The following is a 230,686-nucleotide window of genomic DNA, read 5'->3' on the forward strand; positions in this document are numbered from 1 at the left end:
CAGCTTGAACAGGTTGTTGATGTTGTTTTTGATATTACGAAGTCCTATCGTTCCATATTCGCCATGGTATATGCGGGTCTCGCTTCTAGTGAGTATTTACAGCAGTGGGAAAAGATTTATCAACCATACTACGAGTGGATGGGTGCTTTTTTTAAACAGGCAAAGGCAAAAAAATTCCTGCGAGAGGATTTATCTATTGAGCCAAGTGTAAAGCTAGTAATTGGTTTAATTGAATCTGCAGCAGAGCAAGTTTATTTATATGATCAGCTAAGTAAAGAAGAAGCTGTTAAGAAGAAACGAGAAGTATTAGAATTTATGAAGCATGCACTGTACAAAAAACAATGAAGACCTCAAATTCAGAGGTCTTTAAGGCTGATAATGACTGACAGTCATTCATTATATGTTGGGGGTTTTACGATGAATAAAGCATGGATTTATGTCGTGCTAACAAGCTTGTTTGAATTAATTTGGATTTATGGCTTTAATACAGCTTCAGAATGGTGGCATTGGATGCTTATAATCTCAGCTATTTTATTAGATTTGCACTTCTTATCCAAAGCGTGTGAAGGACTTCCAACCGGAACTGTATATGCGATTTTCGCTGCTGCTGGAACAGTAGGAACTGCGCTGATGGATGTTTATTTATTTGGTGGAAGTCTCAGCATCGGAAAAATTGCTTTTATGGCATTACTTGTTGTGGGTGTTATTGGATTGAAATTGTTTGATAACCCGTCAACTACAGAAGAGAAAGGGGAAGTTAACTAATGGGCTGGTTATTGATAGCTGGAGCATCTGTATTTGAGATGATTGGTGTGTTGGGCTTGCGATTATATAGTGAAAAGAAGCGGTTCCGAAATGGCTTTATTTATTTAGGTGGATTAGGAATGAGCTTTATCCTGTTATATGCATCTTTTGAGTATTTACTTGTGAGTGTTGCCTACTCTGTTTTTATAGGAATTGGAACTGCTGGAGCTGTTTTATTAAATATGCTGTTTTTTGGAGAGTCGAAAAGCATACCACGAATTATAAGCTTACTTGCTATTGTAATTGGTGTTACCGGCTTAAAAGCTTTGTCATAATCGGAATGAAACTACTAGCTATGTGCCTCTCTTTATTCATTAAGGGGGGCCATCACCTGCTTCAAAAGCTGCTCCATCAAATCAATTTCATAAATACACATTTAATGAAGTATATTCTTTCGCAGCTATTTCCATTTTACAGTATAATTAAGAAAGAATACTTTTGAAGATGGAGGTGTAAGCGAATGAAATCAATTATGGTTGAGCAATTAGTGCGTGAGTTTTCATTGGAGGTACTGGCTGGAGAAAATGAATTGAATCGGTCTATTACAAGGTTACGGACCCACCGTCCAGGTCTGGAATTTATCGGTTATTTCGATTTTTTTCCAATGGAACGTGTTCAAATCCTCGGCCAGAAGGAGATTACATATTTACACCAGCTAAGTGATTCAGAGCGGCAATTGCGGATCGGGAATGTGGTTAACTACCATCCTCCATGTTTTATTGTTACCGCTGGACAGGGTGGGCTTACTTATTTAAAACAGTATTGCACGAAAGAAAAGATTCCATTATTGCGGACAAAGGAATCTACGACAGATTTCATTGCCAAAATGGATGCATACTTGACCAAGTCCTTGGCTCCAGAAATGGCCTTGCATGGTGTTTGCCTAAATGTATTTGGGATTGGAATTTTACTCCGCGGGGAATCTGGTGTTGGAAAAAGCGAAACAGCACATACACTTATTGGTAGAGGTCATCGCCTGGTTGCAGATGATATTGTTGTTTTGAAAAAGCTAAGCCATAAGACAATCCTGGGTACGCATGATGAGAATAACAAAGAATTCCTGGCGTTAAGAAGTGTAGGCTTATTAAATGTTGTTCGTGTGTACGGAAGAAAATCTTTTCAAGAAGAAACAAGGATTGCTTTAGATATCGAATTAACGAGATGGAAAGAAAATGCGCTAAATAATGAGCTCGAATTGGAAACAAGATTTACCGATTATATGGGTGTGCCAATTCCGCATATTCAAATTCAGCTGCAGCCAGGACGTGATGTCGCTGGATTAATCGAAGCAGCGGCAAATAATTGGTATTTAAAGCAGCAAGGCTACAGTGCTGCAGAGGATTTTATGAACCGGATTGAAAACGATAATGGGAATAATCGTTAAAGAACATTATATAATTGTTGAAAGCTTTGAGCAGTGCAAAAACACAGGATCCATGGATTGGTTCCTGTGTTTTTTATCTACGTGATTAAATTCTGTTTTCGCCTAAGTCCACCGATTATCAGTGTGAGTATCGTAATCGCGATTAAGAGGAGAAGTTCTGACAGACCATGCAGTTCAAAGAAATGGATAACACGTTCTTCCTTTAACATCATTTCGCCTGCTGTCCAGGCTAAGAGTGCGGCACCCAGATAAATGATAACCGGATATTTTTGTATCAGCTTTAGGATAAATTCACTTGCGGTTAGAATTATCGGGATACTGAGGATAATACCTGCTATAACAAGGATTAAGTCACTATCGGCAACCGCAGCAACAGCTAGTACATTATCCAAGCTCATAATAACGTCTGCAAAGATTATGATTGTTACAGCCTCTCTTAATGATTCACCACTTTTTACATTATCGTTTTCATGCTTGTCTACTAATAATTTGTAGGCCACGATTAAAAGCATAATGCCGCCAATTAACTGAATAAAGGGTAATTGCAGTAGGTTGATCATTAGAAAGACAAATAATATACGTAATGCAATTGCACCGAATGTCCCCCATCTAATAGCTCTTTTTTGTAAATGCTCTGGCAGATTCCTGCTTGCCATCGCAATAACGATCGCATTATCACCGCTCAGTAAAATATTAATGATCAAAATTTTTAACATTGGTTCCAGTAGCTCCAAATATGATTCCCCCTCTGCGTCGGCTTGTCCAGAAGCTTAGAAATAGCACGCCATCCCGTGCCGCTAACGCACTAAAATCCAAAATAAGCCACCATCCCACGCCGTTAACGCACCAAAGTCCAAAATAAAACACCCTCCCGCACCGTTAACGCACCAAAATCTAAAATAAGCCATCCTCCCGCGCCGCTAACGCACCAAAGCTCAAAATAAGCCGCCCACCGCAGCTAATTCATCAAAATCCAAAGAAACTCTCCGACCGGCATGCTCACACCACCTCATCATTATCTTTATGAGAAAAAAAGCACTTAAAGAACTGTTATTTATAATGCTATTCTAAGAGATACTAGTTATAAGGCGGACTAGGCTTGTAGACCTGTTTTATTACTTTTCCAGGGATTAAGTCGCCTTTTTGTAAAAGAAAGCTATTCTATAGATCTTTTTACTGTATAATTAAAATATTCTAAAATAAAGGGTGTGGGTGAATTGATGAAGTCAAAAACCTTTGTAAAAAGATCATTGCTTTTCCTTTTGATTGCTATTGTTGCTATTATTCCATTGGTAAATCAGGACGAGCCTCTGTTTATACAAGCATCCGATGAGCGAACAGAAATGGCATTTTCAGAAGATATGTCTATAGCAGAAAAGATGGAAGTAATTCTAGCGAATGAACGTCTGGATGGGGGGATTACGGGAGTCACGGTGAGACATGCTGCGACTGGGGAAATCTTATTTGCCGAGAATGGAAATATCCGCCTCCATCCGGCATCCAACATGAAGCTACTTACTGCAGCAGCGGCATTGGAAACGCTTGGAGCAGATTATCGATTCCGGACCGAAGTGCTAACCGATGGCAGGCAACGGGGAGAAGTTCTACTTGGGAATCTGTATTTGAAAGGGAAAGGAGACCCGACGCTATTAAAAGCTGATCTTGATCAATTTGCTAAGGATCTAAAAGCACAGGGGATTCGTAATATTAAGGGGAGACTAATTGCTGATGACACGTGGTATGATGATGTTCGGCTTTCACAAGACCTAAATTGGTCGGATGAACCTTTTTACACGGGCGCACAAGTCTCTGCTTTAACACTTTCCCCGAATGAAGATTACGATGCGGGTACAGTGATTGTCGAAGTTACTCCTGCCAAGAAAGCGGAAGGGAAGGCACTCGTGAATGTTAGTCCAGAAACAGATTATGTAAAGATCGTGAATCGGACAAAGATGGTTCCAGCAGGAGAAACAAAGAAAATTTCGATTGAACGTGAACATGGATCAAATCGAATTATTGTGGAAGGGGACATGCCTGTAGGTGGAACGTTATCACGTTCATGGGCATCGGTATGGGAGCCGGCGGGGTATGCTTTATCCGTGTTCCGAAAAGCGTTAGAAGAACAAGGAATCAAATTTGTAGGTAGATCTGAGGAAGCATTCGAATCGGCTCCTGAGCATGCACAGGTTCTCGTCTCCAAGGATTCCATGCCGCTTTCTGAATTGCTCATTCCATTTATGAAATTAAGTAACAATGGTCATGGTGAAGTTTTAACGAAGGAAATGGGCAAAGTTGTTCATAGTGAGGGCAGCTGGGATAAGGGACTTGAGGTGATAGAGGATGTTGTAACGGAGCTTGGCGTGAATCAAGATACAATCCTACTCCGTGATGGTTCCGGAATGTCGCATAAAAATCTCATCCCATCCAATGATTTAACACAGCTTCTGTTCGAGGCACAGAATAAAGACTGGTTCCCGGCATTTCAGCAATCCCTTCCAGTTGCTGGGGTGACGGAAAGGCTCGTTGGCGGGACATTGCGCAATCGAATGACGACAGAACCTGCGAAAGGAAACGTTACTGCAAAAACTGGCTCAATAACGGGTGTTTCTACCTTATCTGGTTATGTCACAAGTCTGGACGGTGAGAAACTGATTTTCTCCATCCTTATAAACAACTATTTAGGTTCAAGTGGAAATATACAAGCGATCGAAAATGAGATTGCAACAATGCTTGCTGGACATGAATTTCAGGAATAACTTATAAAAGGCTGTTCCACTCATCATGAGCGGAACAGCCTTCCTACTTTTATCCATTAGTTGCTTTTAGATCTCTGTTCAACCGTTGCTTGGCAGAAAGGTGTTCCGGGGTAATCGGAATATGCTTCATGGCCTTGCCAAGTCCATAGACTGGCATGTTTCGGTAAATGGATTCATAATTCGCTACTTTTACTTCATAGGTTTCATGATAAATCCCGACCGCTTCGTTGTTTCTAACCTTCTTGTTGAAATTTCTCCATGCCTTCAGGTGTTTTTCTCCTTTTGCATACGCAAGTAAATCTTCAGTTGAACGCCAGTATTGAATCATCACTGTCGTTCGGAGACCGAAGTAGCTTTCCATTGATAAAAAACCAAGTTTCTCTTTGTTTGTATAGAGCTCCTTTATCATTCCTGGCATAGCATTAAATACGGGAAGCCACTTTTTTACAGCGAGCCGCTTATTAATTCGCATACCGATTAAGAAAACAACAATGGTATCACTATTTTCTGTTGTATAACTACCTTCGTAAATATGTTGAGCCATCATAAAACCTCCCTCTATGAAATTTTGTTAATAGTAGATTCACACCAGTCAATTGAAGCACGTGTGATTCGTTTTCCGTAGTCTAAGGTGAACAACCAATACTGTGCATCCTGGTGTCCTTGACCAGTAGTAGAAATGTTTTCTTCAATACTTTTATAAAGCAGATAACGTTCTTCTAATTGATTCTGGTAATTTTCCAGCAGATGTAATGTATGTTCCTTCAATTGATGGCGTCCAAAAAATAACTTCAGCAAGACTTCATTTCGTTCCACGGGGACCTCTTCGATTGGCTTTTCCAGCCAAGCGGTTAAGACATGTTTCCCTTTCTCGGTTAGGAAATATTCGTTTCGATCGGGTTTACCCTCCTGTGTAGTGGTTTGAACGGTTGCTAACCCCTCCTCGACAATGATTTTTAATGTCGGATAAATCTGTCCATAACTGATTTTCCAGAAATGACGCAGGCTTCGATCAATGAACTGTTTGATGGAATAACCGGATCTACACTCGGTTGTTAGTATGCCAAGAATGGTGTACGTTGTGTGATTGTATTTTTTCAATGGGTTCATCCTATCTAAGTGATATATATCTTTTAGATATATGATATAATAAACGGAAGAAAAGCACAAGTTAATTTTCTGAAAATTAACTTGTGAAGAAGGGCCCCTCATACAATGTGTGCTATCTGCCCGGTTGGATTTAAATGCTGAAGTTTATATCAAAAGTGCTGGACTTCGACAATGGTACGACAAGAACTATTTGGACACTGCTACGAAAAATGTGATAGGCAACAAAGTCATAAAAAACCCTTCACTGCGTATGCAATGAAGGGTTTAATAAGTTACGCGATATAATCTTGTCGATCGACATTAGTATTCTCTTGTTTAATGTAGTAGCGCCCTTTTGTAGCAATTGCAATTACTACAGTAAGGATGGCGGCAAGAATTGCAGCAAAGAATGCAGCAGTGCTTTGCAGGAATGTACCTAAGAATCCTAAGGCAGCAATTGTTCCTAATCCACTAGCAATGACTAATGACCACACACCTACTGGATTCCATTTATGCAAGTTCTCTTGTCTTGCCTCGTAATAGCCTGGTCCAATTTTCAAGATGCGCTTCACAACAACGGCATCTGTAACTAAAATAGCAGCCCAAGTTAAGAGGAATACCCCTTGGAAGGTCATTACTACTTCTAAGTGATTCACAATGCCTACAAGCATTAATACCATAGAAGCAACCCCGGTTACAACAACCCAGAAACGGCGACCTGGCGTAAATTTGAAAATGTTTTCAAAGAAATTCGAAAGCGACAAGGATCCACTATATATGTTCGTAATGTTAATTCGTACTTGTGTAAGAATCGTGAATAAAGCACCCCAAATTCCGAGTAGCAATACGATATAAACACCTGGGTTAGGTTCACCTAGACGAACACCAAACCAGATTCCAAGTCCGCCCATTACTCCAAAACAGAAAATCTGAGGGATAAATCCGATGGCAAATATTCCGAGTTTCATATCTTTTGGTTTTAAGAAACGTGCATAGTCGGACGCTAGTAATGGGGTTAGTCCCATAATACCGTGTTGCATACCGATACATAGTAATAATGCTGTTCCACCAACTTGAACGCCCTCAGGCATATAAGACCAGAAGGTTCCTTCGTACAAGGAAGGTGTACGTGTAGCCATTACAATTGCTGCTGCAAGAAAAATAAAGAAGATTGGCAGTGACCATTTTTGTAGCTTATCTAATTGCTTGATTCCAAACCAGTTTAAGGGGATAACAATGGAACCAAAGACTACGATTAATACCCACTCTGGGACAGCAGGGAAAAATTCGTGGACTGCAGCGACTAAAATCATGCCTTCTAGCGCGCAGTACATAATAAAATTAGTGGCGTAAATAAATGAGGTCAAAGAGGCGCCAATATAGCCAAACCCACCACCTCTGGATAATAAATTCACGTTCATTCCTGATTTAGCAGATAAATAAGCGATAAACGTTCCCAAAATTCCAGCGACAATGATTGCGTAAATTGCTGATATAATTGCGTTAACTGCACCAAATTGCAGTGCCATGACACTTCCCATTTGGAAGTAGAAGATTGCGGTTGCAATTCCAAATGTAATATTCGTAATACTTAACCATCCCATATTTCTTTTCTCACGAGGTACCCGGTCTAATGAGTAGTCATCACTATTATTATCCTCGACTTTGTGATCTGTAGTGTTAACAGATCTCATACATATCATCTCCTATCTTTTTGTGAATTTATTCACAATGTGTATTCGTAGAATGAAGGCCATTTACAAAAAAGCACCTAAATAAAATTATAACATTTTTTGAGTGGAAAAGCAAAATTTCCGAACGTATCATGGGTTGGAACAGAAAAATCACATTAAAATACGTTCTTTTATATAAAAAAACTTGCTTATTCAAAAGGAATGTGTCGATAAACGGAAATTAGTTAAAATGTTCTATATTAGTATATGGGAAAAAGAGACTATTCATAATTATTTTCTGAGTTTAAATAACTACTAAAGGGGAGCGCTAGACGGAGATGATTCATACAAATTTAAAAGTTATTGTCGTAGTCACTGGGGCAATCTTGCTTCTCATCTTATCTGTTTTTTACCTGTGGGAAAAAAGGGAGAAGGCTGTAGCGAAAGACGAGGAAATGGATGCTGGCATGGCGGATATATCTTATGGTGAATTAGAAATAAAAGATTACCTGCTTCCGCTAGAAAACTCGGAAACGCGTTCAACACCAATTAGCCATGTGATGCTTCATTTTAGTAGTAACGTTACAGAAAAGCCGCACACTCCATATCAGGTAGAGGATATCCATAAGATTTTTATGGATTATGGTGTTTCCGCGCATTATGTGATAGATCGGGAAGGAGTAATTTACAAGTTTGTACAAGAGGATCGTATTGCTTATCATGCAGGTTCAGGGAGCTTGTCGCGTTTTCCAGCGTATGAAAATAAATTGAATGCCTATTCGATTGGAATTGAGCTGCTGGCTATTGGAACGAAGGAAGAAATGTCCACCTTTATTACAGAAGATACATACGATGCGCTTGACAATTCTTTTATCGGATATACAGATGCACAATATGAGTCGCTAAAAAGCTTACTACATACCATTCATGAACGATACCCAGAGGTCAAAAGGGATAGGGAGCATGTTATCGGTCACGATGAATATGCTCCAGATCGAAAAAATGATCCTGGTTCACTATTTGATTGGGGTAGAATAGGATATTAGGATTTGGATCAGGTTCGGTCAGCAAACTTAATAATACTACCAAGCTCCGAGGTAAATGTTCTACCAACCGAAAAAGACGATGGATATTACTCCATCGTCTTTCATTCTATCGAATTCTTGCAATAATCCCAGCTTCATCATCTAATTCGAGCTTAATGCCAGCAAATGGGTCCTCATTTAAAAATTCATCAAGCCATAGTCGTAACGCTTCGATAATATTTCCTGTAACCAAAACTTGCTTACGACCGCCGGCGAATGCTTCAGCAGAGAAGCCAGTATCATCGTCATACATCAGCTCTACTTCCACTTCATCTGGCTCAACTTGCTTTTTGCGAGCGGTATACACACAAATGGCATTAATAATATCCTGCTCTGAAAGAATTAGCTTCTCCATGGATTTGCATCCTCATCCTTTTTCTTCTTCGTGAAGAAGGTGAAAATTTTACGGACAATCGCAAAGAGAATAACAATTGCTAGAATGTTTACAGCTAGTCCCACTAAAGAACCGAGCATGCCTAAGTTTCCTAATAAACCACCAAATAGCAGCCCAGCAAGACCTCCTAGCATGAGCCCTTTCATAAGACCGCCTGACATCAATCCACCGCTTTTATTTGTATTCGTTGTTGATTTACTATTGTTGTTCTTATTGTTTTGAAAAAGAGAGTTATTGTTGTTTGTGTTGCTTTTGTTTGAATTGAAATTGAAGCCTTTCTTTCCAGATTTATAGGATTTTGCTTCAACCGTAATGGTGTGATCTTGAAAAATAATATTTCCAATTGGTGAAAATAGAAGTGTTGCGGTAATCAAAGCTGTTAAAATCTTCTTCATTTCTTTAATCTCCTTCATAAATTGTATCGTAGTCTATTATACTATAATTTATTGTATTGCACGATTTTAAAAGGCATCCAGATAAGTTATCTGAACGCCTTTATCAGGTGTAGGCTTCTTCCTAAGAAGCTCGCTTCCAGTCCGAAACATCAATTTCCAGTGGGATATTACTTGCTCTTGCTTTCTTAGCGGCCATAAAGAACAATAGGACAATGATTGCTGCTCCGGTAAATCCGCCAGTCCATGAAATGTTCATTGGTAAATTAAATCCTATTGGCTGTGATAAAATATAGGTAATTACCATCACGAGCATGAATGTTCCAGGGATTAATGCCACAAAGTAGTTTTTCCGTGCTATATATAGATACATCGCTCCTACAAAAAGTGCAATGACGGCTGTTGATTGGTTTGCCCAGTTGAAATATCGCCACAATAAGTTAAAGTCAATCTGTGTTAAGACAGCGGAAACGACGAAAAGTGGTACGGCAATCCACAGGCGACTTGAAAACTTTTTCTGTGCGATGTTTAAGTAATCTGCGATAATCATCCGTGCACTTCGGAATGCAGTATCTCCGGAAGTGATTGGTAGAACAACGACACCAAGTACAGCAAGCGTTCCACCGATTGCACCTAGAAGAATAGTTGATGATTCACTAACAATTGCTCCGGGGCCACCAGCTGCTAAGATTTCATTCAATCCGTTATAGCCATTGAACATACTCATTGCCGCAGCAGCCCAAATCATTGCGATGATTCCTTCTGCAATCATCATGCCATAGAAAATTTTGCGGCCTTCTTTTTCCCTTTTGGTTGTACGGGAAATAATTGGTGTTTGTGTCGCATGGAATCCAGACAGCGCACCACAAGAAATAGTGAAAAATAGCAGTGGGAAAATAGCTGCCCCTTCAGGATGGAAATTCTGGAAGGAAAGCTCTGGAATTGGTGCATTTGTAGCAACTAAACCTATCCCTACACCAAGTGCACTAATTAACAGCAAGGCACCAAAATACGGGTATAAGCGTCCAATTACTTTATCTACCGGAAGTAGTGTAGCGATAATATAATAAGCAAAAATAGCTACGATAAAGATCCATAATGCCACACTTCCATCTGTGAGCAGGTGAAGCAAGCTGGCTGGTGTGGAAACAAATACCGTACCAACTAATAATAAAAGCAGAACAGCAAAGCCATTTACGACATGCTTCATAACCTTTCCAAGAAACTTACTGGCAAGCTCTGGCAAATGAGCGCCACGATTTCGGATAGAAATCATTCCTGTCAAATAATCATGAACTGCCCCTGCAAAAATACACCCGACAACAATCCAAATAAATGCTGCTGGTCCATAAAGTGCACCCATAATTGGACCAAATACGGGGCCTGTCCCAGCGATATTCAGTAGCTGTATGAGTGAATTCTTTGGTGTGCTCATCGGAATATAGTCCACACCATCACTGTTTACATAGGCAGGTGTTGGACGCTCATCTTTAACACCGAAGAGCTTTTCAATAAATTTCCCATACGTAAAATAACCAATAATTAATAGTGCAATACCTGCAAGAAATGTATACAACCTGCGTCTCCTCCTTTTATGAATCCGGTTTCATAATAGTATAAAAGAATCAAAGGACAGTAGGGGAGAATTGGGCGTAAAAGGTAATCATTTCGAATTATCATGTCAGCTGACTGGATTAAGATGCAAGTTGTTAGATTTCCAGTCGACTACGTAATGCTTTTACATAATTTCTACTTACAGATAACGTATCGTCACTTCCTTCTAATTGTAAGTGGTATGCACCGTTAAACCATGGGGTAAGTCGTGTGACATACTCTAAATTGACTAAGAAGCTTTTATGAATTCGAAAGAAACCATACGTTAGAAGTCTAGTTTCTAAGTCTTTAAGGGCAATCTTTGTTTCAAATTCGCCGCTCTTGGTAACGAGCTTGGTTCGTTTATCGCTTCTCGACATATATAAAATATCCTCGGGTTCAACATAAAAGATATCTCCGTCTGCTTCTACAGCAAGTTTTCCGGCCTGTTTTCCTGTATCTGCTTCAATTGTTGCTCCGAGTTTTTTTTCAATCCGTTCGATTGTCTCCTGTAATTGCTCTTCATCATAAGGCTTAAGCAAATAATCCACCGCATTATAGCGAAACGCCTCGGCAGCAAACTGTGGATATGCGGTAGCAAAGACAACCAATGGTGCTTTTTTAAGTTCCTTGATTGCTTTTGCTGTTTCCATTCCACTCATTTTTGGCATTTCCACATCAAGAAAGACGACATCTGGCTGATGCTGAATCGTCTTCATAATAGCTGTTTCCCCTGATTCCGCTTCTTCGATAACTTGAAGGTGGGGAAAGTTACCTAATAAATGCTTTAATTCCTTTCGGTTGTGAGGCTCATCATCAACGACGAGTGCTCGGATTAACTGATCCACTGTTTCCTAACCTCCTCATACGGTAGAGTGAAATGAATTTTCGTGCCGCTCTCGATACTGCTTGTTACATGAAGTGATGCATGCTGTCCAAACATCATACTCAGCCTTCGATTAACATTATAAAGTGCTAGGCCGCTTCCAGTTTCAGAATCAATTGGTGCTTGATGTATCTTGGCTGCTGCCGCTTTACTCATTCCTTTTCCATTATCCTCGATGCTAATATAAATAACTTCTCGTTGCTTCTTCATCACTATTTCCAGGTTACAATTACTTTCCTTATCTTTAAATCCATGGGTGATCGCATTCTCAACGATTGGCTGAAGCGTGAGCGGTGGAATATGATGCGAAAGGATATCCTTTTCGATCGTATAGTTCACGTTTAATTTATCGTAAAACCGCTCTTTATTTAATGCTAAATAGGCTTTCACGTGCTTCAATTCTTGCTCCAGTGTAGTTACTTCCTGTGTTGTAGCGGATAAATTTTGCCGGAGGAAATGCGATAACGAAACAAGCATTTTCCGTGCTTTAGCTGGGTTAAGGCGAATCAATGAAACAATCGTGTTTAACGTATTGAATAGAAAATGCGGGCTGATTTGTGCTTGTAACGCTTTTATTTCGGCATCTTTTGCTAGCTGATATGCCCTGTCTGCGTGTGCCACTTCAAGCTGGTGACTCATCATCGAACTCAGGCCTTTGATAAGTTCGATATTCACATTCGTCAGATCATTTTCAGACTGGAAGTAAAATTTTAATGTGCCAATTGTTTCACCGCGCTGCTTTAAGGGTGCGATAACGGCTGCTCCAAGAGGACAGCCTTCTACCGAGCAATGAATCGAATCTGGGTTGGCAATAAGAATTTCACCGCGCTTAATGGCATCGAGTGTAATCTGCGTCTGGATTGGCTTTTCTTTTTGATGATGATCATGTCCAAGACCAACATGTGCAAGTATTTCGGTTTTATTCGTTATGGAAACGGCACTTGTTTTTAGTTCGTTATGAATAATACGGCACACTGCATCCGCGGAATTAATATGGAGCCCACTTTGCAGATGTGCAAGCGTCATATCGGCAATTCGTAATGTTTTTTGGGCTTGCATGGCGCTTGCCTTTTCTTCCTCACGGAGGACACTTTTGATTACTAAAAGAACAAGGACCGTGCCCATTCCATTCGCTACAATCATCGGAACACCGATGATATTTACTAAAGCCCACGCTTGCTCCACAGGACGTGCGACGAGGACAATGATAAGCATTTGGATTGTCTCTGCTAATGCCCCAATTAAGAAGGCACTACGCAGCTTTATACGCTTGTTTTTCTTATGAAACAGACTTGCTAGAATGCCTGCAATGATGGTAGCTATTCCACAAGCAATGGCTGTGAAACCACCTAATGTAAATCGATGCAGACCAGCAATAAGCCCTGCGCCAATACCGACCTTAGGACCACCGAGCAGGCCGGCAATCACAATGCCGATCACTCTTGAGTTGGCAAGTGCTTCTTCGGTCGTCAAATCGGTTGCCCAGCGGTTAAATTGGAGGCTTTCTGTGCTTAAGCTCAATCCTGTATATGTACCAATAATCCCAAAGGATCCAAAGAAAATAATGGCGGTAAGCTGCTGCTTCCGATTAAGCTGATCTTGATAAAACATGTTCCGGAAAAAGTGAAATCTCGTTAAAATAAAGGCGATTGTTACAATAATTCCCACGCGTTCTACCAATGTCACCAATAATTCGAACATCGAAAGCCTCCTTTTTACAATTGAAATCAAGTGAATAGGTAAGGGTTTTCAATAAGTATAACAGGTTCGGATATGTTTGAAAATTGGGGAATAAGATACATTTTGGGGTTGCATTCCAATTTTTCTTAGGTGCGCATGCTCTCACTTCCCATATGGTTAAAAGCCTATAATTTTAAGGGAATCGGGAAGGCAACATAAAAAGGCATTCACCTAAAAGCATGGTGAATGCCAAGATTTCTAATCTACTGTCAGCAGTGCATGAAGGCTCCGGAAGAAATCAGGAAAGAAACCGCCTTATAAAACTGAACCCTTTGCTTTCGGATGAGCATTTCGTTATTTTATGCGATATGATGATGCTAGTACAACGGTTCGTCTCACTCAGTGGGCGATTTGTTTAACCTTGCATCTCCAAAGACCTGATCAATTCCTCGCAAACTCACCATCAATCTCAACAGTTTCAAACACATTAATAAAGGCCTTTTCATCATGAGATCGAACAATCTCTTTAATTTTTAATGTTTCATAGCGGGTAACAACCATCATCAAAATTTGCTTTGATTCATTGGTGTAGCCACCATACCCATCCGTAATCGTAATGCCTCGGTAAATGGATTTCAGTAATTCCTTGCGTATCGCCTCGCCCTTTGTTGTGACAATCTGCATTGTTAATTTAATATGACTCGTGTGAATTTTATCAATCATTCTACCGGTTAAATAAATCGAAAGCAGTGTATATAATGCAATGTTCCAATTGAAAATCATGCCAGAAAAAAGCACAATAACGCCATTCATTCCAGTAAGCAGTAATCCTACACTGAAATTACTGGTGCGTGAAATAATCATTGCGATAATATCGAATCCTCCGGACGTTGCGGAGAATTTCATAACGACACCAATCCCAATACCGCCAAGCACACCTCCGAAAATGGCAGATAGTAAAATATTGTCTGTCAGACTTATGACGGGTAATACATATAAGAAGATGGATAGTGTTACAACACAAACGAGCGTATTTATTGTAATTTCCTTACCGAGCTTATAGTAGCCAAGAATAAGAATTGGGATATTCAAAACAAGATTAAATACTCCTGTATCAAATGGGGTGAGCAATCCAAGTAAAATAGCAATTCCACTAACGCCGCTGCTCAAAATTTCAAATGGAACTAGGAAAAAGTTAAAGGCTATTGCCACAAGCAGGGACCCAGCGATTACCATTATATTTTTCTTCATTTATTGGAACCTCCTAAATATATGATGTGAATTCTTGGTGATGGACGACCGTTTTAAACCACCACAACATCTTATCTGAAAACACACCCGTTGTCAGCACTTTTTTAACTTAGTTTTCGCTTTTTGTTACGAAATCATGAATTTATTCTTTTAACCGATTCTAGAAGGCACTCTTGGAGTGTGGTAAGATTTGAGTTAAGGAGATTGTTTTTGAAATGGAGGATTCAAATGCACAGCACGATTCAAACGTATTTTGCCAATTTAAATAATGAAGATAAGCAAGTTCAATATGAAGCATTTATGCAACTTCTTGCCGCTACAGAGGTTGAGGTAGATTGGGCTTATGAAGTGTGGGATGAACTGGTAGCAGGACTAACTTCATCCGATAATCATACACGTTCGAGATATGCGCAGCTTTTAGCAGGGCTTGCTATAAGTGATCCAGAAAAGCGGATATTAACCGATTTTTCGAAGCTATGGCAGATGACGAAGGACCCAAAAACAGTTACAGCACGACACAGTTTGCAAGCAATCTGGAAAGTAGGCTTAGCTGGCGAAGAACAGAAAGCGCTCGTCATGAATCACTTTATGGAGCGGTTTACGATGTGTGAGGGGGAGAAAAACTATACATTAGTTCGCTTCGATATTATTCAGGCGATACGGAATTTGTATGAACACGTACAGGATGAGATGATAAAAGAGAAGGCGCTTGAGCTAATCAATCAAGAGGACGATGTAAAGTATCAGAGGAAGTATGCAAAGGTATGGAAGTAAGTCGTGTGTTGCTTTTGTCCACATAGGAGGGGGAAGAGATGGAAGGTTTTCGTGGTTTCATTATATTGACACTTGTTTTCATAATTGTCATTTTGGTCATTGCATTCCTTTTTAAAGCGAAAAAACTGCTAGTTCCGATTATAATCAATATTTTAAGTGTCGTACTCGTTGTGATCAGCTTGATGTTTGGAGGATGGGAAGGGATGGGGCTAGGCTTTATCAGTGTGTCTCTTTATTTAGCTTCGATTATTGTTTTCCTAATGATCGGGTTTCGATATCTTCTAAGCAAATAATGGTCGTATTATTAATCATCGTACAATTTGTAATTGAAAAGCAGTGAAGCCTGTAAAGAGGTTCACTGCCATTCGTATTATTTAGAAATAGAGAGGTAAGTAATAAAACATATCATATACAGACTAAATAGGATGGTCATCCATTTAGATGATTTTCGACCTGTACTAAAAATACCCTTTATACCATTATTTAAAATGCTTGTGATGAGTATGATTATAGCACCAGCAAATGAGAGCATTGCAACGATGAAAAAGAATTCTTCCATAGTACACCCACTTTTATATATTTTTTAGGTTGGCCTAGTAGGGACAAGGAACAAGGGTAGCAATGCTGTCCCTCTAGAGTGATTCTCTAATGACTCTTTTATAATACAACACAGACAATATGCCAAAAATAGAATACAATGCTGTGTAAATGATCATGACGATAATCATTGGTGTCCACAATTCTGTACCGAAAAGGAACCAACCAGATTTGACTGCGAAATAGCTATGGCACAATCCAATTACTAATGGGATACCAAAGTTAAAAAGCTGTTTTCGCCATATACCACGTAATAAATCACCTTGTGTAAATCCTAGTTTCCTTAAAATTGTATAATTAGCCTTTTCTTCTTCACTCTCATCCATCTGTTTGAAGTATAAAATACAGCCAGACGTAATAAGAAAGGCTAAGCCTAGAAATCCAACGATAAACATAACGAGCCCCATTGTACTTTTTTGATTTTGTAATGACGCAAGCTGGGAAAGATTCGAACCCTCATCCTGTAACTCGAGTGATTGGAAGATTTCATCTGCCTGTGCTAAATCTGATTGGTCTTCGATATCGATTCCAATATAGATTGGCGGCTGATTTTGAATCTCTGGATCCATGTCCTGCACTAACTTTTCGAATATGGTGCTGTCAACAATAGCGGTTGGTAATCCGCCACCAGTGAAATTATAGGGAAGGATGGTCCCTTCACGTAAGCCTAGAAAGTTTTGCTTAATCTCTCCGTTTGGGGTGACGAACGCTACTTCACCAGATTCTTTCAATGAAATAAACTGTTCGAGAACTCCGCTATATCCAGTAAGGATGAGCTCTTGGGAAGACACATCTATACCTTCTACCGCCTCTTCACTTACTACAGGTAATAGCATTTTATCTGGATCGGCTACCATTTCTGACTCACTGAAATCCGTCTCCATGATTTGTGAAACATCCAAATCAACTTGAACAACATCTATATTTGTTTCTTCATACGCAATATCTTCCTTGTTTAGTAAAGCTTTAAATGTCTCTGCCTCTTCTGTAGTTGCAATCGAAAAATGCGCCGGTACATTTTGTTCCGCTAATTTTTCTGCTGAATAATAGGAAATATAACTGAGACATAATAATCCAATCGCAAGCGCTGATACAGTGGTGATGATGGTTAATAGCAATGCATTCGACTTCATACGGAACATAATCGATGAAAGGGATAAGACATCATTCAGATTTAAATAGCCGCCCTTGCTTTTTCGAATGAGATGAAAGATAAAGCTAACGCTCCCTTTATAAAATAAATACGTCCCAATAATGACAGAAGCCAGAATGCTCACCATTGCTATAACTAATTGGGGAAATGTGACAAAGTCGCCACCAAATAGTTTTGTTGAGACAAAGTAGCCGGTAATAATAAGTCCAATTCCGATAACGCTGATAATCATTTGAAGGATGGACATTTTCTTAGCCCTTGCTTCAGTCGATGAGCGAACACGGAATAAGGATAGGATGCTCTGTCTTTTAATAAATAGTAAGTTCATAATCATAATGCAAAAATAAATCGCTGTAAAAACAAGTAATGTTTGGATCATGGCCTCCGTCGAAAAACGTAAGGTGGCTACCTGTTCGATACCAATAACGTTCAACAAAATCATCATAATAAATTTCGAAGCTGCAAAACCGATAAAAGTTCCGATGACAAGTGACCCGAAGTATAAGATGAGATTTTCAAGTGTAAGTATTTGAAAGATTTTACCTTTTGTCATCCCAATCAATTGAAATAATCCAATTTCTTTGCTGCGCCGTTTAATAAAGATTGTATTTGCATATAACAAAAAGATCGTAACAATACCAACAAGAACGATGGATGCTGTTCGAATTCCGGCAGCTCCTTTTATCGACCCTTCTGCTGCATCCATTGCCGGGTCAAACTGCAAGGTAACAAATGCGAAATAAAGCGCGACACTAAAGATTAAGGCAAAGACGTAGAGATAATAATTCTTCAAATTCTTTTTCAGGTTACGGTAGATGAGATGATTAATGCTCATGATGAACCCCGCCTAATACGCCTTGTGTTTTCATAATATCTTTGAAAAAGGTTTGTCTTGTTTCCTCTCCCTTATTTAATTGGGTATAAATTTGACCATCCTTGATAAAAATCACTCTGGAAGAATAGCTTGCAGCAACCGGATCATGCGTTACCATAATAATCGTTGATCGCAGCTTTTCGTTCAAGTAACTTAATTTATTTAATAAATCAGAAGCTGCTTTGGAATCGAGAGCTCCTGTTGGTTCATCTGCGAATATGATGCTCGGCTCATGAATGAATGCACGAGCTGCGGATGTACGCTGTTTTTGTCCACCAGAGATTTCATTTGGATACTTATCTTTTAAATCGGCAATCCCAAGTTCTGCAGCGAGTGCACGGAATTTTTGATCTGCCTCTTTTTTAGGTGTCTTCTTAATAGATAATGGCAATAGAATATTTTCCTTAACGGTCAACGTATCGAGTAAATTATACTCCTGAAAAATAAACCCTAAATGCTGCTTCCGAAATTCGGCTAATTGTTTTTCACGCATGCGTGTAAAATCAGTGTTCTCTATTTTAATCGACCCTTGACTGACTTCGTCGATGGAAGATAATACATTGAGCAAGGTCGTTTTTCCCGAACCGGATGCCCCCATAATACTAACGAATTCACCCTTTTCCACGGTCATATCGATGCCTTTTAACACTTCTTGTTTATTAAACTTATTTCCATAGCTTTTATGGATTTTAGTTGCTTGTAATATATGCATGTTCTCACTCCCGATTTATTCGTTAGTATTAGCTTAATCGATTCCTATAGCCTTTTCCTTCGATTTACCGAACAAAAAGAAGAAGCATATGACAATTTTGTCACATGCTTGTGAGTTGTACAAATGTATTCTTTTTTGGAAAGGTTAAGGTGAAGGTCGTGCCTTCTCCAAGAGTTGATTGTACATCAATCTCGATTGCTAAAGATGCAGCTGCCTTTTTGGTCAAATAAAGTCCCATACCAGTTGCAGCATTGTCCTGGTGACTTGTCGTTGATGTAAAGCCTTTGTCAAAAATACGCGGGAGGTCTCTCGGGTCGATTCCCCGTCCTGCATCTTGAATCACTAACTTAATTTGGCCTGCTTCTAGATAGCTTGAAATGAGGATGTCCGAGTTCTCGCTGTACTTGACAGCATTCGTTAACAGCTGTCTGACCATAAACGAAAGCCATTTTGCATCGGTTAGAACCTCTGGATTCTGTAAAGAAATATCAAACCCGATTCCTTTTTGCATACACCATGATTTTAAATCCTTTATTTCTTTGTAAAGGAGCGCCTCTAAGGCAGTGACCTCGATATATAGATCGTTTTTAATAAAAGGGATGCGTCGCTGATGGAGCTGCTGATCGAGCAAGAGATGGATTCGTAACCATTCATTATTTAATTGTGCCTTTAACCGTTCATCTTCCATGCGATCCATCATTAATTGCATGGTCGTTAAGGGCGTTTTCACTTCATGAATCCAGCCTAAGAGATCATCTTTTTCCTGCTCCACACTGATAAGAAGATCCGATAACGATTTTTTGTAGTACTGGGCTTGATCGGTTAGTTGTGTATTTGTTATTTTTTCAAACGGTGTTCTCGCATCTTTTAAACTTATTAAATCAAAGTCATCGCCCAACGCTTCTAATTCCTTATAAAAGGTTGTCTCTTTTTGAAAACGAACCATCAAAAAGAGAATGAAAATAATGCAGCTCAAAAAAACAATGTACAAAATCGATTGAAAGGGGATGGATGCGTCAAGGTAAGCAATTAGCAGGAAGAGGGCTTGCAAGGCTAGAAAGAGGATGATCCAGCTGCGTCTTTCAATCATATATTTTCTAATCATGCGGATACGCCTCTTCTATCGCGATATAGCCCTGTCCAACCTTTGTTTCAATAAAACTCCCCAACCCTAGTTCTCCCAAGCGTTTACGTAGCCGATTCACATTAACGGTTAATGTGTTATCACTGACAAAACGCTCATCATCCCATAAACGTTTAATGAGTTCTTCGCGGCTAACAATTTGATTTTTTTGCTCGATTAAAACGTTCAAAATATACATTTCATTTTTCGTTAATTCAAGGCTTCCTAGATGGTTGCTGACGGTATTTTTCGTATAATCAACTGTTGCGCCGCACCATGTTCGCAATTCCGTTTGTTCATTATTGTAATTGTACACACGCCGAAGAATTGCTTGAATCTTAGCGATGAGCACATCGAAATGAAACGGCTTTTGAACAAAGTCATCTGCACCAAGCTGCATGGACATCACCATGTCTGTCGGATGGTCACGTGAGGACAGGAAGATAATCGGGACATTGGAATGTGAGCGAATCATGCGACACCAATGAAACCCATCGAATTTCGGCAATTGGATATCAATAATGACTAGATCAGGCTTCACTTCTGTGAATTCCTGAATCACATGATTGAAATCTTGAACACCGTACACGCCATACGACCATTGGGATAAGCGTTCTTTTATTTCATTAAATAAGGAAGCATCGTCTTCAACAAGCATAATTTTAAACAAGGAAGCCACCACATTTCTATATTGCATTCTATTATAATTGTACCTTAAAAAAGGAGGGGGCTGCTAGGGTTTTGGAATATATGTTTTCAAGAACTAGTATTTGGCGAAAATCGTTTTTAGAAAAGACAAGAAGGGTAAAAGGGGTATAAGGGAAATATGAATATATCAGTGGAGGCGAACAATGACTACAAAGGAAAAAGTGTTATTAACAAAAGAGGATTTTTATAACAGAACAGACCTGCCGAGTTGGCTCCATCAAGAATATGTAACTTTTCATAACACGGTCACAGATAAAACATTTCCTTGTTTTTTTGGGATGAGAGCCGAATTGAAGGGCGAGCTCCGCTATGCTTTTATAAGCCAAAACGACTGGAGTAATTTACCGTCTGCAATTGAAAACTTTCTACAGCTGTTTCAATCACCGAACTATAAAAGGCACGGACTTTTTGTATTTGTTGAGCCTTTTGAGCAAGAGGGCAATCTAGAGGATTACCGCAAGCAATTTTGGGAGATTCTGCAATATTTGCATGAAGCAGATGAAGTGGAATGGCCAGCACAGGCTCCTCGTGATCCAGACCATCATTTATGGGATTTTCATTTTAATGGTGAGCCCATTTTTGCATTTGGAAATGCGCCAGCATATAAGAAGAGGAAAACACGAGATCTCGGAAACGCAATGGTGCTTGGATTTCAGCCTCGCAAAATTTTTGAAGGATTGGAAGGAACCGAAAAAGCCGGTATGATGTCTCGTGAAAAAGTTCGTGATCGTGTAGAAGCTTGGGATGATCTGCCTAAACACCCTGATATCGGGCACTTTGGCGACCTGACTCATAACGAATGGAAGCAGTTTTTTATTGGAGATGATATAGAACCAATCCAAGGAAAATGTCCATTCCATCATAAATCACAAGCCTAAAATGATCTCATGAGATTTCAGCGCGTATAAATAAATTGCTATGAACAAAAAATGCTTTCGACCCTTTTTTGAAGGGCTGAAAGCATTGCTTCCAATGCACTAACCAAGGAATCATCTCCTTATATAAATAATATATTTTGTTTAAGTATCATTTCTGTTTCACCTCAACTATCCTCATCACGGATAGTTAGTCAATCTCAGGATATCAGCAATAATATCAGAGCTGCCTGGTGTAAATAAAAAGACTGATAAACCAATTAATAGAACACCAGTAGAGCCTAAAAATATCACCCATTTATTTGAGAGTGAAAGATGCTTAAATGCTTGTAAAGCAGCTCCTGAAATAAGGCAAACGCCTATAGAAAGAATGATAAAATAATAAAATCCCACTACATCACCCCATTTTGATAAATAAAATCAATTTGTTCTAGCAGTTTAAACTCTTGTACTAGTTGAAGCCCTTTTTAAGCCACCTACTCAAAAAAATGCTTTTGAATATTCAATACCCCCTGAAATTTGACACTAAGTATTTTCGTTAATTCAATTAGCATAAATGTTTCATCTAGCTTTCAAAAGGTGCTTTATTCCCCATAAGGAGGCTTTTCTTGAAACAGAATTAAAGACCAGTTAAATTTAAGTGCCAGCTTTTTGTGTTTGGCAAAAGACAAAGTGAACATCCGGATTCCAAACGTGCAGTTGATCCGCAATATACCCGCGTAGCCACAACACGCCGTTAATTTTTCTGAGGTAAAAGCCTTTAGGAAAATCATCGTCTTCACTTATTACTTCGGATGCTATTGTGATGGAGCCAGAAGGAGCTTGATGCTGGGGTGAGAGATTTTCTGAATTACCTTCAGTTTGATCTAGATGCTTTAGTCTTAGGTGAGGTCCCAGTTCAAGTGGACATAACTCCAAGCCAAGTTCGCCTGCTCGTTTAAAAATCTGTGGCATTGTAGCCCCATCGGGAAAGCCAAGATCCCTAACCGTTAGTTCAACGATCTTTAAGCAGTATTTTGTTTCTGATGTAGTGACCTTATTATTCAATAATAGTTTTTCTCCATACCCATTCATCATGATAGAATGTTGTTGCAATTTTTGAATAAGCTGTGATTTCGTTAGCCCGCCAACCTCTATTGTCCTAGTAATGACGGTGCAGTCGGGGTATATTTGCATTTGCGTTCACTCCTTCATAATGAGGTAGCAGGATTTAAATCAAAAATACTCAATTCTCTTGTTAAATTAAGCTGTTTCTTTAAGGGTTGTTTGACCAATAAAAGAATAAGGTACAATTAGATTCAGTATCTAAACAAATAATAACATAATGCTTAACAATTTAGTTTCAAATTTCTGAAATTAATCAGTGAAGTAAAAGACCATCAATTGATGATCTTACTTGTGCAACACATACACAGGTCACTTCCATAGATGTGAAGCAAAAACAAATTACTTCATACTACTCGAAATAAACATGGAAGCATCTTGCTTCATAAAAATCTGCTTTCCGTGATAGAAGGTTTTCACATCACTTGATTTAAATCCAACTTCAGCTAATATCTCCTTTAGCTCCGCATGTGAAAAACCATTATGAACTTTCGGGTGACTGATTTTATCATTTTTATCAAAATCAATAATAACTAACTTTCCACCATCATTTAAAATATGGAACAATGCTTGTAAAATTTTCTTCGTATCTGGAATATGAAGAAGTACCAATGACATTAAAATAATATCTGCCTTCAGTTCAGGAATTTCTTTTGTGAAATCGGAGTAAAGTACGTTGGCATTGGTAATTCCTCTGTGTGTGATTTTAGCCTGTGCAACCTTCAGCATTTGCTCAGATGAATCCACTAACAAAACAGAATCTACTAAATCCGATAATTCTAAGCCGATTAGGCCAGTGCCGCTTCCATAGTCAAGTAAAGATTTTGATTTGCTATTTTGTATTTCGGCTTTTACTTCCTTCACGATCACGTTAGCTAATTCCATTCTTTCTTCTGTATCATATTTTTTTGCCAGCTGTTCAAAAATGTTATTTTCCATAGGCTGCTCCCTTATTATTAAAAATTAATATTAGTATTCATTATTATAGAAACGGTATAAATTAATTTAAACCATCTTATACATTTCATACTGCTCTATATTTGCCTTCATAAACCCTAGCTTTCTAAGAAATTCAGCCATATCAATATTGTTAGGCATACTGATCGTCAGCTTTTTCAGGTTTCGTTCGATTATTGCATGTGCTAAAAGATTACGGGCAATTCCTTTTTCCCTTTCATCTTCACTTACATATAAAAAATAAATTTTACCTGCCTCTGTAATGACCAAAGTACCTATTATCTGATCGGCAAGGTAAGCAGTAAAACAGTGAGCAGTATAATCCTGCATAAAATAATCCGCTTCATTTTGCCAGTTAATATGGGTCGATAAAATAGCCTTTCTCACCCCTTCTGCTACGGATAGATCAACCTCTTTAATCGTTATATGTTCCACTATCGTATGTTTCAATTGATTATCATCCACTGATTTACTGAAATAGCTGATTGTATGGTACTTTTTATATCCTTGTTTCTCATAAAAGCGGATAGCACGGTCGTTATCTGATAGTACTTCTAAACTTAATCGGTCACATTGCTGATTGATTCCATTCTGAACAAACAAGTGGAATAATGCTTGACTCACACCTTCTCCACGATATTCTGGTGTTACACATAGGGTACCACAACGTAAGTTTTTGAACCTATCAAAAGTTCTGATACCGCCAAGTATTAATCCAACAGGTTCATTATTTTGAAAGGCAATAAAGGAGTCTTCTAACGTATTTCCCTCAGATCCAAAGAATCTTTCAAAGAACGGTTCAAGTGTTATATTCATTGGAATGGCATAGTCTGCGTAACCACTTAAAAATGCTTGATGAATCAATGGTTTATCTACTTCTGAACATCTTTTATAATTCATTTGGCACCTCCGAGTTATTTGGTTAAAAAAATGACTAACAAACCTCCTTGAATTTGCTAGTCATTTTCAACGTTCGCGCTAGGTAACAGAATCTATTTCGTGCTTTCAATACCCACGGTGCACAAAATAATTCAACACATGCTTTAAAAACGGATTATTATGCTTTAATACTTGCAAGGTCTCCATTGCTAAACAATAATGCTCCCACATTTCTTTTTTCGCTGCCTCTATCCCGAGAACGGAGACGAACGTGGAATTGTTATTTTTTTCATCTCTAAATGGTGATTTACCAAGTTCGGATGGATCGCCCTCCACATCGAGCAAGTCGTCCTTAATCTGGAAGGCAATTCCTGCATGACGTGCGAATTGTTTCAATGCATGCTTTTCAGATTCATTTGCACCTGCTAGAATTGCAGGCATCATAAGAGCAGCCTCAAATCCTAGCCCGGTTTTATAAAAGCACATCTCATTCAATTGCTCGAGTGTTAAATGCTCTCCCTTTGTCTGCAAATCCATCGCCTGTCCCCGGCACATGTCAGCCGTCACATTTGCCGAATAGTGAATGAGCTGGAGGACGGATTTGGCATCAAAACTTTGAAGAGATGCCTGCTCTGCCACTGCTTGTTGTGTTAAATAAAGCCCAGATAACTCTGCGGTAGCTGTTGTATATGTTCGGTGTAAGGTCGGGTTACCTCTACGAAAATCTGCGTTATCTTGAGCTGGCAGATCATCATAAATCAAGGAGGCTGTATGCATATATTCCAGTGATTTTAGCAGTGGTTGGATTGCTTTCTTATCCAAGCCATATTCCTCCACGCCCATGAACCACGTAATAATCGGGCGAAGCCGTTTTCCGGTGCTGCCTAAGCTATAATTTGCTGCTTCCATGATTGACTCGTCAAGGAGAACATTTTCTTCTGACTGAGAAATCGGCAGGGTTGCATTTAAATCCTCTCTTACCTTTTTTGCCTGAGTGACAAAAACGTCCCTTTCCTCCCGATCCTGTCTTAGGTTGCGAATCATACGATCACGAATTAATTTATCAAAAAAATCCACGTCTGTTGCGTGCTGCACGAGATCATCGACGGTTTCTTGTAACGCGGGAATTCCGGAGAAAAGGAGCCCCATCACTTGCTCATATTTTTGCTCTCCTTTTTTCGCTTTAAATCGCTTCAAACTATTGATTGCCCGGGATAGGATTACTTCACGCGCCTGCGGATCGGAATCGTACACGTTGTGAATGAAGTTGGCGATAACAGTCCAATAAAGCTCAAACGGATTAATCAGATCCTTGCGCTTCTCATAATGCTCAAGGTAATAGGTGTACGGTGTTACTCTCCCGCCTTGCCGGTCATCTGCCATATCAGTAAAATCATCTGCAAGCTGGTTGTATATCCCATAGTAAAATGTCCGCTGGTCAATCCCCTCATCCTCAGAAGCATCAATAATCGAACGAACGATGAGCCGTGATGCCGACGACTTTAAAATAACGGGAATGTATAGTTCTTCATTTGTATACGTTTCATTTCTTAAATCCTTTACACGTTCTACCTCCTGTGATTGATAAAAAACATATGCCTGTTCGAGAAAAGCCTCCCAGTCCTCGGCAGGCAGGCTTTCGTGAATCAACTCAAACGCGGCTTTCAGTTCAGAATGTATAAAACGCATATGCTTCCCGTTTTCTCCAGTCCATTTACCTAACGGGGGGACAACCCCTGTAACGAGCGTGATTCGGATCATCTCCGAATAGCGATTTTTCTCTTCAGCAGACAATACATTGGAATCGAGTAAATCATCAATAAATGGATAGGTGAGACCGTAGGCATAACCTAGTCGAATTGCTTGCTCGAGCTTGGCGGACTTTTCTTCGGGATCAATGTCTTCTCCCATTTCCTCTATTGCCTGCATTACTAATCCAGCAATTATCTTAATTAATTTACGCTGTGCTTCTTCGGCATCCATGCCCGCTGGTATATTTTCAGTAACCATGTTTAGCTTTTCCGTTACCCAAATAAATGTTGACTCAATCCCATTTTTCTCAGCCATGCGGTACAATCTTGCCATACTAAACATGTCTTCTTGACCTGCTTGCTTCCTAGTAAGCTGCTCTTTTAAACGCCCGACAATACGGCCGATCCGTCTTTGTGTAGCCGGAGAATCTAGTGCATGCCCCATGTCCCGCATGAAGATATAGGAAATGCTTCGTTTCAAATACGGATCCAATTTACCAGTCAACTTCAATGATTGGATAAATTTGTAATCATCGAGCTGTTTTTTATTTGTTAAAGTTGAAATGAAAGAGCGACGTTGAACATGCTGTGGTTTCCATAATTCCAAGTCCTTTATTAATGCCTGGACATACGATTGGTCAGCATGCTGTCCAGATAAGGATTTAAAGTACGCTTCGGCTCTTTGCTCTGCTTTATGATAAGCGTTGTCCGCGTTGATGATTGTTTTTTCATTCATATGTTTACTTACCTCGAATTCCTGATTTTTTCTATATAAAATTTAATCCATACTAAATTATTCTACGCTGGTTTACGATCCCTATGATGAAATTCCTATATTAGAAGGATGCACTCTATTTGGTAGTGAATCCTAATTAATAATAACAAAATAGAGCTAATATAAATTGAAACGCTAATCATATAACCATTGACTTTTTGTTTTGGGATTGCAATTTTTGACAATCTGAAGTGGTTTGTCATGCGCTCTTAACGATAACACGGTTTAAATACGTGCTAGTTGTGAAAAAAGATTCATCCTTGTATGGAGAGTTTTTAATTTAGGTATCGTCAATATAACACGATCACACTCTCTAGGGAAGCGATCCCGCCTCCACTAAAGTACTCCCAAATAACTGCTAAATAAAACTAAAGTCCTTAAATTTAACGTTTTTAGGTAAAGCGATTGGGGGAAAAGGTACAGGGAAAGCAAATTAATTATACGGGAGGTATTTTTTTGGGACTTCAGAAAGGGAAAAATTACTCGTTTTTGGAGACTGGAAGGCCAGTAGCTGAGGGGATGAACGGAGCCGTAACATCACCCCACTATCTAGCTACACAAACTGGGAAAAGAATCCTAGATCAAGGTGGTCATGCTGTAGAGGCAGCAATTGCTGTTAATGCTGTACTTTGTGTCGTTATTCCGCATATGGCAGGCTTAGGAGGCGATTTATTCGCACTAATCTGGGATCAGGATGAAAAAGAAGTAAAGTCCATGCACGGCAGCGGTAAATCCGGCAGCTATGTAAATCGAGAGGCCTACAAACAAAAAGAGCTCCGGGAGATTCCAGAGCGCGGCCCCTTAGCTGCGAACACCATTCCAGGAACTGTCGATGCTTGGTGGGAGCTACATCAGCAATATGGAAGGCTAAAGTGGGAAGTTTTGTTTGAGGATGCGGTTCATTATGCCGAAAGCGGCTTTCCAATCACGGATAAAGTAAGTAACTTTATTCAGGAAAAAGCTGAATTATTAAGCGACCATGCTACTACAAAACAGGTGTTTTTTAAAAATGATCGTCCTATTCTAGCAGGAGAACTGCTTGTTCAGCCTGATTTAGCTTGGTCCTTCAACCAAATTGCTCAATCGGGAAGAGATGCCTTTTATAATGGAGAAATTACCGATAAGATAATTGCTTCAATGGAGAAACATGGTGGCCTTCTAGTAAAAGAAGATTTCAAAGAGCATAGCCTCGAATGGGAACGTCCATTATCGACAAGTTATAGAGGATTTGAAATCTATCAAGTAAAACCGAATACACAGGGTATTGCTGTATTAATGATGTTAAATATGTTAGAGAAAAACGATATGACCTCGATTCAAGATGGTACTCCAGAATATTATCACCTTCTAGCTGAAACCGCTAAGCTAAAATTTCGTTTTCGGGATAAATGGGTTACGGATCTGGAAACGATTGATCTTCCTTATGATGAGCTCCTATCTAAATCTTTTTCATCAGAGGTTTATGACCATTTTTCGTGGGATGACGTATATCGAGAAGAAGAATTAGAAGAGCTTCCAGAGGTTGACGACGGACGTGATACAGCTTATCTTAGCGTCGTTGATAAAGAAGGAAACAGTATTTCTCTTATCCAAAGCATTTTCCACGAATTTGGCTCCGGATTTATGCCAGAAGGGTGTGGCTTCTTTTTACAGAATCGGGGATCCCATTTCAGTTTGGATGAAAATCATCCCAATACGTTAGAGCCGAATAAGCGTACGTTCCATACTATCATTCCCGGGATGGCATTGAAGGACGGCAAGCCATTTATGCTATTTGGAGCGATGGGGGGAGAAGGGCAGCCCCAAACCCAATGTGCCATGCTTACAAAAGTTATCGATTTTGGGTATAACATGCAGCAGGCAATTGAAGCACCACGCTGGTTGTATGGCAGAACATGGGGTGAAGATAGTTCCACGCTCAAGCTGGAAGGAAGAGTTCCAGATGAAATCATTAATGACTTACGTAGACGTGGGCATACAGTTGAAATCGTAGAGGATTATTCCCAGACAATGGGCCATGCACAAGGAATTATTATAGATCATGAAAGAGGAGTATATAGTGCTGGAGCGGACCCGCGTGGGGATGGAATTGCCCTGTGCTGGTAAGCTTGATAAACAATTGTGTTGGAGGAATAAATGATGGAAAATAATTTACCAGTTGATTTAATGCATTGGCTATTAGCTATCACACCATTAGTTCTGCTTTTGCTAATGTTAGTTGTCTTTAAGTGGTCAGGCGGCACCTCTGGGTGGGTCGCAATGGGTGTAGCGACATTACTAGGCTACTTTATGTTTGAAGCACCATTGGATAATTTAGCAGTTGGATTTGGCAAAGGGCTTTGGGAAGCATTCTTTATCCTTCTCGTTGTATGGTTTGCTTTATTGCTCTACCATGTTACGGATGAATCCGGCTCGTTTAAAGTCATTCGGGAAGAGGTACAAAACCATAGTCAAAATTACTTGTTTCTTGTATTAGCGTTTGGTTGGGTGTTTGCTTCATTTCTTCAAGGTGTAGCGGGGTTCGGTGTCCCGATAGCAGTTGTAGCACCGCTTTTAGTAGGGTTAGGTGTTAAACCTGTTGCCGCTATTGTCATCCCGTTAATTGGACACTCATGGGCGAATATGTTTGGAACACTCGGTGTAGGCTGGATTGCCACAATTAATGCCGTACAGATTGAAGATACGACATTAACACTTCTATATTCCGGAATCCTATTATGGATACCGAATATAATCGGTGGATTCATGATTTGTTGGTTATTCGCTAAATGGAAAGGCGTAAAAGAAGGTTTTCTAGCTGTCGTAATTATTTCACTTATTCATGGTGGAGGACAACTTGCTATGTTAATCTTTAACGCGGAGCTGAGTACGTTTATCCCAGCAATTTTAGCGTTTGGTGCTTTATTCATGCTTTCCAAACGAAAGAAATACAGAGAAAAATCAGAGACGGAAGAGTTAACAGACATTCTTGAAGAAACGGATTCAAAATCGGAAGAGAAGCCGGATATCTCATTACACCAAGCATTTATGCCATATTATGTACTGTCAGTAGTTAGTATTGTGTTTCTTGGAATCGGACCAATTCAAAGCTTTTTCGATCAATTTCAATTTGGACCGCCTTTCCCGGCGGTCGAAACCGGCTATGGCTTTGAAATGGAGGCTGAAGAAGCGTATTCTCCTATCGCTCCACTTACACATCCAGGATTCTATTTACTTGTGTCGGTTATCTTTGCCTACTTCTGGTACAAGCATTTAGGATTACATCATAAAAACACAACTAAGAATGTATTTTCTGGCTTAAAGGATAACGCTCTGGGGGCATCACTAGCAATAACTGGATTTTTAACGATGACCATGATTATGGAAAATTCAGGACAGACTAACGTACTTGCCCTTGGAATTGCGGATATATCACCACCAGCTGTTTATGCAGGATTAGCAAATGTCATTGGGATAATTGGTGCATTTATGACATCATCGAATACGTCATCCAATGTGCTGTTCTCGCCATTACATGGATCTGTTGTAAATTCGATGGAAGGGTTATCCCTGCCACTCGTTATCGCTGGTCAGTCAACAGGTGGAGCAATTGGTAATGTCATTGCACCAGCCAATATTGTATTAGGAACAAGTACTGCGAACGCGCAAGGAAGAGAATCTGAAGTATATAAGATTACGCTTATCTTCGCACTGTTTGCAGGTGTCGGCGTATCTGCTGTCAGTGTATTCTTGCATTTTCTAGGAGGATAAACAGAGAAATCATCGGTGAAGCAGGGAGGCTTCATCGATGATTTTAAGTTTTAAAGAGATCTCAATTCTTCTTGCTAGCTGGAAAAATGGTATACGACCATGACCAAATAAAATCGATAATAAAAATAAGTCCCCAAATCATCGAAATCCTATAAATCGTATCATTTGCATACGGTGTCTCGGCAACATTCTCTGTTCCAATCCAAGATAAGTCTTTCAGATAGTCTAGTAATTCACTAGTTCCCCCTGTTCCGTAAATCCAAAATGCTGCTTGAAGACTGGCAAATATGATTAAGTGAACAGTAGAACTCCGGCGATATTTTTTAGCAATATATTTCGGGTCCTTTTGTCTGTTCATGATACGAATATCTTTTTCTGTGAGCAGCTGTACCCCTCGCCAATTGCCAATTTTTTGTCGCATCCAGCGATCAAGCTTCATAAAATCAAAGATTCCAAATGTACATGCATAGAGAACAAACACAGTAATGATAATTAAAAAGGTAGAAATCTCTCCAGTTTCTTGGTATATCATCAAACCTAAGAGAGCTTCTAAAATTAATAGAATGATAAACAGTAGGAGAAAGAGCAGGCTACGTTTTTGTTTGTTGAAAAAATAGCGGACAACACCAAAGATGAGAAGCGATAACACGGATATAATTTCTAATGCAATAAAGATTTCCCATTGATAGTTGAGTAGTAACCCCATAATTGAAAACATTCCTCCATTCGATATCGTTAATTTAAGTAAATACGATTTGCAGGAAAAAATCAATTTGATTTATAAAATGTATGGAAGAAAATAGCCAGATAGTGAAGGACGAATTTCTGATTTTTTAAAACGGTAGATCAGTTCACAACAGTATTATAGGCTAAGTTATATGTAAATGAGTTTTTTCCTTAGAAAGAGGAGGTGGATATCAGCTTAGTAGTCTTCTAAGCTGGTATCCAATTAGCATTAATGAACAGCAGTTTCTTTAGAGTTTGTTGGCCATAGAAGCCCAATAAGGGCACCAACTATAGCTGGTAAAATCCAGCCAAGACCAATATCGTAAAGTGGTAAATAATCCATATAGAACATTTTAATGGATTCGAACAAATTGAAAGACGCGCTTGGCAAACTATCGACTAACGTGCTGTAGCCGTCCAAAAGACTAACGCAAAAAGTAAGGAACAATGCAGTTGCGTAAACACGTTGCTTATGGCCGAATAGTGAAGAACAAAGGGTTAAGATAATCAGAACAATCGCTAAAGGATACAGCAGCATTAATACTGGCACCGCATATTGAATAATATTCGTTAGACCAAAGTTGGCAATGAAAAATGACATTAGACATAGTACCAGAACGAATAATTTATAACTGATTTTTGGATATAGTTGATTAAAAAACTCGCTGCAGGCAGTAATAAGTCCAATGCTCGTTTTTAAACAAGCTAGTACGATAATAATAGCCAATAGAATGGTCCCGAATGATCCGAAATAATGCTGAGCCACTGCGGCAAAGATTAAACCGCCATTATCATATGTACCGATGGCCGATACGCTTGAAGCCCCCATATAGGTAATAAGTCCATAAATCAGCATCATTAATGCCATGGCAAAAAGACCTGATTTCCATGTGACCTTTGCAATTTCCTTTGGATTGGTGATACCTCGTCCCTTAATTGCGTGAATGACAACAATACCAAACGCAAGTGATGCAAGAGCATCCATCGTGTTATAGCCCTCTTTAAATCCTGTTATAAAAGCTAAACCGCTATAGTCGCCAATTGGCATAGCGAATGGTCCCATTGGTTTGACGATAGCAATGGAGATTAAGATGAATAAAAACACTAAAAATGCAGGAGTTAAATATTTCCCGATATAGTCGATAATTTTTGCTGGATTCAACGAGAAATAATAGACAATCGCAAAAAATAAAAAGCTAAAGAGCCCTAGATATAAACTGCCATGTGCTGGATTGATATATGGCTCAAAACCAACCACAAAAGGTACCGTCGCTGTTCTTGGAATAGCAAAAAATGGCCCGATGGTTAAGTAAAGTGCCACGGAGAAGACAACACCAAATAGTGGATGGACTCGACTGGTTAACTGTCGTAATCCGTTGCTCCCGGATAAACCAAATGCTAAAATCCCTATAAATGGAAGACCGATTGCGGTTATAAGAAATCCAATTAATGCCGGCCAGAAATTCGTGCCAGCAAGCTGGCCCATCTGGATTGGGAAAATTAAATTCCCTGCACCAAAGAACATTCCAAACAGCATCGTGCCGATGATAGAATAGGTAGAAAATGATATTTTTTGTTGCATACTTGATGTCCCTTCTAGATGAATAACATTTATTTTAACACCATTTTTATTGATTCGCTATAGCAATAAAAGGAACGGAATGTTCACACGTTTTAAGATCGTTTCCTTTAGTTATCTGCTTTTATTGCTATGCTGCCAATCGCCTTTCCGCATCCACAAATAGTTCTCAGCGTGCCTTTTAAATTGAACAAGGTACGCTGAGAGTACGTCTATTATGCTCGATCTTTGTAATAGGCTTTTCGTTCGTCCATTTTTTCTGGCAGTGCATGAATCGATGCTATGAGCTGATTCAACTTTCCCTCGATTCGGTGCAGTAAATAAAACGTAACGGCAACCGGGAATCCAACTTCGGTCAGAAAAGCTATCCACGCGTCCATAATTATTTCCTCCTTTTATGAGCTTTTGAAATAGGAATATGACCAGTGATTTGCCACTGGTCATATTCACAAGATTATTGCCCTAAGTCGATTTCTTCGACCGTGCTTTCTGAAATACGTGCACTATGCTTAGCAACTAAATCGCCGCCGCTCGATGTGAAGGCATTTTGTTCGATGATTGTATCCATTGCTGCATTAATAGCAGCAGGATCAACTGGTTCAACTGGCTTATCCAATGTGTACGTAACAATTTTCCCGTCCTGATTGGTAAATTTCAGCTCTAATCGGCGCATGATCTACACTCCTTTCTGAATAGATTTTTTCACAACTTACCCTTCACGAATGTCTGTTGTATCACGACGGTTAATCGTGTACAATGGGCGCTCCTGCAAGCTTACAAAAGCTGTTGCAACAGTAAGTAATTGCTCTGCTGTTGCACTTGTTTTGACATTGTTAAAGCTTTTGTTCTTAAAGATAGGTGATCCGGACTCAGAATCAATCCCATCTTGAAGCACAAGCTGCAGGGAAGACTTTGTTAGATTTGCAATTGCCATGTTTCTCACCTCCATTCACAACTACAATCGAAGGAAAATGAGATTAGGGGGTGAGCTTTTATTTTTTTATAAAAGTATAAAAGAGGGATTACTGCTTTCAAAAAGAGAATGGGTAATAACGTGGAAGCTTCTGTGTTAAAATGAATTAAAAATCCTCGTGTTTACACTAAGAGATAAAAAATAGGGAGAATAAAAAACTATGCGGATTCGTGAAATGGAAGAAAAGGATAATCAGAAAATGGAGCAAATTATTAAACGTTCATTGGAGTCATTTAACTTAGATATCCCAGGAACAGCCTATTTTGACCCCCAGCTGAGCAGTCTGGCGCAATTTTACAAAGAACAAGCACATGCTAAGTATTGGGTTGCGGTGAATGAACTGGATGAAGTCATAGGCGGTGTGGGTATTGCACCATTTGGACAGAAAAAGGAGATTTGCGAGTTGCAAAAGCTGTACATCGCTCCTATTGCTCAAGGGAGGGGTCTGTCGAAGGAGCTAATGAGGGTAGCAATCGACTACGCAAAAGAGCACTATACATACTGTTACTTAGAAACATTGAAGGAACTTGAAGCAGCTAATGCCCTATACAGCAAATTAGGCTTTCAGAAGCTGGAAAAAGCACTGGAAGGCTCGGAACATAATGCAATGGAAGTTTGGTATATAAAGGAATTATCGTAAAAATAATAAGGTTACAGGTGATACCATGTTTTTAAAACGAATTGAACTTCAAGGTGATCGTATCCCACCTTTTCATACCTATCCGTTTTCGATTCCAGCTATTAAAAATCTCGGTCAATTGGATTTAACGAACAAGGTAACCTTTTTTGTTGGAGAGAATGGGACAGGGAAATCCACATTGCTAGAGGCGATTGCTGATAAGGCCGGCTTTAATACAGCGGGTGGTGGCAGGAATAATTATTATGATGTACCTGCTTCTGAATCGGCACTAGGGGACTATATTCGCCTTTCTTGGATGCCGAAAGCCACAAACGGCTTCTTTTTGCGGTCTGAGTCTTTTTATAATTTTGCTACACATATTGATTCTGTAGGTGCCCAAGGTGCATATGGCGGGCGATCATTGCATCATCAATCGCATGGAGAGTCGTTTTTTTCGCTTTTTCTAAATCGGTTTAAGGGGAATGCTATCTATTTATTGGATGAGCCAGAGGCTGCTTTATCGCCTCAGCGCCAGCTCTCACTTTTACGAATTCTCCATGATTTAGAAGTGGCTGGTGATAGCCAGTTTATTATTGCTACACATTCTCCGATTCTTTTAGGGTATCCAAATGCTGTTATCTTAAGTTTTGATGATGAGAAAATTCAAGAGATTGATTATGAGATGACCGAACATTACCAAATAACAAGCTATTTTTTACAACATCGAAAAAAGTTTTTGCAGGAGATTTTTCGTGATTCCTGATTGATATAGGAATAAATGCTTGATGGGATTAATCAGTATAATGAAGAAGGAAATTAGAGAGGAGGAGAAAACGGAAATGGCAACTACAGAGAGAACTTGTCCAAATGGGCATACCTATTATAAAAGCAGTGACTGCCCAACATGCCCGGTTTGTGAACAGGAACGAAAGCCAAAAGCAGGATTTTTATCATTGCTTTCATCGCCTGCACGACGCGCATTAGAACATGAAGGAATAACAACCGTACAACAGCTATCAAATTTTACGGAGAAAGAGATTTTAAAGCTTCATGGGATGGGGCCAGCTTCCTTGCCAAAGTTGAGAGCGGCTTTGGAAATGGAAGGTTTATCATTTAAAAGTAAGTAATGATATTAGTCCATAATGAGGGAAAAAAAGAGGCAATCCTATAAATAGGCTCGCCTCTTACAATTTATTCACCTAAATCCACATTATGATAAACGTTTTGCACGTCCTCTAAATCCTCTAACGCATCAATCATCTGCTCAAATTGCTCAAAATCTGCTGCAGAAAGCTCTACATCATTTTGAGCGAGCATCGTTAGCTCTGCAATCGTGAATTCGGTAATGCCAATAGATTTAAATGCTTCCTGTGCTGCATGGAACTGATCTGGCTCCGTGTAAACAATCACAGATCCATCTTCTTCAGCGATATCACGGACGTCAACATCTGCTTCCATCAATAGTTCAAGCACGTCATCCTCTGTTTTTCCTTCCACACCGAAGACAGCTACATGATCAAACATATAAGCAACAGATCCGCTTACACCCATATTTCCGCCATTTTTACCAAACGCAGCACGTACTTCGGACGCGGTGCGGTTAACATTGTTGGTTAGCGTATCAACGATGACCATTGATCCGTTCGGCCCGAAGCCTTCATAACGATTTTCGTCATAGTTCTCTTCCGAACCGCCTTTTGCCTTTTCAATGGCGCGATCGATAATATGCCTTGGTACGCTATATGTTTTTGCTCGCTCGAGCACTACTTTTAAAGCTTGATTGGATTCAGGATCTGGTTCGCCCTGCTTGGCTGCAACATAGATTTCCCTGCCGAATTTTGCATAGATCCGGCTTGTATTCTTATCCTTTGATGCTTTCTTTTCCTTAATATTGTTCCATTTACGTCCCATTTGGACCACTCACTTTCTATACCTCTAAATAAAACTATAAAACTTTAGAAGCTAGATTTCCAGCTTTTTTTGCAAGATAAGAAAAGTTTTTTAACTGCATAGGTGCAATATTGACAGCTATCTAAGAGATCGGTGACTAACAGTGTTGTCTAACAAAAAAGTATTTGCATAAAAGCTATGCGTGGCTCTCCATGGTTAATCGGTTCTTTTTTCCATGCAGAAAATAATATAGAACCATGATAGCAAGAATCACGATGCCAAGGATGATATACAGCGATCTGTAGCCGGTATATGGAATGATGAAACCAAGCAAGTACGGACCAAATCCAAGTCCTGCGTCCAGAAAAATAAAAAAGGTTGATGTTGCAAGCCCCATATGATGTGGCGGAGTTAATTTAACGGCAATCGCCTGCGAACCAGATTGCAAATTACCAAAGCCAAGACCAATTAGTGCACCTGCCACCAATAGAGTAAATCCGCTTGCAGCGACACTTAAAAGCAGCATCCCGCCAGCAAAAATGATAAGGGCAGGATACATAACAATATTTGCGCCTTTTAAATCCATTAAACGCCCTGTTATTGGGCGTGATATTAAAACAGCAATTGAATAAACGAGGAAGAAGAAGCTAGCTGCTTCCACAAGATTGATATCAATAGCGTAAAAGTTAATATACGAGAGCACACTGGAATAGCAAAAAGCAATCAAGAGCGTGATGCAAGCAATTGGCAATGCCTTTGGTGCAACAAAGCTTGAGATTTTAAAGCCTTTTGTTTCCCTTGGTGTGTGCACCTCTTGTGCTTCATTTACCCGCACGAATAAGGCAATAACTATATTGATGATACCTAGTACAAGACAGAAAGCAAAAATGATTGGAAAGGTTGTTTGTTGAACCATGAGCAAGCCAATAAACGGGCCAATGGCAGTAGCCAATGTTGCACTCATACTAAAATAGCCGATACCTTCTGCTTTTCGTGATGTTGGGATGGTTTCCGCAATTATAGTTCCAGCTGCCGTACTAGCCATCCCTGCCACAATTCCATGTATAAGGCGCGTAATTAATAGAAAGCTAATACCCAAATTCAAGAAATAAAAGGACGTGGCGACAATACATAAGATAAGTCCGATCATCAATGTCCGTTTACTCCCAATAGAGTCAATATAGCGTCCAGTAAATAATCTTCCAATTAAGGAGCCGATAATAAACATGCCCGTAATAAGCCCAGCCGTGCTTGTCGAAGCATGATACGCATCTACGGCATAAATACCGATCGTTACGACGAGTAAATAAAAGACAAGCGTTAAGAAAAAGTTAACGACAGAAGTGATTGTAAAGTCCTTCGTCCATAGTTTTGGTCTAGATTGTTTCAATGTTGTTTCTCCTTTCATCATATCACCGTACATAAAAATAGTTATCTAGAATAACTAAATAATATATCATAAATTGAATGATACGTATAGGGGAAGAAATTCCTGGATAGCTGTAATTAGTATTGAGCGGCTTCTCTATAATTGCACTCCAAATAAGCTCTTATCCGCGAAATCTCGACCTCCCAAGCCAAACAAAAAAACTGACAGTCTTAAAACAAAGACTGTCAGCAAAACTTGCTATTTGCGTAATAACAGATACATAAAATATGGTGCACCAATAAGCGCAACAACAATACCTGCTGGAATGCCGTCAGGGGAGACAAGGTTTCTTCCGATGGTATCTGCAATTAACAGCAACCAGCCTCCTAATAATATCGCTACCGGAATAAATAGCTGATTGCGCGGTCCGACTAGCGATTTTGCAATATGGGGTGCCATTAGCCCGACAAATGCAATCCCACCTGAAACGGAGACGGCTGAAGCTGCCAGTGCTACTGCAGTGAAAAGTAAAAGGATGCGTTCTTTTTTTACGGCAACACCAACACCAATTGCGACCGGTTCGTTCAGTGCAAGAATGTTTAAGCGATTTGCCTTATACAGGGCATAAGGGATGAAGATGATTAGCCATGGTAATATTGCTAAAATGAATGGCCAGTCCGTTCCCCAAATATTCCCTGCGAGCCATTTCGCGATAAAACTAACCTTTGCACGTTCCTGGGATGAGATGAGAACAATCATGATACCGGATAACGCCAGTGAAAAACCAACACCAATAATAATCATGCGTGTCGGGTCGAGCGGTCGTTTTTTCTCATAAGAAAAAACATAAATAAGCAGAGCAGTAAGAAACGCCCCAATAAAGGCAACGACCGGAAGCATGTAAACAAATGTGCCAGATTGAACTGGATAAAATAAAAAGAAAATCGCTACTGCTACTCCGGCGCCAGAGTTGATGCCGATAATTCCTGGATCAGCTAAGTCATTACGCGTTAGCCCTTGGAGAATTGCACCAGAGAGAGCAAGCGCCATCCCGGCAAGAATTGTAACAATAATCCGCGGCAAGCGAATAGAAAATAAAACAAAGGACTCCTTAAATGAACCAGCACCAAACAAGGTTGGAATAATTCGATCATAGGATAATGCAGCATCTCCAATTCCCATGCTGATGATAATCGTGAGTAGGGTAAAAAATACTAATAACCCTAGAACGATTCGTTGTTTTTTGATTAACTTTGGATGTATCATGTGAATGCTCTCCCCCCTTTACGGATAATGAGCAGGAAGAAGGGGAGACCCAAAACCGAAATAATAGCGACAATCGGTGTTTCCCACGGAGCATTGACAGTACGAGCGAGTGTGTCAGCAAGGAGCATTAGAATTGCCCCAACAAAAGCTGACATTGGTAAGATGTAGCGATAATCTGTACCAACAATTGCTCGGACGATATGGGGAACCATTAAACCGACGAATGCCATATTTCCAACTAATGCGACTGCTGCACCTACTAGCAGAATAATGATGACAAACAGAACGGCCTTAATTTGCGTTGTCTTTTGTCCAAGACCGACAGCAACTTCCTCATTGAGACTTAGAATGGTTAATTGTCTAGAAAACCCGAATGCAATAAGCATGCTTACAATAAGAAATGGGATAATGATTTGCAGCTGTGCCCATGTTGTGCCGATAAGCCCTCCAGCAGTCCACATGGATACCTCTTTGGATACGTTAAAATAGATCCCAATTCCTTCCGATACAGCTTGAAGAAAAGCAGATACTGCTGCTCCAGCAAGAATAATTTTGAAAGGAGAAAATCCTCCACGCTTAATAGCGCTTATTCCAAACACCATTGCAGCGCCGATTGCAGCTCCGAGGAAGCATGTAAACATAATTCCGTAATAATTGAGAGATGGCAGCAGTACAATTGCAACAGCAAGTGCAGCGTTTGCACCTGCTGTTAATCCAAGCAAGCCAGGATCAGCTAGTGGATTTCGCGTCATGCCCTGCATAATTGCTCCAGCTATGGATAGGGCTGCACCGACAAAAACAGCGGCAACTTCTCGTGGCAAGCGAATTTCCCGGATAATGGAAATGTCACTTCCCTCCGCATTGGAAGCAAGTGACAGCCACACATCTTTTACTTGAATATCGGCAGCTCCATAAACAATGGATACAATAAATGTCCCAACAAAGAGCAGCAGGACTACTATCATTTTGTAATAAAAGGGTATCGACGTTTTCGTTTCCTTTTTCATAAATACTCATCTTTTCTCTGTATAGTTAGTTAAGGAAAGCCTCTTTGAAAAAAGCAAGCTGCAATTCTAATGTTAATGGGTCATTGAAATAAAATTCATGTCCATTTACTTCAAAAACATTGTCATTGGCTACTGCAGGGATGTTTTGATAAATGTCTGATTCCATAAAGGAATTGTCTGTTTCATCAAATCGGCTGAAAATCATATAGTCACCAGCATATTCAGGAAGTACTTCTAAAGACATCGCATAATAGCCGGCCTCCTGTGCTTCTTCGGCAACTTTTTCAGGCATTTTCAAATCCATTTCCTGATAAAGAATTTCTGTTCCGCGGCCCCAGTTGTCGCCGTAGACATAAAGCTGTTTATCGAAGTTTTCAATAACAGAAACTGTTGCATCTTCGCCAATTTCTGCGCGAATTTCTTCGCCTGCTTCCTCAGCACGTTGTTTGAAATCATTAATCCAATTTTTAGCTTCCTCTTCTTTATTTAACAGTTTACCAATTTCCAAATGCTGTGTTAAGTAATCAACAGCTCCATATGTGAACAATACGGTTGGAGCAATTTCGTTTAACTTATCGACATTGTTGATTCCAGTAAGACCAATGATTAAGTCAGGTTCCAACTCAAGGATCGTTTCCAGGCTCTCATCACTAACCTCTTCTACTTCAGCTAAATCTTCTTCCCACTGAGGGTTCATTTTAGCCCAAGCATCAACCCCAACAAGGTTTACATCCAAAGCCATGACATTTCCCGCGAAGGATGAAAGAACGACGACACGCTGTGGGTCAGCTGGAACTTCAACTGGTCCATTTTCTGATTCATAGGTGATTGTATCTGAATTGTTATCTGTAGTATTATCTGTTTCTGCCCCTTCATTACTACATGCCATCAGTAGTACAAGCAGGAATGCGAATGGAATAATTAACTTTTTCATCGTTGTTTCTCCTCTTTCATTAAGTTGTATGTGATGCACATCGGTTTTCCTGTGCGAGGGTCTTTGCCAATTTCCGCATCAATTTGGAATACTTTTTTCAATACATCATGTGTAATAACCGTTTCACAATTGCCAGATTGTACGATTTGTCCGTCCTTTAATGCGATAATATAATCAGCAAAGCGAGCAGCCTGGTTCAGGTCGTGAAGTACCATTACGATTGTTCTTTCTTGCTCCTGGTTAAGGCTTTGCAGAAGCTCTAACACTTCAAGCTGATGTGCCATATCCAAGTAAGTTGTTGGTTCATCCAAAAAAATAATCTCTGTTTCCTGAGCAAGCGCCATCGCAATCCAGACGCGTTGTCTCTGTCCACCAGATAACGCGTCTACCGGACGAAAGCGGTACTCTAACGTTCCTGTAACTTCGAGTGCCCATTCAATCACTTCATAGTCGCGTTTCTTTAAGCGCCCAAACCCACTTTGATAGGGGAAGCGTCCATAGGAAACAAGCTCTCCAACCGTTAAGCCGTTTGTGCTTTCAGGAGTTTGTGGGAGGATGGCCATTTTTTTTGCTAGTTTTTTTGTATCTTGTTTCGAAATATCTTCACCATCCAAAATGACGGTTCCAGATTCGTGTGCAATAATTCGTGTAATCGCTTTTAACAATGTAGACTTTCCACAGCCATTCGATCCGATGATGGTTGTGATTTTTTTATCTGGAATTTCAACACTAAGATCCTTCACAATTAAGTGTTCTCCATAACCAATATTTATATTTTCAGTCTGTAGACGAAACATGTTAGGTCCCTCTTTTCAGGTAGCTTCGGATAGTGATAATGATTCTCATTATCGAGCTAGTCTCCTAAACTATAATTTGCATCGTTTCTTTTGTCAATACATTATTTTTACAATCATTCATGAAGGAGATTCAGATGTGTTTTTTTACATTTAATAAGAAGTTTTATCGATTTGCTCTTGACAAAAATGCGTTTTCAATTGAGAATGATAATCAGTGGAAGCTTTTTTAAGGAGTGAAAGAAAGTGAAACAGGATGAATTATTTGATGTGACGGTAATTGGGGGAGGGCCAGCTGGGCTATATTCAGCTTTTTATAGTGGTTTAAGGGAAATGAAGACTAAGATTATTGAATATCAGCCAGTTCTTGGCGGGAAAGTTCATGTATATCCTGAGAAAATGATTTGGGATATTGGCGGGTTAACACCGACCCCTGCAGCAAAATTTATTGATCAAATCATTGAGCAAGGTTTAACCTTTCATCCAACCGTAGTAATGAATGAGAAGATTGAATCCATCAATAAAAATGATGAAGGCATGTTCGTCTTACAAGCAGCTTCTGGGCAAATACATTATTCGAAAACGGTAATCGTAGCTGTCGGTGGTGGAATCTTGAATCCGCAGCGACTCGATATTGAAGGCGCCGAGCGATTCGAGGTTTCGAATCTGAATTACACGGTGAAATCACTTCAACGCTTCAAAGATAAAACGGTAATTATTTCTGGTGGAGGAAATACAGCAATTGATTGGGCCAATGAGCTGCAAAGCATTGCGAAGAATGTGTTTCTTACGTATCGAAAGGATGTCCTTTCTGGTCACGAGGCACAGGCAAGCAGGTTATTAAATGGTTCAGCAGTTTGCTACTTTAATTGTTCGATTACAAAGCTAATCGCACGTGCGAATAAGGATTTAATTGAGCATGTTGAGCTAACAAACCATGAAACGAAAGAAATTGTTTCATTGCCAATAGATGAAGTCATTATAAATCATGGTTATGAGCGAGACACATCTCTTCTTGAGAACAGTCCAATTGATATTGAAATAGCAGAAGGTTACTACATTGCTGGAAATGCGAGCAGTGAAAGCTCCATTCCAGGACTCTATGCTGCTGGAGATATTTTGCATCATGAAGGGAAATTACATCTCATTGCAGGTGCATTCCAGGATGCTGCAAATGCTGTTAATAAGGCAAAGCAATATATTCAGCCAGGTGCAGAAAAGTTTGGTATGGTTTCTTCACACAATGAGCTTTTCAAACAGCGTAATCGTGAAATTATTCAGAGCATGGTGCATTGATAGAAAATGAGCAATCCTTTATATTTCATTAATATCAGTGTTTGTAAATATACAAATGTCTAACGTAATGTGCAATATAAAACCGATTCTTTCCATTTGAAGAATCGGTTTTATATGTTTTGTACATAGAAGTCAGCTGTAGAGCGAGACAGATCTACGTACACCAAATAGGATATAGAAGACAGTTGAACACATATAAGAGCCGTTACAGTAGTAACGGCTCTTCGCATTCAAATCCTAACGTCTAGAAACTTCAGAGATGTATAATTCGTCTACAGTTTATATCGACAATGTCAAACAGTCGATACGTTTTATTCTTGTCCTTCTTCTTCTTCTCCCTCTTCTGCATCTGGCTCACCTGAATCATCTTGCTCAGCTGGCTCTTCAGTTGTAGGCTCTCCACTTGCAGGTTCTTCAGGATTTTCCTCATCCTCTGATGCACATCCAAATAATAAAGCTGTGGAAAGCATCGCTGACATCGTTACGAAAGTTAATTTTTTCAATTTCAACGTCATCACCTCTTCAGAAAAATTTGATTCTACTACAGTATAGATGAAAAATATTTATGTATTATTAATCCAGTGTTAAAATATTTAAATAAATCAAACTATTGGTAATGCTTATTAACTACATTTATATAAATGGTCATTCCTTTGTTGGGGAGGTGAACAGATTATATGAGTAAGAAGACTTAAAGTGATTTATTTGCAGAAGTATACACTGGAAATTAGGTAGGGAGATCAATTTCTTCTTGTTCATTCTTTCAATATCACAAGAGATGTGTTCTTTATAACGGTGAAATACTGTGTTGTTGGATTATGGATGGATATATACATTTGTTCCGATGGACACCATGGATGAAAGCTCTGTCACATCCTCGTTATACATTCGAACACAACCATGTGATACAGCTTTTCCTATAGAAGAAGGGTCATTTGTACCGTGGATTCCATAATGCGGCTTGGATAAACCCATCCATAATACACCGAAGGGTCCACCTGGGTTAACTTCTTTATTAACGATGATGTAATTTCCAGTCGGTGTCGGTGTTAAAATTTTGCCAACCGCAATTGGATATGTCTTCAACAACATACTAGCATCGTACAACTTGAGTTGCCGGTTATCCACCGATATATCAATCCATTTTACCAACAATATCAACTCCTGCTTTTAATTTACTTTAAGTATATGGGATTAAGCCTACTTGTGTTCATAAACGTTATCTTTCCATGGATTTTTATGAATCTTAAGGACTTCTAAATGATATAATGAAGCTACAAATTTATATAAAAAACGTGAATATGTAATGTGGAAAATGGAAGGGGATGAAACTATTTCAACCGAGAAAGAAAACGTAATCGTAGATGATATCATGCGGCAGATCGCCAATCAGACATTAAAACCTGGGACCAAGCTGCCTTCGGAATATGTGCTTGTAGAAAAGTACCGAGTTCCAAGAATGACAGTACGAAATGCATTGATGAAATTAGAAGAGCAAGGAATTGTCTATTCTAAGCAAGGGAAAGGGCGCTATTTAAAAGAAGAATCAAAGCATATTGATTTGCATTTAACAGGTAAAATCAGCTTTACGGATAAAATGAAGCAACTAGGCTATGATCTAACAACCAAGAATGTTTATTGCGAAGAAATCCCCTTTGATGCAAAAATCTATCGGATTTTACAGGCGGTGGAGGGAGATACGATTTTTAAAATTGGTAGATTACGTTATATAAACGGCGAACCAGTTGCGATACATAACTCCTTTGTCAGTGAAACGAACTTCCCAGTTATCGGGAAAGATGGACCGGCAATTGAATCCATGTTTGCTTATTATCGACAGCTTGGATACGAGGAGTTCTCAAGTAATAAATCATTGCTTAGCACAACTTTTCCGACTGTCTTTGAGCAAGAATTGCTAGCCTGCAAAAGCATGGTTCCACTCATTGTCGTCGAAAGCAATTGTATCGATGGAAAATCTGAAAAAGTATTAGAATATACAAAGATTTTATATCGAAGTGATAAATTTCAGTATGATATAACAATGGATTAAACAGGTAATGAATCTAATAATGGATTCCTTACCTGTTTTTTATGTTAAAAATATTTACAAAAACAATACATTCTCTTAATACACAACAACTTGGCGACAAGTTAAGCTTGATTTGTAAAGGAGGTCGTACCGAATATGAAAAGACGTAGAAGAACAGAAATTCTTATTCAAGGTGATCCTGCATTAGCAAAAAAACTTGCAGAATCTATTATAGCTATTTATGACTATCGTGAAATTATTGCTCCACAGCAAGGGCTGACAATGGTTAAAATGCGAGAGTCAGCAAAGAATTCCCTGTTTTATATGGGAGAGGTCCTAGTAACCGAATCAAAAGCAGAAATCAAAAACTGCATTGGGATTGGTATAGTTGTTGGGATGAAAAACGAGCTTGCTAGAAACCTAGCGATAATTGACGCGGCATACAAAGCGAACCTCCCAGAAACAGTTGCATGGGAAGCAGAACTGGCAGAAGCAGAAAGGCAGATTATTCAAAAACGAGTAAAAGGCCAGGCGAAGCTATTTGAAACAAAGGTAGACTTCCAGACGATGGATGTTTAAGAGAATGTCTATACATATTTTTAGAGCTTAAACATCACATGAGGATACTGAGAGCCTGAATGGGGAGAAATCGAAAAGATTCGGTCACTTATAAAGCGTATGAGCATCCGAACGGGAGAAAATTGAATGGGTTCGGTCACTCATGAAGCGTATGATCGCCCGAACGGGAGAAAATTGAATGGGTTTGGTCACTCATAAAGTTGATGACCGTCCAAACGGGAGAAAATCGAATAAATTTGGTCACTCACAAATTTGAATACTAGAGATATCCAATTACTTAAATACAATTATCAAAGCTTTTATTTCCTTTTCATTAAAGTCAGACAGGAGAGATACGATGGCTATTGATCACGTGCACGATTTGCAGTTTGTCTACAAAAAAATATTGGATAATATGTCACGTCCAGGAAAAATTGCATCGCTTCAAACGTTGGCAGGCCGCAATGATTACAATCTGCAAATGCTTGATGCAACGTTACTTACAATTATGACCCTTCTCGATCGAGAGGTGACATTTCATGTACTTATGGACAACGGACAAAACTTACCCGAAAAAATTTCGGAATATACATTAGCAACCCATACAACAATCGATAAAGCAGACTTTGTCATCGTGCTAAAAGGAACACCAGAGACAGCAATTACCAATGCGATGACGCAATGTAAGAAAGGGAGCTTAATTGATCCACATGCATCGGCTACTTGGATCATCGAAAGCGCATTTAGCGACGTACATGAAGGCGAGCTTATGTTAACAGGCCCTGGAATAAAAGATCAAACGAAGCTGCAAACAGCGCTCACACCAGCTGTGTGGCAGGCGAGAAATGTCTGTGTGGCGGAATATCCATTAGGAATTGATTTGATGTTGACAGATGAAGATTTACAGGTTGTCTGCATACCTCGGACAACGAAGGTCGACATGATGGAGGTGGAATAGATGGGTTATGTTGCAGTAAAGGGTGGAACGAAGGCGATTGATGCTTCCATCGAGCGTCTAACATTTGAACGGTTGAAGAATCAGGAAATCATCGAAATTGAGACAATCATGGCTACAATGAAAAGTCTGATTGACCAAATTATGTCAGAGAGCAGTTTGTATTCCCCGTATTTGGCAGCACTTGCTATTAAACAAGCAGAGGGAAGCATGGAAGAAGCTGTCTTTTTAATGCGAGCACATCGCTCGACATTACCTAGACTCTATTACAGTCAAGCAGTTGAATCCGAAACAATGCTTGTGGAACGACGGATCTCTGCTAGTTTTAAAGATATTCCTGGTGGGCAGATCCTTGGCGCGACAAAGGATTACACGCATCGTTTACTAGACTTTGAGCTACAGGAAGACCCTGCAGAAAATGAAGCGTGGCTATCCAACTATCAAAAAGCATCAGAAGCAGTAAAAGCATCCGATGAGTTAGAATTTTTTCCGAAAGTAGTAGATTACTTGCGGGAAGAGGGCTTATTTGAAAACTACGAAAGAGATAATACAGATCCAGTCGATATTACGAAGCAAAGCATAGCGTTTCCGGCTTCACGAAGTGCTCGTTTGCAAGTGTTAACGAGAGGACAGACAGGTGCAGTGACAGCATTGGGCTATGCTTCGCTGCGAGGATATGGGCAAGTCCATCCAACTGTTGGAGAAGTGCGTGTTGGCAGCTTGCCGATCTATGTTGCACATCCAAATGAAGGTGAGCAGGATGAAGAGGATGCATTCTACATCGGTGAAATCCAAGTAACCGAGGTCGAGTCGTTTGTTCCGGTTACAAAAAAGAACGACGCGAATGAGCAGGAACTGGAATTTGAAATAGGCTACGGTATTTGCTACGGCCAAAATGAAACAAAGGCAATAGCGATGAGTATTTTAGATCAATGCCTGGAGCATCCAGAATCCAGTTTTCCGACACACGATGAAGAATTTGTTTTATTACATATTGATTCGGTTGAAGCGACAGGATTTATATCGCATTTAAAACTGCCGCATTATGTTACATTCCAATCGAAATTGGATAGTATCCGTAATGTCAAGAAAGGGGGACATACAGATGAAAACTAAATCCCATTTTGCATTTTTTGATGAAGGCTCGAAAAAGGAAATTCGCCGATCGATTTTAAAGGCTATTGCGATACCAGGGTATCAAGTGCCATTTGCTTCGAGAGAAATGCCGATTGCACGTGGCTGGGGAACTGGAGGACTGCAAATCACCTTATCAATTATTGGAAAAAATGACGTATTAAAAGTGATTGACCAAGGTGCAGATGAATCCGTGAATGCTGTCAGCATCAAGAAGTTAGTGCAATCGACGACTGGAGTGGAGCTTGTGGAAAGAACGCAGGAGGCAAGTATAATTCAGTCCCGACACCGGATTCCGGAAGTGCCGCTCACTCCTGAGCAAATTCTGGTCTTGCAGGTTCCAGAACCAGAACCATTGAGGCGTGTCGAAAAAAGTGCATACAAAACAAAAATCCTCCATTCGGAAAATGATTATAGTGGTGCATGGCTTATGCTATTTGAACAAATTATGAAGTACGGGAGAACGGCTACAGGTGCAGACCATCCTGTGTACGTGAATAACCGCTATGTGATGGCGCCGAGTCCGATTCCAAGATACGATAATCCGAAAATGCATCAGTCGGAAGCATTGATTTTACTTGGTGCAGGGAGAGAGAAGAAAATTTATGCAATCCCACCTTATACGGATGTGGAGTCGCTTGCTTTTGATGACTATCCATTTGCAGTAGAAACCTTTACCGGAAAGAGCTGTCATTTATGCGGTGCGGAGGATGTCTTTTTAGATGAGTTGGTTGATCCGGCTACAAACGAAACGATCTATCAATGCAATGATACGAGCTATTGCATTGAACGGTTAAATAAGAAAGAGGAAGTCGAGGTGGAGACAAGCCATGCATGAAGAGCCTCTATTGAAGGTGAGAAATTTACAAAAGCAGTTTGGCGATGGATGCAGCAGATGTAAGGAAAGACAGAACTTAGAAAAAAATTACTGTCCAAATTGCGGGACTGTCTATGCTTGTCATGATATTTCATTTGATTTATTTGCCGGGGAAATCCTTGGAATTGTCGGGGAAAGCGGCAGTGGCAAATCGACGATGATGCAGTGCTTGTATTTTGATGCGGAGGTCACATCTGGAGCAGCATACATTGATGGTGGACCAGGTTCAGCCGAACAGAATGTATTTGAACTGTCGTCCCAGCAGAAGCGTTACATTCGCAATCATCAGTATGGCATGGTTTATCAAAATCCCGTGCATGGATTAAAAATGAATTTTTCCTCGGTTGGAAATATAGCGGAAAAGCTCATTGCAGCTGGGAAACGGAATGTATCCGAGATGGAGGAAACTAGTAAAAGCTTACTGCAAAATGTACATATTCCGCTGTTTCGAATGAAGGAAGAGCCGAGGAATTTCTCGGGTGGCATGCAGCAGCGCGTGCAAATTGCCAAGGCGCTGTCAAATAACCCGCCAATTTTATTTTTAGATGAAGTAACCACTGGTCTTGATCTATCTGTGCAAGCAAATGTGCTCGATCTTATTAAGAAAATTCAGCGTGAGCTTGGAATTAGCATGATCGTTGTTTCCCATGATTTAGCGGTTATCCGCATGCTGGCGGATCGTACGATTGTGATGCTGAATGGTTCCATTATTGAGGAAGGTCTGACAGATCAAATCTTAGAGGATCCGCAGCATGCATATACTCAGCAATTGGTTTACTCATTACTTTAGAAGCTGTTCAAAAAGTCCGGTATCCTTTTGAACTCTTATTTATAGGGAGGAACGTTGATGGTTCTTATCATTCATAATGGAAAAATCGTAACAGAAAATGAAATTTTAGAAGGATATGCAGTGGTTGTGAGCGGTGAAATCATTCAGGAAATTACCCCAGAAGAAAAGCTATCTGAATATCCGAATGCCAAGTGGATTGATGCAAATGGAGGCTACATTTCCCCGGGCTTTATCGACATCCATTCCGATTATATTGAAGGAATTGTCTCACCAAGACCAACAAGCATGATGGATGTCAATATTAGCTTGCGTGAAGCAGAGAAAATCCTAATTAGCCATGGAATTACAACGATGTTTCATTCGCTATCCTTTTATCGCGAGGATGTTTTTACCCATAAACCGATGCGCTACCCGAAAAATGTTCAGCGTCTAGTCGATGCGATTGATGCGACACATAATGAATTGCGCTTGATTCGCCACCGTCTGCACGCACGCTTTGAAATCGATAATATTGATGAAGTGGATCGGCTTGTTGAAAATATTGAAAATGACAAGGTGCATTTATTATCGTTTATGGATCATACGCCAGGTCAAGGACAGTACAGAGATTTAGAAGTGTACAGGGAAACGTTAAAAGGCTATCGCGATATCTCTGATTCCGATGTGCAAACCATCATCGCAGAACGCCAAAACAGTACTTTTATGACGATTGAAAAAATAAAAGAAGTTGCGGAGATAGCTTTAGCGAAAGGTATTGCCGTTGCCTCCCACGACGATGATGATGTTGCTAAGATTGATTTAGTAAAATCCTTTGGAACGACGATTAGTGAATTTCCGATTACATTGGAGGTCGCTAAAAAGGCTAAGGAAATGGGATTGCAGACTGTTGCTGGGGCTCCAAATGTGCTGTTAGGCGGCTCGCATTCTGGAAATTTATCAGCAGCAGAAGCAATCAAGCATGGCTGTATTGACATTCTTTGCAGTGATTATTATCCAGCTGCATTACTCCATGCAATCTTCGAATTACACGAAAAGCATCATTATGATTTACATGAAATGTTCCGGATGGTCACGATTAATCCAGCTAGAGCGGTACGGATGGATGATGAGCTTGGCTCCATTAAACCTGGTAAAAAAGCGGATCTCTTAATTATTGAGCGAATGGATGATGGTTATCCGATGCTGACCATGACAATGGTAAACGGAGCAGTTATCACGACGACGAACTACCGATTGAACTAAAAGGAGGGTAGCTAACATGACAATGCTTGACGTGAATGATTTTGGCAAGAGATTCACAATTCATCATTTAAATAAAACAATGCAAGCAGTAGAACAGGTTAATTTTTCTATAGAGAAAGGTGAATTTATTGGGATTGTTGGTAAAAGTGGCAGCGGAAAATCGACTATTTTAAAAAGCATTTATCGTTCCTATTTACCAGATGCAGGCGAAATGATGTATGATTCTGCACGGTTTGGAAGGATTGATTTATGCCAAGCGACAGAACGACAAATGCTTTATTTAAGGAAATATGAGATCGGCTATGTGTCGCAATTTTTAAATGTGATGCCACGAACGACATCAAGACAGCTTGTGGAAAAGGCGCTCCTTGAGATGGGAGAAACGGAATCAGTTGCACAGATTGAAGCGGAAAAGGCGCTAACCCATTTTGAATTGGACCCAAAACTTTGGGACACGTACCCGAACACCTTTTCAGGCGGAGAAAAACTGCGATTAAATATAGCAATGGCAACGGTGAAAAAACCACGACTTTTATTGCTCGATGAGCCGACTGCAAGCTTGGATCAGCAATCGAAGCTAAAGGTACGCGAAATTATTGAAAAATTAAAAGCAAATGGCACGACGCTCGTAGGGATATTCCATGATATTGAATTTATGGAGGGACTCTGCGATAAGGTCTACGATATGCGGGCAGGTAAGCTTCTTGCCGGAGCTGGTGTTACGAATGAAGGCTGATTTACATGTCCATAGCACATATTCCGATGGATCCGATTCGATTGAAATGGTGATGCGTGAAGCACAGTTGAATGGTGTAACACATCTTAGCTTTGTGGATCATGATACGACAGCGGGATTGCTTGAAGCACAACGCTTAGGAGAGCATTATGGAATTGAGGTTATTCCTGGCATCGAGATTTCAGCTTACGACTTTAAGCGAGATCTTAAAGTGCATATTCTGGGATATAACTATCAGCCAGAAGCAAGTCATATTAAACAGCTCTGTGATTCGCTTTTAAAACGTCGTCATGCACACACGCTTTGGCAAATCGAGCAGATCAAGAAGGTCGGGTTTAGACTCGATTTAGAGACGATAAGCAAAGCCGCAAAGCCAAGTGAAACAATCTATAAGCAGCATGTGATGCAGCAGCTAACAAGTGCTTCTTATTCATCCGATGCCTATCAATCGCTCTACAAGAGGCTTTTTAAAGGAGACGGGCCAGCAGCAGGCGATATCGAATATGTCGACGCTTTTGATGCTGTTCGTGCAGTGGTCGCGGATGGCGGGATTGCGGTTGTAGCACATCCAGGGCAATTGGATTCCTATGAACTGATACCAGAACTTATAGAGGTTGGATTAGGTGGCATTGAACGTAATCATATAGATCACGATGAACAGGACGTGTTAAAAGTTGAATCATTAGCGAATCAATATCAGCTGATAATGACTGGTGGAACAGACTATCATGGTTCATTTGGAAAGAGTGTTCAGATAGGAAATATAACGAGCCCGATAAACCTATTATTTAGTTAGTTTGAATTATCTTAAGATACTGTTAAAACAATGTAAATAGCCTATTTTTTTGAAAAAATTATGTTTTAATAGTAGCTGTGCAGGTAGGGGTTGAATGAAACATTAACAATCCTTATGCGTGAATGTTATGCTGCGCATCTAAATTTAAAAGGTGAAGGAGAACTCATTCATGAAGAAGAACTGGTATTTAGTAGGAATGCTCGCTTTAGTACTTGTAATGCTTGCGGCTTGTTCTGGCGGAACAGCTTCAGGTGAGGATGGAGAAGTAGATGATGTCATTGATATTGTTTGGTATCCGAATGAATCTGGTAATGATATGAAATCTTCGCGTGATGAAATTGGACGAGTGATCGAAGAAGCAACAGATAAGGAAGTAGAACACCATCTAACAACCGATTATGCGATTGCAATTGAAACACTTGTTAACAATAATGCAGATGTTGCGTTTATGGGTGCAGTTGGATACATTGAGGCTAAAAATGGAAATGATGCGGTAGAACCTTTAGTCGTTCCATCTGGTGAATCTGGTACATTAGACGATGCGATTTACTATAGCTGGTTAGCAGTAAACGTGGATGAGCAAGATAATTTTAAAGTAGACGGTGAGTTTTCACTAGATACAATTGCTGATAAACCTTTCTCTTTTGTGTCAAACAGTTCAACTTCCGGGTTTGTCGTACCATCCTCTGGAATCATTGAACATTTCAGTGAGCAAGAAGAATATGCAGATTTAACTGGGGAGGATCTAATGGAAGGTGGTCCATTATTCTCTCAAGTATTATTTGGTGGGTCGCACCAAGGTTCGGCAGTTAATCTTTTAAATAACTCTGCTGAAGTAGCAGCGTTCTGTGATACATGCGTAGAAAACTATGTAGAGCTTGTTGAAGGGGAAGCAAACACACCTGGAGCTGTTTATCGTGTGAAAGACGATGCTGCAGAACCATTCAATACAGTTGCTGGTAAAGAATTTGTTTTAATGAGCGTAACACCAGTATTGAATGCACCATTTGCCGCAAATATGGATGTATTAGGACAAGAGGATTTTGATATATTGCAAGAACTATTTTCTTCAGATGAGATTGCAAATAACGAACAAATCTTTGTACCGGAAGATTCTGGTGAGTCTGGATTATTCTTTAAATCAGGTGAGGAACGATTTATTCCTGTTGAAGATTCCTGGTTTGACCCAATTCGTGAGCTTTCAGAATAAGTAGATTACACATGGAGATAGAGTGTGCATAAGGTTGAATGCATACTCTATTTTACTAAATAGGTGACAAAGGAGCGGAAAAACATGTCATTACTACAAGTAGAAGGACTTGGGAAATCGTATAACTTAGAAACAAAAGTATTAAAAGATGTTAATTTTACTGTGGAAACTGGTGAGTTTGTTTCGGTTATTGGTCCATCTGGTGCGGGGAAATCTACACTATTACGTTGCATCAATCGGATGGTTGAAATCAATGAGGGGAAGGTAATTTTCAATAACCTAGATGTCGGATCACTAAAGAAAAAAGACTTGCGGAAATTGCGTACTGACATCGGGATGGTATTTCAGCACTATAATCTAGTGCCACGTTTAACCGTAATTGAGAATGTCCTTCATGGTAGGTTTGGCTACAAAACAACCTTACAAGGCGTGTTAGGACGATTTAGTGAAGAGGAGAAGGAACAGGCCTTTTTCTTGCTTCAGAAGCTTGGAATTGAAGAGCATGCGTATAAGCGCTGTGACCAATTAAGTGGTGGGCAGCAGCAGCGCGTTGGCATTTGCCGTGCACTGATCCAAGATCCAAAGCTTATTCTCTGCGATGAGCCAATTGCCTCTTTGGACCCCAATTCCTCCAAGGTTATTATGGATCACTTAAAGTCAATCACAAATGACTTAGGCATTACCTGTCTAGTAAATCTACACCAAGTAGAGGTTGCTCAAGACTATTCGGATCGAATTATTGGGCTGAGAAAAGGCGAAATTGTGTTTGATGGAAAAAGTGCTCTTCTGCGTGAGGAACAAATTAATCATATCTACGGTACGGAACGACGAGAATTAATTACGGTATAAGGAGCAATTAAGCGTGAATGAAAAAGCGATGCGAAAAAGCAGATGGATCACAACAGTATCCTTAATTATCATTATTGGTATAACCTATTTATCAGCAGTTATTACAGAATTCAACTTTATCGACAGCGTTGCAACATTACCAAAAGCGTTAAGCTGGATCTTCGCAAATCTCTGGATCACACAAGAAACATGGGAAAGACTGCCTGCGATCTTAGGTAAGCTCAATGAAACGATTTTTATGTCGATAGCAGCAACAACACTTGCGGCAATTATTTCGTTGTTCCTAGGTTTAATGGGATCAAAAACAACAAAAGTAAACAATGTCTTCAGTGTGCTTGCTCGGTTGATTGCCTCTTTTTCACGGAATATACCGGTTGTTGCATGGTCACTCATTTTACTAATTTCATTTGGACAAAATTCCTTGACTGGGTTTTTGGCTTTATTTGTTGGTACGCTTGGATTTTTAACAAGGGCATTTATTGAATCAATTGATGAAGCTAGCCAAAGTGCTGTAGAAGCATTGCAGGCTACGGGAGCGACGTATGCACATATTGTAAATAAGGCGGTTATTCCACAAAGCTTACCACAAATGCTAAGCTGGATTTTATTTATGATTGAAACGAATATCCGAAGCGCTACATTAGTCGGGATTTTAACAGGTACAGGAATCGGGTATACGTTTGATTTATATTACAAGTCTCTAAACTATAACGCTGTAGCACTTGTAACTTTTACAATTGTCATTGCCGTCATCATTATAGAACTGATTTCAAACCGGATACGGAAGGTGATCTTATAATGGAAATGCTAAGAGGAGGAGCACAGCCAAAGCAAACCTACATAAAACGGACACGGACTGGTCGAATTAATATTAAAGCTGGAAATAAGGTTGAGCTCGTAACAAAGTGGACCATTGCAATGTTAGCTGTCTTAACGATTATGGCTTTCTTTTTCTTTGACTACACAGGGTTGCAGTTAGAACGCGCTATTACCGAAACAGCATATAATTTAAAGACGATGTTCTTAGAGCCAACTTTAAGTCATTTCAGCTGGGGAGAGGCTTTCCATCAAATTGGCATTACGGTTGGGTTGGGTGTTTTAGCAACGGTAATTGGAGCAATTATTGCTTTGTTTCTAGCCTTTTTAGCAGCTGAAAACCTATCCAAGCCATGGATTTCAAAATCGGTACGTGTTGTTGTAGCATTTATTCGTGCTGTTCCAACTGTATTATGGGTTCTCATTTTTGCAATTGCCGCGGGTCTTGGCAGTGAAGCTGCTGTACTTGGTATGCTATTTCACTCAATCGCTTATTTGGTGAAGGCTTTCTCCGAATCATTTGAAGAGGTCGATCGGGGTATTTTAGAAGCAATGCGAGCAACCGGCTCTAATTGGTGGCATATGGTAACACATGGCGTGCTCCCGTCTACCTTTACGTATTTACTATCCTGGACATTTTTACGATTTGAAATTAATTTTGGTGTCGCTGTCGCAATGGGCGCCGCGGCAGGAGCTGGCGGTATTGGATTTGAGCTCTTTATGGCATCGGGTTTCTATTTTGACTTGCGCGAGGTTGGATTTATCACGTACGCAATCCTCATTATCGCAATTATTTTAGAAATAGTTTCAACACAATTGAAAAATCGTTATTTCCCAGCGGCCGCAAAGAATTGAGTTTTGTATGAACTCCCTTTTTAATCAGCATATGTCAGATTATTAATATAAAAAGTATTTTGTTCTATTTAACCGTGATGAGTGCTTTTATTCTGCCATTTCGTGATTCTATTAAACCGATCGCATTTTATTTAACTGTGGCCATCGTTCTAGGGTGGGGCGCATTGCTTTTGTGGTCGGGGTTTGGTTCGATCTTCAAAAAAGTTTTTATAAAGCATGACAAGATCTTTCGAGCAGCGATGAGTTTATTGCTGGTTTATTCTGCGGTAACGATTTTTCTTTAAGTTGAACAAAGTGGAAATGATTTACTTCAAAAAGAAAAGCGCCACATTTGCGGTGCTTTTCTTTCGTTCGAGTAAATACTGTTATTCCTTCACAATCAACATATCATTCTCATCAAATTGCCAGCTCTCGCCATAAGCAACTTCCCAATAAAATCCATTCGGATCTTGGAAATAGCCGCTATATCCGCCCCAGAACACAATCTCAGGTGCTTTTACAATTTTAGCGCCAGCTTTATCAGCAACTGCAAAAACCTCATCGACTTCTTCTTTCGATTTCCCGTTATATGCCAGCGTAATTCCGCCAAAACCGATACTAACTTGCGGTGGATTCTCTTCATCAATATCTTTTGCTAACCGATCAATCTGGAACAAGGATATTTTTGTTCCGCCATTATTGAAAAAAATAACATCTGGATCGGATTCCTTGCCATAGACAACAACGTCAAATCCCAGTCCATCCCGATAAAACGCTAACGATTCTACCATGTCCTTTACACCTAATGTGATTAAATTTAAACGATTCATTCAATCATCTCCTTATTTTACAGCATTTTCAATAATCGAGAAGCTAGCCTCATCGCAATCTATTTCAGTCTGAGCCCCATATGGAAGAATAAACTTTGGTTCGGTGTGGCCGAAGTTCATGTTATAAAGAATTGGCAAGTCCGCTAATCCATATTCCTGCATAACTGTGCGTATCGCTTCTTTGTATTCAGTGTAATACATTTCATCATAAGGCTTGGCAAAAAGGATACAATTTGTTTTTTGTAAAATACCTTGTGCAGCGTAATTTCGCAGCCAATATTTAATCAGATCTGGCTTTGGTTTTTCCTCTGAGGTTTCAAAGAAAAGAATACTGTCATCCCAATAGCTTTCCTCTGGCCAGAGCGCTGTACTTTTTGCAAATTCAAGAACATCCATACAACCGCCAATCAACCTGCCTTGTACGACACCAGTTCCCTGCAGCACTTCATAAGCTGAATTTGGCTGCATCTTCCTCTGAGTGTCTTTGTTTGCGATATCCCACTCTAAAAATTCACTTGTCCATTCCATAGAAGGTTTAATTTCTCCAATTTTTTCATTCGAGAAAAGCGTTTGCTGAATGCTTTTTACGGTGTAAGGGTGCATCTCGATATTTTCAGCGAAATCGGTTAAGATAGCTGGACCGTAAAATGAGGAAAGTCCCGCTTTATGACAAAATAAATGAGCTATCGTAACATCTGAATAACCCATAAATATCTTCGGGTTTTCACGGATGGTCTCGAAATCGATATAGGGTAGCAATCGGATACTTTCTTCGCCACCAATGTTAGCGATAATTCCTTTAATGCTTTTATCGGCAAATGCTGTCATCAAATCCTCGGCTCGAGCCTCTGGATGTGCGTAGAGATAGTCCGACCCTTTCAAACTGTTTGGCATAGCGACAACTTCTAGATCAAATACATCCTTTAATCGTTGGACACCTTGCTCATAGCGCCATCGTATTGGTTCATCACCAGCACCTCCCCAAGAAGGACTGACCGTTGCAACTTTGTCTCCGGGCTGTAATTTATTTGGTTTTTTCAATAATGTTCTCATCTCATCCTTCCCCTCCATCAGATTAAAGATAACGTAATTTTGTTATTCCCAATAACACATCTGTAATAGATTGCCATCAGGGTCATATAGGTTAAAAAATTGATTCACTCCATCATCTTGGATAGCAGTTACGTTTACATTTTTGTCTGTTAAATGATCAAATACCTGTTTGATATGTTGCGTGTAAAAGATAGGGTATACTTGATTTGCCTGTACTGCTTTACTCGTTCTATTTTCCTCAATGGTTAATGGAACATTACTATCTCCAATTTTTAAAATGCGATAGCTGTTGTCGCTAAAAACTTCCCGAAATCCAAGGACATCTTGATACCATGTGCTTGCTTTGGCTACATTGCTGACAGGCAAGCAAATCGTGTCGATACGTTCAATCAAACGCAAGGGCACGTTCTCTTGTTGAATTCCGTATTTTTCTTTAAATACCGGACTCAGCTCACTCCAGACGTCAAATTTATTTCCGTCTAAGTCATGAAATACGAAGTTTCTGCCCACATGCCCTCGATCTTCCATTTCCTCAGCATAAACGTCACGTTCTCGAAGTGTTTTATGTAATTCCATCAGTGCATCAATTCCATCCACTTCAAATGTAAGGGAAAAGTGTTCCGTATTGGCTGTGTTAATAAAATTGGCACGTTGGCCTTCTGCAGACTTTACCAAGAAAAAACTTTGGTTAGCAAGATCGATAATTGCCTTTTCTGCATCTTGAAAACGAACTTGTGCATCAAGCTTGTCCACATACCATTTTGATGCATGCTCTATATTCATAACAGGAATATAGATAGTTCCTACCCTTATTAGACTGCTATTCAAGTTGAGCCCCCCTTTAGTTGGTTCCGTTGAAACTCTTTCATAAGATATTCGCTATTCAGGTGGTAGAAACCTTTAATAGGAACCGAAAAAAGTAAAAGAAGCTGCATGCAGCAGCTCCTCTTGACCATCTATTATGGTGACGGACGATTCGGTCCATGCAATTTAACACCAGTCTTATTCTCTTTTTTTAATGCATTTAACTCTTCCTTGCTTTTATTTTTTGATTTTGGCCTTCCAGACATCTGAATCCCTCCTTTGCTGATTAGTGTGTCTTATTTTTTAAAAAAGATAATTGATATCATAATATTGCCTTCCTATCATGATGGGATTGTATGGTATGGTTAATAATGCTGAAGTTGGTAAGGGGAATGCTGATATTCGAGTTAAATTTGCTGATGTTTAAGGGAGAAAAGCTGAAGTTCACTATTAGAGGTGCTGCTCTTCGCACCCGGATCGGATTAGTAGCAGCTAAGTTGAAGGGCTCTATACATAAAAAAAAGCTGAACATACATTCAGCTTTCTCCTATCCCAATTATTTTGGTGAAATGGGTATCCATATCTCGCTTTTAAAATTCGGCGACGAGACATCATTATGTTCATTCCATAAAATTCTAGGACCTTCCGCTTGTTCATAATTTGCAGAAGGGAACCATTCGGAATAGATTCGCCCCCCAGACATTTTGTAACGTGTCAGGGGAGGGACCAATTCCTTTAAGGATAGAATAGCAAGTAGTGAATAGATCTACCCGACATTATGTGCCCGATTTGGCAGGGTACTTCCATTCTAATAGTAGCAGGTACATAAATGTAAAAGTAATTGTGTAAAATTTTAGTAAAAATAAAAAATACGATAGACTTGTCCAAATAACGTGTTAAAATTAACATAGGAAGTTACATAAGAAGGTGAAAATCGATGAAATTTTGGATGAGAAAACTAGCAGTTGTCTTCGTAACCATCTTCACATTAGGAATGTACAGTCCGACAGCTCTTTTAGAGATTGATGCGGATGAAAATGAAGACGCATTTGCCTCTGGAGCAGATATAAACAACCATTCTGGTCCTGTAACGGAATTACGAGAAGAAATTGATTATACGTTACCCTTGCCTATAGTAGAGGCGAATCCGAAAGAACAAGCCGTGAAAGAGTTAACTGAGCAGGCCAAGGAACAAGCGCTTATCAAATTCGGCTCTAGAATTGCAAGCCAGGTAGAGACGGAGTTCACAGACATCATTTTACCAAACATCGAAGCAGTTTTAGCTTCTATTTTAGACGAATCTGGAGCAGATAATTACGCCTATTTTGCAATTACAGAAAACCCCGCTGAAGGCTATGGAGAACGAATTTTTAATGTATATGATGAAAAAAGAGGGCAAGATATTGCAAAGTTCCATGTGCGCCGGGATAACCGTCCGCTAGAAGGACATTATTTCAATTTCCATTATCATGTCAGCAGCGATGGATTTAAGGAGCATCACGATATTGGCGAAATCTATTGGGATAAAAATACACCACCGAGGTGGATGGCATAGATTCGTGAGCTGCTTTCTCATTGTTAGAGACAATCTAACAATGAAAAAGCAGCTTATACTTTTTTATCGAGCTCCCCCATCGAACTCCACTAACAACTCCCCAATCTTCCAATCACGAATAACCTCATCTGCAGCATAATCAAGCTCGGTCCTCTCCTGATTCACAATCACCAATTTAGCTCCGCTTTCCTTTGCGATAAGGGGAAATTGGTTCGCGGGTGTAACGCTTAACGAGGAACCTAGCACAATAAATAGATCTGCCCGTTCCGCTTCTTCTAAAGCCATTTGAAAAGCATATGATGGTAATGTTTCACCAAACAAGACGATAGAAGGGCGAAGAATTCCGCCACAGGAACAGTGATATTCCTTTTTAATATATTCTTTACTGTCGTATACTTTCCCGCAGGATTGGCAGTGCAGTTTTTGCAATGTGCCGTGAAGCTCGGCAACCCGTTTACTGCCTGCAAGTTGATGAAAACCATCGACATTTTGGGTGATAATCGATTGGATAACGCCGCGCTTTTCCCAATCCGCTAGAATCAGATGACCTTTATGTGGATGATACTCCTTCAAACCAAGTACGCGTTCACGATAAAATGCAATAAATTCATGTACATTATTATTTAACGCATCCGTACTAGCAATTTTACTAGGATCCTTTTTCTGCCAAAGTCCTTGGTTTGCTGAGCGGAAGTCTGGCAGTCCGCTTTCTGTTGACATCCCGGCACCCGTGAAGACAACAGAATAGCTTGCATCACGCAACCATTCTTTCAACATGAAACTCCCCCTTCGATTCATTCTAGATAGTTCCATTATACAACAGCTATTATAATTGACATCAAAAAAGGGATGTGTTATTAAATGATTAGGGATTAGCACTCCATGTCATAGAGTGCTAAAAAACTGACTGAAAAAAAGGAGATGAATAGTATGAGCAAGGTAGCATTTAAAGCAGAATCGAAGAAACTATTAGATATGGTTATCAACTCCATTTATTCACAGCGTGAGGTCTTCTTAAGAGAACTTATTTCCAATGCGAGTGACGCCATTGACAAAATCTATTACAAAGCACTGACAGACGATTCACTTTCGTTTAATAAAGATAGCTACTACATAAAAGTAGATCCAAATAAAGATACACGTACATTAAAAATTACAGATACAGGGATTGGGATGACGAAGGAAGAGCTAGAGGACAACCTTGGTGTCATTGCAAAAAGTGGTTCCCATACATTTAAAACAGAAAATGAAATCAAAGATGGCCATGATATTATCGGTCAGTTTGGTGTTGGTTTCTATGCGGCATTTATGGTAGCTGATAAAGTAACGGTGATCAGTAAGTCCATTGAAAGTGATGAAGCATTTAAATGGGAATCAACAGGTCCTGATGGCTACACCATTACCCCTGCAGAAAAAGCACAGGTTGGTACCGAAATCATTTTAGAAATTAAAGAGAATGAAGAAGAAGAGAACTATGATGAGTTTCTAGAAGAATATCGCTTGAAACAAATCATCAAAAAGTACTCCGACTTTATCCGCTATCCAATCAAAATGGATATCACAGAAAGTAAGTTAAAAGAAGGATCAGAGGACGAGTATGAAGATGTAACCCACGAACAAACAATCAATACGATGGTTCCAATTTGGAAAAAGAACAAAAGTGAACTCACTGACGAAGACTATGAGAATTTTTACAATGAAAAGCATTACGGCTATGACAAACCATTAAAGCATATTCACATTAATGTCGATGGAACGATTCGTTATAATGCGATTCTGTACATTCCAGAAAACGCACCACATAACTATTATACGAGGGAATTTGAAAAAGGACTTGAGCTCTATTCCAATGGCGTATTGATCATGGATAAATGCGCTGATCTGCTCCCAGACTATTTTAGCTTTGTGAAGGGAATGGTAGACTCCGAAGATCTATCATTGAACATTTCCAGAGAGATGCTCCAGCATGATCGCCAGCTGAAGCTGATCGCGAAAAACATGAATAAAAAAATCAAAACACAATTACAAAGTATTTTACGAGATGATCGCGAGAAATATGAGAAGTTCTATAAATCATTCGGTCAACAGCTGAAATATGGTGTATATAGTGACTTTGGTCAGAATAAAGACTTGTTACAGGATCTATTATTGTTCTATTCTTCAAAAGAGAAGAAGCTCGTCACATTAGATGAGTACGTTTCACGCATGCCAGAGGAACAAAAATATATTTACTATGCAACTGGCGAATCCAATGAGCGGATTGAAAAGCTTCCACAAACTGAACTTGTGGCAGATAAAGGCTATGAAATATTATTCTTTACCGATGAAATCGATGAATTTGCCATCCGCATGCTGATGAACTATAAAGAGAAAGAATTCAAGTCTGTATCTAGTGGTGATTTAGGTATTGAGGATGATCAAAAGGATGCAACTGAAGAAGCGCAGGAAGAAAATAAAGATCTGTTCGCATCGATGAAAGAAATTTTATCGGGCAAAGTAAAAGAAGTGCGCGCATCAAAACGATTAAAATCACATCCTGTCGTATTAACAGCAGATGGGGAAATCTCGATTGAAATGGAAAAAATAATTAATGCAATGCCAGATGACCAAAACATCAAAGCTGAAAAAGTGCTAGAGATCAATGTAAATCATGAAATTTTCCAAGCGCTGAAAAAAGCACAGGACCAAGATAAAGAAAAATTGAATTTATATACAAACCTCCTTTACAATCAAGCACTCCTCATCGAAGGACTGCCAATTAACGACCCAGTTGAATTTACGAATGATATTTGTAAAGTAATGGTGTGATACAAACAAGGTCCCTGCATGATGCAGGGGCCATGTTTGTATATTTGCTAAGAAATGAAACTCGTCCGCACGAAACTCGAAGCTAAGACACCATCCCGCGCCTCTAAAGCACCAAATTCAAAACTAAGACACCATCCCGCTCCGTTAAAGCACCAACCGCCAAACTAAGACACCATCCCGCACCACTAAAGCACCAAATTCAAAATTAAGACACCATCCCGCACCACTAAAGCACCAAATTCAAAACTAAGACACCATCCCGCACCACTAAAGCACCAAACCAAAAATTAAGGCACCATCCCGCACCGCTAACACACCAAAACTCAAACTAAGACACCCCCCGCGCCGCTATCGCACCAAGCAAAAAAACGCCAAGGACTATCCCCTGGCGTCATCTAATTAAATCTACTTCCGATACATTTTAAACTGCAAAAACAATTCATTATAATAAGCTAGATTCTGCTGTCCTAGATTCTCATAAACCTCGAGACGTTCTGTTAAATCTGGTGCTGGATAGAATCGTTCATCCTCCACCATATCTTCCGGCATGTAATTCAATGCCTCTTTATTCGGCGTAGAGTAGCTGACATATTCTGTGTTTTGCGCCGCTACTTCCGGGTCCATCATAAAGTTAATAAATTGATGCGCTGCTTCGACGTTACGGGCTGTCTTCGGAATTACGAAATTATCAAACCAGAGGTTCGAGCCTTCCTTGGGAACGACGTAATCAATATCCTCGTTTTCCCACATAATATCAGCTGCATCACCAGACCAGCCGACAGCAATAGCTGCCTCCTCGTTTTGCATGAGTAGCTTGTTTTCATCACCAACAATTGCTTTTACATTTGGCGTAAGCTCTTTTAGTTTGTCTAATGCTTCCTGCAAATGCGCAGGTTCGGTATCGTTCAATGAATAGCCTAGGCTGTTTAGCCCCATACCCATGATTTCCCTGGCGCCATCAATCAGCAAAATTTGATTATCGAATTCCGGATTCCATAAATCATTCCAGCTGGTGATCTCTGTTCCTGCTGGTAGTAATGTTGGATTAAAAACAATTCCAACTGTTCCCCAGAAGTAAGGGAGAGAATAACGATTTCCAGGGTCAAATGCTAAATCCAAAAATCGTTCATCTAAATGCTGCATGTTCGGCAACAGTGAATGATCAAGCTCGAGCAGCAGATCTTCCTCGACCATTTTTTCAACCATATATTCCGAAGGGACAGCAACATCATAGGATGTTCCGCCTTGCTGGATTTTCGTCATCATCGCTTCATTGGAATCAAATGTTTCATAAATAATCGTGATTCCTGTTTCCTCCTGAAAGCGACTAATCAATTCTTCATCAATATAATCACCCCAGTTGTACACAGTCAACGTATTGCCACTAGAAAATCCTTGGGAAGCATTTAAACGATTAATCATCACGATCAGGACGATAGAAACAATTACAATAACAAGGAATGCTCTGAAAAGATTTTTCATCTTCTAAAGTCAACTCCTTTCGCACCACTGCCACTACGTTGTGTTAAGTAGTAATACACAACAACAAGCACAATGGTTACAACAAATAAAATCGTTGAAAGCGCATTGATGTTCAAGGAAATCCCTCTTCGTGCTAACGAGTAAATCTCAACAGAAAGCGTTGTGAACCCATTTCCTGTTACGAAAAATGTAACTGCAAAGTCATCCAATGAATACGTTAATGCCATAAAGAATCCGGCAAAGATGCCCGGTGCAATATACGGCAGAATCACCTTCGTTAACACATTCCATTGACTTGCCCCGAGATCACGTGCAGCATCAATTAGTGTTGGACTCATTTCCATAAGTTTAGGCAGAACGAGCAGTACAACAATCGGAATGCTGAATGCAATATGGGACAGCAGCACGGAGTAAAAGCCTAGCTGAATTCCTGCCATCGTAAATAAAATAAGGAAGGAAGCACCGATAATAACATCAGGGCTGACAACCAAAATATTATTCAATGCAAGCAACGTATTTTTCGTTTGTCGTCTTTTATATGCGTGAATGCCAATTGCTCCCAAAACCCCAATCACAGTGGAAATCAATGCAGATAATAATGCGATTACTAATGTATTTAAAACAATAATAAGCAGCCTCGTATCATGAAGCAATTCTTTATACCAATCCAATGTAAAGCCTTCAAACCCACTCATTGTACCGCCACTATTGAACGAATAAAAAATCAAATAGAAGATCGGTGCATATAGGATGAAAAAGATAATAACCAAAAAGATATTCGAGGCAAAGGATGATTTTCTCTCCATATTACACACCTCGCTTTCTAAATCCTGTTAAGCCCATAAAAAGGAACATAATGAGGATTAAAAATACGGCAATGGTTGAACCCATTCCCCAATCCTGTGTAACCAGAAATTGCTGTTCGATTGCTGTGCCTAGAGTGATCACACGGTTTCCTGCAATCAATCGTGTCAGCATAAATAGGGATAGAGCCGGAATGAATACAACTTGGATGCCTGACTTCACCCCGTCAATCGTTAACGGGAAGATTACTCTACGGAATGTTGTCCATCCAGAAGCCCCTAAATCCTTTGCTGCATATAGCAAACTCGGATTTAAGTTATCCAATGCATTAAAAATCGGCAAAATCATAAATGGAATGAAAATATATACTGAAACAAATACAAAACTGAAATCGGTAAACAATAGCTGTCTTGAGCCAATACCAACCCATTCCAGAAAATTATTGGCTGCACCATAGGCTCCGAATATCCCAATAAATGCATAGGCTTTTAACAATAGGTTAATCCATGACGGGACTATGATTAATAATAACCAAAGCTGTTTATGCTTTGTTCGCGTAAGTAAATATGCTGTCGGATAAGCTACCAATAAGGAGATAGCCGTAATAAGAAACGCATACCAAAACGAGCTTAACGTCATCTGTAAATAAACAGGGGTAAAGAAATTTTTATAATTCACTAGTGAAAAATTACCTTCAATATCAAAAAAGGAATAATACAAAACAAGAAAAATTGGTGCAATAACAAACAAAATGATCCAGAGTGCATACGGGATCATATACAAATTGCGCGTGCCTTTATTTTCCATCAGCTTCCCCCTCCGAATACGAATCTAAACGGCGGTCAAAGTCTTCTTCCGTTTCGTTAAAGCGCATGACGTGAATAGCCTCTGGCTCAAATTGAAGCCCGATTTTATCCCCAACTGTTGCCTTTTTCGTTGATTGGACAAGCCATTCATTGCCTTCTTGGTCAAGTCCGGTGATTTCATAATGCACCCCGCGGAAAAGTTGTGAGTGTACCTCGATTTGCAGCATGCCATCTTCAAACGATGTAATCTGTAAATCCTCTGGACGAATCACGACTTCAACCGGCTCATTAGGGTTCATTCCTTGGTCAACACATTCGAAATTCCCGCCACCGAATGAGACAAGGAAGTCTTCAATCATGGTTGCTTTTACGATATTGGACTCTCCAATAAAGTCGGCAACAAATCGATTGATTGGTTCATCATAAATATCGTTAGGTGTACCACTTTGCTGAATTCTTCCTTTATTAATAACAAAGATTTCATCAGACATGGCAAGCGCTTCTTCCTGGTCATGTGTGACAAAAATAAACGTAATCCCAAGGCGGCGCTGCAGCTCACGCAATTCGTACTGCATTTGATAACGAAGCTTTAAGTCGAGTGCAGACAACGGCTCATCAAGCAGAATAACCTCTGGTTCATTGACAATAGCCCGGGCGATTGCAACACGTTGGCGCTGACCGCCAGACATCTCTTTAATTTCCCGATCCTCATAACCGGAAAGGTTCACGAAGCTTAAAGCTTCTTTTACTTTGGCTGCAATTTCCGATTTTTTCATTTTTTTAATACGCAGTCCAAAAGCGACATTTTCAAAAACATTTAAATGAGGAAAAAGGGCGTAATCCTGAAACACGGTATTTACTTGACGTTTGTTAGCTGGAATATGGTTAATCTTTTTCCCGTTAAAATAAATATCACCTGAAGTTGCTTCTGTAAAACCAGCAATCAAGCGAAGTATTGTTGTTTTACCGCAGCCAGAGGGACCAAGCAACGTATAAAATTTCCCTCTTTCTATCTCAAAGCTGACTCGATCCAATACAGGGGGATCCTGGTCATATTGCTTTGTAACATTATGAAATTGAATAATAGCAGAATTCGTCATAGCAATCTCCTTTATATAAAAATGACATGATGCAGTTGATTTGATGGAATTTGAAACGTTTGTTAATCGACAAGATTAGCGTTTAGGTGAACAGGGTATAGAAGTCTAAAGGTTTATTGCCTTATCGTGAATCCAGTAGGTTTAACGGCGCTTCTGCCTTTACGTTTTTGTTCACTTTTTCTCAGATTCGAGATAATTATACATGAAAAGTAAAAAAAAGAAATTACTTTTTTTCATTGAATAAAACGTCTCTATCACGAGGATGTTAAGTGATAGAATCCAACGTCATAAAATGGACAAATTTATAAATAAAAGTGACACGTTGTCATGAAAATTATTGACACATGACATTGTGTCATTTAAAATAAAAATTGAACAACATGACATGATGTCACAAGGGAGAAGTATGGAGGAAGGAAATGCCTAAACTTACATTTTTTAATCTACCGGAGATGAAGCGGAACAAATTAATCAGAGCAGCCGAAGCAGAGTTTTCAAGAGTTCCATTGTCTCAAGCCTCCATTTCAAACATTGTAAAAGCTGCAGAGATTCCGCGGGGAAGTTTTTATCAATACTTCGAGAATAAAGAGGATGCATATTATTTTTTATTGGAGGAGCAGTGGAATAAAAGGCAGGATAAATTTATTGCTTCGTTGAATAAGTATAATGGGGATATTTTTGAAGCATTCAAAGAGCTATTCCAGCTCATGCTTGAGGAAAAGAAGACAGAGGATGGCTACAATTTTTTAAAGAATGCTCTACTGAATGTGACACATGAAATTGAGGATGTATTCACAAGGATTTTTGATGAAAAGCAAATCGATACCAACAGATTGAAGGAAATAACGCCACTCATCAACAAAGAATGTTTGAATATATCTGGTGAAGATGAGTTCTATCATATTATTCAGATCATTACGTCGGTCACATTCCGCAATTTAGTGGAAAAGTATTCGCGGAATATGTCCAAGGAAGAAGCCCTGGAGAACTTCATTATTGAAATGAATTTGCTTAAAAAGGGTTTATACAAGTAATTTACCGTACACAACGAGGAATACATGTACTGAAAACTACAGAAAATGGGGTATGATAAATGACAGTTACAATTTATGGAGCTGCATGTTCGTCGACAAGGAAAGCAAAGCAATGGTTTTCAAGGCAAGGGATTCATTACAAGGAAAGAAATGTGATAAAGGATCCGCTCACTGTTCATGAATTGCAAAGCATTTTACGGATGACAGTTGAAGGCACGGATGAAATTATTTCCACACGATCAAAGGTTTATAAGGATTTAAATCTGGATATTGAATCTTTACCATTACAAGAACTATTAGAGCTTATTCAGAAGCACCCTCGATTATTAAGAAGTCCGATCATGGTGGATGATAAGCGATTACAGGTTGGCTACCATGAGGATGATATACGTCAGTTTCTACCAAGAAAAACCCGTGAATACCAGTGGTTGCAATGGAGAATGGACCATCTTCAGTTAGCAAAAGGGTAACATTTCCATATGAAGGGCAGGGGTGGCTTTTGTGAGTTTGATTGCAAAACAGACCTATTGTAAGGTAATACGTGAAGTGAATAGTTTAGAACAAAAAGATACGGAACAAACACGCACGATGTATTTGTATGATGACAGGGTTGTCACACAGTACAGGGAATTTAAGATACATGATGTGCTGGATATTTCCTATCGATTTATAGGCGATGATGGAGGGTTGCTCTATTTGCATACCATTAATGGAGTATATCCTTATATCGTCAAATCCTCTCCGAAAGCTTTTGTCGAAGCATTCAAGGAATTTCGAAAAACATTATAATACATATACCACCTTTGAACATCACCTCTTTTTAAGTAAGTTAACCGCAAGCGTTCTTGGTAAGTAGAAGTATACATCTACCTGCTTCCATAATTACAAGCAACTCAATAAATACCTACCTTTAAAAATCTAATACACAAAAAAACAGCTGTTCTAAAAGATGAATAGTTGTTTTTTTACTTAAACATATTCTTCCATTATTACGTAAGCTTTACCTTCTTTTAAGAAATGTTTTTCCGTTTCTTGTAATCCAAATTTTTTATAAAAAGCTACCTTATCCTTTCTTGCATTACACCAAATCTTCTTAATTCCGAAATGCTTTGCCTCCTCGAGAACATAGGATAACAATGCACTTCCGTGTCCATTACCTTGTTCCCGTTGAATTGTAGCAAATTTACGAAATTGGCATTCTCCATTTTTTATAAAAAGTGAAATCACAGAAGTAAGTTTGTTGTTCTTAAAAAGACCTAAATGGATACCTGTATCATCATTATCTAATTGAATGAAGTCAAAGGGCTTATCTGGCCACATGACTTTATGTCTTATCTCCCATGCCTTTTCCTTCTCTATTTTTGTAATGTAGATTTTCATGATAACCTCCAAAGTCGTAACGAGAATATTAGTGGTATGGCAAGAAGTACTGTCGTTCCTTATAACTTGATTTTATCTCTTTTAGCGGGCGATTAGCAATCATCGAAGGATGAAATTGTTCCGTTTCCTATTCCCTGCACCACTAGTTGTTGGTTTGATCGGCTCATCACTACGCTTTTAACTTACTAGTTCCTAACAGGGCATTTGTGCATAGACTAATACAGGAATAAATAAGGGGTGTAAATGAATGGGACTATACATTAATGATAGAAACCATAAGAACATGTATAAAGGCCGTGACAAACTCCAAGGACAAAACCAAACACTTTTCGTACAAAATCATGTATCGGAAATGGTAAAGGAGCAGCAACGAATCAACGGGAAGCTTGCTCGTACACTTCTTGGAATTAAAACAATGTATGAACAGCAGTATGATGAGAGTGAAAATAAATGGACGCAAATAGAAGCGCAACTACAGGAGTTACGGCATTTTAATGCGCATCATGAACAGATGGAAAAACAGGTTGTAAGCTATTTGAAGCAGTTGGAAAAAGACAATATGAAACTACGCGAACTAATCGAAGCAGATCAATTATCCGAACAAGAAGTAAGAGAACAATGGAACCAGATTAATTCCTCCTATGAAGAAATTGCTAATCAGCTTGAAACGGTTGCCAAGGCAAATGAACAACTATCATCGAAAATCGATAATCAAGCTAATTTCCAAGATCAATTGTCAAAGCAGCTATCTGTTCAAGATGAGTCGACTAAGAGGATGGATAGCGGTTTGAAAAAACAGCAAGCATTGTCCGAAAAAATTGCCAGGGCAAATGAACAACTATCATCGAAAATTGATAAACAATCCAATTTTCAAAATCAATTAACTGAACAACTATCTGCTCAAGGCGAGTTGACAAAGCAGATAGAGAAGCGCATCGTAAATCAAGAGGCGTGGACGAAAAAGGCAAATGAAGAGCTATCATTGAAAGCAGATAAACAATCCAATTACCAAGATCAGCTGTCCAAACAATTATCTGCTCATGGAACGTCAATGAAGCAAATAGAGAAGCAACTGGAAAATCAGAAAACAATGACCGAAAAGGTTGCGGAGTCAAATGAACAGCTAACCTTAAAAGTAGATAAACAAACCGATATCCAAGAACAATTGGCAGAACAACTATCCGCTCAAGTCGAGTCGAACAAAAAGGTAGAGGAGCTAATGGGAAATCAGGAAGCATTGACTAAAAAGCTTGCAAAGGCAAATGGGCAGCTAACCTTAAAAGTAGATAAGCAAACTGACTTTCAACAGCAGTTGTCAGAACAATTATCTGCTCAAGATGAGTCGAATAAAAAGATAGAGGAGCGCATGGAAAGTCAGGAAGATTTGGTGAAAAAAATTGCGAAGGCAAATGGGAAGCTGGCATTGAAAGTGGATAAACAAACCGACTATCAAGAACAGCTGTCGGAGCAGCTATCTGCGCAAGGCGAGTCGACGAAGCAAATAGAGAAACGGATGGAAAGTCAGGAGGCATTAACGGAAAAGGTTGTCAGGCAAATGGGCGATTTTCGGAGTGTTTTATTCGAACGTACTAATTATTTATCGGAGAAAATAGAGGAGACGTATAGCTATATTCTTAGTCAGCTAACGGATTGTGACCAAATCCACTCGAACTTTTTGCTGTACGAAAGCCAGAAGCAGAAAGAGAAGAGCAAATAGAAACAGGGGCTGGTATATGCCATTGCATATACAGCCCCTGTTTTTGTAAACCTTTAGAAAATTATTCTTTACACTTTCTTTATACTTTTCTGGACTTATTCTTTATACTTGCAGCTTATTCTAAATGTATCAACATGGAAAGGAAGATTATGTGTGGCAGAAATTATTCTTAAAGCGGCAAATATCTCAAAAATATATGGTAAACACAAGGTCCTTGATAATGTATCGATTAAAATCAAACGTGGAATGATCTATGGATTAATCGGTGAAAATGGTGCAGGGAAATCCACTTTCATGCGTGCTGTGATGGGATTAATTGCGATTGACGGTGGAGACATCGAGCTGTTTGGTGAAACGAGTACGAAAGGATTACAGCATGCGAGAAGGAAGATGGGGCAATCGATTGAAATGCCAGCACTATACCCTGATTTGTCAGCTCGGGAGAATCTGCAGGTGCAAGCGGCAAATGGTGGCGTCGGTGAACGAGAGATTGCTGATTTACTTCGTCTAATGAACTTGGAGCATACAGGGAAAAAGAAAACAAAGCACTTTTCGCTAGGGATGAGGCAACGTTTAGCAATTGCGTCGACATTAATAACTAATCCCGAATTCTTAATCTTGGACGAACCGACAAATGGCTTAGACCCATCTGGTATTGTTGAAATGCGAGATATGATTCAACGATTGGTGACAGAACGTGGAATTACAGTATTGCTTTCGAGTCATTTGCTGGATGAGCTTTCCCAAATTGCTACACATTACGGTATTTTACATGAGGGGAAAATTATAAATGAACTATCCAAGGAAGATCTAGCACGGGTTGCACGGCAATACATTGAAGTAGAAACAACGGAAGTGGAAAAAGCAGTCGTTGTACTTGATGAAATGGGAATCCAGGACTATGAAGTGATCAATGGAATCGAAATTCATATTTATGAGCGCTTGGACGAGGCTGCTGCAATCAATCGTGCATTGGTTTTAGAGAATGTAAGAGTTTCCAGAATTGGAACAACAAGACAAAAACTAGAAGATTATTTCTTGCAATTAACTGGAGGAACAAAGAATGTTTAATCTTTTAACAGCTGAAAAAATAAAAATGCGTCGGAGCAAAAAATTATGGATCGCCTTAGCTATCTTATTTATTCTTCCTATTATACAAGTAATAAATAGCCAGCTAACCGTTCACCATGGGACAGAGCTCGTTCAGGTGATTGATACAGTCATTAATGGAGCGACAGGAATCCTAATGATGAAAAAGAATGGATTTACGATTTTATTGGTGCTAATTGTGTTTATTAGCTTATTTATCGGGGAAGAATTTCAGAATGGAACGATTCGTAATACACTGTCCTTAGGACGAAGTCGCGTACATTATTATGTATCAAAATTCCTCGCAGCAGCAATTTTTGCCTTTGTTGGTGTACTTGGAATGACAATGCTTGGAATAGCTAGCTATACAGTTGTATTTGGCTTTGGTGAAGTTGATGGAATTACGAATTATATTCGTTATGCCATTCAATCCTTTAGTGTGCTTTATCTATTAATTTTGGCGAATGTATCGATTTATGTCCTGATCAGCTTTCTAACAAAAAATAGTAGCATCTCGATTGTGTGGAGTTTTCTTTACACGATTGCCACTGGATTTCTCCCAGAAATTTTTCAGCACACAGAAAACTTTGGTCATGTCACATTCTGGTTTACAGAGACATTTTTATTCTACTTTTATTTTGTGAGCCCGGCAGATATCGCCGAGATCCCAGGGATGATTGTAGTGAGTATTATTACCATTGTGTTATCATCAGGATTAGGAATCCTTCTGTTTAAACGAACTGACATAAAGTGAAACTATATCACGAGATAGAACCAGGAGGCTAAGGGCTGTTATTCGTCCTCCACGTTTTTTTCTTGCTTGTGCTTAGAAGTGGCGTGTCAGAGCCCGTAATGCATAATAAAGTAGGTCGATAGGATGGCAACAATATTAATTATTGAGGATGATCATGCAATTCATTCGCTGATTAAAGAGGCATTGACACTGCAAGGCTTTAAAACCTTAAGTGCATATTCAGGCACAGAAGGGAAATTATTACTGGAACAAAGTCAACTAGATGTTATCTTGTTAGATTTAATGCTGCCTGGGATGGATGGAGAAGTTTTTCTGCAGGATCTTCGGAAGGATAGCATGATACCGGTGATTGTGATTTCGGCTAAGAATGACCAAGCTTCGAAATTGGATATTTTGACGAATGGTGCGGATGATTACATTACAAAACCTTTTGATGTGAAGGAGCTGCTCCTACGTATTCATATTCAATTACGCCATGCTGCAAAGGCTGTATCCAACGAAATGAAAGAAATCCTGTATCAGGATATTCGAGTGAATTTAGATACTCGCGAAGTGAAAGTCAATGATCAGCTGGTCCATTTAACGGGACGCGAATACGCGATTCTGCTCTTATTCCTGGAGAATCCGAAAAAAGTATTCAGTCGTGCCAATATATATGAAAGTATTTGGAATGAACCGTTTTTTAATAGTGATAAAACGATTAATATGCATATAAGTAATTTACGAAATAAATTAAACCAAGCTGATACAAACTATATTCAAACAGTATGGGGTATTGGATTCAAATTTGATTAACGAAAGGAGCGTGAATGTGATGTGGGGATGGGTTTTTGCCTTCTTTGCATTTGTGCTCCTTCTTTATGTTTACTTTTTAAAGCGAGAACTTCGAAAGTTGAAGCGGGAGGTTAAAGAGCTTCCGAATCGTTCAAGTTTTGGCGGAAGGCTTTCAATTGATTTTCGTGATGAGGTATTGCTTGACTTGATTGAGGCGCTGAATCAGATGATCGATGCTTTTGAGAAAAAAAATCAACAAGCAAAGCAAATGGAAGAGAGTGTCAAGCTGACCATCGCTGGGCTTTCCCATGACCTCAGGACTCCGCTAACATCGATTAACGGCTATGTCCAGTTATTGCAAGAGACGACGGATGAAACGAAGCGGCTGCATTATATATCAATTGTTAAACAGTCTGTTGAGCGTTTAATGGAAATGACTGATCATTTCTATGACTTGGCCCGCATTGAAACCAATCAAAAGGAAATAGTGTTTTCTTCCATAACATTATCTAATTTGGTGGAGGAAGTTGTCTTATCCTTTTATGAACAATTGGAGCAAAAACAAATAGAAATCGATTTTTCGGCACAACAGCACAACTACCAAATTATTGCCGACGAGTTCATGTTAGTACGAGTTATCCAAAATGTCGTTCAAAATATAATTCGTTATGCCAAAAGCAAAGCAGTAATCAGCTACGAGAAACAAGGGGGCGATATCATGTTCAGCATTAAAAATGATATTAAACCAGATAGTAAAGTGGCGGTAGAAAAAGTATTTATGCGTTTTTATACAGAAGTTGCAAGCAGAACGAATGCGGAAGCCAGTGGATTAGGGCTATACCTCTCTAAAAATCTGGTTGAAAAAATGGATGGGAAAATGGATGCGGCGTTGCATGGAGAGTGGTTCATCATTCATATTAGACTGCCTATGAATAGAAGTCAGCTTTGATGTTTTTAGTTAACATGCTGCAATGGGAGCTAAATTAGAAAAGGCTAGTAAAAAAAGGTGAGACAGCTTTGATTAAATTGCCTCACCTTTTTATGTTTGTTATTGTCTTTCGGTTTCCTTTTCCAGCTTATGAATCCGAACAGATGCAATAATCAGTGCTCCTATTAGAAATAAGCCAAGATAGCCGATAAGTGGATAGAAGTAGCTGACAAGATCTGTAAATCCAAAAAAGCTTAATAAATAGGCAATTACTAGAGTGACAACAAGGAAAGCTTTAAATTTCGGCGTTCCTATTTCGACAAACCGTGCGCCGAATGAGAAGAACATGCTTGCTGCTGTATTAAAGATCATACCGAATAAAACAATTGCCATGAAAAAGCCTAATGCTGGAGATACTTGATTAGCAAGCTGCAGCATTGGCATTTCATAACCTTGTACAAGGTCAATTTTTGAGAAAATCGCAAGGTGGCTTAAAATAATAAGAACCCCGATTCCTAATCCGCCAACAAGTCCTCCAAGAGCTGCCGTTTTTTCATTACGCTGGGCCCCGCCCATTACAAGCGACATCGAAGCGCCAACCGCGATATTAAACGAAACGTAGTTAATTGCGGAGATAAACCAGTTTGGTAGTGTCGTCGGTTGCTCCATTGCAATCGAATTAAGATTGGTAAATGTATTATCCATTGATAGTACACTATAGATCGACAGGATAATGACGATTAGAATTAGAAACGGTGTAATACTGCCAATAATCGCTACGAATCGATTTACCTTTGCCATTCCTGCAATAAGCACGAGAATAGTCATCAGGCTTGTCCCGACAAAATATGGGAATTCAAATTGCTGATTTAAATTTGAACCAGCACCTGCAATCATAACGACTCCTACACCGAACAGTGTGAATATAATGATGTAGTCAATGACAACTCCAAGATAACGTCCGCTAATTTTGTAAATAGCATCCCGATGAGAGGTCGTCTGCATTCGGCTGCCAATTTGCATTAAAACCATGCCCAGGTAGGCGAATAACGCACTTGCAATCACGGCCCCAATAATACCAAGGAGACCAAAGCTCGTGAAGTACTGTAAAATCTCCTGCCCAGAAGCAAAGCCAGCACCAACAATGACGCCTATGAAAGCACTGCCGAGCTGCAAAATTTTCTTCATACTATTCTCTCCCATCTATTTCCTATCCATGTTGTCCTTGTATCCCTTTTCAAAATAGAAGAAGTACTTAGAAATCCAGATCAGTCTAACTGTGATACGTGAAATCTCTATGGCATAGCTTTTAGTGATCTTCTTTCTATAAGTTTCAGGGAGAAATATAATTAGTATAGCATAATTTTTTGTGAATTCACCTTTTTCAATGGTAAAATGAATCTATTGTCACATGCAATGTAATTTATAGATGAAAATGAGAAAGAAGGTATCTTTATGATACATAAAAGTTATCGTGATACATGGACAGAAATATCTTTGGACGCGATTGAGGCGAATGTACAATCCTTCAGAAGACATATTGGAACTAGCAAGTTTATGGCAGTCGTTAAGGCGGACGGTTATGGACATGGAGCGGTGCAGGTTGCGACAGCTGCGACAGATGCTGGTGCCGACTACTTAGGCGTTGCGCTTTTAGATGAAGCGCTCCACTTGCGGGAAGCGGGAATTGATGTCCCGATTCTTGTGCTGGGTTATACTGCTCCACACGCAGTAGAAGAGGCGGTGAAGCACGACATTACCCTTACCGTTTTCTCGGATGAATCAATCAAGGAAATGGAACGCGCTGCAAATGTATGGAATAAACAAGCGAAGGTGCATTTGAAAATAGATAGTGGCATGAATCGCATTGGGGTTCGTGATCAAAACGAGGCGCTTCAAATTTGTAAGTCTTTTAACGACTCTAAAGTTATACTAGAGGGGATTTTTACACACTTTGCCGACGCTGATAACCCAGATTCTGCTTATACGTATCAGCAATATAAAAATTTTACATCATTGGTTGACTACCTGAACCAACATCAAATCGAAATTCCGTTAAAGCATTGTTGTAATAGTGCTGCAACGATTGCGTATCCTGAGATGCATTTGGATATGGTACGTGTCGGTATTAGCTTGTATGGACTTTATCCGAGTGGGCATTTGCGAGCAACAATTCATTTAAAGCAGGCGATGAGCTTAAAAACAAAGCCTGCCATGATAAAAGAGGTACAATCCGGTCATTCGATTAGCTATGGATGCACCTACACACCAGATGCTACATCTGTAATTGCGACATTACCAATCGGCTATGCGGATGGACTTTCCAGGCAACTTTCAAATAAGGGGGAAATGATGGTTAAAGGATTGCGAGTACCGATTGTTGGTAGAATATGTATGGATCAAACGATGATTGATGTCACTGCTGTTGAACAGATTAGCAAAGCAGATACTGTTACCATTTTTGGCGATCCTGAGGATGGTTATATTTCACTCGATGAAGTAGCAGAGCATATGCAAACGATTCATTACGAAACGGTTTGCTTAATTGGAAAGCGTGTTCCAAGGGTATATGTAAAAGGTGCTGACAATTAATTACGAAGGATGCTCCAGAAGGCATCCTTCGTAGTGATAAAGGTCATTTACCTAATTGTATCTCATCAAGGCCTGCCAATTCTACGGATTGTTCATGATTCATATTATCGAGCGGAAAAACAGTGGCTGTCTCCTGATTAGCATCCAATGATTGAATATATACCGGAATACCTCGGAAGTTCACGTTGACCATTTCAATCGACTCCAAAATTTCCAATGCACGTTGTCTATTCATGATATCCTCCTTTGCTTGGCAAGTTGCAAAGTTTATATCTTTCCTAATTGCTAAGGCCTTTGCCTAAAAGCTTAAGAAGAACCAGCTTCTAACAGTGTTATTTTCTGTTGGTTTTGAGATGGTTATACGAGGCAATTTTTAGACCTGGTGCATGACAGAACTGTTATAGACATTCCAATCTAAAGTTGTTACTATTTAGAAAAGAAAAGATGCTGGAATGCTTGTTTCCCATAAACTTTTGACTTAGGAAAGGTGTAAGATGAAACCATTTACTGCAAACGTAATTGCAATTATCAACCAAATACCAGAAGGAAGGGTCATGACTTACGGACAGATTGCGAAAGCAGCAGGAAGTCCACGGGCTGCCCGTCAGGTTGTGCGAATTTTACATTCAATGAGTAGAAAGCATCGCCTTCCTTGGCATCGTGTCATCAACGCGAAGGGGCAAATCGCTATTCAAGATGAATTTGGAGCATTGGAGCAGAAATCGCAGCTGGAAGTAGAAGGTGTTGAGGTCAGCCGTAAGGGAGAGGTGGATTTGGAACGATATCAATTTCATGTGAGTACCGAGATAGATATGTTATAGAAAATTCGGGAACAAATACATATTCAATTTTAAAAATTAAAGTTATACTATAGATAAGTCTTACTGTTACTAAAAGATAGGTACTAATATTATCATGATAGATAAGTGATCTAAACGTATTACAATAAATTTTAGGAAAAGGATGGTCGAGATGGAGTTTAGCATGCATGAAAATGGTTTCGAATCTGAATTTGATTTTGGAAAACTAACAATATCGGGCAAGGATGAGTTTGGGTTTAGACCATACGCATTACTAGTATCCTCCATAGCTGGTTGCAGTGGCGGGGTTTTGAAGCAAGTGCTTACGAAAATGCGCATTGCTTTTGATAATATTGCGATTACTGCGGATGTGAAACGAAATCCAGATATAGCAAATCGTGTCGAAGAAATTAAATTGCACTTTACCATTTTCGGTAAGGATCTTCCTGAAAAAAAGGTGGAAAAAGCGTTAGAGCTAAGTTCAAAAAACTGTTCGATGGTTCAATCCGTAAAAGGGAGTATTAACGTTATCGAGACCTTTGAAATAAAGGAATAACTAATTGTTCGATTAAGTCTGGAGGGAAAGAAGGAGGCAGTTTTTTATTGATAACGAAATCCCTTGTTAAAAAGATTCTAAAGCTGGCCGCTGTCATTGCGGTCATCATTTTCGTTTACATATATTTCTCAGCATTTTTACCAGTATTATTAGCATTATTGACTGCACTCATGTTTGAGCCTTTTGTAAGATGGCTGAAGCTGAAGATGAAAGTAAGGAAAAGGGTTCTCCCAGTTACCATTACCTTTACCCTGTTTATTGCTATCTCCAGTTTGCTGGTCTATATCACATTAACCCGTGTGGTGGAAACAATTTATAATTTTACATTGCAAATTCCTACCTATGCATTTCAGGTACAGCGGTTTATCAATGATGTCATTATCCGTTTTAATGAGCTAATTGAAGATATACCAATCGCTCATGTTGTTATTCGGGAGCTTGAGAACCAATCCAATAGTGTAGTGGAAACAGCTTTGGATGTTACATCCTATTTATTAACAATTCTCGGCTCGTGGATTCAATCTGTCCCAAATCTTATCTTTGTGTCATTGATTTATTTGATGACGCTATTCTTATTCAGCTTGGACTTGCCTCGTTTAAAACGGTTATTTTACAATTTATTCAATCGAGATACATCGGAAAAGCTGCGTTTCGTTAACCAACGACTAGGAAAGGTTTTCCTTGGTTACTGGAAAGCCCAATTTATCCTAAGTATTGGTGTTTTCGTCATTACGTATGCAAGTCTTTTGTTTATTTCACCCGGTGCAGCATTAATAATGTCTGTCATCATTTGGCTAGTCGATATTATTCCATTATATGTTGGACCAGCGCTTGTGCTGATTCCATGGGGACTTTTGGCCATGATGCTCGGAAATGTTGGAGCAGGAATCCAACTTATATTGCTTGCTCTTATCATAACCATTTTAAGGCGTATCATTGAGCCGAAAGTATTAGGTGATTCTATAGGACTTGCGGCACTCCCGACTGTGCTTTCTATGTATTTTGGTTTTGTGTTTTTCGGTGTGATGGGGCTAATCCTCGGGCCGTTCGTTTATATAGCGATTCTTTCTGCAAAAGAATCAGGCTTGTTTGATTTAGGCTTAAGCAAAAAAGATGAAGAAATAATTTGATTGGCAAGGCTGTTACGATTAAGTAACAGCCTTTTTATATGCAAATGGTGAAGAAGCGGCACAGAAGTAAATAATTACATTATAATAAGAATGAAGGAACATGCGGATGTTTATTTCCTAAGCATCAAATTGTATTTCGAAAAAGCAAGTCGGTATAATAGGACGTGAGTTGTATTCATAACATACGAGAACTAAAAACAGCTGATCGCTTCATGATGAAGGGATAGTCTGATTATATGTGATATAGATGATTTTTGAGAAAGGGGGATCACAATGAAGGTTTTGGGGATTTCTGGGTCAATCGTTGGCTCCAAAACGCGAATTGCTGTTGAAAATATATTAAACCGGATAAACGAACAGTATGAGGATATCGAAATTGAACTTATTGATTTGAAGCAATATAACCTCGTATTTAGCGATGGAAGGGATTATCGTGATTATACAGGGGATACAAAGTTAGTATTAGAAAAAATAATGGAAGCGGATGGCTATATTATCGGGACACCAACATTCCAAGCATCTATTCCAGGTACATTAAAAAACCTGTTTGATTTGCTTCCAATGGATGCATTTCGGGAAAAAGTTGTCGGTCTCGTATCGACAGCTGGATCAGCAAAACATTATTTAGTGGCTGAACAGCAGTTGAAGCCAATCTTGAATTATATGCAAGCAATGGTTATCCCGAAATATGTATTTATTGAAGAAAAGCATTATCATAAACAAGCAATTATAGATGATGAAATTGTTTTTAGGCTTAACCGATTGGCAGATGATGTTGTCTTTTTTCTTCGGACAGCAGTGCAAATGAAAGCATCTGAAGAATCCGCATACCCATTCTAATAATCAAACAGGTTCCTGCAAAGCTGCAGTGCCTGTTTTTTCTTTTTATAAATAAGGTAAGCAAATAATTTTACGGTTACTTTTTATAACTATATAATAAAAAAGAATTAAATGTGTTGCAATAAGTAAAAAACGATGGTATAGTATAAGTAATTCAAGTATGTTGAATTAAAATTAATTGAAGAATGTAAAACATTTAGGGGGAAATAGAATGTTAAAAATAGGTATTATTCAAGGTAGTGTACGTCAAGGACGTAACGGAGATGCAGTTGCAAAGTGGATGCATGATTTTGCAACAAAACGTAATGACGATGTAACTTATGAAATCGTAGACTTAGCTGAATATAAATTGCCATTCCTTGGTGAAGAACTTCCAGCAGAAAGACAGGCAGAAGCAGAAACTGCAATTAAAGCATGGTCCGAAAAAATCGCTTCATTCGATGGTTATATTTTCGTAACTCCAGAGTACAACCATGCAATTGGTGGCGCATTGAAAAATGCATTGGATTTCTTAAACCCAGAAGTGAACAACAAAGCAGCTGGTTTCGTTGGATATGGTAGCTTAGGCGGTACACGTGCACACGAAAACCTTCGTCTAATCCTTGGTGAACTACAAGTTGCAGATGTGCGTACTGCAGTAACGTTCTCACTAATGACTGACTTTGAAAACATGAGCGTATTCAAACCTGCTGACTTCCATGCAGATAATGCAAACGGAATGCTTGATCAAGTAATCGCTTGGAGCAGTGCTTTAAAAACAGTTCGCAATTAATAAAAAGTAAATTTTAAGAAGTAAAAAAGATACCGTATAAATAGAGAAAAGGTATTGGGTATCATTGGACTAATAATGGGCAGCTACCCCTGAATAACTATGTTTACATAGTGCTAGGCATGGGTTACTGCCTCTTCCTTTTAAAGGGTCAATTTAAACTTAGATAACGGACAGGAAAGGTTGTGAACATACAATGGGATTTTTTGATAAATTATTCGGTAGATCAAAGCAAACAGCAGCACCAGTACCAAAAGAGAAATTGAAAATCGCTATTGTGCAAGGTAGTGTGCGCCAAGGCCGTAATGGGGAATCAGTTGCTAACTGGATGTACGACTTTGCAACAAAACGAAATGCCGACGATGTCACATATGAAATTGTAGACTTAGGAGCATATAAATTGCCATTCCTTGGTGAAGAACTTCCAGCAGAAAGACAGGCAGAAGCAGAAGCTGCGGTTAAAGCTTGGTCTGAAAAAATCGCTGCATTTGATGGTTACATTTTCGTAGCACCAGAATACAACCATGCAATTGGTGGGGCATTGAAAAATGCATTAGATTATTTAAACCCAGAAGTAAACAATAAAGTAGCAGGTTTCGTTGGATACGGTAGCTTAGGTGGGGCGCGTGCACATGAAAACCTTCGTCTAATCCTTGGTGAGCTGCAAGTTGCAGACGTACGTACTGCAGTAACATTCTCGCTAATGACTGACTTTGAAAACATGAGCGAATTCAAACCTGCGGATTACCATGCAGACAATGCAAACGCGATGCTTGACCAAGTAATCGCTTGGAGCAAGGCATTTAAGAAAATTAGATAATTGAAAGAAGGGTTGTCATTTATGGCAGCCTTTTTCTTTTTCGAACAATAATAGAAGGCTTCACATTTCGTTATGCAAAATGTAATGCTGTTCAGTTGAGATGTGTAGTATGGCATAGTAGAATAAGAAGGCAGAAGAGGGGTGGGAAAGAAAAGTGGAAATGAAACATTTACAGTATTTTATTGAAGTCACGCGTGCTGGCAGTTTTACGCATGCCGCAGAAAAATTATATATGACACAGCCTGCAATTAGCAGAATTATAAAATCGTTAGAAGATGAACTGGAAGCCTCGCTTTTCATTCGTTCACGAAAAAAACTATCTCTAACAGATGCTGGAAAAATTCTCTATGAGCACGCTCAAGTGATGGAAAAGCAGTTCCAAGCGTTACGACTTGAGTTGGAAAGCCTTTCGTTCCTAAAAAAAGGCCATATTCGTATTGGCTTGCCCTCGATTATCGATTCCGTTTTCTTCTCTAAATTAATCGCATCTTTTCATAAAGAATATCCAGATATTACGTTTCAATTAATAGAGGATGGATCAAAGCGAATAGAAGAAAAAGTGATGAATGATCACTTGGATTTTGGCGTTGTCTTCCTGCCTACCCGCCACAACTTTTTTGATTGCTATTCGTTGGGAGAGGAAGATTTAAAGCTCATCGTACCCGCCGACCATGAGCTTGTAAATCGGCAAGAGGTCGCAATTGCTGAATTAAAAGAAGAAGATTTTATTATGTTTAATAAAGATTTTGCACTGCATGATCATATATATTCGGCTTGCAGAAAGTCTGGCTTTGAACCGAGAATTATTTCGGAGACCTCACAGATGGACTTTATAGAGGAAATGGTAGCTTCAAATCTTGGAATAACCTTATTACCAGAAAGTACGATTAAAGGCTTAAAACGTGACGTAAAAGAAATAAAACTGTCCCATCCGACAATTAAGTGGCACTTAGCAATGATTTGGAAAAAGAATCAAGCATTATCACCTGTCAAACTTGAATTTATCCGATTTGCAAAAGTGAATCTGAACAATACATAAGACCTCCTTTTAGGTGAGTCTTTTTTATTTGTTTATCTAAAGCGTTTACAAACACTTTTGTTATGAATAGCATCGGATTTCGGCATTGTACTTTGGTTATCGGGGCGTTATACAATAGAACCTGTACATAACAATGTATCTACATCAGATAAACAGTTTGCTGTAGCAATAAAAAGTAGTAAGGTGATTAGTTTATGAAAGCAAGAAAAATGGGAGAAACACGCATTATTCAGAATGACCAGGTTCTAATTAATGATTTAAATAATTATCATACATTATTCGGTGGAGTTCTTATGAAAAAGCTTGATGCCTGTGCAACACTTTCAGCTTGTAGCCATGCAAGAGTTAAGGAATGTGTTACGGCCTCAACCGATTCGGTGAATTTTATAGAACCAATACGTCAAAGTGATAAAGTTTGTATTGAGTCATTCGTAACGTATACAGGGAAAAGCTCGATGGAAATATTTTGCAAAGTAATTGCTGAAGATATGCTAACTGGTGAACGAAGAATTGCTACCACGGCTTTTTTGACATTTGTTGCGTTGGATGAGAATAAAAAACCGATTGAAGTTCCTGCAATTGTCGCGGAAACAGAAGAAGAAAAGTTCCTCTACAGCACTGGTGAGGAACGTGCAAAGATTCGAAAGTTAAAGAGGCAGCAAAATAAAGATATCGTTGCTCATTTATCGATCAATAAGCCTTGGAATTAAGCGATAATAGAAAGGAGCGGATAGGGTGTTAATAACAACGAATTTAAAAGAATTGATTTCAGCAAAAGAGGCAATTGACGAATTGGGACATACAAAGCCAGAATTATTCCAACGGTTCTTAAATGTGATCCAGCTTACGCGCCAATTACAGTTTAATTATCAATATTTGGGTTGTTTAATTATGGATGAAAATCCAGATGAATGTAAACCAAGCATTCATAATACCTATGCATTTAGTGTGTTTGAACAGGAAATAGAAAAACTTAAAGCAGATACTACAATCATCGAATTGCAGTATTTACTAGCTTCCAATAAGCGAATTGGCTATGCAAATTTATGTAAGCTGGTAATCGGTGAAAACCCTCGATTTTTAGTAGGGCCACAAGTAGTATAAGAGGTTATAAAAATCCCTAAGCAACCAGCTTAGGGATTTTCGGGTTATTAAACCTGAACTGTTAATATCGCTATTAAACCAGTTGGGTTTATTTCTCTCCACTTAGTTCTACTAATATTTTGGCTTGTGATTTATCGTTTGATAATGCTTCAAATCCTTTTTCAACAATATCATCCAACTGTATTTGATCGGTAACAATGCCTTGAGGTTTCAATTGACCAGTTCCCATCAAATCCACTGTCTGTTGGAAAGAAGTCGGTGTATAAGCAATAGATGACGTAATTTTTACACCTGTGTTCGTAAGGTGAATTGGATTCCACTCAATTGGTCTAGCGAAAATAGATACGATTACCATTGTTCCTCGTGCCCGTGTAGCGTCGATCGCCTGTTTGAATGTCGGGGCAACTCCCGCAACTTCAAAGGATACATCAACACCATCTGGAACTAATTCTCGAATCGCTTGAACAGCATCTTGTTCACCAGAATTAATGATATGGGTTGCACCTAGTTCCATTGCTTTTTCAAGTCTTGTTTGGGATAAATCTAGAACAATAATCTTGCTTGCTCCTGCTGCTTTAGCTGCAATGGCTGTTAAAAGTCCAATTGGACCTGCTCCGAATATAGCAACTGTATCTCCGAATTGCAGTCCACCTTCTTTTACAGCTTGTACAGCAACAGCGGTAGGTTCTACCAATGCGCCGTCCTGTAAAGTTAATGTGTTTGGCAGAAGATAAACATTCGATTCTGGAACATTCGCGTATTTCGTAAATCCACCATCACCATGCAAGCCGATAAAGCTGAATCCATCATATGCATCCATATCTTCAGGTTTATTTCCATATGTTATCGTTGGGTTAATTGCTACTTTGTCGCCCACTTTAAATTTTGTTACGTTTGTTCCTACTTCTTCTATCACTCCAGCGAATTCATGTCCCATTGTTAATGGAGCAATTTCACCTGTTAAAGGGTCCTTTTCGTTTACTGGTACAAATACTGGACCTTCTTCATATTCATGTAAATCACTACCACAAATACCAGCCCAAGCTACTCGAACCTTTACTTGAGTGTCTTCTAAAGGTTTTACTTCCACCTCTTCAATTCGGATATCCTTTTCTCCATGCCAAACTGCTGCTTTCACTGTTATTACCTCCTGATGATAAAAGTTTTCTGTAAATCAAAATACCTAGTACTTCGTTTGAACCCAAAACTAGTTGATAAATAAAACTTTTTACATAAGTCAATTATATCACTCGGAGTTTTGGGAAACTATTAATATGCTTGGTGCATGGGGATGTCATATACTATTTCTTGAAACTGAATATAGGTAATGTTAACCATTCATGTTATTCTTTAGATTCTCGATATACTCTTTTCCTTCTATTAGTGAAAGTCCTAAAGATGCTCTCGCTTCTTTAATGGCTTTAATCTCTTTTCCATCCTGAATTAATTCATATAGTCTACCATTTATCGGATGTTCTGGGATTTCGACCTCTTTCATAACCTGTTCTAACGAAGTTTTCAACTGTTTCATATTTTGTTCAAGCTTATTTATTTTAGCAGTCAAATAAATGAAAATAATCAATATGATGCTAATGAAAGGAAATTCCAATCCTATCGCTCCTTTTCTGCTATGCTAGCTTGTAGAATTTATCCCTATTTACCAAACAATTCGATTCCCGCCTGCAACTATGCTGCTTATGCTATGTGCAATTAAAAATTGACCGCCATAATAAGGCAACATTACCAGTATATTACTAGAAGGGACTGGTGCAATAAACATATTCCATGCAAGGATAGAGTCAGAAATAACGAACAGCAAACTACCAGCGATTGCCCATCCATTACCCGTCATCACGGCGGAAAAAGTCATTAGTGAAATAATGAAAATATAAGCAATCACAGGAAAAATTAATCCTGCATTCCCTTCTTGACTTAATGCCTCAACTAACCGGAATCCGATAAAACATGCAAATCCGGCAATTGGGATAATCATAGTCAAACGCATCTTTGAATATTTCCATTGCGTAAAGAAACCAGACATATAAAATAGATGCCCAATGAAAAATGCGGTCAATCCAAATAGAAACCAGTGCAGTGTCGCATCGCCTATGATACAAAAAGCAAGGCCGGTAATAAGCAGTAGATGTGTTCGAGTTTTTTTTCGAGGTAAAAGCTGAAGAGCATAAATCAAAATCATAAACATTGGAACCAGTTTAAAAAACAAGCTAAATAATAATGGTCCTGTCGGAGCGATAAATAGATAAACAAGACTCATTGTGAGTATTAGTAATGGTAATTGGTATAGAATCATTCTGTTCACTCCTTGGATGTGTCTTACTAAGAGATTCGATGAACAAGGGAGAAATCCTTTTTATTCTTCTAATTTACATAAATTACATTACAATTGGAAAAATAATTAGATAGCGCTATCAATTGTTGGGTGATTGGCGGTAATTCGCTTACAAATTTATGGAAAAAGCAAACTTGACCTTTACAGTATGTTGAATTTGCCTTAAAATTGTCGGGTATGTTTTATAACAGAATTCATTTTTCAACTTAGAGGAGGATTAACATACGATGGATTCAAGAGATAAGGATGCCATACTAAAAACCGTTCCACAAAAAGGTTTCTTTGGACATCCGAAAGGTTTATCGACATTATTTTTCACGGAGTTCTGGGAACGTTTTTCTTATTATGGAATGCGTGCCATACTCTTATTTTATATGTACTATGAGGTTACAGACGGCGGATTAGGAATAGATCAAACTACTGCCAACTCGATAATGGCGATTTACGGCTCGCTCGTATATATGTCTGGTATAATCGGTGGATGGATTGCTGACCGGATTCTTGGGATGAACCGTACCGTATTTTACGGTGGTGTTCTAATTATGCTTGGTCATATTATCCTTGCTTTACCAGGTGGCTTTACAGCATTACTTGTGTCCATGCTGTTTATCGTTATTGGTACAGGATTGCTAAAGCCGAACGTTGGTGGTATGGTTGGCGAACTTTACAGCAAAAAAGATCCACGACGTGACTCTGGTTTCAGTATCTATTACATGGGTATTAACATGGGTGGTTTTATTGCACCGTTTATTGTCGGAACAATTGGACAAACATATAACTTCCATCTTGGCTTTGCAATAGCGGCCGTTGGGATGTTTGCTGGCTTGGTTGTTTACCTATTATCACGGAAAAAATACTTTGGTCTTGCTGGACTTCAAGTTCCAAATCCACTTAGCGGTGAAGAGAAAAGAAAGACTACGAAAATTATCACTCTCGCTGTTATTGTATTAGCTATAATCGGATGGGCTGGTGTAACAGGTGGTTGGTTAACGATTGAGCGGGTTATTTTCTCGATTAGTATTCTTGGGGTGATTATCCCTACAGTGTATTTTATTACGATGTATCGTAGTCCGAAAACTACAGCGGACGAACGCTCGCGTTTACTAGCATATATTCCGTTATTTGTGGCAGCAATGATGTTTTGGGCGATTCAAGAACAGGGATCGAATATTTTAGCGACTTATGCAAACGAACGGACACAGTTGTCGTTTGCTGGCATTGAAATACAATCCTCTTGGTTCCAATCTCTAAATCCATTATTCATTGTGATGCTTGCACCAGTGTTTGCTTGGCTCTGGGTAAAGCTTGGGGATCGTCAACCAAGTACACCGCAAAAGTTCTCCTTTGGATTAATTTTTGCTGGGCTTTCATTTATCGTCATGATTTTCCCTGCGGTATTTAACGGAACAGAAAGCTTAGTTAGCCCGCTTTGGCTCGTTCTTAGCTTCTTCCTAGTTGTGCTAGGTGAACTCTGTTTATCACCAGTTGGTTTATCAGCGTCAACGAAATTGGCGCCAGCGGCATTTGCTGCCCAAATGATGAGTTTATGGAATCTATCCAACGCTTCGGCACAGGCTATTAACGCCCAGGTCGTTCGTTTTTATTCCGTAGATACGGAAGTTATCTACTTTGGTGTAATCGGAGGAATTGCGATATTACTTGGTATCGTATTGCTATTAATAGCACCGAAGCTGAAACGGTTCATGCGAGGAATTAACTAATTTTAATGATTAAGATAAATGGGAAGCTGAATCAAGCGCTAAAAAGCATGTTTGATTCAGCTTCTTTTTTATGTGCAGAGTTAATTTCAGTTTCCGCTTGACTCGATTAATTGATAGAATAGAGTTAATGAATTGTAAAAGGTGATTACATGACGGATAGGTTCAAAATTTCAGTAAGAACGCTTGTGGAGTATGTGTTGCGAAGTGGCAGTATTGAATCCGGGTTTCGAACGGCTACGACGCTGACAGACGGAACAAAGGCACATCAGAAAATCCAAAAGACGTATAAAGAAACAGATCAAAAGGAAGTGTATGTCATAACGGAGATTCCATATGAAGACTTAACTTTTGTCGTGGATGGACGTTGTGATGGTTTGCTTTTTAATGAGAATGGACAGGTTACGGTTGATGAAATTAAGTCAACACGAAATCCGGTGGAGTGGATTTCAGAAGATACATATCCAGTACATTGGGCACAGGCGATCTTTTATGCTTATATCTATGCTAAAGACCACGATTTAGCAGAGATAACGATTCAGTTAACATATGTTCAAGTAAATACGGAGCAGCAGGTTAAATTCAAGCGGGAAATGAATTTTCAGGAGCTGAAAACGTATGTAAACAACATTGTCGGTCAGTATGCAGTATACGCCAAGATGAAGCTTCAGCATGTAGAACGACGCGATGTTTATGCAAGGGAGCTTTTGTTTCCATTTGAAAGTTATCGAGATGGACAGCGTAAGTTTGCGGCTTCTGTCTATAAAACAATTTTCGATAAGAAAGATATATTTGCTTCAGCATCAACAGGTATTGGCAAAACGGTCTCAACAATATTCCCTGCTGTGAAAGCGATTGGGGAAGGGCACCTGCAGCGGATGTTTTATCTTACTGCAAAAACAATTACGAGAACTGCTGCAGAGGAAGCATTTCGTTTGCTGGAGGAAAAGGGGTCGGACCTAAAGGTTGTAACCATTACTGCGAAGGATAAAATTTGTTTTCAGGAGGAAGTAAAGTGCTCGAAGGAGCATTGTATTTTTGCGGAGGGGTTTTACGATCGAATTAATGAAGCGGTTTTAGACATATACGCGAATGAAACATTGATGAGTCGCCAAGTAATTGAAACCTATGCAAGAAAACATCGTGTTTGTCCTTTTGAATTTTCATTAGAGCTTGCATATATAGCGGATGCTGTTATTTGCGATTACAATTATATCTTTGATCCCAAAGTGTCATTGAAACGTCTTTTTGAGGAGCAGAAGAAAGAGACCGTCTTATTGGTTGATGAAGCACATAATTTAGTTGATCGAGCGAGAGAAATGTATTCTGCTGACTTGTATAAATCAGCATTTCTGCAACTCAGTCGTACATTTAAAAACCGTAATGAAAGCTTAGCGAAATCAGCTAAAGCAATTAATAATTATCTATTATCCTTAAAGAAGCAAGAGAATTTAATCAGCAAAGATCTAGATGACGAGCTTGTTGCGCTTACTGAAACCTTTTCCATGCATGCAGAGACTGAATTAGTGCAGCATATGGATACAGATTCACTTTTGCTGGATACTTATTTCGCGACACAATCCTTTGTTAAAATAGCGAAGCTTTATGATGAGCGATTTGTAACCTATATGGAGATTCTGAAAAGCGATGTCCGATTGAAGCTATTCTGCCTCGACCCATCTTATCTCATTAACAAGATGGGAAAAGGCTACCGTTCAAAGATTTTCTTTTCAGCTACGCTAACACCTGCGGATTATTATAAAACCCTGTTGGGAGGAACTGAAAAAGATTACGTAACAGCAATTCCGTCTCCATTTGATCGTGAAAAAGCTGAGGTAATTATTCTGCCAATGTCGACAAGGTATCGCGATCGCGAGCGTACAATGACACCAATTGTTCAGTTTGTGGAGAATCTTATTACGAAGCAGTCTGGAAATTTCCTTGTTTTCTTTCCATCTTATCATTACATGGAAGCTGTACATGATGCATTTCAACAGTTTGCACCACATGTAAAGACGATTGTCCAAACGGTAGGCATGTCTGAAACGGATAGGGAGGAATTTTTGGCAGCTTTTATGCCGGATACGGAAGAAAAGCTTATTGGCTTTGCGGTACTGGGCGGCATTTTCTCTGAGGGGGTAGATTTAAAGGGAGAACGGCTTCAAGGTGTCATTATTGTTGGTGTTGGACTGCCGCAAATTGGATTGGAAAGAGATATTATCAAGGACTATTTCAACTCGATTGGCCGAAATGGCTATGATTATGCCTATGTCTTTCCTGGAATGAATAAAGTGCTTCAGGCGGGGGGCAGATTAATCCGATCTGAATCAGACCAAGGAACAATCGCTTTAATCGATGATCGATTTCTACAAAGGAAGTATCAAGCCCTCTTTCCATTTGAATGGCAACATTTTAGAATTGAACGGTAATGCAGGATGTTTAATATTGGCCAGAAAAGGAACACTACTTATAGCAGACGATAAAAAGGAGTGTATACTTGTGAGTCAATCAGAGATTAAAGCAGATGTAGAAAAAATCCTTAATGAAAGTCATACAGGCACGATGGCAACGGTGAAGAACGATAAACCGCACTCTAGGTATATGACATTTTTTCATGATGGTTTGAAGCTTTACACACCGACGCATAAAGATGCCGATAAAACAGAAGAAATTGAGAAAAATCCATTTACACATATTTTAATTGGTTATGAAGGCGATGGATTTGGAGATGAATATGTAGAATATCAAGGGAAGGTATCCTTAAACGATACGGATGACCTGAAAAAGAAATTTTGGAATGATGATATGAAACTATATTTTGAAGGACCGGATGATCCTAACTATACCATTTTGGAAATCGATCCGATTGGAATTCGGTTAATGAATAAAAAGGGAGAATCTCCTAAAGAGCTGGACATATAAAAAAGGCTGACAACATTATTGTCAGCCTTTTTAGTTAGCCTGGTAACTTTTAAATGTTAATACTATGGGTAATAACTTAGCTGCACGAACAGTCACGTCCAGCTCCAGCGCTAAAGCTGTAGCTGGACTTCTCTCACCTCTGTACGTCGCTAACTGGGCACTTCCGTTTTGTTCCTCCTACCATCCAGGAACAACTGAGCCTTGGAAGGTTTCCTCAACAAATTGTTTTACTTCATCGGATTGGTAAATATCGATAAACTGTTGTACAGCTTCGTCATCCTTGTTTTCTTCACGAACCGCGATTAAGTTTACAAATGTAGAATCCTGTTCAATAAAGATTGAGTCTTCACCAGGTACGAGACCTGCATCCATGGCAAAGTTTGAATTAATGGCAGCTGCATCAACTTCACCTAACTGGCGCGGGATTTGCGCTGGATCAAGCTCGATGAATTCATAATTGTTTGGGTTCTCAGCAATGTCATTTACCGTTGCATTTACGCCAAGACCTTCTTCTATTTTAATTAAACCTGCTTGTTCAAACAATAGTAATGCACGTCCACTGTTTGTCGGGTCACTTGGAAGACCGATACGGGCGCCGTCCTCGAGATCTGCTACATCTGTTACACCTTCTGAGTAAATCCCCATCGGGAATGTAACCGTATCTGCAACTTTAATTAAATCTAATCCGCGTTCTTCATTCATATGGTCAAAAAATGGCTCGGTTTGGAAGCTGTTTAAATCAAGCTCGCCTTCAGATAAACTAACATTTGGCATGACATAATCGCTGAAAGAAACTAATTCAATTGTTAGGCCATCCTCTTCAGCAAGCTCTGCAACCTTTTCTAAGATTTGTTCATGTGGTCCTGATGTTACACCGACTTTTAATTTACCGTCTTCCAATAATCCTTCTGCTTCATCTGAGCCGCCACCACATGCGGCAAGTACTGCCAACATGCATGCAAGTAATCCTGTGAATAGTAATTTTTTCATTATGTATCCCTCTTTCTAAAGTTGATTAATTAGTTGTTGGAACTGCTAGCCTCTCTACTTTGAGAATGGCATTTATTAATGTATCTTCTGTAATTTCTTCCGCCATTAAATGAATCGATTCTTGAGGCAGTAATGTTTTCTTAATAATACGTTGCAATAGTTCCTCGTCTCGAGCGTCAATGGATAAATGATTTAATGATGCTGGAAGCCCCCAATCATCATATACTGCTAATAGTCTTTTTAGCTCTTCATCCTTTTCTTCTAGAGCCAATTGAACTAAGATACCATAGGACACGATTTCTCCATGTAAAAATTGCTTGATGCTTTTAGCCTCTGTTAATCCATTATGGACGGAATGTGCACCAGCAATTCTTCCGGCCTTTTCCCCGAATCCGCCGACCATGCCACCAGTCATAATAATTGTTTCAATAACGCGTATGAGTGCATCCGATACCTTTTTATTGGATACCGATTCTAGTGCTTCTTTTCCATCCTTTAGTAAGATATCTCTGCACAAAGCTGCGGAGAATTGAGAAATCTGAAGCCAAACAGGTAAATCCTTATCCTTGTAAAAGGATCGAACTAAAGCATCTGCTTCATAATATTTAGCGAGTGTGTCACCAATACCGGCCTTCAAGTATTCAGGTGGCGCACCAGCAATAATAGCTGGCTCAATCAGCACGAGTGTATTTGCTACTGGGAACTCGGTATAGTGTGAATGGGTACCATCAGCTTGATAAAATACACTTAATGGTGTCCAAGCTGCACAGGTAGCTGCGATTGTTGGGATAAGTACGGATTTAATCCCGGCTTTTACAGCTGAGGCTTTAGTGAGATCGAGTGCTGTCCCCCCGCCAATACCGATTACTGCATCAACCCCATCATGTTGAAATGAAGTTGCGAATTGTTCGACAGCCTCAAGCGTACAATGTCCTTCCACAAACGTGATGTTTGAACGATCAAGCTCCTCTGGTATATAAGGAGAGGCAGCATTCCATGCCTTCCTGCCGCTAAGAATATGTATTTTCTTCACGCCTAACTCTGAAAGAAGTACACGTAACTCTTTTAAAATGCCTTCTCCGATTCGATAATGTCCTGGTGCGCCTTTCACAATTGCTGTTGTCATCTGAGCGTCTCCTTATCGTATTTCGGGAAAATAAAAATGCCTCTCTAAAAAAGAGAGGCATGGATATACTTGACAAGTAACCATCCTCTTATTTTCCAAAATACATATTGTATTTTGCAGGAATTAGCACCTATTCTCAGTTGAATTTAACTGGAATGGTTGCCGGGCTTCATCGGGCCAGTCCCTCCGCCGCTCTTCATAAGAGTGTTTATGAATTTGTTATTTCATATATCTTATAATCTATTGGTTGAAAAGTCAATTGATTTCATTTATTCATACTAAATCTGTTATATATTTACTGGATGATAATAAATGCATCGATTCCAGTGTTGCGGACAACCTGTAAATGATTCTCTGCATTTGTCCTGTTTGTAAATGCACCAGCCTGAACGCGATACCAAGTTTCACCTGAAATCGTAACCTGTTCTACAAAAGCTTGAATGCCTTTAGAATTTAGGAAAGATACACGATCATCTGCATTTGCTTTTGATTTAAAGGAACCAGCAATAACCTTATACAGTTGGCCGGTACCAGGACCTCCGTTTTTTTCTTGCAGGTTAAATGCTCTCGCTAGTCCGTTGACATGCCCTTCTGCTACTCGCTGCTTCCATGCGTTCTGTTTCATTAAAGCTGCATTTCCACTATGGTCGATAAAACCATTTTCCGTTAGCATTGCTGGCATGGACGACTCACGTAATACATGGAAATTAGCTTTCTTTTTACCACGATTTCGTAATCCGTTAACTTTAATTATTTCTGCATGTAGAATGTCTCGATATCTAGCAGTCTGTGAACTATCTGAAAGGCTGCTATGAATGAAATCCTCATAGCCATCAGCAGAGCCGTTAAATGCATTACAATGAATAGATAGAAAATAATCAGCACCCCATGCATTTGCTTCATTTGTTCGTTGGGCGAGACTTTTTGTTGTGTTTCCAGTACGACTCATTTGAACACTAACATTACTGTAGTTTCCAATTAGCAGATCGCGTATTCGCAACGCGATATCAAGAACAACATCTTTTTCTTGTATTCCATTTCCAGTAGCACCGGAATCTGTTCCGCCATGACCTGGGTCTAAATAAAGTTTCATTAAAATCTCCTCCTAATATAACGTATGGTTGATAAGAAAAATCGAATTGGACAAACAACACTGTCTTAGTTAAAATCCATTTTTGTCACCTCCGTCTTTTTCTCGTTTGCTTATGGTACTTCTTTTCAAAACTACAATCGATGTGAATGTAGATTTGGGGAGGTAATATTTGATTTAATTTATTGGATAAACTAATGAGCAGAATAAAAAATATATTCAAATAATTATTGACATAATAAAAGTAAGCGAATACAATATGAATTAATAATTGTAAACTGTCTACATTACAGAATATTCAATTTATTTATTTGTTAGGAGGCCTGCATGTAGTAATGAATATAGGGAAAATGCATGTAAGTGAACAAGTACTTGCTTATTTGCGTAAAGAAATTATGTTAAATCGATATAAGGAAGGTGAACACTTAAAGGAATCCCAATTATCAAGCGAATTAAATGTGAGCAGGGGACCTATACGTGAAGCTCTTTCAAAATTAGAAGCTGAGCGGTTGGTTAAGAGACTTTCAAATGGTAGGACAGTAGTAGGGAAGTTTGATATTGAGGATATTAGGAATTTATATGATAGTCGTATTTTATTAGAAAAGCATGCCCTAACACAAATATCTCCAGAAGCTCTAGAAAAAGATAAACATCTACTTTATCTCTACATCCAGCAAATGCAGGATTCTTTCGATAGTCAAATTAGGAATGTTGATGCAGACATGGAGTTTCATGCGTTACTAGTAGGTATGACAAGTAATCAGTCACTTATTCAATTATGGCATTCCTTAAATGGCATGATACAAACGTTAATCGAGGTTACGTCTACAATTCTTGAGTCAAGACAGCAGGAAATTATTGAAGAGCATCTTGTCGTGGTTGATGCGCTAACCATAGGGGAAGTAGAGAAAGCTCAAGAACTGTTAGCCCGGCATTTGAAGAGCGCTTCGGATCATTATTGTCAAGCAGTTATGGAATTGAATTTAGGAGGAAAGATAGGATGACTCAACAAAAACTCAAATGTGCAATTATTGGCTCAGGAAATATAGGAACAGATCTTATGTATAAATTATTACGCAGTGACAAGCTTGAACCTACAACAATGATTGGAATTGACCCGAATTCAAAAGGGTTAGCACTTGCGAAAGAGCATGGACTTGTTCCGATTTATAATGGGATTGATGGCTTTGTGGAGCAAGCAGACTTAGCAGATATTGTATTTGAGGCAACCTCTGCTAAGGCCCATACACATAATGCACCGATATTAAAGAAATTAGGGAAAAAGGCAATTGATCTAACCCCCGCTGCTGTGGGACCGTTTATTGTACCTGCTGTAAGCTTGGATGAGCAAAGTGTGGAAGCGTTAGATAACGTTAATATGGTTACGTGTGGGGGACAAGCAACTGTACCAATGGTCAAAGCAATTTCAGACGTGGTCGACGTGGAGTATGCAGAAATTGTTGCTTCCATCTCTAGCAAAAGTGCTGGACCAGGAACACGTCAAAATATTGATGAATTTACAGTAACAACTGCAAAGGCTCTACAGGAAGTTGGTGGTGCCAAAGAAGGGAAAGCACTTATTATTTTGAACCCTGCAGAACCACCAATTCTAATGCGGAATACAATTCACGTAAAAATATCGGAATACTCTGATGAGATACATCAAAATATTTTACAAAAATTAGATGACATGTTGAAAGTCGTGCAAAGCTATGTGGAAGGATATCGTTTTAAAGCAGATCCGGTAATTAAGGATAATATTGTAACTGTTTCTGTTGAGGTAGAGGGAAATGGTGACTACCTTCCGAAATACGCTGGTAATTTAGATATTATTACTTCCGCAGCTGTTAAAACGGCTGAGGTCATTGCAGCTGCAATGGTTTCGAAAGGAGTGGCACAGTGATGAGCAAAAAAACAATTCGATTCAATGATGTTACATTACGTGATGGTATGCATGCGATTTCGCATCAATATTCGGTAGAACAAATTGCTGAGTTAACAAAATTAATAGATGATTCTGGTGTGGATATTATTGAGGCAACACATGGTGATGGGCTCGGGGGAAGTTCGATCCAGTATGGCTTCTCGAAAGAAACGGAAAAAGACATTATTACAACAGCAGTAAAGTACGCTAAAAATGCAAAAGTTGGTGTTTTGCTTATTCCTGGCATAGGGACTATTGAACATTTAAAGCATGCACGTGAATGGGGGGCATCCGTTGTCCGCGTTGCTACACATTGTACCGAAGCTGATGTTTCTGAGCAGCATATAAAAGCAGGAATTGATTTAGGAATGGATACGGTAGGTTTTTTGATGATGTCTCATCGTGCAGCTCCAGAATTGTTATTAGAAGAAGCTAAAAAGATGGAGTCCTATGGGGCAAGCACCGTTTACGTTGTGGATTCTGCTGGGGCTTTAACAATGGATGATACGAGAAGAAGGGTGGCCTTGTTCAAAGAAAACCTTAATACACAAGTTGGATTTCATGCACATAACAATCTTTCTTTGGGCGTAGCCAATTCTATTGTTGCGATAGAGGAAGGTGCAGACCGCATTGATGCTAGTTTAGCAGGAATGGGGGCTGGAGCCGGTAATGCTTCTCTAGAGCAGCTTGTAGCCGTTATGAATAAGTTAGATATTCCGCACCATGTAGATTTATATAAGGCAATGGATGCAGCTGAAAATGTAATGAAACCCATGATGAAGAGACCAGTTCAAATTGATCGATTAAGCTTAACCCTTGGGTATACAGGTGTCTATTCTAGCTTTCTCTTATTTGCAGAAAGAGCTGGAAAAGAGTATGGCGTAGATGCGCGTGATATTTTAACCAAACTTGCTGAAATGGAAGCAGTTGGTGGACAGGAAGATTGGATTATTGGAGTAGCACAGGAATTAGCAAAGGCGAAATAGTAGGAAATGAAAATCTAGTAGATACGTAAAATTAGGAAGGTTAGGTGGTATCATGTTAGTTATTTTAGCGGATGGAAACTCCCTGGAGGGAGATCATTATCGAATTGAAGAGCAGTTTTTTAAAGAAAGAGACGTTGAGTTCCGAATTGAAGATTGCTTGACAGAAGAAAGTGTTATTGAAAAATGCAAGGATGCAGACGCCGTATTAAGCGTTTATGCTCCAATAACAGAAAGGGTTATTAATGAGTTAACAAACTGTAAAGTACTTGTTAGATATGGAATTGGTTTTGATAACATCGATGTCAAAGCCGCTTCTAATAAAGGTATTCCTGTTTGCAACATTCCGGATTATTCTATTCCAGAAGTTGCAACACATACAATCGCGATGCTTTTACATTTTGAAAGAAGAATTGGTTTATTAGATAGATCAGTTCGAGAAGGAAAATGGAATCCGAATGAAGGATTTAATTCGAAGCGCCTCTCATCATTAACCCTTGGCTTAGTCGGTTTTGGGAATATTGCTCAGGAGACAGCTAAATTTGCTAAAGCTTTTGGTATGAATATTGTCACGTATGATCCATTTATTCCAGATGACGTAGTTAAGAAATTCGGCATCGAAAAAATTGAATTAGATGGACTTATTGAGCAGGCTGACTATGTATCGATCCATGTTCCACTGAACGATGGCACATTCCATTTGATCAATCAGGAAAGGTTGGAAAGAATGAAAAACACTGCTGTTATTTTAAATACAGCAAGAGGACCTATTGTTGATCAAGATGCATTGGTAGAGGCGATAAAAAATGGTTCTATAAGAGGAGCTTGTCTGGATGTACTTGAAAAAGAACCAGTAAAATTAGAGGATGAGATTTTAAAGCTTGATAATGTAGTAATTACACCGCACGCAGCATTTAATAGTGTAGAAGCAAAGGAACGGCTCCATATGCGTGTTTGTGAAACCGCTTACGAAATTTTAACTGGTGGCATACCGCAAAATATTGTTAATGAATCAGCAGTACTATCTTAAAAAATAGTATTTATTTAAGATCCTAAATCAAAAGGGGTATAGCGAATGAAGAAAATACGATATGTGTTGTTCGTTGTTTTCTTAGCACTCGTATTACTTGGATGCTCAAGTACGAGCGCTACAACGAATGAAAAGGAAACGTATACAATTATTGCTGCACATTCTACAGCAGAAACAACATCATTTAATGAGATATTTAAATATTTCAAATCGGAAATCGAAGAAAGAAGTGAAGGTAGAATTAAAGTTGAAATATACCCAAGTGCACAGCTGGGGGCGGATCGTGAATTAATTGAAGGAGTTCAACTTGGTGATGTAACCATGTCACTTCATTCAACAGCTCCTGCAGTAAATTTTGTAGATGATGTTGCGGTGTTCGATATTCCGTTTCTCTTTCCAGATAAAGAAACTGCTAGAGCTGCGATGCACGTAGATAGTCCCTTCTTTGAACTGCTCGCACAAAGCCAAGAAGAAAAAGGATTTAAATTGTTAGGACTACATGATCAAGGATTTCGTCAACTAACAACAAAGAGTGTAAAAGTAGAATCGCCTAATGATCTAGATGGTGTACGTTTACGAACAATGGAGAACCCATACCATATGGCAACATGGCAAACGTTAGGTGCAAATCCTACGCCACTTCCATTTAATGAAGTATATACAGCATTACAGCAAGGGACAGTGGATGGTCAGGAAAATCCGTTTGAATTGATTATTTCCCAACGGTTCTATGAGCAGCAGGATTACTTAACAGAAACGAATCATATCCTGCAAGCGATTCAAATCATTATGAATCAACAGTATTTTGATGATTTGCCAGAAGATCTGCAAATTCTTGTTGAAGAGGTAATAGCTGAGGCGGTTGTTGTAGGAAATGAATTTATTGATGAGAAGGAAGCTGAATATAAAGAAATTATGACAGATGCTGGTGTTGAATTTGTTGAAATTACACCAGATCAATTAGCAACTTTTCAAGAATCTGTATCGAACGTGCTAGATCAGATAAGTCAAGAAGTTGATGAAGAATTGTTAAATACATTGCTTGAATCTGTACAGCAATAGAGAAACATATTAGAAAGGATGTTACTTAAGGTAACGCTCATCAATCTGCTATTTTCATGAAGAGTGTTGCCTTGGGTAACGATTCATTAGGAGAGGTGAATAATAATGAGGTACATATCTTGGCTTAATAAACATATGGAAGAGCTTTTATTAGGGCTGTCGATGCTAAGTTTTGTATTTATTATGGGTCTTCAAGTTTTTATGAGATATGTAATGAACAATTCACTAGCATGGCCAGAAGAGCTCAGTCGTTACATTTTCATATGGTTTACCTTTATTGGTGTGAGCTACGCGGTGAAAAATAATTCGCATTTAAGGGTAGATATTATTTTGAACTATCTACCGAAAAAGTTGGCTCGTTTTTTTGAATTAATCGGTGATATATTCTTCTTTGCATTTAGTATAGTCGTGCTAATTGCTGGGATCAATGTATTTAATACTTTCCTGGGCACAATGCAAACTAGTCCAAGTCTTTCCATTCCTTTAGCTATTGTGTATTTATCTGTACCAGTAGGCTTTGCTTTCACGATGGTTCGATTAATCCAGAATAATATAAAGCGATTCAAAGGGATTGAAGTGGAAAGGGAGGAAACGACATTATGAGTGCAGGTGTAATCTTCATCGTACTAATAATATTTTTAGCAATTGCTATACCAATTGGAGTTTCTTTAGGTCTTACATCTGTATTTACTGCCTTTTTTACAGATGTTCCAATTAACGTTGAGTACATCGTGCGTAGTATGGCAACCGCTTTAGATAGTTATCCGTTACTAGCAATTCCACTGTTTATATTTGCCGGAACAATTATGGCAAAGGGCGGAATGTCGGAGCGATTATTTAACGTCTTTATTTTCTTTGTTGGAAAAAGAACGGGTGGTGTACCCGCAGCGGCAATTTTAACCTGTTTGTTTTTTGGGGCAATTTCAGGGTCTGGTCCAGCTACTGTGGCGGCAGTCGGAGCAATGGTTATACCGATTTTAATCAAGCTTGGTTATGATAAAGGCTTTAGTACAGCAATGATTGCTACAGCGGGTGGGCTTGGTGTTATCATCCCACCGAGTATACCATTTATTGTATTTGGAATGTCTGCTGGTCAATCTGTTGGTGACTTATTTATCGCTGGTATTCTTCCTGGTATTCTTATCGCGCTTTGTTTAATTGGCTATACGTATTTTTATTGCCGTGGAAAAGGTGAAGATAAGGAAAAAATTAATGAAGTATACAATGAAATTACGAAAGATGGTATTTTGAAAATTTTCTCTAGAGGATTCTTTGCTCTATTAACTCCCGTCATTATTTTAGGTGGTATTTATAGTGGGATTGTAACGCCGACAGAGGCAGCGGTTGTCGCTGTTATATATGGACTTATTGTTAGTATATTTATCTATAAGACAATTCATCGGCAAAATTTCATACCGATTATTATAGAGTCGGTGAAGGTAACCGTCCCAGCATTATTTGTTGTATCGGCTGCGACAGTATTTGGTAGAGTGCTAACTTTAGCGCGCTTGCCACAATCTGTTTCTGAATTCATGGTATCCTTAACGGAAAAATCAGCTCTAATTATACTGATCATTATACTTATATTGTTAATTGTCGGTATGTTTATGGAAACCTTAGCAGCTATTTTAATTCTAACGCCAATCTTTCTGCCTGTGGTCACAGCAGTTGGATTTGATCCGATACACTTTGGAGTAATTATGATTGTTGCACTAGCAATTGGATTTGTAACTCCTCCAGTTGGTATGAATCTGTTCGTAGCAAGTGGTCTAACCAATCTATCTATAATGGAAATTGGCAGAAGGGCAATACCTTTTATTGTTGCATTTTTAGTTGCTTTGTTACTAATCACATTTATTCCACAAATAAGCTTATTTTTTCTTTAACTATTAAATGAATGGGAGCGATTTCAATGCATGCGAAAACAAAATTTCATGGTATTATCCCACCGATTCCATCTGTTTTATATGAAAATGGGAAAATAGATGAAACTGGAATGAGGAATTTGATCGATTTTCTAATTGAATCTAAAGTGGATGGTCTTTTCTTTAATGGTTCTGGTGGGGAGTTTAGTCAGATGTCGATCAATCTAAGGAGGCAGATGGCAAGATTTGGTGTGAACTATGTAAATGGACGGATACCTGTTTTAATCGGGACTGGATCAGCGAGTACCGAAGAAACAATAGCGCTAAGTCTACATGCTAAAGAGATTGGTGCAGACGGTGTAGTGATTGTAAATCCGTATTATTGGAAATTAAGTGAGGAAAGTTTGTATCAGCATTATTGTCAAATTGCAGATGCTGTTGACTTACCAATTCTATTGTATAACTTCCCAACATTAACGGGTCAGGATTTAACTCCGGAATTGGTTTACAATCTGGCAAAAGAATATCCACATATTGTTGGAATTAAGGAAACTGTGGAAGATATTGGTCACACAAGAGAAATCATATTGAAGGTGAAAAGTGAAAGACCTGATTTTGCCGTTTTTTCGGGATATGATGACCAGTTATTAAATACGCTTTGTACTGGAGGAGATGGATCTATTCCTTTAACAGCATCCTTTGCACCAGAGCTATCCGTTGGTATTTATCAGGCATTTAAAGCAGGTAATTATGAGAAGGCGATTCAGTTACATCGTAAGCTTACGCCATTATTATCATTATACAAATTGGATTCTCCATTTGTGAACGTTGCCAAGGAAACAATTAAATTGCGTGGAATTGATATATCAACAGAGGTCTTAGCACCTTTACGTCCATTAAATGAAGAGAAGAAGCAGGAATTAGAACGTCTAGCAACTACGTATCTATCTGATTTTTTACAGGTTACGAACGAGGTGGAGTAAAAGATTTGTATGGAGCTGATTGAATGAAACTACCGAATATTGTAAAAGTAAAGCAGCATTTTACCGGTCCATCTGTATCAAATATTGAAAAAAATATAGCAGCAGAGTTCAGTAAGCGGACAATCGATATGAAAATACGACCTGGAATGGAAATTGCTATCACTGCGGGAAGTCGTGGGATAGCTAATATAGCTCGAATTATTCGGGCAACAGTAATGGAAGTAAAAAAACGGGGAGCAATGCCCTTTATTGTGCCAGCGATGGGTAGCCATGGTGGTGCGAAAGCAGAAGGGCAAATCGAGGTGCTGAAGAGCCTTGGTGTAACCGAATCCTATTGTGATGCGCCGATTCGAGCGACAATGGATGTAGTTAAGCTAGCGGAAACTACTGCCGGGGTCCCGGTTTATATGGATAAAATTGCTTTTCATTCTGATGGTGTCATTTTGATAAATCGTATTAAAGCACATACAGACTTTTCGTCAAAGGTTGAAAGTGGACTAATGAAGATGGCTTCGATCGGTCTCGGGAATCATAAACAGGCTTTAGCGATTCATGAACGGGGTGTCATTGGTTTGAGGGAGCATATGCCGTATGTTGCTGCAGAGATATTTAAAAGTGGAAAGGTTCTTATGGGAATTGGACTTGTAGAGAATGCTTTTGAAGAAACAGCTGAAATTGAGGTTATCCCGGTAGAGAAAATTGCAGAACGAGAGTCTCAATTACTCGTACTATCCAAGAAGCTATTTCCAAGACTACCAATCGATCGGTTAGATATTTTATTTATTGATAAAATGGGGAAAAATTACAGTGGATCTGGAATGGACACGAATGTAATTGGTAGAGTACGAATTGATGGCGAGCAAGAGCCTGCATTACCATCCTATCAGCAAATTATTGTTTCCGATTTAAGTGAAGAATCCCATGGAAATTCAACTGGAATCGGTTTGGCTGATTTAACAACTACACGATTATTTAATAAGATCGACCTGCAAAAAATGAACGAAAATGTTATTACAAGTCGCTTTTTGAAGCGGGCAAGTATTCCAATGGTATTGCCCAGTGATCGCGATGCTATTGAGACAGCGATAAAATGTGGTTGGGATGTACAGCCAGAGAAGGTTCGGTTTATGCGGATTCCGAATACATTACATTTGGAGGAATTGTATGTTTCAGAAGCGCTTGTTCCAGAACTCGAGAGAATGGCTACGATTGAGATTATCGGAACACCATCGCCTATGGAGTTTAATGAATTCGGATACTTTCAGGAACTTAATGAATCAAAATGAGGAGGAGTTTAATTGACTACACAAACAGAAAATATTTACGGTAATTTAATTAATGGTGAATGGCTTCAATCGGAAGATACATTTATTGTAGAAAACAAATACACACACGAAGTCTATGCTAAGGTAGCAAAATCGAGTCAAAAAGTAATTGAAAACGCAATCACAAACGCATATGAGACCTTTAAAGAAGTGAAGCTATCGGCAACGGATCGTTACGATATTTTAATGCGAGCGACACAGCTATTTGAAGAAAGGAAAGAGGAAATTGCACGCGTCATATGTAGCGAAGCTGGCAAAACAATTACCGATGCCAGAGCAGAGGTTGAACGTGGCATCCAAACATTTATTGCTTCTGCTGAGGAGGCAAAACGACTATCCGGTCAAGGATTGCCAATCCAAGGGCAGCCAGGAAATGAGGCGAAAATGGCATTTTCGATACGTGTACCTGTAGGTGTAATATGTGCGATAACTCCTTTCAATTTCCCATTTAATTTGACTGCGCACAAGATTGGTCCTGCCATTGCTGCTGGGAATACGGTAGTTTTGAAACCGGCTGAAAAGACGCCAGTTTCTGCAATTAAAATGGCTGAAGTACTACTTGAGGCGGGATTACCGAAAGGCTTTTTGAATGTAGTCAATGGATTTGGTCATGAAACAGGGCCAGTCCTTCTAAAGGACGAGCGCATTGCAATGTACACATTTACTGGTAGTCCCTCTGTGGGCCGAGTGATCAAGCGTGAATCTGGTATTCGTAAAGTAACCCTTGAGTTAGGGAATAATTCACCAAACATCATTCACCATGATGTCGCTGATCTACAACGTGCGGTTGATCTTTGTGTATCAAGAGGTTATTCAAACTCAGGGCAAGCATGTATTTCCGTACAACGCGTGTATGTTCACCGAGCAATTTATGAAGAAGTGCTAGAACAGGCAAAAGTAATAGCAGAATCATTTATCGTAGGAAATCCAGAAGAAGAGACGACTAATATTGGACCGATGATTAGTATCGAGGAAGCTGAACGGGCAGAAAAATGGGTTCAAGAGGCTGTGAATGCTGGAGCAATTATAGTTACTGGTGGAACAAGAGAAGATGCATTATTTAAGCCTACTATCTTAACGAATGTTAAAGAAGATATGAAAGTGATGTGTGAGGAAGTATTTGCACCGATTATTAGCATTGTCACTTATGAGGATCTGGATGAATTGTTTGCAAGCGTAAATGCATCAAAATTTGGATTACAGGCAGGTATCTTTACTTCAAATCTTCACTTGGCGATGAGAGCTGCTCAAGAACTAGAGTTTGGTGGCGTAAATATTAACGATGTTTCGACATTCCGAGCAGACATTCTACCATATGGGGGAGTTAAAGACAGTGGAGTTGGTAAAGAGGGTCCACGTTATGCAGTTGAAGAGATGACAGAGGAAAAAGTAATTACAATGCATTTGTAACAGAAAGGATGTTGTAAAATGACTAGGAATGTTTGGGAATACTTTTCAACCCAAAATATTGTTTTTGGGAATGGCTCTATTCACAATCTAGATAAACTGTTAAAGCGATTCCGTGCAAAGAATGTCTTTTTGATTACAGATCAAGGAATTGTTCAAGCTGGAATTCTCAAGAAAGTTAAGGAACAACTTGCATTACATAACTATGAAGTGGTTGTATATGATCAGGCTGTACCAGAACCACCGATTTCAAGTGTAATGGAAGCTTTTGAGTTCGCAAAGTCGCAAATTAAGACAGATGTCATTATCGGACTTGGTGGTGGGAGTAGTATTGATTTAGCTAAAGTTGTTGCTTTACTAATGGAACATGGGGGACATCCAAGGGATTATTTTGAAGAGGGAAATGTCCCAGGACCAGTTGCACCATTAATAGCAATTCCTACTACTGCTGGTACGGGGTCGGAAGTAACCTCCGTTGCAGTAGTCAATGATACAGAAAATAATATAAAAGTTGGGATTTCGGATAATTATTTGCGACCAGCAGTAGCTTTACTGGATCCTGAATTGACTGTAGGTTTGCCACCTTATGTAACAGCTTGTTCCGGAATTGATGCATTATCACATGCTATTGAATCGTATACAGCAAAGGATTTTAAGTATATTGAGGCAGAGGGAACTATTTTATTCCAAGGGGCATTTCCTATCACAGATGCACTCGCAGAAAAGGCGATTGAGCTCATTGTAAATAACTTAACAATTGCTGTGCAACAGGGAAGTAATTTAGAAGCCAGGGGCAATATGATGCTTGGTAGTTTACTAGCTGGGCTTGCTTTTTCGAATGCAGGAAATGCTCTAGCACATGCAGTTGCTTATCCGATCGGTGGCTTAGTTAACTCACCTCATGGAGAAGTAACGGGTTTACTGATGCCTTATGTTATGCGATACAATGTAGCAACATCAAAGGATAAAATGGTGAAAATTGCAAAAATATTTAATTTAGTTCATGATGATAAAACAACTACAGAACTTGCTTATGCTGCTGCGGATGCAGTTCTAAAGCTAACTGGAGAAATTGGACTACCTACGAAACTTTCTCAAATAGGCATTAAAGAAGCTAATTTAGAAGAAATAGCTGAAAAATCATTACCAATTGAGCGGTTAATACGTAATAGTCCGAGAGTACCACGAAAAGACAGTTTAATGGAATTGCTTAAAGAAGCTTATTGATAAAATGTGGAGGTAAATAGAATGAAAACAATTACGTTCATAAAAGATTCTCAACAGAAATTAGGCGTTGTTACAGATAAGGGTATACTCGATATTGCATATGCGGTAGAGGTGCTCTCTGATCAACTGGAGCATTCAACATTCCCTTTATCAATAAGAGCACTAATCGAGGGTGGAATAAAAGCCCGTTTCGATGTGGAACAAGTTGTTGCAGTTGCTCTTTCCTCTGATCGTTCCGACTTGTTTTTGGATGAGGATAGTGATTTAGAATATGGCCCATGTGTTACAGACCCACAAAAGATCCTTTGTATTGGTTTGAACTATAAAATGCATGCAGAGGAATCAAACATGGCATTACCGGAAAAACCTATTGTTTTTAGTAAATTTAACAATGCGCTTTGCGGGCATCGTGCTAAGATTAATCTTCCTAAAAATGCAAAAGAGTTTGATTATGAAGGGGAGTTAGCCATCGTAATTGCTAAAGAGGCTAAGGATATCCCAAAAGAAGATGCTTTGCCTTATATCTACGGTTATACAATTGCGAATGACTTTTCGGCACGCGATCTTCAATTTCAAAGTCCCCAATGGTTATTAGGAAAAACAAGTGATCAATTCTGTCCAATTGGCCCATACCTGGTAACTGCAGATGAAGTTGCTGATGTAAACGATCTATCTGTTAGAACATACGTGAATAAGGAACGAAGACAAGATGGAAATACGGCACAAATGATATTCCCTTGTGATGAAATTATTAGCTATCTCTCAAAGCATATGACACTTTATCCAGGGGATGTTATTTTAACTGGTACTCCGGATGGTGTCATTATGGGTTATGAAGAAAGTGAAAGAGAATGGTTAAAAACAGGTGATGAAATTGTAATTGAGATTGAAAAAATAGGCAGACTCTCAAATGAATTAATATAAGAAAGCAGAAAAAGAATTGCTAAATGGTTGATCAACCATTTAGCAATTCTTTTTCTATCTTAATAACAAGCTCTAAGTAGGAAATAATTCTTTATGGGAGAAGCGCATAAATCCTCCATCCTAGCAAAAACTATAAAAAGTTTGGTAAGAGGAGGTGGGGTCATGAGTAATCACGGAAAGAAACACAACAATCAATTCAAGGAAAATGAAAATTCCGGTGAGCATCGTAACGGACGTAAGAGCCCATATAAGAATAGTAACTCCAAAGGTGGAGGAGCTCCAAATGAATATGTGACGGATAAAGAATAAAGCAAATGCGGATCAGTTATATCGGATCCGCATTTGCTTACCAAGTATGTAGATGATAATTAAGATATTTACAATTGGAATAGTACCTATAATCGAATTCTGTAGGTTATCAAAGCTAGAGCTCAACTTATGTCTATTCCAAATATGCTTTACGACAATATCTTTAAATTTACATAACCTTTACATTTGGCTCATACTTCCTTAACATTCACACCTTATACTAGCAACTGAGGGCAAAAAGCCTCACAAAAATAAAGCATTCATTCAGGGGAGGACAATTTTACTATGAAGTTCAAAAAGTACCTAATGTTTCTACTTGTTGCAGCATTAGCAGTTGTGCTTGTAGCTTGTGGAGGAGAAACAGATGAAGGTAACACAGAAGAAACAGATAACTCTTCAGGAGAAACAGAAGGATCTGATGATGCAGCTGAATTAGAAGGCAGTGTAGTAATTGATGGTTCTGGAACAGTTTATCCATTAATGCAAAGAATTGCTGAAGAATATATGGTAAATGAACAGCAAGGCGTATCTGTTGAAGTTAGTCGTGCCGGTACAGGTGCTGGATTTGATAGATTTTTAGCAGAAAACGGAACAGATTTCAACGATGCTTCCCGTCTAATTAAAGAAGAAGAGCAAGCGAAAGCAGAAGAGCTTGGTTTTGAACCATTCGAAATGAAACTTGCATTAGACGGATTAACAATTGTTGTACACCCAGATAATGATTTTGCAACTGAATTAACTGCTGAGGAAGTACAAGGTATTTTCCTTGGAGAATATACAAACTGGTCTGATATTAATTCAGATTGGCCAGATGAGAAAATTAACACGTATGGACCAAATGAAAACCATGGAACATATGAATTCTTTTATGAAAGCATTCTTGAGGAACAAGATCTAGTAGGTGACATTGATCTTCAACAAGATTATTCAACACTAGTTACATTAGTTTCTGAAGATACAAATGCAATTGGATTCTTTGGATTTGGATACTATGCTAGCAACCAAGATAGTTTACAAGCAGTTGGAATCGACTTTGGCGAAGGTGCAGTAACACCATCTCTTGACACAATCGGTGAGAGTGGTCCATATGCTGATTACACACGTCCAGTATTCACATATTTAAATCCGAACATGGCAGCAGAAAAACCACAAGTAGCAGATTATGCACGTTATGTATTGGAAAGCACAAATGATTTTGCTGGTGAAACAGGATTCGCTCCACTTCCAGAAGATGAGATCCAATCACAATTAGAAGCTTTAGAAGCGCTACAATAAACGCGATAGAGGCACTATTTTAAGCAAAACACCTATATCAAAATTTGACATATGACTCTAAATAAGATGAGGGCAGAATCAAGCTCTCATCTTATTGTGAGCTATAAGCGTAAGCGCTGGAAGGAGTGCACGAGGTAATGCCGACAAACAGCGGTAATCATAAACAGAACGCTGTGAATGTTAGAGAAATGATTGAAGAAAAAAGAAGTTCGAGAAGTATCTCTAATATAACAGAAAAATTAATTCCAACGATTTTATTTATTATAGCTAGCATTTCAATTCTAACTACTATTGGAATTATTTATACTCTATTATCCGAGGCAATTGAGTTTTTTAAAATTGTTCCAATCTGGGAATTTTTCACTGGAACTGTACTCAAGCCACTTAGTCAAAATCCTGAATTCGGTGTGCTGCCACTTATAAATGGGACGATTATTTCATCACTAATTGCGATGCTTGTAGCTGGTCCAATTGGTATTATGTCAGCTGTTTATTTAAGTGAGTATGCATCAGATAAAGTACGTAGAATATTAAAACCTTTACTAGAAGTTCTTGCTGGTATTCCAACTATTGTGTACGGTTTTTTTGCGTTTACCTTTGTAACACCAATCATTCGTTCGATTTTTCCCGAAGTAGGAGCAACAAATATCCTTAGTCCAGGAATTGTGATGGGGATTATGATTATACCAATGATTGCATCCTTATCAGAAGATGCAATGACTTCTGTCCCTAATGCGATGCGTGAAGGTTCTTTAGCCATGGGGGCTACAAAACTTGAAACAACATTTAAAGTAGTAATTCCGGCTGCATTTTCTGGAATTATTGCATCCTTTGTGCTTGGAATATCACGTGCAATTGGTGAAACGATGATCGTAACCATTGCGAGTGGTAGCTCCAAAAACTTTACTTTTGACATTACTCAATCTATGCAGACGATGACTGCATATATTGTTGAAGTTTCTGGTGGTGAAGCGGCTGCTGGAACGACTATATATTACAGCTTATACGCTGTTGCATTAACGCTGTTTGTTTTTACGCTTATCATGAATCTACTTGCAAGATATGTCTCTCGTAAGTTTAGGGAGGAATATTAAAAATGAACCAAGTAAATACAAAGAAAATGGAAAAAAGAATGCATGCACGTATTCAGAAGAATAATCTTTTAAAAATAGTCTTTTTACTAGCGACATTATTCGGTCTTGCTGTATTAGCTATTTTACTCGTACGAGTCATTACACAAGGTGCAGCCTGGTTGGATTGGGATTTTATCACAGGAAGACTATCAACAAGTGCTGATCGTGCAGGAATTATGGGTGCCATTCTTGGGACAGTATGGCTAATGATTGTCGTCATACCAGTTACATTAATCATCGGTGTTGGCTCTGCAATTTATCTAGAACTCTATGCAAAAAAAGGAAGGATTCAATCCTTTATTCAGACGAATATTTCAAACTTAGCTGGGGTACCGTCTATTGTGTATGGTCTACTGGGATTAACGATTTTTTCAAGAGCTATGGGCTTAGGAAATGCAGTGTTAGCTGGTGGTCTTACGTTATCCCTACTGGTTTTACCAATTTTGATTGTTTCTTCACAGGAGGCAATTCGTGCAGTACCGAAGTATTTAGCAGAAGCATCTTATGGAATGGGAGCAACAAAGTGGCAAACCATTAAAAATGTCATATTGCCTGCTTCTATACCAAGTATCCTTACTGGTGCTATTTTGTCACTATCCCGTGCAATTGGAGAAACAGCACCATTAACTGTATTAGGAATTCCGGCATTTCTTCTCCCATTCCCAGAAGGTGTGTTTGATACATTTACAGCATTACCAATGCAAATTTATTATTGGACGCTTGATTCTTCATTGGTTAAGGAATATGCCTATTTAGCTGCAGCAACTATTATCGTTCTATTGGTATTATTGTTCATATTAAATTCGGTAGCTATTTTCATTCGAAATAAGTTCCAACAACGATATTAACGGTTATTTTATTTGATATGACACGCTTAACCTAGATTTAAAGGAGTTGAAAATGATGAGTCCATCATCAGTGAAAAGTAAAAGACCGGTTAAAATTAATCCAGAAGCAGTTGCTTCTAAAGAGCCTGAATCCGAAGGTAAAGTGGTTTATGATACAAAGGAATTAAACCTTTGGTATACCGATACACACGCATTAAAAGATGTTAATTTATCTTTCCGTGAAAAGGAAGTAACAGCGATTATTGGACCATCTGGTTGTGGGAAATCAACCTACATTAAAACGTTAAACCGGATGGTTGAGCTTGTTCCAGGTGTGCGGACGACAGGAGAGATAACGTATAAAGGGAAAAATATCCTTGAACGTTCGTTTAAAGTAGAGGATTTGAGAACAAAGGTAGGAATGGTATTCCAAAAGCCAAATCCTTTCCCGAAATCAATTTATGAAAACATCGTTTATGGACCTAAAATTCACGGGATTCGTAATAAAAAAGTGTTGGATGAAATTGTTGAGCGCAGTCTACGCGGAGCGTATATTTGGGACGAAGTAAAGGATCGTCTCAATGAAAATGCATACGGTCTATCAGGTGGTCAGCAGCAACGTTTATGTATCGCGCGTTGTTTAGCAATCGAACCAGAAGTTATTTTAATGGACGAGCCTACGTCAGCACTTGATCCAAAGTCAACGTTACGAATTGAAGAATTGGTACAAGAGCTTAAAAAAGAATACTCAATTATTATTGTTACCCATAATATGCAGCAAGCAGCACGTATTTCGGATAAAACGGCATTCTTCCTTAATGGAGAGGTTATTGAATTCGACGAAACAAATACGATTTTCACAAATCCGGCAGATAGCAGAACGGAAGACTATATCTCTGGAAGATTTGGATAAGCTGTTTTTGATTGAATTATTTTTTAAATATAGAAAAGTCTCCTGATTGTTCGAGGTATATTTGAACATCAATAGGAGGCTTTTTTTACTTTAATTCGATTGTATCCTGCTATATTTAAAGATAACAAAATATTTAAAAAATAGTAAACAAACGCAATAGCTAGAAATACGGAGAATTATTAAGATAGTCGCTTTATAAACTTTGTAAAATAAAAATTGTATAGATTTTTCGTTCTGTATGGACTTATATGCTGTTTTCTATTATTTCTTTATTTCCCTATACTTATATAGTATTCAACACGGAGGTGCTTTAAAAAATGTTAGAGTTTCATGATGTTACAAAGCGATATGGTAATGGTAAGCCAGCTGTTAACAATTTGAATTTAACAATTGAAAAGGGCGAATTTGTTTGTTTTATCGGTCCAAGCGGCTGTGGTAAAACCACAACAATGAAAATGGTAAACCGTTTAATTGACGTAACGGAAGGGGCCATTTTGGTTGATGGTAAAAATATAAAGGAGCAAGACCCTGTCGAACTGCGTAGGTCCATAGGGTATGTGATTCAGCAAATTGGATTGATGCCACATATGACAATTAGAGAAAATATTGTGCTTGTAGGTACTTTACTCAAATGGAGAAAAGAGAAAAAAGATGAACGTGCACGTGAGCTAATCAAGCTAGTAAATTTACCTGAAGAATATCTTGATAAATATCCACATGAATTAAGTGGAGGGCAACAACAGCGAATTGGTGTATTACGTGCGCTTGCTGCGAATCCCCCATTGATATTAATGGATGAGCCGTTTGGAGCGCTTGATCCGATTACAAGGGATGCCTTACAAGAAGAATTTAAAAAGTTGCAAAGAGAATTAAATAAAACCATTGTTTTTGTCACACATGATATGGACGAGGCATTAAAGCTTGGCGATCGGATTGTCATTATGAAAGATGGAGAGATTGTTCAGGTTGATACACCAGAGGAGATTCTCAGAAATCCAGCAAATGAATTTGTGGAAGAATTCCTTGGAAAAGATCGTTTAATTCAAGGTCGGCCTGATGTTACGACGGTCGGGCAAATTATGAACAGTACTCCAATTACCGTAAAAATCGGTACCACTTTAAAAGCCGCCATTACAAAAATGCGAGATGAACGAGTTGATTCCCTCCTTATTACGGATTCAGATAATGTTTTAAGAGGATTTTTAGATATTGAATCCATTAACAACAATTACAAAAAGGCAAGTACTGTGGAGGAAGTAATGGAAACGGACATTTATTCTGTATCTCAGGACAGTCTATTACGTGATGCAATTCACAAGATACTCAGACGAGGAGCACAGTATGTTCCTATTGTGGACGAAGGTCACCGTTTAGTGGGAATTGTCACACGCGCAACACTTGCAACCCTTGTTTATGACACGATTTGGGGCGATGGAACAGAATTTGAAGAAATCGTAGCACATGCAGAGTAGGAGGTTGGAGTAGATGATGGATTTTTTTGCTACACATGGGAATGAACTAATAATTAAAACATGGGAACATTTGTATATTTCTGTTGCAGCCATCTTACTTGGAGTGTTAGTTGCGATACCCCTTGGGATCCTGCTTTCTAGAGCACCAAACTTCGCTGATCGATTTATTTCGTTTGTTGGTATTCTGCAAACCATTCCAAGTCTTGCGATCCTTGCATTTTTTATACCGATTTTAGGTGTTGGAAAACTACCTGCCATTATTGCATTGTTTTTCTATTCGTTACTACCAATTTTACGTAATACGTACATCGGTATTCGGGATGTTAATCCTGGGGTTGTTGAAGCTGGGAAGGGCATGGGAATGAGTGCTTTGCAATCGATTATAAAAGTAGAATTTCCAATGGCACTTCCAGTAATTATGGCTGGTGTTCGTCTATCAACGGTTTATTTGATCGGTTGGGCAACATTGGCAGCATTTATCGGTGGTGGCGGTCTTGGCGACTTTATCTTTGATGGCTTAAACCTTTATCAGCCTTCTTTAATTATTGCAGGTACAGTACCAGCGACTATTCTTGCTTTAATTGCAGATCGCTTGCTGGCCTATTTAGAAAATCGAATGACGCCAGAGGGGCTGAAGGATTCGTATGAAACAGTATAAGCTTGGAGGTGAACATGTTGAAAAAAACATTACTTAAAGGAAGTATGGTTTTGCTTTTGCTTGTGGTGCTTGCAGGCTGTTCCTTGCCAGGCCTTGCAAGTACGACAAAAGAGACGATAAAAATAGGTGCCCTAGGTACATCTGAATCACAAATTTTAGCTGAACTGTTATCGATTATGATTGAACGGGAAACAGATGCCAGTACCGAACTTGTGACACATCTTGGATCATCGATTGTTCAACACCAAGGGATGTTAAGAGGCGACCTTGATATAACAAGTACACGTTATACGGGAACAGACCTATCTGGCGCACTTGGCATGGACCCGATTACCGATCCAGAGAAAGCGCTGGACATTGTAACAAAGGAATTCCAGGACCAATTTAATGAAACATGGGCAGCGCCTTATGGTTTTGAAAACAGCTATTCTGTTGCTGTGACAACAGAATTTGCCGAGGAACATAACATTGAAACCATTTCTGATCTCGAACCTTTCGCGGATGACCTGCGTTTTGGCGTAGATAATGCATGGGTCAATCGCAAAGGGGATGGATATGATGGGTTTCAGGAAACCTATTTTTCGTTTGGTCATGTTTTCCCAATGAATATTGGTCTTGTGTATCAGGCGGCAGCTACTGGTCATATGGATGTTGTGCTGGCTTATTCTTCAGACGGGAGAATTAAGGAATTTGATTTAAAAGTTCTTGAGGATGATCTGCGATTCTTCCCGCCATATGATGCTTCTGCCGTAATTGATAATGAGATTTTGGAGAATTACCCAGAGATTGCAGCAATTACAGAACGTTTGCATGGACAAATTTCTACAGAAACGATGCAGGAATTAAATTATAAAGCGGATGTTCAACTAATGAGTCCGCAAAAAGTTGCCATGGAATTTCTAGAAGCCAATAACTTCTTTGAGGATATGGAGAAAGGGGAGAAGTAATATGAATACATTGGAACAATTGGTGCAATATGTGACCCAAAATGGTGGGTATATATGGGTGCAGTTTTACAGACATTTTCTAATGGCAGCGTATGGTGTTCTATTTGCCGCAATTATTTCGATTCCTTTAGGTATCCTTATTGCAAAGTACGGGAAATTGAGTAGCTGGGTACTGGCACTTGGAAGTATTATTCAAACGATTCCTGCCTTAGGGGCGATGGCTGTCATTATGATTGTCATGGGACTTGGCACCAATACGGTAATTGTTACATTAATGCTGTATTCAATACTGCCGATTGTGCAAAACACCTATGTCGGGATGAAGGATGTTGATAAAACGGTTATTGAAGCAGGCTTTGCTTCTGGGATGACTCGGTTTCAACTATTACGAATGGTCGAGCTTCCTCTTGCAATTAGTGTTATTATGGCAGGGTTACGGACAGCGCTTGTTATTGGGATTGGAATTGCTGCAATTGGTGCGTTTGTCGGAGCAGGAGGCTTAGGGTCCATCATCCTAACGGGAACGAATGCAACGGATGGAACAGCTATTATTCTAGCTGGTGCAATTCCTACAGCATTGATGGCCATTATTGCTGATTTAATTATGGGTTGGATTGAACGGAAACTTCAACCAATAAAGTCTTCAAAATCGAGCGCAGCATAAAAGGTAAAAAAATAGAGTTTGCTTCTTAATCTATCATTAGAGGTGATTGTCTTGGGAGAAATCGGAATTAGAGTTGAAAAAAATGTTCCGTGTTCATTAGCTGATGGAACAGTTCTTCGGTCTGATGTGTATCGTCCGGATGATGAAGAAAGCTATCCGGTGTTAATGATTCGGTTGCCATATGATAAAGAAACACCACGTTACTATGACGAATATTTGGAAGTGCCTCGGATGGTGCAAGCAGGCTATGTAGTTATCCTTCAGGACGTAAGAGGGAGATTTGCCTCAGAAGGCGATTTTTTTCCATTCATACATGAGAGACGTGATGGATATGAGGCAGTAGAATGGGCGTCAAAGCTTCCATATTCAAACGGAAAAGTTGGACTGTTTGGTATGTCTTATCATGGCTATACCCAGTTTGCAGCAGCAGTAGAAAGGCCACCTTCCTTAAAGGCGATTGCTCCAGTGATGACGGGAGCAGATCTTATGGGAAGCTTTCTGGGAAGCGAAGGAGAACCTCATCCAGTAGCTAAACTGGAAACATGGGTTTTAGGATCTATGTTAGAGGATCAGCTGAAAAGGGAAGGGAACTTTGACAAGAGGAAATTTCATTATTATTTTGAGAATATGGCAGAGTGGTTAGTTGATGCTCCTGCTGATGAATGGAAGCCAATCAAAGACCTTGATCCGGGCTCGTATTATTTTGATTTTATGCAGGGGAGACTAGCCAAAACATTTAAAGATCATGTAAATCTAAAGGGAATACTAAGTGAAGTGGATATTCCAGCATTATTCATTGGCGGCTGGTTTGACGGATTATTGGCACCAACATTAGAAGCCTATCAAACTTATAAGGGGAAAAAAATGCTCTGGATTGGTCCGTGGACGCATGAAGAAATGACAGGTCGATGTGGGGAGCGTTTTTTTAACCATGCAGCATCTAGTATAGGCGTTGACAAATCATTAGATCCTACAGAAATCCATATTAAATGGTTTGATAAATGGTTGAAGGAGAAGCCAATGCCTTTCGAGAAACCTGTCCACCTTTATTTGATGGGACAGGATCGTTGGGAAACCTTTGAGGAATGGCCGATTCAAACTGGTGTAAAGTCAAGGGAAGTATACCTGCAGAGTCAAGGGATGTCACAAAGCCGAAATGGAGATGGAAAGCTAACGTATCAACCTGACACTACGGAAACCAAAAGTGCTTTAAAACTAGACCCGAATCACCCAGTTCCTACTCGTGGTGGGGGGACGCTTATTGCGGGACACGCGTCCGGGATGTTTGATATGAGCGATATACAAGATCGAGAAGATGTTCTTGTCTATACGAGTATGGAGCTTGAGGAAGATCTTCCATTGCTAGGTTCAATTAAAGCGAGTATTTGGGCATCTTCTCCATCTGAGCTTTTGGATATATCCCTAAGGCTGTCAGAAGTTGATAGCCAAGGACGTTCGTATAATATCATCGATTCATTTCATAGAAAAAAGGTAGAAAAAGAGAATCATCCAGTTAGTTTGGAAGTTGAAATAGGTTCCACCGCGTATACCTTGAAAAAAGGCCATCGCATACGTCTGGATATAGCAGCAAGCAATGCGCCACTATATGATATTAACTTAAATAACGGAACAACAACAAAGACACACACTGAAGGGAAATCTGCAGTGGAATATATTTATCAAGGTGGAGACAAAGCATCAAAATTGGTCTTGCCAATGACAAGGTAATAAAATCCTTTTCTTGGCAGTTAAGAAAGTATAAAACTTACCTAAGCATAAATGCAACGATGACATTCTATCAAAGACGAAGCGAATGCCAGGTTTTCAATTTTTTAAAATGGAAATAAGCCATAAAAGGGTGAGGACATTGAGGAATGATGACGAACGGATTGATGATGTAAAAACACAATTCATTGAAAAAATAACGGACAATATGAATGCATTCGGTGTTTCCACAAGTATTGGACGTGTGCTTGGAATTATATACATGAACAGGGAACCAATGACACTTGATGAGCTATCAGAAGAAACAGGGATGAGTAAAACACGGATGAGTCAGGTAGTCCGGGAAATGATTGATTTAAATATTGCGGAACGCGTCTTTAAAAAAGGAGTTCGGAAAGATTTATTTCGGGTGGAAGAGGATTATTATCAAACATTCATTCTTCTGTTTACCTCTACATGGAAAAGGGCTATTCAACGCAGCAGTTCTTTTGAACAAAGAATGATGAAACAAATGAATCAATTACAAGCAACTTCAGGATTGACGAAAGAAGATGAACTGGCCCTGAATGAACTTCTAAAAGAAATGAAGGAATGGATGGATTACTATGATTGGATTCACCGTGTAACGGAGTTCTTTGAAAGCGGAGAAATCTTTAAACATGTGCCAAAAAAAGAACGGGGGAATGAAGCGTGAATAAAAAAGTAATATTATCGTGTGCGGTAACAGGAGCAGGAGATACGACTACAAAAAGTGCCCATGTACCAGTAACGCCAAAAGAGATTGCAGATTCGGCAATTAAAGCGGCGAAAGCAGGAGCTACCATTGCGCATATACATGTGCGTGATCCGAAAACAGGAAAATTAAGTCATGATGTCAATCTATTTCAGGAAGTTGTCGAACGAATTCGTGCATCAGAGACAGATGTCATTATTAACCTTACCTCAGGTGGAGGTGGAGATTGGATCCCAAGTGATGAAGACCCTACAAGAGGCGGAGAAGGAACGGATATTCAAACCCCTGAAGAACGTCATGAGCCGATAGGAAGACTCTTGCCGGAAATGTGCACCCTTGACTGTGGCAGTATTAACTTTGGTGATATGTTATACATCAGTCCAACTGATTGGTTAAGGAAACAGGCGAAACTCGTCAAAGAAAGTGGTGTCAAAGCCGAATTAGAATGTTTTGATACAGGACATGTTCGTTTTGCCAATCAATTAATTGAAGAAGGCTTAGTTGAAGGAGATCCAATATTCCAGTTCTGTCTCGGTATTCCGTGGGGGGCGGCAGCAGATGCAGAAACCATGGCATATATGAAAAGTCGAATTCCAGAAAATGCGAAATGGGCAGCTTTTGGAATTGGCCGAATGCAAATGCCGATTGTTGAAGAGTCTATCCGTCAAGGCGGGAATATTCGTGTAGGTCTGGAAGACAACCTGTATTTGAAGAAAGGTCAGCTTGCAACAAATGAACAGCTTGTTGATAAAGCTGTTGAGATAGTCCAGTCCTTTGGTTCCGATGTGATGACTCCAGCTGAAGCACGAAAACATCTCAATTTACTGAACCCATATGGAAAGGAAGCCTAGCTGTATGACAAATGATAGATCAATCCAAAAAATCACGGTTGTCGGTACAGGCGTAATTGGCAATGGGTGGATTACGCGCTTTTTAGCAAATGGTTACCATGTAACTGCTTTTGATCCAGATCCGAAGACGGAAGAAAAAACACGTGCTGCCGTTGAGCGGGCATGGCCGTGGATGGAGAAAATGGGACTGCATAAAGATGCTTCAACGGATAAGCTGAGCTTTCATTCGAATTTAGAAGAGGCACTAAAAGATGCGGACTTTGTACAGGAAAATGTTCCAGAGCGTGAGGATTTAAAACGAAAAGTCATTGCTGATATTGATACGTATGCGAAGAAGGAAGCAATCATCGCCTCCAGCACATCCGGAATATTACCAAGCATATTACAGGCGGATTGTCACAACCATCCAGAGCGTGTCATTGTCGCTCATCCCTTTAACCCGGTCTACCTAATGCCACTTGTTGAACTTGTTGGCGGAGAAAAGACGGATGTAAATACAATTGAGAAGGCAAGAAGTTTCTATGATTCCTTAAAGATGAAGCCTCTTGTTGTTCGTAAGGAAATAGAAGGACACATTGCGGACCGTTTAATGGAAGCAATCTGGCGCGAGTCCCTTCACATTGTGAATGATGGGGTAGCGAGTACAGATGAAGTAGACGCCTCCATTATATATGGACCAGGACTTAGGTGGGCATTAATGGGACCATTCATGACACTGCATATGGGCGGTGGAAAAGAAGGAATGCGTCACTTATTGGAGCAATTCGGACCGGCATTGAAATTACCATGGACGAAATTAGAAGCACCAGAATTAACAGAGGAATTAGCTGACAAAGTCATTACAGGGTGTGAAACACAAACGGCTGGTGTTGAAATGGATAAATTGGAAGATCGCAGAGATCAATTTTTAATTGAACTCCAGCAGCTATTGGAAAAATACTGGCCAGGATCAATGTTATCAGGAAAATTGTAGGTGGCATTCGAACGATTAAAAGGAGGTAAGGACGCTTGAATAAAGCGAAATTATTGATTCAGGATAAAGTACCCGAGGCGTGGATTGACTATAATGGACATATGAATGATGCGGAGTATGTTCGAGCATTCAGCCGGGGTGTCGATCAATTTATGAACGTTATTGGGATGACCGAGGATTTCTTAGCGAAGAGCAAATATACGATTTATACAATGGAAAATCACGTTTGCTATCTAGATGAAATGAAGCTAGGTGAATCGTTTGAAGTCTTTATAAACGTGATTGATTATGATATCAAACGAATCCATCTTTTCTTTGAACTGTATGGTGAAAATGGAAAACGGGCTGCAACGAGTGAACAATTGCTAATGGGAATTAACCAGGAAGAGGGGAAAGCATCACCGTTTCCGGAAGAAATTTTTAACCATATAGAAGAACTTGCAACTAAACATAAACCTGCAGAAAACCCAAAAGAAGTTGGGCGTGTTATTGGAATTAGAAAAAAGAAATGAACATATTAAAAAAATGGCTTCCTATTTGGGTGGGGAGCCATTTTTAATTCATTAGGAAGTAAACATGGCACGTTTATAGTTGTTATAAAGCAGTCCTCTTGTAAAAATTAAATTATTCTTTTGAAGCGTATTGGCGTAATAAAAACTAGAAAAGTAGATTTGAAGTTACTCTAAAACAGTGCAGGGATATTTGTCAGAATTTAATTTATTTTTAAGTTTTATTTGTATTTTAGGTTTTGAAATTCAAAAATAGGGTAGCTAGTATATATATTAATGGAGGTGTTTTATCATCAAATATATTATATCGATGCTAGTTTTTATGATTGGAGTTGGATTATTTTCGCAAGCAGCTTCTGCCGAGAAAGTTTACAAAGTAAAGTCAGGGGATAATTTGTATCGGATTGCCCAAAACTATCAAGTAGATTTTGATACGTTAGTTGCTGCAAACGCTGCTATCACGGACCCTGAACATGTTCAGCCAGGGCAAGCGATTAACATACCAGATGAGAATGGGCTTCCTTTTACCGTTACAGCTTACACGGCTGGCTATGAGTCTACTGGAAAAGAACCAGATGACCCAGCTTATGGTATAACAGCATCTGGGGCAATGGTTGAAGAGGGAAATACAATTGCGTGCCCTCAGGCTCTTCCGTTTGGAACAAAAATACATATTCCAGAATTGGATGAAACGTATGTATGTCAGGACCGTGGCAGTGCAATAACGAATGGTAAGCTAGATGTTTATATAGAAGACTTAGATGAGGCATTAGAATTTGGGGTGCAGCAGCTGCAGGTCAAAGTGTGGCCATATTAAAATACCGCGAATATCATATTTTATCGGAAAGCATACTTTGTTGTACAATTTAATTTAAAAACTATAAAAAATACACCACATGAAATTCAACTTAGAGATTTTTCATGTGGTGTATTGATTTGAAAGAATTTTTATTCAGGTCTATGGTTTAGCTTACCGGCCCCTTCGTAATCGCAGTAAGCTTGGAATTGATTGCAAAAATTTTGGCATTAACATTTTTGATGCCAAAGCTGGCTAAACGTTTTGTATGCATATTCAGATAGCTTTCAGCTGTTTCCTTTGTTTCAAAAACATAAATTCCTCCTGCTTCATTTGCTTCGGGTCGCTCTGTCCAGATTTTCCATAGGAAGCCAGCTTCTTCATTGATGCTTATTGCTAAATCTGAAAATGCTTCTGCCATTTCTTCCCCAAATGGTCCATTCATGTTAAAATCGACTTGCAATACATATGCCATGGTTATTCTCCTTTGTTTACTTTGTTGTTGTAAAGTAGTACTCTCCTAGAATTTCCTGCTTTTGATATTGATCAGGCTTAAGCTCTTTTTCAATAAAAGCGTTAAGGTCAGATTGCTCCACATCGTACATGACTTCAATTTCTTTGGAGAATAAAAGCTTTTCTTTTTCAAGCAAGCTAGAAAGCGATGGTTGTTGTTTTGGTTGCAGTTCTTCTGTATTTAGAATCTGTTTTAAGCCATCAATATAGTATTCAAATGGACGTCCTCCAACAATTTTCACACCTTTGTTTTCTTCATTGATCATGATAATTGTAGGGAACCCTCGAGCGCCTAAACTTCTCGTCAAATCGAAGTCTTCATCCAATAATTGTTGTCCGATTGGTTGTTCAGCTTCCTTTACAATGTATTCCCCATCAAGACCAAGTTTATTTACGGTTTCAATCATAACGGATTTATCTGAAATATTTTGGTTGAATGCGAAAAGTGCTTCTCGGGCACGGCGTAAATATTCAAATGCGAGTTCCGCATTATGATTTTTTTGAATCACCTTAAATACTCGTGAAGGTGGGAAAGAGGACTGAACTGGATTATCAATCATTAGACTCCCATCAATTGGCATTCTGGAATGTTCACCAACTTCTCTCCAGTGACCTGCAACATCGGCTGGTTTAAAAATTCCGTTTGCAGGATCGATTGGCCCATCATGCCATTTTTCCAGTAAGCCACCCATAACCGTATGAACGTTAAAATAATCACCATATTGCTCGATAAAACGACGGAGAACCGGTTCAATTGCCCAGCAGTGCGAGCAAATGGGATCTGTTACATAATAAAGGTTAATTGACTTTTTCGGCTTATTAAAATCAATAACTTCCATTTCCTCATCTTCAGCTACTCCACATACACCTGTTTCCAAGTCACAAATCATATTTTTATTGTTATTCAATTTATTTCCCTCATTTCTATTCATGTAGGATAAGCGAGGAAAAAGAAGCTATGCTCTTTTCCCGCACTCTTGCCCACCCCAAAGTTCGGGGCGCAGTCCGTACGTCGCTAACCGGGCGCTTCCGCTTTTGTTCTTAGTTTCTAATTGTCTTCAATCCAGTAGACCAAGCCACGACCTCATTCAACATAGTTTGAACGGTTTCTTCATGAAACGGTGCTGGTTTAAAGGTTCTCATTTCTTCAAAATCCGTGAAAAGACTTAATGCTGGCTGCGTTCCAACCGCAGCCACTTTTGGTACTGTTAAAATTAGTCTTAGATTGTTTGCTGCTGTAACTCCAAGTGTTGAACCGTAGCTTACGATTCCAGCGGCTTTATTGTTCCACTCCACATATAAATAATCGATAGCATCCTTTAATCCAGAAGTAATCGCTTTGTTGTATTCAGGAGTGACAAAAACAAATCCGTCAAGCTCATTAATTTTCTCAGACCATGCTTTCGCTTCTGGTGCTTGGTAATCCTGTGACATAATTGCCGGAATCGGCTCATTAAATTGTGGCAGGTTGTAATCTTTAATATCAACCATCTCAAACGTTGCATCTGTTCGCATGTCTGCGATAGATTTCACCCATTCTGCAACCTGCAAATTTACTCGTGAATCTCTTGTACTTCCAGTAATAATTCCAATTTTAAGCATGTTAACTCCTCCTAGAAATCTTTATGAAACGCCTTTTAACGACGCATTATAGTTGCTTTATAATTGAATTTTAAGCCATAATAAAAATTAGCAACACCAATAGTTTGGTGTATGTGTTGGATATCCGACACATTGAACAATTTGTTTAAAAAGTGGGAGGGAGATCAATGACGAATACAAAAACGGATCCCCGAATTTTACGTACCCGTAAATTAATAATGGATGCTTTTATGGAACTTTCAGGTAAGAAGGAATTTAAGGACATCACTGTGAAGGATATTACAGCTGAAGCGATGATAAATCGCGCCACATTCTATTATCATTTTGAAGATATATACGATTTACTGGAAAAGGTGTTATCAGAAGTATTGTTAGTGAATTTGGATTGTGATTACTTTCAAGATAACGAGCTAAATGAAGAGTCGCTTGTTAAGATTTTCTTAGCGATTACGAATTTCCAGAAGTCATTATCCAATCGTTGTCATAGAGGTTACGAGGACACCATTGCTCGAATTATCAGGGAGCAGCTTGAAGTTGTTTTTTACAAAATGCTGTTAAATCAACGCAACAAAGAAGCGGACGATGCTTTAAGAATTACCGCTGTTATATTAAGCTGGGGAATATACGGAGCTTCTGTAGAATGGAGAAGAGATGATAAAGGTATGACTCCAGAGGAATTTATTAAATTAGCAATTCCTTTTATTATTTCTGGTGCTAATTTTTAGTTCTGACAAATTATAAGCATTTAGAGCTTTGCGTTCCTTTTTATAAAGGGTTAAGGTTATTGGTTAACTGTTTAATGAAAAAATCGCACAGCAAGGAGATATGGATATGAACGATACATTTCATGATGAAATACAAGAAATTTATCAAAAATTAATTGATGCGTGGAATAACCGTGACGCCGAGGAGATGGCTGGGCTGTTTGCTGAACAGGGAGTACAAATTGGGTTTGACGGTAGTAAGGTAGTTGGAAAAGCAGAAATCTTATCCCATGTTAAACCAATATTTGAAGATCATCCTACTGCTCCATTTGTAACAAAAATTAAATCCATCCGACCTTTAGGAAAAGATGCAGCAATACTACACGCGATTGCAGGGATGATCCCACCGGGGAAAACAGATATTGAATCTGATGTAAATGCCCATCAGACGCTTGTTGCAGTGAAAATAAACGATCATTGGCAAATTGAACTGTTTCAAAATACTCCTGCCGCGTTTCATGGAAGACCTGAATTAGTTGACCAAATGACTGAGGAGCTAAGGGAGTTACTTTAGTTTTTGATAAATTGAAAAGGGAGTGTCGGCCAACTGGGGGTGAAAGACCCCGAAAGGATTGTTGACAAAACCCCGCTTTTCTGTAATAATAAATCCAACTAAATACTGGTACCTTTAATTCAGTCCAGAGAGGCTGACAAGGATAGCGGAAAATAAGCATAGAGAAAGAGGTGTACGTGTATACCCTCTTAGCTATAGGCTTATAAAAAAGGCTTCTTGTCAGAAATGGCAGGAAGCCTTTCTTTTTTTCCAACTCGTGTGTTCTAAAACACCTTCCTCGGTACCAGGAAAAATTCGAGGAGGAATTAACATGCAAAAGGTAGATAAAGAGTTTTCATTACAGCCTGTACCACAGGCAAATCGGAATGGTTTCTGGAAAATGTTCATGCTTATGATGGGGTTAACATTTTTCTCAGCAAGTATGCTTTCAGGTGGACAACTAGGAACAGGGCTAACATTCACGGAGTTTATTTGGATTGTTATAGCTGGTAATTTATTGCTTGGAATCTATACGGGGGCACTTGCTTTTATTGCGGCGAAAACAGGTTTATCTACACATTTGCTTGCACGATATGCTTTTGGTGAGAAAGGCTCTTATTTATCATCGTTTTTATTGGGGATAACACAAGTGGGCTGGTTCGGTGTCGGTGTGGCAATGTTTTCTGTGCCGGTTCATGCAGCAACTGGTATTAATATGTATGTATTGATAATTGTTTCAGGACTATTGATGACAGCGACGGCTTTCATTGGAATCAAAGCTTTAACCGTTCTAAGCTTTATCGCTGTGCCTTCCATCGCACTTCTTGGTGGGTATTCTGCGCTAAATGCAACAAATGCTGCGGGGGGAATTGAGGCGCTAATGGGCTATCAACCGGCAGAAGCGATGGGATTAGCGACTGCATTGACGATATGTATCGGTTCCTTCGTTAGTGCAGGAACACTTACACCAGATTTCGCCCGTTTCTCCAAAACAAAGCGTACAGCGGTATCGACTACCGTTGTTGCATTCTTTATCGGTAACTCGTTTATGTTTTTGTTTGGAGCAATTGGGATGTTTGCGTTTGGTTTAGCTGATATTTCGGAAGTAATGTTTATGCAAGGGCTGATGCTTCCGGCTATTATCGTGCTCGGGCTGAACATCTGGACAACGAATGATAATGCGTTATATGCATCTGGATTGGGCTTTTCGAATATCACAAAGATTGCTAAAGGGAAGCTTGTTATTGTTAATGGTGTGCTTGGTACAGCAGCTGCAATGTGGTTGTTTAATAACTTTGTTGGCTTTTTAACGATATTAGGTTCAACCTTGCCATCGATTGGTGCACTCATTTTGTTTGATTTTTTCATCCTAAGAAAAGGAAAGTATCAGGCATTTGAAACAATGAAATTCAAAGCAGTCAATTGGATCGCAATCGTATCGTGGATTGGCGGGGTTGCGATTGCTAATTTGCTTCCCGGTATTCCGCCGGTTAACGGCATTATTGGAACGGGTGTGCTCTATTTAATCGGAATGGTTATTGCTGAAAAAGCAGCTGCAAAATCTGGGTTAGAACAAGGAAGAAAAGGAGAATTAATTCGTGAACATTAAAAATGCAAAGCTAAGAGGAAAAGAAGGTTTATGGGATATTGAAGTCGTGGATGGGAAAATTAATCAAGTTTCTCCTGGTATAGAAGGTGGAGATGACCCAAACGCTTTGGATGTAAATGGGGCGCTTGTGCTTCCTCCATTTATTGAACCGCATATTCACTTGGATACAACGCTCACTGCTGGTGAGCCAGCATGGAATCAAAGTGGGACGTTATTTGAGGGGATACAGCGCTGGTCCGAGCGGAAGGAAACATTAACAATTGAGGATGTAAAAGTGAGATCAAAAACGGCATTAAAATGGCAAATTGCACAAGGGATTCAGCATGTACGCACACATGTTGATGTTACTGATCCAGACCTGACAGCTTTACAAGCAATGCTAGAAGTGAAGGAAGAAGTCGCGCCATATGTAGATTTGCAGCTTGTTGCTTTTCCACAGGAAGGAATTCAGTCGTTTCCAAAGGGAGTTGAATTGCTTGAGGAAGCATTAAAGATGGGAGCAGATGTTGTCGGTGGTATCCCGCATTATGAATTTACCCGGGAATATGGTGTATCCTCCATGAAAACTGCCTTTGACCTTGCGGAAAAATATAACCTGCTTGTCGATATTCATTGCGACGAAATTGATGATGAACAGTCACGCTTTGTAGAGGTTGTTGCAACCGAAGCATATGAACGAGGACTTGGATCGCGTGTAACGGCAAGCCATACAACGGCAATGGGATCTTATAATGATGCTTATGCATCCAAGTTATTTCGTATTTTAAAAATGTCGGGGATTAACTTTGTATCGAACCCTCTTGTAAATATTCATTTACAAGGTCGCTTTGATACGTATCCGAAACGCAGAGGGCTGACAAGAGTAAAAGAATTACAGGAAGCTGGCATGAATGTGAGCTTTGGTCATGATGATATTTTTGATCCATGGTATCCACTAGGAACCGGAAATATGCTGCAAGTATTGCATATGGGGATTCACGTCGCTCAATTGATGGGATATGAACAAATTGTTAATTCGATCGACATGATTACAACAAACAGTGCGAAAACATTACACATTGATGATCGGTATGGCATTGAAGCCGGAAAACCAGCTAACTTTATCGTACTTGATGCTGAAAATGAATATGAAGCAATTTGGAAGCAAGCGAAAGTGAGATATTCTATTCGGAATGGAGCCATTATTGCTGAAACAAAACCAAGTGAGACGACTGTCACTTTGGATAAAACGGAATACGTAGACTTTAATAAGGCATAACCGTTTGCGGTTATGCCTTTTGGCTTGTTGGTTGTCCAGATTGAGCGTTGATAATGGATTAGCTGTATGGAAATACTGAAGTTTACAAGGTAAACGATGAAGATTAAAGAAAAAATACTGAAGTTCACAAATAGGGTCCGTGCGTCCGTCGACCTTGACAGAATACTTCGTCCAGTTAAACTCTACACTAATTACTCGATAAATTTGCTATAATGGATGCATTGTTTAAATATAGGAGTGTCTGAGATTGTTGAAATTAGGAAAAATTATCACCCATATAGCTGTATTATATGGAATCTTTTTAATCGGAAACTGGATTCAATTAACGTTTCATTTGATAATCCCTGGCAGTGTGATTGGAATGATTCTGTTATTTATATTGCTTTACACAAAGAGTATAAAAGTGAGTTGGATTGAAGATGGCACACGATTATTTGTTAGCCATTTAACATTGTTTTTCATCCCTGCAACAGTAGGTATCGTGAACTATTTGCAGCTTTTTACAGGTGAAGGAATTTTATTAATCATCATTGTACTTATAAGCACGGCACTTGTTATGGGAATATCTGGTGTTGTAAGCCAGTGGTTTGTTAGAAAGAAGGAAATGCATCATGAATAATATTGTAATAGGCTTGTTAGCTATTATAGGAACATTAATCGTATATCTTTTTATGTGGAAGCTTCATCGCAGAATTTTGCTTCCAGTTACATTGCCGATTTTTCTAGGATCTATTGTTATTGTTTTGATATTACTTATTTTTCATATTGACTATGATACGTATATGATTGGGGGCGAATGGATTAATCAGCTGCTGGGCCCGGCAGTAGTTGCATTAGCTTATCCGCTGTATCAGCAGCGTGATCTTCTTAAACGGCTATTTTTTCCAATCCTGATGGGTACCTTTGTTGGTGCTGTTGTTGGAATTATGTCTGGTGTTTTGCTCGCGAAATGGCTTGGAGTTGAAGAATTCATTATTTATTCATTAGTGTCCAAATCCGTGACTACACCTGTTTCGATTGTGATTGCCGACTCCCTGGGAGGTGCGATGCCTCTTGCGGCAGTTTTTGTTATGCTTGCTGGAATGTGTGGTGTGCTGATAGCCCCATTTATATTTAAGGCTTTTAAAATTGATCATGTCATCGGACGAGGAGTAGGAATTGGGAGTGCATCCCATGCAATTGGTACAGCTCGGGCGATGGAAGACGGACCATTAGGAGGATCTGCCAGTACGGTTGCAATGGTGTTAAGTGCCATAATTGTATCGATTATTGCGCCGATTTTAGTTGAGTGGATGATATAAACACAAACAGAATCTTTGATAAATTGGATTTGCTTTGAAATAATGAAGTGGGTTTCCAAAATCTATCGTCAAAGGGGATGTACAAATGAAGGTTTTAGTAATTGGAGCAAATGGTCAGATTGGTAAACATCTCGTACGTTTACTTCAAGAAAGTGAAGAGCATACGTTAACAGCGTTGGTTCGAAAAGAAGAGCAGGCAAAGGAACTGGAAGCATCTGGTGTGGATGCTATTTTGGCTAATCTGGAAGATAGTGTAGATACACTGACCCAAGCAGTAATCGAATCAGGTGCTGAGGCTATCATTTTCTCAGCAGGATCAGGAGGAAGTACTGGACCGGATAAGACATTGCTTATTGACTTAGATGGAGCGGTTAAATCGATGGAAGCAGCAGAAAGAGCAGGCGTCAGTCGGTTTGTTCTTGTCAGTGCCATCCAGGCGCATAATCGCGAGAGCTGGGCAGATAGTCCAATTAAACCTTATATGGTTGCGAAGCATTATGCAGACAAAGAGCTGGAGGCTAGTTCTCTAAACTATACAATCGTAAGACCTGGCAACTTATTAAATGAACCTGCAGTCGATAAGGTTTCAGTAGCGGAAAACTTAGAAAGAGGCGGTATCCCAAGAGAGGATGTAGCCAAAGTATTGATTGCTGCGTTAACGGAAGAAGCTACGTATCGGAAAAGCTTTGATTTAGTTTCGGGGGAATCAGAAATTGCGGATGCGATTAAACAACTATAATATGATTTGAAATTTTTAGCAGGCGTATGCTAAAATGAATATAGAATATTTCTTTGACATCTGTCAAAGGGGAGTAGCGGTGGAATCAAGTGATTCCAAAATAAAGTCGTCATTACATGATGGATTCCATCATCGGCTTTATTGGCAGAACATGCTAAGCGAGACCTTTGCCCAATCGTGGGTTAGGTCTCGCTTTTTTTGGGTAAACAGGGGAATGTATAACCTATCTACCTGTATCGTAAAAAGAGTTTCTAATCCCGGTGGTTGACGAAACAGAAGAGGTAAAATCGCCCTGAGCTTGTACACCTGCTAAGGACTAGGTAATTGTAGGTTTCAAAGAAAGATCAGATAAAAAAATTAACAAAAATCATGTTCATGAATAATGTCTTGCTTCAGAAGACAATCTATTCGTAGCGAATTGAACATCAAAAAGGAGTTCGTTCATGTTGGAATTTTACCGTAAAGATACCGAATCTGTTTTAAAAGCTGTACAGTCATCGGAAAATGGATTAACTTCTGATGCTGTAAAAGCAAAACTCGAGCAAGATGGCTACAATGAATTAAAAGACAGGGAGAAGGTTTCGACTTGGAAGCTTTTTCTAGAAACGTTTAAAGATCCAATGGTTATTGTCCTCCTGGTAGCCGCTGGAATTCAAGTTGTATTGGGAGAAATTGCAGAATCACTGATTATTTTTCTCGTTCTACTTATTAATTCCGTTATTAGTGTCGTGCAGACAAAGAAAGCGGAAAGCTCTCTAGATGCCTTACGCGATATGTCGGCTCCAGAGGCAAAGGTAATCCGTAATGGTCAGTCACAAACGATACCAGCAAGGGAACTTGTTCAAGGAGACATCGTGACACTTGAAGCTGGTGATTATGTTCCTGCTGATGGTCGAATTATTGCCAGTGGTTCACTAAAGGTAAATGAAGGGATGCTAACGGGTGAATCGGAAGCAGTTGAAAAGAGTACCGATATGATTATGGAAGAGGTGACGCTTGGAGATCGAGTCAATATGGTGTTCAGCAGCTCGCTTGTTGCCTATGGTCGTGGCACCTTTGTTGTGACTGGGACAGGAGAGCAGACGGAAATCGGAAAAATTGCGGAGATGATTTCTACCGCTGAAGAAAAGCAAACACCATTACAACGGAAGCTTGAATCGTTTAGTAAAAAGCTCGGTATTGGGATATTGTTGCTTTCCATCTTAATTTTCGCTGTACAAGCCCTTAGAATTTGGTTTGGTGGGGCAGATGTTGATACAAGTACTGCAATTTTAAATGCGCTTATGTTCTCCGTAGCAATTGCAGTAGCAGCCATCCCAGAAGCGTTATCGTCGATCGTTACGATTGTACTATCTGTTGGAACAAATAAAATGGCTAGACAGCATGCGATTATCCGAAAACTTCCTGCTGTAGAAACGCTCGGTTCAACTAGTGTCATCTGTACTGACAAAACTGGAACATTGACACAAAATAAAATGACCGTAACGGATTATTTTATTCCAGGTGAGTCGGGAAGCGAGCTCGCGGAGGATCCGGAAAACTGGAATGAGTCGGAGCGGATGCTTGTGAATACAGCAGTGCTCTGTAATGATTCCTTTATTAATAGTGATGGCGGGGAGATTGGAGATCCGACAGAGGTTGCCCTTATTAATTTTTCCAATAAAAATAATAATGACTATGAAGCAGTTCGGGAAAAATTTAAGCGCGAAGCAGAATTGCCGTTTGATTCGGATCGTAAATTGATGTCCACAGTACATCGCATGGATGGTGAAACAACAATGCTGACAAAAGGCGGCCCGGATGTCATGTTTGACCGTGCCAGCCATGTACTATACAAGGGAAAGGAAGAACCGGTAACAGATGAATTACTGGCATTATTTGAGCAGGCCAATGAAAGTTTTTCAGATCAGGCATTGCGTGTGCTGGCATACGGCTATAAACGCCTAGCTGATGGACAAACAGATATTACAGAGGAAGATGAGAAGGATCTTGTGCTTATAGGCCTTACTGCGATGATTGATCCGCCGAGAGAGGCTGTCTATGGTTCGATTGAAGAATCGAAAAAAGCAGGGATTCGTACAGTTATGATTACAGGTGATCATAAAACAACTGCACAAGCGATTGGTCGTGATATTGGACTTATGGGGGACGATGATATTGCTTTAACTGGTAAGGAGTTGGATGCCTTATCGGATGAAGAGTTAGATAGGAAGCTTGAGCAAATCGCAGTCTATGCACGTGTTTCCCCAGAAAACAAAATTCGAATTGTTCGTGCATGGCAGAAGAAGGATAAAGTCGCAGCCATGACAGGTGATGGTGTTAACGATGCACCGGCACTAAAACAGGCGGATATTGGTATTGCAATGGGAAGTGGTACGGATGTAGCGAAGGACTCTTCTGCGATGATTTTAACGGATGATAACTTTGTCTCGATTGTTAATGCAGTTGGTGTTGGCCGTACCGTGTTTGATAATATTAAAAAGGCAATTGGATACTTGTTTGCTGGTAATTTAGGGGCAATTATCGCCATTCTCTATGCCGTTATTTTCAATCTGCCAAATCCATTTACGGCGTTGCAGCTTCTGTATATTAATTTAGTAAATGATTCGCTTCCAGCAATTGCATTAGGAATGGAAAAGTCAGAACCTGACGTGATGGAAAGAAAACCACGTCGGACAGACGAGGGAATTTTCACTCGGGATACGTTGCAAGCTGTTCTAACAAGAGGACTGTTGATTGGTATCGCTGTTATCATTTCCTTCTATATTGGATTAAGCCATTCAAATGAAATGGGAGTCGCAATGGCGTTTACGACACTCATTTTATCACGTACATTGCAGACATTCGCAGCTAGATCGAATACACAAACAGCATTTGGAGCGGGGTTCTTTAAAAATAAATATGTCATAGGGGCTGTCTTCCTTGGGTTTATTCTATATGGCATAACAACTCTTCCATTTGCCCGAGATGTATTTAACATTCCACAAAGCTTTGGCTGGAATGAAGCACTTGTAGCGGCAGCTCTTGCTCTTGCAGCCGCTGTGCTCATGGAAATCGTAAAAATTTCATTTCATCGTTTCTCAAAAGATAAGTAATCAAATAGCCATGTGCCTGTTAGGGGTGCATGGCTTTAGTCGTTTGTATCCGGCGGAGGAAAATATGTAGCTTTAAAATTAAGTTTGATCATTTTCTATCTATGATCTTCCACAATTTGCGCTTTTGTGAAAGATTTATGATTAATGCTTTATTTTTTAACGAATGCATCCTTTGAAACAAACTTATAATTCCTTTGTCATAAATACGCTATTTGGGTCCTCAATATAATACGAAAATGGCTTGCAATATTGAAACCCGAAGTTTGCATACATTCTCCTAGCTGGTTCAAATGCATCCATTGATCCCGTTTCCAGACTTAACCGTCGATAACCACGTTGCTTGGCTTCGTCAATAATTCGTTGAAGAATTCGCTTCGCTACACCTTTTCTTAGATGGGATGAAGATGTTCGCATTGACTTGATCTCTCCATGATGGCGATTAAGTTCTTGAAGTGTTCCGCAGCCAACTAATTCATTTCCTTCCCAAGCACTCCAGAAAGTAATTTCTGGTTTTCGCAATCCTTCAAGATCAAGTGCATGTTTACTTTCTGGTGGGGAATGTATTCTCATGCTCTGAATGTGCTCGCTTAGCAATTCAGCCACTTCAGATCCAGTTAAATCATCAATTCTAAGATCCATAAAAATCCTCTCCTTGTATAAGATTAGTGACAGTCTATATTCTAAACTACATACTTCGAGTATTTACGAATAGCCCCCTCTTTCCTGTTTCAATTGGCTTGATAATGGAATAATACTTAATTTTATTGTAACGATAAAAGATCCCTTTGGACAACGCAAATCCAAATGTAGTAAAACAGTGCAACCTTTTTACAACCGGTTAAACTTTATTTCGGATCCGGGAAATATTATATTTACCAAAAAAATATTAAAAAACTATTGAATTATTATACAAAATGATGCATAATAATTCATTAATAGCACAAACGAGAGGAGAAACAAAAATGGCAAAGGAAAAAATCGTCTTGGCATATTCCGGAGGTCTTGATACTTCCGTTGCAGTGAAATGGTTACAGGATAAATATAATTATGATGTGATTGCGGTGGCGCTCGATGTTGGTGAAGGTAAAGATTTAGAGTTTGTTAAAAAGAAGGCGCTGGACGTTGGTGCGATCAAATCGTATGTAATTGATGCAAAAGAGCTCTATGCGAATGAATATGTATTACCAGCATTACAGGCAAATCTATTATATGAAGGGAAATACCCACTTATTTCTGCACTATCTCGTCCATTAATCGCTAAAATTCTTGTTGACATTGCAGAAGATGAAGGAGCTGTAGCGGTAGCGCATGGATGTACAGGAAAAGGAAATGATCAAGTCCGTTTCGATGTTGCCTTTACGGCTTTAAACCCAAATCTTAAAATTGTTGCACCTGTTCGTGAATGGGCAATGTCCAGAGAAGAAGAGATTGAGTATGCTCAGGCACATGGAATTCCGATTCCAATCAATTTAGATAGTCCGTATAGTATTGATCAAAACTTATGGGGACGTAGTAATGAATGTGGGATTTTAGAGGATCCATGGCAAGAGGCGCCAAAGGATGCGTTTGATCTAACAGCCGACCCAGTTGATGCACCAGATACGCCAGAGGTTATCCAACTTACATTTCAGCAAGGTAAGCCAATAGCATTGAACGGAGAAGAACTTTCACTCGATCAGCTGATTTTAAAATTGAATGAAGTTGCTGGAAAGCACGGTGTTGGACGAATTGACCATGTGGAGAATCGTTTAGTTGGTATTAAATCAAGAGAAATTTATGAAGCGCCGGCAGCAATGACATTAATTGCGGCCCATCAAGAGCTGGAAGCACTAACCTTACCAAGAGAGGTTGCTGAATTCAAGCCGATGATAGAACAAAAGCTGGCACAAACGGTCTACTATGGTTTGTGGTATTCACCACTAACAGAAGCACTTCAATCATTTGTGGAAAAAACGCAAGAGCATGTATCAGGTACTGTTAAAGTGAAGCTGTATAAAGGGCATGCGCAAGTTGTCGGACGTGAATCTGCCAATTCGCTCTATGACTTTGACCTGGCAACCTACAATAAAGCTGACGCATTCGACCATGATGCAGCACTTGGATTTATTAAGTTATGGGGCTTGCCAACACAGGTGCATGCTTCTGTTAATGGCACAGCGAAGAAAAAGAAGTCAATTGAAAAAGTGAAACTTGAAGTAAAGGAAGCTGTTAAATCGTGAAATTATGGGGAGGACGTTTTACCAAACCAACGAATCAATTAATGGATGAATATACAGCATCCATCCGATTTGATCAAAAACTAGCAGCCTATGATATTGAAGGAAGCCTTGCGCATGTTGAGATGCTCAAGGCTTGTAAGATTATCCCAGCAGGAGATGCTGATAAAATTGCAGAAGGGTTGCAAAGCGTTCTGAAAAAAATTGGATCTGGAGAAGCTGAGCTTACTGAGGAGCATGAGGATATCCATATGAATGTGGAAAAGCTCCTAATTGAAGAGGTCGGTACAGTAGGTGGGAAGCTGCATACTGGCAGAAGCAGAAATGATCAAGTTGCATTAGATATGCGCTTGTACTTGCGCGATGCAATTGGAACCATTATTCAGCTGCTTATTGATGTCGAGAGGGCTTTAATTAGCCAGGCAAAAGCCAATTTAGACACCGTTATGCCAGGCTATACTCACTTGCAGCGAGCGCAGCCCGTCTTATTCGGACATCATATGATGGCATATGTTTTCATGTTTCAGCGTGATGTGGAACGTCTAACCGATAGCTTAAAGCGGGTAAACAAATCCCCGCTTGGAGCTGGTGCCTTGGCAGGGACAACCTTTCCGATTGACCGGCAATTCGTCGCCGAAAGACTTGGCTTTGATGGTATTTGTGAAAACAGTCTTGACGCAGTTAGTGATCGGGATTTCGTCGTCGAATTCTTATCAAACGCTTCGTTAATTGCGATGCATCTTTCTCGTTTATGTGAAGAATTTGTGCAGTGGTCGAGTGCCGAGTTCAACTTCATCGAGCTGGATGATTCGTTTACAACAGGAAGCAGCATGATGCCACAGAAAAAGAATCCCGATGTCGCAGAGCTTGTTCGTGGAAAAACAGGGCGTGTGTACGGTCATTTAATGGGCATGCTGACAACGCTTAAAGGCCTTCCATTAGCCTATAACAAAGATATGCAAGAAGATAAAGAGGGCATGTTCGACACATTTGAAACATTAAAAGGCGCACTCGCACTATTTGCGCCAATGATTGAGACAATGCAGGTGAAGCAGGAAAATATGTATCAAGCCGTGACGAACGATTTTTCCAATGCAACAGACCTTGCGGATTATCTTGTTGAAAAAGGAATGCCATTCAGAGAGTCGCATGCGATTGTTGGCCAGGTGGTGCTAAATTGCATTCAAAACGGAAAGTATTTACTTGATTTAACACTTGATGAGTTCAAATCGTTCTCAGAGTTAATAGATGTGGATATTTTCGATGTGTTAAGGCCAGAAACGGTCGTTAATGCACGTGATGTTGCAGGCGGTACGGCTAGAAAACGTGTAGAAGTACAAATTGAGCAGGCACTAGCAGTTATTGAGGAACTGGCACTGCAGGAATAGTTATCTTAGAAAAAGCACTTGAACCATTTGTTCAAGTGCTTTTTCTAGTTGTATAGGAAACTAGAAAATTTGAATGCTGTTGATAACTTAGATACAGGATGAGCCACGTCCAGCTCCAGCGCCCAACGACTAGCGAGACTTCCCTCACCTCCGTACGATAAAGAAGACTTGCCGATTGGCTGTGCCAGAGGCTTAGTCGCACTTATACCCTGGCGGTGAAAGTCAACATCGACTCCCTGCAGTCGCCATGTTTCCTTTATCTCCTACGGCGCAGTCCGTACGTCGCTTACCGGGCGCTTGCACTTTTGTTCTGTCTGAAAAATATCGATTAGATGTGTATAATAAGGGGGAAGAATAAATATAAACTGAACAAATACGTTAGGAGCATACATAATGAAACTTATTGCATCAGATTTAGATGGTACATTATTAGATGAAGAGGGCGTTGTAAGTGAAGAAAATATAGCGGCAATTCAAAAAGCAGTTGCCCATGATATTCGATTTGTAGTAGCAACTGGAAGATCATATGATGCAGCCAATACACCACTAAAGCAAGCTGGGATTACGTGTCCCATTATTAGCTTAAATGGCGCAGTCGCTTATACAGAGGATAAACAATTAATTCGAACAGTTCCGATGGATAAATCGGTTGCAATGCAGGTTTTGGAAGTTTGTCGAGAAGCTGATATGTACTTGGAATTTTTCACGACCAATGGAATCTATTCGGTAAGCAAGAAATACTTCTTAGAAGTGCTTGTCGATATTATGAAATCAGCGAATCCCAATGCATCAGAGACAGAAATTCGGGAAAAAGCAGAACTGCGCTTTCAGGCTGAACCAGTCCAATTCATCGCTGATTACGATGAAATATTTGCTATAGAAAACTTAGAAATCTATAAGATTCTTGCTTTTTCGCTTGATAAAGAAAAGCTCGCATCTGCACGCGCACAGCTTAGCGGAGTAGCAGGAATGGCAATCACATCTTCTGGTGATATTAACTTGGAATTTAACCATCGAGATGCCCAAAAAGGAATTGCCTTAAAGCATTTAGCAGAAAGTATGGGAATTGACATGGTTGATGTGATGGCGATGGGAGATAACTGGAATGACGAAAGTATGCTCCGAACTGCAGGCCGAGGTGTTGCGATGGGGAATGCATCAGACGAAATTAAAGCACTTTGTTCCTATACAACAAAGGCAAATTATGATCATGGGGTCGCTTTTGCTATTGAGGAAATGTTGCGGACAATAAATGCCTAAATTGGTATTGAAAAGGAGGCGGGCCGAGTCTAGAGCGAGAATTGGGCCCAGCTTCCTAGTGCTTATAGTGAGCCCCATTTAATTTGGAAATACCTTCACAAGACTTTACGCAAATGTGTTTCATAATATGTATTACAGCAATAAATTCATTATAAACTGTTCACCAATAGGTCCGACTTTTCTCTTGCCTGTATCTTGAAACCCCACCTTTTTATATAATTGCTGGGCAGCTATATTTTTATGGTTAACAGCTAAAACGATTTCATTACAATTCGGAAATTCATCGGATACGAATTTCTTGAGTAGATTCATCGCTTGTTTTGCGTAGCCTTTTCCTTGCTGGGAGTGGTTTATTGAAAAGGAGGTTAACAGCATGGCCTGCTGATTATTTGTATAATCCTTCACTCGCTCAGTTGCATGCAATAAAAAGAAGCCAACCGGTTCAGTATGATAAAGGATAACAATACGAAACTGACCTTCTGATACATTTGCGAAATTTATTGGTAATGAAGTAAACTGACTTTGCTCTTTAGGCAGTTCAAAAGAATGCAGTAGATTTACGTGTTCATTTGAAAGGTGTTTTAGCTCTATGAAATTAGTTATATCCATTTTATTTCTCCTCATATGAATTATTCATCAGATACAAATTGCGTACGTTAAGATTAAACTACGAAATGCATTTGTTATATTTATAAGGATAAACAAATCACCCTTCACTTTGTATTGCCTTTACGTGCATATCTTTTATCGGCCGCACTTAGTATAAGTAAGATAGCAATTCCCAAAATAATTGCTTGTATAATCACAATCCATTTTCCAACTGAGGCTAATAATGAAAGCAAAAATAACAAGATTGGACTAAATAATATTAAAGAAAGCCCAATTACAAATGCCGACTTTTCAGGAAATGATTTGATTTTATCTAACATTTTTTCACCTTTTTCATTTGCTTTAGTACAAACCACCAGTTGAAATATCCTGACCGATTAGCGAAATAATTAATTATATAGATTCAATCGTTTTAGCTGTACTGTCAGCAGTCGATTTTCTATAATATGCTCTGATGCAAAGGTTATTATTGCGGTCATGTGGAATCCCCTAGGGTTGTTTTTACTTTGCCAATATAGAAGATTTGTCTAAAAGGGTTTAAAGATAATTCATTAACAATGACATCCCGCCGTTTTCTTTATGTATATTCTATCATAACCTTTCAGAATACACCTTCCAATTCTAGTGGTGATTAGAAATTTTGTGCACCATATAAGATGGGGGTATTGTACAAGCGCAAAGGTCTGCTAACAACGAAATTTTACCATTTACTTATGGAGAACTATCTCATCTTTTGCGGCTTCTCAAGAAAGAACTCATAGCCCATTAATGCTATAATAGAACCACCAATACTAGAAAGGATGGATACATATGGCTCAAAAATATATCGGATTCGCTGGCACATATACGCGTGAAAGCAGTGAAGGGATTTATCGTTTTGTTCTAGATGCTGAGGCAGGCAAATTAGAAGCTGCGGAGGTAGCGGCAAAGGTCGGCAGTCCGACTTATTTGGCGATTAGTGAAGATAAACGTCAGCTTTATTCTGTTGCACAACAGGATGGGCTTGGTGGTGTACATGCTTATGAAATCGTATCTGACTCAGGTGAATTGCATTACGTTAATGAGAAGCTGGAAGAGGGAGCGCCGCCGTGTCACCTTGATATTCAGAATGGTGTGCTAGTGACTGGGAACTATCATAAAGGAACGGTCGATTTATTCCAAGCACATCGTCCAAGTGCGCTTGCGCTAAAAGGTACTGTTCAGCATGAAGGGAATGGTCCGCACGAACGCCAGGAAAAACCACATGTCCACTATACAGCACAAACACCTGATGGAAGGTATGTCATTGTCGCAGATCTTGGGACGGATGAACTTGTGACATACAAAATAGAAGGTCAAGCACTTGTAAAAGTAGCGACACTTCATGTAGAGTCAGGCAGTGGTCCGCGTCACCTTGTATTTCATCCAGATGGCAAGACAGCATACTTAATGACAGAGCTCAGCTCTGAAGTTATTGTGCTTGATTACGATGCAGACCAGGGAAGCTTTACTGAAAAACAAAAAATAAAAGCTATTCCATCAGATTTTAACGAAACAAATGATGCAAGTGCCATTCATATTACATCAGACGGAAAATTTGTTTATACTGGAAATCGTGGTCATAATAGTATCGCTGTATTTCAGGTTGATGAAGAAACAAAAGAGCTCACACTAATTGAAATCACATCAACTGGCGGGAATTGGCCACGTGATTTTGTACTTGATCCTAGTGAGTCATTCATCATTGCATCGAACCAGAAGTCAGGCAACCTTGTATTATTTGCTCGTGATCAGAAGACAGGTAAGCTGACCCAGCTCGATTCCGTTGTAGATGTCCCGGAAGTAGTATGTGTGAAGTTTTTAGGTTAATAAATACAACAAAAGGTCAGACACAGCAGAAATGTGACTGACCTTTTTAAAAATGAAGCTTTATTGGAGGCAAGTAATCGCAGTTTTATTCCTGCGTGGAAAGTTATAGACATACGAGGACAGGAAATGCTGGTGATTATGGGGCAAGATACATTAAAAGAAATAAAACAGCACAACGACGAGACTGATACTTACCTTAGCAAGAAATCGCATGGTGCACCTCCATCATTCATTATGTATCTATAGGTAAATCATACTATAGAATAATGAAATACTTGTGAAGCTGCAGTGAAGTTTATGTAAATTTTTAAAATGAAAAAAGGAACCAGCTGTATATGCCGATTCCAATTAATGATTAATGACGTTTACTTAACCAAAGGACACCAGATTTCGCAAGGCGTGGCAGGAATCCGGTAAATGGTAACTGCATCATATTACCGAAGCCATCGGATTTGCCTAGGGATCCGAGCGTGCCTTTCAACTTAATTTCCTTCGGTTTCTTTGGTGCTTTGTCACGCAAGACAGCTAAGAGAATGTCTGCGATCTGCTCACCTTGCTGACCGGCTAACTGGGCACTTGGAGAGAAATTAGAAGCTGCACAGTCACCTAATACATATACATTCTGCTGTGCCGGAACTTGATAAAAGTCATTAACGATAATTTTTTCCTGAATATCTTTTTCAAAAGGTAATTCACGTACCAAATAATTTGGTCTTACACCAGCGGTCCAGATGGTCACGTCGTTTAAGAAACATACGCCATTGTTACAAACCCCATCTTTCTCAACATACTCTACATTTGAATTATGTATGACATCCACATCATTTGAAACAAACCATGATTCCACATATTGTTGAATTTTGGAATCGAACGCTTTTAAAACCGTTGAACCGCGATCTAAGATACGGATATTCAAATCAGGTCTGCTTTCACGGATTTCGGAAGCAACTTCAATCCCACTTAGTCCCGCACCAACGATTGTAACCTTACCATAAGCACCTAAATTCCCAATTGCAACCCCAGTCTCACGAGCTTTAGCAAACGTTTGAACACTTTTGGTGAACTCTTCGGCACCTGGGATACCATGGTAATTATCTTCACAGCCTAGCCCAATCACTAAATAATCATAGGAGATTGTATCTTCTGGATCCTCAAATAGAATCTGCTCATTTTCTGTATCAATTTTTGTGGCTTCATTAAAAACGTAGTGAACGCGTTTGTCATCTGGAAATTCAACTCGAACATCTTGATCTGCAACTGTTCCTGCTGCAATCGTATAGAATTCTGTTTTTAGTGAGCGAAATGGGTTCCGATCAACAACGGTAATCTGCAAATCCTCCGGTAAATACTGATCTAATAAACCAGTGAGGATTTTAATACCACCATATCCGCCGCCTAAAATAACTAACCTTTTCACTTGAATAACCCCCTAAGTAATGAAACGCTTTCTGCCGGTCCACCTAATAGATTACCAAAGTTAAGGTGAACTGTCATCATCTGAATCGAATGAATAATTTTTCGTGTATATATGCTGAAAATACGCTAAAATGGGAGTAAATAGAATAATGGGAGGTAATCGGAATGGAACAGATTCAATATGCAGTTCAAGATGAATATGGTCAAGACTATGCTTGGTGCTATGGCTGTGGGCGGCTGAACCAAGAGGGTCTGCGTTTAAGAACAGGTTGGCAAGGCGATCAAACCGTTACGATTTATACGCCGAAAAAGGAGCATACAGCGATTCCTGGATTTGTGTATGGAGGTTTACTTGCATCACTTGTTGATTGTCACGGGACTGGGTCTGCTTCTTTAGCAATGCATCGTAAAAATGGATATGAGCCGGGGGATGGTGTCGAACCACCAAGATTTGTAACAGCATCGTTAAATCTAGATTTTCTAAAGCCGACTCCTCAGGATGTTCCGTTAAAAGCAGTTGGTACAATTGAAGAAGTACACCCGAAGAAATGGAAGATACATACAGAGGTATTTGCTGGTGAAACACTTTGTGTAAAAGCAGTTGTCGTAGCAGCAGTGATGCCGAAATCATTCACTACAGCTTAAAAGAAAAATAGGAGGACAACTATGCAGAAGCTAAACATACATTCGCTCCTAGACGTTGTTGGAGAGCTTTTCTCCGATGAAATTTCAATTGCAGTTACAACCACGACGGAATATATTTACTATCTTCCGAGTAAACGGATTGATTTAAAGATTCAACCAGGTGACCCGATTAAAGAGGGGACGCTTGCACATAAAGCAATTATCTCGGAGCAAAAGGTCTCTAAGTTTATTAACCGAAATGTTTATGGTGTCCCTTACCATGGAATGGCTGTCCCATTTCATTTTGAAGAAAGACTAGAGGGGTGTGTACTGGCAATCTATCCAGCGTGGACGGAAGGGAAATCGGTTGTTACGGTGAAAAACGATGATGGATGGAAGCCGATATCGTTTTCCGATGTGATTTATTTAGAGGCAAAAGACCGGAAAACGCATGTTTTTTCGGATCACTACTCTGGGATACATTCCAATACTTTGCAGCAATTTGAATATATGCTCCCCGTTGAGTCATTTATTCGCTGTCACAGGTCATACATTGTGAATGTTCATCATATCAAAGAAATTTTTCCTGACACGCATTCCACATTTTTGCTGGCGATGACCAATGATGTAAAGATTCCTGTAAGCCAATCCTATGCAAGCTACTTTCGAAAGTTGTTAGGATTTTAACAGTTATTGCTGTTTTATCCGCATATTTAAGTACTTTAATCAAAAAATAACTATCTCCCTCTTGTTTTTCCGAAACGTTTGATTATTACGTTAAAATAAATATAATCATTGAATAAAAGAGGGATGCTTTTATGGGAGGAAAATTAAAGCGCATACATCCCCGAGTGCTTCACGAGCGGCTAGTGTCCGCAGAAGAAGCGGCATCATGGATAAACGATGGAATGACATTGGGGCTAAGTGGGTTTACTCGTGCTGGTGATGCGAAAGCGGTTCCGACAGCATTGGTGGAACGTGCGAAAAAAGGTGAAGCTTTCAAAGTAAATGTGTATACAGGGGCTTCACTCGGTTCGAACATTGATAAAATGTTTGCAGAAGCAGGAATTGTTGCAAAAAGATTGCCATTCCAAGCAGAACCTTTGATGCGAAAGGCGATTAATACAGGGGAGCATCTATTTGTAGACCAGCATTTATCACATACGTCTGAAATGCTGCGTGCGGATGTTATTGATCGTGTAGATTACGCTATCTTGGAAGGGATTTCGATTACGAAAGATGGAATGCTCATTCCAACTACTTCTGTTGGGAATTCACTTTCGTTTGCTGAGACAGCGGAAAACATCATAATTGAACTGAATACAGCACAACCAGAAGCGTTAGTGGGATTGCATGATATTTATAGCCCGAACAAGCAAGGTGAACGGGATCCGATTCCATTAACAAAGGTCGACGGGCGGATTGGGACGCTTGGGATACCACTTGATTTCGATAAAGTGAAGGGGATTGTATTCACCCATCAAGAAGATTCCCCATCAACAATCGTTCCGCCTGATGAGGAAACAAAAATGATGGCAAAGCATCTCCTAGGATTTTTACGATCCGAGATTCAAGCAGGTCGCTTAACGGAATCACTTATGCCGCTTCAATCGGGAATTGGCTCGGTTGCAAATGCGGTATTACATGGTATGCTTGATTCAGAGTTTGAAAATCTGGTAGTCTATTCGGAAGTATTACAGGATGCGGTATTTGATTTAATCGATGCTGGTAAAGTCACATTTGCTTCGGCATGTTCCCTAACCTTGTCAGAGGAAAAGATGAAGCAAGTTTTTGGTGAGTTTTACAAATACCGAGATAAATTAATTTTGCGACCACAGGAAATTTCCAACCAGCCAGAGATTATTCGCAGACTTGGGCTAATTTCAATTAATACTGCATTAGAGTTTGATATTTACGGTAATGTGAACTCAACGCACGTTAGTGGTACGAAAATGATGAATGGAATTGGCGGCTCTGGAGATTTTGCACGAAATGCACGGCTTGGGATTTTCGTTACAAAGTCAATTGCAAAAGACGGAGACATTTCGAGCATTGTTCCATTCGTGTCACATGTCGATCATACCGAACATGATGTTGATGTGGTGGTTACGGAGCAAGGTTATGCGGATTTACGTGGATTAGCTCCAAGGGAGCGTGTACCACTTATTATCGAAAACTGTGCACATCCAATGTACCGCGAGCAGCTATGGGATTACTACAAGGAAGCACTTGAGCGTGGAGGGCAGACCCCTCATGTGCTGGAAAAAGCATTCTCATGGCATGCTAGTTTTAAAGAATCAGGTACGATGCGAAAGCTAGTTGAACAAAAGTAAGATGAAACAATTGGGGTTAAATATAGTAGAGAAAAACACATGGGAAGAGGGCAGACTTCTCATGTGTTTTTTAGCGGAAAGCGAAATGCAGCATACGACATATGCTGCATTTCCTGATTTCATTCGCATAACAATTTTTCACTTAAGCATACCATTCTCGAATCTTTTCATCTGTTGGCAGCAAGTATGTTAGAAATCCTAATAAAGGAAGAAGGGAAATCATAATCATGGTCGGTGTCAGCCCGATAAAGTCAATTAGCGTTCCGAGAGCAACCGAGCCAATTGCCCCCATCCCAAATGCTAATCCAACAATTAAACCAGACATCGTGCCGATTTTCCCTGGAACAAGCTCTTGTGCATAGACGACGGTAACGGAGAAGCTGGACATTAAAATAACTCCAATGACAGCAAGTAAAATAATTGCAAGAACTGGACCAACATGTGGCAGCAATAATGCAAGTGGTGCAGAAGCGATTAGTGAAAATAGGATGACGGTTCGCTTTCCAAATCGGTCTGCCAGTGGTCCGCCTAAAAATGTTCCAACAGCTCCCATCGCTAGAAACGTAAAGATATAGACTTGAGATTTAGCAATTGTAAGGTCGTAGTTGTCAATTGCGTAAAATGCATAGAAGTTCGAAATAGCAGCCTGATACCACGAGCGGGAAAAAACAAGAAAAATTAACACGATAAGTGCACTTTTAATTGCCCGGGACATATTTTTATTCGGTTTTACTGCTTTTTGAGCTCCCTTCGACCGGGAAAATTCTTTAACCCTGGCAGCATACCATTTTGCGATATGCATAAGAAAAAAGACAGCGAGCGCAGCGATTAATGTAAACCAAATGGCTCCAAATTGTCCTAACGGAACGAGCACTAATGCTGTAATGACGGGTGCCAATGCTTGCCCGGAATTTCCGCCTACTTGATAAATTGATTGAGCGAGCCCTCGCTTTGTCCCGGCAGCAAGATAGGCAACACGTGAACCTTCTGGATGGAAAACGGCAGACCCTAAACCAATAAAGACGACGCTTATGAGGATCATCCAGAAGTTAGGAGCCAAAGCTAAACCCAGCATCCCAAACATGCTACTCGTTAGCCCGATTGGTAAAGCGTATGGGATTGGATGCTTATCCGTGTACATACCGACCAATGGTTGCATCACGGACGAAACCATATTTAATGTAAACGCAATGAGTCCAAGCTGTGTAAATGTCAGACCTAATGATTGTTCTAAAATAGGGAACATCGCTGGGATAACAGCCTGAAGAGAGTCATTTAATAGATGACATGTTCCAATGATAAATAAAATCGAATAGACTGGCTTGTTACTAAATGTGGAGCTTACCTTCTTCTTTAGTGCCTTTTCCAACATATTTCCCTTCTTTCTCATAATAGAAAAACGAACAATGTGATTAACCTTATTGCTATTGTACAACTGATGCTAAAAATAGCAATGGTTTTTGCCCTGAATAAAAATAGTTAAAGAGGTTTATACTGCCTGACAGACATCCTGTACTTTAAACAGATTCAAATGATTCACAGCAGAATGAGCTCTAATATGCCTGTAAAATTGCAGAAATTTTAATAGATATATGGTATCATATAAACTTATGACAATTAGTAGAGGGGTTTACGATGACAAGAAATACTTCCATTCCATTTACGGTTTCGAAAGATGATAATTTCTTTGATCGATTAGGAGATTATATTGGTGATGTATTTTATGATATTTTGCCAGAACAAGGATTTGAATTACGTGATGAACAAATTTATATGGCCTTCCAGCTTGAGCAGGCATTTAAAAATAAACATACGATATTTGCTGAAGCAGGTGTAGGTACAGGGAAAACGCTTGTCTATTTATTGTATGCGATTTGCTATGCACGTTATAAAGGAAAGCCTGCGATTATAACGTGCGCAGACGAAACATTGATTGAACAGCTAGTGAAAAAGGGCGGAGATATTGAAAAGCTAGAAAAATCGCTCGGACTTGAGGTTGATGTACGACTAGCAAAGGCGAGAGAAAACTATGTGTGTATTAAAAAGTTAAACCCGCTTGCTGAAATAACAGACGATGAGGATATCTTAAGTGTGCATGACGAGATTCCGGAATTTGTTTTTGACACGAGTGCAGTAATGAAATCGTTTGAACGCTATGGTGATCGTAAAGAATACCCGTGGGTTTCTGATGAGAAATGGGAGAAGATCGCTTGGGACCCGCTCCAGCAATGTGCTACCTGTGACTGGAGACACCGCAGTGGCCAAACACTGAATCGAGAATACTACCGCCATGCCAAAGATATTATTATTTGTTCGCATGATTTTTATATGGAGCATGTGTGGACAAAGGAATCTCGTAAGCGGGAAGGACAATTACCATTGCTCCCAGAAGCAAGTTCTGTTGTATTCGATGAGGGGCATCTTTTAGAAGTTGCCGCACAAAAAGGGCTGACCTATCGATTTAACTTTGAAAACTTGACCAATGTGTTGACAGGTTATATGGGTCAGGATGTTCGTGAAGAATCATTGCTTTTAGTAGAAGATATTTTAGCATTAAATGACGAATGGTTTGAATTACTAGGTGAGACAGCTGTACCTGTAGAAGGATCGAACCGTCAGGACATTCCTCGAACGGACACCATGGTGGACATGGCTAAGAGGTTGAATGGAATGGTTCAGCAATTACTGGAACAGTTGGTCTTTGATGCAGAATTATTTTCCATGGATGAATACCATACGAAGATTATTGAGGAATACTTGGAGTTCTTCAGTTATGGTTTAATGAACTTATTGAAGGACGACCAAGGCATCTATTGGCTGGAAGAAAATGATACGACAACAAGTCTAGTTGTTATGCCGCGCTTAGTAGAAGATGTTTTGGAGAAGGAAGTATTTTCACAAAATATCCCATTCGTCTTCTCGTCGGCAACACTTTCACAAGGTGGAGATTTCACCTATTTAGCAGAGAGCTTAGGAATTAGTGACTTTGACTCGTTTACGGTAGCTTCTCCATTTGATTATGAAGAAAATATGAAGCTAAACGGTCATATAGAACAAGAACAGACGATGAAGTGGGAACAAATCGGAGCCCAGTTAAAAGATAACCAAGGCCATACACTTGTCCTGTTTTCTTCTGAGAAAGAAATGAATCAATTTCGGAAGTGGGCAGACACGCAAGAGTGGGATTTTAGGATGCTCTATGAAGGAGAGTATGAGATTAGCGCGACAGTAAGGAAATTTCAAAAGGAAGCGTCTGCGGTCCTATGCACCCATAATTTATGGGAAGGACTCGATGTCCCTGGAGAAGCATTAACACAAGTGATTATTTCGTCCTTGCCATTTCCGCCGAAGGATCCCGTATTCCAAGCAAAACGCAAGCATGTCAGCGACCCAATCATTGAGGTTGATCTGCCTTATATGCTGCTTCGTCTCCGTCAAGGAATTGGCCGCTTGATACGAACAACAGACGACCACGGCGTTATTCAATTATGGATGACAGAAGAAGATAAAACATTATATCAGAAAAAAATAGATGACATTTTACCGGTTGAGATGAATTGGTAAGATATATAGAGGAGGCAGTTATTGATAACTGCCTCTTCTCTTTTTAGCTTTCCCATCGTGCCATGACACCAAAAACAAAAATAAAGCACCCATCCCGCCACACTAAGACACCAAAAGCAAAAATAAAGCACCCATCCACCGCGCTATGACACCAAAAACAAAAATAAAGCACCCACCCCGCCGCACTAAGACACCAAAAGCAAAAATAAAGCACCATCATGTTCCGCCATCAATTCCTCCATACCTTAAAACCGATTTCGGTTCTAAAATAGTTGAATTATTAGTTCTATAAGTATAGAATAAAGAAAAGTCTAAAAAGGGGGAATTGCATGGACGTTATTAGTGCAACTGTGAAAAAACGAGAAACGTACAGCGTTCACATTAAATATTCGCCACTTTGGGAATGTGCATTGGGCATAGCGGCTATTACAAATACAGCCCTTATTGATTCGTTGGAAAAGTCGATTAGCTACTGGAAGGAAATGCGGGAATCTTTATCACATCGGTTACGTGAGCATCTCGAATATGTTGAAAAAAATAACACATGGAAGGCATTACTTCAGCTATTACATCAAAAAGATTTCACAACACTTCAAGAGTTTACCTCCTATATCGAAATGCTTTCAGAAAAGAGATTAAAATTTATTTGCCTGCCATTTGTTGGAGATGCGTATCAAGAGCTGAGAGAACGTGCTGCATGTCGAGAGAAAGAAGCAATAGAAGCGTTACAGTCACTTACTGCTGCAAATCCATTTTTTCCGGAATACATTGCTTTTATTAGTAACATGGAAGGAATGCAATTGAAAAAGCATCTGGTTGAGGTTATGACAGACTGGTATAAACAAGTTATTGAAAATGACCCCGAGCAACTGGAAAAAATCCTGCAAGCAGATGTAGCAGCCAAAAAGAAAATGGAAGTAAAAATGGATCCAGAGGAATTTGTTGAATGGGCAACTGCTGGAATCACATATCTTCCAGAGCCGAGCGTCCACCATGTGCTTTTAATTCCACATGTTACGTATCGGCCATGGAATATTGTTGCCGATTTGGAAGACACGAAGGTGTTTTACTATCCAGTCGCAAACGAAAGCATTTCACCCGATGACAGGTATTTGCCAAATGACTTTTTATTGCTAAAGTACAAAGCACTTGGAGATGAAGCAAGACTGCGGATAATTAAATTATTGTTCGAAAGAAATCGTACACTTCAAGAAATTACAGAAAGAATGGGAATGGGCAAATCCACCATACATCACCATCTTAAAATATTGCGTGCAGCACAATTAGTTGAAATGAAGGACACCAAGTATGCGCTCAAAACAAAAGCAATTGATTCGTTAACAAAGGAATTAGCACTATACCTTCACCAAGAATAGACCGATAATTCTAAAAGAAACTGGTGAGTTATGAACTTATATAAAAACAAATCCTTTACACGTATTTGGGCAGGAAATGCATCCTCTGAATTAGGCGGCGCATTCGGAACATTTTGTAATTCTTTACTTGTCTTTGAATTGACAGGGTCCCCTATGGCTTTAGGAAGCATGTGGCTGCTCTATTTTTTACCATCCCTCCTACTCCAATTATTTATCGGTCCCTATATTGATCGCTGGAGCCGAAAATGGATCATGATTATTGCGTTATGGAGTAGGGCAGCTATTTTCCTAATCCCGCTCATAGGCTATATGACAGGTACATTAGCACCTTGGCATATATACGCCGTTCAGCTCGCCGTTGGTTTAATTACACCTTTGTATGTTCCGGCAAATCAAGCAATACTTCCGACTCTTGTTGCCAAGGAGCAGCTGTCAACAGCAAATGCGTATGTTGATGGCATGGTTCGTTTAATGATGTTACTCGCTCCTGTATTAGCTGGAATTGTCATCGAGTACATCGGAATTCATATTACCTTACTGCTTGTCTGTCTTTTACTAGCTGCAAGCGGAAGTTTGCTGCTAGGTATTCGTGAAGGGAATCGCCCACAGACGACAAGACAAACCTGGCTGGAACAATTTACTGAAGGAGTCGGATATTTTTTCAGGCAAAAAATTATTGTTTGGCTAGGCGTTTTCCTTGCAGTTGTCCAGTTTGGTGTTGGGGTAACTCTGGTCATTGCGCTTCCTTATATAACCGGGGAATTAAACGAAAGCTATGCAGTGTATGGATATTTTATGGCTGGTTTTCCACTTGGTTATGTTATCGGTACACTGATCGTAGGGAAAATTAAGTTTCGTGACCGTCGTTTCCTAATGCTGGGAGCACTCGTTATTGGGGGTATGACCTATATTAATTTAGGAATAACAACATCGATTTATTTGGCAATCACAACAGAAATCGTTGCAGGTATAGCGATGGCAATTTTTAATGTACATAACCTCACGATATGCCAGCAAATTATTCCAAATCATCTTATGGGGAAGGTCTTCTCTGTTCGTCTGTTAATCATTAGAGGGATGATGCCGATTGGCGTATTAATAGGAGGCGTTTTCAGCGAGATTTGGGGAATTAGATCGCTGTATCTAGGGATTGGTTCTCTCATATGCGCGATTTCTCTGTTTGGTCTATTACTGCCGTATTTCAGATTTATCACGCATTAATGGACTGTAATAACCCCGCCTATAAGTATGAGGGAACCAAAAACTTGTGAAAGCGGGGGATAAACAACCCGTAAATGTTTGATTCTGTTTAACTAACATTCAGTGGGGAAGGGAACCCCCTACTGAGTGAAGTTTCACTTTATTGATAAAAAAGTTGAAGATAGGAAACTAGTTTCGTAATAAAACATAAGGGGCGTTTATGATGACAGGAAAAGAAATTTTAAAGAAGTTTGGAATTTACATGGAAAACGAGCCAGTAAGCATTTATCCATTTTCACCAGTGTACCGAATAGACGATGTTGTTGTGAAACGAACTCAAAAACGACCGCAACCTTTAGTGGGCTATACAACGTATTTATATAAAGAAGGCATAAACGTTGTCATACCTGTACAGTTGGAAATGGATAACCCGCAAACCATCGGAAATGAAACATTTGTCGTTTATCCCTTCATCACTGGAACAGTCTATGCTGGAAAAGATCATGAAGTCTACGAGGCTGGAAAGCTATTAGGAAAAATACATCATCTATCTCCAGAAGAAAACGTATTTCAATTAGGAGAGTACGATGTGTATGACTTTACAATTGATGAAGTTGTTGAAAGTGTTGAAAATATCGAGAAACATGCAAAGCAAAACAACTTTGAGCTGAACGCTGAATTGCTGCAGGAAAGGCTCACACACATCGTTTCTCGACAGGAGGAATTACAGCGTGCTAGTCTTCCGATGGTTATGACACCGCACGATTATAAAGCCAATAACTTAATTTATACGCCAGATCCATATTTAATTGACCCGGATAATGCTGTGTGCATTCCAAGGATTTTTGATTTAGCCTTGGCATTGCTGCTTTTTCATAATGAGATGGAAACAGCACCAGATCAAGTGTTTACACCAAAACAATGGGAACTTTTTCTGAAAGGATATAAAGAATATGTAAGCCTGTCAGCGTTGGAGGTAAGATATTGGGAAAGAGCAATAGAACATGTATTTTTAGATGAGGTTATGTGGCTGATGGCAGAAGTAGAAGAGGACTGGGAAAAAGACTCACAACGAAAGCTGTTTGCAAGTTTGCTAGCATTGCTTGAAGATAAATCTGCTTATAGGCTTGGTTAAGGGTAAAGGACGTTGAAATTGCCCAGGACAGGAGGTTATGTATGAAAAAATACCGTGTCATTGTTGCTTTGTCTCTGTTTGTGCTGCTTATTAGCTGCAGCCAGGGGACAAGTGATTCTGAAACAGATGTTGTACAAGAAAAAATAAATGATGTATTAGGGATAAATCCATATATTCCGCAAACCGACTTCCCGTTTGGCTCTTTACTAATTGGCTATGAAATGGAAACGGAGGAAGGAGAAGTTAAAACAGGTGACCCGATGCAAGCGGAGGTCATCTATTATTTTTCAAAGGATGAACCATTGGATGAAGAAATGAAGAAAGCATGGGGAGACGATCGGAAACAATTAATTTACGGTGACATGTATTTAGATAATACAGCCATACAGATGACAATATCTAAAGGCAGAGTCGGAGAACTTGCAGGTGCTGAAAGTATTGAGGTTGACGGACATGAGGTTCAGTATCAGGTAGTAAATGAAGAACTGGATGTCGTTATTATGGGAATGGATTTCAATGGCTATGGTTATACGATTCAATATTTTCTGCTAGAGGACGAAACGGAGGAGGACGCAATCGCGTTTGCCAAAGAGATAATTCATAATAATAAATAACAGAGGGGAGCAAATGGAACATGCATTTGCTCCCTAATTTGCTTATATCTTTCGTAGCTGATTACCATCCCGACTATCAGGATGGTTTTTCTTCAGTTTTTACTAATTGAATAAAGTGCGTGAGTATTCTTGCTGTAAGTCCCCAAATGACCTTTCCATTATATTCATAGAAAAGCTCGTCAATTTGGCGGACTCTCCAGTTATAATCTTCGCCCCCAACAATTAAATGATACGGGAAATCTGTCTCGGGTGAGACTTGCAGATTTACTTTATAGCACTTCGGTTCGCTTTCCAAAAAGAAAGCGAGCGGAACCGTGAAAACCTCGCCAACCTCGGAAGGGTTTGGGGTAATCTGTTCTAAATTTGAAATTCTCCCAACAAAAGGATAAATAATTCTGCTCAAATCATTCACAATATAATCAAGTGGAATAACGTCATCAATACATGCATCAGATATTCCGAGCTCCTCTGTAGTTTCTCGAATCGCACAGTGTCTTGGATCTGAATCTGTTTTATCGATTCTGCCACCTGGAAAGCAAATATCTCCAGGCTGACTGCGCATATGCATGGATCGTACTTCAAATAAAATATGAGTCTCACCTTCTACCTCTACAAGCGGAAGTAAAACGGCAGATTTGCGAAGTTGATGATGACCAAGAATGCTCGGTGTTCTTCCTTTTAATTTAGCTATGACGGTTGCTGAATCCAAAATATCACCTCCATAAAGGCAAAAGCTCTATTAGCAAAGTCTACTATAGTCAATTAAAAATAACTATATCCCTATTATATGAAGAACCTTAGAGAAAAGTATAGCTATCTGTTCTAAAGATTCAGAGGTTACATTCCTAATTTTATGATAAAATAACGAATGTAAAGTCAATTTACCAGGTAGGATTGTATAAAAATTCCCTACTTGCAAAAGTGCAATTAAGGAATTCGCTTAATGACTCCGCGAATACCAAGTTTTCTAAAAATGATCGAGTGAGGTGCCCAGCAGTGAAGCAGTTATACGCAGGTAAAACAAAGGATGTATTCGAGCTAGAAAATGGTAATTACTTACTAAAATTCAAAGACGATGTAACAGGTGAAGATGGCATTTTTGATCCTGGAGCAAATACAGTAGGGCTATCAATTGAAGGTGCTGGGAAGGCAGGACTAAAACTTACACAATTATTTTTTGAAAAATTAAAGGAAAAAGGCATTCCAACACATTATATTTCAGCAGATGTGGAAAACACAACGATGACAGTTGTGCCGGCAACGGTATTCGGAGAAGGACTTGAAGTGATTTGCCGATATCGTGCGGTAGGCAGCTTTTTACGCCGTTATGGAAAATATGCAGACGAAGCTCAAGCTCTGAATGGTTTTGTTGAAGTGACGTTAAAGGACGATGAGCGCCAGGATCCTCCAATTTCCAAGGATGGACTGGCTATGCTTGGAATTTTAACAAATGAAGAATATGAAACATTGAAAGAATTGACCCGGGAAATCTCTCAAGTCGTGAAAGACGAATTAGCGAAGAAAGCTATTGAGTTATATGATATAAAACTGGAGTTCGGTAGAGACGCTAATAATCAAATCTTACTTATCGACGAAATTTCCGGTGGAAACATGAGAGCTTACAAAAACGGAGAATACATTGAACCACTAGCCTTAGAAAAAATGATGCTAAACAACTAATCACATGTATAGTCAAAAAAATCCTGCTCTTTTTTTATCTGAAAACGAGCAGGATTTTTAGTATTACATAGAATAGAACGCACCAAAAAGAAAAATAAAGCACCATTCCGCGCTCGTATGACACCAAAAAGAAAAATAAAGCACCATTCCGCGCTCGTATGACACCAAAAAGAAAAATAAAGCAGCATCCCGCGCTCGTATGACACCAAAAAGAAAAATAAAGCAGCATCCCGCGCTCGTATGACACCAAAAAGAAAAATAAAGCACCATTCCGCGCTCCTGTGACACCAAAAAGAATAATAAAGCACCACTCCGCGCTCCTATGACACCAAAAACAAAAATAAAGCAGCATCCCGCGCTCATCTAGCACCAAATTAACCCGCTCTCCTACAGTCCTCAACTATCAAAATAAGTTCCTGAACATGACAAATGTCATCCCAATCCATGACGTTTATGACTTATGAAAGATCTAGATGCACATTAAAATAGTATAAAGACACATCCTTTTCTAAGGAGGAAAAAAATGAGTAAACAAAAACAAGCACAATTACGAAAAAGCGTTTCTATCTTTGCTAAGTCAGATACAAGAGCGAGCATCATTCAACTAATTAATTCAATACTTCCATTCTTCCTGTTATGGTTTCTGGCATACCAGAGCCTATCCATATCGTTTTGGTTGTCCTTGCCAATCTCGATTATTGCAGCAGGATTTGTCGTTCGAATCTTTATTATTTTCCATGACTGTACACATATGTCCTTTTTCAAAAACGGAAAAGCGAATCGGGTTGTTGGTACAATTACAGGCATCATCACCCATTTTGCTTTTGAAAAGTGGAAACGGGATCACTCCATTCACCATGCGACAAGTGGTAATCTAGATAAACGAGGAACTGGTGATGTATGGGTAATGACAGTGGCCGAGTATGCTGAAGCTTCGTTTTGGGGGAAATTAGCGTACAGGCTTTACCGTAATCCAATTATTATGTTTGGGCTAGGACCGCTATATCTTTTCTTAGTTTCAAACCGTTTTAATCGAAAAGGTGCAAAGCGTAAAGAACGATGGAATACGTATTTGATTAACGTCTCCATTGCGATTATTTACGCATTACTAATTTGGGCTGTTGGCTGGCAGGCATTTTTGCTTGTGCAATTACCAATTTTGTTTATTGCTGGAGCTGCAGGAATCTGGTTGTTCTATGTACAGCATCAGTTTGAGGACTCTTATTTTGAAAATGAGGACGAATGGGATTATGTAAAAGCTGCGGTTGATGGAAGCTCTTATTATAAACTTCCAAAGGTAATCGAATGGATGACGGGAAGTATTGGTTATCATCATGTGCATCATTTAAGTCCAAGAGTTCCAAACTACCACTTGGAAAAGGCCCATGAATCAACACCACCATTACACCAAGCAACAACGATTACGTTAGCTACAAGCTTACAATCGCTTCGCTTTCGACTTTATGATCAGAGAAGCAGATCGTTTGTTTCTTTTAGAGAATTTAAGAAACTTGAGCGCGATGCAAAATTGTCACTTCGATTGGAAGCTAGAAGAACAAGCTTGCAGAAATAATAGAACATGTATAAAACCCTTCATATATCACATGTGAAGGGTTTTTGGTATACTAAGACAAAACAGGCAATGAACAAAGGAGCGGTTGAAATGCAGCATTGGTATCATATTTTTCCGAAAAATACTGGTCTTAGCCTTTTTGCATGGATTGCATTTTGTCTGCTTCCGTTTTACTTTATTCTTCGTTCCTCTTCGCCAGCGGAGATCGCTATTGGTATTGTGATGATTGTATTATTTTTTGTTACATATCGGCTGGCGTTTATAAAGCGAGGCTGGACTGTATATGTATCAGTAGGTATTGAAATAATAATTAGTGTTGGAGTCACACTATATTTCGGATATGTCTATTTTTCATTATTTCTTGCCTTCTTTATTGGGAATATCCAAAATAAAGCTGGTTTTATTTCGTTGTATATTGTTCACCTTGTAACGACAATTGTAGCTGTAAGTATTGGGTTCTCCATACAGACCGAAACTTTCTTTACGCAATTGCCGTTTATTATTATTTGTGTCATTGGAGTTATTTTACTTCCTTTTAATATGTATAATCGAAATAAGCGTGAAAAATTAGAAAACCAGCTAGAGGATGCAAACCAAAAAATTGCCCAATTAATTGTACTTGAAGAACGAGAGCGCATCGGCCGAGACTTGCACGATACATTAGGGCAAAAGCTTTCGCTAATCGGTTTAAAGAGTGAACTCGCTGGAAAACTAATCGGGGTAAACCCAGAATCAGCAAAAAGAGAGCTTACGGATATTCACCAAACGGCAAGAACAGCTTTGAAAGAAGTTCGTGAATTAGTTTCCGGGATGAAGGGGACCAAATTAAAAGATGAAATGCTTCGTGTACGTCAACTTCTTGACGCTGCCCAAATAAGCTGTGACGTAGTGGGGGATCCAGATGTAATAGATGCTCCATTACTTGTCGAAAATGTATTAAGTATGTGTTTGAAAGAGGCTATAACAAATGTGGTAAAACATAGTGAGGCAACGAAGTGTACAATAGTTCTGAAGCAAACACCGGATAAATGGTCCATCTGTGTTATGGATAATGGGGTAGGTATCCAAGACGAGGTATATACGTTTAAGGGGAATGGGATTCTCGGAATGAGGGAGCGACTAGAATTTGTTAATGGGGGCTTAACGTTTGACTCAGAAAATGAAACAAGCCTTATCATTCAGGTCCCGCGTGTAATTCAACAGACGGAACAGGGGGAATCGTCGTGATTCGAATCGTGATTGCTGAAGATCAACAATTGTTACTTGGGGCATTGGGTGCTCTACTTGATATGGAGGAAGATATGGAAGTGGTCGGACAGGTGAAAAACGGTGAAGAGGTATTGGAATTAGTAGAGAAACTAAATCCAGATGTTTGTATAATGGACATAGAAATGCCTGTTAAGACCGGCTTGGATGCCGCTGAATCTTTAAAAGATGATACCTGTAAGGTAATTGTTCTGACTACTTTTGCTCGTTCTGGATATTTTGCACGAGCCCGTAAAGCAAATGTTAGTGGCTATTTGCTAAAAGACAGCCCAAGTGAGGAATTAGCAAATTCAATTCGTGCGATTATGGCCGGGCGCAAGGTTTATGCGCCGGAATTGATTGACATGGCCTATGAGGAAGGAAATCCATTGACAGAGCGTGAGGAGCAAGTAATGAAACTCATTGCAGATGGGAAGACGACAAAGGAAATTGCGAGTCAGCTTTATCTGACAAATGGTACCGTTCGTAATTATGTATCATCCATTATGGATAAACTGAATGTCAGCAATCGTATTGAAGCCATTTCCAGATTAAAAGAAAAAGGCTGGTTTAAATAACAATTTGAGGAGTGACAAAGATAATGAAACATGCAATCTATCAAATGAAAATTATTCCAGGTGATCCAGAGGGAAATCGAAGAAAAATTAAGCAATGGGCAGAAGAGACCGTGCGAACGGAAAAACCAGACATCATTGTCCTACCGGAAATGTGGACTACATCTTATACCTTAGATGAGCTAGAAACATTATCAGACCATGATGGGGAGCCGAGCCTTTCCTTTTTAAAAGATGTAGCAAAAGCAAATGATGTACATATCATTGGCGGTTCGATTCCGAATATGAAAAACGGAGACATCTATAATACTAGCTTTGTTGTGAATAAAGCAGGAAAACTTGTCTATCAATACGATAAAATCCATCTTGTGCCGATGCTGAATGAGCCAGCATACTTAACAGGGGGAACAGAGAAGGTTCAATTATTTGAGCTTGATGGAGTGAAAATGGGGCTGATTATCTGCTATGATCTCCGCTTCCCGGAATTAGCAAGGAGTCTTGCGCTTAAAGGAGCAGAAGTTCTCTATATTGTAGCAGAGTGGCCAAAAGCCAGAGGAGAGCATTGGAAGGCACTTCAGATTGCTCGAGCGATTGAAAATCAGTTTTATGTTGTTTCATGTAATTGTGTAGGTACACATGATGGTGTGGAATTCTCAGGTAACTCGATGGTAGTCGATCCTTGGGGTAATACATTAAAACTCGGTAGTGAACAGAAAGAAGAGACGATTGTAGAATCAATTGCCTTAGAAAATGTAAATAGCTTTCGTAGCGATGTACCTATTTTCACAAGTAGAGTTCCGGAAATGTACGAACTCTAGACATCGAGAAAACATCACAAAAAAGCTACGCCATTCAAGCTGAAATGTCGTAGCTTTTCATAATAGGTAAGCATTTGAATCACCTTATTGCATAAATGAATGAAGTATCCTCTGCAAAAGGAATACTTCATCTTTTGCAACCGATAAAGATGCGGTTTATTATTTCTTCACATTTGGTGGTTCTTTCATTGCTCCTGTAATAATATCCTCTGTTACGTGAACCTGACACGTTTTTCCTTTGCTATTCACAAATTTAAAAACGCCATTATTAAAGTCTGTTCCAATTTCTTTGTAGAAGATACCTTCGTATAAATTATATTTAGACCTGGCAAAACTCAATCTGTACGTTTCATTTTCATCTTTTTGCAAGAATGCGCGCACTCCTTTTTCATAGGTAGTGTCTTCGATGCTTTTAAGCGTACGATCAATGGAAACAATATGAATATCAATAAAGGTCATTTCTCGAAGTAATGCGTTTATGATGGAACCTTTTGTGATTTCTTCCCAGCGATTTTGCGGGCTTTGCCCAATAATGATTTGTGTAATATTTTGATTGTGTGCGACCTCTGCAATAACTTTCACGAATGGACGTCTTTCATCATCGCGAATCATGAATTCTTCTACGTCTAACTCATCGCAAAGTTCCTTCCATCGTTCTACGTAACCTGATTTATCGGCATCAAATTCGTCATATGGCAATGCATCCACAGTCAAAACATATAATGGGCAATCCATAATCTGAGCCAACTTATGGCCCCGCTTAATTAACCTTTCTCCATTAGGACCATAATAAACACAAACTAAAATGCTTTCGTCCATCCGACCTCTTATTTTTTTCATAACGGTACCTTCACCTCTTGACCTATTCATTTAACGAATAATCCCGTTCTGACTATACCAAGATAAGTCTTAGCAGATCCTGGATTTCTAAGGGCTAGACCCGGATTACCGTTGAAATTATTTTAAGTGGAAAAACTCACTAATTATCGTGTATTTATTTTTGAAACTGTATCATTCTAACATGGAATAATCAATTCGTGAAGCCCTAAAAATATAAAAATTGTATGAATCACTTATAGCATACGTGATTTGGATTATTAATTCCAGAGTTAACTGGTAATTTGTTCACTCTATAAACTTTAAAAAGTGCGTAGCATATTATTTTCCTGTATAATAAACAGAGGAAATCACAGTTCCCTTTTAAATCCCGTTTATATTATTACTACAATTTTCTGTAGTATTCTACGCATTATATATTTTTTTAGTTTATTCACTCTTATCATTCCACTGAAATTTAAGCGAGTTTGCGAAAATTCAATTCACGATTGCTTTCATCCATCTAAGGATAGGAGCTCTTATCATTGTATTTAAATATTCTGTATTAATTTAATTGAAGATGTAGAATATAACGTATGTTATTTGTAAACTCCAGTTCACTATGCCCAAAACTTTTCACGCATTAACGTGATAAAAAAGCAAAACGTGGAGGTAGGGGATAAACACCCCGTAAATCCCTAATTCATCGGCGGAAAGGGAATCGCCAATGAATGAAATTTCACTTTTTTAAGGAGTGGGGACCGGAACAATTTTGAATGGAGGTTATCATTTGTTGACGTTGAACATCGCAATAATTATTCCTTTTATTGCAGCTGCACTAATTCCTTTAATTTACAAAAAAATCCCCAAATTCCATATTGGTTGGTTTGCTATTATCGTATCAGTGGTCTTATTTATTTATCTTGCCCGTTACATTCCTTCCATTGCCAATGGAAACGTAATTGAGAATACTGTTCATTGGATTCCTGCATATGGTATTAACTTTACTGCGTATTTAGATGGGCTTAGCTTGATTCTAGCTCTGTTAATTACAGGTGTAGGGTCACTTGTGATATTGTATTCCATCTTCTATTTATCGTCCAAAGAGTCTCTTGGACATTTCTATACGTATCTTATGCTTTTCATGGGAGCGATGCTTGGGGTTGTGCTTTCCGATAATATGATGGTTTTATATGTTTTCTGGGAACTGACCAGTATTTCTTCTTTCTTACTCATTGCATTCTGGTATCAACGCAAGCGGTCGAGGGATGGTGCGAGAAAATCCTTGCTCATTACCGTCGCGGGTGGATTTGCGATGCTTGTAGGATTTATTATGATTTATTCAATGACAGGCACATGGAGTATTCGTGAGGTGATTGGGCTTGTAAGTGAGTTTTCCAACCACGCTTTGTTTATTCCAGCAATGATTTTGATATTATTAGGAGCATTTACAAAGTCGGCACAGTTTCCATTCCATATTTGGCTTCCAGATGCAATGGAAGCTCCAACGCCAGTCAGTGCTTATTTGCACTCAGCGACAATGGTTAAGGCGGGGATTTATTTAGTTGCACGCTTTACTCCGATATTTGGTGGAGAGGTGAGCTGGTTCTGGCTTGTAACAGGTGTCGGTATCTTCACACTGTTTTGGGGTTCCTTTAATGCGGTTCGCCAAACAGATCTTAAGGCACTGCTTGCATATTCAACAATTAGTCAGCTTGGTATGATTATGAGTATGTTTGGGATGGGTTCTGCAGCGCTGCATTTTGGCTATACTGTGGAATCGACTTTCTATACACAAGCAACTTTCGCAGCGCTGTTTCACTTAGTGAATCACTCAACATTTAAAGGGGCGCTATTCATGGTCGTAGGGATTGTCGACCATGAAGTGGGAACACGTGATATCCGTAGGCTTGGTGGGTTAATCACCTTAATGCCGATTACATTTACTTTTGCTACAATTGGAAGTTTCTCGATGGCTGGGTTACCGCTTTTCAATGGCTTCCTAAGTAAAGAAATGTTTTTTACTGCTGCTTTAAATATAAGTGAAGCTGGGTTTTTCTCACTAGATACATGGGGTGTTTTAATACCGATAATTGCGTGGGTAGCGAGTATCTTTACTTTTGTCTATTCGATGATTATCGTTTTTCAAACATTCCTTGGGCCGTACCAGGAAGAGAAGCTGGAACATCCTGCACATGAACCTCCAATTGGTATGCTGGTTGCGCCTGGGATCTTGGCACTGCTTGTAGTTGGGCTATTCTTTGTTCCAAATCTGCTTGGAGATTATTTGCTGCGCCCAGCGATGGCTAGCATCTTCCCGACGCTTTCTGGTGAAGAATTAGGTGTGCCTATATACGCATGGCATGGCTGGGAGAGTCCAGAGTTATGGATGACAGTTGGGGTAGTTATCATCGGAGCATTGCTTTATATCTACCGCAAGTATTGGACTGGTGTATATCGCCTGTTTCCGGAAAAATGGTCGTTTAACGTGTTCTATAGCTTTATCCTTGATTGGATGGAGGAACGATCGACAGCTATTACAAACAACTACATGACTGGATATCTTCGTGATTATCTAGTATATATTTACCTTTTCTTTATTGTCGCAATTGGGGGAACAATCCTTTACACTGGCGCGTATAGCTTTGATATTTCTGGTAATGCGCCGATTACGACATTTGAAGCGATTATCGCTCTCGTCATGATGATAGCTGCTATTTCGATTTTATTTGCTAAATCGAGACTGACTGCGATTTTGATCAATAGTATTCTTGGTTTTGGGGTAGCTGCTTTCTTCGTCCTTTTCCGGGCTCCGGATCTGGCATTAACGCAGCTTATCGTGGAGACTGTAACGACGGTGCTTTTCCTTGTTGCTTATTATTTCCTGCCTGAATGGCAAAAAGAGGATGTGCCGCGCAGGTCAAGAAATGTAAATATCGTGATTTCGATTTTAGTTGGTGTTGTCTTTACCGTTATCGCGCTTGCGGTACAAAATGGAAGATTATTTGAAACAATCTCAGGTTATTTTGAAAACTCCTATGAATTAGCAGGCGGGAAAAACATTGTAAATGCAATTCTTGGTGATTTCCGTGCGTTTGATACAATGCTTGAAGTTGTTGTTCTCCTCATAGCTGGGATTGGTGTATACACATTCATCAAATTAAAAGCCAAAAAGGAGGATGAACACTTTGAAGATCAATAATGTCATTTTACGAACAGTGGCTAAAATTGTTGTTTTCATTATCCTTACATTGGCAACGTACCTGTTTTTAGCAGGTCATAATAGTCCTGGTGGGGGATTTATCGGCGGACTTGTCCTCGCCTCGGCGCTCGTATTGCTTTTTATTGTGTACGATATCGAAACGGTTCAGAAAGCAATTCCTGTTGACTTTAAGAAGGTTGCAGCTTTTGGTGCCTTTCTTTCCGTAGGAACTGGGTTTGGTGCTTTGATTTTTGACGTGCCATTTTTATCACAGTCTTTTGCCTATTTTAATCTCCCTTTCTTTGGGGAAACAGAACTTACAACTGTAACTATTTTTGAGGCTGGGGTAGCACTTGTCGTAGTAGGGGTAGTTGTAACGATTATTCTAAGTATTAGTGAGGATGTGTAATCTATGGAGACATTAATAACCATCCTAACAGGTGTGTTAGTATCAGTTGCTACCTATTTGATTTTATCTAGAAGTTTAATACGGGTTGTTTTGGGTACTGCTGTTCTTTCCCATGCAGCTCATTTATTGATTATGACAATGGGTGGTTTAAAAACCGGAGGTGTGCCAATCCTAGGAGGAGAAGATGGTGAAGCCTATGTTGACGCGCTCCCACAGGCGCTTATTCTAACGTCTATTGTTATTAGCTTTGCAGTAACTGCAATGTCACTTGTTTTAGCTTACCGTACTTACCAGGCGACAGGGACAGATAAATTGAATGAAATGCGAGGGATAAAACATGAATAATTTGCTTGTCATGCCAATGGCTATCCCTGTCCTGGCGGGTATTCTTTTGATCTTCCTCAGGCCTTATGTAAAGGCGCAGCGGTGGATTAGTTTCTTTGTCATGATTGCGAATATCGGGATATCTATTTATTTGTTAAATTGGATTCAGACAGATGGCGTACAGCGACTTGATTTTGGAGGCTGGCAGCCACCGTTTGGAATCTTGTTTGTTGCTGATTCGTTTTCCGTTATCTTAGTATTAACCACAAGTATCGTCACAGCCATCTGCTTACTATATGCTTTTTCGTCAGTGGAAAAGTCTTATGAAAATATGTTTTTCTATTCGTTTGTAAACTTTTTAGTTGCGGGTGTGAACGGTTCATTCTTAACAGGCGATTTGTTTAACTTATATGTCTGCTTCGAGGTTATGCTTTTAGCTTCATATGTGCTGATTGCCCTTGGAGGTAGAAAGGTACAATTGAGAGAATCGATGAAATACCTTGTGATTAATATTCTATCTTCCTGGTTCTTCTTAATTGCGATTGCTTATTTATACGGTACGCTTGGAACGCTCAATATGGCGCATTTGTCCGAAAGAATTGCTGAGAGTGGGCAAACGCCTCTCTTAACCGTAATCAGTATTGTCTTTTTAACGGTATTTGCTTTGAAATCAGGGCTCTTGCTTTATTTCTGGCTACCTGGATCATATAGTGTGCCGGCGACTGCTGTTTCGGCATTGTTCGGAGCATTGCTTACAAAAGTAGGTATTTATGTCATGATTCGGACGTTTACCTTATTGTTTTATCATGAACAACAAATTACCCATTTGTTAATTGGTATCTTGGCAGGATTAACCTTGATTGGTGGTAGTATTGGAGCGATAGCGTATAAAGATATTCGGCAAATTGTTGCATATAACGTTATCATTGCGGTTGGTTTTATTCTGGTCGGACTTGCAGTAGCGACTCCAGAGGCGTTAGAAGGATCGATTTATTATTTAATGCATGACATGATTGTTAAAGCATTATTGTTCTTGCTTGCAGGAACGATGATTATTGTAACTGGTGAAACGCGAATTGATTATATGAGTGGTCTAATTCGCAATTATCCACTATTCGGCTGGATTTTCTTTATTGTTATGCTTTCTCTTGCTGGAGTTCCTCCGTTAAGTGGATTTATCGGAAAAGTGCTAGTAGGACAAGGTGCGGTTAATAGTGGATCGTATTTTTTGCTTGCTTTAGCGTTTATATCCAGTATTTTTGTTCTCTATTCCTTGCTGCGCGTCTTCTTAAACTGCTTTTGGGGAGAGACGATTATTAGTGAGGAAGATGAAATTCCAATGAAAAAAGGCTGGCTTATCCCATGTGTTCTGCTGACTGCGGGAACCGTTATTTTAGGATTGGCCGCTGAACCACTTGCAATTTATGTGCAAGATGCAGCGAATACATTGATGAATCCCCAAATTTATATTGATGCGGTTTTAAATGATTAACCAATTACTAAGAAGTCGTTCATACTACAAGAGGAGGTGGATTTAGAATGCCCGCCCAATTTTTATTAAACGTGTTTATCGCAGTGCTTTGGACATTAATTAGTGATGAAACAGAATTGAAATTTACAACGTTAGTGACAGGGTATTTGGTTGGGATTGTTATCGTTTTTCTGATGCACCGTTTCTTTGGACAACGCTTCTACCTCACTCGGTTTTTTGCATTGATTAAGCTAATCCTAATTTTTAATCGTGAATTATTCCATTCAACAATACTTGTTATTAGACATATTCTAAGTCCAAAAATTAAAATTAAGCCCGGGGTATTCAAATACGAAACAGTCTTAAAAGGGGAATGGGAAGTAACTGCTCTCGCCCTACTATTGACATTAACACCAGGGTCGGTCGTAATGGAAGTGAACCCGGAAGGAGATACTTTTTATATTCATGGAATGGATGTGGAAGAATCGAAAGATATGCTGATTACATCCTTAGGTAAATTTGAGAAAGCGATTATGGAGGTGACGAGGTAATGATAGAAGTGATGCTTATCACGGCTTTATCACTTTACGGAATCGCAATTGCGATAAGTGCTTATCGAATCGTCATCGGTCCAAGTCTGCCAGATCGTGTTGTTGCTCTGGATATGATTGGAGTAATGCTCGTATCCAGTATCGCGGTTATATCCGTATTGCTAGGGACCACGGCTTTTTTAGAGGTAATTCTTATTTTAGCGATTTTAGCGTTTATTAGTACGATTGCCTTCTCCAAATATATCGAGAGGGGTGTTATCATTGAACGTAAACGAGATAAGTGAATTTATTGCTGCTGTATTAATGCTGGCGGGATCCATAATGGCTGTCATAAGTGCTGTTGGAATTATTCGTTTTCCTGACGTTTATACACGTTCACATGCTGGGACGAAAAGTTCAACGTTAGCTGTGCTATTAACATTACTTGGTGCATTTCTATACTTTGCGATAGCTGAAGCGTTTGTAAGTGTCAGGCTTTTATTGGGGATTCTTTTTGTATTCCTGACAGCCCCGGTAGCGGGTCACTTAATCATTAGAGCTGCTTACCGAGCGCATGTTGAAATGGCAGACATTACGATAGAAGATGAGTTGAAGGAAGTTATTTCGCAAAAAGAAGAAGAGAAGGATCAGTCCCATTTGCGTTAACTGTTCGAGACCTTTATGCATAAATCATTTAAAATAAGGCGTCTGATGCACGTGTGTGTGCTTCGGGTGCCTTTTCTTTGTTTTATTAGAAAATAGGCTATAAAGTGGCTTAAAACACGTTCTAGGATAATCTAGAGGTTTATTTGGTTAGTGCCTTTGATTCAGCACCTTGAAAAAACATTTGTGAATCACTATTTGGTAAAAAAAGAATAGTGATTATAGTATACTAGTCCATAAGAAGAGAAACAGATTGGAGAATGATTTGTATGGGTGAACGTTTCAAAATTCAACGTCCAAAGCTATCGGGAACATTACAGGAAAAGGTATTTCAGTATGATGAAGAAATATATTATAACCGGTGTATCATTAAAGATTGTCACATTGATGGAGAAGGGATTGAAAGCATTCGATGTGACGAAGTTATTTTTAAAAATGTTACCTTTGATGCGCTGTCTTTTCGTAAAGCAGATTTACTAGACTGTGTTTTTGAACATTGTGATTTAGCGAACGCTGACTTCAGTGAAGGAAGTATTCATCGAGTAGAATTCAAGGATTCTAAGCTAATAGGGAGTAACTTTGCTGACGCTTCGTTGGAAAATGTATTGTTTGTCTCTTGTCTAACAAAACTGAGTACATTTGGTTTTGCGAATTTGAAACAGGTAGCGTTTCAAAGCAGTTCGTTAAACAGTGCTGATTTTTATGAATGCAATTTTCAGCGTGTGGCATTTACGGAATGTAATTTGGATGAAGTAAACTTTGCGAATACATCGTTAAAGGGAGTTGATCTAAGTACATGCACCTTTGAAGGGCTTCAAGTGACATGGGATAGCTTGCCTGGATGTATTGTTACAGAAGAACAAGCATTAGCCTTTGCGCGTGTGATTGGACTAGAAATAAAGGTATAACATTAAGGAAAAGAAGGGTGGACACAACCTTCATGAATCAAGTGAGAAATCGATGTGCAGTTATTGCGAAGCATCGATTATTTCGAAATAGCATTATCGGATTAATTATTTTGAATGCGATATTAGTTGGTCTTGAGACATATCCATACTTTATAGTAAACTATGCAACAATCTTATACATAGCTGATCAAGTATTGCTTTGGGTTTTTACGGTAGAAATTCTCATTCGATTAACTGGGAGTAATTCCATTCGATCATTTTTTCGAGAGCCATGGAATCTATTTGATTTTGTCATTATTCTAGGGGGACATGTATTAATTGGGGCACATTATGTTACGGTATTAAGGATTTTACGCGTATTGCGTGTTTTAAGAGCCATATCGGTTATTCCATCCCTTCGAAAGATGGTAAATGCGCTGCTCCTTACGATCCCATCAATGGGGACGATCTTGTTATTGCTTGGTATTTTCTTTTATATTTATGCTGTTATTGGCACAATGCTATTTCAAACGACTGCTCCAGAATATTTTGGAACACTGCATGACACGTTGCTAACGCTTTTTCAACTGTTAACACTTGATTCCTGGTCAAGTGGTGTCATGCGACCGCTATTAACAGCAGAGCCGTTTGCATGGGTATACTTTTTTTCCTTTGTTATCATTGGTGCGTTTGTAATCATTAACCTCTTCGTTGGAGTGGTTGTTAATAACGTTGAGGAGGCAAACCGGGAGGAGACACCTTCACCGACTGATGAAAAGCTAGCCGAGATGCAAAAGGAGCTGCAGGATATTAAAAAGCTACTGGAAAAGAAGTCTGGGTAAGTGGTTGTGGTCTTACAATGTAAAGCAAGCCTGATCCTTTAAAAAGGATGCAGGCTTGTTGTTTATTTATCCATTAGCTCAGCGACAATTTCATAAGAGCGCAGGCGATCTTCTAGATGGTAAATCTGTGAGCTGATAATCATTTCATCAGCTCCAGTTGCTTCTTGGAAAGCAATTAATCCTTTCTTTACTGTGTCGGGACTACCGACAATTGTTGTACGAGGATCGAGTGATTCTTCTACCGCTGCTTTTTCCATTGGTGACCAAATTTCATCGATATTATCAATTGGCGGCTGCAGTTTCTTTTGCTCACCACGTCTCAGGTTTAGAAACTGCATACGATGCGAACTAGCTAGATACTGAGCCTTTTCATCTGTTTCAGCTGCAATGACATTTACACCAACCATTGCATACGGCCTTTGCATCACATCCGAAGGTTGGAAACGATCACGATACAGCTGTAAAGCTGGGATGGTATATGCTGGTGCAAAATGACTGGCAAAAGAGAAGGGCAATCCCTTTTGGGCAGCAAGTCGTGCACTAAAATCACTGGAACCAAGCAACCAAATTGGAATCGAGAGCCCTTGTCCAGGAACCGCTCGAACACGTGATACTGGTTCTTCTGAAAAATAATCCTGCAGCTCGTTCACTTGCATTGGGAAGTCCTCTGGTCCCATATTCAAGGTCCGGCGCAATGCGTAGGCTGTTGCTTGATCGCTTCCGGGTGCACGACCTAGTCCAAGATCGATTCGCCCGGGGAATAAAGATTCTAGCGTGCCGAATTGCTCCGCGATGACGAGGGTTGCATGGTTCGGAAGCATGACACCACCTGCACCTACGCGAATATGCTTTGTATTTCCAGCGATATGGCCGATGAGCACGGACGTTGCTGAGCTAGCAATGCCAGGCATATTATGGTGCTCTGCTAGCCAGAAGCGGTTAAATCCCCACTTTTCCACATGCTGAGCAAGTTTGACACTCTCTTTAAAGGACGCAGTAGCATCACTTCCTTCTGTTATTGGTGCTAAATCAAGTACAGACAAAGGAATATTATTAAACGTATTTGTAGGATGCGCAGTCAAAATTTTCCCTCCTAGATATATGGTTATTAGTAAGAAATGATAAGTGTTTTTAGGAGGATAGTCCAATAATTAGCTTGTTATGGATAATTTATCGAATGCGGTTTAAAAACAAAAAGAACAAAACAGATGTTGGGAATCGTAAAATATCTGTTTTGTTCTTAAATCAATCCTGCGGTTCATCTTGTATTAGCAGTTGCATGCTATGTACACCATTGTTGATTCGTCATTCACTTTTGTTCATTAGCTGCTTCCATTCGCTATCCAACACTTTTGTAAGCTTTCGATAATTGGAAGAAACGGTTGTAGCAGTTGTCTCATACTCCTTGGCGAGCCGACTTTGGGTAGCGGGCTCTTCCTGAAACTTATCCTGTACAAAGTAGTCGAGTGCCGCGGCGTAGGAACCGAGTTTTTTAAATGTTGGATTCTCCTTGGAGCAGTAAATGTTCCAGAGCTTAACACCAATTGAGATAATTTGTTCATCCATTCCTTTTTCCTGCATCTGCTTTTCGAATAGTTCTGCAACCTTTTCCTGTGCTGGATTTGGCCACTCAAATTTAGGGTCTTCATATACTAGGATATCAGCTAAAAGGGCTGGGAAGTTTTCTGCTAGACCGCCTTCCATACGAGCGTAAGATTTGGTCATTGCTATAATTTTCTCCCTGTCTTTATCAAATAATTCCACCATTGTAAACAGGAAGTTGTGATAACCGACATATGGAACGGTAACGCCAATAGCTAGATTTCCTGCTTTAAAGTCATCCTCTTCCGTAAACGGAATGATATAGTTTTCATCTGTTAAGACATCACGCAAATGAGCCTGCTGTGCTTCTTTATCAATGGTAAGAATGTCGAATATACTTGGAACCGTGTTTGCCCAGGCTGCGAATGTATTTTTTGTATTTGTGTATCTCATTTTTGATTCCTGTTTTTGATAAAATGTTGCAAAAATCGTTTGGTCATTCTTCAAAAATGGAAGATTCGGTATCGCCCAAAACGTTAGACCTGCCATGTAAATCTTGGATAGTTCCTCATTTTCTCCAATGAATGGCTGAGGATATCGTAGAGTTAGCTCCTCTAGTTCTGATTCGTATTGTTGCATGGCGAAGGAAATTAGTTTTATATGGAAATTCTCTAATTCCGAATTGTAAACTTCAGGACTTATTGTAGTAACATTTGAAGATCCGCAGCATTTTTTGTATTTTTTGCCACTGCCACATGTACATGGATCATTTCTTTTTGGCTTGTTCAAAGTAACAACCCCTTCTTATAGTAATCTCTTTTAGGTACGCACACTTATTATAATTTAATTCCATCGAAAGACGAATCAATGGTATTTAATAAAAAGCGAAAGCAGATAGAAAAGCTTAAAACTTTTCTATCTGCAAGAATGAAGAATAACCTATTCATCTTGATGCAATTTATATTTTCTTCTTGCTTTGAATTCGGTGTATAGTATTGCTTTTGATGCAGAATCAACAAACAGATACATTCTGGAACGCTAACAAGGCTATTATACCATCATTTGCTGTTGATGACGTTAACGTATTAAAAGATAAAATTTTCTAACGTTAATATAGGTGTGTTTCGAGCGCGAGAAAAAGGAATATATTCCTAATTAATCTCATTAGAAAATATGATTCATAACAAAATGGCATTAATTATCTAAGAAAATGTAAAAAAAGTGATTGAATTCCAAAACCCTTGGTACGCATAGGTTTTTACCAAAAAAAAATTACAAAAAACCAAAATGTAATCGTTTACATTAACAAAAAATGTAATCTGAATTTTATGTTAACAGATTTTTTGTGATATAATATCGAACACAGATGAAGAACCTGTTTATAGTGCCAGTTTCTTTATGATGTATGACAAATAAGAGGGAGGAGAGCTGTTGTGATGACAAGGAATGGATTCCCAAAACAACAGGGCCTATATCGACCTGATTTCGAGCATGAGGCATGTGGTATAGGCATGATTGCGAATATTAATGGCAAGAAAACCCACAATATTGTCCAAAACGCGATTAATATTCTATGCAATTTAGAGCATCGTGGAGGACAGTCTGCAGATACAAGTACTGGAGATGGCGCAGGAATAATGACACAAATACCTGACCGTTTTTTTCAAAAGCAGTGCGCGAAGGAAAACATCGACCTTCCTCGTGAAGGAGATTATGGGGTAGGGATGGTATTTTTACCCCGTGACCGGCAACTTCGTATGATATGCAGAAAGATAATTGAACGTATTGTGCAAGAAGAAGGGCAAACCTTTTTAGGGTGGCGTCCTGTTCCTACAAATGAATCCTTCATCGGTATTGTCGCGGCGAAAAGTATGCCCACAGTCCGTCAATTTTTCATCCAAAAGTCGGATGCTATAAAAGATCAAATGGCCTTCGAACGTAAACTGTATGTTATCCGGAAATATATCGAGAAAGTCGTTGCAGAAGAACCGAAATACGAAGATGTTTATGTTTGCAGTTTATCGACACGTACGATTGTGTATAAAGGAATGCTTATTCCAGAACAATTGGATGCCTTTTATATTGACTTGAATCATCCGGAGTTTAAATCTGCTTTAGCACTCGTGCATTCACGCTTTAGTACAAACACTTTTCCAAGCTGGAAAAGGTCTCACCCGAATCGATACACCATACACAATGGAGAATTTAATACGTTACGCGGAAATGTAAATTGGATGCAGGCTCGTGAAAAGCTTTGTCAGTCTGAATATTTCACCGAAGAAGAGCTAGAGAAAATCTTGCCGGTACTCGATGTTGATGGCAGTGATTCATCCATTTTTGACAATACTTTTGAGTTTCTGCATCTATCAGGAAGATCACTCGCACACAGCGCCATGATGATGGTACCAGAACCATGGTCGAATGATGCGATGATTCGCGAAGAAAAGCGTGATTTCTATGAATACCATAGTACCTTAATGGAACCCTGGGATGGGCCAGCAGCACTTGTATTCACAGATGGCAATCAAATCGGAGCATGTCTCGATCGTAATGGGCTCCGACCTGCAAGGTACTATGTAACAAAGGACGGCATGATTGTCCTTGGTTCTGAAGTAGGGGCATTGGATATCTTTGCAGACGATATTTTGTACAAAGATCGATTGACACCTGGGAAAATGCTGCTCGTTGACTTGGAAAAGGGTGTCATTATTCCTGATGAAACGATTAAAATGCAAATCGCATCCGAACAGCCATATAAGAGCTGGTTAGAAAACAAAATCAAACTGGAGGATTTGCCAGATGGGCATCAGAAAGCTCCGCTGTATCATGGGGAGGAAATACTCAAGCAGCAATTGGCGTTTGGCTATACACGTGAAGAACTAACTAAAATAATGAAGCCTCTCGTATCAGAAGGAAAAGATCCGATTGGTTCTATGGGGTATGACTCTCCGTTAGCTGTCTTATCTAGAAAACCACAGCTTCTGTATAACTATTTTAAACAGCTCTTTGCACAAGTTACGAACCCACCACTGGATGCGATTCGGGAAAAAATTATCACGATGGCAGAAACAACGATTGGAGCGGAAGGGAATCTCGTACAGCCAACAGCAGAAAATTGCCGGCATATTCGATTGAACACACCTATTTTACGAAATGAGGAGCTTGAGAAGATACGACAGCAGCAGTTGAAGGCATTTCGGACCATAACATTGTCCTGTCTTTTTGATGCAGCAGAAGGCCAAGGTAATATGGAATCAGCCCTAGAAGCGTTATTTGACAAAGCGGATGCGGCTATCGATGCAGGAGTTACAATACTCATCCTCTCTGATCGGGGAGTTTCAAAAGATAAAGCAGCGATTCCTGCATTACTAGCTGTATCCGGTTTGCATCATCATTTAATTCGTAAAGGAGTTCGTACACAAGTAAGCCTGCTTGTAGAGTCTGGTGAACCCCGAGAAGTGCACCATTTTGCTGCGCTAATCGGATATGGGGCGGAAGGGATTAATCCGTATCTAGCATTGAACACCTTTACTGAATTAATCGAAAAAGGTGAGTTGGAAGCTGTTACGGAAAAACAAGCACATAAAAGATATGTATCATCCGTTACAGACGGGATAATTAAAATCTTATCGAAAATGGGTATTTCAACAATTCAAAGCTATCGGGGTGCACAAATATTTGAAGCGGTCGGTATTCGTGATGATGTAATTGACAGGTTTTTTACAGGAACTGCTTCTCGACTTGGCGGGATTGGCCTAGAGATAATTGAAAAAGAAACGCTAATAAGACATGATATTGCTTTTCAAACGAACCGTGGGGGAAATAACAACCTGCCAGCGGGAGATGAATTCCAGTACCGTGAGAATGGTGAAGACCACCAATATAATCCGAGGACGATACAAACATTGCAGCATGCTGTCCGCAGCAATAACTATGAGCTATTTAAAACATATTCAAGCATGCTCACGGATGATTCGAATAATCTGCAATCCCTTCGTGGTTTGGTACGTTTTAAAAAACGTACACCTGTACCAATCGAAGAAGTGGAACCAATTGAAGCGATTGTGAAGCGTTTTAAAACAGGGGCGATGTCCTTTGGTTCAATTAGTAAAGAGTCGCATGAAGCCTTAGCAATCGCAATGAACCGGCTTGGAGGCAGAAGTAATACCGGAGAAGGTGGAGAAGATTCGAATCGTTTTCTGCCTGATGAGAATGGAGATTTAAGGAGAAGTGCAATAAAACAAGTTGCCTCCGGACGTTTTGGGGTAACGAGCAATTATTTAGTCAATGCCGATGAGATTCAAATTAAAGTTGCTCAAGGGGCAAAGCCAGGTGAAGGTGGTCAGCTGCCTGGAGAGAAGGTATACCCTTGGGTAGCAGAGGTTCGTGGTTCCACTCCGGGTGTTGAACTAATCTCACCTCCGCCACACCATGATATTTATTCGATTGAAGACCTTGCTGAGCTGATTTTCAATTTGAAAAATGCTAATCCAAATGCTCGTATTAGTGTAAAACTCGTTGCAGCAGTTGGTGTCGGAACAATTGCAGCAGGTGTTGCAAAAGGCCGTGCGGATCATGTTGTGATCAGTGGTTATGATGGTGGGACTGGCGCCGCGCCGCGCACAAGCTTAAAGCATACCGGACTGCCGTGGGAAATTGGTCTAGCTGAAACACATCAAACGCTGCTTTTAAATGGATTGCGTGACCGGATTACAGTGGAGACAGACGGGAAAATGATGACGGGCAGGGATGTAGTCGTTGCTTCCTTATTAGGCGCAGAAGAATATGGATTTTCAACAGCACCACTCGTTGCATTAGGCTGTGTCATGATGCGAGTCTGTCATTTAGATACATGTCCGGTAGGAATTGCAACGCAAAATCCGGAATTAAGAAAGAAATTTAATGGTGACCCAGAACATGTTGTAAACTTTATGCGATTCATTGCTGAAGAAACAAGAGAATTAATGGCAGAGCTTGGTTTTCGAACTATAAATGAAATGGTTGGAAGATCGGATGTGCTCGAGACAAACAAACTAGATCATTGGAAAGCAAAGGACTTAGACTTATCGGCATTACTTTATCGTCCAGAGCTGCCATTTGAAATTGACCATTATGCAACCAAAAGTCAGGATCATGGTATTGAGAAGACGTTGGATTATCAAGAGCTTATTCCGATTTGCGAAACAGCAATTGAGGAAGGGAACCCAATTGAATTTACCGTTGCTATTCGTAATATCAATCGGGTTACGGGAACACTCCTCGGTAGTGAAATAACAAAACGGTACGGTGAAATGGGCTTGCCCGAGGATACAATTAAATTGAATTTCAATGGGTCCGCTGGTCAAAGCTTTGGTGCATTTATCCCGAAAGGAATGACGCTTAACCTTATTGGTGATGCGAATGATTTTGTTGGTAAAGGTTTATCTGGAGGTAAGATAGTTGTCAAAACAGCTCCGTCTGTAACCTTCCGACCAGAGAAAAATACGATAATTGGAAATGTTGCATTTTACGGCGCATCAAGCGGAGAAGCTTATATCCGTGGAATTGCCGGAGAGCGTTTTGCGGTAAGGAACAGCGGTGCAACGATAGTGGTAGAAGGTATTGGTGATCATGGCTGTGAATATATGACAGGTGGAAAAGTTATTATCCTTGGTGGAACCGGAAGAAACTTTGCGGCAGGAATGTCTGGTGGCGTCGCTTATGTCTTTGATGAAGATAATGCATTCCGTGATCGGATGAATCCTGCCATGGTAAATGTCGGCAGGGTTGACGATCCTGAGGAATTGGATGCTATTTATCAACAAATCGAAAAGCATATTAGCTACACAGACAGCGCTCACGCTACAAGAATACTTGCTTATTGGGAAAATTACTCGAAGCAATTTGTCAGAATCATTCCGAAAGCTTATGTGAAAATGAGGGAACGAATTAACTACTTGTTGGATAGTGGCTTAGATAAATTTGAAGCAGAAATGACAGCTTTTAAGGAAAGCAAAGGTAACGTTGCAGAAAAGAAGAATCGTAAACTAGAAATCATCTAGATGAAAATGTTTATAAAGTGTGTGTTCAAAAAGGAGGGGGCATTAAATGGGGAAAGTAACCGGATTTATGGAATATGAACGGGAAACTCGTTCGGTAAGAAATCCCAGAGAGCGAATACAGGACTGGGATGATTATACAATACCGATGACGGACAAAGTGGTACAGCAACAGGGGGCGCGTTGCATGGATTGTGGTGTGCCTACCTGCCATTCTGGGATGGAAATTAACGGGGTAACATCAGGTTGTCCAGTTTACCATCTTATCCCAGAATGGAATCAGCTTGTTTACGAAGGGAAATGGAAAGAAGCGCTTGACCGTGAGCATCAGATGAATAATTTTCCCGAATTTACAGGGATTGCATGTCCGGCACCATGTGAGGGGGCGTGTGTCCTTGGAATTAATGAACCTGCTGTGGCAATTCGAAGCGTGGAACGTTCTATCATTGAAAAGGGATTTGCTGAGGGGTGGGTCGTTCCTAAACCTCCCAAAACCCGGACGGGAAAACGTGTTGCCGTTATTGGCTCTGGACCAGCAGGGCTTGCAGCTGCAGATCAATTAAATAAAGCAGGACATTCCGTAACCGTATTTGAGCGTGATAAGCGTGTTGGCGGGCTCCTAACCTATGGAATTCCAGAAATGAAGCTTGCATATGAGATTGTAATGAGACGTGTGGTAATTTTGGAGCAAGAGGGCATCGAATTTATTACGAATACAGAAGTAGGAAAAGATGTAACAATTGATGATTTAAGTGCTGATTTTGATGCAACCATCTTGTGCGGCGGTGCTACTCTGCATCGTGATATGCCAGTTGAAGGCAGTGATTTAAAGGGGATTTACCCTGCAATGGACTTTTTACATGCCAATGTGGAAAGCTTGCTTGATTCCAATCTAGAAAATGGTAATTATATTTCTGCGGCGGATAAGGATGTTATTGTGATTGGTGGGGGAGATACAGGAACCGATTGCTTAGCAACCTCTGTCAGACATAATTGCAGGAGCCTTACACAGTTTGATATTTACGAAAAGAAAAATTTGCTGCGTGAGGAAGAGACCAATCCATGGCCGCAATACCCAAAAATTCACCGTGTCGAGTATGGACATACAGAAGCAGAAGCGTTTCAAGGTGAGGACCCAAGGGCATATGCTGTGCAAACAACGAGATTTGTTGGTGATGAAAATGGTCACGTAAAAGAAGTGCACACGATAAACGTAAAAACACGCTACGAACGCGGTAAAAAGATTCGCGAGGCAATTCCGGGGACCGAAAAAGTATGGCCAGCAGACCTTGTATTAATTGCCATCGGATTCAAAGGACCTGATCAAGATTTAATTAAGCAGCTAAAGATAGAAACAACAAAAAGCACGACTGTAAAAGCGACCTACGGCAAGTTTACAACGAATGTGGAAGGTATATTTGCAGCCGGTGACATGCGACGTGGTCAGAGTCTTATTGTATGGGCAATTAATGAAGGAAGAGCAGCCGCAAGAGAATGCGACCGATACCTAATGGGTGAAACGATACTGCCATAATTGGCATTAAAAGACATGCTGTACTTATGCAGCATGTCTTTTAATGCTTATAGCATTGTGCTGTGAATTGGTACGAAACGTGTGCTTAAATCGTTTTCGAGCTGAGATGTTGCGCATTGGAACCTTTAAATCGATATGTTCCGCTGCGGGGAGCTACGCCTGTAGTTCGCAGTCCTTTTATTCTCCTTTTGCACACGCGCCTATGGAGCAATAACAAGAGGTGCCTTCAACAAAAACCATTTGCTACGAAAGGAGAGATAGAGTAATATGTACTATAGTAGTAGCAATGAAGCGAAATGAGGGTATACAATGAGTAAAACATCCATTTATGGACTAACATATAAGCAACTTACGGAATGGCTTGTTGAGCGTGGCGAGAAACGTTTCCGCGCTGATCAAGTTTGGAATTGGTTGTATAAAAAGCGCGTTTCAAACTTCAGTGAGATGCGAAATGTAAACAAAGACACCATTGAATTGCTGGAAGAGAACTTTGTCCTGCATACACTTGGTGAGGAAATCAGACAAGAATCGAAGGACGGTACCATCAAATTTTTGTTTAAACTAGCTGATGGTAATTTAATCGAAACGGTTCTCATGCGTTTCCCATATGGTTTATCTGTTTGTGTAACGACGCAAGTAGGCTGTAATATCGGTTGTACATTCTGTGCAAGTGGACTGCTTCCAAAAAGTCGTGACTTAACGAGTGGAGAAATCGTGGAACAAATTATGAACGTGCAAAAGCATTTGGACACGAAAGGTGAAGGGGATCGTGTGAGTCATATCGTTGTAATGGGAATCGGTGAGCCACTCGATAACTATAAGAACTTGATGGACTTCCTGTATGTTGTTAATGATGATGCTGGTCTGAACATTGGAGCAAGACATATTACGGTATCAACTAGTGGGCTTGCTCACAAAATGTATGAGTTTGCAGATACAGACATCCAAGTAAACCTTGCCTTATCTTTACATGCACCAAACAACGAGCTTCGTTCCCGAATAATGAAAATCAATAAGGCATTCCCGATTGAAAAGCTTATGAAGGCTGTTGACTATTATTTAGAAAAGAAAAATCGAAGAATCACGTACGAATATATCATGCTTAAAGACATCAATGACCATAAAGAAGAAGCAATTCAGCTTGCTAATCTAATTAAAGACCATCGACACCTAGCATATGTAAATCTGATACCGTACAATACGGTTGACGAGCATAGTGAATACCAGCGAAGTGAGTCTAGTTCAATCCAGCAATTTTTTGAAACACTGAAAGCAAGAGGGATCCATTGTGGTGTCCGTTGGGAAAATGGTGCCGACATTGATGCAGCTTGTGGACAATTAAGAAGTAAACAAATAAAAAAATCAAAAGCAATGTAAATAATATAAAATAAACAGCGCCAGTTTAGCTTGGCGCTGTTTATATTTTATAACCTTTCATAGCTTCAGTAGTTCGTTCAGCAGAAACTCCTTTATCCTCCATCACCGTGACTTGGTTTCTTCCTAGTCTTTTGGATTCGAGCAGCAGATCATCAGCATGAATGTATGCTTGCTTTATATTTAGCTCGTCATTTGTTTTGAAATAATACATACCAAATGAAGCTGTATAATAGATTGTTGTATCCTCACCTTTGTATTCAGCATGTACTGGATTTGTCTCCACTTCATGATTTATCTGCTTTAAAAGTGCAACACAAGAAGGGAAATCTCGATTTTTCAGGATAATCGTAAATTCCTCACCACCGCTTCGGAACAAATAATCTGCTTCATCAAGATTGTTTTTTAATGTTTTTGCGAAGTGTTGGATAACAGAATCTCCGACAGCGTGATTAAAGGTATCATTAATATTTTTAAACGTATCAATATCTGAGACAATAAGTGCAATATTTTCATCTGTTTTGTTCAATTCATTCATAATCTTATTCATGTAGCTACGGTTATGTGTTTTTGTCAAGAAGTCAGTATAAGCCATCTGTTCAAAGCGATCTCGCTCAATTTTATGCTGTATGCTTTGATTTTTAATTGCAGCCGATCGGCTAACAAGATAGTTGAGGACAAACAAAGCAATGACTGCTTCCCAATGTTGCTCTGCAAGGAAAATAAACAATAATCCATTGGATAAAGCCATTTTTAGCGTATCAAAAATACTTCTTCCTTTGATAAAATTAATCGCATTCTGTCTTGTTCCTATATTCCCTGTTAACTTAAATACAGACAGCAATAAAAGGGAGGATAAAAAATCCGTGAATGCTACAATTGCAATAAATAACCCCCAAAAGCCGAATGGTATTCCCCCAACAAATGGATAAAGTTCGTAGAATAAGTAATACCCAATCGTATGAAGGAGGGCGGGTCCTCCGATGTTATAGAAGGTATGTAAGAATTCATCTTCATCCGCTGTCCCTGTTCGCTTTCGGTAAAAATAAATATAAAAGCGATTCATAATTTCAAATAGAAACAATCCTAAGGGTCCGGTTATTAAAACAAAGGAGAAACTGTAGGAAATACTGTAATCAACATTGACATTTCCTGTTCGAATAACGGTTTTTAAATGGGAATACAGTGTGGTGAAAAGTAGATATACGAGAAATATTTTGGTATATCGTGATAAATCTATGCTGATTGGACCAGATATAATAGAAACAGCTAACGAAATCATAAATATAGTAATGATATAACCTTTAAGTCTGTTCATTAGTAGTACTACCCTCCAACGAAAGAAACATAGATGTTTACAACTGATAAAATAGTAATAGGTATATAATCCTACTAAAACTATCATACCATAAGCTAGCAAAATATTGTGAAAAAACTTAGGTTTTTTAGTTATTTTTTCCAATAGTTGTAATGTTAATTATTCACTTCAGAATCAAACAATACATTAAAGGGAAATTTACATTGTAAAAACAAGTTTAGGGGGGAGGGAAGGGGTCTAAATTTAAATTCCAAAATATCATAGTAATACCTAAATATGTAAAATCACCTCTTGATTACAAAAGTGTAAACATGTATACTTTAAAAGTAAACTTGTTTACAATTAAGTATACATGTTTGCAAACACGTTTACACGTTGATGTATTAACGAATGCAAAATGTAAACAAGTATACAAAAAAGTATGCATAAATAGTCTTGTTGTTTATAGTGTGAAAAAAGAGTATTCTATAACTGTATGGAAATAAGAGAGGGGTTTTACAAAAATGGTGAAATCAAGAATTGCAGCAGTGGATGTTGGAAACGATGCACTGAAAGGGAACTTTGGTAAATTAGAAAATGAATTATACATTCCGAATGTGATTGCACCTGATCTAGAAGATCGTCCTGTAATTGGGATTGAAGAATTAGATGAGAAAGAGGTATTGGATAATATCCATATCCGTGTACACTCCCCTGCTTTAGATGAAAATAATATTGTATATCGTGTAGGGAACCTTGCAACGAAAACGAACAATTCTCAAGAGCTCGATCCAGGCAGCAGCAAATCGGAAGAAGATCAAACGTTGATCATGCTTTTTGCTGCATTGGCATTAGATGCAGTGTCTACAAATGACTTTAAAGAAAAAAATGATGTAATTGATGCTACGTATACATTAGGGACAGGCCTTCCGTTAAGAGAAGTAAAAGAGGGGAAAGATGTCGGCTACCGTTCCCAATTATTAGGCTCTGTACACCAAGTAGAATTTCTAGTTACACCGAAGCACCAAGGCAAAAAAGTAAACATTAAATTTGAGGAAGTAAAAGTCTATCCAGAAGGATTTGCGGCATATGTCAATTTAATTATGGACAATGACTTAAAAGTTATTAACAAGGAACTAATTGATAAGCAAATTTTAATTCAGGATATTGGTGGCTTATCAACAGATATTGCTGTCATCCGAAATCGAAATGTGGATGATGATAAGGCACAAGGATTTAATCTCGGTGTATCTGAATCACTAGAAGCAATTCGTGAAGAAATCAGATCACGGCATGGGGTGGAATTGGACAGCCGTCGCGATGTGGTTGATATTATAACTCGAAAGAATGATCGCCACCACATCATGGTTAGAGGTAGCAGAACGAATGTCCATGATATTACCGATCACATCCTGCTTGATTTGGCGAAAAAAGAATATCGCTTCTTAAGAAATGTCTGGGCGAAAAATTCACAATCTGAAATTTGCTATTTTGTAGGTGGCGGTTCTGCCGTATTGAAAGATTACATTAAAGCATTAAATAATAAACTAGATGGCTATAATATCGAATTCTTTGAGGATGAGAATGAAAGCATCTGGATGATGGCAAATGCGTATTATAAGTTAATCACCGATTTTAGTCGTAAAGCAGAAAAAGATACAAAGGAAGAAAAAACGACCGAAAAGGCAAAATAAATAGGGTGAGATCATGTCGAAAAATAGTATAGAGCGTGGACAATCGATCACATTTCGAGTTCCCTCTGATACACCTGATTATCTATTAAAACAATTACAGCATTTGAAAGAAAAAGAGCGCAGAAACTTTTCCAGTACGATTGCGGGTTTTGTGCTTGAGGGGGTAGGTGAAACCTTTAAAAGGGAAAGGGAAACAATCACGATTCCCCTGCCGAAGCAACTAACAAAAGAGCAGAGAAGTTGGCTCAAGCACGAGCATTCAGAGGCGCTCATCGGCAGTTTGCTTCATCAATTATTAAGTGATCCACTCCGTGCAACGACATTGTTAGCTGGACTGAATCATAATGCTGCAAACTTAGATGAAGCATCATTCGTTCAAGAGGCCCCTCCTGAAAAGCCAAAGCGAAGCATTGAAGCGGAAATCGATTTGGATGACCTGAATCTCGACGGTCTGGATATACATGAAGAAGTAATTCCGGAAGAGAAAGAGGATGAAGACCCATTAGGTGATTTCTTTGCGAGTATGAACAAATAATGGAAAAAAACAGTAATTATGATATCGGATAGGATGAAAATCTTATTCGATATTTTTTTATACCTGAAAACTTTTTGTTTATAGAAAAGGTATATATAGTAAAGACAGATTGAAGAAGGGGGTTACGCTGTTGGGGGATCAGGAAGCAAGACTCATCAAGAAAATAAAAAAGGGAAATCAACAAGCCTTTAAGAAGCTCTATGACATCTATGCTGATTATTCATTGCGAACAGCCTACGCCATAACAAATAATGCGAGTGACGCGTCAGACATCGTCCAGGAAACGTTTATCAAGGTATTCCGAAACATTGATTCCTATGATAGTAAAAAGCCATTTAAGCCATGGTTTTATCAAATTTTAGTCAATGAATCAAGAAGATATATGAAAAAGAAATCGCAGGAAGCAATCAGTATTGATTCGGAACAATTATTAGACCATTTGAATCAAGATAAAACGGAACTAGAGGATGATAAACAGCTGGAAATTGCGATGGAGCAGCTGGATGAGCACCATCGAACGATTTTAGTTTTAAAGTATATCAATGGCTTCTCAGAGAAGGAATTAGCCGACATGCTGCAATTAAACATTAACACCGTTAAGTCTAGACTGTACAAAGCTAGACAAAAATTAAAGGCAGTTATAGGGGGTGCCCAAGATGAGTAGAGACAACTTAAACAAAAAAATTAAATTATTATTACAACAACAGACAAATGACGCCACCCATTTAAAAGAGGAAACATGGAATAAAATCAGTGACGAGTTATTTCAGAACTCATCCGCATCCGGCCGCAGGGCAAGAAGCAACCCTGAAAAGAAATGGAGAGGATTAGGATTAGTTATTGTGGGCTTGAGTACAGCAACAGTAATAATGGTACTGTTATTTGGAGCACTGACAGATCATGGGCAAGCAATGTTCCAAAACTTAAAGGAACTGTTTGTTGAGGAAAAGCAGGAAGAAATTGAACTTGAAGGGCAAAAAGAAAAGACAAATGTTCAGCTGGAAACAAACGAGGAATTACGCTATATCATTTACGTTGATGAAGAGCGTTATAAGATGGTTGAGGGAGAAGAAAGTGATCGTATTGAATTGATAGAACCATTAGAAGATAGATATCCAGATGTTTATATGGAAATAATGCGTTTTGATGGAACGTCAACGGAAGAAGTTGTAGCTTCGATTAAAGCCGAGATTGAAAATGACGAAGAGATGGAATTGCAAAAAGAAGAGCATGTAACAGAGCCAATCGAAGCAGAAATGGTTCAAGGGATGGGGCTTGAGTATACAAACGATGCAGGCAAAACAGGGCATCAATGGGATACGCCAATCCACCGGTATTATGTTACAGATGAAGATGAAGGGCAAGTGTTTGTGATTAAGCAAGTATACTTCCTAGAAGCAGCGGAAGGGCATGGAGCAAGATTTCATTACATGCTGGAAAGCTTTAAAGTAGTTGAATAATTGGTGGAAGGTGGTGGCTTTGTAGGTGTATTGCTAAATGAGAAGGTTCCATATTCTGAAGAGCTTTTAGTAGGTTGTCAACAAGCAAATCAATTAATTAATCACCGTGGCCCGGATGAAGCTGGTTTTTATCGTGATGATCATATTGCACTTGTGTTTCACAGGTTAAGCATTATTGATCTAGAGAGAGGCCAGCAGCCCTTTCTTTTTGGAGATGACAGGTACCGGATGGTGTTTAATGGGGAAATCTATAATTATGTGCAGTTGAGGAAGGAGTTGGTTGAAATATTCATACTGACTCTGATACTGGAGTTGTCGCTCATTTGTTTATGGAAGAGGGTACAGAATTTTTCAACCTGTTAAAGGGTATTATCATATAAAAAGCAATGAAGAGGCTAGGGAAAGGTACTAATTGGCAGTCCTAATGTAATCAAAGAGCTTGCTATATACTTATCGATATTCAATAGACCACTGCGGAATTTAATTTAAGTATTAATTATTGGGAAGATTAGAAAGGGTTATAAGGGAAAATAAAGATAAACACTTGATACAGCTGGCTCAATTTTCATGTGCTCTAAACAGAAAATAGTCCTGTAGTATAAAAGAAATAAGAACAAAGGGTCAAACTGCAAGTTATTTATATATTTGATAAGAAAATCATACTTAGTGGAAGTATTTAGTAATAAAAGGTTATAAAGCACTGGTAATTAAGTTTTGTAGATCTACCACTAAAAGCTGATAAGAAAGGCTTTTAAGAAGTTTTAAAAAGTTATCGCAAATTAGTTAATAGTGTGCTATAATCACGTTTAAATATTTAGAAAATAATAAAGGCAAATGGGGGAAACGAACGTGAAAAAGGTAATGATGCTACTTGCAATTATTGGGTTGGTTATATTAGCAGCTTGTGGATCTGACGATACATCTGGTTCAGATGACACGGCTTCTGAAGGTGGAGATACATATACAATTGGTGCGACACAAATCGTCGAGCATCCATCGCTTGATGCAGCGTATGAAGGGTTTCAGGAAGCTTTGAAAGATGCTGGGCTTGAGGTAGAGTATGATTTTCAAAGTGCGCAAAGTGACCAAAATAATGTCAAACCGATTTCAGATGGTTTTGTAGCAGATGGAGTTGATTTGATCTTCGCTAATTCAACACCTAGTGCACTTGGAGCGCTACAAGCAACAAGTGATATTCCAATTCTCTTTACATCAGTTACGGATGCGGTTGATGCTGGACTCGTGCCATCTATGGATGAAGCAGGTGAAAATATTACAGGCGTTGTTGACTTGCATCCTGATCAAATTGATGCAACGGTTGAATTTATTAGCACCTATTTCGACGGCACAAAGATAGGGATGCTTTACAATGCTGGGGAGCAAAATTCAGTTAAACAGGTTGAAACCGTTAAAGAAGCGGCTGAAGGTACAGGACTTGAAATTATTGAGCGAACAGTTGCGAACTCTTCTGAAGTACAGCAAGCAGCAAATACGCTTGTAGGAGAAGCGGACATTTTTTATATTATTACGGATAACACAGTCGTTTCAGCTTTAGAGAGTGTTATAGGAGTGGCGAACGACCAAGATATTCCGCTGATTGTAGGCGAGCCTGATTCTTTAGCAAAAGGTGGGTTTGCTACATTTGGAATTGATTACCATACAATCGGATATCGTACAGGAGAAATGGCTGCGGAAATTTTGACTGGGGAGAAGTCACCGAGTGATATTCCGGCGGAGTATCCTCCTGAAATTCAATTGTTTATTAATAAGCAAGGCGCTGAAGAGCAAGGTGTCGAGTGGAATAGTGACTGGGATGATACCGCGCAATTCATAGAATAATTCTAATCAAAAGGTAACCTTTTTTGGAGCCAGATTATTGTCTGGCTCCCTTCATCATTGAAAGCCCCATATTTAAAATTTTGTACAGGGGATGAACAGGCACAAAAGTAGCGGGAGGAAAAGAATTATGTTTATATCCATGTTTGGAGCTGTTGAATCAGGTGTTATTTATGCCATTATGGCATTAGGTGTTTATTTAACCTTCCGTGTATTGGATTTCCCAGATTTAACTGTAGATGGCAGCTTTGTAACGGGTGCATCGGTAGCAGCGCTCTCAATTGTAAATGGAGTTCCTCCTATTCTGGCAACCTTATTCGCGTTGCTTGCTGGTTTTCTAGCAGGATGTATTACAGGCTTACTGCATACAAAAGGAAAGGTAAATGCGTTGCTTTCCGGAATTCTCATGATGACGGCTTTATATTCTATCAATCTACGTATTTTAGGTCAACCTACTTTATCCATGCTTCATGAAACAACCATCTTCAAGCAGCTTGGCTCGTTCTGGTCTGTGACAGGAATCGATAATGCGTTGAATAGCCTCCTTGGTGTCTTTGGGTTAGATCGACTTCCTTCTACATGGGCAATCTTAATCGTAATGGCAGTTGTGACGGTTATTATTAAGCTGGTTACAGACTTCTACTTAAAAACAGAAGTAGGGTTAGCGCTACGTGCCATTGGAGACAATAAGCGAATGATTCGCAGCTTATCAGCAAATACAGACAATCTGACTATTGTTGGTGTTGGGTTGTCGAATGGTCTTGTTGCATTATCGGGTGCTCTGATAGGGCAGCTTGGTGGCTTTGCAGATGTGAATATGGGAATTGGAATGATTGTTATAGGGCTTGCATCTGTTATTATCGGGGAAGCACTATTTGGCACAAAAACAATTGCGCGTGCGACACTCGCTGTGATTGGTGGCGCAATTATTTACCGGATTATTGTAACGCTGGCACTACGCGTTGATTTCCTCGAAACAGGGGATATGAAGTTCATTACGGCCGCGATCGTTATTATTGCATTAGTAGCACCAAAAGTTCTCCAGGTGCAGAGAGAAAAGAAACGGCGCATTCAAAAACGCAAGCAGCTAGGAGGAGATTCGCATGCTTAATGTCACGAATATATCTGTTACCTTTAATGAAGGAACATTAGATGAAAAGAAAGCATTGAATGGCATTGAACTCGAAATGGCTGCTGGAGACTTTGTAACGGTTATCGGCAGTAATGGAGCAGGGAAATCGACATTAATGAATGTCGTCTCAGGTAATATCCTTCCAGATGCAGGGGATGTCATTATTGGTGGGAAACAAGTTGTCCATCTGCCAGAATATAAGCGGTCTGCCTTTATTGGCCGGGTTTTCCAGGATCCAATGGCAGGCACTGCACCATCCATGACAATAGAGGAAAACCTTGCAATGGCCTATTCACGCGATAAGAAAAGAAGATTGAAGTTTGGTGTAACGAAGAAACGGAAGGATATGTTCCGTGATTATTTGAAAACATTAAATTTAGGCTTGGAGGATCGCCTATCTGCTAAGGTTGGTTTACTGTCAGGTGGGGAGAGGCAGGCGCTTTCTTTATTGATGGCGACTTTTACAAATCCAAATATCCTGCTTCTTGATGAGCACACAGCAGCACTCGATCCATCTCGAGCAGAACTAATCACCTCACTTACCGAAAAAGTAGTAAGGGAGTCGGGATTAACGACCTTAATGGTTACCCATAACATGCAGCAGGCATTAGATCTTGGGAATAGGCTTATTATGATGGATAAAGGGCAAATCATATTTGAAGCAAATGGTGAAGAGAAAGAAAGGTTGACTGTTAAAGATCTATTACAGGAATTCCAGCGGATCCGCGGTGAACAATTTGAAGATGACCGTGCTGTTTTAGGCTGAATAATGTTTAAAGCATTGATGAATACACACGAACAATTCCAATGGGAGTACGTCGTGTGTATTTTTATTTCTGTGACAGGATATGGTTTCAAAAAATTTGAATTATCGTTACCAAGATTTACACATCAGTTGATTAGGTCGCTATTGGTGATATGAAGCCCGAAAAGAAGAGAATCCCTGCTTTAGGGTCACTCATTAAAGGTGTGAAAGCCCGAAAAGAGTGGGATCCTCGCTTTAAGGTCACTCATTAAAGGTATGAGAGCCCGAAAAGAGTGGGATCCTCGCTTTAAGGTCACTCATTAAAGGTATGAGAGCCCGAAAAAAGTAGGATCCTCGCTTTAGGGTTACTCATTATCAGCATGACAGCTCGAAAGAAGAGGGATTCTCGCCATTCGGTCACCAATACCCATCGATAGAGTGACCGCCGACTGAGACTCTTATTAATTGGATAACCGGGCTGAAACCAGAAAAATAATTCCTGTCATCCTCATTACCCTAAAGTTTACTAAATCTAAATAAACTAAAAAAGCATGCAACTTTCAAAAAGAGTGCTGCATGCTTTTTTAGTTTAAATTACGCCCTGTGCGACCATTGCATCGGCCACACGTTTAAATCCTGCAATATTTGATCCGATTTCTAGGTTGCCTTCTGCTTCAAACTCTATAGAAGCTGCTAAACAACTTTCATACGTACCTTTCATAATTTGTTGCAGCTTTTCATCCACTTCTTCAAATGTCCATGACATACGCATACTATTCTGTGCCATTTCTAAAGCGGATACTGCTACACCACCAGCATTGGCCGCTTTAGCGGGACCGAATAAAACGTCATTCTCTAAAAACATATCAATTGCTTCAGGTGTACAAGGCATGTTTGCCCCTTCAGCAACTGCTTTTACTCCATGGGAGATTAGTTTTTTTGCAGACTCTGAATCAAGCTCATTTTGTGTCGCGCATGGTAGAGCAACATCGCAAGGGATCCCCCATATTCCATTACAACCAGAAAAATAAGCTGCAGATGGGTGCTTAATAAGATAGGTTTCAATTCTGGCCTTCTTCAATTCTTTAATTTCTTTTATCGTATCTAAATCAATTCCATTTTCATCGTAAATAAATCCATCCGAATCACTGCAAGCGACAACCTTTGCCCCGAGAGAAATTGCTTTTTCCATTGCATAAATTGCAACATTACCAGATCCGGATACAACGGTTGTACTACCAAGAATACTCAAGCCCTTGCTTTTTAGCATTTCCTCAACAAAATAGATTGCACCGTATCCAGTTGCTTCTTTACGGGCTAGGCTTCCACCATAGCCTAAACCTTTTCCGGTTAGGACACCTGCTTCAAAATTACCACGGATTTTCTTGTATTGACCAAACATATAGCCAATTTCGGTTGCTCCTACACCGATATCTCCAGCGGGAATATCTGTGTCTGGACCAATATGTCTAGCAAGCTCGCTCATGTAACTTTGGCAAAAACGCATGATTTCATTATCTGATTTTCCTTTTGGATCAAAGTCAGCACCACCTTTACCGCCGCCGATTGGCTGTCCAGTCAGTGCATTTTTAATGATTTGCTCAAGTCCTAAGAATTTAACAATACTTACATTTACAGATGGATGAAAACGTAAGCCGCCTTTATAAGGTCCGAGCGCACTATTGAATTGGACGCGGAATCCACGGTTTACATTTACCTTTCCGTTGTCATCAATCCAAGGTACACGGAATGTAATAACACGTTCTGGTTCAACCAGTTGCTCGAGAATTCCTTTTTCCATATAATGTGGATATTTTTCAAGAATAGGGGAAAGGGATTTGAAGATTAAAGCTACAGCCTGATGAAACTCCGTCTCATTTGGGTTGCGCGAAACAACAGTTTCATATACCTCATCTAAATAATGTTGTACCTGTTCATCAATGTTATTTTTTTTGTTTAGTATATAAGAATTTGTCATATGGCATCATGCCCTCCTTCATTTCTTTCCTTCGCACGCCAACAAAAAATACAATATACTATATATTTTACAAAAATTAATTAATCGAAACAATATAAAAAATAGATATAATCAATGCCAGTGTGAGATAATAACGGGGGAGGCGGTAAATTTGGAGCTAAAACAAATTAAGTATTTTATCGAAGTCGCAAAAAGGGAACATGTTACGGAAGCCGCAGATGCATTACATATTGCACAGTCTGCTGTTAGTCGCCAGCTGTTCAAACTCGAGGAAGAACTCGGAGTCAATTTGTTTATTCGAGAAGGTCGAAATGTACGGCTAACACCAATAGGAAAAATATTTATGGAGCATATGGAAAAGGCAGTCCATGTGATTGATGAAGCAGAACAGGTTATTAAAGAATATACGGATCCAGAAAGAGGGACAGTCCATATCGGTTTTCCAAGCAGCTTAGCTAGCAACATGCTACCAACATCCATTTCCGCATTTCGGGAGCAGAATCCGAATGTAAAGTTTAAATTGAAGCAGGGTACTTATTACGAATTGGTTGAAGCAGTTAAAAAGAGTGAAATCAATATGGCGCTATTAGGTCCAATCCCACAAAACGAGCCGAAATTAAAGGGGACCATTTTGTTTTCTGAAAACATGGTTGCCTTATTGCCAGTGCGCCATCCGCTTGCAAACGAACCTGGCATAAAGCTAAATCAATTACGTAAAGATTCCTTTGTTTTGTTTCGTGAAGGATTTATACTAAGAAATGTTGTTGTTGAAGCTTGTAATCAGCTTGGCTTCCAGCCTCGAGTGTCCTTTGAAGGAGAGGATATCGAAGCAATAAAAGGGCTTGTATCTGCTGGGCTGGGTGTAACGCTTATTCCAGAAATTACATTAATCGACCATTTACCACATGGAACGGTAAAAGTCCCAATTATAAATCCGAATGTTTCTCGTACGGTTGGAGTCATGATTTCAGCAGAACGTTCGTTGCTTCCTACTGAAAAACGATTCTATGAGTTTTTAAAGAGTTTCTATATGCGATTGGAGAAATTTCAAATTTAAACGTAGAATTAAGTTGCTTAAATTTTTGTTATATGCTATCGTTGAATACAAGATATGGATAGTAAAAATGATGTTTAATACTATATATTGTATAATGGGTAAGGTAATCGTGATCTTGTAAAAGGAGTCTATTACAAACTGAGGCTATCGGAAGAGTGGTTGATTTTTTATCAACTAATATAGCATAACGATAGAAGGATAGTTTGTAAAGGAAATAAGATCAGAAAATCTGCCCTCATTTTTTGGGTGGATTCTTTTTTAAAGTGTATTCATCATTGCTCATCCAGTAAGAGAGCGAGATATAATTGATATTTACATAGTTTTATATATAGGGAGGCAGTTAACATGGTAACAGAAACGAAACAAGTTCCTAGCACAATCGAAGAAATTGTTCAGGTAGCAACAAAGGGGATCTCTGTCGAAATTGATCAATTTATGGAGAAAGCATTACGCACAATAAAGCCAGAAATGGAAATTGAGAAAATTTCAGACCGATTAATTAAAATTGCATTAGAAAATATAGACGAGGCAAATCCAGAATGGACTTATGTTGCAGCACGCATCTATTTACAGGAACTTTACCGTAAAGCTGGAGAAAATCGTAAGTATGACAGAGAAGCACGCTATGGATCTCTTTACGAATTAATTCAGGTGTTAACAGACGAAGGAGCATATGCGCCGAATATTATTTCGAAATATACGAAAGCTGAAATCGATCATTTCGGCAATATGATTGATCCCAATAGAGATTTCCTGTTTAACTATCTTGGCATATATACGGTCGCTACACGTTACTTGGCTACCGATCATGATAAAAACATTTACGAGCTGCCGCAGGAACGCTGGATGGTTATCGCAATGTATTTGATGCAGGACGAAGATCCGTCTCACAGAACGAAGCTTGTAGAAGAAGCGTACTGGGCATTAAGTAATCTTTATATGACTGTAGCGACTCCAACTTTAACGAATGCTGGAAAAACGCATGGCCAATTATCAAGCTGCTTTATTGATACGGTTGATGATAGCCTGCAGTCGATTTATGACAGTAACACAGATATTGCGAAGCTTTCTAAAAACGGCGGCGGAATTGGTGTTTATATGGGAAAAATCCGTGCAAGAGGAAGCTCTATTAAAGGATTTAAAGGAATGTCCAGTGGTGTTGTGCCATGGATTAAGCAGCTGAATAATACGGCGGTAAGTGTTGACCAGCTCGGAACAAGAAAAGGCGCGATTGCTATTTATCTGGATGTCTGGCATCAAGATATTGAGTCTTTCCTTGACTTGAAACTGAATAATGGGGATGACCGCATGCGTGCCCATGACATTTTCACGGGAGTTTGCTTGCCGGATTATTTCATGGAGCAGGTTGAACAGCGCGGTGAGTGGCATCTATTCGATCCACATGAAGTACGCCAAGTGATGGGCTATTCTTTAGAAGATTTTTATGATGAAGAAAAAGGGAATGGAACATGGAGAGAAAAATATCTAGAGTGTGTGGCAAATGAAAGCTTATCACGTAAAACAGTAAATGCTATCGATATTATGAAACGTGTGATGGTATCCCAGCTTGAGACGGGTACACCATTTATGTTTTACCGTGATGAGGTAAATCGTCAAAATGCCAATAACCATCAAGGAATGATTTACTGCTCTAACTTATGTACAGAAATTACGCAAAACCAGTCACCAACACAGTTTGTGGAAGAATACCTGGAAAAAGAAAACACGATCGTAAAGAAATACCAGCCTGGTGATTATGTTGTTTGTAACTTAAGCTCGATTAACTTAGGAAAAGCTGTACCGGATAATGTTTTAGAGCGTTTGATTAAAATCCAAGTTCGGATGCTGGATAACGTTATTGATATTAATACATTACCAATTATGCAAGCGGAAATTACCAATAAAAAGTATCGTGCAATTGGGTTAGGTACATTTGGATGGCATCATCTATTGGCAAAAGAAGATATTGCATGGGAATCTGATCAGGCTGTAAGCTATGCAGATGAATTGTATGAGAAAATTGCCTACTTAACAATTAAAAATAGTATGGAGCTTAGTAAGGAAAAAGGAAGTTACCCAGCCTTTGAAGGAAGTACGTGGAGCACTGGGGCTTACTTTAAACAGAAAGGCTATGTGACAGACGAATGGACAGCATTACAGGAAGAGGTTGGGGAGCACGGCATGCGTAATGGTTATTTAATGGCAGTAGCACCTAACTCGACTACGGCAATGATTGCAGGCTCTACAGCAAGTATCGATCCAATTTTCAATGTGTTCTACAGCGAAGAGAAGAAAGACTTTAAGATTCCTGTCACTGCACCGGAACTCGATCATAACACGTACAATATTTATCGCAGGTCTGCATATATCGTTGATCAGCGCTGGTCTGTTAAACAAAATGCAGTTAGACAGAAGCATATTGATCAAAGTATTTCATTTAACTTCTATGTGCCAAATACCATCCGTGCATCGATTTTATTAGATCTTCATTTACAAGCATGGCGTGAAGGACTTAAAACAACTTATTATGTTCGTTCAACGTCGAATGATGTCGAAGAATGTGAGTGGTGTCAAAGTTGAGGGCTATCATCGCATATTTATCGTACAGTGGAAACACAGAAGAAGTAGCGGAATTGATGGAAAGCAAATTAAAGCGAGAAGGTATTTCTGTGGACATGCATCGAATCGGAATCGATGCACCATTTGACCCGGAAAGCTATGACTTTGTTTTCCTTGGAACGTTTACTTGGGAAATGGGGAGTACACCAGACGAAGTGAAAGACCTTATACTTGAGATCGGCTATAAACCAAATAATATTGCAGTTTTTGGAACAGGTGATACCCAATTTGGCGGGGATGACTTATTCTGTAAAGCTGTGGATAAGTTAGTGAGATTTTATGATAGTAAATGGACGGCTCTGAAAATTGAGCAGTCCCCTAGGGGAAGTCAAGAAGAAAAAGTGGAATTATGGTTGGAAGGAGTGTTGCATCATGCCAAGAGCTATGCTTGAAAAGGCTAAAACATTGGAACCATTGCATCCAAATAAATCGACCGGATTATTCGGTGGAAAATCAAGTGGGATTTTAAACTGGAACGATATTGCTTATCCACATTGGTACAAAATGTACAAGCGACTTGTGGGTAATTACTGGCAAGCGGACGAAGTGAATATGTCCAGTGATGTGAAGCAATTCCCAACATTAACAGAGGAAGAGCGCGACGCCTATTTAAAAATAATCGGATTGTTATCCACATTGGATGCACCACAAACAAGAACAGCACTCTTAATTTCGTTGTATGCAACAGACCCTTCTGTGCAATCTATCATGGCTGTGATTGCACAGCAGGAAGCAGTGCATAATGAGAGCTATTCGTACGTGTTATCATCTGTTGTCTCATTAGATGAACAAAACAAAGCATTCCAGCTTGGACGAGTGGATGAAGTTCTGCTTAAACGAAATGAAAACTTAACGAAGCAGTACAATGAATTTGTGGAAGAACCAACTGTGGAAAACATCTTAAAAACTTTAGTCTACACATCCTTATTAGAAGGCATGTTCTTCTATTCTGGTTTTGCATTCTTTTACAATCTGGCACGTCAAAATAAAATGGTCGGTACATCAACGATGATTAGCTACATTAATCGTGATGAACTGGAGCATGGCCGTTTTATTGGTGAACTATTCCGTGCGACATTGGCAGAGAATCCTGAATACAATACGGCAGAATTTACGGACTGGGTTTATGATCATTTCCGTGAATCGGTTGATTTAGAAATCGAATGGTCAAACTATGTATTGGCAGAAGTGGAAGGTATTGATTTAGAGGAAATGGCAGGATATATTAAATATCGTGCAAACAAAATGCTGCGTTTGATGGGATTAAGTGAAATATATCCACAACATGTTGATAACCCAATGAAGTGGATCCGTGCATATGTGGATAACTTTGATGGGACGAAAACAGATTTCTTTGAACAGAAATCAAGACAATATACGAAGACAAGTGATCTGAATGGATTTGATGATCTATAAGGAAGAAGGCGCTATCATAGGCTTTCTGAGTAAACAAAAATCCCCTTTTATAAACTAAAGGGGATTTTTGTTGTCTATAACTCGTCCAATAAAATTATTTCTCCACTAAAACTATCCACACCATATCCACAGTCTACTTTACCACATAAAATGTAGCGGTTTTGTGTCTTATCAAAAACGTAGACAGGCGTGATATCAATATGCTTAGCAAGCTTTTCAAATGCCTCTTCTTCAGAAAACTTAGGCTCGTCTGCATGCTCGAAATGTTTAAACATATCCACAAGTGCTTGATTATCCACATAGTTGAGCGCTTCGTAATCTGCACCATCCATTAAAAGCTTGATTTTCCGGTCAATGACGCGTGCATCTGGCTTGGTTGGTCGTAACTCTGCGATGATATACGCTTTCTCACGCCATAATGCAGCAAGCTTCCAATCACCGCTGGCCTGTGGATATTCGCGTTGCATAAAGTTTTGTACCGCCTTGATTACTTGTTTTTGCTCGTCATCATTCAGCGGTATATCCACTAGCGCATCTTTACTAGCAAATGCCTCTTCTACTGTAACTTCTTGTGATAGATCAATATCTTTTCTTGCTAAGGGCTCTTCGATAGTTTTCTCCCATTGTAAGACAAGATCATGCTGTGTATAGGACTCAGAACTTTCCACTTGTTCATAGGAAATCGTTTTATCCCCATCATTTGTTACGAATACGGTTGTTATTCCATATACTGCCTTCCACTTTTCTTCGTCTTCTAATGGAATCTCTAACAGCTTTGTCTGTGCTTTGGCAATAGGCTCAATTTTTTCCGGTGTTAATGCAAACGGCTCCCAATTTAATTGATCCTCATTTGGGAAATGACCGTCAATTGAGAATAACGTTAGCTTATGCACATCATTAAATCTTACTTGAATCGATCCAGATGGAAATACTGAAATATTATCCACAGCTGCTTGGAAAAATAGTTCTTTATCTTCTTCCTGCACTAATTTAAACTGTCTGCCAAACTCCAATCCAGTTTCTTGCTCGATCCATTCAATTGCAAGTTCTGTATTACCAGCTTTCGGTAAATCAGTTTCTAGCTTGTTCTCACCCTCAACGAAAATCAGCCGGCGTATTAATTTCGAGTGAATATCGATATCGATGCTAATCGTTCCAGCTGGATTTAAGTCATCATCTGAAATAATGGCGTCATTTGGAAACCATTCCATATTTAAAACAAAAGATTCGCCATTTTGGTCGATCTTCTCGCGGTAGATCGCATGTCTTTTTAAATAAAAAGCTTCAAGCTTAAATTTATCTGCTGTGAAATCAACAATTTCTTGAATTCGTACGTCCACATGTAAAACCTCACTTTTTGTGTTTGCCTATAGTATAACATTCCGGGAGTTATTATATCATGCAAGCTTTGTTTGTTGTGCATTTTGATTAAATAATCTGATATGAAAATAGCGAGAGGCGTTATAAATCAGTAACAATAAAAAATGGTACGTGTATAGATTGATTTTATTTTTTTATCATTTCACTTGAAAACTGGAAAATCTTACCGATATAAATTATTGAGAGTAATCGGAATTATATTGTCCGATCTATGTTATCCATTATGTGAAGAGGAGAAATGGTTAATGAAGCAAACAAATGTAAATGAGAATCTACATCCTTTATTGCAGGCAATTATTAGTACAGCCCCATACTTTCAGCAACTGATTAATGATGATATCACAATAGGTGTTTATGACACTGAAAAACTGATTGTTAATTTCCCCGCTACTACATTTGCGTTGAATGTATCGCCTGGAGATCCATTGTTGGAAGGGGATATTATAACGAAGGCCATTCGAGAAAACAAAAATCAAGCAATGATTGTACCGGCACATATCTTGGGGGTAAACCTTGTTTCAATGGCAGTTCCGCTTCGTGATGAAAATGGGCAAGTTGTTGGAGGAGTCGGTGTTGGTCAAAACACTGAAAAAGCCAATAAACTGTCTGAGGTTGCAAATGGTCTCTCTACAGTCGTCGAAGATGTAACAAGCACGATTACAGAAATGGCAGTATCCATATCCCAGCTTTCTGAAAATATGGGAGTTATTTCAGAAAAATCTAATAAGGTAAATGACAGTATCAAACTTATTGAAGACGTATCAAATGTAGTAAAAGGAATTGCAGATCAAAGCAATCTGCTTGGGTTAAATGCAGCTATAGAATCTGCTAGAGCAGGGGAACACGGTAGAGGTTTCTCTGTAGTTGCCGACGAAATTAGAAAAATGGCAGCAGGATCCAAAAATCAGGTAGAAGAGATTCACACCATCACTACAAAAATTGAACAGATCATTTCCAGTCTGGATGAGGACATTCAGAAGACAAATCTTGAATCTGATTCACAATCAGCCGCAATCGAAGAACTTACGGCAACGATGGAAGAAATCAACAGAAATGTCTCTGACTTGGCTCAATTGGCCAAAGAGAATTTACAGCTAAAATATTGATAGGAGTTGAATAGAATGATTGATTTAAAATCACTGAAAAGTCAATACATAAATGGTGAATGGAGAGAAGGAAGCAGCAATCTCCAGATTGAAAATAGGAATCCTTTTAATGGGGAGATCCTTGCTACATATAAAGCTGGAAGCAACGATGACCTGAATCATGCTTACGCAGCTGCACAGCAAGTTCAGAAAGAGTGGGCAAAAACAAATCCTGTTTCTCAGCGGGACGTTTTTGACAAGGCTGTTGCTTATTTAGAAGCAAATCATGAAGCATTCGTTGATGTAATTATCGATGAAATTGGAGGAACCAGATTAAAAGCTGAATTTGAAATTGGGCTGGTTAAAAACATGCTTAAAGAAGCGTCCACATTCCCGATGAGAATGAATGGTTCGATTTTACCTTCTCCTATTGATGGAAAAGAAAATCGAGTTTACCGTGTGCCAGTTGGTGTTGTTGGCGTAATTAGCCCGTTTAATTTCCCATTCTTTCTATCGATGAAATCCGTTGCTCCAGCACTCGCTACTGGAAACGGTGTAGTATTAAAACCGCATGAGCACACTCCGATTACTGGGGGAACCATGATTGCCAAAATGTTTGAAGAGGCTGGCCTTCCTAAAGGGTTATTGAACGTCGTCACTACAGAAATCTCTGAAATCGGCGATAATTTTGTTGAACATCCGGTGCCACGTGCTATTTCCTTCACGGGTTCTACAGCTACTGGTAAGCATATTGGGGAAGTTGCTGGAAGAAATCTGAAAGAAGTGCATCTGGAACTCGGTGGTAACAGTGCACTTGTTGTTCTGGATGACGCCGACATTGACCTGGCAGTCAGTGCTGCAGTGTTTAGTCGATTCACGCATCAAGGGCAAATTTGTATGTCAGCAAATAGACTTATTGTACATGAATCCTGCTATGATGAATTTGTAGAAAAGTATATTGCTAAAGTTAAAACATTAACTTGTGGGGATCCTAAAGATCCAAGTACAATCATTGGACCATTAATAAATGAACGACAAGTAAAAAATACAGTTGATCTTATCCAAAAAGGGATCGCTGAAGGTGCGACACCGGTTATAAAAGGAAATGTAAATGGAAATATCGTAGAACCGGTTGTATTTACAAATGTTACACCAGATATGGCGATTGCAAATGAAGAGTTCTTTGCTCCGGTAGTTTCGATCCTAAGGGTTTCAAGTGATGAAGAAGTTATCGAGTATGCAAATCAAAGTCCATATGGCTTAAGCGGCGCTATCCATACAGAAGACATTGAACGCGGTGCAGAACTTGCTAAATTGATGGATACAGGAATGATTCACATTAACGATGGCACGATAAATGATGAACCAAACGTAGCTTTTGGTGGTGTGAAAAACTCCGGAGTTGGCCGTCTGAATGGCGAATGGAGCCTCGACGCATTTACAACTTTCAAATGGATTTCCATCCAGCATGAAAAACGCTCATACCCATATAGTTAATCAATTACTAAAAAAATACAAAATAAAGGCTTATAAAATGGCCTTGGAACGGATTGAACCGTTTTCGAATTAGCCTGATCTTCTTGTCAGGCTAATTTTTTTCAATGCAGAAAAATATCGAGTTTGAATGCTTTGGATAGTACCTTGGCTACACGGATAGTCATGTTCAGCTCCCGTGTCCAGCGACTAGCCGTATATTTCTTTCCACTAACAAAAGAAATTAGAAATTCCCCTTTACCTTTCCGTTACGGGAGGGTTTACTATGATGAAGAAGGGAGAGAGCTTCATGCAAATTAAAGAAGTGGCAAAACAGTTGAACACCACCCCTCGGGCAATCCGTTTCTATGAAGAAAAGGGGTTAATTGCACCAAAAAAAGATGCAGAAAATGAGTATCGTTATTTTTCTGATACAGATGTGTCGCGATTAAGTACAATTTTAGCATTGCGAGAGATTGGTCTACCTGTAAAGGGGATAAAAAAAGTACTGGAAGATCCAGACATGACGATCAAGGGATATTTGCATGTTCAGCGTTCGGCACTTGTTGAGCAATGGCTGGAAATTAAAGATATGATCGATACAATTGATAGAATGGTGGAATGTACTGATCGTGATTTCTATGACCTGGCACAGCATTTGAAGAAGTTGAAGCATCTTCGAAAGGGCTGGGAGGATAAATGGGGTTTTGATAGCTGGGCGGAGGACTTTGACAACCATATCAAACAAGAGGGACATGGATTCAATGTGCATCAAGGCTATGATGAGGCACTTGAGAGGATTGCAGGGACAGTTCACCTGGATGAACATGCGGTCTGTGCTGATATTGGGGTTGGCACTGGAAACCTTGGAGCGAAATTTTTGGCAAAAGGAATCAATGTCATTGGGATTGATCAATCGAAAAAAATGCTAGAAATTTGTAATAAAAAGCATCCAGAGATTGAAGTGCGTCATGGACATTTTCTAGCGTTGCCTCTATTGGATAGTCAAGTCGATACTGTGGTTTCAAGCTACGCCCTACACCACTTACCTGATTCAGAAAAGCTGTTAGCTTTATCAGAAATGACACGTGTGCTAAAGCCAAATGGTCAAATTTGCATAGCGGACTTAATGTTTCTGGATGAGACACATCAAGCTGAGGTCATGGATGCGCTTCGTATGGAAGGGAATACTGAGGCAATTGAAGCGATTGAGGATGAATATTATGCAGATCGATCGTTACTAGTGAAATGGTTAGAAGAAAATCAATATAAAGTGGAAACCGTTATGTTTAACGATATTTTAAGTATGATTTATGCAAAAAAAGTTGATAAAGCTGGTTCGTAAGTAATTTCAATGTGATAATGCACCATTAATATGATCCCAATTAAACCCAATTCAATAGGTTATGACTATTATTATTTAGAAAGGGTAAAGAATAAGTAGTTTACTCTTTTAAGGGGGCATATTAATGAATAATCATATTGTTGGAATATACGATACAGAAGAACAAGCAGTGAAAGCTGTTGAACAATTAAAAAGCAAAGGCTACTCAATTGATGAAATATCGATGATGGCCAAAAATACAAAAAAGCTGAAAGAAACAGCTGAAGAAGTCGATCCTTCCACTACGGATGGAGCCGTTGCCGGTGCAGCAGCCGGCGGTGCCATCGGGATAACTGGTTTTTTTATCGGATTAAGCGCACTGGCAATTCCCGGAATCGGCCCAGTCATCGCTGCAGGTCCGATTATAACAACACTCGGAGGTGCGGCTGCTGGTGCCGCCTCTGGAGCAGGTGGATTGAAACATGCTTTAATGGAATTAGGTGTTTCGAATGATGAAGCAGAGCACTATTCGAATGATGTGAAAGACGGGAAAATACTTGTGTTTTTACATCCTAAAGCGTGATTATCGACACTTAAAGGACAATCATAGTGTGAAAAAGAGGTATGTATCAAGTTGATAACATACCTCTTTTTCGTGGATAGAACAAAATAAAAGCTGTTTTAAAGTTTAGTATTTAAAAATAATGAACAATTTGATTTGATAAAAATATTCTGAGTAGATAGCGTGTTCTGTGGTAGACTAAAAGTGGCGGTTGTGTTGGAAAAACTATTAAAATCTGTGAGGAAAATCTTAATCCTAGGAGCAACGGTCGACTTTATTAAAATCTGCACAGAAACATATTATTAAGGTACAGATTTTCGAGAAGTGGTAAAACATATATTGTCAAAATAAGACACTATTCCTGTCCGCTAACGCACGAAAATCAAAAATAAGACACCATTCCCGTACGCTAACGCACCAAAATCAAAAATAAGACACCATTAGACTTATTCGGAGGGAATTACGGATTACCCCATTCTTAATAATAAAGATATAAATCTGGAAAGGAGCCCGACAAAAATGGTCACGATTAAACGAGCAGAAATGGTACATGTTGATGGAATAGCCCGTGTTTGTTGTGAGGGATGTATCGAGACATACAAGGGCATTAGAAGTATTGCAAACATAGAAAGAAATAATCAACGTTTTTATAATCATGAACGTATATCGAAGGAAATAGGTGAAAGCCCTGGATGGGATGGCTATATTGTAGCTCTTGACACATAACGCAGTTGTCGGAGCAATTGGTGGAGGAATGCTACATAATGAAGAAAGTGAAGTGTATGTATTGTATTTGGACCCGAATAGACGTGGGGAAGGGATAGGGACAAAGCTTTTAGATTTTTTAACAAATATTCAGCGTGAGAAAGGTGCTAAGAAGCAATGGGTTTCTGTACAAAAAGGAAATAGGAAAGGTATTCCATTTTACGAGAGAAGAGGGTTTTGTAAAGTATCCGAACAGCTGGCATATTCGAATACGGGGGATGAAGATTACCTTTCATTAAGATATGTACGTGGAATCTAAAAATGACATCGCAAGGGGAAATAATAAATGAAGCACGCATTAGTAGTCGGTGGAACTGGTATGTTAGCAGACGTGTCTCTTTGGCTGATGGACCAAGGGTATCATGTATCGGTTATTGCGAGAAATTCCGGACGTATGCAGCAGCTTATGGAACGAGCAGACTTTAAAGAAAAAATCACACCAATTATTGTTGATTATAGAAGTGATCATGAATTACAGAGCAAAGTACATACAGCAATTGAACAAAATGGTGATATCGAGCTGGTTGTAGCTTGGATACATTTGAATGCTCCAGCTGCACTTAAAATCATCACGAGGGAAATTTCAACGCATACAGTTGATTGGCAATTATTCCATGTGTTAGGAAGCGGCACTGACGTAGATAAGATCAAGCGAGAAGTGAGTGTCCCCCAAGGCTGTTTTTATTATCAAATCCGTCTGGGATTTGTACTGAAAGACGAGTATTCTAGATGGCTGACAAACAAAGAAATTTCAAGTGGCGTAATTGACGCCTTAAAGCAAAAAGACTCAATACGAACAATTGGTATAATTGAGCCTTGGGAAAAACGACCATAAAATGGTAGAACAAAATCTTATGTCCTGTGAAGAGACATAAAAATTGTTTGCAGCTTTCTAAATCAACTCTAACTAAAATGGAACCTTTTATTGGAAAATTCCGTATAAGTAGTATTCGAGATTAAGAGAGCCAGAAGGATGATGACGTCAAGGAGGGAGAAAAAGGTGAATCCGTGCCAAAAAACGAGGAGGTGTAAATTGTGAAAAAGTATATTATTTTTGCTGTTAGTTTTCTCTGTGCGTATACATTGCTGCAAATTTTGTCTGGAATGCTGCTCACATTCACCTATACGCCAAACATTACAGAAGCTTGGAATGAGAGTGGTACGCTAGCCCAGGAAACGATTATTGGAAGCAGTTCATCATCATTTTTAATATCGCTCGTGATTGCCTTACTTGCTGCATCAATTGCATATTTTTTCGCCAATAAATTTAGGAAGGCAGATGCAAAGTAGGATGTGATTGTTATTCAAACAGATTCTTAAATTCATGTTAGGGAAACAAAATGAAGAGAGTAACGTAAATACAATGAACCAAATGTGGAGGAGAAAAAATGGAAACCACGAAGTATCGAGAAGTATGGGAATTAGATTCCTTATTCCCGGGTGGTAGTGAATCCAGTCAATTACTAAAACATATAAAGGAATTAGAAAGTAAAGTTTATACATTTGCAAACCATGTAAGTTATTTTCAGCCATCACAGGAAGTTGCTGATTCGATAAAGATTTCAGCGTTATTGGAACACATGAGTACCATTCAAATTCATGTATCACAAGCTAATTCCTTTATTACATGCTTATTAGCACAGAATCCAAAGGATCAAACAGCTACATCACTTCAGAGTAAAATCGGTGATATTCGTGCGAGTTTTGATTCATCTGTTCAAAAAACGCAAAAAATTCTCCAAGGTATAGAGGAAAATTTATGGCAAAGTATGTTAGATACAAGTTTATTGCAAAACCATGCATTCATACTAAATGAATTGCGAACAAAAGGAGCACGGCAGCTAAATGACAATGAATTCGTGTCTGAATTAATGATTGATGGATATCATGCTTGGGGGCAATTTTATCATGCGCTGATAAGTGATATAAAGGTTAACATTTCGATCAACGGTAATAGAAATGAATTATCGGTAGGTCAGGCAATCAATCTAAGATCGCACCCTGATGAAAAAGTACGGAGAAAATCACATGAAGTATTAGAAAATACATGGATAGAGAAAGAAGATTTGTTTGCTAGAATTTTGAATCATATTGTTGGTTTTCGGCAACAGGTGTATAAAAAAAGAGGAATTGAAAATGTATTAGAAGAACCTTTAATTGATAATCGAATAGAAGAAGATACATTGAATGCAATGTGGAGAGCTGTTAATAAACAGAAAAAGCCATTTGTCGATTACCTCAATAAAAAAGCCGAACTTCTTGGAGAACCAAAATTGAATGCGTATAATTTTTGGGCTCCTATTACAGAAAGCACGCAACAGCTGGAGTATAAAGAAGCTGTTGATTTTATAACGAAGCACTGTGGCCAATTTGGACCTGAATTAGAAGCCTTTACGCTGAATGCGTTTGAACAGGGGTGGGTTGAATCGGAAAACCGTTCAGCTAAATCAGTTGCTGCATTTTGTGCAGGCTTCCCGCTAACTGGAGAGTCTAGAGTTTTCATGACATTTGGTGGAACAATAAAAGATGTATTAGCGCTTGCTCATGAGCTGGGACATGCATTCCACAATTATGCGATGAAATCTGTGGATGGTTTGAGCAAAAAATATCCATTAAGTTTAGCAGAAACAGCTTCAACCTTCTCAGAAATGATTGTATTAGAGGCAGCAATAAAAGAGACAACATCTGATCAAGAGAAGCTTTTTTTAGTGGATGAGAAGTTAAAACGCAGTGTAATGAACTTTATGAATATGCATTCCAGGTTTTTGTTCGAGAAAAATTTGAATGAGGAAAGAAAACAAGGGTTTGTTTCACCATCCCGTTTAAATGCTTTAATGAAGGAAGCTATGGAAGAGGCATATCATAGTTCCCTTGAGAATGCATCGGTACATTCATGGATCTGGACACCACATTACTATATTACGAAATCTCCCTTTTATAACTTCCCTTACACCTTTGGATATTTATTTGCCCTAAGTATCTTTGCAAAGGCAAAGGAGAAGGGGAAAACATTTGAACAGGAATATCTTGCATTACTACGTGATTCTGGGAGAATGTCCACGGAGGATTTGGTGATGAAGCACCTTGAGGAAGACATTAAATCAGAGGTCTTCTGGGAAAAGGGGCTTGCATTATGTATAGAAGATGTGAGGGAATTTATTCGATTAACGGAAAAGATTAAAAGATGATCTTTTCAAGTCAGTTCTTTAGGATTGAAAGTTAATAACTGTTGTTTACAATGGGAGGAATGTGTTGTGAAGTCTGTGAAGGTTTATCATTATGATGCGTTTTGTAAAGAGCCGAATAAGGGGAATCCCGCGGGTGTGGTATTAAATGGAGATGTATTAACAGATGCAGAAATGCAAGAGATTGCTTTTAAAGTGGGATTTAATGAAACCGCATTTCCCGTTAAATCAGAGGTAGCGGATTTTAAGATACGTTTTTTTACACCGGGACATGAAATGAATTTGTGCGGTCATGCAACCATGGCAACAGTCTATGCATTAAAGACGAAAGGATTACTAGGTGGAAAAACGGAACTAACCATTGAAACAAAGGCAGGAATTTTACCTGTTATGATTGAATCGACTGCTAAGAAGGAAATCGTGATAACAATGAACCAGGCACCACCAAAATTCAAAAGTTTCAAAGGATCAAAAGAAGCTTTGGCCAAATCGATCGGATTGGAAATCAACGATATCGATGATAAGTTACCAATTGTATATGGCAGTACAGGTGCATGGACATTATTAATCCCAATAAAAAGTTTACGTGCTTTTAAGAAAATGAAACCGAAAAATGTTGCTTTTCCTACCATTCTAAAGGAGATGCCTAAGTCATCTGTTCACCCCTTTTGTACAGAAACGAATCATGCTGACGCTGACATGCATGCCAGACACTTTTCTTCCCCATACTCAGGTACGATTGAAGACGCGGTAACAGGTACTGCTTCTGGGGTAATGGGTGCATATTATGCTGAATACATAAACAGATATTTTAAAGAGTCGCTGAGGCTTGTAGTTGAACAGGGGCATGAAATAGATAGAGATGGCCGAGTAGAAGTACAGGTGGATAGGAATAGTCAGCCCTATACTATTAAAATTACTGGAAATGCAGTATACGTGAAGGATTTCGATATCGAAATAAAGAGTGTGAAAAAGTGAATAATAAGTATTGGAAGGAACTATAATTAAAAATCAATTCTCCATTACGCTCTGCAGTTTAGCTTGGGCGTTATTTGTATGCGAATCAACATGCATTTTTTCTCCTTCCCTTCCAATCAAACACATTATCACCATTTTTTATAGAGTATAACGACTATTACTGTAAAAGTTTTCTTCCACTCTGGAAAAGCACAAGTTTTCTGCTTGAATAGTCTAATCTGAGCAGTAGTAAGTGCCTGTTCTATTGTATAATTATGATAGAGGTGAGGACATATGAATAAGAAGATTGGGCATCGAATCAAATATCATCGACTAAAGTCGAGGATGACACAAACAGAATTGTCAAATGGAGTTATTTCCGTTTCCTACTTATCAAAAATAGAAAATGGAGAAGTAGAGCCTCGTCAGGAAGTTGTCAGCTTGTTATCAAAAAAGCTAAAAATGGAAATAGAAACCGATGAACATAATGGGGTTGAATTTTATAAAGCCTGGTTTCGTCATTTATTGGTTGGAAACCGTGCGGAAGCAGTCAAAGGGTATCAATACATGAAAGAGAATTTAGATATTGCGGATACCTCCTATCGAAATTTAATCAATCTTCATAAATTAAGCTATTACATACTTATTAACAATAAAGCTGGAAAAGAAAAACAGTATAAATACTTACAAACTATATCGCATAGCTTCACAGAACTAGAAACCTATTATTGGTATAAATTTTCAGGTGATTACCATTTTTCCTTACTATCCTATAAAAAAGCATTATCCTTTTATCAGCATACAGAAGATTATTTGAAATATCCGATTTATTCATTGAAGGATGAAGAGAATGATCTGTACTATTTAATTGCATTGTCGGCTAGTAAACTGCGACAGACACATCATACATTTTCCTATGCCACTAAAGCGTTAGACTATTATCAAAAGATTTATAATCTAAAAAGATGTGCGGAATGTCATATTCTTTTAGGTATTTCTTATCGCAGGACATCTGAACTGGATAAGGCAAAGGAAAGCTATCAATTAGCAGCTACGATTGCGGAGCTTGCTCAGGAACATTCTTTATTTGCACTTTGTAATCAAAATTTAGGAAAGGTATATTCTCTGTTAAACAAATCAGAGGAAGCAATTGAATACTATTTGAAAAGCTATGAACTACATGCTGTTGAATCCATAAGTGATCAAATTGTTCCTGTATCGAGCTTGATGAAGGAATACTACCAAAAAGGAGAACGTGCAAACGCTGAAAGATGGTTGCAAGAAGGGCTTCGTTTATCGGAGAGCTTAACACCGATAGATTCCATTTATGTTTATGAATTTAAAGTGTACAGGCACTTGATTCATGGAATCGAAGATAAAGAATTTGTAAATTTGATTACAAAAAAAGTACTTCCTTTCTTTGATGAGATACCTTATGAGAAATATAAGTATTTAAAGGTTTTAGCAGATTACTATTTTGATAATCGAAAATATAAATTGGCTGCAAGCTATTATAATTATGCTAACAGTGTACTGAGTGGAGTTTACAAAGAAAGGGGGTGATGATGTTGAAGAAAGTATTTTTATTGCTTTCCTTAGCATTAATTTTTTCTTTTGCTTCAGACCTATGGCAACAACCTGCATCAATCGAGATGGCAATTGAAGAGGGAGTACCTCCGTTAAACGATAAAGAGCCTAAACCAAAGAGTGGTGAATAATACATAAAGCGAATATATCGTATTTAAATGTTCTATCTGTTACATAAGGGAGCTGTCCTATTGCTAGAACAGCTCCCATCGTTTAAAAAAATAGTTTGCACGGATACATTATCTATGGAAATAATCTACTAAACCATCTGTAATCGCTGTGGCAACTTGATTCTGGTAAGCTGCTGTTTGAACGATTGCTAGATCATTTGGATTTGAAATGAATCCAAGCTCAATTAAAACAGATGGAGCTGTTGTACCACGAAGTACACTGAAATCACGTTGCATGATACCGCGATTATCTAAGCTTACAGTAGAGGCTAGCGAAGATTGGATATTTTGCGCCAAGCCCCGGTCAGAACCATTGCCAAAATACGTAGTTACCCCATTTACCCCAATTGTAGGGAAAGAATCATAATGTAGGCTGACAAACGCATCTGTTTGATAGGAATTACTAATACTTGCACGATTATCGAGTGAAACGAAGTAATCACCATTACGAGTAACAATAACAGTTGCCCCAGCATTACGGAGTTCATCTGCTACTCTAACTGCTGTATCGGAAACAAGATCCTTTTCATAAATCCCATTAAGCGCAATTGCTCCAGGATCTTTTCCACCGTGACCAGGATCCAGTACGATAGTATAGCCTTCTAATGAATCTGATTGAGGTGTGTTATTATTCGTGTTATTGCTTGTATTGATCGGTTCGGATGATTGTTCGCTAGTTGACGAAGTGTTCGTTAACCATGCGGCAATCCATCCTGTGGAACCATTTGAAAATTTAATTTGATGCCAATCGCCGTTTGTTTCAACTATGTTGTATGTATCTCCTGCTGATGACGAGCCTATAACATTGTAATCCGTACCAGGACCTGAACGTAAACGAACACTATTTGCTGTTACAGTGATCGAATCCGTCGTTGTTACCGATTGTGTATTAGCTGAACTGCTTTGGCTAGTATTGGAAACTGGAATAAGATGGTGCTTTGCAACCCAAGCTACATGTCCACCGTAATAGGTTTGTACCCAACCGTATTTCTCCTGAAACGCCATTACTTTATTCCCTTTACTTAACACGCCAATGATTTCGCCATCAGAAGTAGGTTCACCTCGAACATTTAATACCGAAGAGTAAACCTCATAGGATTGACCTTCATTAGCATGTGTTAAACTGGGGACAAGAAGTGATCCCAATAACAGAAAGCCAATGCCGATGGATAATTGTCGTAAATACTTCATTTGCTCCTCCTTTTGTCGAAAATAATTTTCCATAGATTAATAATAATAGTTAATACTTTCCTTAACAAGGGAAATTTAAACATTTTTCAGCAAAAACCATGCTAAATAACTAGAATTCGAAAATATATCTTACTAGATTTTGTGTAAAGGGAGAGTAACTACCTAATCTTTAATTGATTACTAGGTACGTAGAATTAATAATTAGCCTGACCATAATTACTAGAAAATATACGTATTGCCAAATAAAAAAGCACGTTGAAACTGTTCAACGTGCTTCCTCTTTTATAAGTAATGATGCTGCCTTTAATGCGGGTTTATCCTGGAGAATTTCTCCGGGCTTACTTGCCTTTCCGATTACATAACCTTCAAATGACATTTTATAAAACTGACAAATGTAATTAAATTGCTGGACAAGTGGAAGTCCTTTTATTGTCGGTGTGTCGCCGCCAACCGCAATAAGGTAAACCTTTTTCTTTGATAACGCTTCTCGAAAATGTGGGTATGCAGGATCTCTTAATATTTGCGACCAGCGGTCAATAAACGTTTTCATCGGCCCGGACATACTATACCAGTATATTGGGGTAGCGAACACGATAATTTCATGAGCTAGCATCTGGTCAATGAGCCACTGATGATTATCCGTGTTTGGGTCAAAGCCTTTGGCATCATGGCGTTGATCGATAATAGAATTGACTGTATAATCACGTAAATAAATATGGGTTCCTTTTTCCTTTGGGACAGCTTGGTATGCCAAGAATTCTGTATTTCCATGAACACGGGTTGAACCGTGAAAGACGATTATCTCCATTACACATCCTCCTTGAAGGTAAAAGCTATCTGCATAAGTGCAACATTCCAATGGATAAGGATTTCAATGAACCCTTAAGTGAATGCCGAGTTTTCTAACGTCATTCAAAGTATATGAGTCAACTGTTAATAAGATGTTAGTTTTACAGAAGATATCCGGAAACATCTTGGCAATGAAAAAAGCGAGCTTCACCACGAAGCCCGCTACATAACTTTTAAGCAAAAAAACATTCATCTGACTTGATATAATAATCAGTCCCAAACCTCACTTGCGATAATAAGGCTTACGGAAAGACTTACACAAAAAGCGATAATTGCGATTAACATGAATAATGCCCCCTTTATTCATAAGAAAAATACTACATTCTGTTAAGTCTATTATAGTATATTTTACATTTAAAAAGAACGACATATTTCTGAACGATAGGAAGAGAGGGGCTGTTTTATACAGGAATACGTTTTTTCTGTTGGATTAAAAAGAAAAATACACCGATTAATACAACTGCGCCTCCAGCAACTTGCATGCCGTTAACACGTTCGCCCAATAACAGGACAGCTAATGCAGTGGCTCCAACAGGTTCACCTAGAATACTCATGGAAATGGTTGTTGTATTAACATAGTTTAGCAGCCAGTTGTTGATAACATGTGAAATAGTAGGGATAACAGCTAGCAATAGAAAAATCCCCCATTCACGTGACTCATACCCACTAAGCGAAATTCCAGCAATGAGATTATAGATTGTCAGTGTAATCGAAGCAAAAAGGAATACACAAAAACTATAAATCCAATGTGAAAGCTTTCTAACTACATTTTGCCCGATTAATAGATAACCAACCACAGCAATGACACTTAAGAATGACAGGATATCTCCAAGCACTGCTTCCCTGCTTAAGCCAAAATCACCCCAGCCAACCATGACTGCACCAATCACAGCAATTCCTACTGTTAGTAATGCGGGGATGGAGGTTCGTTCTTTGTAAATAAGGAATCCACCAATCAAAGCAACAATCGGCTGCAAGGTAAGGATAATAGTAGAGCTTGCCACAGTGGTAAGCTGTAACGATCCAAACCATAGAGCAAAATGTAATGCTAAAAACAGTCCTGAAAACATTAATAGAAAAATGTCTCGTTTGGAAATAAGCAGAAACTCTTTTCTTCTTTTCCATACAAATGGAAGCAATAAAATAGATGCAAACCACATACGATACATACTTGAAATCGTAGCGGGTGCATCAGACCATTTTACAAAAATGGCAGAAAAGGATATGGCTATAATCGATACGACTAATGGTATACCGATTTTTTTATTTGATTTTACTTCTTCTTGCAATTCTTACTCGCACTCCTTCGTTAAAACGTTATAAATGCTTTACTATTATAACATGGGAGGAATGTTTTAGCTTTAGCATATTAATCGGGAAGTATTGGAAGAGGCAGCCACTTGCATGGCTGCCTCCAAGAAAATTAAGCACGAAGCCATTTCAAAATCTCACCTGGCGTAGCATTTTTTCCATACATTAAAATACCTACTTTAAAGATTTTTCCAGCAAGCTTCATAAAGATCCAGACACTTGCCATAATGACAATGAGGGAGATAATAATCTCAATCCATGGCCATTGTTCAAGTGTAGATAGACGCATAACCAGCACGCCTGGTGCAGTAAACGGAATGTACGTACCAACTTGCGCAACGATACCACTTGGATCACTCAGAACAGGTCCCATAATAACAAGTGGTGCGAATGGCAGCATCATTACGAAGCCCTGGAAGTTCCCGGCAGTTGAAATATCAGACATCGTCGCACCGATTCCAACAAAGATGGATGCAAACATCAAATAGCTTAAAATAGCAATGAAAACAAGTAGAAGGGTTTCCGGAACGAGTAAATATTCGATAATTGGAATATCTAATTTCCAAACTGCGAATGGCAATAGAACAACGAAGAAAACTACTACTTGAATGATGCCCAAAACAAAATAGCCGACGATTTTCCCTTGCATTAGATCAGATGGCGTTAGAGAAGATAGAATGATTTCAGCAATTTTATCCTTCTTCTCCTGTGATGCACTTTGGAAGGTTGCCATACCCGTCATAATAACAGAAAACATAATAATACCAGCAAATATACCAGGCACCATACGCTCCATCGGATCAGCGCCAAGTCCAGCTTCTGCTTCTTCTGCATCCTCTTCACTTGCCGCTGCATCTTCCATTGTTATTTCTTCAAAAGTGATTCCTTGCAGCAGACTTGCTGTTTCTTCTTCTGTTAAACCAAACTGTTCAATTTTTAATGCTTGCAGCGGTGTTGTTAATACTTGTACTTGATTGATAAAGAACTGGTCAATCTCATCACTTGTATAAACAGGAACGACACCCGTTTCGATTGCTTGATCATTAATAAATAGGAATGCTGTATTTTCGCTAGCTTCTAAGATTGATTCCACATCTGCTTCATCAATATCTGTTTGCTCCATTTCCCAATTCAAGTCACTTTGATTGATCGTTTCCTCTAATGCTGGATAAATACCTGTTTGGTCATGAACATATACCGTTGTAGAACTAGGTTCCGCATCATCTGATCCACCAAACAAGCTTCCGATAAATCCAAAGGCAAGAATCAGGATTGGCGTTAAGAATAGCCCGATTAGAAAGGTCTTATTTTTCATATTTCGTTTAATTTCCCACTTCGCTACTTTCATCGTATTACGCATGAAGTTCACCTGCTTCCTGTAATAGATTTTTATCTGTTGCGATATCAATAAATATTTCATGAAGCGATATCCGGTCGATTGTTAGTTCTTGTATGACGAGCTGTTCTGGTAACTGCTTCAGCCAGCTGGCAGGGTGGATGTCACTTGCTAAATAGAGAATTGATTTGTCATCCTCTTGCTCAACACGCTGCACACCAAGTATACGGATTAAGTCATCGTAAGCATTTTTCCCGTGAATGGTACATTTAAAATTGGCATATTGGGTTTTTACGTCATCCATTGTTCCATAAATCACCTTCTGTCCTCGGTGAATCATAAAGAGACGATCCGCCATTTCTTCTACAAGATTCATTTGATGGGATGATAGTAAGATTGCAGTTCCTTTTTCCGCCAGGCTGCGAATTTCCTGCTTGAACAACTCTTGACTTACAGGATCGAGTCCGGAAAATGGTTCATCCAATATGAGCAGCTCTGGTTCATGAATAACAGATGCGATAAACTGCACCTTTTGCCCCATCCCTTTGGAAAGTTCTTCAACAGAAACCTTATCCTTACCTTCTAGGTCAAATTTTTTCAAATAGCTCAGTGCGCGCTCTTTTGCCTTGTCTAATGGGTAGTCTTTTAGCTCAGCTAAATAAAGCAGAATATCCATCACGTTGACATTTTTATAAAGCCCGCGTTCCTCTGGTAAATAGCCGATTTTATTGCGAGGAATATCTTTCCCATTGCTATTCTGAAAGTCAATCGTCCCAGCATCTGGATACATAATCCCCATAATATTGCGGATTGTAGTTGACTTCCCAGCTCCGTTTGGTCCAAGAATTGCCATGATTTCACCTTTACGAACATCGAAACTAATATCTTTAATAATTTGCTTGTCTTTAAAAGCCTTTCCTAAGTTCTTTACTGATAACATTGTTTCCATTGTTATTTATTCACCCTTTCTTTTTTAACTACATCATTTCGGACTAAAAACTCCTCGTCAAATTGAAGTGGAACACCTATCCCATCTTTTTCAGCATGGATGTGGAGATGCGGTTCAGATGTATTGCCGGAATTACCAATTTGCCCGATTGGATTACCTACTGTAAGTTGTTCACCTGCTTCCACTGTGATACTGCCTTCAAGTAGATGGACGATATACAATATAGCATCAGTCCCATCACATGCAATGGCAACATAATTTCCTTCTGGTTGATCAGGGTTTGATTCTGGTGGTATTAAATCTGGTGAATTATTTCTCGTTTCTACTACGCTTCCACTGCAAGCACTGTAAACTATATCACCGAAAATTTCGTATTTATCAAGTTCTTTAGGATAGATTCCGTTTGCTCTTGTACGAAATTGATTTAACTTCACAATATCAAGCGCATACTGTTGGGGCTCATAGGCATTGTGATAGTTTATCTGTGTCGTGCTGCCACCATGTGCAATATAATAAGACCCGTCCTTTAATGGAAAAGCAAGCTCGATGGGTTCATCCTCTGTGGAATAACCACTCACACTAGAAGTCGTATATAGACCAAAAATAAGTAATAATACGATATTAAATCCTCTTGAAAATTTTTGGCTCCTGTTAAGCTTCGTACGAAACGGAAGTGATTTGGTATTTTTCCAAGACAGATAAATAGCAGGAATTAATAAAAGCACCCATACAAACTTCAGGTATATTCCTACCCAATCCCATCGCCCTGAAAGAAATAGCCATGTAATAAATACAACGGTAAATAGTAACTGGATGATCCAATCAAGGCGGGTTGGATATTTTGTTTTCCATAAAGATAAAATAAAAGCGACGGGTAGGATAACCTGTATGACAAATACTTGGATAATAGCTAAAGTCATCGATTACACCTTCCTTTATCTAGTGGGTGACAGTAGCAACGTAATAATCTCTTCCAAATCAAGTGAAGATTGGTTCGTCCATTGTAAACCTTTTTCTTGTAAATAGTGTTCCGTTTCTTTTGGATGATTGGATACCACTTGAACACGGTCCCGAAAAACTTCACCAGGAATAGATGATTCAGTTAGTTCGCTGCGTAACCAATAACGCTTGTAGCGCTCTGTAAGTGCTTCTTTTTCAAAGTTCCCTATCATCTCCCCATTACGTAATACGAATAGATAGTCAGAAAGTTTCTTAATATCTTCAATTTGATGACTTGCAATTATAATGGAGCGTTCACCTTGGTCCATCCATTCTACTAAAATGTCCATAAGATGAGTTTTCGCTGGAATATCAAGGTATGCTGTCGGTTCATCCAAAAGTAATAAAGGAGTATTCCTTGGGATGGTCAATGCAAGTGTGAGTTTCTGCTGTGACCCTTGAGAAAGTTTGGAAAAGCGTTGATTCAAAGGAATAGCAAAATGTTCAACAATTCTTTGGAAAAGCTGTTCATCCCAATGTTCGTAAAGTGGGGCAATAAAACATTTTAAATTCTCTCCAGTAAAAGCGTCCCATCCGATCATTTTTTGTGATTGGTAGGAAACAAATGATTTCCATTGCTCTTCATCCCCAGAAACATTTTGATTAAATAAATTAATACTGCCACTGTCAGTGTTTGCTAGATTCATCATCAGCTTCATTAATGTACTTTTTCCAGAGCCATTATTGCCAACAAGTGATGTAATTGTTCCGGGTTCAATTGTTAAATTGATTGGTCCAAGATGAAAATTATCTATTTTCTTTTTTACCTGGGTTATCTCTACAAAAGGTTTCAACGTTTACTCTCCCTTCTTATAGCTCATGAGAATGTTATGGAAGATTTCTTCAATCTGCTCAATCGTATAGTTATAACTCATTGCTGTTTCTATAGATCTTTCAATTGTTTCATAGACAGAGTTTATCTTGACTTGCTGTTTCAAGGCGTCCTCAATGTCACATACAAATGTCCCTTTTCCTTGCTTCGTTTCAATAAATCCTTGATATTCTAAATTTTGATAGGCACGTCGAATCGTAATCACACTTATTTCAAGATCCTTTGCAAGTCCCCGAATAGATGGAAGTGCTGTACCTGCTTGAATATGCCCACTAGCGATTAATGCCTTTAACTGATGTTCGATCTGATGGTATATAGGTTCACGTGATTCGTTGGAAAGATGAATCGGCAGCTGCAAAGCACACACCCCTTTCTAAAAGACATTAGCTTAAAGATAATCAAGCTTTTCCATCGTTTTTTTCAATGAACGTGGCCAATAAAAGAAACCACATGCAGCAAGGAGGATGGATACAATAGCTGATAGGAGCGGAAGTTCTTGCGCAATTCGAATCGTCCATTCCACAAAACCTACATCTAACACTGCATGAAATAGCGTTAAGATTGCTGCTCCAAGAAGTATAAAAAAGAGACTAGATCCTAATAATGTTTTCCAATTGATAATATCTCCTCCATCACTTGTAGGTAAGACGAATCCAATATATATACTAATTGCTAGCCATATAATAACGAAAGCAAGATAGGCACTAAACCCCATGTTTCGGACTTCCGGTGTCAGTATGTACAAGCATAGTAGTAAGGTGAGCTGAAACGGAAAAGAATAAAAAGAGTGAAAGATAAACCGGCTCTTCACAATGACATTTTTTCTGATTGGCAGCTGTTGAAGCATAATAAAGGAAGGAGATGCCCAGATCTCTCCGCTAATTTTCTGTACATGGGATTCTTTTGGTTTTATCCAAGCCGGGAAAAGAAGAAAGATAACGATGAACAAAATATCCCCTACAATTGTTGTACCCCCTTCAAAGATAGGGAGGAATGCAAATACGATTACGATATATAGCAAACAAAGTGTATAGGTAAAGACAGCGTGCTTTGAAAAGTTCTTCCATTCCGTCCCAGCTAACCAGAAAGCTTGTTTCCATTCTTTCATAACAAATACCTCCTAACTGTTATACTGTGTATATCTATATGAACAGTATATGACCTAGAAACATTTCTGTCAATAATAATTCTAGTTAAAAGAGAAGGTGGGAATAGCCTGGCTAAAGCATTAGTATGGGGATATCTGGATTTCTTCAATCTGAATAGCTATAGAAACCAACCTCGTTCACAATTTAGTCACAACTTTGTTTCTGAATTGTGAACACATTCACAAACTTGTTTTCATCTTGAAAAATTCTGTTATGATATAAGTGTAGTAAGGAAACACCTTTACAATATATTGTGAAATGATGAACAAGCAAACAAATCAAAATAAGAATATAAAAGGAGATGGATGGAATGATTATGAATTTTATTCGTAACAGTAAAGTAGCTGCAGGTATTTGGACTTTCTTAAGAATTTATATTGGTTACCAATGGATGACAGCAGGTTATGGAAAAATTACTGGTGGACAGTTTGATGCAAGTGGATTTATTCAAGGAGCAATTGCAAACTCTACTGGTGAAGGAGCAACTGTTCAAGCGTGGTGGGGAACATTTCTTGAAGCTGTCGCATTGCCACAGGCTGAATTGTTTACGTACGCGGTTATGTGGGGAGAGCTGTTAGTAGGTATCGCACTTATCCTAGGAATTTTTACAAACTTTGCAGCTTTAATGGGAATTACAATGAACTTTGCGTTCCTTTTCAGTGGAACAGTAAGCACCAATGCACAAATGGTAGTAATCACTGTATTCCTTCTGGCTGCTGGTTATAATGCAGGCAGATATGGTTTAGATAGATGGATTCTACCATACTTGAAACAAACAATCCAAAGCAAAAAGCATAAAGTAGACAAAGAAGTTGCTGTTGCATCTTAAAAGTGAAAAAAACGCCTTACAAGGGAGCCACCCTTGTAAGGCGTTTTATTTTTTATAATTGAAATAAATCCAGCCATCTCAGAAAATAACCATCATATTGAACTTGAACCATCAGGCCAAACCCAATCCACTTCCACTAACAAACAATCGCTATTTCAAAATAGAATCCCTTTACGAAACTCATACCAATCTCAACAATAGGACTTTCGATTTTCGTATCTAAACTTAGCTAGTACAAATATAGGATTCTTGCCCAAATATGTTTAACTACCTCTCAGATTGTGAAACATTAGTAATATAACCTTAAAAAAGGAGAGGACATAATGAAACGTTGGGCAATAATCGCTTTCGCATTAATCTTAGCTGCAGTACTAACGGCTTGTGGAAATACGGAGGATGAGACAGATACAGGAAATGAAAATGATGCACCTGCTGAGGACGATGCGACCAATGAAGATGGTGCAGAAGATCCAAATGCAACGGCGGAGGAAGAGGTCTTGGTTTCCTTAAAAAACGCAGAAGGTGAGGTAGTTGGAACAGCAACGCTAACTCCTGCGGATACGGGAGTAGACATCAAATTAGAAGGGGAAAACTTACCACCCGGAACAAAAGGCTTCCATATTCATGAGGTTGGACAATGTGAGCCCCCGGATTTCGAATCTGCAGGTTCCCATTATAATCCGGCAGATGCTGAGCATGGATTTGACCATACAGATGGTCCGCATGCAGGTGATTTAGAAAATATTGAAGTGGCTGATGATGGTACAGTAACAGCTGAAGTAACGGCTGATATGCTTACATTGGACAAAGATGGTGAAAATACATTATACACAGAGGAAGGAACAGCATTGGTCATTCACTCTGAAGCAGATGACTACACGTCCCAACCTGCTGGTGATGCGGGAGATCGTATCGCATGTGGCGTGATTGGTGAGTAAGTAAACCCTTGAATTTGGTCCGATTTTGTGTATAATCGAAAGTAATTGCATAGGAAAAAGGTTTTCTAGGGTTCCGTAGCAACCGCTAGTCTGGTCCGAGAGAAAACCCACAGTAGTAAACTGTGTCACGGAAGGATAAAAGCCTGGGAGAAACTGTATTAACAGTCGCTCTTAGGCTTCTTTTGTTTTTTTTGGACAGAATAAGCGTACATGTTAACCGCAGTGGTTGCCATTTTTGATGAAGGGCGGTTTTCTTAGCAAAAATAAAGGTGGAGGTGCTGTTTTAATGAATTCGAACTGGGTGAAGGTTTTTATTGCAGCTTTCTTTGAAGTGTTTTGGGTGATTGGGTTGAAGCATGCATATGATTTTTGGACATGGGTCGGTACAGCAATTGCTATTTTTGTTAGTTTTTATTTAATGATAATGGCTGGACGAAAGCTGCCCGTTGGAACGGTTTATGCCGTATTTGTTGGACTCGGGACGGCCGGTACGGTGTTCTCTGAAATACTATTCTTTGGAGAACCGTTTGAATGGAGCAAAATACTTCTAATTTTACTCTTATTAGCAGGTGTGATTGGCTTGAAATTAGTCACGGATGAAAAGGTTCAGGAAGGGGAGGCTTCTTAATGGCATGGGGAGCTTTAGTTTTAGCAGGATTATTTGAAATGTTTGGGGTCGCAATGATTAATAAATTACATCAAGACCGAAGTTGGCAAGCCCTTGCCTTATTATTTGGCGGATTTGGGGCAAGTTTTATATTCCTTTCTTATGCAATGGAAACATTGCCGATGGGGACTGCCTATGCCGTATGGACAGGAATCGGTGCTTCGGGCGGTGCAATACTTGGCATGATCTTGTACGGGGAGTCAAAAGACTGGAGACGAATATTATTTATAGCAATGGTTCTAGGAGCAGCGGTTGGCTTGAAATTAGTCTCTTAATGCGTTAGGGATAGATATTAGAAATGAAAGAGGTCGGGTTGTAACTGACCATGATAAGTAAAAAAATGGTTCCAATCATCTGCAGTTGATGGCTGGGGCCATTTTACTTTTTAGCTTACTCTGGTTTTATTTCAACATCCATATATAAACAGCTATTTCCCTGGTTTTATATGAATGCAGGCCATTAAAGTCTTTTAGCTAGCAAGCACAAGGATCTTGTCTCATGAAAAACTTCGTAACTCGAATTGTTTACATGTTAATTTTATATGGACTCCTGTATAATAGAATGTTAGCAAAGAAGAAAGGAAGGCGTTTATGCGTCCGAAATTTAATATAAAATCAGCAGAAACTCGTGAGAGAATATGGACACGTGATTTTGTGTTTATTTGTGCAGCGAACTTTTTTGTGTTTTTAGGCTTTCAAATGACACTTCCAACGCTCCCGTTATTTGTAAAAGAGTTAGGTGGCAGTGATCAGTTAGTCGGAATAGTTGTAGGGATTTTTACATTTTCTGCATTGATTTTTCGCCCGTATGCAGGTCATGCCCTCGAATCAAAAGGAAGAGGATTTGTCTACATGATTGGATTAGCAATCTTCGTTCTATCTGTTGGTGCTTATGCTTTTATTGCCAGTATTGTGCTGCTGTTTGTCATCCGAGTCGTACAAGGAATTGGCTGGGGACTATCAACAACGGCCGGAGGAACGATTGCGACCGATATAATCCCACCTGATCGTCGAGGGGAAGGGATGGGTTATTTTGGATTATCCGGTAACCTGGCACTTGCATTCGGTCCAGCTCTCGGATTAACGTTAGTAGGGATTATCTCCTTTTCAGAGCTTTTTCTTATTTGCGCTGCACTTGGATTCATCGCGTTTATTATTGCTTCCCGTATACATTATAAAAAAGTTGACCAATCTGAGCATAAAACCGCTACAGTTGCGTTTGATATTTTTGAAAAAACAGCACTACAGCCATCCGTCTTATTATTTTTTATTACCGCGACATTTGGGGGAATCGCGACATTTCTTCCAATTTATGCGATTGAACAAAACGTAGAGGGAATTCAACTTTATTTTCTTGTCTATGCTATCTTTTTAATGATATCTCGGACGTTTTCAGGACAAATCTATGATCGAAAAGGGCATCTATATGTATTTTTACCAGGGACAATACTTATATTTATAGCAATGCTCTTGTTAGCATGGCTCCCTAGTACGACCGCTTTACTGATTGCTGCTGGATTATATGGTCTAGGATTTGGCAGCGTGCAGCCAGCATTGCAAGCCTGGTCAGTTGAAAAGGCACCTAATCACCGAAAAGGAATGGCGAATGCAACCTTCTATTCTTTTTTTGATTTAGGAATCGGGATTGGAGCCATTGCCTTTGGTCAGTTTGCATATTTCTTAGGTTATGGATCCATTTACATCGCTTCAGCTGTATCGGTACTGCTGTCCATGCTGTTATACATTTACTTATATATGAAAGCAAAAAGACGGGTTTAAGAAAACACGCCCGATTGTACGCCATAGAGTACTTCTATGCGTAATATTTACTTTGAGGTCTGTTGAATGCCAGGTTCTGCGTGGATTGATTAGGATAATTTCACAATTACAGCTCCCTCGTTTACAATAAACCTAAAGAAATTTTATACTGGATTTTTTGAACATCCTATAGAAGGTAGGTTACTCATATTTTGAAAAAAATAAGTGATATTAATATCCAAAAATTATTTCCGTCAACCATTTATAAGCGCGGAAAAGATTATTATAAACAAAATAAAGTGAGCGATCTTTTATATGATATCAATTACCAAGTTTGGACGGCCACAGTTCATGGTTCAGAGGATTACTTTGTAGAAATCAATATGAAGGATTATACAAATGGATCGATTGATACGTATTGCGATTGTCCTGCTTTTGAAACCTTTGGCACGTGTAAACATATTGCAGCTACCTTAATGCAAATTGCGAATAAGGAGCAGGCTATTCCAAATGCTCCATCCAAGCCAAACTATCAGCTGACAAATAAGTTTATACAGGCATTACGTACGCTGCCACAGCAAAATGCACAGCCAGAGATTTTACCAAATAAACTACCGATGCATGTAGAATACCATTGCAGCTGGGGATTCGACCAACAATTACAAATCGAATTACGAACAGGCGAGAAACATTGCTATGTTGTTAAAGATGCTTACCAATTTCTCGTTAACATATTACAAGGAAACGAATACTACTTTACAAAAAAATTCATCTTCCATCCTGATACGCATTATTTTCTGCAAAAGGATTTGGAGCTATTTGAAATGCTCTTTGCGATTAAACGGAATGAGGAAATGTATCAGGGATATAGCAGATTTCATTACGAAGGTAATAGTGGTGATAAACGCTATATTGCAATTCCCCCACTTACAGCAAAGGAGCTGCTTGAAAAGCTTTCGGAAAGAGATTTCACAGTAGAAACACAGCAGAAAAGCTTTCAGCATATCGGAGTGGAGAAGGATACGCTGCCGTTTCGCTTTTCACTAACGAAAAGTAATCAAAATGACCTGCTAATGAAGATGTCAGACGCAACAGATGCAATGTATTTTCCTTATTATGAAATGATATTCCATGAAGGGGTCTTTTATTATCCAACGAAAGACCAGGTACAGGTTCTTGAAGAAGTTACAAAGTTCGGCATGGACGAATTACAATTACCGATTCCAAAGGAACAAGCTGACGTCTTTTTATCAGAAGTACTTCCATCATTAAAAAAGATTGGTGGGGTAGAGGTATCAGAGTCAATCACAGAAGAGATAATTCAAGTACCTTTACGTGCAAAATTGTATTTGGAAGTAAAAGGCGATTGGATTATTGGAAAGTTGGAATACCATTATGGTGATCAGTTGATTGATCCATTTAATGGGCGAAAGGATAATGATCGACTTATTATTCGTGAGGTGGAAAAGGAACAGCAAATTATGCAGCTGATTGAGCAAGCTAACTTCCATTATAATGGGAAAGAGCTCTATATTGAAGCGGATGAGGAAGAGCTGTATGACTTTCTGTATTATATCCTGCCACGATTAGATAAAGAAGTGGAACTGTTTTTTACATCAGAAATTCGAGGAATGATTATTGAAAACGAACTCAGTCCGAGTACGAGTGTACGTCTAGAAGGTACATCGAACCTATTAGAAATTGGCTTTGATATTAATGGGGTTAATGATTCCGAAATCAACCAAATTTTAAATGCAGTAATCGAGAAAAAACGCTATTATCGTTTAGGAAGTGGTGAATTACTGTCACTAGAAGGAGAAGAATTTACTTCTATAAAACGTTTATTTGACGAGATGCAAATTCATAAAAATGACTTGCTGAATGGGCACGTCCAGATGCCGGTATACCGAGGAACACAGCTAGATGAGCTAATCGATACGAAAAAGAACTACGATCCATCCTTTCGACATTTGCTGCATCAGTTGAAGTCTCCAGAAGAACAAGTATACGAGCTGCCAGAACAGCTGCAAGCGTCTTTAAGAAATTATCAGATGACTGGTTTCAGGTGGTTTAAGTCCTTGAGCAACTATCACCTCGGTGGAATCTTAGCAGACGATATGGGACTTGGAAAAACCTTACAAAGCATTGCGTATATCGCGTCAGAGAAAGAGCAGAAAGGTGCTGAACCAAATCTGATTATAGCTCCTTCCTCGGTCGTTTATAACTGGAAGAATGAATTTGAGAAATTTGCTCCACATTTGTCTGTCGTTGTACTTACAGGAAGCCCAGAGGAACGACAACAATTGATTGAGGCTTCAACAGGTACCGATGTTTGGATTACTTCCTATGCAACGTTAAGGCAAGACATTGAAATTTATCGGGAATTTTCATTTCAATCCATGATCTTGGATGAAGCGCAATATATTAAAAACTATGCAACGAAAACCTCACAAGCCATTCGGGAAATAAAAGCTGCACGTCGATTTGCGTTAAGTGGAACACCGATTGAGAATTCAATCGATGAGCTATGGGCTATTTTCCAAGTTGTTTTGCCAGGACTTATGCCAAATCAACGGAGTTTTAAGCAGTTATCGAACGAAAAAATTGCAATGATTACACGGCCATTTATATTGCGAAGACTGAAAAAGGATGTGCTGAAAGAGCTGCCAGATAAGATTGAATCTGTTCATGTCTCGGAGCTGACAAAGGAACAAAAGGATTTATATGTCGGTTATCTAAGACAGGTACAGCAGGAAGCAGCACAATCAATGAAGGAAAGTGCTTTCCAACAAAACAGGATGAAAATTCTTGCTGGATTAACCCGTCTTCGTCAGCTTTGCTGTCACCCTTCGTTATTCATTGAAAATTATGAAGGCTACTCTGGGAAGCTGGAACAATTGATGGATACCGTGAAAACAGCGATTGAAAGTGGAAAACGTATGCTGATTTTTTCCCAATTTACAAGCATGCATGAGATTATTAAAGAACGACTAGAAAAAGAAGGGTTTGGCTATTTTTATCTTCATGGGCAAACCCCTGCAAAAGATCGCGTTGAGATGAGTGAACGATTTAATAATGGCGAGAATAGTATTTTCCTTATTTCTCTGAAAGCTGGTGGGACAGGGTTAAACTTGACTGGAGCTGATACGGTCATTTTATACGACTTATGGTGGAATCCTGCTGTAGAGGATCAAGCAACCGGACGTGCACACCGATTTGGTCAAAAAAATGTCGTGCAAGTCATTCGTCTTGTAACAGAAGGAACGATCGAGGAAAAAATTTATGATCTGCAGCAGAAAAAGCGTGAGCTGATTGACCAAGTTATTCAGCCTGGAGAAACAATGCTTTCTAGCTTGAGTGAGGATGATATTCGCCAGTTGTTAAGCTTATAGGTGATTGGTGGCAGTAGGGAAATCACATAACTTTCCCTACTGCCTTATTTTGTTTGGGCGAGGTCTCGGAATATGTTTGCTTTGTTGTAAATCAGGGAACGATATAGATAAACTTACGAAAGGATGTACAAGTCTATGTCACGAAAAATTCTCGCATATTTCGACTCAGAGAATGATGCAGAATCGGCAAAAGCAACCCTCCAAACGCTGAAAGTTCGTCATGTTATCGTGGATAAGCTTCCAGATACGGATGAAAAAGTAACTTATATACCATTTACTCCGACAGGACAATCTCAGGGAGCGATTGGCACAATTGGCTTAAAAAATCATAATAGTGAAGAGAATGAAGGGCAAGTAACACATTTACTTGAGGCCCAAGTAGAAGAGGAGGATTTCGAAAAGGCAATGCAATATCTAATGGATAATAATGGGTACGAAATAGAGGGATAAAGCTGCAGCAGAGCTTAACAATGCTAACCCTGCTGCAATCATTAATTATTAAGTGAAAATAATTTTCGTGGCCTTCCTTTTAAATAAGGACGTTCTTCTCCAGATACTTTTATGACATTACCAGATAGCAGCTTATTGACAGTTCTTTCAGCACTGCGTTTTGTAACTTTATAATACGCAGCAATGTCGTTTGAAGAGAAAGGTTCATTATTTCTATCCGTTATAAAATCAATGAAATTATAGGAAAGTTCATTGTTCAATCGAGCTTTATGAATCAAGGCATGAAATAATTGAGATGTATCGATATCTCTGCGAATGCCAATCGGACCAATTGTATCCTTTCTTTCATTGACAATATAACAGAGGCTATGATTTTCATTTTTACATTTTTCTAATGCTAAACGTGCATGCGCTTCAGCTTCACTTGCTGATAGACCGAGACCAAATCCAATGTCGATTGGGATATTCAACTCTGCTTCAAACTCACGAAGAAGAGGGAAATCTCGATAATGATTTTGTAAATGATCAATCAACTTTTTGGTTCCTACTACCACAAATTGATGATCGTCTTTTATCGTGAGCAGTGAATCGGTTCGTTCAGCAAATCGAACCAAAAGACTTTGCATTTTGGTAGTTAACGCTTTCAATTCTTGTTCCTCATGTTGATCTTGATTTTTCATGCGGATATATCCAGCTACGAGAAGAGCACTCTTGTGTTGGTTCAGTTCGGTAAGGGATTTTGCAGATTGAATGGCATGTAATAAATTTATCTCTGGTATAATCATGCAACTGCCTGGAATATCAGCTTCTCTTAGTTGTACCTCTACTTCTTTGCTTGATGTAAGTACATAATCAATTTTACCTTCATCCCAGAGTTTTTGATGAAATCTTGTAATTTGTTGAATATCAGTGGATTCATCTGCCCCATAGCTATAATGATAAATCTGTTTATTATCAAAGCTAAGTTCTTTTGCGACCTCCTCAACATGCTGTCCGTTAAGTACATCGATGGAAATACGATCGAGTTCTTGATTGTAATCGTTTCTTAAACGATAGAAAGAGGTGAGTATCATATACTCATCAAAAGCAACCTGTACAGCTGGCAATCGTTTCTTTTTTATTTTTTCTCTGGCATACAAATAGGATGTTGCTTCCGTAAATAAATAAATATCACACATGAAAGCCCTTTCAATTAATTCGGGGGTTTCACTTGAATGTGTGTATATAAACGGAAGGATATCCAAATTTTCATCATGTTTTGCTAGTGTATGTACACGCTTTATCGTTTCTTCAATTCCAAAAACTGCAATTTTAACTTTCATGTCGTACACTCCGTTCCTTACTGTTTTTTAGATAATGACCCATTCGTTACATAGTTCATTAAATACCTACCGACTTCTGCTATGAAATGTTGTGCTATACCATTATTTTCCCATCCCTCTGTTAATACAGCAACCTCTAACTTCCTTCCAGTTGATTCCATAATCGCTACATCATGCTCTACTCCAGGCAATTCTCCGGTTTTATGATAAATATTCAGCTTACAATTATTCATTTGATATGCTGCTAATTTATTGTTGAATTGCTGATTTTTAAGTAACCTTCGAACTTCTTGCCGCAAATTTTTGCTATAGGGACCGTTATCGCTGGAAAAAAGCTTAAGTAAGTGAACGATATCTGCTGCAGTAGTAATATTCTCGTTGCCGCTTGCTTGTGCTTCTTGATCCATAAATTTACGTTTAATTATTGTATCCTGACAGCCGAGCTTTTTAATAGAATGATTGATACGGTCGATACCGATCATATCAAGTAATATGTTGGAAGCAGTGTTATCGGAAACGATAATCATAAGCTCCAATAGATTCTGGTAACTATACGTGTTGTGTTTTGTTAAATAGTTAATGACACCTGCACCTTCTACCATCGCCTCAGGTTTAATAGAAATGAGTTGTTCCCTTTGGATGCGACCAGCTTCAATCTGCTGCAATACCTCAGCAAGAATAAATAGCTTAACAACACTCGCAGCTTTTCTTGGCGTATTTGCATTAAATTGAATAGTACCTTCTGCGCTGTGAACAACAATTGATATTTTATCAAGGTTGATAGGAGATATAGAAAGTAAAGCTTTTTTTAATTCGAATAAATTCATTACTTTCTTCCACCTTACTATAATTACAGCAGTATTAGTTTAAGTTATATCATATTGAATTTTCATAATATTGTCAAGAAGACTCGTTAATTTGCAAGAAGACAAGATATGTGACAAGAGCTTTAATTGTTCGTCTGTTTTCTCCATACTTTTTAAACATGTATTCTGGACGAAAACTATACTAATGTCCTACTGAAAACGTTAACAATTGATAGATGTATAAAACTTAACGTGTATATGTAACTAGAACGTAGTAACTATAAAAATTATCAAATTATAATGAAATTTTTTCATATATCATTGTAAATTTTAGAATAATAGGGTAATATATTGGAAGATAGCTTTATGTTAAAATATATTTACATATATTTACAAAGCTATTACAAAGAAACAGGGGGTTAAATACATGAAATTGTCTAAAAAGTCATTATTATTGTTGGTTTTTGGACTGCTGCTTAGTGTTCTAGTAGCATGTGCAAGTGAGCCAGATGAAAATGATTCCGCTAACGAAGGAACAGATGAAGGTACAGAAGATGCTGCTCCTGCAGGAGAACAAGATCTAATGATTGCAACTCTATCGGATGCTGTATCCTTAGATCCAGCTGGTTCAAACGATACTCCTTCAAGTAACGTTCAAGCGAATATCTTTGAATCATTAACAAAACAGGACGAAAATATGGAAGTACAACCAAGCCTAGCTGAAAGCTGGGAACAAGTTGAAGATACAGTATGGGAATTTAAATTACGTGAAGGTGTAAAATTCCACGATGGTACAGACTTTAACGCAGAAGCAGTTAAGGCAAGTATTGAACGTATATTAGATCCAGAAGTTGCATCGCCACGTCTATTTCTATATGAAATGATTACAGATATTGAAGTAGTAGATGACTATACAATTCGCTTTACAACAGAATACCCATTCTCACCACTGCCAGCTCACTTAGCACATAACGGTGGAGGTATCATTTCACCAGCTGTCATTGAAGAAGACTACGCTGCAATAGAAGCTGGAGAGGATCCAGGAAGTGTTATTAACGAAAAACCATATGGTACAGGATTCTTTAAATTTGAAGAATGGCAACCAGGAACACAAATTACACTCGTTAAGAATGATGATTATTGGGGAGAGCAAGCTTTGCTTGACTCTGTAACATTTAAAGTTGTTGGAGAAGGCTTAACTCGTGTTGCTGAATTAGAAACAGGTACATCACATATTGCTGACCCAATCAGTCCGAACGATGTTGCTCAGATTGAAGGGATGGACGGTGCAAGTCCAGCAAAACAAGCAAGTGTGAGCTTATCTTACATTGGATTTAATATGGAAAAAGAGCCATTTAATGATCCGTTAGTTCGTCAAGCAATCAACTTGGCTGTTGATAAAGAGCAAATCATTACAGGTATTTATGATGGAAATGGTGTACCAGCAGTTGGGCCATTAGCACCAGGAGTACTTGGATATGATGAAAATGCTCCAGGACTTGAATATGATCCAGATCGCGCTAGAGAACTCTTAGCTGAAGCAGGCTATGAAGATGGATTCTCTACAACACTTTGGACAAATGATAGTCCAGAACGTATGGATACAGCAACAAACCTACAAGCACAGCTTGCTGATTTTGGTATTAAAGTAGAAATTGAAGTCCTTGAGTGGGGCGCATATCTTGAGCAGACTGCACAAGGCGAGCATGATATGTTCATCCTTGGCTGGTCAACAGTAACAGGGGATGCAGACTATGGATTATATCCATTGTTCCACTCTGACAATGTTGGAGAACCTGGAAACCGTACATTCTTAAAAGATGATGAGTTAGATGCATTGTTAGAAGAAGCTCGTCAAGAGGCAGAGCCTGACGCTCGTCTTGAGTTATACAGTGAAATTCAAACAAAGTTAACTGATCTTGCACCAATGCTTTATATTCATCACCAAGAATTCTTGTTAGGTGTTAGTGATAAGGTTCAAGGATTAACACAGTTACCAACTGGAATCTTGCAATTACATGAGGTATCTATTCAAGAATAATAAACGCTTTGCATTCACGGAGTTATCCGAGTTTGATAAGCGATTCGAAAAGCCCGCTAAGTATCTTAGGGGCTTTTCGCTTTGGCTTAGAAGAGGATAGGGATTTGGAAGCTGTGACCTGTTACAGTGGTATCAAAAAAAGCGCTCATTACAATAATGAGCGCTTTTTTTGATACTGATTAAACTGTAGTAGGTTGGTGCTTCCCGGATTTAATGTCTTCCATATAGTGACATGCTGCCATATGTCCGTCTAACATTCCGTCTGCTTTACGAAGCTCTGGTGTTTCGGTTCGACATAGGTCAGTTGCAAATGGACAACGAGTATGGAATCTGCAACCTTTTGGTGGATCAATTGGTGAAGGTACATCACCTTTTAAGATGATCCGCTCTTTTTTCTTATCCATATCTGTACTAGGGATTGCAGAGAGCAAAGCCGTAGTATATGGATGCATTGTATTATCAAATAGTGATTTTTTATCAGCAATCTCAACGATTTTCCCTAGGTACATTACGATAATTCGATCTGAGATATGTCGTACAACCCCTAAATCATGTGAGATAAATAGATACGTTAATTTGAATTCACGTTGCAGCTTTTTCAATAGATTAATAACCTGTGCTTGGATAGAAACATCTAACGCTGATACAGCTTCATCTGCGATGATTAGCTGTGGATTAACGGAGAGAGCCCGAGCAATTCCGATCCGCTGACGTTGACCACCACTGAATTCATGAGGGAGTCTATCTGCTTGGTGTGGTCCTAGACCAACCGTTTCCATCAATTCAATTACACGATCATTCCGTTCGTTTTTTGGTACGGAGTTTTGAATCTCCATCGCTTCTGTCAGAATTTGGCGTACCGTATGACGCGGGTTAATCGATGCGTATGGATCTTGGAAAATGATCTGCATATTTTTACGATTTTTATTCATTTCTCGTTTGTTGTATGCAAGCAGATTTTTCCCATCGAATTCAACTTCACCAGATGTTGGTTCATCAAGGCGTAAAATGGCTCTTCCTGTTGTAGATTTCCCGCAGCCTGATTCTCCTACGATACTTAATGTTTCTCCTTCATAAACTGTAAAGGATACACCGTCTACAGCTTTTACATGATTTACGGTACGTCCTAAAATCCCGCCTTTAATTGGGAAATATTGTTTTAAATCAGTAACTTTCAGTAGTTCTTTCTGTTTCTGCATGAACATTCACCTCCGGATCGCCATCCCATTCATCTGAATAGATCCAGCAACGAATTTGGTTCCCTTCCTCATCTGTGACGAGGTCAGGTAATTTTTCTCTGCACATTTCTGTCGCGAATGGACAGCGTGGAGCAAAACGGCAGCCTTTAGGCATCTCCGCAGGGCTAGGTACAGATCCTCTTATTACAGCTAAATCACCTTCAATATCTTGGTCATGCTGTGGAATAGATTTCATTAAGCCAACTGTATACGGATGCTTAGGAGCCTTGAATAATGTTTTTGTATCGGTATACTCAACAACCTTTCCGCAATACATAACAGCAACATAATCACATGTTTCTGCTACGACACCAAGGTCATGTGTAATTAATAGTACACCCATACCGAGTCGTTCTTGCAAGTCTTTAATTAAATCAAGAATTTGCGCTTGGATTGTTACATCAAGTGCTGTTGTTGGTTCATCAGCTATGAGTAGTTCTGGATTACAGGCAAGCGCCATTGCAATCATAACACGCTGTCTCATTCCCCCTGAAAGCTCGTGTGGATACTGATTGACACGCTTTTCCGGGGAAGGAATTCCAACTAATTTCAGCATTTCAACGGAACGCTGTTTTGCTTGTTTTTTATTTAAACCTTGATGGATTTTATAAGCTTCACTAATCTGTTGGCCAACTGTAAACGTTGGATTTAACGAAGTCATTGGCTCCTGGAATATCATTGATATTTCATTACCGCGTATTTTGCGCATATTAGCTTCGCTTTTATCAAGTAAGTTTTCTCCTTTAAACTTGATTTCACCACCAACTATTTTTCCAGGCTCTTTAAGCAGGCGAAGAATGGAAAGGGAGGTGATACTTTTACCTGATCCTGACTCCCCAACGACACCGAGAATCTTCCCTTTTGGGATTGCAAAAGAAACACCGTCAACTGCTTTAACCTCTAAATCTTTAGTGAAGAAGGAAGTCTGTAAATCTTTGATTTCCAATATATTCTCATAGGAATTTGGTGCACTTGTCATATAAGAAGCTCCTTTCTGACAATAGAATGTTCAAAATGTTCTATTTGAACAAATGATAGCAATCAGTCTAGATCAATTCGTTTATTTAAATATCGATACGTAATGTCAACTGCTAAGTTAACGAAGATGAATAATAGAGCAACGACTAAGATGGTTCCTTGGACTACTGGGAAGTCACGTGCTCGAATAGAATCGATGATTAGTTTTCCCATACCGTTTACGGCAAATACACTCTCTGTAAGTACAGCTCCACCTAACAGACCTCCGAATTGAAGACCAACTACGGTAACAACAGGTATCAATGCATTTTTAAGTGCATGGCGATAAATAACAACTCGTTCCTTAACACCTTTTGCTCTTGCAGTACGAATATAGTCTTGGTCAATTACATCGAGCATACTCGAACGTGTCATTCTTGCAATAATGGCTGCGCTACCCGTACCCAGAGTTAGAACTGGTAATACGACCTGTGCGAAGCTTCCCCAACCAGATGGCTTAAACCAACTGGTGTCACTAAAGAATGGAACCCAGCTAGGAAGATCAATACCGATGGCAAACCATTGGATAAGCATAAGTCCGAGCCAGAAGTTCGGCATGGATAGTCCAAAAAGTGCAAGAATCATAAGAGATGTATCAGCTAGAGAGTATCGCTTCGTGGCTGATATGACACCGACGATAAGCCCGATAAATACGGCAACAACTGTACTGTAAATCGCAAGTTCTACCGTAACCCAAAATCGTGCTCCAATTTCAGCTGTTACATCTCGTCCACTACGCATGGAGTTTCCAAGATCACCTTGAACAGCATCCTTTACATAATTAAAATACTGAACCGGTAATGGATCATTTAGACCCAATCTTTCTCTAATATTTTCAACCTGTTCCTTTGGTGCGCTTTCACCTGCCATAATTTGAGCAGGATCCCCTGGTACTAAGTGCATCATACTAAATACTAGAATTGAAACCCCGATTAAAACGGGAATAGTTTGAATAATTCTTCGGATAATAAACTTAAACAAGATCTTTCACCTCTTTCTACTCTTTTGTCTTCGGATCGAATGCGTCTCTTAAACCATCACCAAGCATATTGAATGCCAGAACTACAAGCACAATGGCAAGCCCAGGGAAAAGAGCAACATGTGGAGCATTGTATAAATAGTTACGCCCGTCACTTAGCATAGCTCCCCATTCAGGTGTAGGTGGCTGAGCACCAAGTCCCAAGAAAGACAATCCACTAGCAGATAAAATAGCAGTAGCTATATTAAGAGTAGCTTGCACGATAATTGGTGAAGTAATATTTGGAAAAATGTGTTTAAAAATAATCCGAGCATCACTAGC

General features: G+C 39.2%; 227 protein-coding genes, 2 pseudogenes and 3 riboswitches (2 of these 232 cut by a window edge). Of the genes and pseudogenes, 148 read left to right on the forward strand and 81 right to left on the reverse strand.

Going from position 1 to position 230,686, the window contains the following annotated elements; genetic code table 11:
• The 4 genes from NYE61_RS15065 to hprK form a co-directional block, all read left to right on the forward strand.
• Positions 1 to 345, forward strand: partial view of a TetR family transcriptional regulator gene (locus tag NYE61_RS15065; RefSeq protein ID WP_095310401.1) — the 3' portion only. The gene continues 234 nt to the left of window position 1, outside the view; 345 of the gene's 579 nt are visible here — the last part of the coding sequence; its start codon lies beyond the left edge, outside the window; its stop codon occupies positions 343 to 345.
• 72 nt (positions 346 to 417) lie between these two features.
• Positions 418 to 765, forward strand: coding sequence for an SMR family transporter (locus tag NYE61_RS15070; RefSeq protein WP_118888343.1), 348 nt, complete (start codon positions 418 to 420; stop codon positions 763 to 765).
• On the forward strand, positions 765 to 1,079 hold the full coding sequence (locus tag NYE61_RS15075; protein WP_095310405.1) for an SMR family transporter: 315 nt from the start codon (positions 765 to 767) through the stop codon (positions 1,077 to 1,079). The genes NYE61_RS15070 and NYE61_RS15075 overlap by 1 nt, the downstream gene beginning before the upstream one ends.
• Positions 1,080 to 1,264: 185 nt before the next feature.
• On the forward strand, positions 1,265 to 2,188 hold the full coding sequence (hprK, locus tag NYE61_RS15080; RefSeq protein ID WP_095310407.1) for an HPr(Ser) kinase/phosphatase: 924 nt from the start codon (positions 1,265 to 1,267) through the stop codon (positions 2,186 to 2,188).
• 77 nt (positions 2,189 to 2,265) lie between these two features.
• On the opposite strand, the gene NYE61_RS15085 is transcribed toward hprK, so the two are convergent.
• Complete coding sequence (locus NYE61_RS15085) at positions 2,266 to 2,922, reverse strand: TerC family protein (RefSeq protein WP_095310410.1); 657 nt, start codon at positions 2,920 to 2,922, stop codon at positions 2,266 to 2,268.
• Positions 2,923 to 3,408: 486 nt separating this feature from the next.
• Between NYE61_RS15085 and dacB the strand changes: the two genes are divergently transcribed.
• A complete protein-coding gene (gene dacB / locus NYE61_RS15090) occupies positions 3,409 to 4,944 on the forward strand; it encodes a D-alanyl-D-alanine carboxypeptidase/D-alanyl-D-alanine-endopeptidase (protein ID WP_303446989.1) in 1,536 nt (511 codons plus the stop codon).
• A 49-nt stretch (positions 4,945 to 4,993) separates the two neighbouring features.
• On the opposite strand, the gene NYE61_RS15095 is transcribed toward dacB, so the two are convergent.
• The 3 genes from NYE61_RS15095 to NYE61_RS15105 all read right to left on the reverse strand — a co-directional run bounded on the left by NYE61_RS15095 (position 4,994) and on the right by NYE61_RS15105 (position 7,727).
• Positions 4,994 to 5,488, reverse strand: a complete 495-nt coding sequence (locus NYE61_RS15095; RefSeq protein WP_303446988.1) for a DUF4188 domain-containing protein — start codon at positions 5,486 to 5,488, stop codon at positions 4,994 to 4,996.
• Between the two features lie 14 nt (positions 5,489 to 5,502).
• The gene (locus NYE61_RS15100) at positions 5,503 to 6,045 is read right to left on the reverse strand and encodes a PadR family transcriptional regulator (protein WP_303446987.1); all 543 of its coding nucleotides are present in this window, start codon (positions 6,043 to 6,045) and stop codon (positions 5,503 to 5,505) included.
• 281 nt (positions 6,046 to 6,326) lie between these two features.
• Positions 6,327 to 7,727: a cytosine permease gene (locus NYE61_RS15105; RefSeq protein WP_303446986.1), complete on the reverse strand. Its 1,401-nt coding sequence runs from the start codon at positions 7,725 to 7,727 to the stop codon at positions 6,327 to 6,329.
• Positions 7,728 to 8,044: 317 nt separating this feature from the next.
• Here NYE61_RS15105 and NYE61_RS15110 point away from each other — a divergent pair, with 317 nt between their 5' ends.
• Complete coding sequence (locus NYE61_RS15110; RefSeq protein ID WP_251660125.1) at positions 8,045 to 8,752, forward strand: N-acetylmuramoyl-L-alanine amidase; 708 nt, start codon at positions 8,045 to 8,047, stop codon at positions 8,750 to 8,752.
• A gap of 106 nt (positions 8,753 to 8,858) precedes the next feature.
• Here the strand turns inward: NYE61_RS15110 and NYE61_RS15115 are convergent, their stop codons facing one another.
• From NYE61_RS15115 to NYE61_RS15140, 6 genes are all read right to left on the reverse strand, one after another.
• Positions 8,859 to 9,146, reverse strand: coding sequence for a YxcD family protein (locus NYE61_RS15115; RefSeq protein ID WP_095310420.1), 288 nt, complete (start codon positions 9,144 to 9,146; stop codon positions 8,859 to 8,861).
• The gene (locus NYE61_RS15120; protein ID WP_095310437.1) at positions 9,134 to 9,580 is read right to left on the reverse strand and encodes a hypothetical protein; all 447 of its coding nucleotides are present in this window, start codon (positions 9,578 to 9,580) and stop codon (positions 9,134 to 9,136) included. Before NYE61_RS15120 ends, NYE61_RS15115 begins: the two co-directional genes overlap by 13 nt.
• Positions 9,581 to 9,701: 121 nt before the next feature.
• Complete coding sequence (locus NYE61_RS15125) at positions 9,702 to 11,153, reverse strand: carbon starvation CstA family protein (protein ID WP_303446985.1); 1,452 nt, start codon at positions 11,151 to 11,153, stop codon at positions 9,702 to 9,704.
• Positions 11,154 to 11,286: 133 nt separating this feature from the next.
• On the reverse strand, positions 11,287 to 12,018 hold the full coding sequence (locus NYE61_RS15130; RefSeq protein WP_095310441.1) for a LytTR family DNA-binding domain-containing protein: 732 nt from the start codon (positions 12,016 to 12,018) through the stop codon (positions 11,287 to 11,289).
• Positions 12,006 to 13,757: a sensor histidine kinase gene (locus NYE61_RS15135; RefSeq protein WP_251660119.1), complete on the reverse strand. Its 1,752-nt coding sequence runs from the start codon at positions 13,755 to 13,757 to the stop codon at positions 12,006 to 12,008. Before NYE61_RS15135 ends, NYE61_RS15130 begins: the two co-directional genes overlap by 13 nt.
• Positions 13,758 to 14,177: 420 nt before the next feature.
• Positions 14,178 to 14,987, reverse strand: a complete 810-nt coding sequence (locus tag NYE61_RS15140; RefSeq protein ID WP_095310445.1) for a YitT family protein — start codon at positions 14,985 to 14,987, stop codon at positions 14,178 to 14,180.
• Between the two features lie 228 nt (positions 14,988 to 15,215).
• On the opposite strand from NYE61_RS15140, the gene NYE61_RS15145 reads away from it, so the two are divergent.
• Positions 15,216 to 15,761 (forward strand): hypothetical protein, encoded by a 546-nt coding sequence (locus NYE61_RS15145; protein ID WP_303446984.1) that lies wholly within the window; start codon positions 15,216 to 15,218, stop codon positions 15,759 to 15,761.
• 38 nt (positions 15,762 to 15,799) lie between these two features.
• The gene (locus NYE61_RS15150) at positions 15,800 to 16,054 is read left to right on the forward strand and encodes a YesK family protein (protein ID WP_095310450.1); all 255 of its coding nucleotides are present in this window, start codon (positions 15,800 to 15,802) and stop codon (positions 16,052 to 16,054) included.
• Positions 16,055 to 16,393: 339 nt separating this feature from the next.
• Here the strand turns inward: NYE61_RS15150 and NYE61_RS15155 are convergent, their stop codons facing one another.
• From NYE61_RS15155 to NYE61_RS15170, 4 genes are all read right to left on the reverse strand, one after another.
• On the reverse strand, positions 16,394 to 18,346 hold the full coding sequence (locus NYE61_RS15155; protein ID WP_303446983.1) for an ABC transporter permease: 1,953 nt from the start codon (positions 18,344 to 18,346) through the stop codon (positions 16,394 to 16,396).
• Positions 18,336 to 19,097, reverse strand: a complete 762-nt coding sequence (locus tag NYE61_RS15160) for an ABC transporter ATP-binding protein (RefSeq protein WP_303446982.1) — start codon at positions 19,095 to 19,097, stop codon at positions 18,336 to 18,338. Before NYE61_RS15160 ends, NYE61_RS15155 begins: the two co-directional genes overlap by 11 nt.
• A gap of 100 nt (positions 19,098 to 19,197) precedes the next feature.
• On the reverse strand, positions 19,198 to 20,202 hold the full coding sequence (locus NYE61_RS15165) for a sensor histidine kinase (RefSeq protein ID WP_118888353.1): 1,005 nt from the start codon (positions 20,200 to 20,202) through the stop codon (positions 19,198 to 19,200).
• Entirely contained in the window at positions 20,195 to 20,890 is a 696-nt protein-coding gene (locus NYE61_RS15170; RefSeq protein WP_251660115.1) for a response regulator transcription factor, read from the reverse strand. Before NYE61_RS15170 ends, NYE61_RS15165 begins: the two co-directional genes overlap by 8 nt.
• A gap of 181 nt (positions 20,891 to 21,071) precedes the next feature.
• Between NYE61_RS15170 and NYE61_RS15175 the strand changes: the two genes are divergently transcribed.
• Positions 21,072 to 21,806, forward strand: a complete 735-nt coding sequence (locus NYE61_RS15175; RefSeq protein WP_251660114.1) for a YqcI/YcgG family protein — start codon at positions 21,072 to 21,074, stop codon at positions 21,804 to 21,806.
• A gap of 177 nt (positions 21,807 to 21,983) precedes the next feature.
• Here the strand turns inward: NYE61_RS15175 and NYE61_RS15180 are convergent, their stop codons facing one another.
• The 5 genes from NYE61_RS15180 to NYE61_RS15200 form a co-directional block, all read right to left on the reverse strand.
• Entirely contained in the window at positions 21,984 to 22,196 is a 213-nt protein-coding gene (locus NYE61_RS15180) for a hypothetical protein (RefSeq protein WP_095310462.1), read from the reverse strand.
• Between the two features lie 243 nt (positions 22,197 to 22,439).
• On the reverse strand, positions 22,440 to 22,979 hold the full coding sequence (locus NYE61_RS15185; RefSeq protein WP_303446979.1) for a helicase: 540 nt from the start codon (positions 22,977 to 22,979) through the stop codon (positions 22,440 to 22,442).
• A gap of 270 nt (positions 22,980 to 23,249) precedes the next feature.
• The gene (locus tag NYE61_RS15190) at positions 23,250 to 23,846 is read right to left on the reverse strand and encodes a class I SAM-dependent methyltransferase (protein WP_303446978.1); all 597 of its coding nucleotides are present in this window, start codon (positions 23,844 to 23,846) and stop codon (positions 23,250 to 23,252) included.
• Between the two features lie 66 nt (positions 23,847 to 23,912).
• Positions 23,913 to 24,764, reverse strand: a complete 852-nt coding sequence (locus NYE61_RS15195; protein WP_118888356.1) for a GNAT family N-acetyltransferase — start codon at positions 24,762 to 24,764, stop codon at positions 23,913 to 23,915.
• A 105-nt stretch (positions 24,765 to 24,869) separates the two neighbouring features.
• A complete protein-coding gene (locus NYE61_RS15200) occupies positions 24,870 to 27,230 on the reverse strand; it encodes a polyprenyl synthetase family protein (protein ID WP_303446977.1) in 2,361 nt (786 codons plus the stop codon).
• A gap of 495 nt (positions 27,231 to 27,725) precedes the next feature.
• On the opposite strand from NYE61_RS15200, the gene ggt reads away from it, so the two are divergent.
• Positions 27,726 to 29,375, forward strand: a complete 1,650-nt coding sequence (gene ggt / locus NYE61_RS15205) for a gamma-glutamyltransferase (protein WP_339315933.1) — start codon at positions 27,726 to 27,728, stop codon at positions 29,373 to 29,375.
• A gap of 30 nt (positions 29,376 to 29,405) precedes the next feature.
• Positions 29,406 to 31,019, forward strand: a complete 1,614-nt coding sequence (locus NYE61_RS15210; protein ID WP_339315935.1) for an L-lactate permease — start codon at positions 29,406 to 29,408, stop codon at positions 31,017 to 31,019.
• A 61-nt stretch (positions 31,020 to 31,080) separates the two neighbouring features.
• On the opposite strand, the gene NYE61_RS15215 is transcribed toward NYE61_RS15210, so the two are convergent.
• From NYE61_RS15215 to NYE61_RS15235, 5 genes are all read right to left on the reverse strand, one after another.
• Positions 31,081 to 31,737 (reverse strand): hypothetical protein, encoded by a 657-nt coding sequence (locus NYE61_RS15215; RefSeq protein WP_303446974.1) that lies wholly within the window; start codon positions 31,735 to 31,737, stop codon positions 31,081 to 31,083.
• A 237-nt stretch (positions 31,738 to 31,974) separates the two neighbouring features.
• A complete protein-coding gene (gene brnQ / locus NYE61_RS15220; protein WP_095310478.1) occupies positions 31,975 to 33,327 on the reverse strand; it encodes a branched-chain amino acid transport system II carrier protein in 1,353 nt (450 codons plus the stop codon).
• 212 nt (positions 33,328 to 33,539) lie between these two features.
• Positions 33,540 to 33,704, reverse strand: coding sequence for a YvrJ family protein (locus NYE61_RS15225; protein ID WP_095310480.1), 165 nt, complete (start codon positions 33,702 to 33,704; stop codon positions 33,540 to 33,542).
• A 74-nt stretch (positions 33,705 to 33,778) separates the two neighbouring features.
• Entirely contained in the window at positions 33,779 to 33,997 is a 219-nt protein-coding gene (locus NYE61_RS15230) for a DUF2922 domain-containing protein (protein ID WP_118888360.1), read from the reverse strand.
• A 36-nt stretch (positions 33,998 to 34,033) separates the two neighbouring features.
• A complete protein-coding gene (locus NYE61_RS15235; RefSeq protein ID WP_118888361.1) occupies positions 34,034 to 34,258 on the reverse strand; it encodes a DUF1659 domain-containing protein in 225 nt (74 codons plus the stop codon).
• 199 nt (positions 34,259 to 34,457) lie between these two features.
• On the opposite strand from NYE61_RS15235, the gene NYE61_RS15240 reads away from it, so the two are divergent.
• The 3 genes from NYE61_RS15240 to NYE61_RS15250 all read left to right on the forward strand — a co-directional run bounded on the left by NYE61_RS15240 (position 34,458) and on the right by NYE61_RS15250 (position 36,043).
• Positions 34,458 to 34,937 (forward strand): GNAT family N-acetyltransferase, encoded by a 480-nt coding sequence (locus NYE61_RS15240; RefSeq protein WP_118888362.1) that lies wholly within the window; start codon positions 34,458 to 34,460, stop codon positions 34,935 to 34,937.
• A gap of 25 nt (positions 34,938 to 34,962) precedes the next feature.
• Entirely contained in the window at positions 34,963 to 35,679 is a 717-nt protein-coding gene (locus tag NYE61_RS15245) for an AAA family ATPase (RefSeq protein ID WP_303446973.1), read from the forward strand.
• 76 nt (positions 35,680 to 35,755) lie between these two features.
• Entirely contained in the window at positions 35,756 to 36,043 is a 288-nt protein-coding gene (locus tag NYE61_RS15250; protein WP_095310489.1) for an RNA polymerase alpha subunit C-terminal domain-containing protein, read from the forward strand.
• Positions 36,044 to 36,107: 64 nt separating this feature from the next.
• Here NYE61_RS15250 and NYE61_RS15255 read toward each other — a convergent pair whose 3' ends face one another.
• The 6 genes from NYE61_RS15255 to NYE61_RS15280 all read right to left on the reverse strand — a co-directional run bounded on the left by NYE61_RS15255 (position 36,108) and on the right by NYE61_RS15280 (position 42,179).
• On the reverse strand, positions 36,108 to 36,827 hold the full coding sequence (locus NYE61_RS15255) for a YebC/PmpR family DNA-binding transcriptional regulator (RefSeq protein ID WP_118888364.1): 720 nt from the start codon (positions 36,825 to 36,827) through the stop codon (positions 36,108 to 36,110).
• Between the two features lie 175 nt (positions 36,828 to 37,002).
• A complete protein-coding gene (locus tag NYE61_RS15260) occupies positions 37,003 to 38,196 on the reverse strand; it encodes an MFS transporter (RefSeq protein ID WP_303446971.1) in 1,194 nt (397 codons plus the stop codon).
• Positions 38,197 to 38,433: 237 nt separating this feature from the next.
• A complete protein-coding gene (locus NYE61_RS15265; RefSeq protein WP_118888366.1) occupies positions 38,434 to 39,441 on the reverse strand; it encodes an iron ABC transporter permease in 1,008 nt (335 codons plus the stop codon).
• Complete coding sequence (locus tag NYE61_RS15270; protein ID WP_303446970.1) at positions 39,438 to 40,448, reverse strand: iron ABC transporter permease; 1,011 nt, start codon at positions 40,446 to 40,448, stop codon at positions 39,438 to 39,440. The genes NYE61_RS15265 and NYE61_RS15270 overlap by 4 nt, the downstream gene beginning before the upstream one ends.
• 25 nt (positions 40,449 to 40,473) lie before the next feature.
• Positions 40,474 to 41,382, reverse strand: a complete 909-nt coding sequence (locus NYE61_RS15275) for an iron-hydroxamate ABC transporter substrate-binding protein (protein ID WP_303446968.1) — start codon at positions 41,380 to 41,382, stop codon at positions 40,474 to 40,476.
• A complete protein-coding gene (locus NYE61_RS15280) occupies positions 41,379 to 42,179 on the reverse strand; it encodes an ABC transporter ATP-binding protein (RefSeq protein ID WP_095310500.1) in 801 nt (266 codons plus the stop codon). The genes NYE61_RS15275 and NYE61_RS15280 overlap by 4 nt, the downstream gene beginning before the upstream one ends.
• A 243-nt stretch (positions 42,180 to 42,422) precedes the next feature.
• Here NYE61_RS15280 and NYE61_RS15285 point away from each other — a divergent pair, with 243 nt between their 5' ends.
• Complete coding sequence (locus NYE61_RS15285) at positions 42,423 to 43,472, forward strand: NAD(P)/FAD-dependent oxidoreductase (protein ID WP_118888369.1); 1,050 nt, start codon at positions 42,423 to 42,425, stop codon at positions 43,470 to 43,472.
• Between the two features lie 311 nt (positions 43,473 to 43,783).
• Here the strand turns inward: NYE61_RS15285 and NYE61_RS15290 are convergent, their stop codons facing one another.
• Positions 43,784 to 43,981 carry a hypothetical protein gene (locus NYE61_RS15290; protein ID WP_095310504.1) on the reverse strand — a complete coding sequence of 66 codons (198 nt, stop codon included), beginning with the start codon at positions 43,979 to 43,981 and terminating at the stop codon, positions 43,784 to 43,786.
• A 307-nt stretch (positions 43,982 to 44,288) separates the two neighbouring features.
• Positions 44,289 to 44,624, reverse strand: coding sequence for a L,D-transpeptidase (locus NYE61_RS15295; protein ID WP_118888370.1), 336 nt, complete (start codon positions 44,622 to 44,624; stop codon positions 44,289 to 44,291).
• A 154-nt stretch (positions 44,625 to 44,778) separates the two neighbouring features.
• On the opposite strand from NYE61_RS15295, the gene NYE61_RS15300 reads away from it, so the two are divergent.
• From NYE61_RS15300 to NYE61_RS15365, 14 genes are all read left to right on the forward strand, one after another.
• Positions 44,779 to 45,522: a GntR family transcriptional regulator gene (locus NYE61_RS15300; protein WP_303446966.1), complete on the forward strand. Its 744-nt coding sequence runs from the start codon at positions 44,779 to 44,781 to the stop codon at positions 45,520 to 45,522.
• 135 nt (positions 45,523 to 45,657) lie between these two features.
• A complete protein-coding gene (gene phnG / locus NYE61_RS15305) occupies positions 45,658 to 46,080 on the forward strand; it encodes a phosphonate C-P lyase system protein PhnG (protein WP_303446964.1) in 423 nt (140 codons plus the stop codon).
• Positions 46,081 to 46,417: 337 nt separating this feature from the next.
• Positions 46,418 to 47,017 carry a phosphonate C-P lyase system protein PhnH gene (phnH, locus tag NYE61_RS15310; protein WP_303446963.1) on the forward strand — a complete coding sequence of 200 codons (600 nt, stop codon included), beginning with the start codon at positions 46,418 to 46,420 and terminating at the stop codon, positions 47,015 to 47,017.
• The gene (locus tag NYE61_RS15315) at positions 47,018 to 48,130 is read left to right on the forward strand and encodes a carbon-phosphorus lyase complex subunit PhnI (protein ID WP_303446962.1); all 1,113 of its coding nucleotides are present in this window, start codon (positions 47,018 to 47,020) and stop codon (positions 48,128 to 48,130) included.
• On the forward strand, positions 48,120 to 48,986 hold the full coding sequence (locus NYE61_RS15320; protein WP_095310514.1) for an alpha-D-ribose 1-methylphosphonate 5-phosphate C-P-lyase PhnJ: 867 nt from the start codon (positions 48,120 to 48,122) through the stop codon (positions 48,984 to 48,986). The genes NYE61_RS15315 and NYE61_RS15320 overlap by 11 nt, the downstream gene beginning before the upstream one ends.
• Entirely contained in the window at positions 48,979 to 49,815 is an 837-nt protein-coding gene (locus NYE61_RS15325; protein ID WP_095310516.1) for an ATP-binding cassette domain-containing protein, read from the forward strand. Before NYE61_RS15320 ends, NYE61_RS15325 begins: the two co-directional genes overlap by 8 nt.
• A gap of 57 nt (positions 49,816 to 49,872) precedes the next feature.
• Entirely contained in the window at positions 49,873 to 51,057 is a 1,185-nt protein-coding gene (phnM, locus tag NYE61_RS15330; RefSeq protein ID WP_095310518.1) for a phosphonate metabolism protein PhnM, read from the forward strand.
• Positions 51,058 to 51,073: 16 nt separating this feature from the next.
• On the forward strand, positions 51,074 to 51,793 hold the full coding sequence (gene phnL, locus NYE61_RS15335) for a phosphonate C-P lyase system protein PhnL (RefSeq protein WP_303446961.1): 720 nt from the start codon (positions 51,074 to 51,076) through the stop codon (positions 51,791 to 51,793).
• Positions 51,783 to 52,589 carry a PHP domain-containing protein gene (locus tag NYE61_RS15340; protein ID WP_303446960.1) on the forward strand — a complete coding sequence of 269 codons (807 nt, stop codon included), beginning with the start codon at positions 51,783 to 51,785 and terminating at the stop codon, positions 52,587 to 52,589. Before phnL ends, NYE61_RS15340 begins: the two co-directional genes overlap by 11 nt.
• Positions 52,590 to 52,758: 169 nt before the next feature.
• Complete coding sequence (locus tag NYE61_RS15345) at positions 52,759 to 53,799, forward strand: PhnD/SsuA/transferrin family substrate-binding protein (protein ID WP_118888375.1); 1,041 nt, start codon at positions 52,759 to 52,761, stop codon at positions 53,797 to 53,799.
• An 84-nt stretch (positions 53,800 to 53,883) separates the two neighbouring features.
• Positions 53,884 to 54,648: a phosphonate ABC transporter ATP-binding protein gene (phnC, locus tag NYE61_RS15350; protein WP_118888376.1), complete on the forward strand. Its 765-nt coding sequence runs from the start codon at positions 53,884 to 53,886 to the stop codon at positions 54,646 to 54,648.
• A gap of 13 nt (positions 54,649 to 54,661) precedes the next feature.
• Positions 54,662 to 55,447: a phosphate/phosphonate ABC transporter permease gene (locus tag NYE61_RS15355; RefSeq protein ID WP_095310526.1), complete on the forward strand. Its 786-nt coding sequence runs from the start codon at positions 54,662 to 54,664 to the stop codon at positions 55,445 to 55,447.
• On the forward strand, positions 55,447 to 56,319 hold the full coding sequence (locus NYE61_RS15360) for an ABC transporter permease subunit (protein WP_095310528.1): 873 nt from the start codon (positions 55,447 to 55,449) through the stop codon (positions 56,317 to 56,319). The genes NYE61_RS15355 and NYE61_RS15360 overlap by 1 nt, the downstream gene beginning before the upstream one ends.
• Positions 56,320 to 56,396: 77 nt before the next feature.
• Complete coding sequence (locus tag NYE61_RS15365) at positions 56,397 to 56,603, forward strand: hypothetical protein (protein WP_251660082.1); 207 nt, start codon at positions 56,397 to 56,399, stop codon at positions 56,601 to 56,603.
• An 81-nt stretch (positions 56,604 to 56,684) separates the two neighbouring features.
• Here the strand turns inward: NYE61_RS15365 and NYE61_RS15370 are convergent, their stop codons facing one another.
• From NYE61_RS15370 to NYE61_RS15390, 5 genes and pseudogenes are all read right to left on the reverse strand, one after another.
• Positions 56,685 to 57,128, reverse strand: coding sequence for a VOC family protein (locus NYE61_RS15370; protein ID WP_303446958.1), 444 nt, complete (start codon positions 57,126 to 57,128; stop codon positions 56,685 to 56,687).
• Between the two features lie 12 nt (positions 57,129 to 57,140).
• Complete coding sequence (locus tag NYE61_RS15375) at positions 57,141 to 58,181, reverse strand: S66 peptidase family protein (protein WP_303446957.1); 1,041 nt, start codon at positions 58,179 to 58,181, stop codon at positions 57,141 to 57,143.
• A 42-nt stretch (positions 58,182 to 58,223) separates the two neighbouring features.
• Complete coding sequence (locus tag NYE61_RS15380; RefSeq protein ID WP_251660179.1) at positions 58,224 to 58,586, reverse strand: VOC family protein; 363 nt, start codon at positions 58,584 to 58,586, stop codon at positions 58,224 to 58,226.
• Between the two features lie 12 nt (positions 58,587 to 58,598).
• Positions 58,599 to 59,009 (reverse strand): annotated as a pseudogene (locus tag NYE61_RS15385) (VOC family protein); the annotation flags it as partial.
• 532 nt (positions 59,010 to 59,541) lie between these two features.
• Positions 59,542 to 59,758 (reverse strand): annotated as a pseudogene (locus NYE61_RS15390) (GyrI-like domain-containing protein); the annotation flags it as partial.
• Positions 59,759 to 59,922: 164 nt separating this feature from the next.
• On the opposite strand from NYE61_RS15390, the gene NYE61_RS15395 reads away from it, so the two are divergent.
• Complete coding sequence (locus tag NYE61_RS15395) at positions 59,923 to 60,540, forward strand: YpjP family protein (protein WP_303446956.1); 618 nt, start codon at positions 59,923 to 59,925, stop codon at positions 60,538 to 60,540.
• Positions 60,541 to 60,603: 63 nt separating this feature from the next.
• Here NYE61_RS15395 and NYE61_RS15400 read toward each other — a convergent pair whose 3' ends face one another.
• Complete coding sequence (locus NYE61_RS15400; protein WP_303446955.1) at positions 60,604 to 61,317, reverse strand: NAD-dependent deacylase; 714 nt, start codon at positions 61,315 to 61,317, stop codon at positions 60,604 to 60,606.
• Positions 61,318 to 61,470: 153 nt separating this feature from the next.
• On the opposite strand from NYE61_RS15400, the gene htpG reads away from it, so the two are divergent.
• Complete coding sequence (gene htpG / locus NYE61_RS15405; protein ID WP_303446954.1) at positions 61,471 to 63,348, forward strand: molecular chaperone HtpG; 1,878 nt, start codon at positions 61,471 to 61,473, stop codon at positions 63,346 to 63,348.
• 405 nt (positions 63,349 to 63,753) lie between these two features.
• Here htpG and NYE61_RS15410 read toward each other — a convergent pair whose 3' ends face one another.
• The 4 genes from NYE61_RS15410 to NYE61_RS15425 are packed head-to-tail and all read right to left on the reverse strand — an operon-like array spanning position 63,754 to position 67,540.
• Complete coding sequence (locus NYE61_RS15410) at positions 63,754 to 64,830, reverse strand: ABC transporter substrate-binding protein (protein WP_303446953.1); 1,077 nt, start codon at positions 64,828 to 64,830, stop codon at positions 63,754 to 63,756.
• Positions 64,827 to 65,636, reverse strand: a complete 810-nt coding sequence (locus NYE61_RS15415) for an ABC transporter permease (RefSeq protein WP_095310555.1) — start codon at positions 65,634 to 65,636, stop codon at positions 64,827 to 64,829. The genes NYE61_RS15410 and NYE61_RS15415 overlap by 4 nt, the downstream gene beginning before the upstream one ends.
• Position 65,637: 1 nt before the next feature.
• On the reverse strand, positions 65,638 to 66,441 hold the full coding sequence (locus NYE61_RS15420) for an ABC transporter permease (RefSeq protein ID WP_303446952.1): 804 nt from the start codon (positions 66,439 to 66,441) through the stop codon (positions 65,638 to 65,640).
• Entirely contained in the window at positions 66,431 to 67,540 is a 1,110-nt protein-coding gene (locus NYE61_RS15425; protein ID WP_095310559.1) for an ABC transporter ATP-binding protein, read from the reverse strand. The genes NYE61_RS15420 and NYE61_RS15425 overlap by 11 nt, the downstream gene beginning before the upstream one ends.
• A 419-nt stretch (positions 67,541 to 67,959) precedes the next feature.
• Between NYE61_RS15425 and NYE61_RS15430 the strand changes: the two genes are divergently transcribed.
• Genes NYE61_RS15430 through NYE61_RS15440 form a run of 3 tightly spaced genes read left to right on the forward strand, consistent with a single transcriptional unit; the run spans position 67,960 to position 69,363 of the window.
• Positions 67,960 to 68,574, forward strand: coding sequence for a TetR/AcrR family transcriptional regulator (locus NYE61_RS15430; protein WP_095310562.1), 615 nt, complete (start codon positions 67,960 to 67,962; stop codon positions 68,572 to 68,574).
• Between the two features lie 59 nt (positions 68,575 to 68,633).
• Positions 68,634 to 69,044, forward strand: a complete 411-nt coding sequence (locus NYE61_RS15435; protein WP_095310565.1) for a Spx/MgsR family RNA polymerase-binding regulatory protein — start codon at positions 68,634 to 68,636, stop codon at positions 69,042 to 69,044.
• A 31-nt stretch (positions 69,045 to 69,075) separates the two neighbouring features.
• On the forward strand, positions 69,076 to 69,363 hold the full coding sequence (locus tag NYE61_RS15440; protein WP_095310567.1) for a hypothetical protein: 288 nt from the start codon (positions 69,076 to 69,078) through the stop codon (positions 69,361 to 69,363).
• 180 nt (positions 69,364 to 69,543) lie between these two features.
• On the opposite strand, the gene NYE61_RS15445 is transcribed toward NYE61_RS15440, so the two are convergent.
• Positions 69,544 to 69,954 carry a GNAT family N-acetyltransferase gene (locus NYE61_RS15445; protein ID WP_303446948.1) on the reverse strand — a complete coding sequence of 137 codons (411 nt, stop codon included), beginning with the start codon at positions 69,952 to 69,954 and terminating at the stop codon, positions 69,544 to 69,546.
• A gap of 247 nt (positions 69,955 to 70,201) precedes the next feature.
• Between NYE61_RS15445 and NYE61_RS15450 the strand changes: the two genes are divergently transcribed.
• From NYE61_RS15450 to NYE61_RS15470, 5 genes are all read left to right on the forward strand, one after another.
• Positions 70,202 to 71,671, forward strand: a complete 1,470-nt coding sequence (locus NYE61_RS15450) for a hypothetical protein (protein WP_339315956.1) — start codon at positions 70,202 to 70,204, stop codon at positions 71,669 to 71,671.
• Between the two features lie 153 nt (positions 71,672 to 71,824).
• Positions 71,825 to 72,742 carry an ATP-binding cassette domain-containing protein gene (locus NYE61_RS15455; protein ID WP_303446946.1) on the forward strand — a complete coding sequence of 306 codons (918 nt, stop codon included), beginning with the start codon at positions 71,825 to 71,827 and terminating at the stop codon, positions 72,740 to 72,742.
• Positions 72,735 to 73,514, forward strand: coding sequence for an ABC transporter permease (locus NYE61_RS15460; RefSeq protein ID WP_303446945.1), 780 nt, complete (start codon positions 72,735 to 72,737; stop codon positions 73,512 to 73,514). Before NYE61_RS15455 ends, NYE61_RS15460 begins: the two co-directional genes overlap by 8 nt.
• 123 nt (positions 73,515 to 73,637) lie before the next feature.
• Positions 73,638 to 74,309, forward strand: coding sequence for a response regulator transcription factor (locus NYE61_RS15465; protein WP_095310576.1), 672 nt, complete (start codon positions 73,638 to 73,640; stop codon positions 74,307 to 74,309).
• A gap of 19 nt (positions 74,310 to 74,328) precedes the next feature.
• Positions 74,329 to 75,237, forward strand: a complete 909-nt coding sequence (locus tag NYE61_RS15470) for a HAMP domain-containing sensor histidine kinase (protein ID WP_303447154.1) — start codon at positions 74,329 to 74,331, stop codon at positions 75,235 to 75,237.
• A gap of 99 nt (positions 75,238 to 75,336) precedes the next feature.
• Here NYE61_RS15470 and NYE61_RS15475 read toward each other — a convergent pair whose 3' ends face one another.
• Positions 75,337 to 76,404, reverse strand: coding sequence for a hypothetical protein (locus NYE61_RS15475; protein ID WP_095310580.1), 1,068 nt, complete (start codon positions 76,402 to 76,404; stop codon positions 75,337 to 75,339).
• Between the two features lie 267 nt (positions 76,405 to 76,671).
• Here NYE61_RS15475 and alr point away from each other — a divergent pair, with 267 nt between their 5' ends.
• The gene (gene alr / locus NYE61_RS15480) at positions 76,672 to 77,808 is read left to right on the forward strand and encodes an alanine racemase (protein ID WP_095310582.1); all 1,137 of its coding nucleotides are present in this window, start codon (positions 76,672 to 76,674) and stop codon (positions 77,806 to 77,808) included.
• A 43-nt stretch (positions 77,809 to 77,851) separates the two neighbouring features.
• On the opposite strand, the gene NYE61_RS15485 is transcribed toward alr, so the two are convergent.
• Positions 77,852 to 78,043 (reverse strand): H-type small acid-soluble spore protein, encoded by a 192-nt coding sequence (locus tag NYE61_RS15485; RefSeq protein ID WP_095310584.1) that lies wholly within the window; start codon positions 78,041 to 78,043, stop codon positions 77,852 to 77,854.
• Between the two features lie 259 nt (positions 78,044 to 78,302).
• Here NYE61_RS15485 and NYE61_RS15490 point away from each other — a divergent pair, with 259 nt between their 5' ends.
• The 9 genes from NYE61_RS15490 (at position 78,303) to NYE61_RS15530 (ending at position 84,866) form a co-directional block, all read left to right on the forward strand.
• Entirely contained in the window at positions 78,303 to 78,629 is a 327-nt protein-coding gene (locus NYE61_RS15490) for an MGMT family protein (protein WP_095310586.1), read from the forward strand.
• Between the two features lie 151 nt (positions 78,630 to 78,780).
• Positions 78,781 to 79,164, forward strand: coding sequence for an OsmC family protein (locus tag NYE61_RS15495; RefSeq protein ID WP_095310588.1), 384 nt, complete (start codon positions 78,781 to 78,783; stop codon positions 79,162 to 79,164).
• 47 nt (positions 79,165 to 79,211) lie between these two features.
• Positions 79,212 to 80,294 (forward strand): sporulation integral membrane protein YtvI, encoded by a 1,083-nt coding sequence (gene ytvI / locus NYE61_RS15500; RefSeq protein ID WP_240033696.1) that lies wholly within the window; start codon positions 79,212 to 79,214, stop codon positions 80,292 to 80,294.
• Positions 80,295 to 80,567: 273 nt separating this feature from the next.
• A complete protein-coding gene (locus NYE61_RS15505; RefSeq protein WP_095310590.1) occupies positions 80,568 to 81,134 on the forward strand; it encodes an NADPH-dependent FMN reductase in 567 nt (188 codons plus the stop codon).
• A gap of 211 nt (positions 81,135 to 81,345) precedes the next feature.
• The gene (locus NYE61_RS15510) at positions 81,346 to 81,906 is read left to right on the forward strand and encodes an NADPH-dependent FMN reductase (protein ID WP_095310592.1); all 561 of its coding nucleotides are present in this window, start codon (positions 81,346 to 81,348) and stop codon (positions 81,904 to 81,906) included.
• A 193-nt stretch (positions 81,907 to 82,099) separates the two neighbouring features.
• Entirely contained in the window at positions 82,100 to 82,723 is a 624-nt protein-coding gene (locus tag NYE61_RS15515; protein WP_303446944.1) for an NAD(P)H-dependent oxidoreductase, read from the forward strand.
• A gap of 154 nt (positions 82,724 to 82,877) precedes the next feature.
• On the forward strand, positions 82,878 to 83,762 hold the full coding sequence (locus tag NYE61_RS15520; protein WP_168927268.1) for a LysR family transcriptional regulator: 885 nt from the start codon (positions 82,878 to 82,880) through the stop codon (positions 83,760 to 83,762).
• 194 nt (positions 83,763 to 83,956) lie between these two features.
• The gene (locus NYE61_RS15525) at positions 83,957 to 84,472 is read left to right on the forward strand and encodes an acyl-CoA thioesterase (RefSeq protein WP_251660070.1); all 516 of its coding nucleotides are present in this window, start codon (positions 83,957 to 83,959) and stop codon (positions 84,470 to 84,472) included.
• 25 nt (positions 84,473 to 84,497) lie between these two features.
• Positions 84,498 to 84,866: a hypothetical protein gene (locus NYE61_RS15530; RefSeq protein ID WP_251660068.1), complete on the forward strand. Its 369-nt coding sequence runs from the start codon at positions 84,498 to 84,500 to the stop codon at positions 84,864 to 84,866.
• An 88-nt stretch (positions 84,867 to 84,954) separates the two neighbouring features.
• Here NYE61_RS15530 and NYE61_RS15535 read toward each other — a convergent pair whose 3' ends face one another.
• The 3 genes from NYE61_RS15535 to NYE61_RS15545 all read right to left on the reverse strand — a co-directional run bounded on the left by NYE61_RS15535 (position 84,955) and on the right by NYE61_RS15545 (position 87,177).
• Positions 84,955 to 86,004, reverse strand: coding sequence for a 2,3-butanediol dehydrogenase (locus NYE61_RS15535; protein ID WP_095310601.1), 1,050 nt, complete (start codon positions 86,002 to 86,004; stop codon positions 84,955 to 84,957).
• Positions 86,005 to 86,196: 192 nt separating this feature from the next.
• Complete coding sequence (locus tag NYE61_RS15540; protein WP_095310603.1) at positions 86,197 to 86,475, reverse strand: hypothetical protein; 279 nt, start codon at positions 86,473 to 86,475, stop codon at positions 86,197 to 86,199.
• A 48-nt stretch (positions 86,476 to 86,523) separates the two neighbouring features.
• A complete protein-coding gene (locus NYE61_RS15545; RefSeq protein ID WP_303446943.1) occupies positions 86,524 to 87,177 on the reverse strand; it encodes a lysoplasmalogenase in 654 nt (217 codons plus the stop codon).
• Between the two features lie 266 nt (positions 87,178 to 87,443).
• On the opposite strand from NYE61_RS15545, the gene NYE61_RS15550 reads away from it, so the two are divergent.
• From NYE61_RS15550 to NYE61_RS15560, 3 genes are all read left to right on the forward strand, one after another.
• The gene (locus NYE61_RS15550; RefSeq protein ID WP_095310608.1) at positions 87,444 to 88,937 is read left to right on the forward strand and encodes a peptide MFS transporter; all 1,494 of its coding nucleotides are present in this window, start codon (positions 87,444 to 87,446) and stop codon (positions 88,935 to 88,937) included.
• Positions 88,938 to 89,086: 149 nt separating this feature from the next.
• Positions 89,087 to 91,363, forward strand: coding sequence for an ATP-dependent DNA helicase (locus NYE61_RS15555; RefSeq protein WP_303446942.1), 2,277 nt, complete (start codon positions 89,087 to 89,089; stop codon positions 91,361 to 91,363).
• Between the two features lie 70 nt (positions 91,364 to 91,433).
• Positions 91,434 to 91,856: a pyridoxamine 5'-phosphate oxidase family protein gene (locus NYE61_RS15560; protein WP_303446941.1), complete on the forward strand. Its 423-nt coding sequence runs from the start codon at positions 91,434 to 91,436 to the stop codon at positions 91,854 to 91,856.
• A 177-nt stretch (positions 91,857 to 92,033) separates the two neighbouring features.
• On the opposite strand, the gene NYE61_RS15565 is transcribed toward NYE61_RS15560, so the two are convergent.
• From NYE61_RS15565 to NYE61_RS15575, 3 genes are all read right to left on the reverse strand, one after another.
• Complete coding sequence (locus NYE61_RS15565; protein WP_095310612.1) at positions 92,034 to 92,846, reverse strand: MetQ/NlpA family ABC transporter substrate-binding protein; 813 nt, start codon at positions 92,844 to 92,846, stop codon at positions 92,034 to 92,036.
• Positions 92,847 to 92,871: 25 nt separating this feature from the next.
• Positions 92,872 to 93,972 carry an iron-containing alcohol dehydrogenase family protein gene (locus NYE61_RS15570; RefSeq protein WP_303446940.1) on the reverse strand — a complete coding sequence of 367 codons (1,101 nt, stop codon included), beginning with the start codon at positions 93,970 to 93,972 and terminating at the stop codon, positions 92,872 to 92,874.
• An 85-nt stretch (positions 93,973 to 94,057) separates the two neighbouring features.
• A riboswitch (SAM riboswitch) is annotated at positions 94,058 to 94,177 on the reverse strand.
• 90 nt (positions 94,178 to 94,267) lie between these two features.
• The gene (locus tag NYE61_RS15575; protein WP_095310616.1) at positions 94,268 to 95,065 is read right to left on the reverse strand and encodes an N-acetylmuramoyl-L-alanine amidase; all 798 of its coding nucleotides are present in this window, start codon (positions 95,063 to 95,065) and stop codon (positions 94,268 to 94,270) included.
• Between the two features lie 332 nt (positions 95,066 to 95,397).
• Between NYE61_RS15575 and NYE61_RS15580 the strand changes: the two genes are divergently transcribed.
• The 27 genes from NYE61_RS15580 (at position 95,398) to NYE61_RS15710 (ending at position 121,598) form a co-directional block, all read left to right on the forward strand.
• Positions 95,398 to 96,066: a GntR family transcriptional regulator gene (locus tag NYE61_RS15580; RefSeq protein ID WP_303446939.1), complete on the forward strand. Its 669-nt coding sequence runs from the start codon at positions 95,398 to 95,400 to the stop codon at positions 96,064 to 96,066.
• Entirely contained in the window at positions 96,063 to 96,965 is a 903-nt protein-coding gene (locus NYE61_RS15585) for an acetaldehyde dehydrogenase (acetylating) (RefSeq protein ID WP_303446938.1), read from the forward strand. Before NYE61_RS15580 ends, NYE61_RS15585 begins: the two co-directional genes overlap by 4 nt.
• Positions 96,965 to 97,972: a 4-hydroxy-2-oxovalerate aldolase gene (gene dmpG / locus NYE61_RS15590; RefSeq protein WP_303446937.1), complete on the forward strand. Its 1,008-nt coding sequence runs from the start codon at positions 96,965 to 96,967 to the stop codon at positions 97,970 to 97,972. The genes NYE61_RS15585 and dmpG overlap by 1 nt, the downstream gene beginning before the upstream one ends.
• Positions 97,973 to 98,024: 52 nt before the next feature.
• Positions 98,025 to 98,999, forward strand: coding sequence for a C-terminal binding protein (locus NYE61_RS15595; RefSeq protein ID WP_303446936.1), 975 nt, complete (start codon positions 98,025 to 98,027; stop codon positions 98,997 to 98,999).
• A 45-nt stretch (positions 99,000 to 99,044) separates the two neighbouring features.
• Positions 99,045 to 100,061: a TRAP transporter substrate-binding protein gene (locus NYE61_RS15600; protein WP_303446935.1), complete on the forward strand. Its 1,017-nt coding sequence runs from the start codon at positions 99,045 to 99,047 to the stop codon at positions 100,059 to 100,061.
• Positions 100,062 to 100,166: 105 nt separating this feature from the next.
• Positions 100,167 to 100,664: a TRAP transporter small permease gene (locus NYE61_RS15605; protein WP_303446934.1), complete on the forward strand. Its 498-nt coding sequence runs from the start codon at positions 100,167 to 100,169 to the stop codon at positions 100,662 to 100,664.
• The gene (locus tag NYE61_RS15610; RefSeq protein WP_303446932.1) at positions 100,661 to 101,947 is read left to right on the forward strand and encodes a TRAP transporter large permease; all 1,287 of its coding nucleotides are present in this window, start codon (positions 100,661 to 100,663) and stop codon (positions 101,945 to 101,947) included. Before NYE61_RS15605 ends, NYE61_RS15610 begins: the two co-directional genes overlap by 4 nt.
• A gap of 26 nt (positions 101,948 to 101,973) precedes the next feature.
• The gene (locus NYE61_RS15615; RefSeq protein ID WP_303446931.1) at positions 101,974 to 102,909 is read left to right on the forward strand and encodes a dihydrodipicolinate synthase family protein; all 936 of its coding nucleotides are present in this window, start codon (positions 101,974 to 101,976) and stop codon (positions 102,907 to 102,909) included.
• Positions 102,910 to 102,932: 23 nt separating this feature from the next.
• Positions 102,933 to 104,195 carry a lactate racemase domain-containing protein gene (locus NYE61_RS15620; protein WP_303446930.1) on the forward strand — a complete coding sequence of 421 codons (1,263 nt, stop codon included), beginning with the start codon at positions 102,933 to 102,935 and terminating at the stop codon, positions 104,193 to 104,195.
• A 12-nt stretch (positions 104,196 to 104,207) separates the two neighbouring features.
• Entirely contained in the window at positions 104,208 to 105,644 is a 1,437-nt protein-coding gene (locus NYE61_RS15625; protein WP_303446929.1) for an aldehyde dehydrogenase family protein, read from the forward strand.
• Positions 105,645 to 105,662: 18 nt separating this feature from the next.
• A complete protein-coding gene (locus NYE61_RS15630; protein ID WP_303446928.1) occupies positions 105,663 to 106,868 on the forward strand; it encodes a hydroxyacid-oxoacid transhydrogenase in 1,206 nt (401 codons plus the stop codon).
• A 21-nt stretch (positions 106,869 to 106,889) separates the two neighbouring features.
• Positions 106,890 to 107,792, forward strand: a complete 903-nt coding sequence (locus NYE61_RS15635; RefSeq protein ID WP_303446927.1) for a fumarylacetoacetate hydrolase family protein — start codon at positions 106,890 to 106,892, stop codon at positions 107,790 to 107,792.
• 162 nt (positions 107,793 to 107,954) lie between these two features.
• A complete protein-coding gene (locus tag NYE61_RS15640) occupies positions 107,955 to 108,101 on the forward strand; it encodes a hypothetical protein (protein ID WP_168927269.1) in 147 nt (48 codons plus the stop codon).
• A gap of 285 nt (positions 108,102 to 108,386) precedes the next feature.
• Positions 108,387 to 109,376 (forward strand): PstS family phosphate ABC transporter substrate-binding protein, encoded by a 990-nt coding sequence (locus NYE61_RS15645; RefSeq protein WP_095314029.1) that lies wholly within the window; start codon positions 108,387 to 108,389, stop codon positions 109,374 to 109,376.
• Positions 109,377 to 109,513: 137 nt separating this feature from the next.
• A complete protein-coding gene (pstC, locus tag NYE61_RS15650; RefSeq protein ID WP_095314030.1) occupies positions 109,514 to 110,470 on the forward strand; it encodes a phosphate ABC transporter permease subunit PstC in 957 nt (318 codons plus the stop codon).
• A 2-nt stretch (positions 110,471 to 110,472) separates the two neighbouring features.
• The gene (gene pstA, locus NYE61_RS15655; RefSeq protein WP_095314032.1) at positions 110,473 to 111,357 is read left to right on the forward strand and encodes a phosphate ABC transporter permease PstA; all 885 of its coding nucleotides are present in this window, start codon (positions 110,473 to 110,475) and stop codon (positions 111,355 to 111,357) included.
• A gap of 55 nt (positions 111,358 to 111,412) precedes the next feature.
• On the forward strand, positions 111,413 to 112,249 hold the full coding sequence (gene pstB, locus NYE61_RS15660; RefSeq protein WP_303446924.1) for a phosphate ABC transporter ATP-binding protein PstB: 837 nt from the start codon (positions 111,413 to 111,415) through the stop codon (positions 112,247 to 112,249).
• A 317-nt stretch (positions 112,250 to 112,566) separates the two neighbouring features.
• A complete protein-coding gene (locus NYE61_RS15665; RefSeq protein ID WP_118888414.1) occupies positions 112,567 to 113,721 on the forward strand; it encodes a betaine/proline/choline family ABC transporter ATP-binding protein in 1,155 nt (384 codons plus the stop codon).
• Between the two features lie 13 nt (positions 113,722 to 113,734).
• Positions 113,735 to 114,379, forward strand: coding sequence for an ABC transporter permease (locus NYE61_RS15670; RefSeq protein WP_303446923.1), 645 nt, complete (start codon positions 113,735 to 113,737; stop codon positions 114,377 to 114,379).
• 14 nt (positions 114,380 to 114,393) lie between these two features.
• Positions 114,394 to 115,326: an osmoprotectant ABC transporter substrate-binding protein gene (locus NYE61_RS15675; RefSeq protein WP_303446922.1), complete on the forward strand. Its 933-nt coding sequence runs from the start codon at positions 114,394 to 114,396 to the stop codon at positions 115,324 to 115,326.
• 1 nt (position 115,327) lies between these two features.
• The gene (locus tag NYE61_RS15680; protein ID WP_095314042.1) at positions 115,328 to 115,990 is read left to right on the forward strand and encodes an ABC transporter permease; all 663 of its coding nucleotides are present in this window, start codon (positions 115,328 to 115,330) and stop codon (positions 115,988 to 115,990) included.
• Between the two features lie 51 nt (positions 115,991 to 116,041).
• Positions 116,042 to 117,718: a CocE/NonD family hydrolase gene (locus NYE61_RS15685; RefSeq protein ID WP_303446920.1), complete on the forward strand. Its 1,677-nt coding sequence runs from the start codon at positions 116,042 to 116,044 to the stop codon at positions 117,716 to 117,718.
• Positions 117,719 to 117,857: 139 nt separating this feature from the next.
• Entirely contained in the window at positions 117,858 to 118,409 is a 552-nt protein-coding gene (locus NYE61_RS15690) for a GbsR/MarR family transcriptional regulator (RefSeq protein WP_303446919.1), read from the forward strand.
• Positions 118,406 to 119,299: a 3-keto-5-aminohexanoate cleavage protein gene (locus NYE61_RS15695; RefSeq protein ID WP_303446918.1), complete on the forward strand. Its 894-nt coding sequence runs from the start codon at positions 118,406 to 118,408 to the stop codon at positions 119,297 to 119,299. Before NYE61_RS15690 ends, NYE61_RS15695 begins: the two co-directional genes overlap by 4 nt.
• A 4-nt stretch (positions 119,300 to 119,303) precedes the next feature.
• A complete protein-coding gene (locus NYE61_RS15700; RefSeq protein WP_303446917.1) occupies positions 119,304 to 120,272 on the forward strand; it encodes a 3-hydroxyacyl-CoA dehydrogenase NAD-binding domain-containing protein in 969 nt (322 codons plus the stop codon).
• A gap of 35 nt (positions 120,273 to 120,307) precedes the next feature.
• A complete protein-coding gene (locus NYE61_RS15705; protein ID WP_095314048.1) occupies positions 120,308 to 120,784 on the forward strand; it encodes a thioesterase family protein in 477 nt (158 codons plus the stop codon).
• 307 nt (positions 120,785 to 121,091) lie between these two features.
• Positions 121,092 to 121,598, forward strand: coding sequence for a LysM peptidoglycan-binding domain-containing protein (locus NYE61_RS15710; protein ID WP_251660061.1), 507 nt, complete (start codon positions 121,092 to 121,094; stop codon positions 121,596 to 121,598).
• Between the two features lie 148 nt (positions 121,599 to 121,746).
• On the opposite strand, the gene NYE61_RS15715 is transcribed toward NYE61_RS15710, so the two are convergent.
• The 3 genes from NYE61_RS15715 to NYE61_RS15725 form a co-directional block, all read right to left on the reverse strand.
• Positions 121,747 to 122,052 (reverse strand): monooxygenase, encoded by a 306-nt coding sequence (locus tag NYE61_RS15715; protein WP_095314050.1) that lies wholly within the window; start codon positions 122,050 to 122,052, stop codon positions 121,747 to 121,749.
• Between the two features lie 16 nt (positions 122,053 to 122,068).
• Entirely contained in the window at positions 122,069 to 123,022 is a 954-nt protein-coding gene (locus NYE61_RS15720) for a DsbA family protein (protein WP_339315982.1), read from the reverse strand.
• 109 nt (positions 123,023 to 123,131) lie between these two features.
• Entirely contained in the window at positions 123,132 to 123,692 is a 561-nt protein-coding gene (locus NYE61_RS15725; RefSeq protein WP_339315984.1) for an NADPH-dependent FMN reductase, read from the reverse strand.
• A 167-nt stretch (positions 123,693 to 123,859) separates the two neighbouring features.
• On the opposite strand from NYE61_RS15725, the gene NYE61_RS15730 reads away from it, so the two are divergent.
• From NYE61_RS15730 to NYE61_RS15765, 8 genes are all read left to right on the forward strand, one after another.
• On the forward strand, positions 123,860 to 124,417 hold the full coding sequence (locus NYE61_RS15730) for a TetR/AcrR family transcriptional regulator (RefSeq protein WP_095314055.1): 558 nt from the start codon (positions 123,860 to 123,862) through the stop codon (positions 124,415 to 124,417).
• 106 nt (positions 124,418 to 124,523) lie between these two features.
• Complete coding sequence (locus tag NYE61_RS15735; RefSeq protein WP_303446916.1) at positions 124,524 to 124,970, forward strand: SgcJ/EcaC family oxidoreductase; 447 nt, start codon at positions 124,524 to 124,526, stop codon at positions 124,968 to 124,970.
• Positions 124,971 to 125,280: 310 nt separating this feature from the next.
• Entirely contained in the window at positions 125,281 to 126,558 is a 1,278-nt protein-coding gene (gene codB, locus NYE61_RS15740) for a cytosine permease (RefSeq protein WP_303446915.1), read from the forward strand.
• Positions 126,548 to 127,816, forward strand: coding sequence for a cytosine deaminase (locus NYE61_RS15745; protein WP_303446913.1), 1,269 nt, complete (start codon positions 126,548 to 126,550; stop codon positions 127,814 to 127,816). Before codB ends, NYE61_RS15745 begins: the two co-directional genes overlap by 11 nt.
• A 247-nt stretch (positions 127,817 to 128,063) precedes the next feature.
• A complete protein-coding gene (locus NYE61_RS15750; RefSeq protein WP_316246649.1) occupies positions 128,064 to 128,435 on the forward strand; it encodes a CidA/LrgA family protein in 372 nt (123 codons plus the stop codon).
• Positions 128,428 to 129,117: an LrgB family protein gene (locus NYE61_RS15755; protein WP_118888425.1), complete on the forward strand. Its 690-nt coding sequence runs from the start codon at positions 128,428 to 128,430 to the stop codon at positions 129,115 to 129,117. The genes NYE61_RS15750 and NYE61_RS15755 overlap by 8 nt, the downstream gene beginning before the upstream one ends.
• Before the next feature lie 85 nt (positions 129,118 to 129,202).
• Complete coding sequence (locus NYE61_RS15760; protein WP_118888426.1) at positions 129,203 to 129,856, forward strand: SDR family oxidoreductase; 654 nt, start codon at positions 129,203 to 129,205, stop codon at positions 129,854 to 129,856.
• 56 nt (positions 129,857 to 129,912) lie between these two features.
• Positions 129,913 to 130,050: riboswitch (yybP-ykoY riboswitch) on the forward strand.
• A 249-nt stretch (positions 130,051 to 130,299) separates the two neighbouring features.
• Entirely contained in the window at positions 130,300 to 132,951 is a 2,652-nt protein-coding gene (locus NYE61_RS15765) for a cation-translocating P-type ATPase (protein WP_303446911.1), read from the forward strand.
• 183 nt (positions 132,952 to 133,134) lie between these two features.
• Here the strand turns inward: NYE61_RS15765 and NYE61_RS15770 are convergent, their stop codons facing one another.
• Complete coding sequence (locus NYE61_RS15770) at positions 133,135 to 133,590, reverse strand: GNAT family N-acetyltransferase (RefSeq protein ID WP_303446910.1); 456 nt, start codon at positions 133,588 to 133,590, stop codon at positions 133,135 to 133,137.
• 323 nt (positions 133,591 to 133,913) lie between these two features.
• On the opposite strand from NYE61_RS15770, the gene NYE61_RS15775 reads away from it, so the two are divergent.
• From NYE61_RS15775 to NYE61_RS15785, 3 genes are all read left to right on the forward strand, one after another.
• Positions 133,914 to 135,170, forward strand: coding sequence for an argininosuccinate synthase (locus NYE61_RS15775; protein ID WP_251660052.1), 1,257 nt, complete (start codon positions 133,914 to 133,916; stop codon positions 135,168 to 135,170).
• Positions 135,167 to 136,555, forward strand: coding sequence for an argininosuccinate lyase (gene argH, locus NYE61_RS15780; RefSeq protein WP_303446909.1), 1,389 nt, complete (start codon positions 135,167 to 135,169; stop codon positions 136,553 to 136,555). The genes NYE61_RS15775 and argH overlap by 4 nt, the downstream gene beginning before the upstream one ends.
• Before the next feature lie 393 nt (positions 136,556 to 136,948).
• Positions 136,949 to 137,815 (forward strand): Cof-type HAD-IIB family hydrolase, encoded by an 867-nt coding sequence (locus NYE61_RS15785; protein ID WP_303446908.1) that lies wholly within the window; start codon positions 136,949 to 136,951, stop codon positions 137,813 to 137,815.
• A gap of 132 nt (positions 137,816 to 137,947) precedes the next feature.
• Here the strand turns inward: NYE61_RS15785 and NYE61_RS15790 are convergent, their stop codons facing one another.
• Both NYE61_RS15790 and NYE61_RS15795 read right to left on the reverse strand, forming a co-directional pair.
• Positions 137,948 to 138,424: a GNAT family N-acetyltransferase gene (locus tag NYE61_RS15790; protein WP_303446907.1), complete on the reverse strand. Its 477-nt coding sequence runs from the start codon at positions 138,422 to 138,424 to the stop codon at positions 137,948 to 137,950.
• A gap of 104 nt (positions 138,425 to 138,528) precedes the next feature.
• The gene (locus NYE61_RS15795) at positions 138,529 to 138,780 is read right to left on the reverse strand and encodes a hypothetical protein (RefSeq protein WP_303446906.1); all 252 of its coding nucleotides are present in this window, start codon (positions 138,778 to 138,780) and stop codon (positions 138,529 to 138,531) included.
• Between the two features lie 448 nt (positions 138,781 to 139,228).
• On the opposite strand from NYE61_RS15795, the gene NYE61_RS15800 reads away from it, so the two are divergent.
• Positions 139,229 to 140,272, forward strand: coding sequence for a lactonase family protein (locus NYE61_RS15800; RefSeq protein ID WP_303447151.1), 1,044 nt, complete (start codon positions 139,229 to 139,231; stop codon positions 140,270 to 140,272).
• A 355-nt stretch (positions 140,273 to 140,627) separates the two neighbouring features.
• On the opposite strand, the gene NYE61_RS15805 is transcribed toward NYE61_RS15800, so the two are convergent.
• Positions 140,628 to 141,689 (reverse strand): NAD(P)/FAD-dependent oxidoreductase, encoded by a 1,062-nt coding sequence (locus NYE61_RS15805; protein ID WP_303446905.1) that lies wholly within the window; start codon positions 141,687 to 141,689, stop codon positions 140,628 to 140,630.
• A gap of 164 nt (positions 141,690 to 141,853) precedes the next feature.
• On the opposite strand from NYE61_RS15805, the gene NYE61_RS15810 reads away from it, so the two are divergent.
• The 3 genes from NYE61_RS15810 to NYE61_RS15820 all read left to right on the forward strand — a co-directional run bounded on the left by NYE61_RS15810 (position 141,854) and on the right by NYE61_RS15820 (position 144,645).
• The gene (locus NYE61_RS15810) at positions 141,854 to 142,333 is read left to right on the forward strand and encodes a PaaI family thioesterase (protein ID WP_118888436.1); all 480 of its coding nucleotides are present in this window, start codon (positions 141,854 to 141,856) and stop codon (positions 142,331 to 142,333) included.
• Between the two features lie 21 nt (positions 142,334 to 142,354).
• Positions 142,355 to 142,999: a LytTR family DNA-binding domain-containing protein gene (locus tag NYE61_RS15815; RefSeq protein ID WP_095314091.1), complete on the forward strand. Its 645-nt coding sequence runs from the start codon at positions 142,355 to 142,357 to the stop codon at positions 142,997 to 142,999.
• Between the two features lie 131 nt (positions 143,000 to 143,130).
• A complete protein-coding gene (locus tag NYE61_RS15820) occupies positions 143,131 to 144,645 on the forward strand; it encodes an acetyl-CoA hydrolase/transferase family protein (RefSeq protein ID WP_303446904.1) in 1,515 nt (504 codons plus the stop codon).
• Positions 144,646 to 144,787: 142 nt separating this feature from the next.
• Here NYE61_RS15820 and NYE61_RS15825 read toward each other — a convergent pair whose 3' ends face one another.
• The gene (locus tag NYE61_RS15825) at positions 144,788 to 146,017 is read right to left on the reverse strand and encodes an MFS transporter (protein ID WP_118888439.1); all 1,230 of its coding nucleotides are present in this window, start codon (positions 146,015 to 146,017) and stop codon (positions 144,788 to 144,790) included.
• Positions 146,018 to 146,280: 263 nt separating this feature from the next.
• Between NYE61_RS15825 and NYE61_RS15830 the strand changes: the two genes are divergently transcribed.
• The 5 genes from NYE61_RS15830 (at position 146,281) to NYE61_RS15850 (ending at position 152,534) form a co-directional block, all read left to right on the forward strand.
• Entirely contained in the window at positions 146,281 to 148,209 is a 1,929-nt protein-coding gene (locus tag NYE61_RS15830; RefSeq protein WP_303446903.1) for an ATP-dependent DNA helicase, read from the forward strand.
• A 329-nt stretch (positions 148,210 to 148,538) separates the two neighbouring features.
• Positions 148,539 to 149,585 carry a winged helix-turn-helix domain-containing protein gene (locus NYE61_RS15835; RefSeq protein ID WP_303446902.1) on the forward strand — a complete coding sequence of 349 codons (1,047 nt, stop codon included), beginning with the start codon at positions 148,539 to 148,541 and terminating at the stop codon, positions 149,583 to 149,585.
• A 30-nt stretch (positions 149,586 to 149,615) separates the two neighbouring features.
• On the forward strand, positions 149,616 to 150,806 hold the full coding sequence (locus NYE61_RS15840; protein ID WP_303446900.1) for an MFS transporter: 1,191 nt from the start codon (positions 149,616 to 149,618) through the stop codon (positions 150,804 to 150,806).
• Between the two features lie 202 nt (positions 150,807 to 151,008).
• Positions 151,009 to 151,920 carry a phosphotransferase gene (locus NYE61_RS15845; RefSeq protein WP_303446899.1) on the forward strand — a complete coding sequence of 304 codons (912 nt, stop codon included), beginning with the start codon at positions 151,009 to 151,011 and terminating at the stop codon, positions 151,918 to 151,920.
• Between the two features lie 41 nt (positions 151,921 to 151,961).
• Positions 151,962 to 152,534 (forward strand): hypothetical protein, encoded by a 573-nt coding sequence (locus tag NYE61_RS15850; protein WP_303446898.1) that lies wholly within the window; start codon positions 151,962 to 151,964, stop codon positions 152,532 to 152,534.
• Between the two features lie 76 nt (positions 152,535 to 152,610).
• On the opposite strand, the gene NYE61_RS15855 is transcribed toward NYE61_RS15850, so the two are convergent.
• Positions 152,611 to 153,243 (reverse strand): CoA pyrophosphatase, encoded by a 633-nt coding sequence (locus tag NYE61_RS15855; RefSeq protein ID WP_303446896.1) that lies wholly within the window; start codon positions 153,241 to 153,243, stop codon positions 152,611 to 152,613.
• 287 nt (positions 153,244 to 153,530) lie between these two features.
• Between NYE61_RS15855 and NYE61_RS15860 the strand changes: the two genes are divergently transcribed.
• From NYE61_RS15860 to NYE61_RS15880, 5 genes are all read left to right on the forward strand, one after another.
• A complete protein-coding gene (locus tag NYE61_RS15860; protein WP_095314108.1) occupies positions 153,531 to 154,214 on the forward strand; it encodes a phosphoribosylaminoimidazolesuccinocarboxamide synthase in 684 nt (227 codons plus the stop codon).
• Between the two features lie 523 nt (positions 154,215 to 154,737).
• The gene (locus tag NYE61_RS15865) at positions 154,738 to 155,787 is read left to right on the forward strand and encodes a fatty acid desaturase (RefSeq protein WP_303448442.1); all 1,050 of its coding nucleotides are present in this window, start codon (positions 154,738 to 154,740) and stop codon (positions 155,785 to 155,787) included.
• A 90-nt stretch (positions 155,788 to 155,877) separates the two neighbouring features.
• Entirely contained in the window at positions 155,878 to 157,014 is a 1,137-nt protein-coding gene (locus NYE61_RS15870; protein ID WP_095314114.1) for a sensor histidine kinase, read from the forward strand.
• Entirely contained in the window at positions 157,011 to 157,610 is a 600-nt protein-coding gene (locus NYE61_RS15875) for a response regulator transcription factor (protein WP_303448440.1), read from the forward strand. Before NYE61_RS15870 ends, NYE61_RS15875 begins: the two co-directional genes overlap by 4 nt.
• Positions 157,611 to 157,633: 23 nt before the next feature.
• Positions 157,634 to 158,425 carry a carbon-nitrogen family hydrolase gene (locus NYE61_RS15880; protein WP_303448438.1) on the forward strand — a complete coding sequence of 264 codons (792 nt, stop codon included), beginning with the start codon at positions 157,634 to 157,636 and terminating at the stop codon, positions 158,423 to 158,425.
• Positions 158,426 to 158,584: 159 nt separating this feature from the next.
• Here NYE61_RS15880 and NYE61_RS15885 read toward each other — a convergent pair whose 3' ends face one another.
• Positions 158,585 to 159,265, reverse strand: coding sequence for a histidine kinase (locus tag NYE61_RS15885; RefSeq protein WP_095314120.1), 681 nt, complete (start codon positions 159,263 to 159,265; stop codon positions 158,585 to 158,587).
• Positions 159,266 to 160,031: 766 nt separating this feature from the next.
• Here NYE61_RS15885 and NYE61_RS15890 point away from each other — a divergent pair.
• From NYE61_RS15890 to NYE61_RS15930, 9 genes are all read left to right on the forward strand, one after another.
• Positions 160,032 to 162,443, forward strand: a complete 2,412-nt coding sequence (locus NYE61_RS15890; protein WP_303448436.1) for a Na+/H+ antiporter subunit A — start codon at positions 160,032 to 160,034, stop codon at positions 162,441 to 162,443.
• Positions 162,430 to 162,852, forward strand: a complete 423-nt coding sequence (locus NYE61_RS15895; RefSeq protein ID WP_095314124.1) for a Na(+)/H(+) antiporter subunit B — start codon at positions 162,430 to 162,432, stop codon at positions 162,850 to 162,852. The genes NYE61_RS15890 and NYE61_RS15895 overlap by 14 nt, the downstream gene beginning before the upstream one ends.
• A 3-nt stretch (positions 162,853 to 162,855) precedes the next feature.
• The gene (locus NYE61_RS15900) at positions 162,856 to 163,197 is read left to right on the forward strand and encodes a Na(+)/H(+) antiporter subunit C (RefSeq protein WP_095314126.1); all 342 of its coding nucleotides are present in this window, start codon (positions 162,856 to 162,858) and stop codon (positions 163,195 to 163,197) included.
• Positions 163,190 to 164,668, forward strand: a complete 1,479-nt coding sequence (locus tag NYE61_RS15905) for a Na+/H+ antiporter subunit D (protein WP_303448432.1) — start codon at positions 163,190 to 163,192, stop codon at positions 164,666 to 164,668. The genes NYE61_RS15900 and NYE61_RS15905 overlap by 8 nt, the downstream gene beginning before the upstream one ends.
• 47 nt (positions 164,669 to 164,715) lie before the next feature.
• Complete coding sequence (locus NYE61_RS15910) at positions 164,716 to 165,198, forward strand: Na+/H+ antiporter subunit E (RefSeq protein ID WP_303448429.1); 483 nt, start codon at positions 164,716 to 164,718, stop codon at positions 165,196 to 165,198.
• On the forward strand, positions 165,198 to 165,482 hold the full coding sequence (locus tag NYE61_RS15915) for a Na(+)/H(+) antiporter subunit F1 (protein WP_095314131.1): 285 nt from the start codon (positions 165,198 to 165,200) through the stop codon (positions 165,480 to 165,482). The genes NYE61_RS15910 and NYE61_RS15915 overlap by 1 nt, the downstream gene beginning before the upstream one ends.
• Positions 165,460 to 165,843: a Na+/H+ antiporter subunit G gene (locus NYE61_RS15920; protein ID WP_095314133.1), complete on the forward strand. Its 384-nt coding sequence runs from the start codon at positions 165,460 to 165,462 to the stop codon at positions 165,841 to 165,843. The genes NYE61_RS15915 and NYE61_RS15920 overlap by 23 nt, the downstream gene beginning before the upstream one ends.
• A 266-nt stretch (positions 165,844 to 166,109) precedes the next feature.
• Positions 166,110 to 166,748, forward strand: coding sequence for a pentapeptide repeat-containing protein (locus NYE61_RS15925; RefSeq protein ID WP_303448426.1), 639 nt, complete (start codon positions 166,110 to 166,112; stop codon positions 166,746 to 166,748).
• 32 nt (positions 166,749 to 166,780) lie between these two features.
• On the forward strand, positions 166,781 to 167,569 hold the full coding sequence (locus NYE61_RS15930; RefSeq protein WP_303448425.1) for an ion transporter: 789 nt from the start codon (positions 166,781 to 166,783) through the stop codon (positions 167,567 to 167,569).
• A gap of 62 nt (positions 167,570 to 167,631) precedes the next feature.
• Here the strand turns inward: NYE61_RS15930 and NYE61_RS15935 are convergent, their stop codons facing one another.
• Positions 167,632 to 168,654, reverse strand: a complete 1,023-nt coding sequence (locus tag NYE61_RS15935) for an LLM class flavin-dependent oxidoreductase (RefSeq protein ID WP_095314150.1) — start codon at positions 168,652 to 168,654, stop codon at positions 167,632 to 167,634.
• Between the two features lie 220 nt (positions 168,655 to 168,874).
• Positions 168,875 to 169,900 carry an SEC-C metal-binding domain-containing protein gene (locus NYE61_RS15940; protein WP_095314139.1) on the reverse strand — a complete coding sequence of 342 codons (1,026 nt, stop codon included), beginning with the start codon at positions 169,898 to 169,900 and terminating at the stop codon, positions 168,875 to 168,877.
• Positions 169,901 to 170,547: 647 nt separating this feature from the next.
• On the opposite strand from NYE61_RS15940, the gene gltB reads away from it, so the two are divergent.
• The 3 genes from gltB (at position 170,548) to rlmN (ending at position 178,060) form a co-directional block, all read left to right on the forward strand.
• Positions 170,548 to 175,152: a glutamate synthase large subunit gene (gene gltB / locus NYE61_RS15945; RefSeq protein ID WP_303448449.1), complete on the forward strand. Its 4,605-nt coding sequence runs from the start codon at positions 170,548 to 170,550 to the stop codon at positions 175,150 to 175,152.
• A 46-nt stretch (positions 175,153 to 175,198) separates the two neighbouring features.
• Positions 175,199 to 176,683 (forward strand): glutamate synthase subunit beta, encoded by a 1,485-nt coding sequence (locus tag NYE61_RS15950; RefSeq protein ID WP_303448422.1) that lies wholly within the window; start codon positions 175,199 to 175,201, stop codon positions 176,681 to 176,683.
• A 309-nt stretch (positions 176,684 to 176,992) separates the two neighbouring features.
• The gene (rlmN, locus tag NYE61_RS15955) at positions 176,993 to 178,060 is read left to right on the forward strand and encodes a 23S rRNA (adenine(2503)-C(2))-methyltransferase RlmN (RefSeq protein WP_095314144.1); all 1,068 of its coding nucleotides are present in this window, start codon (positions 176,993 to 176,995) and stop codon (positions 178,058 to 178,060) included.
• A gap of 40 nt (positions 178,061 to 178,100) precedes the next feature.
• Here rlmN and NYE61_RS15960 read toward each other — a convergent pair whose 3' ends face one another.
• Positions 178,101 to 179,375 carry a GGDEF domain-containing protein gene (locus tag NYE61_RS15960; protein WP_303448417.1) on the reverse strand — a complete coding sequence of 425 codons (1,275 nt, stop codon included), beginning with the start codon at positions 179,373 to 179,375 and terminating at the stop codon, positions 178,101 to 178,103.
• Positions 179,376 to 179,878: 503 nt separating this feature from the next.
• Here NYE61_RS15960 and NYE61_RS15965 point away from each other — a divergent pair.
• The 8 genes from NYE61_RS15965 to NYE61_RS16000 all read left to right on the forward strand — a co-directional run bounded on the left by NYE61_RS15965 (position 179,879) and on the right by NYE61_RS16000 (position 186,777).
• Entirely contained in the window at positions 179,879 to 181,048 is a 1,170-nt protein-coding gene (locus NYE61_RS15965; protein ID WP_095307643.1) for a ParM/StbA family protein, read from the forward strand.
• 13 nt (positions 181,049 to 181,061) lie between these two features.
• Complete coding sequence (locus NYE61_RS15970) at positions 181,062 to 181,583, forward strand: hypothetical protein (protein ID WP_095307644.1); 522 nt, start codon at positions 181,062 to 181,064, stop codon at positions 181,581 to 181,583.
• 130 nt (positions 181,584 to 181,713) lie between these two features.
• Positions 181,714 to 182,247, forward strand: a complete 534-nt coding sequence (locus tag NYE61_RS15975) for an RNA polymerase sigma factor (RefSeq protein ID WP_118888452.1) — start codon at positions 181,714 to 181,716, stop codon at positions 182,245 to 182,247.
• Positions 182,240 to 183,043, forward strand: a complete 804-nt coding sequence (locus NYE61_RS15980) for a hypothetical protein (RefSeq protein ID WP_303448413.1) — start codon at positions 182,240 to 182,242, stop codon at positions 183,041 to 183,043. The genes NYE61_RS15975 and NYE61_RS15980 overlap by 8 nt, the downstream gene beginning before the upstream one ends.
• Positions 183,044 to 183,046: 3 nt before the next feature.
• Positions 183,047 to 183,406, forward strand: a complete 360-nt coding sequence (locus NYE61_RS15985; RefSeq protein ID WP_303448447.1) for a hypothetical protein — start codon at positions 183,047 to 183,049, stop codon at positions 183,404 to 183,406.
• 486 nt (positions 183,407 to 183,892) lie between these two features.
• The gene (locus tag NYE61_RS15990; RefSeq protein WP_303448411.1) at positions 183,893 to 184,882 is read left to right on the forward strand and encodes an ABC transporter substrate-binding protein; all 990 of its coding nucleotides are present in this window, start codon (positions 183,893 to 183,895) and stop codon (positions 184,880 to 184,882) included.
• 127 nt (positions 184,883 to 185,009) lie between these two features.
• Positions 185,010 to 185,990: an ABC transporter permease gene (locus NYE61_RS15995; protein WP_303448409.1), complete on the forward strand. Its 981-nt coding sequence runs from the start codon at positions 185,010 to 185,012 to the stop codon at positions 185,988 to 185,990.
• A complete protein-coding gene (locus NYE61_RS16000) occupies positions 185,983 to 186,777 on the forward strand; it encodes an ABC transporter ATP-binding protein (protein ID WP_095307653.1) in 795 nt (264 codons plus the stop codon). Before NYE61_RS15995 ends, NYE61_RS16000 begins: the two co-directional genes overlap by 8 nt.
• A 568-nt stretch (positions 186,778 to 187,345) precedes the next feature.
• On the opposite strand, the gene gdhA is transcribed toward NYE61_RS16000, so the two are convergent.
• The gene (gene gdhA / locus NYE61_RS16005) at positions 187,346 to 188,734 is read right to left on the reverse strand and encodes an NADP-specific glutamate dehydrogenase (protein ID WP_303448406.1); all 1,389 of its coding nucleotides are present in this window, start codon (positions 188,732 to 188,734) and stop codon (positions 187,346 to 187,348) included.
• 151 nt (positions 188,735 to 188,885) lie between these two features.
• Here gdhA and NYE61_RS16010 point away from each other — a divergent pair, with 151 nt between their 5' ends.
• The 4 genes from NYE61_RS16010 to NYE61_RS16025 all read left to right on the forward strand — a co-directional run bounded on the left by NYE61_RS16010 (position 188,886) and on the right by NYE61_RS16025 (position 193,826).
• Positions 188,886 to 189,791, forward strand: coding sequence for a LysR family transcriptional regulator (locus NYE61_RS16010; protein ID WP_303448404.1), 906 nt, complete (start codon positions 188,886 to 188,888; stop codon positions 189,789 to 189,791).
• A gap of 345 nt (positions 189,792 to 190,136) precedes the next feature.
• Positions 190,137 to 192,371, forward strand: coding sequence for a ribonucleoside-diphosphate reductase subunit alpha (locus tag NYE61_RS16015; protein WP_095307662.1), 2,235 nt, complete (start codon positions 190,137 to 190,139; stop codon positions 192,369 to 192,371).
• Positions 192,368 to 192,802, forward strand: coding sequence for a flavodoxin (locus NYE61_RS16020; RefSeq protein ID WP_262366377.1), 435 nt, complete (start codon positions 192,368 to 192,370; stop codon positions 192,800 to 192,802). The genes NYE61_RS16015 and NYE61_RS16020 overlap by 4 nt, the downstream gene beginning before the upstream one ends.
• Positions 192,783 to 193,826 (forward strand): ribonucleotide-diphosphate reductase subunit beta, encoded by a 1,044-nt coding sequence (locus NYE61_RS16025; protein WP_118888457.1) that lies wholly within the window; start codon positions 192,783 to 192,785, stop codon positions 193,824 to 193,826. Before NYE61_RS16020 ends, NYE61_RS16025 begins: the two co-directional genes overlap by 20 nt.
• A gap of 74 nt (positions 193,827 to 193,900) precedes the next feature.
• Here NYE61_RS16025 and NYE61_RS16030 read toward each other — a convergent pair whose 3' ends face one another.
• Entirely contained in the window at positions 193,901 to 195,166 is a 1,266-nt protein-coding gene (locus NYE61_RS16030) for a hypothetical protein (protein ID WP_303448403.1), read from the reverse strand.
• 285 nt (positions 195,167 to 195,451) lie between these two features.
• Between NYE61_RS16030 and NYE61_RS16035 the strand changes: the two genes are divergently transcribed.
• From NYE61_RS16035 to NYE61_RS16090, 12 genes are all read left to right on the forward strand, one after another.
• On the forward strand, positions 195,452 to 196,312 hold the full coding sequence (locus NYE61_RS16035; protein ID WP_118888459.1) for a methyl-accepting chemotaxis protein: 861 nt from the start codon (positions 195,452 to 195,454) through the stop codon (positions 196,310 to 196,312).
• Between the two features lie 15 nt (positions 196,313 to 196,327).
• Positions 196,328 to 197,788 carry an aldehyde dehydrogenase family protein gene (locus NYE61_RS16040; protein ID WP_095307669.1) on the forward strand — a complete coding sequence of 487 codons (1,461 nt, stop codon included), beginning with the start codon at positions 196,328 to 196,330 and terminating at the stop codon, positions 197,786 to 197,788.
• A gap of 262 nt (positions 197,789 to 198,050) precedes the next feature.
• Entirely contained in the window at positions 198,051 to 199,109 is a 1,059-nt protein-coding gene (locus tag NYE61_RS16045; RefSeq protein ID WP_303448402.1) for a MerR family transcriptional regulator, read from the forward strand.
• Between the two features lie 124 nt (positions 199,110 to 199,233).
• Entirely contained in the window at positions 199,234 to 199,671 is a 438-nt protein-coding gene (locus NYE61_RS16050; protein WP_095307671.1) for a general stress protein, read from the forward strand.
• Between the two features lie 498 nt (positions 199,672 to 200,169).
• Positions 200,170 to 200,376, forward strand: coding sequence for a hypothetical protein (locus tag NYE61_RS16055; RefSeq protein WP_303448401.1), 207 nt, complete (start codon positions 200,170 to 200,172; stop codon positions 200,374 to 200,376).
• The gene (locus tag NYE61_RS16060) at positions 200,366 to 200,674 is read left to right on the forward strand and encodes a GNAT family N-acetyltransferase (RefSeq protein WP_303448400.1); all 309 of its coding nucleotides are present in this window, start codon (positions 200,366 to 200,368) and stop codon (positions 200,672 to 200,674) included. Before NYE61_RS16055 ends, NYE61_RS16060 begins: the two co-directional genes overlap by 11 nt.
• A gap of 27 nt (positions 200,675 to 200,701) precedes the next feature.
• Positions 200,702 to 201,250 carry a short-chain dehydrogenase gene (locus NYE61_RS16065; protein WP_303448399.1) on the forward strand — a complete coding sequence of 183 codons (549 nt, stop codon included), beginning with the start codon at positions 200,702 to 200,704 and terminating at the stop codon, positions 201,248 to 201,250.
• A gap of 200 nt (positions 201,251 to 201,450) precedes the next feature.
• Positions 201,451 to 201,705: a hypothetical protein gene (locus NYE61_RS16070; protein WP_095307675.1), complete on the forward strand. Its 255-nt coding sequence runs from the start codon at positions 201,451 to 201,453 to the stop codon at positions 201,703 to 201,705.
• A 98-nt stretch (positions 201,706 to 201,803) separates the two neighbouring features.
• A complete protein-coding gene (locus tag NYE61_RS16075; RefSeq protein WP_303448398.1) occupies positions 201,804 to 203,603 on the forward strand; it encodes a M3 family oligoendopeptidase in 1,800 nt (599 codons plus the stop codon).
• Positions 203,604 to 203,669: 66 nt separating this feature from the next.
• Positions 203,670 to 204,578 (forward strand): PhzF family phenazine biosynthesis isomerase, encoded by a 909-nt coding sequence (locus tag NYE61_RS16080; RefSeq protein ID WP_303448397.1) that lies wholly within the window; start codon positions 203,670 to 203,672, stop codon positions 204,576 to 204,578.
• Positions 204,579 to 204,851: 273 nt separating this feature from the next.
• A complete protein-coding gene (locus tag NYE61_RS16085; RefSeq protein ID WP_095307678.1) occupies positions 204,852 to 206,120 on the forward strand; it encodes a helix-turn-helix transcriptional regulator in 1,269 nt (422 codons plus the stop codon).
• Between the two features lie 5 nt (positions 206,121 to 206,125).
• On the forward strand, positions 206,126 to 206,275 hold the full coding sequence (locus tag NYE61_RS16090) for a hypothetical protein (RefSeq protein WP_251660192.1): 150 nt from the start codon (positions 206,126 to 206,128) through the stop codon (positions 206,273 to 206,275).
• Between the two features lie 108 nt (positions 206,276 to 206,383).
• Here NYE61_RS16090 and NYE61_RS16095 read toward each other — a convergent pair whose 3' ends face one another.
• From NYE61_RS16095 to NYE61_RS16135, 9 genes are all read right to left on the reverse strand, one after another.
• Positions 206,384 to 207,505 carry an N-acetylmuramoyl-L-alanine amidase gene (locus tag NYE61_RS16095; RefSeq protein ID WP_303448396.1) on the reverse strand — a complete coding sequence of 374 codons (1,122 nt, stop codon included), beginning with the start codon at positions 207,503 to 207,505 and terminating at the stop codon, positions 206,384 to 206,386.
• A 265-nt stretch (positions 207,506 to 207,770) separates the two neighbouring features.
• Positions 207,771 to 208,313, reverse strand: a complete 543-nt coding sequence (locus NYE61_RS16100; RefSeq protein ID WP_303448395.1) for a flavodoxin family protein — start codon at positions 208,311 to 208,313, stop codon at positions 207,771 to 207,773.
• A 442-nt stretch (positions 208,314 to 208,755) separates the two neighbouring features.
• On the reverse strand, positions 208,756 to 209,643 hold the full coding sequence (locus NYE61_RS16105; RefSeq protein ID WP_303448394.1) for a DMT family transporter: 888 nt from the start codon (positions 209,641 to 209,643) through the stop codon (positions 208,756 to 208,758).
• Between the two features lie 134 nt (positions 209,644 to 209,777).
• Positions 209,778 to 211,025: an ABC transporter permease gene (locus NYE61_RS16110; RefSeq protein WP_303448393.1), complete on the reverse strand. Its 1,248-nt coding sequence runs from the start codon at positions 211,023 to 211,025 to the stop codon at positions 209,778 to 209,780.
• Entirely contained in the window at positions 211,018 to 211,950 is a 933-nt protein-coding gene (locus tag NYE61_RS16115) for an ATP-binding cassette domain-containing protein (protein WP_303448392.1), read from the reverse strand. The genes NYE61_RS16110 and NYE61_RS16115 overlap by 8 nt, the downstream gene beginning before the upstream one ends.
• Positions 211,951 to 211,952: 2 nt before the next feature.
• Complete coding sequence (locus tag NYE61_RS16120; RefSeq protein WP_303448391.1) at positions 211,953 to 212,870, reverse strand: M23 family metallopeptidase; 918 nt, start codon at positions 212,868 to 212,870, stop codon at positions 211,953 to 211,955.
• Positions 212,871 to 212,885: 15 nt separating this feature from the next.
• The gene (locus tag NYE61_RS16125; protein ID WP_095307686.1) at positions 212,886 to 213,743 is read right to left on the reverse strand and encodes an ABC transporter ATP-binding protein; all 858 of its coding nucleotides are present in this window, start codon (positions 213,741 to 213,743) and stop codon (positions 212,886 to 212,888) included.
• 3 nt (positions 213,744 to 213,746) lie between these two features.
• On the reverse strand, positions 213,747 to 214,148 hold the full coding sequence (locus NYE61_RS16130) for a GntR family transcriptional regulator (RefSeq protein WP_338045032.1): 402 nt from the start codon (positions 214,146 to 214,148) through the stop codon (positions 213,747 to 213,749).
• Between the two features lie 21 nt (positions 214,149 to 214,169).
• The gene (locus NYE61_RS16135; protein WP_303448390.1) at positions 214,170 to 214,889 is read right to left on the reverse strand and encodes a hypothetical protein; all 720 of its coding nucleotides are present in this window, start codon (positions 214,887 to 214,889) and stop codon (positions 214,170 to 214,172) included.
• Positions 214,890 to 215,239: 350 nt separating this feature from the next.
• Between NYE61_RS16135 and NYE61_RS16140 the strand changes: the two genes are divergently transcribed.
• The 7 genes from NYE61_RS16140 to NYE61_RS16170 all read left to right on the forward strand — a co-directional run bounded on the left by NYE61_RS16140 (position 215,240) and on the right by NYE61_RS16170 (position 222,962).
• Positions 215,240 to 215,758: a DoxX family protein gene (locus tag NYE61_RS16140; RefSeq protein WP_095307690.1), complete on the forward strand. Its 519-nt coding sequence runs from the start codon at positions 215,240 to 215,242 to the stop codon at positions 215,756 to 215,758.
• 323 nt (positions 215,759 to 216,081) lie between these two features.
• A complete protein-coding gene (locus tag NYE61_RS16145; RefSeq protein WP_251660194.1) occupies positions 216,082 to 216,696 on the forward strand; it encodes a superoxide dismutase family protein in 615 nt (204 codons plus the stop codon).
• 54 nt (positions 216,697 to 216,750) lie between these two features.
• Positions 216,751 to 216,848, forward strand: a riboswitch (guanidine-I (ykkC/yxkD leader).
• A 134-nt stretch (positions 216,849 to 216,982) separates the two neighbouring features.
• Positions 216,983 to 217,324, forward strand: a complete 342-nt coding sequence (locus tag NYE61_RS16150; protein WP_095307726.1) for a multidrug efflux SMR transporter — start codon at positions 216,983 to 216,985, stop codon at positions 217,322 to 217,324.
• Positions 217,324 to 217,638: a multidrug efflux SMR transporter gene (locus tag NYE61_RS16155; protein ID WP_095307692.1), complete on the forward strand. Its 315-nt coding sequence runs from the start codon at positions 217,324 to 217,326 to the stop codon at positions 217,636 to 217,638. Before NYE61_RS16150 ends, NYE61_RS16155 begins: the two co-directional genes overlap by 1 nt.
• A 315-nt stretch (positions 217,639 to 217,953) precedes the next feature.
• Positions 217,954 to 219,141: an MFS transporter gene (locus tag NYE61_RS16160; protein WP_095307693.1), complete on the forward strand. Its 1,188-nt coding sequence runs from the start codon at positions 217,954 to 217,956 to the stop codon at positions 219,139 to 219,141.
• A 191-nt stretch (positions 219,142 to 219,332) separates the two neighbouring features.
• Complete coding sequence (locus tag NYE61_RS16165) at positions 219,333 to 222,512, forward strand: DEAD/DEAH box helicase (protein WP_303448389.1); 3,180 nt, start codon at positions 219,333 to 219,335, stop codon at positions 222,510 to 222,512.
• A 135-nt stretch (positions 222,513 to 222,647) separates the two neighbouring features.
• Positions 222,648 to 222,962 (forward strand): hypothetical protein, encoded by a 315-nt coding sequence (locus NYE61_RS16170; RefSeq protein ID WP_095307695.1) that lies wholly within the window; start codon positions 222,648 to 222,650, stop codon positions 222,960 to 222,962.
• Between the two features lie 41 nt (positions 222,963 to 223,003).
• Here the strand turns inward: NYE61_RS16170 and NYE61_RS16175 are convergent, their stop codons facing one another.
• Both NYE61_RS16175 and NYE61_RS16180 read right to left on the reverse strand, forming a co-directional pair.
• Positions 223,004 to 224,284, reverse strand: a complete 1,281-nt coding sequence (locus tag NYE61_RS16175; RefSeq protein ID WP_095307696.1) for a hypothetical protein — start codon at positions 224,282 to 224,284, stop codon at positions 223,004 to 223,006.
• A gap of 17 nt (positions 224,285 to 224,301) precedes the next feature.
• Positions 224,302 to 225,111 (reverse strand): serine hydrolase, encoded by an 810-nt coding sequence (locus tag NYE61_RS16180; protein ID WP_095307698.1) that lies wholly within the window; start codon positions 225,109 to 225,111, stop codon positions 224,302 to 224,304.
• 406 nt (positions 225,112 to 225,517) lie between these two features.
• Here NYE61_RS16180 and NYE61_RS16185 point away from each other — a divergent pair, with 406 nt between their 5' ends.
• Positions 225,518 to 227,131 (forward strand): glutathione ABC transporter substrate-binding protein, encoded by a 1,614-nt coding sequence (locus NYE61_RS16185; protein WP_095307699.1) that lies wholly within the window; start codon positions 225,518 to 225,520, stop codon positions 227,129 to 227,131.
• Between the two features lie 179 nt (positions 227,132 to 227,310).
• Here NYE61_RS16185 and NYE61_RS16190 read toward each other — a convergent pair whose 3' ends face one another.
• The 4 genes from NYE61_RS16190 to nikC all read right to left on the reverse strand — a co-directional run.
• Positions 227,311 to 228,330, reverse strand: a complete 1,020-nt coding sequence (locus NYE61_RS16190; RefSeq protein WP_095307700.1) for a dipeptide ABC transporter ATP-binding protein — start codon at positions 228,328 to 228,330, stop codon at positions 227,311 to 227,313.
• Positions 228,296 to 229,348, reverse strand: coding sequence for an ABC transporter ATP-binding protein (locus NYE61_RS16195; RefSeq protein ID WP_095307701.1), 1,053 nt, complete (start codon positions 229,346 to 229,348; stop codon positions 228,296 to 228,298). Before NYE61_RS16195 ends, NYE61_RS16190 begins: the two co-directional genes overlap by 35 nt.
• 62 nt (positions 229,349 to 229,410) lie before the next feature.
• Complete coding sequence (locus NYE61_RS16200) at positions 229,411 to 230,367, reverse strand: ABC transporter permease (protein ID WP_095307702.1); 957 nt, start codon at positions 230,365 to 230,367, stop codon at positions 229,411 to 229,413.
• Between the two features lie 16 nt (positions 230,368 to 230,383).
• Positions 230,384 to 230,686 carry the end of a nickel transporter permease gene (gene nikC, locus NYE61_RS16205; protein ID WP_095307703.1) on the reverse strand. 600 nt of this gene lie beyond the right edge of the window, so the window shows 303 of its 903 coding nt (coding positions 601-903); the start codon falls outside the window, past its right edge — the gene reads right to left on this strand; it ends in the stop codon at positions 230,384 to 230,386.

It is taken from the genome of Oceanobacillus sp. FSL W7-1304, assembly GCF_037969805.1.
Classification (GTDB): domain Bacteria; phylum Bacillota; class Bacilli; order Bacillales; family Amphibacillaceae; genus Oceanobacillus; species Oceanobacillus profundus.

Coding starts and splice junctions, on each gene's coding strand:
- NYE61_RS15070 (WP_118888343.1), top strand. CDS start 418: ATGAATAAAGCATGGATTTATGTCGTGCTAACAAGCTTGTTTGAATTA.
- NYE61_RS15075 (WP_095310405.1), top strand. CDS start 765: ATGGGCTGGTTATTGATAGCTGGAGCATCTGTATTTGAGATGATTGGT.
- hprK (WP_095310407.1), top strand. CDS start 1,265: ATGAAATCAATTATGGTTGAGCAATTAGTGCGTGAGTTTTCATTGGAG.
- dacB (WP_303446989.1), top strand. CDS start 3,409: ATGAAGTCAAAAACCTTTGTAAAAAGATCATTGCTTTTCCTTTTGATT.
- NYE61_RS15095 (WP_303446988.1), bottom strand. CDS start 5,488: ATGGCTCAACATATTTACGAAGGTAGTTATACAACAGAAAATAGTGAT.
- NYE61_RS15105 (WP_303446986.1), bottom strand. CDS start 7,727: ATGAGATCTGTTAACACTACAGATCACAAAGTCGAGGATAATAATAGT.
- NYE61_RS15110 (WP_251660125.1), top strand. CDS start 8,045: ATGATTCATACAAATTTAAAAGTTATTGTCGTAGTCACTGGGGCAATC.
- NYE61_RS15115 (WP_095310420.1), bottom strand. CDS start 9,146: ATGGAGAAGCTAATTCTTTCAGAGCAGGATATTATTAATGCCATTTGT.
- NYE61_RS15120 (WP_095310437.1), bottom strand. CDS start 9,580: ATGAAGAAGATTTTAACAGCTTTGATTACCGCAACACTTCTATTTTCA.
- NYE61_RS15135 (WP_251660119.1), bottom strand. CDS start 13,757: ATGTTCGAATTATTGGTGACATTGGTAGAACGCGTGGGAATTATTGTA.
- NYE61_RS15140 (WP_095310445.1), bottom strand. CDS start 14,987: ATGAAGAAAAATATAATGGTAATCGCTGGGTCCCTGCTTGTGGCAATA.
- NYE61_RS15145 (WP_303446984.1), top strand. CDS start 15,216: ATGCACAGCACGATTCAAACGTATTTTGCCAATTTAAATAATGAAGAT.
- NYE61_RS15150 (WP_095310450.1), top strand. CDS start 15,800: ATGGAAGGTTTTCGTGGTTTCATTATATTGACACTTGTTTTCATAATT.
- NYE61_RS15155 (WP_303446983.1), bottom strand. CDS start 18,346: ATGAGCATTAATCATCTCATCTACCGTAACCTGAAAAAGAATTTGAAG.
- NYE61_RS15160 (WP_303446982.1), bottom strand. CDS start 19,097: ATGCATATATTACAAGCAACTAAAATCCATAAAAGCTATGGAAATAAG.
- NYE61_RS15165 (WP_118888353.1), bottom strand. CDS start 20,202: ATGATTAGAAAATATATGATTGAAAGACGCAGCTGGATCATCCTCTTT.
- NYE61_RS15175 (WP_251660114.1), top strand. CDS start 21,072: ATGACTACAAAGGAAAAAGTGTTATTAACAAAAGAGGATTTTTATAAC.
- NYE61_RS15185 (WP_303446979.1), bottom strand. CDS start 22,979: ATGCAAATATACCCCGACTGCACCGTCATTACTAGGACAATAGAGGTT.
- NYE61_RS15190 (WP_303446978.1), bottom strand. CDS start 23,846: ATGGAAAATAACATTTTTGAACAGCTGGCAAAAAAATATGATACAGAA.
- NYE61_RS15195 (WP_118888356.1), bottom strand. CDS start 24,764: ATGAATTATAAAAGATGTTCAGAAGTAGATAAACCATTGATTCATCAA.
- NYE61_RS15200 (WP_303446977.1), bottom strand. CDS start 27,230: ATGAATGAAAAAACAATCATCAACGCGGACAACGCTTATCATAAAGCA.
- NYE61_RS15210 (WP_339315935.1), top strand. CDS start 29,406: ATGATGGAAAATAATTTACCAGTTGATTTAATGCATTGGCTATTAGCT.
- NYE61_RS15215 (WP_303446974.1), bottom strand. CDS start 31,737: ATGTTTTCAATTATGGGGTTACTACTCAACTATCAATGGGAAATCTTT.
- brnQ (WP_095310478.1), bottom strand. CDS start 33,327: ATGCAACAAAAAATATCATTTTCTACCTATTCTATCATCGGCACGATG.
- NYE61_RS15225 (WP_095310480.1), bottom strand. CDS start 33,704: ATGGACGCGTGGATAGCTTTTCTGACCGAAGTTGGATTCCCGGTTGCC.
- NYE61_RS15230 (WP_118888360.1), bottom strand. CDS start 33,997: ATGCGCCGATTAGAGCTGAAATTTACCAATCAGGACGGGAAAATTGTT.
- NYE61_RS15235 (WP_118888361.1), bottom strand. CDS start 34,258: ATGGCAATTGCAAATCTAACAAAGTCTTCCCTGCAGCTTGTGCTTCAA.
- NYE61_RS15240 (WP_118888362.1), top strand. CDS start 34,458: ATGCGGATTCGTGAAATGGAAGAAAAGGATAATCAGAAAATGGAGCAA.
- NYE61_RS15245 (WP_303446973.1), top strand. CDS start 34,963: ATGTTTTTAAAACGAATTGAACTTCAAGGTGATCGTATCCCACCTTTT.
- NYE61_RS15250 (WP_095310489.1), top strand. CDS start 35,756: ATGGCAACTACAGAGAGAACTTGTCCAAATGGGCATACCTATTATAAA.
- NYE61_RS15255 (WP_118888364.1), bottom strand. CDS start 36,827: ATGGGACGTAAATGGAACAATATTAAGGAAAAGAAAGCATCAAAGGAT.
- NYE61_RS15265 (WP_118888366.1), bottom strand. CDS start 39,441: ATGATACATCCAAAGTTAATCAAAAAACAACGAATCGTTCTAGGGTTA.
- NYE61_RS15270 (WP_303446970.1), bottom strand. CDS start 40,448: ATGAAAAAGGAAACGAAAACGTCGATACCCTTTTATTACAAAATGATA.
- NYE61_RS15275 (WP_303446968.1), bottom strand. CDS start 41,382: ATGAAAAAGTTAATTATTCCATTCGCATTCCTGCTTGTACTACTGATG.
- NYE61_RS15280 (WP_095310500.1), bottom strand. CDS start 42,179: ATGTTTCGTCTACAGACTGAAAATATAAATATTGGTTATGGAGAACAC.
- NYE61_RS15300 (WP_303446966.1), top strand. CDS start 44,779: ATGTGGAAAATGGAAGGGGATGAAACTATTTCAACCGAGAAAGAAAAC.
- phnG (WP_303446964.1), top strand. CDS start 45,658: ATGAAAAGACGTAGAAGAACAGAAATTCTTATTCAAGGTGATCCTGCA.
- phnH (WP_303446963.1), top strand. CDS start 46,418: ATGGCTATTGATCACGTGCACGATTTGCAGTTTGTCTACAAAAAAATA.
- NYE61_RS15315 (WP_303446962.1), top strand. CDS start 47,018: ATGGGTTATGTTGCAGTAAAGGGTGGAACGAAGGCGATTGATGCTTCC.
- NYE61_RS15320 (WP_095310514.1), top strand. CDS start 48,120: ATGAAAACTAAATCCCATTTTGCATTTTTTGATGAAGGCTCGAAAAAG.
- NYE61_RS15325 (WP_095310516.1), top strand. CDS start 48,979: ATGCATGAAGAGCCTCTATTGAAGGTGAGAAATTTACAAAAGCAGTTT.
- phnM (WP_095310518.1), top strand. CDS start 49,873: ATGGTTCTTATCATTCATAATGGAAAAATCGTAACAGAAAATGAAATT.
- phnL (WP_303446961.1), top strand. CDS start 51,074: ATGACAATGCTTGACGTGAATGATTTTGGCAAGAGATTCACAATTCAT.
- NYE61_RS15340 (WP_303446960.1), top strand. CDS start 51,783: ATGAAGGCTGATTTACATGTCCATAGCACATATTCCGATGGATCCGAT.
- NYE61_RS15345 (WP_118888375.1), top strand. CDS start 52,759: ATGAAGAAGAACTGGTATTTAGTAGGAATGCTCGCTTTAGTACTTGTA.
- phnC (WP_118888376.1), top strand. CDS start 53,884: ATGTCATTACTACAAGTAGAAGGACTTGGGAAATCGTATAACTTAGAA.
- NYE61_RS15360 (WP_095310528.1), top strand. CDS start 55,447: ATGGAAATGCTAAGAGGAGGAGCACAGCCAAAGCAAACCTACATAAAA.
- NYE61_RS15365 (WP_251660082.1), top strand. CDS start 56,397: ATGAGTGCTTTTATTCTGCCATTTCGTGATTCTATTAAACCGATCGCA.
- NYE61_RS15370 (WP_303446958.1), bottom strand. CDS start 57,128: ATGAATCGTTTAAATTTAATCACATTAGGTGTAAAGGACATGGTAGAA.
- NYE61_RS15375 (WP_303446957.1), bottom strand. CDS start 58,181: ATGAGAACATTATTGAAAAAACCAAATAAATTACAGCCCGGAGACAAA.
- NYE61_RS15395 (WP_303446956.1), top strand. CDS start 59,923: ATGAAATTTTGGATGAGAAAACTAGCAGTTGTCTTCGTAACCATCTTC.
- NYE61_RS15400 (WP_303446955.1), bottom strand. CDS start 61,317: ATGTTGAAAGAATGGTTGCGTGATGCAAGCTATTCTGTTGTCTTCACG.
- htpG (WP_303446954.1), top strand. CDS start 61,471: ATGAGCAAGGTAGCATTTAAAGCAGAATCGAAGAAACTATTAGATATG.
- NYE61_RS15410 (WP_303446953.1), bottom strand. CDS start 64,830: ATGAAAAATCTTTTCAGAGCATTCCTTGTTATTGTAATTGTTTCTATC.
- NYE61_RS15415 (WP_095310555.1), bottom strand. CDS start 65,636: ATGGAGAGAAAATCATCCTTTGCCTCGAATATCTTTTTGGTTATTATC.
- NYE61_RS15420 (WP_303446952.1), bottom strand. CDS start 66,441: ATGGAAAATAAAGGCACGCGCAATTTGTATATGATCCCGTATGCACTC.
- NYE61_RS15425 (WP_095310559.1), bottom strand. CDS start 67,540: ATGACGAATTCTGCTATTATTCAATTTCATAATGTTACAAAGCAATAT.
- NYE61_RS15430 (WP_095310562.1), top strand. CDS start 67,960: ATGCCTAAACTTACATTTTTTAATCTACCGGAGATGAAGCGGAACAAA.
- NYE61_RS15435 (WP_095310565.1), top strand. CDS start 68,634: ATGACAGTTACAATTTATGGAGCTGCATGTTCGTCGACAAGGAAAGCA.
- NYE61_RS15445 (WP_303446948.1), bottom strand. CDS start 69,954: ATGAAAATCTACATTACAAAAATAGAGAAGGAAAAGGCATGGGAGATA.
- NYE61_RS15450 (WP_339315956.1), top strand. CDS start 70,202: ATGGGACTATACATTAATGATAGAAACCATAAGAACATGTATAAAGGC.
- NYE61_RS15460 (WP_303446945.1), top strand. CDS start 72,735: ATGTTTAATCTTTTAACAGCTGAAAAAATAAAAATGCGTCGGAGCAAA.
- NYE61_RS15465 (WP_095310576.1), top strand. CDS start 73,638: ATGGCAACAATATTAATTATTGAGGATGATCATGCAATTCATTCGCTG.
- NYE61_RS15470 (WP_303447154.1), top strand. CDS start 74,329: ATGTGGGGATGGGTTTTTGCCTTCTTTGCATTTGTGCTCCTTCTTTAT.
- NYE61_RS15475 (WP_095310580.1), bottom strand. CDS start 76,404: ATGAAGAAAATTTTGCAGCTCGGCAGTGCTTTCATAGGCGTCATTGTT.
- alr (WP_095310582.1), top strand. CDS start 76,672: ATGATACATAAAAGTTATCGTGATACATGGACAGAAATATCTTTGGAC.
- NYE61_RS15485 (WP_095310584.1), bottom strand. CDS start 78,043: ATGAATAGACAACGTGCATTGGAAATTTTGGAGTCGATTGAAATGGTC.
- NYE61_RS15490 (WP_095310586.1), top strand. CDS start 78,303: ATGAAACCATTTACTGCAAACGTAATTGCAATTATCAACCAAATACCA.
- NYE61_RS15495 (WP_095310588.1), top strand. CDS start 78,781: ATGGAGTTTAGCATGCATGAAAATGGTTTCGAATCTGAATTTGATTTT.
- NYE61_RS15505 (WP_095310590.1), top strand. CDS start 80,568: ATGAAGGTTTTGGGGATTTCTGGGTCAATCGTTGGCTCCAAAACGCGA.
- NYE61_RS15510 (WP_095310592.1), top strand. CDS start 81,346: ATGTTAAAAATAGGTATTATTCAAGGTAGTGTACGTCAAGGACGTAAC.
- NYE61_RS15515 (WP_303446944.1), top strand. CDS start 82,100: ATGGGATTTTTTGATAAATTATTCGGTAGATCAAAGCAAACAGCAGCA.
- NYE61_RS15525 (WP_251660070.1), top strand. CDS start 83,957: ATGAAAGCAAGAAAAATGGGAGAAACACGCATTATTCAGAATGACCAG.
- NYE61_RS15545 (WP_303446943.1), bottom strand. CDS start 87,177: ATGATTCTATACCAATTACCATTACTAATACTCACAATGAGTCTTGTT.
- NYE61_RS15550 (WP_095310608.1), top strand. CDS start 87,444: ATGGATTCAAGAGATAAGGATGCCATACTAAAAACCGTTCCACAAAAA.
- NYE61_RS15555 (WP_303446942.1), top strand. CDS start 89,087: ATGACGGATAGGTTCAAAATTTCAGTAAGAACGCTTGTGGAGTATGTG.
- NYE61_RS15565 (WP_095310612.1), bottom strand. CDS start 92,846: ATGAAAAAATTACTATTCACAGGATTACTTGCATGCATGTTGGCAGTA.
- NYE61_RS15570 (WP_303446940.1), bottom strand. CDS start 93,972: ATGACAACAGCAATTGTGAAAGGCGCACCAGGACATTATCGAATCGGA.
- NYE61_RS15575 (WP_095310616.1), bottom strand. CDS start 95,065: ATGAAACTTTATTTAGACCCAGGTCATGGCGGAACAGATTCCGGTGCT.
- NYE61_RS15580 (WP_303446939.1), top strand. CDS start 95,398: ATGAATATAGGGAAAATGCATGTAAGTGAACAAGTACTTGCTTATTTG.
- NYE61_RS15585 (WP_303446938.1), top strand. CDS start 96,063: ATGACTCAACAAAAACTCAAATGTGCAATTATTGGCTCAGGAAATATA.
- dmpG (WP_303446937.1), top strand. CDS start 96,965: ATGAGCAAAAAAACAATTCGATTCAATGATGTTACATTACGTGATGGT.
- NYE61_RS15595 (WP_303446936.1), top strand. CDS start 98,025: ATGTTAGTTATTTTAGCGGATGGAAACTCCCTGGAGGGAGATCATTAT.
- NYE61_RS15600 (WP_303446935.1), top strand. CDS start 99,045: ATGAAGAAAATACGATATGTGTTGTTCGTTGTTTTCTTAGCACTCGTA.
- NYE61_RS15605 (WP_303446934.1), top strand. CDS start 100,167: ATGAGGTACATATCTTGGCTTAATAAACATATGGAAGAGCTTTTATTA.
- NYE61_RS15610 (WP_303446932.1), top strand. CDS start 100,661: ATGAGTGCAGGTGTAATCTTCATCGTACTAATAATATTTTTAGCAATT.
- NYE61_RS15615 (WP_303446931.1), top strand. CDS start 101,974: ATGCATGCGAAAACAAAATTTCATGGTATTATCCCACCGATTCCATCT.
- NYE61_RS15620 (WP_303446930.1), top strand. CDS start 102,933: ATGAAACTACCGAATATTGTAAAAGTAAAGCAGCATTTTACCGGTCCA.
- NYE61_RS15630 (WP_303446928.1), top strand. CDS start 105,663: ATGACTAGGAATGTTTGGGAATACTTTTCAACCCAAAATATTGTTTTT.
- NYE61_RS15635 (WP_303446927.1), top strand. CDS start 106,890: ATGAAAACAATTACGTTCATAAAAGATTCTCAACAGAAATTAGGCGTT.
- NYE61_RS15640 (WP_168927269.1), top strand. CDS start 107,955: ATGAGTAATCACGGAAAGAAACACAACAATCAATTCAAGGAAAATGAA.
- NYE61_RS15645 (WP_095314029.1), top strand. CDS start 108,387: ATGAAGTTCAAAAAGTACCTAATGTTTCTACTTGTTGCAGCATTAGCA.
- pstC (WP_095314030.1), top strand. CDS start 109,514: ATGCCGACAAACAGCGGTAATCATAAACAGAACGCTGTGAATGTTAGA.
- pstA (WP_095314032.1), top strand. CDS start 110,473: ATGAACCAAGTAAATACAAAGAAAATGGAAAAAAGAATGCATGCACGT.
- pstB (WP_303446924.1), top strand. CDS start 111,413: ATGAGTCCATCATCAGTGAAAAGTAAAAGACCGGTTAAAATTAATCCA.
- NYE61_RS15665 (WP_118888414.1), top strand. CDS start 112,567: ATGTTAGAGTTTCATGATGTTACAAAGCGATATGGTAATGGTAAGCCA.
- NYE61_RS15670 (WP_303446923.1), top strand. CDS start 113,735: ATGATGGATTTTTTTGCTACACATGGGAATGAACTAATAATTAAAACA.
- NYE61_RS15675 (WP_303446922.1), top strand. CDS start 114,394: ATGTTGAAAAAAACATTACTTAAAGGAAGTATGGTTTTGCTTTTGCTT.
- NYE61_RS15680 (WP_095314042.1), top strand. CDS start 115,328: ATGAATACATTGGAACAATTGGTGCAATATGTGACCCAAAATGGTGGG.
- NYE61_RS15700 (WP_303446917.1), top strand. CDS start 119,304: ATGACAAATGATAGATCAATCCAAAAAATCACGGTTGTCGGTACAGGC.
- NYE61_RS15710 (WP_251660061.1), top strand. CDS start 121,092: ATGCTAGTTTTTATGATTGGAGTTGGATTATTTTCGCAAGCAGCTTCT.
- NYE61_RS15715 (WP_095314050.1), bottom strand. CDS start 122,052: ATGGCATATGTATTGCAAGTCGATTTTAACATGAATGGACCATTTGGG.
- NYE61_RS15720 (WP_339315982.1), bottom strand. CDS start 123,022: ATGAATAGAAATGAGGGAAATAAATTGAATAACAATAAAAATATGATT.
- NYE61_RS15725 (WP_339315984.1), bottom strand. CDS start 123,692: ATGCTTAAAATTGGAATTATTACTGGAAGTACAAGAGATTCACGAGTA.
- NYE61_RS15730 (WP_095314055.1), top strand. CDS start 123,860: ATGACGAATACAAAAACGGATCCCCGAATTTTACGTACCCGTAAATTA.
- NYE61_RS15735 (WP_303446916.1), top strand. CDS start 124,524: ATGAACGATACATTTCATGATGAAATACAAGAAATTTATCAAAAATTA.
- codB (WP_303446915.1), top strand. CDS start 125,281: ATGCAAAAGGTAGATAAAGAGTTTTCATTACAGCCTGTACCACAGGCA.
- NYE61_RS15755 (WP_118888425.1), top strand. CDS start 128,428: ATGAATAATATTGTAATAGGCTTGTTAGCTATTATAGGAACATTAATC.
- NYE61_RS15760 (WP_118888426.1), top strand. CDS start 129,203: ATGAAGGTTTTAGTAATTGGAGCAAATGGTCAGATTGGTAAACATCTC.
- NYE61_RS15765 (WP_303446911.1), top strand. CDS start 130,300: ATGTTGGAATTTTACCGTAAAGATACCGAATCTGTTTTAAAAGCTGTA.
- NYE61_RS15770 (WP_303446910.1), bottom strand. CDS start 133,590: ATGGATCTTAGAATTGATGATTTAACTGGATCTGAAGTGGCTGAATTG.
- NYE61_RS15775 (WP_251660052.1), top strand. CDS start 133,914: ATGGCAAAGGAAAAAATCGTCTTGGCATATTCCGGAGGTCTTGATACT.
- NYE61_RS15785 (WP_303446908.1), top strand. CDS start 136,949: ATGAAACTTATTGCATCAGATTTAGATGGTACATTATTAGATGAAGAG.
- NYE61_RS15790 (WP_303446907.1), bottom strand. CDS start 138,424: ATGGATATAACTAATTTCATAGAGCTAAAACACCTTTCAAATGAACAC.
- NYE61_RS15810 (WP_118888436.1), top strand. CDS start 141,854: ATGGAACAGATTCAATATGCAGTTCAAGATGAATATGGTCAAGACTAT.
- NYE61_RS15815 (WP_095314091.1), top strand. CDS start 142,355: ATGCAGAAGCTAAACATACATTCGCTCCTAGACGTTGTTGGAGAGCTT.
- NYE61_RS15820 (WP_303446904.1), top strand. CDS start 143,131: ATGGGAGGAAAATTAAAGCGCATACATCCCCGAGTGCTTCACGAGCGG.
- NYE61_RS15825 (WP_118888439.1), bottom strand. CDS start 146,017: ATGTTGGAAAAGGCACTAAAGAAGAAGGTAAGCTCCACATTTAGTAAC.
- NYE61_RS15830 (WP_303446903.1), top strand. CDS start 146,281: ATGACAAGAAATACTTCCATTCCATTTACGGTTTCGAAAGATGATAAT.
- NYE61_RS15835 (WP_303446902.1), top strand. CDS start 148,539: ATGGACGTTATTAGTGCAACTGTGAAAAAACGAGAAACGTACAGCGTT.
- NYE61_RS15840 (WP_303446900.1), top strand. CDS start 149,616: ATGAACTTATATAAAAACAAATCCTTTACACGTATTTGGGCAGGAAAT.
- NYE61_RS15845 (WP_303446899.1), top strand. CDS start 151,009: ATGACAGGAAAAGAAATTTTAAAGAAGTTTGGAATTTACATGGAAAAC.
- NYE61_RS15850 (WP_303446898.1), top strand. CDS start 151,962: ATGAAAAAATACCGTGTCATTGTTGCTTTGTCTCTGTTTGTGCTGCTT.
- NYE61_RS15865 (WP_303448442.1), top strand. CDS start 154,738: ATGAGTAAACAAAAACAAGCACAATTACGAAAAAGCGTTTCTATCTTT.
- NYE61_RS15870 (WP_095314114.1), top strand. CDS start 155,878: ATGCAGCATTGGTATCATATTTTTCCGAAAAATACTGGTCTTAGCCTT.
- NYE61_RS15880 (WP_303448438.1), top strand. CDS start 157,634: ATGAAACATGCAATCTATCAAATGAAAATTATTCCAGGTGATCCAGAG.
- NYE61_RS15885 (WP_095314120.1), bottom strand. CDS start 159,265: ATGAAAAAAATAAGAGGTCGGATGGACGAAAGCATTTTAGTTTGTGTT.
- NYE61_RS15900 (WP_095314126.1), top strand. CDS start 162,856: ATGGAGACATTAATAACCATCCTAACAGGTGTGTTAGTATCAGTTGCT.
- NYE61_RS15905 (WP_303448432.1), top strand. CDS start 163,190: ATGAATAATTTGCTTGTCATGCCAATGGCTATCCCTGTCCTGGCGGGT.
- NYE61_RS15910 (WP_303448429.1), top strand. CDS start 164,716: ATGCCCGCCCAATTTTTATTAAACGTGTTTATCGCAGTGCTTTGGACA.
- NYE61_RS15915 (WP_095314131.1), top strand. CDS start 165,198: ATGATAGAAGTGATGCTTATCACGGCTTTATCACTTTACGGAATCGCA.
- NYE61_RS15925 (WP_303448426.1), top strand. CDS start 166,110: ATGGGTGAACGTTTCAAAATTCAACGTCCAAAGCTATCGGGAACATTA.
- NYE61_RS15930 (WP_303448425.1), top strand. CDS start 166,781: ATGAATCAAGTGAGAAATCGATGTGCAGTTATTGCGAAGCATCGATTA.
- gltB (WP_303448449.1), top strand. CDS start 170,548: ATGACAAGGAATGGATTCCCAAAACAACAGGGCCTATATCGACCTGAT.
- NYE61_RS15950 (WP_303448422.1), top strand. CDS start 175,199: ATGGGGAAAGTAACCGGATTTATGGAATATGAACGGGAAACTCGTTCG.
- rlmN (WP_095314144.1), top strand. CDS start 176,993: ATGAGTAAAACATCCATTTATGGACTAACATATAAGCAACTTACGGAA.
- NYE61_RS15960 (WP_303448417.1), bottom strand. CDS start 179,375: ATGAACAGACTTAAAGGTTATATCATTACTATATTTATGATTTCGTTA.
- NYE61_RS15965 (WP_095307643.1), top strand. CDS start 179,879: ATGGTGAAATCAAGAATTGCAGCAGTGGATGTTGGAAACGATGCACTG.
- NYE61_RS15970 (WP_095307644.1), top strand. CDS start 181,062: ATGTCGAAAAATAGTATAGAGCGTGGACAATCGATCACATTTCGAGTT.
- NYE61_RS15980 (WP_303448413.1), top strand. CDS start 182,240: ATGAGTAGAGACAACTTAAACAAAAAAATTAAATTATTATTACAACAA.
- NYE61_RS15995 (WP_303448409.1), top strand. CDS start 185,010: ATGTTTATATCCATGTTTGGAGCTGTTGAATCAGGTGTTATTTATGCC.
- NYE61_RS16000 (WP_095307653.1), top strand. CDS start 185,983: ATGCTTAATGTCACGAATATATCTGTTACCTTTAATGAAGGAACATTA.
- gdhA (WP_303448406.1), bottom strand. CDS start 188,734: ATGACAAATTCTTATATACTAAACAAAAAAAATAACATTGATGAACAG.
- NYE61_RS16015 (WP_095307662.1), top strand. CDS start 190,137: ATGGTAACAGAAACGAAACAAGTTCCTAGCACAATCGAAGAAATTGTT.
- NYE61_RS16025 (WP_118888457.1), top strand. CDS start 192,783: ATGCCAAGAGCTATGCTTGAAAAGGCTAAAACATTGGAACCATTGCAT.
- NYE61_RS16035 (WP_118888459.1), top strand. CDS start 195,452: ATGAAGCAAACAAATGTAAATGAGAATCTACATCCTTTATTGCAGGCA.
- NYE61_RS16040 (WP_095307669.1), top strand. CDS start 196,328: ATGATTGATTTAAAATCACTGAAAAGTCAATACATAAATGGTGAATGG.
- NYE61_RS16045 (WP_303448402.1), top strand. CDS start 198,051: ATGATGAAGAAGGGAGAGAGCTTCATGCAAATTAAAGAAGTGGCAAAA.
- NYE61_RS16050 (WP_095307671.1), top strand. CDS start 199,234: ATGAATAATCATATTGTTGGAATATACGATACAGAAGAACAAGCAGTG.
- NYE61_RS16055 (WP_303448401.1), top strand. CDS start 200,170: ATGGTCACGATTAAACGAGCAGAAATGGTACATGTTGATGGAATAGCC.
- NYE61_RS16065 (WP_303448399.1), top strand. CDS start 200,702: ATGAAGCACGCATTAGTAGTCGGTGGAACTGGTATGTTAGCAGACGTG.
- NYE61_RS16075 (WP_303448398.1), top strand. CDS start 201,804: ATGGAAACCACGAAGTATCGAGAAGTATGGGAATTAGATTCCTTATTC.
- NYE61_RS16085 (WP_095307678.1), top strand. CDS start 204,852: ATGAATAAGAAGATTGGGCATCGAATCAAATATCATCGACTAAAGTCG.
- NYE61_RS16095 (WP_303448396.1), bottom strand. CDS start 207,505: ATGAAGTATTTACGACAATTATCCATCGGCATTGGCTTTCTGTTATTG.
- NYE61_RS16100 (WP_303448395.1), bottom strand. CDS start 208,313: ATGGAGATAATCGTCTTTCACGGTTCAACCCGTGTTCATGGAAATACA.
- NYE61_RS16110 (WP_303448393.1), bottom strand. CDS start 211,025: ATGCGTAATACGATGAAAGTAGCGAAGTGGGAAATTAAACGAAATATG.
- NYE61_RS16115 (WP_303448392.1), bottom strand. CDS start 211,950: ATGGAAACAATGTTATCAGTAAAGAACTTAGGAAAGGCTTTTAAAGAC.
- NYE61_RS16120 (WP_303448391.1), bottom strand. CDS start 212,870: ATGACTTTAGCTATTATCCAAGTATTTGTCATACAGGTTATCCTACCC.
- NYE61_RS16135 (WP_303448390.1), bottom strand. CDS start 214,889: ATGAAAGAATGGAAACAAGCTTTCTGGTTAGCTGGGACGGAATGGAAG.
- NYE61_RS16140 (WP_095307690.1), top strand. CDS start 215,240: ATGATTATGAATTTTATTCGTAACAGTAAAGTAGCTGCAGGTATTTGG.
- NYE61_RS16145 (WP_251660194.1), top strand. CDS start 216,082: ATGAAACGTTGGGCAATAATCGCTTTCGCATTAATCTTAGCTGCAGTA.
- NYE61_RS16150 (WP_095307726.1), top strand. CDS start 216,983: ATGAATTCGAACTGGGTGAAGGTTTTTATTGCAGCTTTCTTTGAAGTG.
- NYE61_RS16155 (WP_095307692.1), top strand. CDS start 217,324: ATGGCATGGGGAGCTTTAGTTTTAGCAGGATTATTTGAAATGTTTGGG.
- NYE61_RS16160 (WP_095307693.1), top strand. CDS start 217,954: ATGCGTCCGAAATTTAATATAAAATCAGCAGAAACTCGTGAGAGAATA.
- NYE61_RS16170 (WP_095307695.1), top strand. CDS start 222,648: ATGTCACGAAAAATTCTCGCATATTTCGACTCAGAGAATGATGCAGAA.
- NYE61_RS16175 (WP_095307696.1), bottom strand. CDS start 224,284: ATGAAAGTTAAAATTGCAGTTTTTGGAATTGAAGAAACGATAAAGCGT.
- NYE61_RS16180 (WP_095307698.1), bottom strand. CDS start 225,111: ATGAATTTATTCGAATTAAAAAAAGCTTTACTTTCTATATCTCCTATC.
- NYE61_RS16185 (WP_095307699.1), top strand. CDS start 225,518: ATGAAATTGTCTAAAAAGTCATTATTATTGTTGGTTTTTGGACTGCTG.
- NYE61_RS16190 (WP_095307700.1), bottom strand. CDS start 228,330: ATGCAGAAACAGAAAGAACTACTGAAAGTTACTGATTTAAAACAATAT.
- NYE61_RS16195 (WP_095307701.1), bottom strand. CDS start 229,348: ATGACAAGTGCACCAAATTCCTATGAGAATATATTGGAAATCAAAGAT.